The sequence below is a fragment of the Mycobacterium sp. NTMscope_MAC_12 genome (assembly GCF_976985675.1).
Genome location: NZ_CDRJYY010000001.1, coordinates 4737972 through 4962992, shown reverse-complemented (window position 1 = coordinate 4962992; position 225021 = coordinate 4737972). Strand labels below are relative to the sequence as shown.

213 protein-coding genes, 1 tRNA gene, 6 pseudogenes and 2 riboswitches (2 of these 222 running past the window's edge) are annotated in these 225021 nt (G+C 68.3%); of the genes and pseudogenes, 118 read left to right on the top strand and 102 right to left on the bottom strand.

The annotated features are described in order from the left end of the window. Both nirB and nirD read left to right on the top strand, forming a co-directional pair. A protein-coding gene (nirB, locus tag AC0KS4_RS23035; RefSeq protein ID WP_238957055.1) for a nitrite reductase large subunit NirB crosses the window boundary here: on the top strand, window positions 1-1163 show its 3' portion. It extends 1432 nt beyond the left edge of the window; only the last 1163 of its 2595 coding nucleotides appear in the window; its start codon lies beyond the left edge, outside the window; the stop codon is at window positions 1161-1163. Further along, window positions 1160-1528 carry a nitrite reductase small subunit NirD gene (gene nirD / locus AC0KS4_RS23030; protein ID WP_238957054.1) on the top strand — a complete coding sequence of 123 codons (369 nt, stop codon included), beginning with the start codon at window positions 1160-1162 and terminating at the stop codon, window positions 1526-1528. The genes nirB and nirD overlap by 4 nt, the downstream gene beginning before the upstream one ends. A 12-nt stretch (window positions 1529-1540) precedes the next feature. On the opposite strand, the gene AC0KS4_RS23025 is transcribed toward nirD, so the two are convergent. From AC0KS4_RS23025 to AC0KS4_RS22995, 7 genes are all read right to left on the bottom strand, one after another. Beyond that, on the bottom strand, window positions 1541-1993 hold the full coding sequence (locus tag AC0KS4_RS23025) for a TetR/AcrR family transcriptional regulator (RefSeq protein WP_225329363.1): 453 nt from the start codon (window positions 1991-1993) through the stop codon (window positions 1541-1543). Between the two features lie 31 nt (window positions 1994-2024). Continuing rightward, window positions 2025-2798, bottom strand: coding sequence for a sirohydrochlorin chelatase (locus AC0KS4_RS23020; RefSeq protein ID WP_238957053.1), 774 nt, complete (start codon window positions 2796-2798; stop codon window positions 2025-2027). After that, the gene (locus AC0KS4_RS23015; RefSeq protein WP_225329384.1) at window positions 2789-3940 is read right to left on the bottom strand and encodes a uroporphyrinogen-III synthase; all 1152 of its coding nucleotides are present in this window, start codon (window positions 3938-3940) and stop codon (window positions 2789-2791) included. Before AC0KS4_RS23015 ends, AC0KS4_RS23020 begins: the two co-directional genes overlap by 10 nt. An 89-nt stretch (window positions 3941-4029) precedes the next feature. Then, window positions 4030-5475 carry a nitrate/nitrite transporter gene (locus AC0KS4_RS23010; protein ID WP_238957052.1) on the bottom strand — a complete coding sequence of 482 codons (1446 nt, stop codon included), beginning with the start codon at window positions 5473-5475 and terminating at the stop codon, window positions 4030-4032. Window positions 5476-5786: 311 nt separating this feature from the next. Further along, window positions 5787-6704: a 5-oxoprolinase/urea amidolyase family protein gene (locus AC0KS4_RS23005; RefSeq protein ID WP_238957051.1), complete on the bottom strand. Its 918-nt coding sequence runs from the start codon at window positions 6702-6704 to the stop codon at window positions 5787-5789. 40 nt (window positions 6705-6744) lie between these two features. Beyond that, window positions 6745-7419 (bottom strand): 5-oxoprolinase subunit B family protein, encoded by a 675-nt coding sequence (locus AC0KS4_RS23000; protein ID WP_238957050.1) that lies wholly within the window; start codon window positions 7417-7419, stop codon window positions 6745-6747. Window positions 7420-7524: 105 nt separating this feature from the next. Further along, window positions 7525-8532: an ABC transporter substrate-binding protein gene (locus tag AC0KS4_RS22995; RefSeq protein ID WP_238957049.1), complete on the bottom strand. Its 1008-nt coding sequence runs from the start codon at window positions 8530-8532 to the stop codon at window positions 7525-7527. A 227-nt stretch (window positions 8533-8759) separates the two neighbouring features. Here AC0KS4_RS22995 and AC0KS4_RS22990 point away from each other — a divergent pair, with 227 nt between their 5' ends. Beyond that, entirely contained in the window at window positions 8760-10151 is a 1392-nt protein-coding gene (locus tag AC0KS4_RS22990) for an MFS transporter (RefSeq protein WP_238957048.1), read from the top strand. 2 nt (window positions 10152-10153) lie between these two features. Here the strand turns inward: AC0KS4_RS22990 and AC0KS4_RS22985 are convergent, their stop codons facing one another. Then, window positions 10154-11422, bottom strand: a complete 1269-nt coding sequence (locus tag AC0KS4_RS22985) for a DNA polymerase domain-containing protein (protein WP_238957047.1) — start codon at window positions 11420-11422, stop codon at window positions 10154-10156. A 58-nt stretch (window positions 11423-11480) separates the two neighbouring features. Between AC0KS4_RS22985 and fadD2 the strand changes: the two genes are divergently transcribed. After that, the gene (gene fadD2 / locus AC0KS4_RS22980) at window positions 11481-13169 is read left to right on the top strand and encodes a long-chain-fatty-acid--CoA ligase FadD2 (RefSeq protein WP_225329371.1); all 1689 of its coding nucleotides are present in this window, start codon (window positions 11481-11483) and stop codon (window positions 13167-13169) included. A gap of 3 nt (window positions 13170-13172) precedes the next feature. Here fadD2 and AC0KS4_RS22975 read toward each other — a convergent pair whose 3' ends face one another. Next, window positions 13173-13535, bottom strand: coding sequence for an ATPase (locus AC0KS4_RS22975; protein WP_225329372.1), 363 nt, complete (start codon window positions 13533-13535; stop codon window positions 13173-13175). Between the two features lie 557 nt (window positions 13536-14092). Between AC0KS4_RS22975 and AC0KS4_RS22970 the strand changes: the two genes are divergently transcribed. Continuing rightward, complete coding sequence (locus AC0KS4_RS22970) at window positions 14093-14401, top strand: hypothetical protein (RefSeq protein WP_238957046.1); 309 nt, start codon at window positions 14093-14095, stop codon at window positions 14399-14401. 125 nt (window positions 14402-14526) lie between these two features. On the opposite strand, the gene AC0KS4_RS22965 is transcribed toward AC0KS4_RS22970, so the two are convergent. The 3 genes from AC0KS4_RS22965 to AC0KS4_RS22955 all read right to left on the bottom strand — a co-directional run bounded on the left by AC0KS4_RS22965 (window position 14527) and on the right by AC0KS4_RS22955 (window position 18612). Beyond that, window positions 14527-16737 carry an acyl-CoA dehydrogenase gene (locus AC0KS4_RS22965; RefSeq protein ID WP_238957045.1) on the bottom strand — a complete coding sequence of 737 codons (2211 nt, stop codon included), beginning with the start codon at window positions 16735-16737 and terminating at the stop codon, window positions 14527-14529. Window positions 16738-16829: 92 nt separating this feature from the next. Then, window positions 16830-17960: an alpha/beta hydrolase gene (locus AC0KS4_RS22960; RefSeq protein WP_238957044.1), complete on the bottom strand. Its 1131-nt coding sequence runs from the start codon at window positions 17958-17960 to the stop codon at window positions 16830-16832. 1 nt (window position 17961) lies between these two features. Further along, window positions 17962-18612: a TetR/AcrR family transcriptional regulator gene (locus AC0KS4_RS22955; RefSeq protein WP_238957043.1), complete on the bottom strand. Its 651-nt coding sequence runs from the start codon at window positions 18610-18612 to the stop codon at window positions 17962-17964. Between the two features lie 96 nt (window positions 18613-18708). Between AC0KS4_RS22955 and AC0KS4_RS22950 the strand changes: the two genes are divergently transcribed. The 4 genes from AC0KS4_RS22950 to AC0KS4_RS22935 all read left to right on the top strand — a co-directional run bounded on the left by AC0KS4_RS22950 (window position 18709) and on the right by AC0KS4_RS22935 (window position 23099). Next, window positions 18709-19290, top strand: a complete 582-nt coding sequence (locus tag AC0KS4_RS22950) for a VOC family protein (protein ID WP_225329385.1) — start codon at window positions 18709-18711, stop codon at window positions 19288-19290. Between the two features lie 35 nt (window positions 19291-19325). Next, a complete protein-coding gene (locus AC0KS4_RS22945; RefSeq protein ID WP_225329377.1) occupies window positions 19326-19874 on the top strand; it encodes a hypothetical protein in 549 nt (182 codons plus the stop codon). A gap of 391 nt (window positions 19875-20265) precedes the next feature. Next, window positions 20266-21741 (top strand): condensation domain-containing protein, encoded by a 1476-nt coding sequence (locus AC0KS4_RS22940; protein ID WP_225329378.1) that lies wholly within the window; start codon window positions 20266-20268, stop codon window positions 21739-21741. A 2-nt stretch (window positions 21742-21743) separates the two neighbouring features. Continuing rightward, a complete protein-coding gene (locus tag AC0KS4_RS22935; RefSeq protein ID WP_238957042.1) occupies window positions 21744-23099 on the top strand; it encodes a WS/DGAT/MGAT family O-acyltransferase in 1356 nt (451 codons plus the stop codon). 4 nt (window positions 23100-23103) lie between these two features. Here the strand turns inward: AC0KS4_RS22935 and AC0KS4_RS22930 are convergent, their stop codons facing one another. Beyond that, window positions 23104-23766: a TetR/AcrR family transcriptional regulator gene (locus AC0KS4_RS22930; protein WP_225329380.1), complete on the bottom strand. Its 663-nt coding sequence runs from the start codon at window positions 23764-23766 to the stop codon at window positions 23104-23106. An 83-nt stretch (window positions 23767-23849) separates the two neighbouring features. Between AC0KS4_RS22930 and AC0KS4_RS22925 the strand changes: the two genes are divergently transcribed. Then, complete coding sequence (locus AC0KS4_RS22925; protein WP_225329381.1) at window positions 23850-24758, top strand: oxygenase MpaB family protein; 909 nt, start codon at window positions 23850-23852, stop codon at window positions 24756-24758. 95 nt (window positions 24759-24853) lie between these two features. Continuing rightward, the gene (locus tag AC0KS4_RS22920; protein ID WP_238957041.1) at window positions 24854-26446 is read left to right on the top strand and encodes a PPE family protein; all 1593 of its coding nucleotides are present in this window, start codon (window positions 24854-24856) and stop codon (window positions 26444-26446) included. A 23-nt stretch (window positions 26447-26469) separates the two neighbouring features. Here AC0KS4_RS22920 and AC0KS4_RS22915 read toward each other — a convergent pair whose 3' ends face one another. Genes AC0KS4_RS22915 through rpmB form a run of 4 tightly spaced genes read right to left on the bottom strand, consistent with a single transcriptional unit; the run spans window position 26470 to window position 27516 of the window. Further along, window positions 26470-26859: a hypothetical protein gene (locus AC0KS4_RS22915; RefSeq protein WP_238957040.1), complete on the bottom strand. Its 390-nt coding sequence runs from the start codon at window positions 26857-26859 to the stop codon at window positions 26470-26472. Next, complete coding sequence (rpsR, locus tag AC0KS4_RS22910; RefSeq protein ID WP_225330446.1) at window positions 26856-27113, bottom strand: 30S ribosomal protein S18; 258 nt, start codon at window positions 27111-27113, stop codon at window positions 26856-26858. The genes AC0KS4_RS22915 and rpsR overlap by 4 nt, the downstream gene beginning before the upstream one ends. A gap of 2 nt (window positions 27114-27115) precedes the next feature. Next, window positions 27116-27280 carry a 50S ribosomal protein L33 gene (rpmG, locus tag AC0KS4_RS22905; protein ID WP_225330447.1) on the bottom strand — a complete coding sequence of 55 codons (165 nt, stop codon included), beginning with the start codon at window positions 27278-27280 and terminating at the stop codon, window positions 27116-27118. Further along, window positions 27280-27516 (bottom strand): 50S ribosomal protein L28, encoded by a 237-nt coding sequence (gene rpmB, locus AC0KS4_RS22900; protein ID WP_225330448.1) that lies wholly within the window; start codon window positions 27514-27516, stop codon window positions 27280-27282. The genes rpmG and rpmB overlap by 1 nt, the downstream gene beginning before the upstream one ends. Window positions 27517-27621: 105 nt before the next feature. On the opposite strand from rpmB, the gene mrf reads away from it, so the two are divergent. From mrf to eccE, 13 genes are all read left to right on the top strand, one after another. Beyond that, on the top strand, window positions 27622-28821 hold the full coding sequence (gene mrf / locus AC0KS4_RS22895; RefSeq protein ID WP_238957039.1) for a ribosome hibernation factor-recruiting GTPase MRF: 1200 nt from the start codon (window positions 27622-27624) through the stop codon (window positions 28819-28821). Between the two features lie 209 nt (window positions 28822-29030). Beyond that, window positions 29031-29936 (top strand): class I SAM-dependent methyltransferase, encoded by a 906-nt coding sequence (locus AC0KS4_RS22890; RefSeq protein WP_225330449.1) that lies wholly within the window; start codon window positions 29031-29033, stop codon window positions 29934-29936. A gap of 522 nt (window positions 29937-30458) precedes the next feature. Continuing rightward, window positions 30459-32312, top strand: coding sequence for a type VII secretion system ESX-3 AAA family ATPase EccA3 (eccA3, locus tag AC0KS4_RS22885; RefSeq protein WP_238957038.1), 1854 nt, complete (start codon window positions 30459-30461; stop codon window positions 32310-32312). Next, entirely contained in the window at window positions 32309-33928 is a 1620-nt protein-coding gene (gene eccB / locus AC0KS4_RS22880; RefSeq protein ID WP_225330451.1) for a type VII secretion protein EccB, read from the top strand. The genes eccA3 and eccB overlap by 4 nt, the downstream gene beginning before the upstream one ends. Then, the gene (eccCa, locus tag AC0KS4_RS22875; RefSeq protein ID WP_238957037.1) at window positions 33925-37902 is read left to right on the top strand and encodes a type VII secretion protein EccCa; all 3978 of its coding nucleotides are present in this window, start codon (window positions 33925-33927) and stop codon (window positions 37900-37902) included. The genes eccB and eccCa overlap by 4 nt, the downstream gene beginning before the upstream one ends. Before the next feature lie 2 nt (window positions 37903-37904). After that, complete coding sequence (locus tag AC0KS4_RS22870) at window positions 37905-38213, top strand: PE family protein (protein WP_067165003.1); 309 nt, start codon at window positions 37905-37907, stop codon at window positions 38211-38213. A 2-nt stretch (window positions 38214-38215) separates the two neighbouring features. After that, complete coding sequence (locus AC0KS4_RS22865) at window positions 38216-39706, top strand: PPE family protein (protein WP_238957036.1); 1491 nt, start codon at window positions 38216-38218, stop codon at window positions 39704-39706. 64 nt (window positions 39707-39770) lie between these two features. Then, window positions 39771-40064 (top strand): type VII secretion system protein EsxG, encoded by a 294-nt coding sequence (esxG, locus tag AC0KS4_RS22860; RefSeq protein WP_008261664.1) that lies wholly within the window; start codon window positions 39771-39773, stop codon window positions 40062-40064. Window positions 40065-40107: 43 nt separating this feature from the next. Beyond that, complete coding sequence (locus AC0KS4_RS22855) at window positions 40108-40398, top strand: WXG100 family type VII secretion target (RefSeq protein ID WP_008261663.1); 291 nt, start codon at window positions 40108-40110, stop codon at window positions 40396-40398. 20 nt (window positions 40399-40418) lie between these two features. Continuing rightward, on the top strand, window positions 40419-41363 hold the full coding sequence (locus AC0KS4_RS22850; RefSeq protein ID WP_238957035.1) for an ESX secretion-associated protein EspG: 945 nt from the start codon (window positions 40419-40421) through the stop codon (window positions 41361-41363). A gap of 78 nt (window positions 41364-41441) precedes the next feature. Continuing rightward, entirely contained in the window at window positions 41442-42866 is a 1425-nt protein-coding gene (gene eccD / locus AC0KS4_RS22845; RefSeq protein ID WP_225330338.1) for a type VII secretion integral membrane protein EccD, read from the top strand. Further along, window positions 42863-44281, top strand: a complete 1419-nt coding sequence (gene mycP, locus AC0KS4_RS22840) for a type VII secretion-associated serine protease mycosin (protein WP_225330335.1) — start codon at window positions 42863-42865, stop codon at window positions 44279-44281. The genes eccD and mycP overlap by 4 nt, the downstream gene beginning before the upstream one ends. Next, entirely contained in the window at window positions 44278-45306 is a 1029-nt protein-coding gene (gene eccE, locus AC0KS4_RS22835; RefSeq protein ID WP_225330334.1) for a type VII secretion protein EccE, read from the top strand. The genes mycP and eccE overlap by 4 nt, the downstream gene beginning before the upstream one ends. Here eccE and AC0KS4_RS22830 read toward each other — a convergent pair. Next, window positions 45296-46483 (bottom strand): alpha/beta hydrolase family protein, encoded by a 1188-nt coding sequence (locus AC0KS4_RS22830; RefSeq protein WP_225330337.1) that lies wholly within the window; start codon window positions 46481-46483, stop codon window positions 45296-45298. The genes eccE and AC0KS4_RS22830 overlap by 11 nt on opposite strands. A gap of 176 nt (window positions 46484-46659) precedes the next feature. On the opposite strand from AC0KS4_RS22830, the gene AC0KS4_RS22825 reads away from it, so the two are divergent. Next, window positions 46660-47439, top strand: coding sequence for a trans-aconitate 2-methyltransferase (locus tag AC0KS4_RS22825; protein WP_225330333.1), 780 nt, complete (start codon window positions 46660-46662; stop codon window positions 47437-47439). A 28-nt stretch (window positions 47440-47467) separates the two neighbouring features. Here AC0KS4_RS22825 and AC0KS4_RS22820 read toward each other — a convergent pair whose 3' ends face one another. Both AC0KS4_RS22820 and bluB read right to left on the bottom strand, forming a co-directional pair. Next, window positions 47468-48898, bottom strand: coding sequence for a sulfatase family protein (locus AC0KS4_RS22820; RefSeq protein ID WP_225330332.1), 1431 nt, complete (start codon window positions 48896-48898; stop codon window positions 47468-47470). A 69-nt stretch (window positions 48899-48967) separates the two neighbouring features. Beyond that, window positions 48968-49636 (bottom strand): 5,6-dimethylbenzimidazole synthase, encoded by a 669-nt coding sequence (gene bluB, locus AC0KS4_RS22815; protein WP_472408532.1) that lies wholly within the window; start codon window positions 49634-49636, stop codon window positions 48968-48970. A gap of 49 nt (window positions 49637-49685) precedes the next feature. Here bluB and AC0KS4_RS22810 point away from each other — a divergent pair, with 49 nt between their 5' ends. Further along, a complete protein-coding gene (locus AC0KS4_RS22810) occupies window positions 49686-49970 on the top strand; it encodes a hypothetical protein (protein WP_225330330.1) in 285 nt (94 codons plus the stop codon). On the opposite strand, the gene AC0KS4_RS22805 is transcribed toward AC0KS4_RS22810, so the two are convergent. Further along, window positions 49954-50436: a hypothetical protein gene (locus AC0KS4_RS22805; RefSeq protein ID WP_225330329.1), complete on the bottom strand. Its 483-nt coding sequence runs from the start codon at window positions 50434-50436 to the stop codon at window positions 49954-49956. The genes AC0KS4_RS22810 and AC0KS4_RS22805 overlap by 17 nt on opposite strands. 79 nt (window positions 50437-50515) lie before the next feature. Here AC0KS4_RS22805 and AC0KS4_RS22800 point away from each other — a divergent pair, with 79 nt between their 5' ends. Both AC0KS4_RS22800 and AC0KS4_RS22795 read left to right on the top strand, forming a co-directional pair. Beyond that, window positions 50516-51160, top strand: a complete 645-nt coding sequence (locus tag AC0KS4_RS22800; protein WP_238957034.1) for a phosphatase PAP2 family protein — start codon at window positions 50516-50518, stop codon at window positions 51158-51160. Window positions 51161-51258: 98 nt separating this feature from the next. Further along, window positions 51259-51918, top strand: a complete 660-nt coding sequence (locus AC0KS4_RS22795; RefSeq protein WP_225330327.1) for a L,D-transpeptidase family protein — start codon at window positions 51259-51261, stop codon at window positions 51916-51918. A gap of 4 nt (window positions 51919-51922) precedes the next feature. Here the strand turns inward: AC0KS4_RS22795 and AC0KS4_RS22790 are convergent, their stop codons facing one another. Together AC0KS4_RS22790 and AC0KS4_RS22785 are read right to left on the bottom strand one after the other, a co-directional pair. Continuing rightward, the gene (locus AC0KS4_RS22790) at window positions 51923-52417 is read right to left on the bottom strand and encodes a nuclear transport factor 2 family protein (protein WP_225330326.1); all 495 of its coding nucleotides are present in this window, start codon (window positions 52415-52417) and stop codon (window positions 51923-51925) included. A gap of 40 nt (window positions 52418-52457) precedes the next feature. After that, the gene (locus AC0KS4_RS22785) at window positions 52458-53090 is read right to left on the bottom strand and encodes a TetR/AcrR family transcriptional regulator (protein ID WP_225330325.1); all 633 of its coding nucleotides are present in this window, start codon (window positions 53088-53090) and stop codon (window positions 52458-52460) included. A gap of 38 nt (window positions 53091-53128) precedes the next feature. On the opposite strand from AC0KS4_RS22785, the gene AC0KS4_RS22780 reads away from it, so the two are divergent. The 4 genes from AC0KS4_RS22780 to AC0KS4_RS22765 all read left to right on the top strand — a co-directional run bounded on the left by AC0KS4_RS22780 (window position 53129) and on the right by AC0KS4_RS22765 (window position 58456). Next, window positions 53129-54358, top strand: coding sequence for a hypothetical protein (locus AC0KS4_RS22780; protein ID WP_225330324.1), 1230 nt, complete (start codon window positions 53129-53131; stop codon window positions 54356-54358). A gap of 154 nt (window positions 54359-54512) precedes the next feature. Beyond that, on the top strand, window positions 54513-56498 hold the full coding sequence (locus AC0KS4_RS22775) for an Hsp70 family protein (RefSeq protein WP_225341305.1): 1986 nt from the start codon (window positions 54513-54515) through the stop codon (window positions 56496-56498). A gap of 131 nt (window positions 56499-56629) precedes the next feature. Further along, a complete protein-coding gene (locus AC0KS4_RS22770; RefSeq protein ID WP_238957033.1) occupies window positions 56630-58003 on the top strand; it encodes a DUF7159 family protein in 1374 nt (457 codons plus the stop codon). Window positions 58004-58069: 66 nt separating this feature from the next. Then, window positions 58070-58456 (top strand): hypothetical protein, encoded by a 387-nt coding sequence (locus tag AC0KS4_RS22765; RefSeq protein ID WP_225330025.1) that lies wholly within the window; start codon window positions 58070-58072, stop codon window positions 58454-58456. Window positions 58457-58470: 14 nt separating this feature from the next. On the opposite strand, the gene AC0KS4_RS22760 is transcribed toward AC0KS4_RS22765, so the two are convergent. Further along, window positions 58471-59121, bottom strand: coding sequence for a DUF3060 domain-containing protein (locus AC0KS4_RS22760; protein WP_225330024.1), 651 nt, complete (start codon window positions 59119-59121; stop codon window positions 58471-58473). Window positions 59122-59178: 57 nt separating this feature from the next. Between AC0KS4_RS22760 and AC0KS4_RS22755 the strand changes: the two genes are divergently transcribed. Both AC0KS4_RS22755 and AC0KS4_RS22750 read left to right on the top strand, forming a co-directional pair. Then, complete coding sequence (locus AC0KS4_RS22755) at window positions 59179-60198, top strand: NADP-dependent oxidoreductase (RefSeq protein ID WP_225330023.1); 1020 nt, start codon at window positions 59179-59181, stop codon at window positions 60196-60198. A 116-nt stretch (window positions 60199-60314) separates the two neighbouring features. Continuing rightward, entirely contained in the window at window positions 60315-61142 is an 828-nt protein-coding gene (locus AC0KS4_RS22750; RefSeq protein ID WP_225330022.1) for a glycoside hydrolase family 16 protein, read from the top strand. A 3-nt stretch (window positions 61143-61145) separates the two neighbouring features. Here the strand turns inward: AC0KS4_RS22750 and AC0KS4_RS22745 are convergent, their stop codons facing one another. After that, a complete protein-coding gene (locus tag AC0KS4_RS22745) occupies window positions 61146-62681 on the bottom strand; it encodes a glycosyltransferase family 39 protein (protein ID WP_225330021.1) in 1536 nt (511 codons plus the stop codon). A 73-nt stretch (window positions 62682-62754) separates the two neighbouring features. Here AC0KS4_RS22745 and AC0KS4_RS22740 point away from each other — a divergent pair, with 73 nt between their 5' ends. The 3 genes from AC0KS4_RS22740 to AC0KS4_RS22730 all read left to right on the top strand — a co-directional run bounded on the left by AC0KS4_RS22740 (window position 62755) and on the right by AC0KS4_RS22730 (window position 64504). Further along, a complete protein-coding gene (locus AC0KS4_RS22740; protein WP_238957032.1) occupies window positions 62755-63060 on the top strand; it encodes a hypothetical protein in 306 nt (101 codons plus the stop codon). Between the two features lie 30 nt (window positions 63061-63090). Then, the gene (locus AC0KS4_RS22735; protein WP_225330019.1) at window positions 63091-63765 is read left to right on the top strand and encodes a GAP family protein; all 675 of its coding nucleotides are present in this window, start codon (window positions 63091-63093) and stop codon (window positions 63763-63765) included. A 67-nt stretch (window positions 63766-63832) separates the two neighbouring features. Then, on the top strand, window positions 63833-64504 hold the full coding sequence (locus tag AC0KS4_RS22730) for a GAP family protein (RefSeq protein ID WP_225330018.1): 672 nt from the start codon (window positions 63833-63835) through the stop codon (window positions 64502-64504). On the opposite strand, the gene AC0KS4_RS22725 is transcribed toward AC0KS4_RS22730, so the two are convergent. Beyond that, the gene (locus AC0KS4_RS22725; RefSeq protein ID WP_238957031.1) at window positions 64492-65265 is read right to left on the bottom strand and encodes a hypothetical protein; all 774 of its coding nucleotides are present in this window, start codon (window positions 65263-65265) and stop codon (window positions 64492-64494) included. The genes AC0KS4_RS22730 and AC0KS4_RS22725 overlap by 13 nt on opposite strands. 41 nt (window positions 65266-65306) lie before the next feature. Here AC0KS4_RS22725 and AC0KS4_RS22720 point away from each other — a divergent pair, with 41 nt between their 5' ends. Further along, entirely contained in the window at window positions 65307-66815 is a 1509-nt protein-coding gene (locus tag AC0KS4_RS22720; RefSeq protein ID WP_238957030.1) for a bifunctional phosphatase PAP2/diacylglycerol kinase family protein, read from the top strand. Here AC0KS4_RS22720 and AC0KS4_RS22715 read toward each other — a convergent pair. The 4 genes from AC0KS4_RS22715 to AC0KS4_RS22700 all read right to left on the bottom strand — a co-directional run bounded on the left by AC0KS4_RS22715 (window position 66751) and on the right by AC0KS4_RS22700 (window position 70470). After that, on the bottom strand, window positions 66751-68190 hold the full coding sequence (locus AC0KS4_RS22715; protein ID WP_238957029.1) for an FGGY family carbohydrate kinase: 1440 nt from the start codon (window positions 68188-68190) through the stop codon (window positions 66751-66753). The two genes, AC0KS4_RS22720 and AC0KS4_RS22715, sit on opposite strands and share 65 nt — an antisense overlap. Further along, window positions 68187-69590 (bottom strand): mannitol dehydrogenase family protein, encoded by a 1404-nt coding sequence (locus tag AC0KS4_RS22710; protein WP_238957028.1) that lies wholly within the window; start codon window positions 69588-69590, stop codon window positions 68187-68189. The genes AC0KS4_RS22715 and AC0KS4_RS22710 overlap by 4 nt, the downstream gene beginning before the upstream one ends. 44 nt (window positions 69591-69634) lie before the next feature. Continuing rightward, a complete protein-coding gene (locus tag AC0KS4_RS22705; protein ID WP_225330014.1) occupies window positions 69635-69979 on the bottom strand; it encodes a DUF732 domain-containing protein in 345 nt (114 codons plus the stop codon). 152 nt (window positions 69980-70131) lie between these two features. Beyond that, window positions 70132-70470 (bottom strand): DUF732 domain-containing protein, encoded by a 339-nt coding sequence (locus tag AC0KS4_RS22700; RefSeq protein WP_225330013.1) that lies wholly within the window; start codon window positions 70468-70470, stop codon window positions 70132-70134. 392 nt (window positions 70471-70862) lie between these two features. Between AC0KS4_RS22700 and AC0KS4_RS22695 the strand changes: the two genes are divergently transcribed. Next, window positions 70863-71360: a hypothetical protein gene (locus AC0KS4_RS22695; RefSeq protein ID WP_225330027.1), complete on the top strand. Its 498-nt coding sequence runs from the start codon at window positions 70863-70865 to the stop codon at window positions 71358-71360. A 243-nt stretch (window positions 71361-71603) separates the two neighbouring features. On the opposite strand, the gene AC0KS4_RS22690 is transcribed toward AC0KS4_RS22695, so the two are convergent. After that, window positions 71604-72410, bottom strand: coding sequence for a L,D-transpeptidase (locus AC0KS4_RS22690; protein WP_238957027.1), 807 nt, complete (start codon window positions 72408-72410; stop codon window positions 71604-71606). 562 nt (window positions 72411-72972) lie between these two features. Between AC0KS4_RS22690 and AC0KS4_RS22685 the strand changes: the two genes are divergently transcribed. Genes AC0KS4_RS22685 through AC0KS4_RS22675 form a run of 3 tightly spaced genes read left to right on the top strand, consistent with a single transcriptional unit; the run spans window position 72973 to window position 74572 of the window. Continuing rightward, complete coding sequence (locus AC0KS4_RS22685; RefSeq protein ID WP_238957026.1) at window positions 72973-73908, top strand: WXG100-like domain-containing protein; 936 nt, start codon at window positions 72973-72975, stop codon at window positions 73906-73908. Window positions 73909-73913: 5 nt separating this feature from the next. Beyond that, window positions 73914-74327, top strand: a complete 414-nt coding sequence (locus AC0KS4_RS22680) for a DUF6883 domain-containing protein (protein WP_238957025.1) — start codon at window positions 73914-73916, stop codon at window positions 74325-74327. A gap of 14 nt (window positions 74328-74341) precedes the next feature. Then, a complete protein-coding gene (locus AC0KS4_RS22675; protein ID WP_238957024.1) occupies window positions 74342-74572 on the top strand; it encodes a DUF4926 domain-containing protein in 231 nt (76 codons plus the stop codon). A gap of 221 nt (window positions 74573-74793) precedes the next feature. Here AC0KS4_RS22675 and AC0KS4_RS22670 read toward each other — a convergent pair whose 3' ends face one another. Next, entirely contained in the window at window positions 74794-74955 is a 162-nt protein-coding gene (locus AC0KS4_RS22670) for a hypothetical protein (RefSeq protein WP_238957023.1), read from the bottom strand. Then, complete coding sequence (locus AC0KS4_RS22665) at window positions 74952-75269, bottom strand: WXG100 family type VII secretion target (protein WP_238957022.1); 318 nt, start codon at window positions 75267-75269, stop codon at window positions 74952-74954. Before AC0KS4_RS22665 ends, AC0KS4_RS22670 begins: the two co-directional genes overlap by 4 nt. 438 nt (window positions 75270-75707) lie before the next feature. Here AC0KS4_RS22665 and AC0KS4_RS22660 point away from each other — a divergent pair, with 438 nt between their 5' ends. Together AC0KS4_RS22660 and AC0KS4_RS22655 are read left to right on the top strand one after the other, a co-directional pair. After that, entirely contained in the window at window positions 75708-76766 is a 1059-nt protein-coding gene (locus tag AC0KS4_RS22660; RefSeq protein WP_238957021.1) for a hypothetical protein, read from the top strand. Beyond that, window positions 76763-77611, top strand: coding sequence for a hypothetical protein (locus AC0KS4_RS22655; RefSeq protein ID WP_238957020.1), 849 nt, complete (start codon window positions 76763-76765; stop codon window positions 77609-77611). The genes AC0KS4_RS22660 and AC0KS4_RS22655 overlap by 4 nt, the downstream gene beginning before the upstream one ends. A gap of 253 nt (window positions 77612-77864) precedes the next feature. Here the strand turns inward: AC0KS4_RS22655 and AC0KS4_RS22650 are convergent, their stop codons facing one another. The 4 genes from AC0KS4_RS22650 to AC0KS4_RS22635 form a co-directional block, all read right to left on the bottom strand. After that, window positions 77865-78224, bottom strand: a complete 360-nt coding sequence (locus tag AC0KS4_RS22650; RefSeq protein ID WP_238957019.1) for a hypothetical protein — start codon at window positions 78222-78224, stop codon at window positions 77865-77867. Between the two features lie 194 nt (window positions 78225-78418). Continuing rightward, on the bottom strand, window positions 78419-78709 hold the full coding sequence (locus tag AC0KS4_RS22645) for a hypothetical protein (protein WP_238957018.1): 291 nt from the start codon (window positions 78707-78709) through the stop codon (window positions 78419-78421). Window positions 78710-78810: 101 nt separating this feature from the next. Beyond that, complete coding sequence (locus AC0KS4_RS22640) at window positions 78811-78954, bottom strand: hypothetical protein (protein WP_238957017.1); 144 nt, start codon at window positions 78952-78954, stop codon at window positions 78811-78813. A gap of 319 nt (window positions 78955-79273) precedes the next feature. Continuing rightward, a tRNA-Gly gene (locus tag AC0KS4_RS22635) sits at window positions 79274-79347 on the bottom strand. A gap of 168 nt (window positions 79348-79515) precedes the next feature. Between AC0KS4_RS22635 and AC0KS4_RS22630 the strand changes: the two genes are divergently transcribed. From AC0KS4_RS22630 to AC0KS4_RS22600, 7 genes are all read left to right on the top strand, one after another. Then, a complete protein-coding gene (locus AC0KS4_RS22630; RefSeq protein ID WP_238957016.1) occupies window positions 79516-80151 on the top strand; it encodes a VldE C-terminal domain-containing protein in 636 nt (211 codons plus the stop codon). Window positions 80152-80180: 29 nt separating this feature from the next. Next, the gene (gene dcd / locus AC0KS4_RS22625; protein WP_225330005.1) at window positions 80181-80753 is read left to right on the top strand and encodes a dCTP deaminase; all 573 of its coding nucleotides are present in this window, start codon (window positions 80181-80183) and stop codon (window positions 80751-80753) included. A 48-nt stretch (window positions 80754-80801) separates the two neighbouring features. Continuing rightward, window positions 80802-82913, top strand: a complete 2112-nt coding sequence (locus AC0KS4_RS22620; protein WP_238957015.1) for a DUF7159 family protein — start codon at window positions 80802-80804, stop codon at window positions 82911-82913. A 170-nt stretch (window positions 82914-83083) separates the two neighbouring features. Next, complete coding sequence (locus AC0KS4_RS22615; RefSeq protein WP_225330003.1) at window positions 83084-84178, top strand: DUF7159 family protein; 1095 nt, start codon at window positions 83084-83086, stop codon at window positions 84176-84178. A 164-nt stretch (window positions 84179-84342) separates the two neighbouring features. After that, window positions 84343-85806 carry a DUF7159 family protein gene (locus AC0KS4_RS22610; RefSeq protein WP_425326340.1) on the top strand — a complete coding sequence of 488 codons (1464 nt, stop codon included), beginning with the start codon at window positions 84343-84345 and terminating at the stop codon, window positions 85804-85806. Between the two features lie 93 nt (window positions 85807-85899). Continuing rightward, window positions 85900-87225 carry a UDP-glucose dehydrogenase family protein gene (locus tag AC0KS4_RS22605; RefSeq protein ID WP_238957014.1) on the top strand — a complete coding sequence of 442 codons (1326 nt, stop codon included), beginning with the start codon at window positions 85900-85902 and terminating at the stop codon, window positions 87223-87225. Between the two features lie 120 nt (window positions 87226-87345). Then, window positions 87346-88305: a TauD/TfdA dioxygenase family protein gene (locus AC0KS4_RS22600; protein WP_238957013.1), complete on the top strand. Its 960-nt coding sequence runs from the start codon at window positions 87346-87348 to the stop codon at window positions 88303-88305. A gap of 17 nt (window positions 88306-88322) precedes the next feature. Here AC0KS4_RS22600 and AC0KS4_RS22595 read toward each other — a convergent pair whose 3' ends face one another. The 5 genes from AC0KS4_RS22595 to AC0KS4_RS22575 form a co-directional block, all read right to left on the bottom strand. Further along, complete coding sequence (locus AC0KS4_RS22595; RefSeq protein WP_238957012.1) at window positions 88323-89645, bottom strand: MFS transporter; 1323 nt, start codon at window positions 89643-89645, stop codon at window positions 88323-88325. Between the two features lie 346 nt (window positions 89646-89991). Next, window positions 89992-90930 (bottom strand): hypothetical protein, encoded by a 939-nt coding sequence (locus AC0KS4_RS22590; RefSeq protein WP_238957011.1) that lies wholly within the window; start codon window positions 90928-90930, stop codon window positions 89992-89994. Window positions 90931-91186: 256 nt separating this feature from the next. After that, window positions 91187-92263, bottom strand: coding sequence for an acyl-CoA dehydrogenase family protein (locus tag AC0KS4_RS22585; protein WP_238957010.1), 1077 nt, complete (start codon window positions 92261-92263; stop codon window positions 91187-91189). Between the two features lie 51 nt (window positions 92264-92314). Next, window positions 92315-93502 carry an acyl-CoA dehydrogenase family protein gene (locus tag AC0KS4_RS22580; RefSeq protein ID WP_238957009.1) on the bottom strand — a complete coding sequence of 396 codons (1188 nt, stop codon included), beginning with the start codon at window positions 93500-93502 and terminating at the stop codon, window positions 92315-92317. Window positions 93503-93711: 209 nt separating this feature from the next. Continuing rightward, a complete protein-coding gene (locus tag AC0KS4_RS22575; protein WP_238957008.1) occupies window positions 93712-94704 on the bottom strand; it encodes a LysR family transcriptional regulator in 993 nt (330 codons plus the stop codon). A gap of 123 nt (window positions 94705-94827) precedes the next feature. Here AC0KS4_RS22575 and AC0KS4_RS22570 point away from each other — a divergent pair, with 123 nt between their 5' ends. The 5 genes and pseudogenes from AC0KS4_RS22570 to AC0KS4_RS22550 form a co-directional block, all read left to right on the top strand. Further along, on the top strand, window positions 94828-95934 hold the full coding sequence (locus AC0KS4_RS22570; RefSeq protein ID WP_238957406.1) for a Rieske 2Fe-2S domain-containing protein: 1107 nt from the start codon (window positions 94828-94830) through the stop codon (window positions 95932-95934). A gap of 40 nt (window positions 95935-95974) precedes the next feature. Beyond that, window positions 95975-96772, top strand: coding sequence for an enoyl-CoA hydratase (locus tag AC0KS4_RS22565; RefSeq protein WP_238957007.1), 798 nt, complete (start codon window positions 95975-95977; stop codon window positions 96770-96772). Window positions 96773-98574: 1802 nt separating this feature from the next. Continuing rightward, the gene (locus AC0KS4_RS22560; RefSeq protein ID WP_238957005.1) at window positions 98575-99945 is read left to right on the top strand and encodes a cytochrome P450; all 1371 of its coding nucleotides are present in this window, start codon (window positions 98575-98577) and stop codon (window positions 99943-99945) included. Window positions 99946-99992: 47 nt separating this feature from the next. Further along, complete coding sequence (locus AC0KS4_RS22555; RefSeq protein WP_238957405.1) at window positions 99993-100829, top strand: acyl-CoA thioesterase; 837 nt, start codon at window positions 99993-99995, stop codon at window positions 100827-100829. 49 nt (window positions 100830-100878) lie between these two features. Beyond that, window positions 100879-101430, top strand: a pseudogene (locus AC0KS4_RS22550) (cytochrome P450 family protein); the annotation flags it as partial. On the opposite strand, the gene AC0KS4_RS22545 reads toward AC0KS4_RS22550, so the two are convergent. Further along, complete coding sequence (locus AC0KS4_RS22545) at window positions 101425-102423, bottom strand: IS481 family transposase (protein WP_238957004.1); 999 nt, start codon at window positions 102421-102423, stop codon at window positions 101425-101427. The pseudogene AC0KS4_RS22550 and the gene AC0KS4_RS22545 sit on opposite strands and share 6 nt — an antisense overlap. A 116-nt stretch (window positions 102424-102539) precedes the next feature. Between AC0KS4_RS22545 and AC0KS4_RS22540 the strand changes: the two are divergent. The 4 genes and pseudogenes from AC0KS4_RS22540 to rfbA all read left to right on the top strand — a co-directional run. Further along, window positions 102540-103193, top strand: a pseudogene (locus AC0KS4_RS22540) (cytochrome P450); the annotation flags it as partial. 100 nt (window positions 103194-103293) lie between these two features. Next, window positions 103294-104049 carry a maleylpyruvate isomerase family mycothiol-dependent enzyme gene (locus AC0KS4_RS22535; RefSeq protein ID WP_225328289.1) on the top strand — a complete coding sequence of 252 codons (756 nt, stop codon included), beginning with the start codon at window positions 103294-103296 and terminating at the stop codon, window positions 104047-104049. 29 nt (window positions 104050-104078) lie between these two features. Next, window positions 104079-104453: a nuclear transport factor 2 family protein gene (locus tag AC0KS4_RS22530; RefSeq protein WP_225328288.1), complete on the top strand. Its 375-nt coding sequence runs from the start codon at window positions 104079-104081 to the stop codon at window positions 104451-104453. A 16-nt stretch (window positions 104454-104469) separates the two neighbouring features. Continuing rightward, a complete protein-coding gene (gene rfbA / locus AC0KS4_RS22525) occupies window positions 104470-105345 on the top strand; it encodes a glucose-1-phosphate thymidylyltransferase RfbA (RefSeq protein ID WP_238957003.1) in 876 nt (291 codons plus the stop codon). Here rfbA and AC0KS4_RS22520 read toward each other — a convergent pair. From AC0KS4_RS22520 to AC0KS4_RS22500, 5 genes are all read right to left on the bottom strand, one after another. Next, the gene (locus tag AC0KS4_RS22520) at window positions 105287-106552 is read right to left on the bottom strand and encodes a YibE/F family protein (protein ID WP_238957002.1); all 1266 of its coding nucleotides are present in this window, start codon (window positions 106550-106552) and stop codon (window positions 105287-105289) included. The two genes, rfbA and AC0KS4_RS22520, sit on opposite strands and share 59 nt — an antisense overlap. A gap of 32 nt (window positions 106553-106584) precedes the next feature. Then, on the bottom strand, window positions 106585-107889 hold the full coding sequence (locus AC0KS4_RS22515) for a pyridoxal phosphate-dependent aminotransferase (RefSeq protein WP_238957001.1): 1305 nt from the start codon (window positions 107887-107889) through the stop codon (window positions 106585-106587). 32 nt (window positions 107890-107921) lie between these two features. Then, complete coding sequence (locus AC0KS4_RS22510; RefSeq protein WP_225328284.1) at window positions 107922-110939, bottom strand: (Fe-S)-binding protein; 3018 nt, start codon at window positions 110937-110939, stop codon at window positions 107922-107924. A gap of 238 nt (window positions 110940-111177) precedes the next feature. After that, a complete protein-coding gene (locus AC0KS4_RS22505) occupies window positions 111178-112878 on the bottom strand; it encodes an Hsp70 family protein (RefSeq protein WP_238957000.1) in 1701 nt (566 codons plus the stop codon). A 96-nt stretch (window positions 112879-112974) separates the two neighbouring features. Then, window positions 112975-113511, bottom strand: a complete 537-nt coding sequence (locus tag AC0KS4_RS22500; protein ID WP_225328282.1) for a hypothetical protein — start codon at window positions 113509-113511, stop codon at window positions 112975-112977. Between the two features lie 740 nt (window positions 113512-114251). Here AC0KS4_RS22500 and AC0KS4_RS22495 point away from each other — a divergent pair. Beyond that, window positions 114252-115600 (top strand): annotated as a pseudogene (locus tag AC0KS4_RS22495) (sugar porter family MFS transporter). 46 nt (window positions 115601-115646) lie between these two features. On the opposite strand, the gene AC0KS4_RS22490 reads toward AC0KS4_RS22495, so the two are convergent. From AC0KS4_RS22490 to AC0KS4_RS22470, 5 genes are all read right to left on the bottom strand, one after another. Then, window positions 115647-116375 carry a hypothetical protein gene (locus AC0KS4_RS22490; protein WP_238956999.1) on the bottom strand — a complete coding sequence of 243 codons (729 nt, stop codon included), beginning with the start codon at window positions 116373-116375 and terminating at the stop codon, window positions 115647-115649. Between the two features lie 180 nt (window positions 116376-116555). After that, window positions 116556-117287 (bottom strand): hypothetical protein, encoded by a 732-nt coding sequence (locus AC0KS4_RS22485; protein WP_238956998.1) that lies wholly within the window; start codon window positions 117285-117287, stop codon window positions 116556-116558. Then, a complete protein-coding gene (locus AC0KS4_RS22480; RefSeq protein WP_238956997.1) occupies window positions 117287-117829 on the bottom strand; it encodes an LpqN/LpqT family lipoprotein in 543 nt (180 codons plus the stop codon). Before AC0KS4_RS22480 ends, AC0KS4_RS22485 begins: the two co-directional genes overlap by 1 nt. A gap of 10 nt (window positions 117830-117839) precedes the next feature. Next, entirely contained in the window at window positions 117840-119033 is a 1194-nt protein-coding gene (locus AC0KS4_RS22475) for a putative alpha/beta hydrolase (protein WP_238956996.1), read from the bottom strand. A 115-nt stretch (window positions 119034-119148) separates the two neighbouring features. Further along, the gene (locus AC0KS4_RS22470) at window positions 119149-119736 is read right to left on the bottom strand and encodes a hypothetical protein (RefSeq protein WP_238956995.1); all 588 of its coding nucleotides are present in this window, start codon (window positions 119734-119736) and stop codon (window positions 119149-119151) included. Window positions 119737-120088: 352 nt separating this feature from the next. Here AC0KS4_RS22470 and dnaK point away from each other — a divergent pair, with 352 nt between their 5' ends. From dnaK to AC0KS4_RS22450, 4 genes are read left to right on the top strand one after another with little or no spacing between them, the layout of a single operon-like run. After that, a complete protein-coding gene (gene dnaK / locus AC0KS4_RS22465) occupies window positions 120089-121954 on the top strand; it encodes a molecular chaperone DnaK (protein ID WP_238956994.1) in 1866 nt (621 codons plus the stop codon). Further along, a complete protein-coding gene (gene grpE / locus AC0KS4_RS22460) occupies window positions 121951-122592 on the top strand; it encodes a nucleotide exchange factor GrpE (RefSeq protein ID WP_238956993.1) in 642 nt (213 codons plus the stop codon). Before dnaK ends, grpE begins: the two co-directional genes overlap by 4 nt. 43 nt (window positions 122593-122635) lie before the next feature. Next, a complete protein-coding gene (gene dnaJ, locus AC0KS4_RS22455) occupies window positions 122636-123814 on the top strand; it encodes a molecular chaperone DnaJ (protein ID WP_225328273.1) in 1179 nt (392 codons plus the stop codon). Then, window positions 123814-124209 carry a heat shock protein transcriptional repressor HspR gene (locus AC0KS4_RS22450; protein ID WP_225328272.1) on the top strand — a complete coding sequence of 132 codons (396 nt, stop codon included), beginning with the start codon at window positions 123814-123816 and terminating at the stop codon, window positions 124207-124209. Before dnaJ ends, AC0KS4_RS22450 begins: the two co-directional genes overlap by 1 nt. Before the next feature lie 130 nt (window positions 124210-124339). On the opposite strand, the gene AC0KS4_RS22445 is transcribed toward AC0KS4_RS22450, so the two are convergent. From AC0KS4_RS22445 to AC0KS4_RS22435, 3 genes are read right to left on the bottom strand one after another with little or no spacing between them, the layout of a single operon-like run. After that, window positions 124340-125251, bottom strand: a complete 912-nt coding sequence (locus AC0KS4_RS22445) for an aldose 1-epimerase (protein WP_238956992.1) — start codon at window positions 125249-125251, stop codon at window positions 124340-124342. Between the two features lie 2 nt (window positions 125252-125253). Next, window positions 125254-126444 carry an FAD-binding oxidoreductase gene (locus AC0KS4_RS22440; protein WP_238956991.1) on the bottom strand — a complete coding sequence of 397 codons (1191 nt, stop codon included), beginning with the start codon at window positions 126442-126444 and terminating at the stop codon, window positions 125254-125256. Window positions 126445-126476: 32 nt separating this feature from the next. Then, window positions 126477-126917 (bottom strand): DUF3060 domain-containing protein, encoded by a 441-nt coding sequence (locus AC0KS4_RS22435; protein WP_238956990.1) that lies wholly within the window; start codon window positions 126915-126917, stop codon window positions 126477-126479. A 133-nt stretch (window positions 126918-127050) separates the two neighbouring features. On the opposite strand from AC0KS4_RS22435, the gene clpB reads away from it, so the two are divergent. The 8 genes from clpB to AC0KS4_RS22395 all read left to right on the top strand — a co-directional run bounded on the left by clpB (window position 127051) and on the right by AC0KS4_RS22395 (window position 136238). Next, window positions 127051-129609, top strand: coding sequence for an ATP-dependent chaperone ClpB (gene clpB / locus AC0KS4_RS22430; protein ID WP_238956989.1), 2559 nt, complete (start codon window positions 127051-127053; stop codon window positions 129607-129609). Window positions 129610-129701: 92 nt separating this feature from the next. Continuing rightward, window positions 129702-130580, top strand: a complete 879-nt coding sequence (gene ttfA / locus AC0KS4_RS22425) for a trehalose monomycolate transport factor TtfA (RefSeq protein ID WP_238956988.1) — start codon at window positions 129702-129704, stop codon at window positions 130578-130580. 57 nt (window positions 130581-130637) lie between these two features. Further along, window positions 130638-131417, top strand: a complete 780-nt coding sequence (locus AC0KS4_RS22420; RefSeq protein WP_238956987.1) for an SDR family NAD(P)-dependent oxidoreductase — start codon at window positions 130638-130640, stop codon at window positions 131415-131417. Further along, window positions 131404-131943 carry an orotate phosphoribosyltransferase gene (gene pyrE, locus AC0KS4_RS22415; protein ID WP_225328265.1) on the top strand — a complete coding sequence of 180 codons (540 nt, stop codon included), beginning with the start codon at window positions 131404-131406 and terminating at the stop codon, window positions 131941-131943. Before AC0KS4_RS22420 ends, pyrE begins: the two co-directional genes overlap by 14 nt. Window positions 131944-132033: 90 nt before the next feature. Beyond that, a complete protein-coding gene (locus AC0KS4_RS22410; RefSeq protein WP_238956986.1) occupies window positions 132034-132948 on the top strand; it encodes a hypothetical protein in 915 nt (304 codons plus the stop codon). Next, entirely contained in the window at window positions 132945-133592 is a 648-nt protein-coding gene (locus AC0KS4_RS22405) for a TrmH family RNA methyltransferase (RefSeq protein ID WP_238956985.1), read from the top strand. The genes AC0KS4_RS22410 and AC0KS4_RS22405 overlap by 4 nt, the downstream gene beginning before the upstream one ends. Window positions 133593-133752: 160 nt before the next feature. Continuing rightward, entirely contained in the window at window positions 133753-134892 is a 1140-nt protein-coding gene (locus tag AC0KS4_RS22400) for a glycoside hydrolase family 76 protein (RefSeq protein WP_225328262.1), read from the top strand. After that, window positions 134889-136238 carry a 3-oxoacid CoA-transferase gene (locus AC0KS4_RS22395; protein WP_308193072.1) on the top strand — a complete coding sequence of 450 codons (1350 nt, stop codon included), beginning with the start codon at window positions 134889-134891 and terminating at the stop codon, window positions 136236-136238. Before AC0KS4_RS22400 ends, AC0KS4_RS22395 begins: the two co-directional genes overlap by 4 nt. 15 nt (window positions 136239-136253) lie before the next feature. On the opposite strand, the gene AC0KS4_RS22390 is transcribed toward AC0KS4_RS22395, so the two are convergent. Further along, entirely contained in the window at window positions 136254-136946 is a 693-nt protein-coding gene (locus tag AC0KS4_RS22390) for a DedA family protein (protein ID WP_225328261.1), read from the bottom strand. Between the two features lie 80 nt (window positions 136947-137026). On the opposite strand from AC0KS4_RS22390, the gene fbaA reads away from it, so the two are divergent. Together fbaA and AC0KS4_RS22380 are read left to right on the top strand one after the other, a co-directional pair. Further along, window positions 137027-138058 carry a class II fructose-bisphosphate aldolase gene (fbaA, locus tag AC0KS4_RS22385; protein WP_238956984.1) on the top strand — a complete coding sequence of 344 codons (1032 nt, stop codon included), beginning with the start codon at window positions 137027-137029 and terminating at the stop codon, window positions 138056-138058. A 202-nt stretch (window positions 138059-138260) separates the two neighbouring features. Beyond that, on the top strand, window positions 138261-139259 hold the full coding sequence (locus tag AC0KS4_RS22380) for an IS481 family transposase (protein ID WP_238956983.1): 999 nt from the start codon (window positions 138261-138263) through the stop codon (window positions 139257-139259). Here the strand turns inward: AC0KS4_RS22380 and AC0KS4_RS22375 are convergent. After that, complete coding sequence (locus AC0KS4_RS22375; protein ID WP_238956982.1) at window positions 139256-140146, bottom strand: Rv0361 family membrane protein; 891 nt, start codon at window positions 140144-140146, stop codon at window positions 139256-139258. The genes AC0KS4_RS22380 and AC0KS4_RS22375 overlap by 4 nt on opposite strands. 123 nt (window positions 140147-140269) lie before the next feature. Between AC0KS4_RS22375 and AC0KS4_RS22370 the strand changes: the two genes are divergently transcribed. After that, window positions 140270-140683 (top strand): DUF3151 domain-containing protein, encoded by a 414-nt coding sequence (locus AC0KS4_RS22370; RefSeq protein WP_225328258.1) that lies wholly within the window; start codon window positions 140270-140272, stop codon window positions 140681-140683. Window positions 140684-140687: 4 nt separating this feature from the next. Here the strand turns inward: AC0KS4_RS22370 and AC0KS4_RS22365 are convergent, their stop codons facing one another. Genes AC0KS4_RS22365 through AC0KS4_RS22355 form a run of 3 tightly spaced genes read right to left on the bottom strand, consistent with a single transcriptional unit; the run spans window position 140688 to window position 143064 of the window. Continuing rightward, window positions 140688-141584 (bottom strand): cation diffusion facilitator family transporter, encoded by an 897-nt coding sequence (locus AC0KS4_RS22365; RefSeq protein ID WP_238956981.1) that lies wholly within the window; start codon window positions 141582-141584, stop codon window positions 140688-140690. Window positions 141585-141624: 40 nt separating this feature from the next. Next, window positions 141625-142407, bottom strand: coding sequence for a site-2 protease family protein (locus tag AC0KS4_RS22360; protein WP_225328256.1), 783 nt, complete (start codon window positions 142405-142407; stop codon window positions 141625-141627). Window positions 142408-142416: 9 nt separating this feature from the next. Continuing rightward, on the bottom strand, window positions 142417-143064 hold the full coding sequence (locus AC0KS4_RS22355; RefSeq protein ID WP_425326338.1) for a peptidase M50: 648 nt from the start codon (window positions 143062-143064) through the stop codon (window positions 142417-142419). A gap of 285 nt (window positions 143065-143349) precedes the next feature. Between AC0KS4_RS22355 and AC0KS4_RS22350 the strand changes: the two genes are divergently transcribed. The 6 genes from AC0KS4_RS22350 to AC0KS4_RS22325 all read left to right on the top strand — a co-directional run bounded on the left by AC0KS4_RS22350 (window position 143350) and on the right by AC0KS4_RS22325 (window position 149527). Next, complete coding sequence (locus AC0KS4_RS22350) at window positions 143350-144264, top strand: histidine phosphatase family protein (RefSeq protein WP_238956980.1); 915 nt, start codon at window positions 143350-143352, stop codon at window positions 144262-144264. Window positions 144265-144527: 263 nt separating this feature from the next. After that, complete coding sequence (locus tag AC0KS4_RS22345; RefSeq protein WP_238956979.1) at window positions 144528-145826, top strand: adenylosuccinate synthase; 1299 nt, start codon at window positions 144528-144530, stop codon at window positions 145824-145826. After that, a complete protein-coding gene (locus tag AC0KS4_RS22340; protein WP_225328253.1) occupies window positions 145823-146470 on the top strand; it encodes a PaaI family thioesterase in 648 nt (215 codons plus the stop codon). Before AC0KS4_RS22345 ends, AC0KS4_RS22340 begins: the two co-directional genes overlap by 4 nt. A 61-nt stretch (window positions 146471-146531) precedes the next feature. Further along, window positions 146532-147737 (top strand): formate-dependent phosphoribosylglycinamide formyltransferase, encoded by a 1206-nt coding sequence (gene purT / locus AC0KS4_RS22335; RefSeq protein WP_238956978.1) that lies wholly within the window; start codon window positions 146532-146534, stop codon window positions 147735-147737. A 118-nt stretch (window positions 147738-147855) separates the two neighbouring features. Continuing rightward, on the top strand, window positions 147856-148293 hold the full coding sequence (locus AC0KS4_RS22330) for a rhodanese-like domain-containing protein (protein ID WP_225328251.1): 438 nt from the start codon (window positions 147856-147858) through the stop codon (window positions 148291-148293). A gap of 7 nt (window positions 148294-148300) precedes the next feature. Then, window positions 148301-149527 carry an O-succinylhomoserine sulfhydrylase gene (locus AC0KS4_RS22325; RefSeq protein WP_225328250.1) on the top strand — a complete coding sequence of 409 codons (1227 nt, stop codon included), beginning with the start codon at window positions 148301-148303 and terminating at the stop codon, window positions 149525-149527. On the opposite strand, the pseudogene AC0KS4_RS22320 reads toward AC0KS4_RS22325, so the two are convergent. From AC0KS4_RS22320 to AC0KS4_RS22295, 6 genes and pseudogenes are all read right to left on the bottom strand, one after another. Beyond that, a pseudogene (locus AC0KS4_RS22320) lies at window positions 149524-150917 on the bottom strand (NAD(P)/FAD-dependent oxidoreductase). The gene AC0KS4_RS22325 and the pseudogene AC0KS4_RS22320 overlap by 4 nt on opposite strands. An 807-nt stretch (window positions 150918-151724) precedes the next feature. Next, on the bottom strand, window positions 151725-152363 hold the full coding sequence (locus AC0KS4_RS22315) for a hypothetical protein (RefSeq protein WP_225328248.1): 639 nt from the start codon (window positions 152361-152363) through the stop codon (window positions 151725-151727). Window positions 152364-152368: 5 nt separating this feature from the next. Further along, the gene (locus tag AC0KS4_RS22310; protein ID WP_225328247.1) at window positions 152369-153040 is read right to left on the bottom strand and encodes a TetR/AcrR family transcriptional regulator; all 672 of its coding nucleotides are present in this window, start codon (window positions 153038-153040) and stop codon (window positions 152369-152371) included. Window positions 153041-153049: 9 nt separating this feature from the next. Then, entirely contained in the window at window positions 153050-154195 is a 1146-nt protein-coding gene (locus AC0KS4_RS22305) for an acyl-CoA dehydrogenase family protein (protein ID WP_238956977.1), read from the bottom strand. Continuing rightward, window positions 154195-155379, bottom strand: coding sequence for an acyl-CoA dehydrogenase (locus AC0KS4_RS22300; protein WP_225328245.1), 1185 nt, complete (start codon window positions 155377-155379; stop codon window positions 154195-154197). Before AC0KS4_RS22300 ends, AC0KS4_RS22305 begins: the two co-directional genes overlap by 1 nt. A gap of 16 nt (window positions 155380-155395) precedes the next feature. Beyond that, complete coding sequence (locus AC0KS4_RS22295; RefSeq protein ID WP_238956976.1) at window positions 155396-156139, bottom strand: SDR family NAD(P)-dependent oxidoreductase; 744 nt, start codon at window positions 156137-156139, stop codon at window positions 155396-155398. Window positions 156140-156209: 70 nt separating this feature from the next. On the opposite strand from AC0KS4_RS22295, the gene AC0KS4_RS22290 reads away from it, so the two are divergent. Genes AC0KS4_RS22290 through AC0KS4_RS22280 form a run of 3 tightly spaced genes read left to right on the top strand, consistent with a single transcriptional unit; the run spans window position 156210 to window position 157981 of the window. After that, window positions 156210-156581: a DUF3054 domain-containing protein gene (locus tag AC0KS4_RS22290; RefSeq protein ID WP_225328243.1), complete on the top strand. Its 372-nt coding sequence runs from the start codon at window positions 156210-156212 to the stop codon at window positions 156579-156581. A 7-nt stretch (window positions 156582-156588) separates the two neighbouring features. Beyond that, complete coding sequence (locus AC0KS4_RS22285; protein ID WP_238956975.1) at window positions 156589-157470, top strand: SAM-dependent methyltransferase; 882 nt, start codon at window positions 156589-156591, stop codon at window positions 157468-157470. A gap of 7 nt (window positions 157471-157477) precedes the next feature. Next, window positions 157478-157981 (top strand): GNAT family N-acetyltransferase, encoded by a 504-nt coding sequence (locus tag AC0KS4_RS22280; RefSeq protein ID WP_225328241.1) that lies wholly within the window; start codon window positions 157478-157480, stop codon window positions 157979-157981. Between the two features lie 178 nt (window positions 157982-158159). Here the strand turns inward: AC0KS4_RS22280 and AC0KS4_RS22275 are convergent, their stop codons facing one another. Then, on the bottom strand, window positions 158160-158909 hold the full coding sequence (locus AC0KS4_RS22275) for an MBL fold metallo-hydrolase (RefSeq protein WP_225328240.1): 750 nt from the start codon (window positions 158907-158909) through the stop codon (window positions 158160-158162). 153 nt (window positions 158910-159062) lie between these two features. On the opposite strand from AC0KS4_RS22275, the gene fgd reads away from it, so the two are divergent. From fgd to AC0KS4_RS22260, 3 genes are read left to right on the top strand one after another with little or no spacing between them, the layout of a single operon-like run. After that, window positions 159063-160073: a glucose-6-phosphate dehydrogenase (coenzyme-F420) gene (fgd, locus tag AC0KS4_RS22270; protein ID WP_225328239.1), complete on the top strand. Its 1011-nt coding sequence runs from the start codon at window positions 159063-159065 to the stop codon at window positions 160071-160073. Between the two features lie 11 nt (window positions 160074-160084). Continuing rightward, window positions 160085-162244: a phosphate acetyltransferase gene (pta, locus tag AC0KS4_RS22265; protein WP_225328238.1), complete on the top strand. Its 2160-nt coding sequence runs from the start codon at window positions 160085-160087 to the stop codon at window positions 162242-162244. Further along, window positions 162234-163394, top strand: a complete 1161-nt coding sequence (locus AC0KS4_RS22260) for an acetate kinase (RefSeq protein WP_238956974.1) — start codon at window positions 162234-162236, stop codon at window positions 163392-163394. Before pta ends, AC0KS4_RS22260 begins: the two co-directional genes overlap by 11 nt. On the opposite strand, the gene AC0KS4_RS22255 is transcribed toward AC0KS4_RS22260, so the two are convergent. Continuing rightward, window positions 163383-164567, bottom strand: a complete 1185-nt coding sequence (locus AC0KS4_RS22255) for a DUF1501 domain-containing protein (protein ID WP_238956973.1) — start codon at window positions 164565-164567, stop codon at window positions 163383-163385. The genes AC0KS4_RS22260 and AC0KS4_RS22255 overlap by 12 nt on opposite strands. 13 nt (window positions 164568-164580) lie before the next feature. Continuing rightward, window positions 164581-165897 carry a DUF1800 domain-containing protein gene (locus AC0KS4_RS22250; protein ID WP_238956972.1) on the bottom strand — a complete coding sequence of 439 codons (1317 nt, stop codon included), beginning with the start codon at window positions 165895-165897 and terminating at the stop codon, window positions 164581-164583. A gap of 104 nt (window positions 165898-166001) precedes the next feature. Here AC0KS4_RS22250 and AC0KS4_RS22245 point away from each other — a divergent pair. Then, window positions 166002-166142: pseudogene (locus AC0KS4_RS22245) on the top strand (hypothetical protein); the annotation flags it as partial. Between the two features lie 110 nt (window positions 166143-166252). On the opposite strand, the gene AC0KS4_RS22240 reads toward AC0KS4_RS22245, so the two are convergent. Genes AC0KS4_RS22240 through glnX form a run of 3 tightly spaced genes read right to left on the bottom strand, consistent with a single transcriptional unit; the run spans window position 166253 to window position 170846 of the window. After that, complete coding sequence (locus tag AC0KS4_RS22240; protein WP_238956971.1) at window positions 166253-168541, bottom strand: serine/threonine-protein kinase PknG; 2289 nt, start codon at window positions 168539-168541, stop codon at window positions 166253-166255. Then, window positions 168541-169527 (bottom strand): glutamate ABC transporter substrate-binding protein, encoded by a 987-nt coding sequence (locus tag AC0KS4_RS22235; RefSeq protein WP_225328232.1) that lies wholly within the window; start codon window positions 169525-169527, stop codon window positions 168541-168543. Before AC0KS4_RS22235 ends, AC0KS4_RS22240 begins: the two co-directional genes overlap by 1 nt. Further along, entirely contained in the window at window positions 169527-170846 is a 1320-nt protein-coding gene (glnX, locus tag AC0KS4_RS22230) for a protein kinase G-activating protein GlnX (protein WP_225328231.1), read from the bottom strand. The genes AC0KS4_RS22235 and glnX overlap by 1 nt, the downstream gene beginning before the upstream one ends. Window positions 170847-170999: 153 nt before the next feature. Here glnX and AC0KS4_RS22225 point away from each other — a divergent pair, with 153 nt between their 5' ends. Continuing rightward, window positions 171000-171632 carry an NUDIX hydrolase gene (locus AC0KS4_RS22225; protein WP_238956970.1) on the top strand — a complete coding sequence of 211 codons (633 nt, stop codon included), beginning with the start codon at window positions 171000-171002 and terminating at the stop codon, window positions 171630-171632. On the opposite strand, the gene thiE is transcribed toward AC0KS4_RS22225, so the two are convergent. Then, window positions 171604-172275, bottom strand: coding sequence for a thiamine phosphate synthase (gene thiE, locus AC0KS4_RS22220; protein WP_425326362.1), 672 nt, complete (start codon window positions 172273-172275; stop codon window positions 171604-171606). The two genes, AC0KS4_RS22225 and thiE, sit on opposite strands and share 29 nt — an antisense overlap. 48 nt (window positions 172276-172323) lie before the next feature. After that, window positions 172324-172442: riboswitch (TPP riboswitch) on the top strand. A gap of 1 nt (window position 172443) precedes the next feature. Between thiE and thiO the strand changes: the two genes are divergently transcribed. The 4 genes from thiO to AC0KS4_RS22200 are packed head-to-tail and all read left to right on the top strand — an operon-like array spanning window position 172444 to window position 175288. Beyond that, complete coding sequence (gene thiO, locus AC0KS4_RS22215; RefSeq protein WP_238957402.1) at window positions 172444-173466, top strand: glycine oxidase ThiO; 1023 nt, start codon at window positions 172444-172446, stop codon at window positions 173464-173466. A 50-nt stretch (window positions 173467-173516) separates the two neighbouring features. Further along, on the top strand, window positions 173517-173726 hold the full coding sequence (gene thiS / locus AC0KS4_RS22210) for a sulfur carrier protein ThiS (protein WP_225328228.1): 210 nt from the start codon (window positions 173517-173519) through the stop codon (window positions 173724-173726). Further along, window positions 173719-174510 carry a thiazole synthase gene (gene thiG, locus AC0KS4_RS22205; RefSeq protein WP_238956968.1) on the top strand — a complete coding sequence of 264 codons (792 nt, stop codon included), beginning with the start codon at window positions 173719-173721 and terminating at the stop codon, window positions 174508-174510. Before thiS ends, thiG begins: the two co-directional genes overlap by 8 nt. A 10-nt stretch (window positions 174511-174520) precedes the next feature. Continuing rightward, complete coding sequence (locus AC0KS4_RS22200; RefSeq protein ID WP_238956967.1) at window positions 174521-175288, top strand: SGNH/GDSL hydrolase family protein; 768 nt, start codon at window positions 174521-174523, stop codon at window positions 175286-175288. A gap of 3 nt (window positions 175289-175291) precedes the next feature. Here AC0KS4_RS22200 and AC0KS4_RS22195 read toward each other — a convergent pair whose 3' ends face one another. Together AC0KS4_RS22195 and AC0KS4_RS22190 are read right to left on the bottom strand one after the other, a co-directional pair. After that, on the bottom strand, window positions 175292-175813 hold the full coding sequence (locus AC0KS4_RS22195) for a serine/threonine protein kinase (RefSeq protein ID WP_225328225.1): 522 nt from the start codon (window positions 175811-175813) through the stop codon (window positions 175292-175294). A gap of 60 nt (window positions 175814-175873) precedes the next feature. Then, a complete protein-coding gene (locus tag AC0KS4_RS22190) occupies window positions 175874-176404 on the bottom strand; it encodes a serine/threonine protein kinase (RefSeq protein ID WP_225328224.1) in 531 nt (176 codons plus the stop codon). A gap of 337 nt (window positions 176405-176741) precedes the next feature. Here AC0KS4_RS22190 and AC0KS4_RS22185 point away from each other — a divergent pair, with 337 nt between their 5' ends. The 4 genes from AC0KS4_RS22185 to AC0KS4_RS22170 are packed head-to-tail and all read left to right on the top strand — an operon-like array spanning window position 176742 to window position 180519. Next, window positions 176742-177071 (top strand): CD225/dispanin family protein, encoded by a 330-nt coding sequence (locus AC0KS4_RS22185; RefSeq protein WP_225328223.1) that lies wholly within the window; start codon window positions 176742-176744, stop codon window positions 177069-177071. 15 nt (window positions 177072-177086) lie between these two features. Continuing rightward, the gene (locus tag AC0KS4_RS22180) at window positions 177087-177512 is read left to right on the top strand and encodes a DUF2752 domain-containing protein (RefSeq protein WP_238956966.1); all 426 of its coding nucleotides are present in this window, start codon (window positions 177087-177089) and stop codon (window positions 177510-177512) included. Window positions 177513-177565: 53 nt separating this feature from the next. Then, the gene (locus tag AC0KS4_RS22175; RefSeq protein ID WP_238956965.1) at window positions 177566-179050 is read left to right on the top strand and encodes a M28 family metallopeptidase; all 1485 of its coding nucleotides are present in this window, start codon (window positions 177566-177568) and stop codon (window positions 179048-179050) included. Continuing rightward, window positions 179047-180519 (top strand): M28 family peptidase, encoded by a 1473-nt coding sequence (locus AC0KS4_RS22170; RefSeq protein ID WP_238956964.1) that lies wholly within the window; start codon window positions 179047-179049, stop codon window positions 180517-180519. The genes AC0KS4_RS22175 and AC0KS4_RS22170 overlap by 4 nt, the downstream gene beginning before the upstream one ends. A 105-nt stretch (window positions 180520-180624) precedes the next feature. On the opposite strand, the gene AC0KS4_RS22165 is transcribed toward AC0KS4_RS22170, so the two are convergent. Then, window positions 180625-181917, bottom strand: a complete 1293-nt coding sequence (locus AC0KS4_RS22165; RefSeq protein ID WP_238956963.1) for an HNH endonuclease signature motif containing protein — start codon at window positions 181915-181917, stop codon at window positions 180625-180627. A 216-nt stretch (window positions 181918-182133) separates the two neighbouring features. Between AC0KS4_RS22165 and AC0KS4_RS22160 the strand changes: the two genes are divergently transcribed. Continuing rightward, window positions 182134-183582 carry a neutral zinc metallopeptidase gene (locus AC0KS4_RS22160; RefSeq protein WP_238956962.1) on the top strand — a complete coding sequence of 483 codons (1449 nt, stop codon included), beginning with the start codon at window positions 182134-182136 and terminating at the stop codon, window positions 183580-183582. Window positions 183583-183598: 16 nt separating this feature from the next. On the opposite strand, the gene AC0KS4_RS22155 is transcribed toward AC0KS4_RS22160, so the two are convergent. From AC0KS4_RS22155 to thiC, 5 genes are all read right to left on the bottom strand, one after another. Further along, window positions 183599-184474, bottom strand: coding sequence for an LLM class F420-dependent oxidoreductase (locus tag AC0KS4_RS22155; protein ID WP_238956961.1), 876 nt, complete (start codon window positions 184472-184474; stop codon window positions 183599-183601). A gap of 18 nt (window positions 184475-184492) precedes the next feature. Next, on the bottom strand, window positions 184493-184927 hold the full coding sequence (locus tag AC0KS4_RS22150) for a MarR family winged helix-turn-helix transcriptional regulator (protein ID WP_238956960.1): 435 nt from the start codon (window positions 184925-184927) through the stop codon (window positions 184493-184495). A gap of 46 nt (window positions 184928-184973) precedes the next feature. After that, window positions 184974-185609, bottom strand: coding sequence for an alpha/beta hydrolase family protein (locus tag AC0KS4_RS22145; protein WP_238956959.1), 636 nt, complete (start codon window positions 185607-185609; stop codon window positions 184974-184976). Beyond that, window positions 185609-186436, bottom strand: a complete 828-nt coding sequence (thiD, locus tag AC0KS4_RS22140; protein WP_238956958.1) for a bifunctional hydroxymethylpyrimidine kinase/phosphomethylpyrimidine kinase — start codon at window positions 186434-186436, stop codon at window positions 185609-185611. The genes AC0KS4_RS22145 and thiD overlap by 1 nt, the downstream gene beginning before the upstream one ends. 190 nt (window positions 186437-186626) lie before the next feature. After that, window positions 186627-188267 (bottom strand): phosphomethylpyrimidine synthase ThiC, encoded by a 1641-nt coding sequence (thiC, locus tag AC0KS4_RS22135; RefSeq protein ID WP_238956957.1) that lies wholly within the window; start codon window positions 188265-188267, stop codon window positions 186627-186629. Continuing rightward, window positions 188259-188369, bottom strand: a riboswitch (TPP riboswitch). It overlaps the preceding gene by 9 nt. A gap of 103 nt (window positions 188370-188472) precedes the next feature. On the opposite strand from thiC, the gene AC0KS4_RS22130 reads away from it, so the two are divergent. Further along, a complete protein-coding gene (locus AC0KS4_RS22130; RefSeq protein ID WP_238956956.1) occupies window positions 188473-189156 on the top strand; it encodes a PAS and ANTAR domain-containing protein in 684 nt (227 codons plus the stop codon). 48 nt (window positions 189157-189204) lie between these two features. On the opposite strand, the gene AC0KS4_RS22125 is transcribed toward AC0KS4_RS22130, so the two are convergent. Continuing rightward, the gene (locus AC0KS4_RS22125; RefSeq protein WP_225328419.1) at window positions 189205-189480 is read right to left on the bottom strand and encodes a hypothetical protein; all 276 of its coding nucleotides are present in this window, start codon (window positions 189478-189480) and stop codon (window positions 189205-189207) included. A gap of 63 nt (window positions 189481-189543) precedes the next feature. Here AC0KS4_RS22125 and AC0KS4_RS22120 point away from each other — a divergent pair. Then, window positions 189544-189621, top strand: a pseudogene (locus AC0KS4_RS22120) (hypothetical protein); the annotation flags it as partial. Here the strand turns inward: AC0KS4_RS22120 and AC0KS4_RS22115 are convergent. From AC0KS4_RS22115 to AC0KS4_RS22095, 5 genes are all read right to left on the bottom strand, one after another. Further along, window positions 189602-194032, bottom strand: coding sequence for a cation-translocating P-type ATPase (locus tag AC0KS4_RS22115; RefSeq protein WP_238956955.1), 4431 nt, complete (start codon window positions 194030-194032; stop codon window positions 189602-189604). The pseudogene AC0KS4_RS22120 and the gene AC0KS4_RS22115 sit on opposite strands and share 20 nt — an antisense overlap. 33 nt (window positions 194033-194065) lie before the next feature. After that, entirely contained in the window at window positions 194066-194539 is a 474-nt protein-coding gene (locus AC0KS4_RS22110; protein WP_225328434.1) for a hypothetical protein, read from the bottom strand. A gap of 127 nt (window positions 194540-194666) precedes the next feature. Beyond that, window positions 194667-195473: an exodeoxyribonuclease III gene (locus AC0KS4_RS22105; RefSeq protein ID WP_225328433.1), complete on the bottom strand. Its 807-nt coding sequence runs from the start codon at window positions 195471-195473 to the stop codon at window positions 194667-194669. Window positions 195474-195573: 100 nt separating this feature from the next. Continuing rightward, window positions 195574-196470 (bottom strand): N-acetylglutamate synthase, CG3035 family, encoded by an 897-nt coding sequence (locus tag AC0KS4_RS22100; protein ID WP_238956954.1) that lies wholly within the window; start codon window positions 196468-196470, stop codon window positions 195574-195576. Then, the gene (locus AC0KS4_RS22095) at window positions 196470-197063 is read right to left on the bottom strand and encodes a peptide deformylase (protein ID WP_238956953.1); all 594 of its coding nucleotides are present in this window, start codon (window positions 197061-197063) and stop codon (window positions 196470-196472) included. The genes AC0KS4_RS22100 and AC0KS4_RS22095 overlap by 1 nt, the downstream gene beginning before the upstream one ends. A gap of 203 nt (window positions 197064-197266) precedes the next feature. On the opposite strand from AC0KS4_RS22095, the gene AC0KS4_RS22090 reads away from it, so the two are divergent. The 7 genes from AC0KS4_RS22090 (at window position 197267) to AC0KS4_RS22060 (ending at window position 202447) form a co-directional block, all read left to right on the top strand. Next, window positions 197267-197575, top strand: coding sequence for a DUF3263 domain-containing protein (locus AC0KS4_RS22090; protein WP_007768412.1), 309 nt, complete (start codon window positions 197267-197269; stop codon window positions 197573-197575). A 19-nt stretch (window positions 197576-197594) separates the two neighbouring features. Beyond that, entirely contained in the window at window positions 197595-198068 is a 474-nt protein-coding gene (locus AC0KS4_RS22085; RefSeq protein WP_238956952.1) for a LytR C-terminal domain-containing protein, read from the top strand. 77 nt (window positions 198069-198145) lie between these two features. Beyond that, the gene (gene sodC, locus AC0KS4_RS22080; RefSeq protein ID WP_238956951.1) at window positions 198146-198829 is read left to right on the top strand and encodes a superoxide dismutase[Cu-Zn]; all 684 of its coding nucleotides are present in this window, start codon (window positions 198146-198148) and stop codon (window positions 198827-198829) included. Next, entirely contained in the window at window positions 198819-199949 is a 1131-nt protein-coding gene (locus AC0KS4_RS22075; RefSeq protein ID WP_238956950.1) for a glutamate--cysteine ligase, read from the top strand. The genes sodC and AC0KS4_RS22075 overlap by 11 nt, the downstream gene beginning before the upstream one ends. Continuing rightward, on the top strand, window positions 199949-200587 hold the full coding sequence (locus AC0KS4_RS22070) for an LON peptidase substrate-binding domain-containing protein (RefSeq protein ID WP_238956949.1): 639 nt from the start codon (window positions 199949-199951) through the stop codon (window positions 200585-200587). Before AC0KS4_RS22075 ends, AC0KS4_RS22070 begins: the two co-directional genes overlap by 1 nt. Before the next feature lie 22 nt (window positions 200588-200609). Continuing rightward, window positions 200610-201632, top strand: a complete 1023-nt coding sequence (locus AC0KS4_RS22065) for a TIGR03617 family F420-dependent LLM class oxidoreductase (RefSeq protein ID WP_238956948.1) — start codon at window positions 200610-200612, stop codon at window positions 201630-201632. After that, entirely contained in the window at window positions 201629-202447 is an 819-nt protein-coding gene (locus AC0KS4_RS22060; RefSeq protein ID WP_238956947.1) for an enoyl-CoA hydratase-related protein, read from the top strand. The genes AC0KS4_RS22065 and AC0KS4_RS22060 overlap by 4 nt, the downstream gene beginning before the upstream one ends. 5 nt (window positions 202448-202452) lie before the next feature. Here AC0KS4_RS22060 and AC0KS4_RS22055 read toward each other — a convergent pair whose 3' ends face one another. Continuing rightward, window positions 202453-203373 carry an SDR family NAD(P)-dependent oxidoreductase gene (locus AC0KS4_RS22055; RefSeq protein ID WP_238956946.1) on the bottom strand — a complete coding sequence of 307 codons (921 nt, stop codon included), beginning with the start codon at window positions 203371-203373 and terminating at the stop codon, window positions 202453-202455. Window positions 203374-203482: 109 nt separating this feature from the next. On the opposite strand from AC0KS4_RS22055, the gene AC0KS4_RS22050 reads away from it, so the two are divergent. Beyond that, on the top strand, window positions 203483-204859 hold the full coding sequence (locus AC0KS4_RS22050; protein ID WP_238956945.1) for a tetratricopeptide repeat protein: 1377 nt from the start codon (window positions 203483-203485) through the stop codon (window positions 204857-204859). On the opposite strand, the gene AC0KS4_RS22045 is transcribed toward AC0KS4_RS22050, so the two are convergent. After that, window positions 204801-205364 (bottom strand): hypothetical protein, encoded by a 564-nt coding sequence (locus AC0KS4_RS22045; RefSeq protein ID WP_238956944.1) that lies wholly within the window; start codon window positions 205362-205364, stop codon window positions 204801-204803. The genes AC0KS4_RS22050 and AC0KS4_RS22045 overlap by 59 nt on opposite strands. Continuing rightward, entirely contained in the window at window positions 205361-205750 is a 390-nt protein-coding gene (locus AC0KS4_RS22040) for a hypothetical protein (protein WP_238956943.1), read from the bottom strand. Before AC0KS4_RS22040 ends, AC0KS4_RS22045 begins: the two co-directional genes overlap by 4 nt. Before the next feature lie 21 nt (window positions 205751-205771). Here AC0KS4_RS22040 and AC0KS4_RS22035 point away from each other — a divergent pair, with 21 nt between their 5' ends. Then, window positions 205772-206368, top strand: a complete 597-nt coding sequence (locus AC0KS4_RS22035; RefSeq protein ID WP_238956942.1) for a TetR/AcrR family transcriptional regulator — start codon at window positions 205772-205774, stop codon at window positions 206366-206368. Here the strand turns inward: AC0KS4_RS22035 and AC0KS4_RS22030 are convergent. The 3 genes from AC0KS4_RS22030 to AC0KS4_RS22020 are packed head-to-tail and all read right to left on the bottom strand — an operon-like array spanning window position 206342 to window position 210149. Further along, complete coding sequence (locus tag AC0KS4_RS22030) at window positions 206342-208513, bottom strand: AAA family ATPase (RefSeq protein WP_238957401.1); 2172 nt, start codon at window positions 208511-208513, stop codon at window positions 206342-206344. The two genes, AC0KS4_RS22035 and AC0KS4_RS22030, sit on opposite strands and share 27 nt — an antisense overlap. A gap of 56 nt (window positions 208514-208569) precedes the next feature. Beyond that, complete coding sequence (gene pssA / locus AC0KS4_RS22025; RefSeq protein ID WP_225328405.1) at window positions 208570-209430, bottom strand: CDP-diacylglycerol--serine O-phosphatidyltransferase; 861 nt, start codon at window positions 209428-209430, stop codon at window positions 208570-208572. After that, the gene (locus tag AC0KS4_RS22020) at window positions 209427-210149 is read right to left on the bottom strand and encodes a phosphatidylserine decarboxylase (RefSeq protein ID WP_425326337.1); all 723 of its coding nucleotides are present in this window, start codon (window positions 210147-210149) and stop codon (window positions 209427-209429) included. The genes pssA and AC0KS4_RS22020 overlap by 4 nt, the downstream gene beginning before the upstream one ends. Window positions 210150-210214: 65 nt before the next feature. Here AC0KS4_RS22020 and AC0KS4_RS22015 point away from each other — a divergent pair, with 65 nt between their 5' ends. Next, a complete protein-coding gene (locus AC0KS4_RS22015; RefSeq protein WP_238956941.1) occupies window positions 210215-211429 on the top strand; it encodes an MFS transporter in 1215 nt (404 codons plus the stop codon). Here the strand turns inward: AC0KS4_RS22015 and moeA are convergent. From moeA to AC0KS4_RS22000, 3 genes are read right to left on the bottom strand one after another with little or no spacing between them, the layout of a single operon-like run. Further along, window positions 211426-212631, bottom strand: a complete 1206-nt coding sequence (moeA, locus tag AC0KS4_RS22010; protein WP_238956940.1) for a molybdopterin molybdotransferase MoeA — start codon at window positions 212629-212631, stop codon at window positions 211426-211428. The genes AC0KS4_RS22015 and moeA overlap by 4 nt on opposite strands. Before the next feature lie 19 nt (window positions 212632-212650). Continuing rightward, a complete protein-coding gene (locus AC0KS4_RS22005; protein WP_238956939.1) occupies window positions 212651-213601 on the bottom strand; it encodes an SDR family NAD(P)-dependent oxidoreductase in 951 nt (316 codons plus the stop codon). A 21-nt stretch (window positions 213602-213622) separates the two neighbouring features. Continuing rightward, complete coding sequence (locus AC0KS4_RS22000; protein WP_238956938.1) at window positions 213623-214114, bottom strand: cupin domain-containing protein; 492 nt, start codon at window positions 214112-214114, stop codon at window positions 213623-213625. A 29-nt stretch (window positions 214115-214143) separates the two neighbouring features. Here AC0KS4_RS22000 and AC0KS4_RS21995 point away from each other — a divergent pair, with 29 nt between their 5' ends. The 3 genes from AC0KS4_RS21995 to AC0KS4_RS21985 all read left to right on the top strand — a co-directional run bounded on the left by AC0KS4_RS21995 (window position 214144) and on the right by AC0KS4_RS21985 (window position 217667). Further along, complete coding sequence (locus AC0KS4_RS21995) at window positions 214144-214836, top strand: M24 family metallopeptidase (protein WP_238956937.1); 693 nt, start codon at window positions 214144-214146, stop codon at window positions 214834-214836. A gap of 233 nt (window positions 214837-215069) precedes the next feature. Then, window positions 215070-216695: a chaperonin GroEL gene (groL, locus tag AC0KS4_RS21990; protein WP_225328398.1), complete on the top strand. Its 1626-nt coding sequence runs from the start codon at window positions 215070-215072 to the stop codon at window positions 216693-216695. A gap of 147 nt (window positions 216696-216842) precedes the next feature. Beyond that, the gene (locus AC0KS4_RS21985) at window positions 216843-217667 is read left to right on the top strand and encodes an SDR family NAD(P)-dependent oxidoreductase (protein ID WP_238956936.1); all 825 of its coding nucleotides are present in this window, start codon (window positions 216843-216845) and stop codon (window positions 217665-217667) included. Here AC0KS4_RS21985 and AC0KS4_RS21980 read toward each other — a convergent pair. The 4 genes from AC0KS4_RS21980 to AC0KS4_RS21965 are packed head-to-tail and all read right to left on the bottom strand — an operon-like array spanning window position 217656 to window position 221092. Further along, complete coding sequence (locus AC0KS4_RS21980) at window positions 217656-218216, bottom strand: carboxymuconolactone decarboxylase family protein (protein ID WP_238956935.1); 561 nt, start codon at window positions 218214-218216, stop codon at window positions 217656-217658. The two genes, AC0KS4_RS21985 and AC0KS4_RS21980, sit on opposite strands and share 12 nt — an antisense overlap. Window positions 218217-218234: 18 nt before the next feature. Continuing rightward, window positions 218235-218639, bottom strand: a complete 405-nt coding sequence (locus AC0KS4_RS21975) for an FtsZ/tubulin family protein (RefSeq protein ID WP_225328395.1) — start codon at window positions 218637-218639, stop codon at window positions 218235-218237. Between the two features lie 38 nt (window positions 218640-218677). Continuing rightward, window positions 218678-219322, bottom strand: a complete 645-nt coding sequence (locus tag AC0KS4_RS21970) for a PPE family protein (protein WP_472408531.1) — start codon at window positions 219320-219322, stop codon at window positions 218678-218680. 39 nt (window positions 219323-219361) lie between these two features. Continuing rightward, window positions 219362-221092 (bottom strand): N-acyl-D-amino-acid deacylase family protein, encoded by a 1731-nt coding sequence (locus AC0KS4_RS21965; RefSeq protein ID WP_238956934.1) that lies wholly within the window; start codon window positions 221090-221092, stop codon window positions 219362-219364. Between the two features lie 47 nt (window positions 221093-221139). Here AC0KS4_RS21965 and AC0KS4_RS21960 point away from each other — a divergent pair, with 47 nt between their 5' ends. Genes AC0KS4_RS21960 through AC0KS4_RS21950 form a run of 3 tightly spaced genes read left to right on the top strand, consistent with a single transcriptional unit; the run spans window position 221140 to window position 222905 of the window. After that, window positions 221140-221511, top strand: coding sequence for a VOC family protein (locus AC0KS4_RS21960; RefSeq protein ID WP_225328393.1), 372 nt, complete (start codon window positions 221140-221142; stop codon window positions 221509-221511). Between the two features lie 10 nt (window positions 221512-221521). After that, entirely contained in the window at window positions 221522-222040 is a 519-nt protein-coding gene (locus tag AC0KS4_RS21955; protein WP_225328392.1) for a mycothiol transferase, read from the top strand. A 10-nt stretch (window positions 222041-222050) separates the two neighbouring features. Next, on the top strand, window positions 222051-222905 hold the full coding sequence (locus tag AC0KS4_RS21950) for a hypothetical protein (protein ID WP_238956933.1): 855 nt from the start codon (window positions 222051-222053) through the stop codon (window positions 222903-222905). A gap of 9 nt (window positions 222906-222914) precedes the next feature. Here AC0KS4_RS21950 and AC0KS4_RS21945 read toward each other — a convergent pair whose 3' ends face one another. Beyond that, on the bottom strand, window positions 222915-224669 hold the full coding sequence (locus tag AC0KS4_RS21945; RefSeq protein WP_238956932.1) for a cytochrome c biogenesis protein CcdA: 1755 nt from the start codon (window positions 224667-224669) through the stop codon (window positions 222915-222917). Between the two features lie 124 nt (window positions 224670-224793). Here AC0KS4_RS21945 and AC0KS4_RS21940 point away from each other — a divergent pair, with 124 nt between their 5' ends. Beyond that, on the top strand, window positions 224794-225021 hold the 5' portion of the coding sequence (locus AC0KS4_RS21940) for a TetR/AcrR family transcriptional regulator (protein ID WP_225328389.1). Its footprint extends 459 nt past the window's final position; 228 of the gene's 687 nt are visible here — the first part of the coding sequence; its start codon is at window positions 224794-224796; its stop codon lies beyond the right edge, outside the window.

The following is a 225021-nucleotide window of genomic DNA, read 5'->3' as shown; positions in this document are numbered from 1 at the left end:
GCGTGCCGCTGCTCAAGCAGCTGCTGGAAGCCGAGGGCGTCGAGCAGTCCAAGGCGCTGTGCGAGCACTTCAGCCAGTCGCGCGCCGAGCTTTTCGAGATCATCTCCGCCACCGAGCTGCGCACCTTCTCCGGGCTGCTCGAGCGCTTCGGCCGCGGAAAGGGTTGCGACGTCTGCAAACCCGTGGTCGCCTCGATCCTGGCGTCCACGGGCTCGGACCACATCCTGGAGGGCGAACAGGCCTCGCTGCAGGATTCCAACGACCACTTTTTGGCCAACATCCAGAAGAACGGCAGCTATTCGGTGGTGCCCCGGGTCCCCGGCGGCGACATCAAGCCCGAGCACCTGATCCTGATCGGCCAGATCGCCCAGGACTTCGGCCTTTACACCAAGATCACCGGCGGCCAGCGCATCGACCTGTTCGGCGCGCGGGTGGACCAACTGCCGGAGATCTGGAAGCGCCTGGTCGACGGCGGCATGGAATCCGGCCACGCGTACGGCAAGGCGCTGCGCACGGTGAAGAGCTGTGTGGGCACCGACTGGTGCCGTTACGGGCAGCAGGATTCGGTGCAGTTGGCCATCGACCTCGAACTGCGGTACCGGGGGCTGCGCGCGCCGCACAAGATCAAAATGGGTGTCTCGGGTTGCGCGCGGGAGTGCGCCGAGGCCCGCTCCAAGGACGTGGGTGTCATCGCCACCGAAAAGGGCTGGAACCTCTACGTCGGCGGCAACGGCGGGATGACCCCCAAGCACGCGCAGCTGCTGGCCAGCGATCTCGACACCGAGACGCTGGTCCGGTACGTCGATCGGTTCGTCATGTATTACATCCGGACGGCCGACCGGCTGCAGCGCACCGCGCCGTGGGTCGAGTCGCTCGACGGCGGCCTGGATCACGTGCGCGAGGTCGTCTGCGAGGACTCGCTGGGCCTGGCAGAAGAATTCGAGGCCGCAATGGAGCGGCATGTGCAGAACTACAAGTGCGAATGGAAGGGGGTGCTCGACGATCCGGACAAGCTGTCACGCTTCGTGTCGTTCGTCAACGCCCCCGACGCCGTCGATTCGACGGTGACATTCACCGAGCACGCCGGGCGCAAAATCCCTGTGTCCATTGGTATGCCGACGGTCCGCGAGGACAACTCCGAAGGAACGAGGAAGGTATCATGACGCTTCTCAACGAGATTGCCGTGTGGACCAGCGCCTGCTCCTACGACCACCTCATTCCGGGTCGCGGCGTCGGTGTGCTGCTCGACGACGGTTCCCAGGCCGCCCTGTTCCGGCTCGACGACGGGTCGGTGCATGCGGTGGGTAACGTCGACCCGTTCTCCGGGGCGGCCGTGCTGTCGCGCGGCATCGTCGGCGACCGCGGGGGCTGCGTCACGGTTCAGTCGCCGATATTGAAGCAGGCGTTTTCGCTCGAAGACGGTTCCTGCCTGGACGATCCGACCGTGTCGGTGCCGGTGTACCCGGTGCGGATCACCGCCGACGGCCTCGTCCAGATCGGCCGCGACGACCAGGCGCGGGCGGCCTGAGCGCACGGCCGCTCACCGCGTGATGTCGCCGACCAGGTAGCGCTGCATCGTCGGGCCGATCGCGTCGACGAGCGCGTCCACCGACATCGAGTGCAGCGGCTCGGAGCGGATGCCGTAGCGCATGATGCCCAGGCCCACGAGCTGGGAGGCGCACAGCGAGGCCCGCGTGGCGGCCTTGTCGGCGCCCAGGATTTTCAGCAGCGGGCCGAACACCGGGCCGACGAAATTGCTTTGGACGATTTCGGCGGTCTTGGCCATCCCCGTGGACGCGACCGCGCTGGCCGCGAACGGCCCGCCCCCGGCGGCATCCCAGGTGGTGATCAGCATCGCCAGGGTCCGGCGGCCAACCTGGTTGACCCCTCCGGTGACGATCCGGTCGATGAATTCCGGTGTGCCGAACGGCAACCGCAGCACCTTGGCGACCGGGTCAAGGAGCCCACGCGACGGCTCTTCGCGACGGGGCATGGTGCCAGGATCGCCGGTTCGCGCCCAAAGATCAAGGAATTGGCCGCAACGCGCGCGCGTGGCTGATTTGCTGGGGGCCCGATCGGCGCGGCGCATGCCGGGCGGTGGCGGCGAGGGCGGGCGGCAGTGCGCGGCGGAATCGGTTCGCGATCAGGCGCGCCAGGCCGGGATGGGTGCCCAGCGGTTGACTGACCAAATCGGCGCCGCAGCCGTGCAGCCGTTGTTGGAACAGGCCGTCGGCCAACAGGTAGGAGGCGACCACGACGCGTCCACCGTGGCGGCGAGCCCGGACCATGGCCCGTTCCACCGCCTCGTGCAGTTGCGGATCGCCGGTGGCCGCGAACGCCAGACTCACCCGTGATCCGGTGAGCGCCGACACCAGCGTCGCCGTGGTGTGCAGGTCCGACCGGGCCTTGTCATCCGAGGTGCCCGCCGCCGCCAGAATCACCGAATCACCGGGCCGCCAACCGCATTTCAGCAGCTGGTCGCCCACGATCCGCGCGATCTGGCCGCTCGGGCCCAGCGCGGGGGTGACGGTCACGCTCGGATGGCCGCTGATCGCGACGTGGGCGGGCAGGTCCGCCCGGACGTGATAGCCGCGCGACAGGAATGCCGGCACCACGATCGCCGGCCGGCCGGCGGTCTTCGCTGCGGACAGCACCTCGCTGGGGGTGGGCCCCACCACGTCCACGAACGCGACGTCGACCGTGTCTCCGACGAGCGTACCCACTTGCGCCGCAAGGGTTTCGATCATCGCCACGCCGCCGGGCCTGCGGGTGCCGTGTGCCGCCAGGATCAGTGCCATGGGGATTCGTCCGGATGGTCGATCGCGAGCCGGTAGCCACGCTTGACCACCGTCGCGACGATGTTCTTGTCGCCCAGCGCCGTTCGCAGCCGCAGCACGGCCGTATCGACGGCGTGGGGGTCGTTGCTGTTGCCGGGAAGTACCCGCAGCAGGTCGTTGCGCGCGACGACGTCGCCGGGACGGTCCGCCAGCGCCCGCAGCGTCGCCATCCCCGATCCCGACAGGGACCGCGGCGAACCGTCGACCAGCACGCAGGTCCCGCGGATCTCCAGCTCGTGACCGGCCGCGCGGATGGTGCACGACCGCAGGGACGGGAGCTCCTGGGCGATGTGACGGGCCAACGCCCCCAAGCGCATTCGTTCGGGCGACGACGTGGGGATCCCCGCGCGGATCAACGGTTGCGCGGTGACCGGGCCCACGCACATCGCATGCACGTCGCTGCGAAGTGCTTGCAGCAGTTGGTCTTCGACGCCCAACTCGCGGCTGCGCTCGAGCAGCGCCGCGCCGGCTGGTGCCGAGGTGAAGGTCACCGCGTCGAACTGTCGCCGGGCGATCGCGGCGACGAGTTGGTCGAAGCCGCCGCCGGCCGGCGTTGGCTTCCAGCGGTATACGTGGATGGGGACCACCTGGGCTCCCGCGGACCGCAATCCGTTGAGGAATTCCGGGAACGGGTCCCAAGCGTCGGCCGCGCCGTGCAGCTGGACGGCGACCCGCTTGCCGGCGACATTCGATTCGAGCAGGTATCGCAGGACCTCGCGGGACGATTCGGACTTGGGGGACCACTCCTCGTGCAGGCCTGCGGCGCGCAACGCGCCCGTCGCCTTCGGCCCGCGGGCCACGATCCGCGCTCGCGACAGCGCCGCCAGCAGCTGGGTGGCCAGGCCCCAGCCGTCGGCCGCGGCGACCCAGCCGCGAAAGCCGATGCCGGTGTGCGCCACCAAGATATCGGGCGGCTGGGCGATCACCGCTTCGGTGTGGCGGTGCAGTTCTTCGTCTTCGGGCAGCGCGATGAGATTGATGGCCGCGGCGCTGGAGACCTCCGCGCCGTTGCGGCGCAGCAACGCGCACAGCTCTTCGGCCCGGTTCGCCGACGTCACGGCGATCCGGTAGCCGGTCAGCGGCGCGGAGTCTGGTGGGGCCAGTTGGGGGGCCATATGAAGTGTGTATGCCTGCGACGTTTCGGTTGCGTTACCGAGCAATTGCTGGGTCATTGCCCGTGTTGCGAGTCCGCTCACACATGCGCGACCTCGGCTTCCTGTCGCGCATCCCAGCGGCCCGGGGCCGTGACGGGACGCCGGACGTAGACCATCCAGGTCATGATCGCCGCGCCGACGTAGGACGCCAAAAACACCCAGTACGCCGCCGTCTCGGTGCCGGTGCTCAGGTAGGACTGCCGCAGCGCCAGGTTGATTCCCACGCCGCCGAGCGCGCCCACCGCGGAGCAGATGCCGATCAGCGATCCCGACTGCGCGCGCGCCCAATGACGTCGGTCGTCTTCGCTCATGTCCAGCCCGCGACTGCGCGCCTCATAGACCGTCGGAATCAACTTGAACACCGACCCGTTTCCCATGCCGGACAGGATGAACAGCACCATGAAGCCGGCGACGCAGCCGACCAGGCCGACGGAGCGCGCCACGGCGTGGTGGTCCTCGAGGGCGCTGAAGGTGACCAACAGAGCGGCCGCCAGCGTCATCCCGGCGAGGACGCCCAGCGTGACGCGGCTGCCGCCGACGCGGTCGGCCAGCCGGCCACCATAGATGCGCGCCAAGGAGCCCAGCAGGGGGCCGACGAATGCCACCTGCGCGGCGTGCAGTGCGGCGTGCTTGTCGCTTTCCCCGCTCTCCAGGAAGTGGACCTGCATCACCTGGCCGAAGGCGAAGGAGAAGCCGATCCAGGAGCCGAAGGTGGCGATGTAGAGCAGCGAGATCACGTGGGTGTCGCGCTCGAACAGGATCGAGCGCATGGTGCTCAGCTGGGTGCCGTGGTGGATGTTGTCCATGAACAACGCCGCCGCGATCCCCGCGACGACCAGGAACACCAGATAGATCGCGCACACCCAGTACGGGGCCTGGTGCCCGGCGGTGGCCAGCGCCACCAGGCCGGCCAGCTGGATCACGGCGACGCCGAGGTTGGCGACGCCGGCGTTGATCGCCAGCGCGGCGCCCTTGAGCCGCTGGGGGTAGAAGGCGTTGACGTTGGCCAGCGACGCCGCGTAGTTGCCGCCGCCGAGGCCGGTCAGCGCGGCGCACAGCACGAAAAGCCCCAGCGGCAGACCGGGATTGGCCAGCAACGCGATCGTGCCCGCCGTCGGGATCACCAGCACGAAGGCCGAGAACGTCGTCCAATTGCGACCGCCGAAGGCGGCGATGCCCAGGGTGTAGGGGATCCGGGCGCAACCACCGACCAGGGTGGCCACCGCGCCCAGCAGCAGCTTGTCGCCGGCGGAGAAGCCGTAGACGGCCCCGGGCATGAACAGCGCCATGACGGGCCACAGCGTCCAGATCGAGAAGGCCACGTGGTCACCGACGATGGTGCCGAGCAGATTGCGCCGGGCGATCCTGTCGTTGCCGGCCTGCCAGGCCGCCGCGTCTTCCGGATTCCAGTCCGCGACGCGGTGGTTGCGGCCCGCCGAAAACCCTTGGGCGCGTTGGCATATGGACGCGACGCGTGCGTGCATACCGATCCCTCTCCTCGCAAGCAGTTCGGGGTCTGGCCGGCGACGCGTGTGGGCGCCCCGCATGAAGGGGCATGCCCCGCCGTAGATTCCGATGCTCACATCTAGGACGCGAGCGGGTCAACCGGAACCGGCCGATATCGGCTGTTAGTTGATTACCAGTTATCTGGTAAGTCCCTGTAGGGCGATCCGGCCACACGACAGCGGGCCGCCCGTGGGCGAATACCGATCGCCGCCAAGTGATCTCACACCGGTACGCGGGTCGATGTGAGCTGTCCTACAGTCGATCGCCCCGCGAGGCCGCCGGAATTGCGTTAGCCGAACGGCCAACTCGCGACGGCGGCGCCGGCCATGGCGCCGACGGGAGTCCGCGGCCGCGCCCAGTGCAGTTGCACCGACTGGCCGGGCCGCACCTGGGCGATCTTGTCGACGTCCTCGTCGATCACCACGCCCACCACCGGATAGCCACCGGTGACGGGGTGGTCCGGCCCAAGGATCACCGGTAAACCGTTGGGCGGCACCTGGATTGCGCCGCGGGTGGCACCCTCGCTGGGCAGCTGCCGGTCCGGGTGGCGGCATTGCAGGGGGCGGCCGACCAATCGCATGCCCACCCGGTCGCTGCGATCGGACGCCACCCAAGCGGTGCGCACCAGCGCGTCGGGGTCGAGGAACCAGTCGTCGCGGGGTCCGGGCACCACGGAGAGCTCGACGACGGTGTCGGTGATGGCCGCCACCGGCGCCTGGTCCAACTCGGGGTAGTCCGCGGTGTGCTCGCCGATCGGGAGCCGGTCCCCGGCCCGCAGGGGCGACGGCCCGATGGCCGACATGACGTCGTAGCTGCGCGAGCCCAGCACCGGCTCCACGCAGATCCCGCCGCGGACCGCGAGGTAGCTTCGCAGCCCCGCCCGCGGGGCGCCCAGGGAGATCACCTGGCCGTCGCGCACGTGCTGAATGCTGTTGGTGCCGAACTTGATTCCGTCGACGGTCGGATCGGTGTCGGCGCCCGTCACCGCGATGTCGACGTCGCTGCCCCGGACCCTGGCCGCGAACCCGCCGAACGTCACCTCCACGGTGGCGCGGTCGTCGGGGTTGGCCACCAGCCGGTTGGCCAGTGTGTGCGCGCGCCGGTCGGCGGCCCCGGACCGGCTGACGCCGAGGTGCGCCAGTCCCGGCCGGCCGAGGTCTTCGACGACGGCGAGCGGTCCGGTGCGGAGGATCTCCAGGACTGCCACGGTTGCCTCCTTTGCGGTAATGGTGTCGACCCGCTTCGCCTCAGACGGCCCGGAACTGAACCCACATGCCCTGCATCAGCAGCGCCGGGTCGGGGCGTTGCAGATCCCACAGGACCGCGTCGGTGTGGCCGATGAGTTGCCAACCGCCCGGTGACCGGCGCGGGTAGACCGCGCTGAATTCGCCGGCGAGGGCGACGGAACCGGCCGGCACGGCGGTCCGCGGCTCGGGGCGCCGGGGCACCCGCAGTCGTGGGTCGCCGTCGACCAGATACGCGAAACCGGGTGCGAATCCGCTGAATCCGACCCGCCACAGGGTGGCGGTGTGGGCGTCGATCACCTGGGGGATGGTCAGCCCGGTGTGGCCGGCCACCTCGGCGAGGTCGGGGCCGTCGTAGACCACGTCGATCACCACGTCGGCGCGGCGCTCGGACGGGGCCGGCTGCGCGCCGGTGACGCGCATCGTGCGCAGCCGCCGGCGGATGACACCCTGGCGGCGGGGGCCGTCCAGCTTGACCAGCACGGTGCGGGCCGCCGGCACGACGTCGATCACGCCCGGCATCGGCTCGGAGCGCAGCGCGGCCGCCCACGCCAAAACCTCTGCGGTACTTCCACATTGCACCATCAGCGCGCGATCACCGTAGTCCAGGACGGTGTTGCCGGCCAGCTCGGTCGGCAGGTCGTGGGCCAGGTCGCCGCTAAGGTCCGTCACGCTCATTACTCGACGGTAACCCCGGGGTCGGCGCTCGTGCGAGGGGCGGCGACGGGATTTTCGAGCACTGCCAGAACTGCCTTAGCAAACGCTCAAACAGCCGGGATGCGGCTAGCCCAGGATTTTGGTGAGCAGCGGGGGCAATTGGTCGGCGACCAGGGGGTAGCTCAGCGGTGACGCGAAGGCGATCGCGCCGGCGAGTTCCGCGGTGGTGAAGATGTGGCGGTTCTGCGCGGTGGTCAGCGACCCGGCCACCTCGGGGTCGGCCAGCAGGGCCTTCTGATCGTCGGGGTTCCGGGTCGTCCAGATCACCACGTCGGCCGAATCGAGCACCGACTTGATGTGATCGCGCGGGATGACGGCGCGCTGGTCGGCGCCGAACGGTTTGATGCTGTCGGCGATGACCAGCCCCATCTGATTCAGGAAGTCCGTGCGCCAGCCCGCCATGGTCGCGACGACGGTCCCCTGCGACAGCGCGCCGTGCATCAGCAGCGCCTTCTTGCCGGTCCACTGTGGGTTCTTCTTGCCGACGTCGGTGAACTTCTGGTCGACGCCGTCGACCAACGTCTTCATCTGGTCCGCCTGGAACACCGCCTGCCCGACGGCCGCGGCCTGCTCTTTCCACGGCTCGAAGAAGGCGTCCCCGTCGGATTGGGCCACGGTCGGGGCGATCGCGGACAGCTTCTGATAGGTGTCGGCGTCCAGGCCGGCGTTGACGGCCACGATCAGGTCCGGTTTCAGGCCCGCGATCTGGTCGACCGGGATGCCGTTGTCCAGGTTCAATACCGCCGGCCGCGCGCCGCCGAGCTTGGGCGCGGCCCACGGCCAGACCGCGAACGGCTGGTCACCGAACCAGTTGGTCACCGCGATCGGCACCACACCGACGGCGAGCAGGTCGTCCTGCTCGGTGTAGCCGGCGCTGACCACGCGCTTGGGGGGTTCTTTGACGACGGTCTCGCCGAACAGGTGGGTCAGGGTCACCGATCCCGGCCCGCCGCCCCCCGGCGGGGGCCGGCCTGACGAGCATGCCGCCGACAGCGCCGAGGAGCCGGCGATCGCGGCGACGCCGGAAGCCCCTGCGAGCTGCAAGAATCCCCGTCGATTCCATCCCTGTCGCATCGCGTGAGAGTATCGCGTCCCGCCCGCGCGAAGGCACCGCCGCGCTGCTGAGGCCCGGCATCGGCGCCGCGCGCGGGCCTCGCGTTGCGGAGTTCTGACAAACCGTCCCCGGCCGTTGCGATTTCTGCGTATCGCCCACGTAACTGTGCACACCCGGACCGGTAACAGTGCGTCTTTAGCGTCAAGTGGTCACCGCCCGCGCCCAACCCACAAGGGAGTCCCACCAGATGACCACGACCCTCGACCCGGCATCGCAGCCCGCGCCGACGCGCGAGCGTCACGCCGGACGGCACTGGATCGACGACTGGCGACCCGAAGACCCGGAGTTCTGGGAGGCGACCGGCAAGCCGATCGCCCGCCGCAACCTGATCTTCTCGATCTTCGCCGAGCACGTCGGGTTCAGCGTGTGGATGTTGTGGAGCATCGTCGTGGTGCAGATGACCGCGGGCGCGCACGGGCTGCCCGCCCCGTCCGGCTGGGCCCTGACCCCCAGCCAGGCGCTGTGCCTGGTCGCCATCCCCAGCGGCGTCGGGGCCGTCCTGCGGCTCCCGTACACCTTCGCGGTCCCGGTCTTCGGTGGCCGAAACTGGACGACCATCTCGGCGGCGCTGCTGCTGATCCCGTGCCTGCTGCTGGCCTGGGCGGTGAGCCATCCCGGCATCCCGTTCGCGGCCTTGGTGGCGATCGCCGCGACCGCCGGCTTCGGCGGCGGCAACTTCGCCTCGTCGATGGCCAACATCTCCTTCTTCTATCCGGAAAAGGACAAGGGCTGGGCGCTGGGCCTGAACGCTGCCGGCGGCAACGTCGGCGTCGCCGTGGTGCAGAAGATCATCCCGCCGATCGTCATCGCCGGCGGCGGGGTGGCCCTGTCACGCGCGGGACTCTTCTACGTGCCGTTGGCCGTCGTGGCGGCCGTCTGCGCGTTCCTGTTCATGAACAACCTCACCGAGGCGAAGGCCGACGTGAAGCCGGTGTGGCAGTCGCTGCGCCATCCCGACACCTGGGTCATGTCGCTGCTCTACGTCGGCACGTTCGGGTCGTTCATCGGCTACTCGGCCGCCTTCCCGACCCTGCTCAAGACGGTGTTCGGCCGCGGCGACATCGCGCTGACCTGGGCCTTCCTCGGGGCCGGCATCGGATCGGTGATCCGGCCCTTGGGCGGCAAGCTGGCCGACCGGATCGGCGGGGCGCGCATCACCGCCGTCAGCTTCGCGCTGCTCGCCCTCGGGGCGGCGGCCGCGCTGTGGTCGGTGCGGACCGTCAACCTGCCGATGTTCTTCGCCAGCTTCATGTTCTTGTTCGTCGCCACCGGCATCGGCAACGGTTCGACCTACCGGATGATTTCGCGGATCTTCAAGATCAAGGGCGAGCTGGCCGGCGGCGATCCCGACACCATGGTGCAGATGCGCCGCCAAGCCGCCGGCGCGTTGGGCGTCATCTCGGCGGTGGGCGCCTTCGGCGGCTTCATCGTGCCGCTGGCCTACGCCTGGTCGAAGTCGGAGTTCGGCAGCATCGAGCCGGCGCTGCGCTTCTACATCGCGTTCTTCCTCGCCCTGCTGGGCGCCACCTGGTACTGCTACCTGCGCAAGCACAACCCGGTCACGCGGGTGGGGGTGTAGTTCTACGGCCGCTGCTTGCCGCCATAACCCTCCCAAGGGCTGTAGTCGGTGATCAGTTCTTCCTGCGGGGGCCGCTGGTCCTGCGGAACGTGCTGGAGGTTGATCCGGATCCGGTACCAGATCGAGCTGGGCCCGCGCATGCCGTCGACGAGGACGTCGGCGGGCTGCAGCCGTGCGGCCACCGCCGGATAGCGGTCGCGCCAGGTGTCCAGCGCCGCCATCGCCTCGTCCTTGGTCTTGGTGCGGGCGATCTCGATCAGCGGCATCGAGGATTGGCGCCGGCCGCCGGTGCCCTTGTGGCGCGTGCCCGACCCCCTGGGCGCCCGCTCGGGGGGCCCCATCTCCTCGGCCAGCACCAGCAGCCGATCGAGCTCGCCGACGGCATCATCCATTCCCTCCCACGGGTCACCGATTTCGGCGAACCGGCCGGGCACGGTATCGATGGTGAACGCCTCGGGCCGGCAGCCGGCGACCTCGTCCCAGTGCAGCGGCGTCGAGACCCGGGCGTCGGGGGTCGCCCGCACCGAATAGGCCGACGCGACCGTGCGGTCCTTCGCGTTCTGGTTGAAGTCGACGAACACGCCCTCGCGTTCTTCCTTCCACCAGCGGCTGGTCGCCGCCTCGGGCACGCGCCGCTCCACCTCCCGGGCGACGGTCTGCGCGGCCAGCCGCACCTGGCGGAACTCCCACCGGCGGGCGATGCGGGCGTAGATGTGGAAGCCGCGCGACCCCGACGTCTTCGGCCACGCGGTCAGGCCGTAATCCTCGAGCACCTCGCGGGCCACCAGCGCGACATCCACGATGCGCCGCCAGGAGACCCCGGGCATCGGATCCAGGTCGACGCGCAGTTCGTCGGGGTGATCGAGGTCGTCGGCGAGCACCGGGTGCGGATTCAGGTCGACGCAGCCCAGGTTTACCGCCCAGGCCAGCCCGGCGGGGTCGTGGATGACCGCCTCCGCCGCGGAAGTGCCTCGCGCGTAACGGAGTTCGGCGACGTCGACCCAGTCCGGCCGTTTCGCCGGGGCGCGTTTCTGGAACACCGCCTCTTCCGAGATGCCCTTGACGAAGCGTTTCAGGATCATGGGGCGCCCGGCCACGCCACGCAGCGCGCCGTCGGCCACGGACAGGTAATAGCGGACCAGGTCGAGCTTGGTGTACGGGCCTGAGGTTTTGTCGCCGTCCGCGCGGGGGAACACGACCTTGTCCGGATGGGTGACGGTGACCTCGCGCCCGGCCACCTCCAGCAAAACCGGACGGGTCATGCGGTTCATGTTAATTCGCCAGAATTTTCTGGCCGTGCTGAGACGGACGTCACATATGGTGGATTCCATGCCTAACCTCCTCGGCCTCCCCGGTCAGGCCTCTAAAGCCGTAGCAAAACTCCACCAGTACGTCGAGCGGGGCTCCGCCGAACTGCACTACGTGCGCAAGATCTTCGAATCGGGCGCGTTCCGCATCGAGCCGCCGCAGAACTACGCCGCGATGGCCGCCGACATCTACAAGTGGGGCGAGTTCGGCATGCTGCCCTCCCTCAACGCGAGGCGCCATCCCGACCGCCCGGCGTGCATCGACGAAGAGGGCGAATTCTCCTACCGCGCACTCGACGAGGCGGCGCACGCGGTGGCCAACGGACTGATCGACATGGGCGTCAAGGGCGGCGACGGCATCGCCATCCTGGCCCGCAACACTCGCTGGTTCCTGATCGCCAACTACGGCGCCGCGCGGGTCGGCGCCCGCATCATCCTGCTCAACAGCGAATTCTCCGGCCCCCAGATCAAAGAGGTGTCCGAGCGCGAGGGCGCCAAGCTGATCATCTACGACGACGAATACACCAAGGCCGTCAGCAAAGCCTCGCCGGAGCTGGGCAAGCTGCGGGCGCTGGGGACCAACCCGGATAGCGACGAGCCGTCCGGCAGCACCGACGAGACGCTGGCCGACCTGATCGAGCGCAGCAGCAAGGATCCCGCCCCCAAATCGGCCAGGCACGCCTCGATCATCATCCTGACCAGCGGGACCACGGGCACCCCCAAGGGCGCGAACCGCAGCACCCCGCCGACCCTGGCGCCGGTCGGCGGAATCCTGTCGCACGTCCCGTTCAAGGCCGGCGAGGTGACGTCGCTGCCGGCGCCGATGTTCCACGCGCTGGGTTATCTGCACGGCACGATCGCGATGTTCCTGGGCTCGACGCTGGTGTTGCGCCGCAAGTTCAAGCCGCCGCTGGTGCTGCAGGACATCGAGAAGTACAAGGTGACCGCGATGGTCGTCGTCCCGGTCATGTTGTCGCGCATCCTCGAAGCGGTCGAGAAGATGGACTCCAAGCCCGACCTGTCCAGCCTGAAGATCGTGTTCGTGTCGGGATCGGCACTAGGGGCCGACCTGGCGGAACGCTCACTCAAGGACCTCGGCCCGGTGATCTACAACATGTACGGCTCGACCGAGATCGCCTTCGCGACCATCGCCGAGCCCAAGCACCTGCAGTACAACTCGTCGACCGTCGGGCCGGTCGTCAAGGGCGTGCGCGTCAAGATCTACGACGACAACGGCAAGGAGCTGCCGCAGGGCGAGGTCGGCCGCATCTTCGTCGGCAACGCCTTCCCGTTCGAGGGCTACACCGGCGGGGGAAAGAAGCAGATCATCGACGGCCTGCTGTCCTCGGGCGACGTCGGCTATTTCGACGAGAACGGCCTGCTCTACATCAGCGGGCGCGACGACGAGATGATCGTCTCCGGCGGTGAGAACGTCTTCCCGGCCGAGGTCGAGGACCTCATCACCGGGCACCCGGACGTCGTGGAGGCCACAGCGATCGGCGTCGATGACAAGGAGTGGGGCCACCGCCTGCGCGCGTTCGTGGTGAAGAAGGACGGCGCCGACCTCGACGAGGACACCGTCAAGCACTACGTGCGCGATCACCTGGCCCGCTACAAGGTGCCGCGTGAGGTCGTCTTCCTCGACGAACTGCCGCGCAACCCCACGGGCAAGATCCTCAAGCGCGAGCTGCGCGAAATGGAGATCGACTAAGCCTCAGCGGCGCTCTTTGATGGCCCGGGTGATCTGGGCCGTCAGTTTCGGGTCGACCAGGAGCTGGTCGATCAGCGCGGTGAGCACCTCTTGTCCGGTCACGCGGGCGACGCCCAGCCGATCGGCCGCTTCGCGCTGCCAAATGTCGAGGGCCCGGTGGGTGGCCGCCGCCAGGTCGACGGTCCGGCGGGTCCGCTGGGTGCGGCCCGGTTGGTTGGCCGATGGCTGGCCGGCGACGCGCTGGCCGCGCTGCTGCCCGAGACTCAGGCGCTCGGTCGGCGCGGCGTCTCCGGTGGGGCCGGCGGCCGAGTTGGGGGCGCGAAAGGAGCCGGCGCTGGGTCCGTTGGGACTGGGCTTGAAGTTCACTTCGGTGTCTTCCTCCGTGAGTGCGAAATCAGTAAATCAGCGCTCGTCGCCTCTGTGTCAATACTGATTCTCTCACCGACGCCACCCTAAGTCGCGTCGCCGGGCCGCGGACGGCCCGGTGGGACGCCGGCGGATTTGCGAGCGGTCGCCGGCCTCCGAATGCAGGCGCAAGGGCAAATTCCCTAAGATAGCTGCACAGGCAAAAGGCGTCGGGTGGCGTTGCATTAGCCCCCATTCGTGGTGACGGCATTCCGAGACAAATCAGTGCATCTGCGAATGTGCAAATTCAGACTTCAGTAAATACGTTGATCGCTGACAGTAGATCAGTAAACCGGCTATTAGCTGCAGAGATACCACTGATTCTCGGCCGCGTCTCAGTATTCGCGGATAAATGAATCGCGGAGACGCGCATTGATAAACCGTGCCTTAGATTGCGCCAATTCCGAATGAATGTTGCGCAATTCACACCGAAAATATGCCGAATTCGCTTGTTTGCTTGGAAATGTCCGGTTAGCGTTTTAAGCATCGATATCAAGTCTTTGGAAGGAGCGCCCTCGATGATCTCGTCACCATCGTTACGCGGCGCGGCCGTAGGTGTTGTCAGCGCCGGGGCCGTGGCGGGCGCGCTGCTGTTCGGCGGCGCCCCCGTGGCTCAGGCCGCCCCCGGCCCGAGTCCCTCCACAAGCTTCGCCAGTGCCGGGCCGCAGAGCGGACCGGGCTTCATTCCCGACCGCCCCGGCGGTCGCGGATGGGGCGGCCATGATGGTCGGGGACATGGCAATTGGGGGCACGGTGGCTGGAACCACGGCTGGGGTCACGGGCCCGGCTACTGGAAGCCCCAGCACTGGTGGAACTGGTGGTGGTGACCACCATCTCCGCGCGGTAGCCGGCCATCGCCGACACGCCAACCCTCGGGATGGGCGGCCCGCGTATGGGGGGATCCATGCCGGCCTGACTCAGTCAGGTCGGCATGGCCCTTTCTGCGTCCGGTTTACGGATCGCGCGGGAGTCCCAACAAACGTTCGGCGATGATGTTCAACTGCACCTCGGACGTGCCGCCGTAGATGGTGGTCGCGCGGCTGGCCAGCAGGTACTCGCCCCATTTGCCGGGCAGTTGGTCGGTGTCGCCGACCGCGGCGTCGGTGCCGAACGAGGAGACCGCGAATTCGGCGTAACCCTGCCCGGTGCGCATCGACAGCAGCTTGGAGATCGCCGCCGACGGCATCGCGTCCCCGCCGGCCAGGGTCAGCAGCGTGGAGCGCAGGTTCAGGACCTTGGCCGCATGACCCTCGGCGATCAACTGACCGGCGCGGTGCCGCGCGACCTGATCGAACTGCCCGTCACGAACGAACTCGACAAACTGCGACAGCGTGGCCAGGAAGTTCGCCTCGCTGCTGCCGATCGACACCCGCTCCGCGGTGAGGGTGTTGCGGCTGACCTCCCAGCCCCGGTTCACCTCGCCGAGCACGCATTCGTCGGGCACGAAGACGTCGTCGATGTAGACGGTATTGAACATCGCGTTGCCGGTGAGCTCGCGCAGCGGCTTGACGTCGACGCCCTCGCTCTTCATGTCCAACAGGAAGTACGTGATGCCACTGTGTTTCGGCGCGCTGGGGTCCGTCCGCGCGAGCAGCGCGCCCCACTGTGAGAACTGCGCCGCGGTGGTCCAGATCTTCTGCCCGGTGATGCGCCACCCCCCGTCGGTCCGGGTGGCCTTGGTGGTCAGGCTGGCCAGATCCGAACCGGCGCCCGGCTCGGAAAACAGCTGACACCAGAGCATTTCGCCGCGGAAGGTCGGCGGCAGGAACCGCTGCTTTTGCTCGTCGGTGCCGAACGCCACGATCGACGGGACGATCCAGGTGGCGATGCCGGTCTGGGGCCGCTTGACGCGCCCGGAGGCGAATTCCTGGGCGATGATGATCTGCTCCACCGGCCCGGCGGCCCGGCCCCACGGCCTGGGCAGATACGGCAACACCCAGCCGCCCTCGGCGATGGCGACCTTGCGCTGGTCGCGCTCGATCTCCTTGAGGGCCGCCACTTCGGCCCGGATCTCCGCCCGCAGCTTCTCGGTCTCGGGATCGAGGTCGATGTCCACCGCGCGCATGCCGGTGGTGGTCGCGGTGTCGACGACCTTCTGCGGGTAGTCCGAGCTGCTGCCGAAGGAGGCCGCCAGCATCAGCGCCCGGCGGTAGTACACGCCTGCGTCGTGCTCCCAGGTGAAGCCGATCCCGCCGTGCACCTGGATGCAGTCCTGCGCGCACCGTTGAGCGGCCGCCGGCGCCAGTGTCGCCGCCACGGCGGCGGCGAACTCGACATGGGAACCGGCGGTGTCCCACCGGTTTTCGCGGGCCTCGTCGATCGCGCGGGCGGCATCCCACACCGCCGCGGTGGCCCGCTCGGTATCGGCGATCATCTCGGCGCACTTGTGCTTGATGGCCTGGAACTGGCCGATCGGCCTGCCGAACTGCTCCCGGATCTTGGCGTAGTCCGACGCGGTGTCGGTGGCCCAGCGCGCCACGCCGATGGCTTCGGCGGACAGCAGCGTCGTCATCAGCGCGTGCGCGGTGCCCATGCTCAGGTTCGTCAAGACGACGTCGTCGCCGACCTCGACCGCGTTGGCGCGCACGTCGGCGATGGGTCGCAACGGGTCCAGGCTTTTCACCGGCTCGATCTCGAGTTGGTCGGCGCGCAACACCACCCACGCCTCGCCGCTGTCGATCGCGACGGGGAGCACCAGCAGCGAGGCCTGCGCAGCGGCGGGGACCGCGCGCAGTTCGCCGCGGATCACCAGCGAATCACCCTGCCGGGTGGCGGTCAGCGCGCAGCAATTCAGGCCGTAGGCGGCGATCTCGGCGCCGGATGCCAGCTCGGCGAGCACCTTCGCATCCGGGTCGTGGGCGGAGATCAACGCGCTGGCGATCGCCGACGGCACGAAGGGGCCCGGCACCGCCCCGTGACCGAATTCCGCGAGCACGATGGCCAACTCGAGGATGCCGAAGCCCTGCCCGCCGACGGATTCGGCCAGGTGCACCCCCTGCAGGCCCTGCTCGGCCGCGGCCTGCCAGTACGGCGGCGGGTTGACCAGCTTGTCCAGCGGCGTCTCCATCGCCTCGTGCAGCGTCTCGGACGGCGCGATGCGCGCCACCAGCGAACGCACTGAATCGGCCAGTTCTTGGTGCTCGGGATTTATCGCGATCGGCATTGGTCGCCTTCCGTTGCTGCAGGACGCCGTGTCGGCCAAGTACCTTCCAAGCTAACAACCAGTCGGTTGGTTGACGAGACGGGCCAGAATTCTCAGCGCCACCGCTTGCCGATCCATCCGGCGATGGTGTCGGCCTGCTCGGTGCGGGCCCCCGGGGTGGTGAAGTAGTGATCGGTGTCCACCGACGCCTGGGTTTTGTCGGTGGCGGCGAGGGCGTCGAAGATGCGTTGCGCGTCAGAGGGAAACACGCCGGTGTCGGCCTCGGCGTTGATCACCAGGGCCGGACAGCTGATCCGGGCCAGGTGCGGTTCGGCCCGGGTTTGGGCCACCCGCAGGCTCCACATGCCCAGCCAGTTGCGCAGCGTGCAGGCCGCCGCGATGCCGTGCGCCGAGCGGTTCGCCTTGACCGGGACGCCCGCGTAGCACATGTTGGGCTGCCGTTTGGTCGGCTCGATGCCGGCATCGACCATGCGGGGGTCGGCCCAGGTGCGCATCACCGAAAACGGGCGATCGGAAAACCCTGCCGCGCGAACGCGTTTGAGCTCCCGTTCGGCCCAGTCGGTGATGGCGTGGTTGCGCGCGACCTGCGCGCTGCGGTACCGGGCGAGGAATTCCGGGGCGTAGGGCGGGCCGTTGCGCTCGTTGAACAGGTCGAGGTCGGCGTCGGTGGCGACGGGATCGTTCTCGTCGACGACGGCGGCGTCCATCCAGGCGGTGAGCACGTCCGGCCGCCCGGGATGGGCGGCGGTGGCCACATAGCCGTCGGCGGGCGGCAGCTCGGTCACCCCGGCCGCCGGGCGCATGCCGTCCAGCGGCGTCACGTTGGGCTCGATGGCCTGCGACTGGTAGGCGGCCATCAACGAACCGCCGCCCGAATTTCCCAGTAGCACAACGGTTTCCACTCCCTGAACCTCGCGCAGCCAGCGCACCCCGACGCCGATGTCCACCAGCGCGTGGTCGAGCAGAAAGCTGCTCTCGAAGCCGCGGAACCTGGTGTTCCAGCCGAGAAATCCGATGCCGCGAGTGGCCATGTAGTCGGCGAGATAGTGTTCGGAGAAGTCGATTTGGTAGTGCGTGGCGATCATCGCCACCTTGGGTTTGCGTCCCACCCCCCGGTGATACAGCCCCTGGCACGGGTGCCCGCCGGCGCCGGCGCGCCCGGCCGTGCGCGACGGCAGTCCCACGAACTCACGGATAACTCCGGCACCGGTACGACGAGTCAATTCAGCGGTCCCCCTGATCGGCGTAGATGGCCCGGTAATAGATGTTGGCCAAGGTTTGGATGCAGGCCTGGTCGTCGGGTTCGCCGGAACGTGCCGAACCGAGCTGGATGTAGCAGAACTGGTTGAACATCGCCACGATCGCCTCGGCGATCAGCTGCGGGTCGTCGTCGCGGCAACGGCCCTCGGCCTGCGCGCGGCGGACCGATTCGGCGATGAAAGATATTGGTATCGAGCAGATTTCGGCCCAGTACTGGGCGAAGTCGTCGTTGATCATCGCCAGCTGTGACACGCTGATCACCTCGGCGAGCCGGTTGCGGTAGGTGTTCCAGTGCGCCGCGGCCGCCCCGTAGGCACGCTCACGATCGGTCAACCCGTGTTGGGTCACCGACAGCGCGCGCTGGTTGGCCTCGTCGCGGAAGCGCAGCGCCCACTGGCGCACCATCGCCTCTTTGGATTCGTAGTAGTTGTAAAAGGACGCCGCCGAGCGGCCGGCCTCCGCCGCGATGTCGGCGATGGTCGTGGCCAGGACACCTTTGCGTGCGATCACCGTCCGGGCGGCCAGATCGATCGCGGCCTGCGTCCGCCTGCCGCGATGCGTGGGCAGCTCCGCGGGCGGCCCGCGCCGGTCAGCAGGGGATGGCGCGGTAGACACCTGCGCACCTCCCTGGGCCAAAACTAAAGCTGATGTTAGATTCAGATTCGGATCTTGGCCAGGCTCGTCGAGCCGGGAACCGAGGGGAGCCGCACGATGATCAAGCCGCACAACACCAACACGGAATTCGAACTCGGCGGGATCAACCACGTCGCCCTGGTGTGTTCGGACATGGCCGAAACCGTGGACTTCTACAGCAACATCCTCGGCATGCCGCTGATCAAATCGCTCGATCTGCCCGGCGGGGCGGGCCAGCACTTCTTCTTCGACGCCGGCAACGGCGACTGCGTCGCCTTCTTCTGGTTCGCCGACGCCCCCGACCGGGTGCCGGGCATTTCGTCGCCCGGCGCCATCCCGGGCATCGGCGACATCACCAGCGCGGTCAGCACGATGAACCACCTGGCCTTCCACGTGCCGGCCGAGAAGTTCGACGCCTACCGCCAGCGACTCAAGGACAAAGGGGTGCGGGTCGGCCCGGTGCTCAACCACGACGAAAGCCCCATGCAGGTCTCGGCGACCGTGCATCCCGGCGTCTACGTGCGCTCGTTCTACTTCCAGGACCCCGACGGCATTACCCTTGAGTTCGCCTGTTGGGTGAAGGAATTCGAAAGCGGCGACGCGAAGGCCGTGCCCAGGACCGCGGCGGACCGCCGCCCCCCGGTGGGCGCCGGCCGCTGAGCGCGCCGCTGCGAGCGAGCCGGAGGATGCGAGGTATGACCGACGGCATTTTGACCGACGAACAGATCGCGGCCCTGACACCCGGGCAGCGGCGCGACCTCATCTCCCGGTTGGAGCGGCCCCTGGGCGACGTCATCGACCCCGACTTCCTGGCCCGGGTGCGGCGCGTCCGGCTGAGTTTGATGATCGGCGGCGCCATCGCGATGGTTCCGTGGCTGGGGTATTTGGCCGTGACGCTGCCCGAGAAGTACGTCGCCCACAACTGGCCGGTCACCTGGATCGGATTCGACGTGCTGCTGGTCGCCTTCATGCTGACCACCGCCGCGCTCGGGTATCTGCGTCGTCAGCTGCTGGTGCTCGCCGCGTTCACCACCGGGGTGCTGCTGATCTGTGACGCGTGGTTCGACCTCATGACCGCCGGGCCCAAGGACGTGTGGCTGTCGGTGATCACCGCGCTGCTCATCGAGGTACCGTTGGCGGTCTTCATGATCTTCAGCGCTATGCGCATCATGCGGCTCACGATGATGCGCTTGTGGCTGCTGCGTCCCGGCATGAGGCTATGGGATCTGCCGCTGTTCCCCTGAGGCCGTAAGGGTTTGGCCCGAGCGAGGCTCGAGGGCCGAACAACTGTATCCCGAGTTGCGGACGTAGAGAGTCGAATCGGCGACAAATCGTCGCGAATTGACCCTGCCGGGCGTCGCCGCGGCCGTCGGAGGAGAAAAGATTACTGCACCGCCGGCGATCTCGCGGCGGAATTCGAGTCTTGACAAAACCGCGAAATCTTCGCCCGCGTCAGCTAGCGTCCACACCAGCCACACAGGGGGTATGAGCGGCGGGGTAGTAAAGCCAACCGCCGGAAAATGCCAAGCGCGACACACATCGACGATCCTCGAAAAGCCAAGCGCCAACCGTACTTCCAGCACCCCCAGACCGCCCCGCACACGTCGTCGTCTCACAGCACAAGGACTCGAGGAAATGGTCGCACTCGGAAATATCAATGAATGGCACCCGCCGCACGGCCCGGTCACCATGTGGATGGCCGCGCCCGCCGCACGGGAAGCGGCCCGCGCCGCGCGGCGAAGCGACCTGGCGCCGAGTTATCAACAGAATCAACACCTCTGGGCCTCCCACCAAGGCAGGGCCATGAACCGGCAGCTGCCCCGGCTGATGATCGTCGCGTGGGACATCCCCGGCACCTGCGACATTCTCGCAATGACGGCGACGGTCAACGCCCACGTGCGCCGCCAGGACACCTATCACAACTGGTTCGAATACGACAACGGCACCTTCGTGCGCCGGGTGATCGACAATCCCGCAGCGATCGAGTTCGTACCCGTGGCGCTCGGGCACAAGACCGCGGAGCAGGTCCGCGCCCACGCCTTGACCACGACCCCGGACACCCTCGAATGGGGCTGCTTCACGTACGGAATCGTCCAGCACGCCGACTATTTCACGTTCTATGCCAGCGTCGACCATTTGCACATCGACGGGTTGTCCGCCGCCCTCATCTTCCTCGACGTCCACCTGATGTATCAGGAACTCGCGCGGACCGGCCACCAGCCCGCCGGGATACCGGAGATCCGGAGTTACCGCGACTACGTTGCGCGCCAACGCGAGAAGGCGGCGGCATTGACGCTGTCGTCGCCCGAGATCAAGGACTGGATCGAGTTCTCCCGCAACACCGACGGCGACTGGCCGAGTTTCCCGCTGCCCCTTGGTGACACGTGGGCCAGCACGAAAGGCGACCTGCTGACGGTCGAGCTGATGGGTGCGGCCGACACCGAGTCGTTCGACGCCGCCTGCGTGGCGGCCGGTGCCCGTTTCATCGGGGGAGTGCTGGCCTGCACGGGCCTGGCCGAGCACGAATTGACCGGCAAGAAGACCTATCACGGATTCACGGCCAAAGACACCCGGACACCGGGCGTCGACTCGATGACCGTGGGGTGGTTCGCCAGCCTGATTCCGATCACCGTGCCCACCGCCGGCGAAACGTTCGCCCAGGCGGCCCGGACGGCGCAGAAGTCGTTCGACGACGCTCAGCGCCTCGCCGATGTGCCGGTCGAGCGGGTGCTGGAGCTGGCCACACCGGACGAACTGGGTATCAAGCTGCCCACCCAGCTGCCGATGATGTTGTCGTTCCTCGACTTCCGCAAGATACCCCTCAACGGGTTGTGGGCGGAGACGAAGTTCGGCACCTACGGTGACAGCCTGTCCCACGGCGGGGTGAACATGTGGATCAACCGCCAGGCCGCGAACACCACGGTGACGATGTCCTTCCCGGACAACGCGATTGCCCGGGAGTCGGTGCTCCACTACATCGCCACGCTGATCCGGGTGTTCGCACGCGTCGCCAGGCCCACCGCCGAGGAGCCGGTTGTGGTTGCGCCCCAGGTGAAACCGGACGAGTCCTTCGCGCCGGCGCCGGACACGGACGATCACGAAGCGGCGTAGCGATGAGCAACGTGTTGGACCTGGCCGACCAAACCCTCTTCCTCGGTGAGCGGGCGACGGGAGCGACCAGCCTGCTGCAGTGCGTCTGGCTGTACGACCGCTCCGTCGACGTCGGCGGGCTGCGTGAGTTCCACCACCACCTCGGCAGGGGGCGGCTGTCGCGGCGGGTCGAGCGGTCCGCCTTGCCGTTTGGCCGTCATCGCTGGGTGGCGACCGGTGAGTGCTCCGCCCTGGAGATCGTCGCGCCGGCGCGGGCGCGCGGGGAGATCGACGCGTGGCTGGACGAGCAAGCCGACAAGCGGCCGGACGCCGAACGCGGCCCCGGCTGGCACCTGGCGATGCTGCCGCTGACCGACGGCGGCGCGGTGGTGAGCCTGGTCACCACGCACTGCCTCACCGACGGCGTCGGGCTGTGCGAGGCCTTGGCCGAGGCGGCTCATGGACGCGGCGACGAGACCCGCTGGCCCGCCGCGCGATCCCGGTGGCGGTGGCAAGCCCTGCGCGAGGACGCACGCCAAACCGCGCACGACACGCTCGATGTCGGCCGCGCCCTCGGCGCCGCGGCCCGAATGCTCCGGCAGGGCCGCGACGGTACGGCGGCCGTCGCCCCGCCACGCGGGAAGCGGCCCGCGCGGCCCGCCGCGCCGCAGGACCGCATCACCCTCCCGATGGAGACGATCTTCGTCAGCGCCGTCGACTGGGACGCGCGCGCAAACGCCTTGGGCGGCACCAGCAACGCGCTGCTCGCCGGGTTGGCTGCCCACCTCGCCCGGCGGGTGGGGCGGGTGGCTCCCGACGGCTCGGTCAACGTGGGCATGCCCGTCAACGAACGCACCCCCGGCGACACGCGCGCCAACGCCGTCACGAACGTCGACGTCACGCTGGCCCCCGCGGCGATCACCACGGACCTGCGCGAGATTCGCGCCGCGATAAAGCAGGCGCTGGTTCGCCACCACGACGTGCCCGACGAGCGGTGGGCGCTGCTGCCCCTCGTCCCCCTGATCCCGAAGCCGGTGTTCCGCCGGTTGCTCAGCGTGGTCACCGGCGGCGCGGCCACCGTGGTGTCGTCCAATCTCGGCCCGCTCGACCCGGCCGCCAACCGGCCGGACGGCACGGACGCCGACTATTTCGCCATGAAGTCGGTGTATCCGGGCGTGACCACCGCGACGATGCACCGCACCAACGGGGCGCTGGCGTTGCTGTCCGGGCGGATCCACGACCGGGTCTTCATCTCGGTCCTCGCCTACGAATTGGGCCGCCGCAATTCGAACGAGGCTCTGCGGCGAGCGCTTTCAGAGACGCTGAGCGACTTTTCGCTGACCGCCACGACGGGCTGGCAGGCGGCCTGCCCCGTGTGAGCCGCTAGGCCTCGGCGCGTGTTTCGGTGAGCCGGTACAGGTTTGGCTCGGCGAGCTCGTCGAGCAGCGCGGCGAGGTGATCGACGAGTTCGCCGGGTTCGAGCCGGACATCACCGGCCAGCCAGGCGCTGATGGTCTGCCCGACCCCGCCGACCACGAAGTGCGCGGCGGCCTTGATGCGAGCGTTTGCCGGTACCCGCAGCGCGTTGCCGACGTGCTGGCCGGACAACATCGCGAACAGGGCGCTGGACTCGGCGCGTTTGCGCACCACCACGGGATCGGCCAGTTGCATGCTGAACAGCAGGCGGCCCACGCGGGCGTCGTCGGTGATGGTCCGCACGATGTTGGCGATGCCCGCGCGGGTCTGCTCGTCGGCCGGCACCGTGGCGACCGCGGCCTGCGTGGTGGCGGCCAGCTCGGCGACCACCCAGTCGAAAACGCAGGAGACGAATTCGTCCTTGTCGGTGAAGCTCTCGTAGAAGTACCGGGCCGCCAGCCCGGCGCGGCGGCACACGCCGCGGACGGTGACCGCCGAGATGTCCGGCCGCTGATCGCCGAGCAGGTCAAGGCCCGCGGCCAGTAGCCGGTTGCGGCGGCCGGCCAGGCGCTCGGCGGCCTCGACCCCGCGATACGGCCGCGTGCTGGACGTCTCGCTCATGCGGACCATCTTGACACTAACGTCGCCGCGCGACAATATCAGGAAACAAGCGTTCGCACATTAGCGGCCGCGTTGCGGGAGGATTCTGACGAATGGCGATTCAGCAGCCGGTGCAGGCACCGATCGGGCACGTCGAGCGCGGGGCCACCGATCCGCCGCGTCCCCAGCGGCGCAGGCGCGGGCGGGCGCTGGGCATCGACGAGGGTCTGATGGGCGTCGCCCTGCTGGCCGGCCCGGCGAACGTGATCATGCAACTGGCGCAGCCCGGCGTCGGCTATGGCGTCATGGAGAGCCGCGTCGAAAGCGGCCGGGTCGACCTGCACCCGTTCAAGCGGGCCCGCACCACGTTCACCTACCTGGCGGTGGCGACCAACGGCAGCGACGCCCAGAAGGCCGCCTTCCGCCGGGCGGTGAACAAGGCGCATGCGCAGGTTTACTCGACACCGGAAAGCCCGGTGTCCTACAACGCCTTCGATCCCGCGCTGCAGCTCTGGGTGGGGGCGTGTCTGTACAAGGGCGGGCTGGACATCTACCGGATGTTCATCGGTGAGCTCGACGGCGAGGACGCCGAGCGCCACTACCGCGAGGGGATGACGCTGGCCACGACGTTGCAGGTGCCACCGAAGATGTGGCCGGCCGACAGGGCGGCGTTCGACCGTTACTGGGAAGAGTCGCTGGCCAAGGTGCACATCGACGACGCCGTGCGGGAGTACCTGTACCCGATCGCCGCCAACCGCATTCGGGGCGTGAAGCTGCCCGGCCCCGTCCAGCGCCTCTCCGAGGGCTTCGCGCTGATGATCACGACGGGCTTCCTGCCGCAACGGTTCCGCGACGAGATGCGCCTGCCGTGGGACGCGACCAAGCAGCGGCGCTTCGACCGGCTGATCGCCGTGTTGGCCACGGTGAACCGGTATCTGCCGCGGTTCATCCGGCAGTTCCCGTTCAACGTCTTGCTGCACGACCTGGATCGCAGGATCAAGAAGGGGCGACCGCTGGTGTAGCGGCCCGCGGCGGGGCCACCCGCCAAGTTGATAACGACAATCATATTCATTAAGCTCTCCCCGGTCTGGTAAACCCTCCAGCCCGAGGAGTACCTATGACGGCGCCGATCTTCATGGCCTCGCCGCCCGAAGTGCATTCCGCGCTGCTCAGCAGCGGCCCCGGACCCGCGCCGCTGCTGGCGGCCGCCGGCGCGTGGTCCGAGCTGAGCACCGAATACGCTTCCGCGGCAGAACAATTGAGCACCGTGCTGGCGGGGGCTCAGGCGGGGGCGTGGGAGGGGCCCAGCGCGGAGTCCTATGTGGCCGCGCACGCCCCCTATCTGGCCTGGCTGACGAAATCCAGCGCCGACAGCGCCGCCGCCGCGACGCAGCACGAGGCGGCCGCGACCGCCTACACCGCGGCCCTGGCGGCCATGCCGACGCTGCCGGAACTCGCCACCAACCACGTTGTCCACGGGGCGCTGGTGGCGACGAATTTCTTTGGCATCAACACGGTTCCGATCGCGGTCAACGAGGCCGACTACGCGCGGATGTGGACCCAGGCGGCCACCACGATGTCCACCTACCAGGCCGTGTCCACCGCGGCCGTCGCCGCCACACCGCAGGCCGATCCTGCGCCGCCGATCGTGAAATCCGATGCCTCCGGCGATGATTCGGGCGACGTCGACCATGACCCCAAGATCGACAATCCGTTCAATGACTTCATCGCGAACATCCTGAAGAACTTGGGCATCAACTGGGACCCGTCCGAGGGCACGGTCAACGGCCTGCCCTACGACGCCTACACGAACGCCGGGCAACCCATCTTCTGGGTGGTGCGCGCCCTGGAACTGCTCGAGGATTTCGAGCAGTTCGGCTACTACCTGGTGCACAACCCGGCGTTGGCCTTCCAGTACCTGGTGCAACTCATCCTGTTCGACTGGCCGACGCACATCCTCGAGATTTTCATCAGCCAGCCCGAGTTGTTGGCCCCCGCACTGCTGCTCGCGGCCGCCCCCCTCGGCGCCGTCGGTGGCTTCGCCGGGCTGGCCGGTCTGGCCGCCATACCGCAGCCCGCGGTCGTCCCGGCGGCGGTCGCGGCACCGCCGCCGGCGCCGACGCCCAGCATCCCGCCCGCCATTGCCATGGCCCCCACCCCCGTCGCGCCGGCCGCGGCTCCCGCCTCGGCCCCGGCGCCGGCGCCCGCCCCCACGGCGACCACGGTGGCCACCGCCCCTGCGGCGCCGGCACCGGCGCCGGCGGCAGCGGGGCTCTTCCCTCCCTACGTCATCGGCCCTCCGGGCATGGGGACGGGCTCGGGGATGAGCTCGAGCGCCAGCTCGAGCGCCAAAAGGAAAGCGCCGGAACCGGATAGCGCCGCCGCCGCGGCCGCCGCGGCCGCACGCACGCGCAAAACGGCGCGGGCCCGCCGGCGCCGGCGCGCGGCGGATCGCGGCTATGGCGACGAGTTCATGGACATGAACGTCGACGTCGATCCCGATTGGGCCGGGCCGCCCCCGGGGCACGAGGCGTCGGCGTCCGATCGGGGTGCCGGCGCACTGGGATTCGCGGGAACCGCGGAGCGTGAGGCGGTCGCCGCGGCAGCCCGGCTGACCAGGCTGGCCGGGCACGAATTCGGCGGCGGCCCAACGGCACCGATGATGCCGGGCACGTGGGGCACCGACGAGGCGCCCGGCCAGGACGGCTAGCCGAGGGGAGCGGTACGTTCGGGTCAGTTGCGTCCACGCGAGTCACGCGACCAACGCTGATGCCGATCGAGTTGCCTTGGGACGGGGATGTTTTCCCACTCCCCGCGCACCAGCCAGTCGCGCAGCGCCGCGGCCGCATCGCTGTCGGCGATGGGGCCTATCCACTGGGCCGGGCCGCTGGCCACTCGATCGTTCGTGCAGGGCTGGACCAGGGCCATGACGCCCCCACCGCTCGGCCGAGAGGCACAGGTGAGCGGTCCGAGCATGCAGGCGGCCGAGATCAACATGGAATGCGGGCAGCGCCGGATGGCGGGACGCAATTCGTCGATGACCGACAGTCGATCGTCGACGGCGCATGTGGCACAGACGATTACGGTGAACGGGCGGTCGGTGCCGCGGTGTGGGGACGTCAACGCGCCGTGTGCCGTCCGGGGTAGGGCAGTAGCGCCATTTCGCGGGCGTTTTTGACGGCCGTCGCGACCTGTCGTTGTTGTTGGATGGACAGGCCGGTCACCTGGCGGGAACGGATCTTGCCGCGTTCGGAGATGAACACCCGCAGCGTCGCGGTGTCCTTGTAGTCCACGACGGGAACCCCGAGGCTCTCGAGCAGATTCCTCTTGGGCGAGCGGCCGCCCGTCGGGGTGGCCCGGCGCGCGACTTTGGCCATGGTCAGCGCTCCTCGCGAAAGTCGACGTGGCGGCGGATGACGGGGTCGTATTTGCGCAACACCACGCGGTCGGGATCGTTGCGCCGGTTCTTGCGGGTGATGTAGGTGTAGCCGGTTCCCGCCGTGGAGCGCAGTTTGACCAGGATGCGAATCCCGTTGCGCGCCATCAGATTCGCTGTCCTTGGCGGCGTAACCGCGCGACGACGGCCTCGATCCCGTCGCGGTCGATGACTTTGATGCCCTTGGCGCTGACCCGAAGACGAATTCGGCGGTTCTCCGACGGCAGGTAGTACGTCTTGCGCTGGATGTTGGGGTCGAAGCGCCGAGCGGTTCGGCGATGGGAATGCGACACCGCGTTACCGAAACCCGGCCGCCGGCCGGTCACCTGGCAATGGGCGGACACCGTGCACCTCCTGATTCGCTTATTGAAAATCATTTTCGACAAGGTTCAGCACGGACGGTACCGTAGGAACGGCCTAGATGAAAACGATTATCAATAAGGAGGACGATGCGGACGCCCGTCATCCTCGTCGCCGGCCAGCAGGGCACCGACTCGGTCACCGGGGCGCTGCTGCGCACCCCGGGAACGCTGGTCGTGGAGCACCGATTCGACGGTCACGTGGTGCGCCGCACGACGGCGACGCTGTCCGACGGCGTCCTGACCAGCACCGAGAACGGACTGGAACTCGCGCACGGCTGCGTCTCGTGCACCATCCGCAACGACCTGTTGGTGCTGCTGCGCCAGCTGCACCGCCGCGCCGACGTCGACCGGATCGTGGTGCACCTGGCGCCCTGGCTGGAACCCGAACCAATCTGCTTGGCCATCAAGCACGTTCGGGTGCGCGTCGCGCCGGGGTACGTCGACGGGCCCGCGGCCCTGGACGTGGCGATCGCCGCGGTGGTGACCTGCGTCGATTCGGCGGCCTGGCTGGGCCAGGCACTGGGGGAGGACGAGCTCGAAGACGGGCGCACTCGGGCCCAGGCGGTGATCGGGCAGGCCGAGTTCGCCGATGTCGTCGTGCTCGACCACGCCAACCCGTTCGTGGCGGCCGTGCTGCGCCGCCTGTGTCCGCGCGCACACGTTCGCGTCGGGGCGGTCGGCATCGAGGACGCGCTGAACAATCTGTACCGCGACGCGCGCCGCGGCCGCAGCGACGACCCGCACGGTCCGCTGCTGGCCGGACAACCGCCGCTGGAGTCGCGCGGGCCGATCAGCCTGGTGGAGTTCAATGCCCGCCGCCCCTTCCATCCGCAGCGCCTGCACGCCTGCCTGGACCTGTTGCTCGACGGCGTGATCAGGACCCGGGGGCGGCTCTGGCTGGCCAGCAACCCCGACCGCGCGATGTGGCTGGAATCGGCGGGCGCGGGGCTGCGGGTCAGCTCGGCCGGCAAGTGGCTGGCGGCGATGAACGGACCGCAGCGCGACGGCGTCGACGCGGAGCGACGCGCGCTGGCCGCCCTCGGCTGGGACGACCGGCACGGCGACCGGCATACCGCGATGGTCATCCTCGCGTGCGGTGCCAGCACCGACGAGATTCTCGACGCGCTGCACGGCGCGCTGCTCACCGAGGAGGAGATGCGGCACCAGTGCGACTGGATCGCCTACGACGACCCGTTCGGCGACTGGCACGAGGATCCGTGCGCGGAATTGACCGAAGCCGCCGACAACGCGGCGCGGCACACCCAGCAAGGCACGGACCCGTCCTGAAGCCCGGCGTTCATCCCGCCGTCGTCGAGGTCACCGCGGACCCGCACCCGTTCCGGGCCGGGCGGCCGCCGCGGCGTCGACCGCGCCGGACAAGGGCAGATATTCCACCGCCGCTACGGCCGCCGGTAGCCGACGCCACGCCGACGCGCGCCACTACCGTTGCGCGCCAGCGGAAAAGGACCGCGTCGCGGCGGCGTACTGTGGGCTGAGTGCGAAGCGAAGGCGATACCTGGGACATCACCACGAGCGTGGGCTCGACCGCGTTGTTCGTGGCAACGGCGCGGGCGTTGGAGGCGCAAAAGCCCGACCCGCTGGCCGTGGATCCGTACGCGGAGATCTTCTGCCGCGCCGTCGGCGGCAACGCCGCCGACGTCCTCGACGGCAAGGATCCCGACCATCAGCTGAAGACCGCCGACTTCGGCGAAAACTTCGTCAACTTCCAGGGCGCCCGCACCCGGTACTTCGACAACTACTTCCGGCGCGCCGCCGACGCGGGCGTGCGACAGGTGGTCGTCCTGGCGGCCGGCCTGGACTCGCGCGCCTACCGCCTGGACTGGCCGGCCGCGACCACGATCTTCGAGCTCGACCAGCCGCAGGTGCTCGACTTCAAGCGTGAGGTGCTGGCCGGCGTCGGCGCCCAGCCGCGCGCCGAGCGCCGCGAGATCGCCATCGATCTGCGCGAGGACTGGCCGCAGGCCCTGCGCGACAGCGGCTTCGACCCGGCCAAACCGTCGGCGTGGATCGCCGAGGGCCTACTGATCTATCTCCCGGCGAGCGCTCAGGAGCAGCTGTTCACTGGTATCGACGGGCTCGCGAGCCACGGCAGCCACGTCGCCGTGGAGGACGGCGCCCCGATGAAGCCCGAGGACTTCGAGACCGCCGTCGCGGAAGAACGGGCCGCCACCGCCCAGGGCGATCAGCGCGTGTTCTTCCAGCTGGTCTACAACGAGCAGTGCGCGCCCGCCACCGAATGGTTCGGCAACCGAGGCTGGACCGCGGTCGGGACACCGTTGGCCGATTACCTTCGCGAGGTCGGCCGCCCGGTGCCCGGACCGGAGACCGAAGCCGGCCCGATGATCGCGCGTAACACCTTGGTGAGCGCCGTCCGGGCCTAGCCGCCGAAACGAAGACCGGTCGCGAACGACGATTCGCGGCCGGTCTTTTTTGTTGGCCCTCACGACGGCCCGGTGAGTTCGCCCGGAGGCGCGATCGACGGCGGAACTTTTCCGGTTCGCCAGCCGACTAGTGGCTGCGTGATCGTCCCACCGGCCGCGCGGTCGAGGCGATCGACGAGCACCACCCGATCGTCGAGGAGTCGTCGCCATGACCACGCCGGTGCGGACGGCGTCGTCCCTGATCCGCTCGGCGGGGCCGGCGGGCGCCGAGCTTGCGGGCCGGGATTGATAATGAAAATGATTTTCAGTAAGGTGAGGCCTTGCTGTGAGGCCGCACGACGTGCGGCTGTGAGTATGCCGAAAATGCGGCTAAACCCTCTCCGGAACGCCCCCATCGGCGGTAGAAGAAGGGCAGTGCAGTGGTGAGTCGGACAGGCCCAAACGCCTCGACAGTTAGCTTATGCAATGCTAACTTCAGGCGGGTCAGGTTAGGGGAGACTACATACATGAAAAGACGCGGCCGTGGAACACGGTGACACCGGCATGCTCACAGTTCAGCCCGTCAATCCGCGGGTCGACACGCGCGTTGACGGCGACGTCGTCAGCCGGTTCGCCACGTGCTGCCGCGCGCTGGGCATCGTCGTCTACCAGCGCCAGCGGCCGGCCGACCTGGCCGCGGCCCGCTCGGGTTTCACCGCGCTGACGCGCATCGCCCACGACCAATGCGACGCGTGGACGGGGCTGGCGGCCGCCGGGGATGCGTCGCTGCGAGTGCTCGAGGCGGTGTCGCGCACCGCGGCCACCGCGGGCGTGCTGCAGCGCCAGGTCGATCTGGCGCCCGACTCGCTGGGCTTCCGCTACGACACCGGACTGTATCTACAGTTTCGCGCCACCACTCCCGACGACTTCCACCTCGCCTACGCGGCCTCGCTCGCCACGGCGGGACGGTTTGCTGACGCCGACGCCATCGTCGCCGGCCTGAGCGCCGAGCGCCCGAACTGGCGCGAGGCCCGCTGGGTGTCCATCGTCATCAACTACCGCGCCGAGCGCTGGTCGGACGTCGTCAAGCTGCTGACCCCGATCGTCAACGACACGGATCTCGACGAGGCGTTCTCGCACGCGGCCAAAATCGCCCTCGGCACCGCGCTGGCCCGGCTGGGCATGTTCGCCCCGGCGCTGTCCTATCTGGAGGAGCCCGACGGACCGGTCGCGGTGGCGGCCGTCGATGGCGCGCTGGCCAAAGCGCTGGTGCTGCGCGCGCACGTCGACGAGGACTCGGCGAGCGAAGTGCTGCAGGACCTGTACGCGGCCCACCCCGAGAACGAACAGGTCGAACAGGCCCTGACCGACACCAGTTTCGGCATCGTGACCACGACGGCGGCCCGCATCGAGGCCCGCATCGATCCGTGGAACCCCGAAACCGAGCCCAGCGCCGAGGATTTCGTCGATCCCGCCGCCCACGAACGCAAGGCCGTGCTGCTGCACGAGGCCGAACGCCAGCTCGCCGAATTCATCGGCCTCGAAGAGGTCAAGAACCAGGTGTCGCGGCTGAAGAGCTCGGTCGCCATGGAGCTGGTCCGCAAGCAGCGCGGACTCGCGGTCGCGCAGCGCGCCCACCACCTGGTCTTCGCCGGCCCACCCGGAACCGGTAAGACCACCATCGCCCGCGTGGTCGCCAAAATCTATTGCGGCCTCGGGCTTTTGAAGCGGGAGAACATCCGCGAGGTGCACCGCGCCGACCTCATCGGCCAGCACATCGGCGAGACCGAGGCCAAGACCAACGCGATCATCGACAGCGCGCTCGACGGCGTGCTGTTCCTCGACGAGGCCTACGCACTGGTCGCCACCGGCGCCAAGAACGACTTCGGGCTGGTGGCCATCGACACCCTGCTGGCGCGGATGGAGAACGACCGCGACCGCCTGGTGGTCATCATCGCCGGGTACCGCGCCGACCTGGACAAATTCCTGGACACCAACGAGGGCCTGCGTTCCCGGTTCACCCGCAACATCGACTTCCCTTCCTACGCACCGTCGGAACTCGTCGAGATCGCGAACAAGATGGCCGAGCAGCGCGACAGCATCTTCGAAAAGGCCGCGCTCGACCACATGGAGGAGCTGTTCACGAACTTGGCGACCGACTCGACCCCCGACGCCAACGGAATCTCACGACGCAACTTGGACATCGCCGGTAACGGTCGATTCGTCCGAAACATCGTCGAACGCTCCGAAGAAGAACGAGAGTTCCGGCTCGACCATTCGGAACACGCCGGAACCGGCGAATTCAGTGACGAGGAATTGATGACGATCACCGACGACGACGTCGCAAGGTCGGTTGAGCCGCTGCTGCGCGGCCTCGGGCTGTCGGTGCCGGCATGACGTCCAACCATCAACCCGACGAACGCCGTTCGTTCACCTCTCGCACCCCGGTCAACGACAACCCCGACCAGGTCGAGTACCGCCGCGGCTTCGTCACCCGGCACCAGGTCAGCGGCTGGCGATTCGTGATGCGCCGGATCGCCTCCGGTATTGCGTTGCACGACACCAGGATGCTCGTCGACCCCCTGCGCACCCAGTCGCGCGCGGTGGCGATGGGCGCCGTCCTTCTGATCACCGGCCTGGCCGGTTGCTTCGTGTTCTCGCTCATCCGGCCCAGCGGGACGGCGGGCACCAACGCCGTGCTCGCCGACCGGTCAACCGCCGCGCTGTATGTCCGTGTCGGTGAGGACCTGCATCCGGTGCTCAACCTGACCTCGGCGCGGCTGATCACGGGCCGGCCGGTGGACCCCACCATGGTGAAAAGCAGTGAGCTGGACCGGTTTCCGCGCGGCAACCTGATCGGCATCCCCGGCGCGCCGGAACGGATGGTGCAAAACCCGTCGGCCGACGCGAACTGGACGGTGTGCGACGCGGTCAGCGAGCCCGGCGGGCACGCCGCCCACAGCACCGGCGTCACGGTGATCGCGGGCCGGCCCGACAGCAGCGGCGCCCGCGCCGCCACGCTCGCGCCGCGCCAGGCACTGCTCGCCGAGCGCGACGGCACCACCTGGTTGCTGTGGGAGGGCAAGCGCAGTCAAATCAACCTGACCGACCATGCGATCACCAACGCACTTGGCTTGGGACAGGGCAACTCTGACATCCCCGCGCCCCGCCCCATCGCCCTGGGCCTGTTCAACGCGATACCCGAGGCGCCGTCGTTGACCGCGCCCGGCATCCCGAACGCCGGTGCGCCGGCGCCCTTTACCACCACCGCACCGATCGGCGCGGTGGTGGTGTCCTACACCCTGGATCAGAGCTCCTCGGGTGCGCCGCGCTACTACGCGGTGCTGCCCGACGGCCTGCAGCAGATCTCGCCGGTGCTCGCCGCGATCCTGCGCAACACGAATTCCTATGGGCTGGACCAACCCCCGCGGCTGGGCGCCGATGCGGTGGCCAAGCTGCCGGTGTCGCGGATGCTGGACACCACGCGGTACCCGGACCAGCAGGTGGGCCTGGTGGACGCCGCCAAATCGCCGGTCTCGTGCGCGTATTGGAGCAAGCCCGCCGGTGCCGCCAGCAGCTCGGTGAACCTGCTGTCCGGCTCGGCCCTGCCGGTGGCCGAATCGATACGCACCGTCGACCTGGTGGGCGGCGGCGCGCCGACCACCGCCGCCCGCGTCGCCCTGGCGCCGGGATACGGATACTTCACCCAGACCGTCGGCGGCGGGCCGAACTCGCCGGGCGCCGGGTCGCTGTTCTGGGTCTCTGACACCGGTGTCCGCTACGGCATCGACAACGAGGCGGAGCACCCGGCCGCCGGGCAGGGCAAAACCGTTGAGGCCCTTGGCCTTACCGGGCCGCCGGTCCCCATTCCGTGGTCGATGTTGTCGCTGTTCGCGAGCGGCCCGACGTTATCGCGCGCCGACGCGCTGCTGGCACACGACGGGCTGACGCCCGACCAGAAGCCCGGCCGCGTCACCGCTGCTGCTAGGGAAGCCGAGGGAGCCCCCCGATGAGCCGACTGATCTTCGAAGCGCGCCGCCGGCTGGCGCCGCCGGTGACCCGCAAGGGCACCATCGCCATCGAGGCGCCGCCCGAGTTGCCCCGGGTGATTCCGCCGTCGTTCCTGCGCCGGGCGATGCCGTACGTGCTGGTGATCCTGATCGTCGGCATGATCGTCGCCCTGTTCGCGACCGGGATGCGGTTGATCTCCCCGCAGACCCTGTTCTTCCCGTTCGTGCTGTTGCTCGCCGCGACGGCGATGTACCGCGGCAACGACAACAAGACGCGCACCGAGGAGGTCGACGCCGAGCGCGCCGACTACCTGCGCTACCTGTCTGTGGTCCGGGACAACATCCGTACCCAGGCCGCCGCGCAGCGCGCCGCCGCGCAGTGGTCCCACCCGGAACCCGCGGCGCTGGCCGCCGTGCCCGGAACGCGCCGTCAGTGGGAGCGCGACCCGCACGATCCCGACTTCCTGGCGCTGCGGGCCGGGCGGCACCACGTGCCCCTGGCGACCGCGCTGCGGGTCAACGACACCGCGGACGAGATCGACCTGGAGCCGGTGTCGCACAGCGCATTACGCAGCCTGCTCGAGACCCACCGCACGGTGCGTGACGTGCCGACCGGAATCGACCTGGCCAAGGTCTCGAGGATCACCGTGCTCGGCCCCGAAGACCAGGCGCGCTCGGCGATGCGGGCCTGGGTCGCTCAGGCGGTCACCTGGCACGACCCGACGGTGCTCGGGGTCGCGCTGGTCACTCCCGATCTCGAGGGAGCGGACTGGTCGTGGCTGAAGTGGCTGCCGCACATCGACATTCCCGGTGAGCTCGACGGCGTCGGGCCGGCCCGCTTCATGGCCACCAACGCCGACGAACTGGTCGTCAAGCTGGGGTCCGCGCTCGTCGACCGCCCGGCGTTCACCGGCGAACCCGCCGACGCGCTGCGGCACCTGCTGATCGTCGTCGACGACCCGGACTACGACCTGAACGCCTCGACCCTGGCGATGGGCCGGGCGGGTGTCACCGTGGTGCACCGCGGCGCCACCGCCCCGCACCGCGAGCAGTATTCGGACCCGGAGAAGCCGATCCTGCGCATCAGCGGCGGCGGCCGAGGCTGCTCCCTCGAGCGCTGGCAGACCGGCGGCTGGCAGCCCTACATCGACGACGCCGACCAGCTGGGCGCCGACGAGGCCGCCCACCTGGCGCGCCAGCTGTCGCGGTGGGACTCCAACCCGTCCCACACGGGGTTGCGCTCGGCGGCCACCCGCGGCGCCACGTTCACCACGATGCTGGGCATCCCGGACGCGTCGCAACTGGATGTGCCGACGCTGTGGGCGCCCCGGCGCCGCGAGGACGAGCTGCGCGTCCCGATCGGGGTCACCGCCACCGGTGAGCCGCTGATGTTCGACCTCAAGGACGAGGCCGAGGGCGGGATGGGCCCGCACGGTCTGATGATCGGTATGACGGGGTCGGGTAAGTCCCAGACCCTGATGTCGATCCTGTTGTCGCTGTTGACGACTCACTCGGCGGACCGGTTGATCGTCATCTACGCCGACTTCAAGGGTGAGGCCGGGGCCGACAGCTTCCGCCATTTCCCGCAGGTTGTCGCGGTGATCTCCAACATGGCCGAAAAGAAGTCGCTGGCCGACCGGTTCGCCGACACGCTGCGCGGCGAGGTGGCCCGCCGGGAGACGCTGCTGCGTGAGGCCGGCCGCCGGGTGCAGGGCAGCGCCTTCAACTCGGTGGTCGAGTACGAGAACGCCATCGCGGCGGGGCACGACCTGGCGCCGATCCCGACGCTGTTCGTGGTGGCCGACGAGTTCACGTTGATGCTGGCGGACCACCCGGAGTACGCGGAGCTGTTCGATTACGTTGCCCGCAAAGGCCGTTCGTTCCGCATCCACATCCTGTTCGCGTCGCAGACGCTGGATGTCGGAAAGATCAAGGACATCGACAAGAACACCTCCTACCGCATCGGGTTGAAGGTGGCCAGCCCCAGCGTGTCCCGCCAGATCATCGGCGTGGAGGACGCCTATCACATCGAATCCGGCAAGGAGCACAAGGGCGTGGGCTTCTTGGTGCCCGCGCCGGGCGCGACCCCGATCAAGTTCCGCAGCACCTATGTCGACGGCATCTACGATCCGCCGCAGAAGGCCAAATCGCTGGTGGTGCCGTCCATCCCGGAGCCCAAGGTGTTCACCGCCGGGCGGGTCGAGCCCGATCAGGACACCGTGATCACCAGCCCCGACGAGGTCGAACTGACCGGGCCGCCGCGCAAGCTCATCGCCACCATCGGCGACCAGCTGGCCGGTTACGGTCCGCGCGCGCCGAAGTTGTGGCTGCCGCCGCTGGACGAGCCGATCCCGGTGACCGCGATGCTGGCCCGGGCCGGCGTGCCGCCGCGGCAGTGGCGGTGGCCGCTGGGCGAGATCGACAAGCCGTTCGAGATGCGCCGCGACCCACTGATATTCGATGCCGCGTCGTCGGCCGGAAACATGGTCATCCACGGTGGCCCCAAGTCGGGGAAGTCGACTGCGCTGCAGACGTTCATGTTGTCGGCGGCCAGCCTGCACTCGCCGCGCGAGGTCACGTTCTACTGCCTGGACTACGGCGGCGGCAAGCTGCGCGCGCTGGAGGGCCTGGCGCACGTCGGCAGCGTCGCCTCGGCCCTGGAGCCCGAACGGATCCGGCGCACCTTCGGGGAGCTCGAGCAGCTGCTGTTGTCGCGGCAGCGCCGCGAGGCGTTCCGGGACTCCCGCGGTGGGGTCCCCGACGACGGGTTCGGCGAGGTGTTCCTGCTCATCGACAACCTCTACGCGTTCGGCCGTGACAACACCGACCAGTTCAACACGCGAAACCCGTTGCTGGCCAAGGTCACCGAGCTGGTCAACATCGGGCTGGCGTACGGCATCCACGTCGTCGTCACCACGCCCAGCTGGCTGGAGGTGCCGCTGTCGATGCGGGACGGCCTCGGGTTGCGGCTCGAGCTCAAGCTGCACGATCCGCGGGACAGCAATGTGCGGGTCGTCGGCGCCCTGCGCCGGCCCGCCGAGGCGGTGCCGCACGACCAGCCGGGCCGCGGATTGACCATGGCCGCAGAACATTTCCTGTTCGCCGCCCCGGAGCTGGACCAGGTCGCCGCCATCAACGACCGCTACCCGGGCATGGCGGCGCCGCCGGTGCGGCTGCTGCCCACCAATCTCGCCCCGGATGCCGTCGGGTCGCTCTACCGCGGGACGGAACAGGTGGTCATCGGCCAGCGCGAGGAGGATCTCGCGCCGGTGGTGGTCGACTTCGCCGACAACCCGCTGCTGATGGTGTTCGGTGACAGCAAGTCGGGGAAGACGACGCTGCTGCGCCACCTCATTCGCACGGTCCGCGAACACTCGACGCCGGATCAGGTGGCCTTCACGGTGCTGGATCGGCGGTTGCACCTCGTCGACGAACCGTTGTTCGCCGACAACGAGTACACCGCCAACATCGACCGCATCATCCCGGCGATGTTGGGGCTGGCCAACCTCATCGAGTCGCGCCGGCCACCGGCCGGCATGTCACCGGCCGAACTGTCGCGGTGGACGTTTGCGGGCCAGACCCACTACCTGATCATCGACGACGTGGACCAGATACCGGATTCGCCGGCGATGAGTGGCCCCTACGTCGGGCAGCGCCCGTGGAGTCCGCTGCTCGGGTTGCTCTCGCAGGCAGCCGATTTGGGGATCCGGGTGATCGTCACCGCGCGGGCCACCGGGTCGGGGCACGCGTTGATGACGAACCCGCTGCTGCGCCGCTTCAACGACCTGCAGGCGACCACGTTGATGCTCGCGGGCAACCCGCAAGACAGCGGCAAGATCCGCGGTCAACGGTTCGGCCGGTTGCCGGCCGGACGGGCGATCCTGTTGGGCGACAGCGACGGTCCGACGTACGTGCAATTGATCAACCCCTTGATCGGGGAAACCGTAATGGCAAGTGAAGCGCAACGGGAGGAGTAGAGATGACGCTGCGAGTGGTTCCCGAAGGTCTGGCCGCCACCAGCGCCGCGGTGGAGGCGCTGACGGCACGGCTGGCGGCGGCGCACGCGGCGGCGGCCCCGGCGATCACGGCGGTGGTGCCGCCGGCGGTCGATCCGGTGTCGCTGCAGACGGCTGTGGGGTTCAGCGCTCAGGGCCAGGAGCACTCGGCCATGGCGGCCCAGGGCGTCGAAGAGCTGGGCCGCGCCGGGCTCGGCGTCGGGGAGGCCGGCGCGAGCTATCTCGCGGGCGACACCGCGGCCGCTGCGACGTTCGGGATCGCGGGCGCCTGACGATGACCGCCCCCTTCGGCCCCATCTGGATGGCGTCGCCACCAGAGGTGCATTCGGCGTTGCTGAGCGCCGGTCCGGGACCGGGGCCGCTGTTGGCGGCCGCCGGTGCGTGGACCTCGCTCAGCGCCCAATACGCCACGGCGGCCGGCGAACTCAGTGCCTTGTTGGGGGAGGCACAGGCGGGGGCGTGGGAAGGGCCGAGCGCCGAGCAGTATGTGGCGGCCCACCTGCCGTACCTGGCATGGCTGCAGCAGGCCAGCGCCGACAGCGCTGGCGCCGCGGCGCAACAGGAGGTCGCGGCGACGGCGTACACGGCCGCGTTGGCGGCCATGCCGACGCTGGCCGAGCTCGCCACCAACCACGCCGTCCACGGGGTGCTGGTGGGGACGAATTTCTTTGGCATCAACACGATTCCGATTGCGGTCAACGAGGCCGACTACGCGCGGATGTGGGTCCAGGCGGCCACCACCATGGGCACCTACCAGGCCGTCTCGGGCTCGGCGCTGGCCGCGGCACCGCGCACCATGGCCGCGCCGACCATCGTCAATCCCGGGAGCGAGACCAACAACCTCACGTCCAACGCCGCGCAGAACACCGGCGACTGGTGGCAGAACTTCATCCAGCAGTTGTCGAAGTTCCTGCAGGATTTTTTCCAGAACATCCAGCAGATGCTGCAGGACTTCTTCTCGAACCTGCCGGCGTTCCTGGCGGCCAACGGACCGCTGCTGTTCTTCGTCGCCTACCAGGTGTTCTTCAACGCCGTCGGCTGGCCGACCTGGGGCGCGATCCTGACCGCGCCGTTCCTGATTCCGCTCCTGCTGGGCATCGGCCTCAGTTCCTTGTTCGCCACGCCCGCCGAGGCCGCACCGGAGGCGGCGGCCCCGGCCGCCGTGGCCCCCGTGCTGGCATCGAACAAGCCGTCCATGCTGCCGGCGGTCGCCCTGGCGCCGACGGTGGCGACTCCCGCCGCGACCCCGGCCACGACGGTCGCGGCCGGCACCGGCGCGCCCGCCGCCCCGGCGCCGGCGGCGCCGGCCGGAAGCTTCGCCTACGTGGTCGCCTACGGCGCTGACCCGGAAACCGGCGTCGGTCCCACCCTGGGCGGCCGCGGCGGGGCCAAGGCGCCCGCGGCGACGATCCCGGCGGCCGGCGCGGCGGCAGCGGCGCGCGCCGAGGCGCGAGCGCGGCGCCGGCGGCGGGCCGCACTGCACGACCACGCCGACGAATTCGCGGATATGGAATCCGATTTCGGTGTGCCGCCGGACTACGGCGACGAGGAGGAGCTGGCCGCGGCCATCGCGTCCGCGCAGGGGGCCGGGGCGCTCGGATTCGCCGGAACCAAGCAGCGACACAAGGCGTTTCAGGCGGCGGGACTGACCAAGCTGGCCGACGACGACTTCGGCGGCGGCCCACGGATGCCAATGGTGCCCGGCACGTGGGGACAGGAAGCCGTCAACGGAACGGGCCCAACCGAGCCGGGGAAGGGGGGATAAGGCAGTAAGCCACATCCGGGTGAATTACTCCAAACCCCAACGGACGCAATAGAAAGGAATCACCATGAGTATGTTGGACGCTCATATCCCGCAGTTGGTTGCCTCGCAATCGGCGTTCAGCGCCAAGGCCGCGCTGCTGCGCAGCACGATCAGCCAGGCCGAGCAGGAAGCGATGTCGGCCCAGGCCTTCCACCAGGGCGAGTCCTCGGCGGCGTTCCAGGCCGCGCACGCACGGTTCGTGGAGGTCGCCGCGCGGGTCAACACGCTCCTGGATATCGCCCAGGCCAACCTCGGCGACGCCGCCGGCACCTATGTGGCCGCGGACGCGGCGGCCGCCTCCGGTTACACCGCGTTCTGACACCGCCGCTTTTAGACGCCACCAACCCGCGAAAGGACTTGTGATGTCGCAAATCATGTACAACTACCCGGCGATGTTGAGCCACGCCGCCGACATGTCGGGCTACGCCGGCACGATGCAGGGGCTCGGCGCCGACATCTCCGCCGAGCAGGCCACGCTGTCCAACGCCTGGCAAGGTGATACCGGTATGACCTACCAGGTGTGGCAGGCCCAGTGGAACCAGGCCATGGAAAGCCTGGTGCGCGCATACCAGTCGATGGCCAGCACCCACGAGGCCAACACCATGTCGATGCTGGCCCGCGACCAGGCCGAAGCCGCCAAGTGGGGCGGCTAGTTCGTGGCTGAACGAGCCTGATGGAACCAGCTCCCAACGCCGTCGAGCTGACGGTCGATCACGCGTGGTTCATCGCGGAAACGATTGGGGCGGGAAGCTTCCCGTGGGTATTGGCAATCACCTGCCCCTATCGTGACGCCGCGGAACGCAACGCGTTCCTCGACCGTCAGAGGGCGGAGCTCACCCAGATGGGCCTGGTATCAGAAGCCGGACTCATCAACCCCGCCGTCGCCGAGTGGATCAAGGTGGTGTGCTTCCCCGAGCGGTGGCTCGACCTGCGTTACGTCCCCCCCGCCAACGACACCGGTGCGGCCGGTGGCGCGGGCGAGCTGCTGCGCGGCATCGTCGCGCAGCGCGCCGGGGCCGGCGGGCGGCCGTCGACGACGGTGGTGGTGTTGCGCAGCGCGCAGCTGATCACGTTCACCGCGATGGACATCGATGACCCGCGCGCCCTGGTTCCGGTTCTCTGTGTCGGGCTGGCCCAGCGGCAACCGGCGCGGTTCGACGAGTTCAGCATGCCGACCCGGGTGGGCGCCCGCGCCGACGAGCGTCTGCGTTCCGGTGCTCCGCTCGCCGAAGTCCTTGACTACCTTGGTATTCCGCAATCGGCGCGGCCGGTGGTGGAGTCGGTGTTCAACGGGTCGCGAAGCTACGTCGAGATCGTTGCCGGCTGCCACCGCGACGGCCGGCACTCCACCACCGAGGTGGGGATGAGCATCGTGGACACAAGCGAGGGCCGGGTCCTGGTCAGCCCGTCCAGCGCGTTCGACGGCGAGTGGGTTTCGACCTTCGCGCCGGGCACGCCGTTCGCGATCGCCGTCGCGATCGAACAACTGACCGCCCAGCTGCCAGACGCCGGATGGTTCGCCGAACACCGGTTAGCACGAGACTTTTCCGCTTCAACGCGAGACTTTTCGCCTTCAACGCGAGATTTCTCCCCGTCAACACTGTCCGTCCACCACTGAAAGAAATAGAGAAGAGAGCACGATGTCCCAGGAACGGCCGCAACATTCTTCGAGGGTCCGGTGACGTCCGGAACCGTCATGCCGATCGTCCGCGTGGCAATCCTCGCGGACAGCAGGTTGACGGAAATGGCCCTGCCTGCCGAGCTGCCGCTGCGCGAAATCCTGCCCGCGGTCCAGCGTTTGGTGGTTCCGGCCACCGCGAACGGCGACGCGGAAGACGGCTCCGGCTCACGCGGCGCCGCCGAGATCGGTGGTGCCACCCAACTGAGCCTGGCGCCCATCGGCGGCGCGCCGTTCAGCCTGGACGCGAGCCTGGACACGGTCGGAGTCGTCGACGGTGACCTGCTGGCGCTGCAGCCGGTGCCGGTCGGCCCGGCCGCGCCCGGCATCGTCGAGGACATCGCCGACGCCGCCATGATTTTCTCCACCTCTCGGCTGCGGCCTTGGGGCACAACGCATATCCAGCGCGGCGCGCTGGCCGCGGCGATCGCCGTGGCCTTCCTGGCGACCGGCCTGTCGGTCACCTATCGCGTCGCCACCGGCGCACTGTCCGGGGTGGTTGCGGTCAGCGCGGTCGCGGCCCTGACCGCGATCGTCGGCCTGCTGGCCACGGCGCGCTCGGCGCGCACCGGAATGGCCCTGTCGATCGCCGCGCTGGTGCCCATCGGCGCCGCGCTGGTGCTGGCGGTGCCGGGCAGGTTCGGCCCTGCGCAGGTGATGCTGGCCGCGGCCGGTGTCACCGCGTGGTCGCTGATCGCCTTGATGGTGCCCAGCGCGCAGCGCGAGCGCATCGCCGGATTCTTCACCGCGACCGCGGTGCTGGGCGCGGCGGTGCTGCTGGCCGCGGGGGCCGAATTGCTGTGGCACGTCAAGCTGGTCGCGATCGGCTGCGGTCTGATCGTGGCCGCGCTGCTGGTCACCATCGAAGCGGCGCAGCTGTCCGCGCTGTGGGCGCGCTTCCCGCTGCCGGTCATTCCGGCGCCCGGGGATCCCACGCCGTCGGCGCCGTCGCTGCAGGTGCTCGAGGACCTGCCCCGCCGCGTGCGGATCAGCGACGCCCACCAGAGCGGCTTCATCGCCGCCGCGGTGCTGCTCACTGTCCTGGGCTCGGTGGCGATCGCGCTGCGCCCGGAGACCCTGAGCGGCGCGGGCTGGTACGTGGTGGGCGCGACCGCCGCGGCGTCGGTGCTGCGCGCCCGGGTGTGGGACTCGGCGGCGTGCAAGGCGTGGCTGCTCGCCCAGCCCTATCTGACCGCCGGCGTGCTGCTGGTGATCTACACGGCGACGGGACGCTACGGCGCCGCCCTCGGTGCGGCGCTGGTGCTGCTGGCGCTCGTGGCGGTGTGGATCGTGCTGGCGCTGAACCCGGGTATCGCTGAGCCGGAGAGCTATTCGCTTCCCGTGCGACGGCTGGTGGGCTTCGCCGCGGCCGGACTCGATGCCTCGCTGATCCCCGTCATGGCGTTTGTGGTCGGGCTGTTCAGCCTGGTGCTCAATCGATGATTCGGCCGCGGCAATATCCAGCAGCCTGCCTCGCGGCGGCGTTGGCCCTGTTGCCGGCCACCGCGACGTGGACGAGTCCGCCGGCTTTCGCGATCAGCCCGCCGACGGTCGATCCCGGCGTCCCCCCACCGAGCGGGGCGCCGGGGCCCGTGCAGCCGATGGAGCAGCGCGGACCCTGCGTCACGTCCGGCGTCATTCCGGGCAGCGATCCGGGCGCCCCCACGCCGAGCCAGTCCGCGCTGAATCTGCCGGCGGCATGGCAGTTTTCGCGCGGCGACGGCCAGCTGGTCGCGGTGCTCGACACCGGGGTGCGGCCGGGCCCGCGGCTGCCCAATGTCGAACCGGGCGGCGACTTCGTCGAGACCACCGACGGCCTGACCGACTGCGACGGACACGGAACGCTGGTCGCCGGGATCATCGCCGGCCAGCCCTCGGCTGACGACGGGTTCTCGGGCGTGGCCCCCGCGGCGCGCGTGGTGTCGATCAGGACGTCGTCGGCCAGGTTCTCCCCCCGCACGCCGGGCGGCGATCCGCTGATGGCTCGGGTGTCGTCCGAGGTCGCGACCCTCGCCCGGGCCATCGTGCACGCGGCCGACCTCGGCGCCCGGGTGATCGACGTCGGCTCGGCCACCTGCCTGCCCGTCGACCGCCCCGTCGACCAGGCCGCCCTCGGCGCCGCCGTGCGCTACGCGGCGGTGGACAAGGACGCGGTGATCGTGGCCGCCGCGGGCAACAGCGGGCCGACCGGATCGTTCGCCGGTGGGACATCCTGCGAATCCAATCCGCTCACCGACCTGAGCCGTCCGAACGATCCACGCAACTGGGCCGGCGTCACCTCGGTGTCCATCCCGTCGTTGTGGCAGCCGTACGTGCTGTCGGTGGCGTCGCTGACCCCGGAGGGCCAGCCGTCGAAATTCACCGTGGCGGGCCCCTGGGTGGGCGTCGCGGCGCCGGGCGAACGCATCGTGTCGGTCGGCAACGGTGACGGCGCGGGCCTCGCCAACGGCCTGCCCGACGACCATCAGCAACTGGTCGCCCTCAAGGGCACCAGCTACGCGGCCGGCTACGTCGCCGGCGTCGCCGCGCTGGTGCGCAGCAAGTATCCCGACCTGTCGGCCACCGCGGTGACGCACCGCATCACCGCGACCGCGCACAACGGCGCCCGTGACCCGTCCAACGTGGTGGGCGCCGGCAGCGTGGACCCGGTGGCCGCCTTGACCTGGCAATTGCCCGCCGGTGATCAGCCGAGCGGGGCGGCGGCGAAGCAGGTCGCCCTGCCTCCGGCGCCGGCGCCCGAGAACACCACACCGCGGACCGTCGCGGTGGCCGGCACCGCCGTGCTGGCCGTGCTGGTCGCCGTGGCCGGCGCGGTCACCACCATCGCCGCACGCCGTCGAAAGGACCCCACCCCGTGAGCAAGATTTCGATACCGACCCCCGGGAGCGGGCGAATCACGTTGGCGCTCTTGGCCATTGTGCCGGCGGTGATGGCCTACCCGTGGCGATCGCCCCGGGACTACTGGCTGCTCGGCATCGCGGCGGCCGTCGTGATCGTGCTGTTCGGCGCGTGGGGCGGTCTGTATTTCACCACCCTGGCGCGCCGCCGCCTGGCGATCATCGGGCGTCGCAATGCGTTCACGCCGGAGCCGCCGGCCACGGCGACCACCGTCCTGGTCCGGGTGGGCGCACCGGAGGGCGACTCCGATGTGCTGCCGCTGCCGCTGATCGCCGGCTACCTGGACCGCTACGGCATCCGGGCCGACAAGATCCGGATCACCAGCCGGGACAACGCCTCCGACGCCTCGCGGCGCGAGACCTGGATCGGGCTCACCGTGTCGGCGCCGGAGAACCTCGCCGCGCTGCGGGCCCGCTCGCCGCGGATCCCGTTGCAGGAGACCGCTCAGGTCGCGGCGCGGCGGCTGGCCGACCACCTCCGGGAGACCGGATGGGAAGCCACCGCCGTCGCACCCGACGACGTCCCCCGGCTGCTGACGTCCAACCCCCGTGAGAGATGGCGCGGGGTGCAGCGCGGCGCGTCGGATTACATTGCGGCATACGAGATCCGGGTGGACGAGGCCTTGCCGGAGACGCTGGACGCCATCCGGTCGCATTCTGCGCGCGAGACCTGCACCGCGCTGGAGATCGCCGGTGACAAGGACCACCCCGCCGTCGCCGTGGCGTGCGCCTTCCAGACCGACACCCCGCCGGACCGCAAGGCGCCGCTGGACGGGCTCACCCCGCAGCGCGGAAACCACCTGCCCGCACTGACGGCGCTGGACCTGCTGTCCACGACGCGGCTGGACGGGCACACGCCCGCGCCCGCGGACCTGCTCACCCGGCTGCACTGGCCCACCCTGGTCGGCGGGGCCCATCGGGCGTCGTCGGCGGGTACCGCGGAAGTCACCGAGACCGCCGTTACCCTCGAGGCCGCTAGAACATGACCTCCTGCAGGAACTCGGTCATCCGGCGCAGGTAGTCCAGCTGGCTCACGTGCATCACGTGGCTGCCCGGAAACCAGTGCAGCGCACAGTGATCCCAGTGGTGCCAGAGCTTGACGGCATGGTCCGGCGGCGCCATCCGGTCGCCGAGGCCGGTGATGATCATCCGGCGGTCCCGGCCGACCAGCGGCCGGTAGTTGAGCGGGCAGTGGTAGGCCAGACCGGCACCCAACTGCTCGTGGCTGATATCGGAGAGGCGCAGGCCCACCCGGACCAGCTTGTTGGCCGGGAACCATTCGTCGAACAGGGTCGCGGGAGTGACGACGGGGCAGTTGGGGATGACGGCGTCGAGCCGATCGTCGGCCGAGGCCACCAGCGCCGAGGTGTAGCCGCCCAGCGAGATGCCGGTGAGCGCGATCCGGTCGACACCGGTGTGGCGCAAATAGTCGATGATGGAACGAAAGTCGTGCACGGCCTGGGCCATCGCCTCGGCGAAGCCGCTGAGCCCGCCGGCGAAATAGCCGAAACCGCTGAAGGGTGAGAACTTTTCGGCCCGCTTGCCGTGAAACGGCAACGTAAACATCAGCACGTCGTAGCCCGCCCGGTAGTACCAGGGCAACGAAAAGAACCGACCGTTGGCCAGATACCACGACCCCATGAAGCCGTGGATCACGCACAGCGTGGGCCGCGGTCCGTCGTCGTGGCGCCAATGCTGCGCGCGCACCGTGTTGTTGGACCCCCACGCGCTCCAACGCGCACGCATCGCGGGGTTGATCGCGGTGAAGCTGCTGGGGAACGCGATGTTGTCGACCGTGCCGCGCGCGACCCACTCCGCCAGCGGGCTGGCCCGCCGCGAGGTCACCCGCGGCAACTCCGTGGGCGGCGGAAAGGACTGCGCGGGATCTCCCGCCGCGCCCAGCTCGGCGTAGAAGTCGAGGTTGCTCCGCTCGGTCGCGGTGTCGGGTTGCCGCAGGGCGCCCGCGACCACGAACGGCGCCACCGTGGTGGTGAGCAACGAGGCCACCCAGGTGCGCAGGGCCAGATCGCCGAGGGCCGATGCCTCGACTACCATTCGCTGACGGGGCGACAACGCCGAGTGGGGGGGTAATCCGCCGGCGCCGGCCGGCACATCGGCGCCGGGAACGTCGGGAACGGGAATGGGCGGGTCGATCGGATCCATGTCGGGCGCCACGAACGCCGATGGTAGCCGGGCGGGCTCGCGCTTCCAGGGCGTTTCACCGGTTTCCGTCGCTACGGTCTTTTCCCGGGACCACCGCGGTGGTGCAGGGGCACCATAGGAGTAATACGGTTTGCTATCAGCCGGCTAGCGACGACGCGTTGATCAGGAGGACCGACATGTGGGACCCGGACGTCTACCTGGCCTTTGCCGACCACCGCGGCCGGCCGTTCTACGATCTGCTGTCGCGGGTGGGCGCCGAGCAGGCGCGCCGCGTCGTCGATCTCGGCTGCGGGCCCGGGCACCTGACGAAGTACCTGGGCCGGCGCTGGCCGGACGCGATGATCGAGGCGGTGGACAGCTCCCCGGAGATGGTGGCCGCCGCCAAGGAACGCGGCATCGACGCCGTCACCGGCGACCTGCGCGACTGGAAGCCCCAACCGGACACCGACGTGGTGGTCAGCAACGCGGCGCTGCACTGGGTGCCCGAGCATGCCGACCTGCTGCTGCGGTGGGCGGGGGAGCTGGCGCCCGGATCGTGGATCGGGGTGCAGATGCCGGGCAACTTCGAGTCCCCGTCGTACGCGGCGGTGCGGGCGCTGGCCCGCCGCGAGCCGTACGCGAAATTGCTGCGCGACATACCTTTTCGCGTCGGCGCGGTGGTTCAGCCGCCCGCGCACTACGCCAACTTGCTGCTCGACGCGGGATGCAGGGTCGACGTCTGGGAGACCACCTATCTGCATCAGCTGACCGGCGAGCACCCGGTGCTGGAATGGATCACCGGCACGGCGCTGGTCCCGGTGCGCGAGCGGCTCGACGGCGACACCTGGGAGCAGTTCCGCGAGGAGCTGATTCCGCTGCTGTCCGACGCCTATCCGCCGCGGTCCGACGGGACGACGATCTTCCCGTTCCGGCGGGTGTTCGTCGTCGCCGTGGTGGGCGGAGCGGGCCGCGCGTAGCGGGTCGCCACCATCGGACGAGCGGCGACTATCGCTGCGCGGGCCCGCCTTCTTCGATGCCCCGGTCCGCGGCGATGGCCGACCGTGGGGTCGGCTTGGTGCCGTGATGAATCTGCAGGTACGTCTCGGTGTACCGCGCGGCGATGCGGGTTCCGGCGAACTCCGAGGGGATGACGTCACCGGTGCGCTGACGCCAATCATGCAGCAGGACGGCGAGATTGGCCGCGACGTCGTCGACGTCCGCGCCGTCGTCGGCCAGCAGGTTGGTGGTTTCGGTGGGATCGGCGCGCAGATCGTAGAGTTCGCGCTCGGGCCGCGGCGCGGTGACGAGCGGCGCCACGACCACCCCGGACGGGCTTTCCTCGATGTCCCAGGGCAGATCCAGCAGCGGGCGCGACGCGTAATTCTCGATGTAGCTGTAGTCCTTGGTGCGAATCGCGCGAATCGGATCGAACGAGTCGTGGTAGGTCTTCATCGTGTACACCTCGTCGCGCACCGGCGCGGTGGGCGGGTCCGGCTCCAGCAGCACGCCCGCGTGTGACACACCGTCGACGTCGGCCGGGGCGTCGATTCCCAACAGCCCCAACAGCGTTGGCACCAGGTCGACGGCGCTGAACAGTTCGTCGTAGACGCGCGGTGGCACGGACCGGTTGGTGGGCGGGCGGATGATCATGCCGATGCCGGTCCCGGCGTCGTACAGCGTGGATTTCGCCCGGGGGAACGCCGGTCCGTGATCGGTGAAGAACACCACCCAGGTGGTGGCGTCCAACCCGGTGTCCGCCAGCGTGTCCAGCAACCGCCCGACGGCGGCGTCGGCCGCGCTGATGGCCCCGTAGAAGGCGGCCAGGTCGCCGCGCACCTGGGGGGTGTCGGGCAGGTAGTCGGGCAGGTCGACGTCGGCGCTGTTCGCCGGGGAGTATCGGTCCTCGGGGTAGGGGCGGTGTGTCTCGAAAAAGCCGGCGGTCAACAGAAAGGGTTGTCCCACAAGGCCGTCGGCGCTTTGCCGCAGCCACTCGTCGGCCTTGTCGGCGACGTAGTCACAGTAGGAGTTCGACACGTCGAACTCGTCGAACCCCAGCCGCTTCGGGTAGGAGGTCTCGTGTTGCATACCGAAAAGCGCCGAATACCAACCCGATTCGGACAGGATCTGGGGGAGGGTCCGGATTCCGCTGCGGTATTCCCAGCCGTGGTGGGCCAGACCGATCAGGCCGTTGGATTGCGGATAACGCCCGGTGAACAGCGATCCGCGCGACGGCGAGCACAGCGGCGCGGTGGCGTGCGCCCGGGTGAACAGGATGCCCTCGGCCGCAAGGCGGTCCATTCGCGGGCTCGATACGTCCGGGTGGCCGTAGGCGCCGAGGTAGCGCCCCAGGTCGTGCCAGTGCACGATCAGCACGTTGTCCTTGCGGCGCGGGTCGTCCTTGCTGTCCGCGGCTTCGCCCGGCGTCAATTGCGTCACCTCTCACCTTGCCTTGCGACCGGCGACGATACCGCAACGGCCTGCGACGATCCCCGCCGCGTCGGCGAGTCAGGGTGACAGGAGGCGGCCCCATCGGTTCTCGCAGACGAACTCCGACAGCGGCCGCGCCACCGCCCAGCCGTCCAGTTCGAGCGCCGGCCGGTCGGGGAATGCGGGCACCGGCCCCAGGCACAGGATGGCCACCGGCTCCGCGCCGTCCGGCATGTCCAGCAGCGAGGCCAGCCGCCGCGGATCGAACAGCGACACCCAACCCATGCCGAGGCCTTCGGAACGCGCTGCCAGCCACAGATTCTGGATGGCGCACGACACCGACGCCAGGTCCATCTGCGGCAGGGTCCGCCGCCCGAACACGTGCTTGTCACGGTCGTCGCCCAGCGCCACCACGAAAAGTTCGGCGCAATCGAGGATGCCCTCCACCTTGAGCGCCAGGAATTCGTCGGCCCGCTCGCCCAGCGCGGCAGCGGTGCGCGGGCGTTCCTCGTCGACGAGTGCGTGGATCCGGCGCCGCAGCGCCGGGTCGGTGATCCGGATGAACCGCCACGGCTGCATCAGCCCCACGCTGGGCGCCGCGTGCGCGGCCTCCAGCAGGCGCGCCAGCACCTCCTCGTCCACCGCCGCGCCGGGAACGAACCGGCGCATGTCACGGCGCTCCGCGATGACGCGATAGACGGCCCGCCGCTCCTGCGGGCTGAATGCCTCATCGGTCACATCAGCCATCGTAGGAAATCCGCATTAGCGTGGACCGTGTCCTGAAGGGAGTGTCCCCGTGAAGCCGTCCGATGTACTCGAGCAGCTCGCCGCCGATCCCGCCGCCGGCCGCACCTATGGCGAGCCCTATCAGACCCCCGACGGCACCACCGTCATCGTGGTGGCCAAACCGCTGGGGGTCTTCGCCGTCCGCAACGGCCAGGCCTCCTGGACGCCGGCCGTGGACGGGAATCGCCTCGCGCTGATCGGGGTGCTCACCGGCCTGCTGGCCGCGGTGATCGGCAGCCTGGCGGTGCTGCGGCAGCCGCCGTGGCCGCGGATCACGATCAGGGACTATAGGTAACTCCGACCGCCCGGAACACGTACTCCGGCGGCATGTCGAACGCCAACGACCGGCGCGGCAGGCGGTCGAGGACCTCGGCCGGGATCGCGACCTTGTAGTGCAGCGACAACTCGCCGCTGAATTTTTCGTCGACCCGGGAGACATCGACGTCGACCTGCAGGCCGGTCGACGAGATCTCCACCTTCGCCGCACCGGTCTGCGGCGCGTTCCAGCACACGTTGACCGTCGGCCCGGCCAGCCGCGGCAGCATGGACAGCGTCGCCAGCACCCGCTCCGAGGTGAACGCCACCGACCCCGTGTAGCTCGCGACGCCGTGCGGCAACCGCACCCCGGGGATGGTGCCGCTGAATCGCCGGGTCACCGCGACGTAATCGGCAAGGTAGGTAAGGCCTTCCGATTCGACCTGGGCGTGCAGCTCGTCGGGCAGCTTGCCGATGCCGAACAATCTGCGGACAAAGACGGCCATACCGCCAGTATGACTGCGCGCGCGGCTCCGTGGGGCGGGCGCATGGCCGGCGCCGCGGCCGTGCTGGTATCGGTGGGTGATGATCCGCCCGAGGACGCCGCTGGCCGCCGGGATCGCCGCGCTGGCCGCGGCGGTCTACGCGCTCATGTGGGTGGGCTACCGCCAGCAGTGGACGTGGCTGTACCGCGTGGACTGGTCGCTGCTGGACGCGGCGCGCGCGCTCGCGATCAAGCACCCGTCGTGGCTGCGGTTCGCCGAATCGGTGTCGTTCGTGCTGGGCCCGGGTGCGCTGGCGGTGCTGGGGATCGCGGCGACGGTGTGCGCCCTGGTGATGCGCCGCCTGCGGGCCGCGCTGGTGCTGTTGCTCGCGTGCGCGCCGTGCAACGAGTTCGCGACGGCGGCGGCCAAGGCGCTGGCCAACCGCCCACGGCCGCCGACCATGCTGGTCGCGGCGGCCGGCACCTCGTTTCCGTCCGGTCATGCGCTCGAAGCGACCGCCGGGCTACTCGCGATGCTGTCATTCGCGCTGCCGATGATGAACCGCGCGACGCGCCGCGTCGCGGTCGCCGCGGTGGCGGTGGCGCTGCCGGCGGTCGGCGTCTCGCGGGTGGCGCTGAACGTGCATTACCCGTCCGACGTGCTGGCCGGCTGGTCGCTGGGATACCCGTATTTTTTGGTGTGCCTCTGGGTTTTTCGTCCCCCGGCTCCCGACCGCTCGAGCTAAAGCCCTGTCGCGGTGGGCATTTGGTCACGGCGCGGTGACCTAACTGCGGCTAAAGCTTTACTTGACCCTAAGGACGCGCGGGTCGGACGATGGAGTGCATGCACCGACTGCTCACGTCACTGTGCGCTGCGGCGTGCGTGATATTCGCCTCGGTGGTGCTCGCGCCGATCAGCGCGGCCGCCGGCGCTCCCTGGTTCGCGAACGCGGTCGGCAATGCGACACAGGTGGTTTCGGTGGTCAGCACCGGCGGCTCGAACGCGGCGATGGAGATCTTCCAGCGCACCGGCACCGGCTGGCAGTCGCTGCGTTCCGGCATCCCCACCCACGTCGGCTCGGCGGGGATGGCGCCGCAGGCCAAGAGCGGCGTTCCGGCCACCCCGATGGGCGTCTACACCCTGGACTCCGCCTTCGGCACCGCGCCGAACCCCGGCACCGGGCTGCCCTACACACAGGTGTCCGGGCCCAACTATTGGTGGAGCGGCGACGACCACAGCGCCACGTTCAACTCGATGCAGGTGTGCCAGAAGGCCCAGTGCCCGTTCAACACCGCCGAAAGCGAGAACCTGCAAATCCCGCAGTACAAGCACGCGGTCGTGATGGGTGTCAACAAGAACAAGACACCGGGCGGGGGTGCGGCGTTCTTCTTCCACACCACCGACGGCAAACCCACCGAGGGATGCGTGGCCGTCGACGACGCTCAGCTGGTGTCGATCATGAAATGGCTGCGGCCCGGCGCGGTCATCGCCATCACGAAGTAGCGCCTCAGTCGGTGGCGACCGCGCGACCGGGCTTGAGCGTGAAGTTCATGCCCTCCAAAGACATTGTGGCGTCATAGGTTCGGTCGTAGCCGGTGCCGCTGATCTTCCAGCCGGCATCCGTGCGGCGGTAGGTGTCGCGGTAGAAGGCCGCCCCGATCAACATGAAGTTGAGATCGGCGACCATCACCCGGTCCTGCAGATACCAACTGCCCGTGGCGGTGTCGCCGGTGACGGTGATGTCCGGATGCGTCACCCGGTGTTCGGTGATGACGTTCGCCGGCAGCGACGTCCGCATGTACTCCACCAAGTCGGCGCGATTGGTGAAGTGCAGCTCGTTGCCGATCGAGGGCCCGTAATCGGCCTTGATGTCCTCAGCCAGGGTGTCGGCGAAGTCATCCCAATGCTTGGTGTCCAGCGCGCGCAGATACCGGTATTTGACTTGCTTGATCGCTTCGATATCGGCCAGATCGTCGAGGGTCATCCCGTCATTGCAGCACACGCTGGTGAGCCGTTCGCTTTCGCATCGAAGAGCCGGCGGGTCAAGTGTCGCGGTCGGCGAGGTAGGTGGTGACCATGTCGATGAGGGCCCGCCGCTCCAGGCTCCAATCGACGGCGGTGCCGGTGACCATCTGCGCCAGCACCACACCGCGCAGCGTGGCCCAAATGACTTCGGCCACACCGGCATGCGCGGGCTCGGTGGTGATCAACCGCCCCAGTTGGCCGATCGCGGTGTTCATGTCGAGCAGGTGTCGCCGCGACGACGGGTCGGGGCCGCCGCGCGTCTCGCGCAGGATTTCGAAGGCGGCCATCGACGTCGGGCTGCTGTAGCAGCTCCAGGCGGTGTCGACGACGACCTCGATGCGCCTCCGCAGCGGTAGCTCGCTGACGTCGGCCGACGACAGGCTGTCCACCAGCCGGGCCACCCCGTCGTCCACCACGGCCATCAGCAGGCCGTTGCGGTCCCCGAAGTGGTACTGGATCACCCCCCACGTCACGCCCGCGCGTTCGGCGACGTGCTTGGCCGTGGCGGCGGAGAATCCCTCCTCCACGATGCAGCGGACCGTCTCCTCGATGATCTTCGCCCGGGTGTCATCGCCGCGCTTGCGGGGCGCGGTGGTTCGCCGGGTGGGGCCGACGGGGCGACCGGGCGTCTGGCCAGCAACAATGGGCATTGTTGACTTTATAACATAGCCAAGTCTATTTTTGGGGCGTGAGCAGCCCCTCGCGATACGCGCAATTGTCCCGCGACGAGCTCGTCGTTCTGGTTCCCGAACTGCTGCTGATCGGACAGCTGATCGACCGGTCCGGGATGGCCTGGTGCATTTCCTCGTTCGGTCGCGACGAGATGGTGCAGATCGCCATCGAGGAATGGGCGGGCGCCAGCCCGATCTACACCAGGCGCATGCAGAAAGCGCTGAACTACGAGGGCAACGACGTGCCAACGATTTTCAAGGGCCTGCAGCTCGATATCGGCGCGCCACCGCAATTCATGGACTTCCGCTACACCGTCCACGACCGGTGGCACGGCGAATTCCAGCTCGACCACTGCGGCGCCCTGCTCGACGTGGAGCCGATGGGCGAACAGTACGTGTTCGGGATGTGCCACACCATCGAGGACCCGACCTTCGACGCCACCGCGATCGCGACCAACCCGCGCGCGCAGGTACGCCCCATCCACCGGCCACCGCGAACGCCGGCGGACCGGCATCCGCACTGCGCGTGGACCGTCATCATCGACGAGTCCTACCCCGAGGCACAGGCCATCCCGGCCCTGGACATCGTCAGCCAAACCCGCGCCGCGACATGGGAACTCGATCCCATCGATCGCTCGGACGAGGGGCAGGCGGATTACTCGGGTCCGTTGCTGTCCGATTTCGACTTCGCCGCCTTCTCCCATTCGGCGCTGGTCCGGATGGCCGATGAGGTGTGCCTGCAGATGCACCTGCTGTACCTGTCGTTCGCGATCGCGGTGGCCGCGCGTGCCGCCAACGACGAGGAAGCCGTCGGCGTGTGTACCCGCGGCCTGATCGGCATCGCGGGCGTGGCCGCCGAACGCATCCACCGCGCGCTGAAGCTTCCGGGCGGGATCGACGGCGTGCGCCGCGTGCTCGAGTTGCACCCGCTGCTGAACCCCGCGGGCTACGTTGTCGCCGAGGCGGAGTCCAACCGGCTGCACGTCCGCCCGTCGCCGGCCCATGACGACCGCTCCTGGATCTCGCTGTGCTCGCCGAAATCCACGCAGCCGCTGCAGGCGATCGCCACCGCGGTGGAACCGCGCGTCGAGGTTCGAGTTAGCGGAACGGCCACCGACTGGACGGCGGAACTGGTCGAAACCGACTCGCCTACCGAGGAACTGCCAGAGGTTTCGGTGGTCAGGGTCAGCGGCGGAACGACCTTCCAGTTCGAGCCCAGGCGTTCGCTGCCGCTGACCGTGTTGTAACAAAAGGCTTCTTGTCAAGGGGTTTTCGGTACCGCTTCGGTGTCGCAACCGCATCGAGCGGATACCAATGACATTGCGAAGCATCGGCTTTGGGCGTGTCCGAGGCTATGGTTAACGCTGGCCACCGACCCCTATAGACGAAGGTTTTCGCTCTATGTACGACCCACTTGGGTTGTCGATCGGGACCACGAACCTGGTCGCTGCGCGTAATGGAAGCCCACCGGTTAGCCGCCGGTGCGTGCTCACCCTTTATCCGCACTGTGCACCGAAAATTGGTGTGCCCGAAGAGAATCCGCCGCTAGCCGAGCCGGGCGTGCCGATGAAGAACTTCATCGAGCGCATCGGGGATTCGGTCGCGCTGGTCTCGCCCGACGGTTCTGCGCATGACCCGGAGCTGTTGACGGTGGAGGCCCTGGACGCGATGGTGCTCGCCGCCGGCGCGGATGCGGCGTCTTCGGAGATCTCCATCGCCGTTCCCGCGCATTGGAAACCCAGCACGGTGCAGTCGCTGCGCGACGCCTTGCGCACCCATGTGGGTTTCGTCCGAAGCGGGATGGCGCCCTGCCTGGTCTCGGATGCGATCGCGTCGTTGACCGCGGTGAAATCCGAGCTCGGCCTGCCCGACGAGGGCGTGGTCGGACTGCTCGACTTCGGCGGCAGCGGCACGTCGGCCACGCTGGTGAACGTCGCCGGTGACTTCGAACTCGTCAGCGCCACAATGCGGTACGCCGCGTTGTCCGGAGAGGAGATCGACCAGGAGTTGCAGCTGCGCGCCTTCGAGGAGCTGGGCCACGGCAGCGGCCTGGACCCGGGCAGCACCGCCGGCGTCGGCCAGCTCGGCGAACTCAGGGAACAGTGCCGCGCGGCCAAGGAGCGGCTGTCGGTCGAGATGGCCACCGACATCGTCGCCGAGCTGGGCGGGCGCAGTTGCAGCCTGACGGTGACGCAGGATGACCTCGAAGAGCTGATCCAGGATCGGCTGACCGGCTTCATCTATGCCTTCGACGACATGCTGGTGCGCTACCGCAAGAACTGGTCGGACCTCGTGGCGGTGGTCACGGTCGGCGGCGGCGCGCGCATTCCGCTTGTGACCGAACGGCTTTCGATGCACGGACGCACGCCGATCCTGACCCCGTCGCAACCGGCTTTCGCGGCGGCCTCCGGGGCGCTGATCCTGGCTTCCCGCGGGGAGGAGCTGGATCTGCGGACCCGCACATCGATCGGGCTGCTCGCGGCGGCCGACGCCGCCGGCGACGTCGTGGACCTCGGCGCCGGCGATGTGCTGGTGATCGACGACGAGGCGCTCACGGATCGCGAGCTGGCGTGGTCGCAGACCGACGACCCCGGCGACCTGCGGATGCGATTCGGCGGCGAAACCTACGACGAGGACGGTCCGGCCGGCTGGTCGATGCGGCTCAACGTCATCGACCCACCCCGGGAACGCCGGCCGTGGCGGCGCCTTCGGTTCTCCCAGTTGATCATCGGGATGTCGGCGGTGGTCGCCATGACCGCCGTCGGCGGCGTGGCCTACACGCTGACCGGGATCGAAAACCGTCAGGCCCCGCCCGCGCCCTCGGTCGCGCCACCGGCGGCGCCGTCGGTCAAGCCCGCGGCGCCACCTCCGGCCGCCCCGCCGCCCACCGCGGTGCCGCCGCCCCCGCCGCCGAGTGCGCAACCCATCCCCAGTCCGGCGCCGCCGCCCGAACCGCCGCCCCCGCCGCCGTCGCCACCGCCACCGCCTCCGGTCGTGGTGACCACCGCGCCGCCGGCGCCGGTCTACACCCCGCGGCACACGGCGCCGCCGACGACGACCGCGCCGCCGCAGCCGACGGTCACCACCACGGTGCCGCCCCCACCGACGGCCACGACGACACCGCCGCCGCCTGTCACGAGTGAGGCGCCGGTCACCACCAGCACCACGACGACGGTGCCGATGACGACGGAGTGGATCCACGTCCCGCTGCTGCCGGTGCCGATACCGATCCAGGTTCCGCAGAAGCAGGCTCCCGCGACTCCGCAATACCCGCAGTACCCGCAATACCCGTCGAACGAGTATCCGCAGTATCAGCCGTATCCGGGGAACGAGTATCCGCAGTATCCGGGGAGCTCCCAGAATCCCTACTTCGGCCCGGGTTATTAGCGTCCTTCCTGCTTAGGCAGTCCGTCTGCGCGGTCACGCCCGGGCGGGTAACGTTTGTGTCACCAAGTTCGGACGGGGTTTCCCGTCATGCCCTCGTCGAGGGGGCGTTCGAAAGACCTTGGAGGCGTTACGTGGACATTGTGCTTGGGGTGTCGATGGCTCCCAGGACGGTCCGCCTGGTAGCGATCGAAGGCCAAGACGCCGACGGTGTGACCGTCGAGCAAGAAGAGTTCGAGGTTGGCGCCGCCGGCGATGCGGTCGGTCGGGTGATCGACGCGCTCAGCGGCACCCGCGAAGGAGTGTTCGAGGGCGGCCACCGGCTGAGCTCCACCGGGGTCACCTGGACGAACCCCGCCGACGTCGCCGCGCTGCGCGAGGCGATCAACGCCAGCGACCTCGGCAACGTGATGCTGGTCGCGCCGTTGCTGGCGGCGGCCGCGCTGGCGCAGACGGTCGGTTATGCCCTCGCCTACGAGCGCATCGCGATGCTGTTCGTCGAGCCCGCAAGCGCGACGCTGGCCGTGGTCGAGGTCGGCGACGGTTCCATCGTCGATCTGCACCGACGCCGGATCAGCGCGGCCGACGGCGCAGCGGTGGCCGCAGAGTTGGCGACGATGGTCGCCGGCCTTGATGCGGGCGGGTCCGGGGCGGACGGCGTGTTCATCGTCGGCTGCGGAGCCGACATCGTTTCGCTGAAGTCCGCGATCGAGGCGGCCACCTCGCTGCGTGTGACGGGCCCCGAGGAGCCGGACATGGCGCTGGCCCGCGGGGCCGCGCTGGCGTCGGCGAACGCGCCGCTGTTCGCGTCGTCGACGGCGGCCCTGGCCTACGCGCTGGACCCGGGCACCGGGGAATTCAGCCCGCCGGCGGTCAGCCCCGGCTACCTCGACGTGTGGGGCGATGCCGGCACGGGCACCGGTTTCCGCGCCTACAGCGCCCTGGCCGACGAAGCCGACGAAGAGGAGAAGCCCCCACGCCGCAGCCGCGCGATGCTGCTGGCCGGCGGCGCCCTGGCCGGCATCGCCGCCGTCATCGCCGGCGTCGTGCTGGTGACGCTGACGGCGGATCAGCCGACGGGTCAGGGCCGCCACTCGGGCGTCAGCGCCGCCACGCCCGCCGTCCAGCTGCCGGCCGCACCGCCGAGCACGCCGCCGCAGGCGCAGCTGCCCGCCCCGAGCACGTCCCCGCCGGCGCCCGCGCCCACCGCGGAGGTGGCCGCCCCCGCGCCCGCGCCCGCCCCCATCGCGCAGCAACCGGCGCCGCAGACCACGGCCACGTCGGCGCCCCCCGCACCGGTCCGCCGCGCCCCGGCCCGGCAGACACCGCAGTACGTGCCGCAACCGGTCGAGCAGGCGGCGCCCCCGCCCGCCGCCCCGGCCCCCGCACCCCCGCCGCCGGCCGCACCGCCGCCGCCGGCCGCACCGCCTGTGACCATGTACCTGCACTTCCCGTTCGTCACGGTGCCGATCCCGATCACCCCGCCGGCGCCGCCCCCGGGCCCCTAGCACGTGGCACCGGCGGGGAGTTGAGCGCACACTGGCAATGACGGCACGCGCTGGCGAGGAGGTCGGATGGGCGAGCACGGTGGGTTCGGATTCGACCCCGAGGAATTCGATCGCATGATCCGCGAAGGCAGCGAAGGGCTGCGCGACGTGTTCGAGCGCGTCAGCAGGTTCGTCGCGGCCCCCGGGGCCCGGTCGGGCTGGTCGACGATTTTCGAGGACTTCTCACGGCGCCCCCGCCCCGCGCCCGAGACCGCGGGCGAGGCCGGTGAGGGCGTGTGGGCCATCTACACCGTCGACGCCGACGGCGGCGCGCACGTCGAACAGGTCTATGCGACCGAACTCGACGCGTTGCGCGCGAACAAGGACAACCTCGACCCGAAACGCAAGGTGCGTTTCCTGCCCTATGGCATCGCGGTCAGCGTCCTCGACGACGATTCCGAAGAGCCTGCGTAGCAGTCGTTTTCGGCTCAGCCCTGGGTGACGACGTTCGAGTCGCCGGAGTTGCTGATCTTCGGCGTGCCCGAGCGGTAGGTCACCTTGTTGTTGAAGCCTGACGCGGTGATCGCCTCGACGGCCTCGATGGTGATCGCGTTCTGCACGCCGGAGACCGACAGGCTGGCGCAATGCCCGGTGATCGTCACGGTGTTGGAAACGCCGCTGACGCTGACGATGTTGTCCTTGCAGGCGATGGTCCGGTTCTCGTTGATGCCGGCGACGCTGAGCTGGGTGCCCCGCGGCGGAGTGGATGGGGTCGACGGCGCTGCTCGCCGCGAGGCCGACGGGGCGGGACTCGTCGCGACGCTCGGCGACGAGGTGATGAACGACTTCACCCCGGAAATCTGGTGTGCGGCAAAGGCCGCGATGCCGCCCGCGAGCGCGATCACGCCGATCACGACGACGGTGCCGAGGATCCACCACACGCGGTTGCCCGACGGGCTCGGCGGGGGCGATCCGGGAATGGGTCCGCCGTAGGACCACGCTGGCGGGGCGCCCGGGGCTGGCGGCGGATGAGCCTGGCCGGCGGGCTGGGCGCTGCCCCGCTCTGAGGCCCACGCCGACTCGGCGAGCGGGCGCTCGAGTTCCCGGATCCGCTCTTCCGGGTCATCGTTTGCTGCCATGCATTGAATATGCCATTCGCTTCTGTGCTTTCGGCCCGTTCGGTAGTTTTGGGGATCGTGCCCAATTTGCCGAACCGCCAGGTGTTGTTGCGTCGCCGCCCGTCCGGGCTGGTCCGGCCGGACGACACGGAGATGGTCACCGCGGAAGCGCCCGAGCCCGCCGAGGGGGAGGCGCTGCTGCGCACCACGTACGTCGGCATCGACGCCGCCGCCCGCACCTGGCTCGACGACCAGCCCAGCTACCTCCCGCCGGTGCAGCTCGGTGAGGTCATCCGCGCGGCCGGCATCGGCGAGGTGGTCGCGTCGCGTTGTGACGCGTTCGCCGTCGGCGACGTCGTCACCACGCTGACCGGGTTTCAGGAATACGTGATCATCCGCGACGACCTGTTCAGCACGCCGATCCCGGGCGAGGACGATCAGCTGGCGATCATGTCGGTGTACGGGCCGACCGGCGCCACCGCCTACTTCGGGATGACCGACATCGGCCGACCGCAGCCCGGGGAGACGGTCGTGGTGTCGGCGGCCGCGGGGGCCACCGGGTCGGTGGCCGGCCAAATCGCCAAGATCGCCGGCGCCCGGGTGGTGGGCATCGCGGGCGGCCCCGAGAAATGCCGGGCGGTGGTGGAGGACTTCGGGTTTGACGCGTGCATCGACTACAAGAACGACGACATCGTCGCGGCGCTCAAAAAGCATTGCCCGCAACGGGTCGACGTCTACTTCGACAACGTGGGCGGGCCCATCCTCGACGCCGTGCTGGGCCGGCTGGCCTCCCGCGCGCGCGTGGTGCTGTGCGGCGTCATCTCCAGCTACCTGACCGGGGAGCATCCGGGGCCGGCGAACTATGTGAACCTGCTCTCGAAGACCGCGCTCATGCAGGGCTTCAACGCGCTGGATCAGTGGGGCCGCTTCGACGAGGCGTTCGCCGCGCTGCGGGGCTGGGAGGCGCAGGGCCGACTTCACCACCGGCAGACCATCTTTGAGGGCATCGAGTCGTGTGTCGACGCCCTCAACGGCCTGTTCACCGGCGTCAACGTCGGCAAGACGCTGGTCAAAATCAGCGAACCCGGCGCGTGTTGAGGCCGCAGGATGCGGCGCACCCCCACCGCGTGGTGTTATAACACCGTTTGCGAGAGTTGCCTGGGGAGATCGCGCCGGGTTTGACGAGCCGGCTTTCAACGATGGGTGGTTTGTAGATGGATCGTCGCAGCATGATGTTGATGTCGGGGCTCGGCATGCTGGGGGCTGCGATGCGCTTGCCGGGCGCCTGGGCCACCCCGTCGGCGCCGCAGGCGCCGCCGTCGGCCGGCGGCGGGTCCTACATCTTCGCCGACGAGTTCGACGGGCCCGCGGGCTCGGCGCCCGATCCGGGCAAGTGGACGATTCAGACCTGGCAGGACGACGTGTTCCCGCCCGTGGAGGGGATCTACCGCGACGATCGCCAAAACGTGTACCAGGACGGCAATTCCAACCTCGTCCTGTGCGCCACCCACGATCTGATGAGCAACACCTACTACAGCGGCAAGCTGCGCGGCAACTTCCGCAGCGTGATCAACCAGACCTGGGAGGCGCGGATCAAGCTGGACTGCTTGTTCCCCGGCCTGTGGCCGTCGTTCTGGGGTGTCAACGAGGATCCGCTGCCCGACGGCGAGGTCGACATCTTCGAGTGGTACGGCAACGGCGACTGGGCCCCCGGCACCACGGTCCACGCGGCGTCCAACGGGAAAACCTGGGAGGGCAGGTCGATTCCCGGTCTGGTCGACGGCAACTGGCACACGTGGCGAATGCATTGGGGCGAAGAGGGATTCGAGTTCTTCCGGGACGGGGCGCAGTACTACAGGGTGCCCAACAAGCCCATCCACGTCGCCGGCGGCGCCCCCGACGACTTCCGGTGGCCGTTCAACAACCCAGGCTACTGGATGACGCCGATGTTCACGCTCGCCGTCGGCGGGGTGGGCGCCGGTGACCCCGCCGCGGGTGTCTTCCCGTCGTCCATGCTGGTGGACTACCTGCGCATCTGGTAGCGGTCATTTCGTGGCTTTGAGCACCTGAACCAGGTTGAACTGCCACCGCTCGACCAGCCGGAAGCCCAGGTCGTGCGGCACCGCGAACGCCGGGGTCGGCCCGTAGCGGGGACCGGGCGGCAGCGCCGCGCCCCGCTCGTGCGCCGGCTGTGACGGGTCGGCCTGGGTGATGATCCAGACGACCCCGCAGTGGCTGAGCGGCGTGGCGACGACCTCGGGGATGAGGTTGGTGTCGAAGACGTCGTTGCGGTCGGTCGCGCGTTGCCACAGCGTCAGGTCGACCAGCTTGCGATAGGCGTCCGGGCGCGCCGCCAGCAGCGGGCGCATGGGTGCCGGCATGAACGTCACCGTGTCGTTGACCAGCAGGCAATCGCCCGGCGCCGCCTGCGCGGTGATCAGGTCGGCCACCTGGCTGTAGTCCATCCCGTATTTGGCGTACGGGTTACGCTGCGCCCGAACGTAATTCGGCGCCGCCGCCACGGCGAACAGACCGACCAGCGCGGCGGTGACCCAGGGCCTGGCGGCCACCGCGCCAGCGCAGACGCCCAGAACCAGCGCCATCGCCGGCGCGGTGAAGCACAGGTAGCGCGGCGTGTAGATCGAGTGCACCAGCGCCGAATAGGTCACGATCGCGGCGGTGGGGAGGGCAAGCCATCCCGCCGCGAGCACCAACAGCTGCCGCTCCGACGGCGCCAACCGCGCGGACCCGCTGAGCCACAACACAATCGCCGCGCAGATCAACAGCGCCGACAGGATGGCGAACGGGGGGCTTCGCTCGAAATACTGTTGCATCACCACGTCTTCGATGGTGCGGTGACCGATCGGGGCCACCCAGCTGATCTGGTGCGCCTGACCGGCGACCGTCAGCAGGAACGGCAGCAGGGCGCCCACCGCCGCGGCCGAGGCAATGGCGAAGCGCGCCAACACGGTTCGGCCGCGATGGAAGGCACCGATGAAGATGCCGTACGCCGCCAGCAGTAGTGCGAGGTATGCGTCGAGCACGATCGAGAACGCCAGCGCGACACCGTAAGACAGCCACAGCCACCGGGAGTCGCGGCGCGCGGCGCGCACGAGCAGGACGGTCAGCCACACCGCGGCCATCATCGACATGGCATAAGGGCGCGCCTCGATGCCCGCCCACGTGGCCCGGGGCAGGATCGCGCAGAACACCCCGGAGGCCACCGCGACGGTCCGCGACGAGAACTGCTTGCCCAGCACGACGACGCCGGCGGCCGCGCCCCCCACCGCCAGGCCACTGGGCGCGCGGGACCAGAACTCGGTGGGCGGAAAGACCTGAAACCACCCGTGCATGAGCAGGTAGTACAGGCCGTGGACGGCATCGACATTGCCCAGCATGTGCCACATCTGGGCCAGCGAACGGCTGTAGGAGGCCGAGACGGTCGCGGCCTCGTCGTACCAGAACGAGGGCCGGGCGGCCCCGGCCATGCTCACCGCGACGGCCAGCGCCGCGACGAGCAACGGGTCCAGCGCGGCCACTGCGGCCGGTCGGCGGCCGCCAAGCACGCCGGGGCTGAACACACCGCTATGGTGCCAGAACCGGACCGGCGCGATCGGCCGGCTCGGCCCTTCGATTCGAACGTATGATCGATCGATGGGACCGCTCGCCGCGATCGGGTACAACGGACAACCGGTCCGTAGCCCGTTTCGGGTGGTCCGCCCGCCCATCGCCGTGCTGGTCGACCTGACGGTGCTCTTCCCGCGCGAGCCGCACCGCTCGGGCCGCTATCAGCCCAACGGCCTGCAACTGCACAGGGTCGTCGAGGGGTGGCTGAGCTGCTGGGCCCTGTGCGAGCAGGGCGACTGGTGGGGCCTGGTCACCTATCCCGTCGCCTACGGATCGCAGCGCAAAACCGTGACGCACTGGGTGCCGGCCTGGACGCTGCGCCGCAAAGCCTGACCACACCGCGCAATGCGATGATTGCTGCCCGTGGACGCAAGTTGGGCCTCGGTCCTGAGCAAGCTCGTCGCGTTGGCGGCCGTCATCGCGCTGTCACCGATCACGGTCATCCCCGCGGTGCTGGTGCTGCACGCGCCCCGGCCGCGCCCGGCCAGTCTTGCCTTCCTCGGCGGCTGGCTGGTGGGGCTGGTCGCCTTCACCGCGGCGTTCGTCGCCGGCTCGGAGGCGCTCAGCGGTTTCCACGCGACCCCGCCGAAATGGGCGTCCTGGGTGCGCCTGGCCTTCGGGGTGGCGCTGCTCGCGCTGGCGGCGTTCCACTGGTTCACCCGGCACCGCAACCGCAGCATGCCGCGCTGGATGCGGTCGTTTTCCACGCTCTCCCCGGCGCGCGCCGGGGTGGTGGGGGCGGTCCTGGTGCCGCTGCGGCCCGAGGTGCTCATCCTGTGCGCGGCGGCGGGTTTGGCCGTCGGCAACAGCAGCCTGAGCGCCGGCGGCGAGGTGGTCGCCGCCGCGATCTTCGTCGTCGTCGCCGCGTCGACGGTGGCCATCCCGATCCTGGCCTACGCCGGCTCCGGTGACCGCTTCGAGGGAACCCTGGAACGCCTCAAGGCCTGGATGGAAGCCAACCACGACGCGATGCTGGCCGTGATCCTGTTTCTGATCGGGTTGATCGTGCTCTACAACGGGATTCGCGCGCTGGTCTGACCCCGCGTTCGGGCGACTCCGGCGCGTTTTGGCGTCACTTCGGCGCGGCAATGGGAGGATGCCGCCCATGGCAGGAAGCTGGGGCACCGTGCTGACCGGGCTGGTCCCGCTCGGAGCGGTCATCGCGCTGTCGCCGCTGACGGTCATCCCGGCGGTCCTGGTGCTGCAGGCGCCCCGGCCGCGGCCGAGCAGCCTGGCGTTTCTGGGTGGTTGGCTGCTCAGCCTGGCCGCGCTGACGGCGCTGGCGGTCGCGGCCTCCGGCCTGCTCGGCGGCTTGGACAAGGAGCCGCCGCGGTGGTCGTCGTGGCTGCGGGTGGTGCTGGGGGCGGCGCTGATCGCGTTCGGTATTTTCCGGTGGCTTCGCCGGCACGGGCAGGCCGAGTCGCCGGCGTGGATGCGCTCGTTCGCCAACATCACCCCTGCCCGCGCCGGGATCACCGGCGCGGTGCTGGCCCTGGTGCGCCCGGATGTGGCGCTCATCTGCGTCCCGGCCGGATTGGGGATCGGCACCAGCGGGCTCGGCGCCGCCGGCGATTGGGCGGCCGCCGCGTTCTTCGTCGCCATTGCGGCGTCGAGCGTCGCGATCCCGATCCTGGCCTACGTGGCCGCCGGCAGCCGCCTCGACGACACGCTGGCGCGCCTCAAGGACTGGATGGACCGCAACAACGCTGCGCTGCTCGCGGCCGTCTTGGTGGTGATCGGCGCGATGGTGCTCTACCACGGGCTTCACGCCCTGTAGCCGCCGTCGGCCAGGCCGGCGTCGGCTTCGAGCCTGTTGGTCGCCCCAAAGGCAAACTCGCGGAACAGCTCTCGGCCGTAGCCGGCGAGCATGCCCAGGTAGCCGCGGTCCGCCCATTGCTGCGCGTGCCGTTCTTCGTGGTGCAGCACGCGGTCCAGATCCAGGCGGGTGCAGCGCGGCGCGCCGTCGCCGTCGAGGCACCAGGTGTGCCCGGAAACGACGATCCGGCGCAGCTGCTCAGCCGGGTCGCTGAGACGGCCCAGGTTCACCATGAAGATGTCGCCCCAGGTGGTGCCGCCCCGCTGGCTGAACAGCCGCTGGATCCAGTTGCCGCCCAGCCCCATCAGCATGCCGTTGGGTGTGGTGACCAGGCGACCCCCGTTGCGGTGCACGAAGGGGACGTCGCGGGTGTAGCTCCAGCGGTTTGCCTGCTGCCGCAGGCGGATTCGCGTCACCTCGGCGGCGCAGTGGGGGGTGGCCGGGAAGTCGGTGGGCCGCGTTCCCGGCGCGCCGTAGTCGGTGCCGGCGTTGAGAATGTAGGTCATCAGCGCCGCCGTGCGGGCGTCGCCCCCGCGGGCGCCGGGCGGCAGCAGGAAGAAGGATTGGCCGGCCGGGTCCTCGATCTCTTGCATCCTCGCGAGGACCGCGAAGCTGGCGCGCGTGACGTCGTGACGGCGGGCGATCTCGGCGACCGCGTGCGGGGGCACGCCGCGGCGTTCGGCGTTCTCCCGCCATCTCGTGCAATAGCCCTGTGCGTCCATGTCTTTCCGGTCGATTGTCGCCCATGGTTAGGGTGGAGCGAATGAACAGGCGGCCCTGGCGACGCGCGCGCGGCATCAAACAGATCACCCGAGGACTCGGCACGCTGGATCGCGAACTGTTCGACGCGATCGCCGAGACGGACACCCCGCTGCTGGACACGGTCATGCCGCGGCTGACCCGCGCGGCCGACCATTCCAAGCTGTGGTTGGCCATCGGCGCGGCCCTGCTCGCCACGGGCAGGCAAAGCGCGCAGCGCGGCGCCACCCGCGGGCTGGTGACGCTGGCCGCCACCAGCCTGGTCACCAACCAGTTCGCCAAGCGCATCCGGCGGCGCCCACGCCCCGGCTACGACTTGGTGCCCCTGGTCCGGCAGGTTCGCCGCCGCCCGACGTCGAATTCACTGCCGTCGGGGCATTCGGCCAGCGCGGCCGCGTTCGCCGTCGGGGTGGGCCTGGAGAACCCGCCGCTGGGCTTCGGGCTGGCGCTGCTGGCCGGCCTGGTGGGCCTGTCGCGGGTGGCGACCGGCGCGCACTACCCGGGCGACGTCATCGCCGGATTCGGGATCGGGTCCGGCCTGGCCGTGCTCGGTGGCCGGCTCGTGCCGCCGATCGTCGAAACCGCGCTCCCGCGAACGGAACCGCTGCGCGTCGAGGCGCCGCCGCGGCCCGACGGCGCCGGGGTGGTCCTGGTCATCAACCCGGAGTCGGGCAGCGGCACCGGGGCCCGCGTCGTCGACGAGGTGCGCGCCGAGCTGCCGAAGGTCGACATCCGCGAACTGGGTCCCGACGACGACCCCGTGGAGGTCTTGCGCGGCGCGGCCGCCGGCGCCGAGGTGCTCGCGGTGGGCGGCGGCGACGGCACCGTGGCGGCCGCGGCCGGGGTGGCCATCGACGCCGGGCTTCCGCTGGCGGTCTTCCCCGCCGGCACGTTCAACCACTTCGCCAAGGACATCGGCTGCGACACCGTGGCCAAGACCGTCGGCGCGATCCGGCGCGGCACCGTGGCATACGTGGACCTGGTGTGCCTCAACGACTCTCAGATGGTGCTCAACACCGCCAGCATCGGCGCCTACCCGGCGTTCGTGCGGCGGCGCGAAAAACTCGAGAAACGCATCGGCAAGCCGCTGGCCGGTCTTTACGCGATGCTGCGGACGCTGCGCAAGGAAGAGCCGGTGCGCATCTGTTACGACAACAAGACGCTGCTGACTTCGCTGTTCTTCCTGGGCAATTCGCTGTACCTGCCCACCGGGTTCGCGCCCGCGCGGCGGACCCGCATGGACGACGGCCTCATCGATGTGCGCATCCTCGAAGCGGGCCGGCCGTGGGCCAGGACCCGGATCCTGACCGCGCTGGCGCTGGGCCGGCTGGAACGCAGCCCGCTCTACCACGAGCTGCAGGTGCCCGAATTCAGCTTCAGCGCGGTAGACGGCCCCACGGCCGTTGCGCGCGACGGCGAGGTCGGCGACAAATACGACCAGGCCCGCTTCACCGCGAAATACCGGATCCTTCCGGTGTTTCGTCCGCTTCCCGACGTGCGGCCCCCTCGGTGAGGTCGCGCACCCGCGCGTAGCGCGCCGCCACCTCCGGCGAGGGGCCGGCGGTGTATTCGCGCGTCGGCGGCGGATCCCACGCTGGTGGCCGGGCCGAGCCGCTCAACGCCCAGGCCGCCTGCCGCGCCGCTCCCGCCGCGACGTACTGCGCGGGCGCGGGCGCCAGCACCGGCATGCCGAACACCGCCGGCGCAATCTCGCGCAGCGCCCTGGACTGGGCGCCGCCGCCCACCAGCAGGATGCGGCGCGCGACGACGCCGCGCGCGGCCAGATGCGCGACGCCGTCGGCGAGCGAGCACAGCAGCCCCTCCACCGCGGCCCTGGCCAGGTTCGCCGGGGTCGCATTGGACACCCGCAGGCCGTGCAGCGCCCCGGTTGCGTTGGGCCGGTTGGGTGTTCGCTCGCCCTCCAGGTAGGGAACCATGACCAGACCCTCGCTGCCCGGCGGCGCCGACAGCGCGAGCCGGGACAGCTCGTCGTGGTCGACCCGCAGCATCGCGGCCGCGGCGTCCAGGACCCGCGCGCCGTTGAGCGTGCACACCAGCGGAAGGTAGCGCCCGGTGCCGTCGGCGAATCCGGCGACGTAGCGCGCGTCGTCGCGGACCGGATCCGCGGCGACGGCGGCCACCACCCCCGAGGTGCCGATCGAGACGATCACGTCGCCCTCTTCGGCGCCGAGCCCCAGCGCCGCGGCGGCGTTGTCGCCGAGGCCGGCCCCGAATGTGGTTGCGCCACCGATGGTTCCGGCCGACGGGCTCAGCACGGCGGGCAGCTGCGGACGGCGGCCGCGCAGCGCCAGCTCCAGCAGGTCCACGCGGTAGGCGCCGGTTGCGGCGTCGTAGTAGCCGGTGCCGCTGGCGTCGCTGCGATCGGTGGTCAGCGCCGCGATGTCGGTGTCACCGCGCAGCCGCCACGTCAGCCAGTCGTGGGGCAGGCAGACCGCCGCGGTGCGGTCCGCGTTCCGCGGCTCGCGGTCGGCGAGCCAGCGCAACTTGGCCACGGTGATCGCGGCCAGCGGCACGACGCCCACGGCTTGGGCCCAGGCGCGCGGTCCGCCCAGCTCGCGCACGAGTGTGTGCGCGGCGTCGGCCGAGCGGACGTCGTTCCACAGCAGCGCGGGTCGCACCACCCGCCCGGCTTCGTCCAGGCACACCATGCCGTGCTGCTGCGCGCCGACGGACAGCGCGTCGACGCCGTCGAGCCCCCCCGCGGCCGCGATGGCCTCTCGGGCGGCGGATTCCCATGCGGCCGGATCGATTTCGGTCCCGTCCGGGTGGCCGGCCTGTCCCTCGCGGACCACCGCGCCGGTGGCGGCGTCACACACCAGCACCTTGCAGGACTGGGTCGACGAGTCGATCCCGGCGACCAGCGTCACGGCGCGTCCTCCCCGATCAGCGCACGCAGCGTGGCGTGCGCGCCGCGCCGGTGCAGGCAGTCCAGTGCCCACAGGTAGGCCTCGCGGAAGCGCGGCGCGTCGATGAGGTCACCGAACAGCGAGCGGTTGGCCAGGAATGCGTCCGGGTCGTCGCGTTGCGAACGGGCGAGCGGCACCAACGAGTCGGCCAGCCGGTCGGTCACCTCGATCGGTCGGCCCTGCTCGTCGACGCCCTCGGCATACCGCGCCCAGCTCGCGACGATCGCCGCCGAGAGCCGCACCGGGCCGCCGGAGCGCAGATTGTCGTGCACGACCGGCAGCAGCCATTTCGGGATGCGGTCCGAAGAGTCGGCGCACAGCCGGGCGATCGTGTCGCGCACGTAAGCGTTGGCGAAGCGGGGGAGGAGCTGGTCGCGGAACTCGGCCAGACCCGGGATGCGTGTCAGCGTCGGCATCGCCTCCGAATCCAGGTAGCGGTCAAGGAATTCGGCGATCACCGGATCCTGGGCGGCCTCGTGCACCAGCCGGTATCCGGCCAGGTACCCGAAATAGCACAGGCCCTGATGGCCGGCGTTGAGCAGCCGCAGCTTCATCGCCTCGTACGGAGCCACGTCGTCGACGAGCTGCACACCGGCCCGGCCCAAGGGCGGGCGCCCGTCGGCGAAGTCGTCCTCGATCGCCCACATGGCGAACGGCTCGGCCACGACGGGCCGCGCGTCGCGCACGCCGAATTCGGAGTCCAGCCGCTCCACCACGTCGGCGGTGGTCACCGGCGTGATCCGGTCGACCATCGAGTTGGGGAATCTCGTGTTCTCGCGCATCCATTGCGCGAGTTCGGGATTGACCCGCTCCGCGTAGGACGTGAACGCGCGCCGGGCCACGTCCCCGTTCCCGACGATGTTGTCGCAGGACACGATGGTCGGCGAGGGCAGGCCGCGCGTTCGGCGCCGCTCGCACGCCTGGGCCACCAACCCGAACACGGCGCTCAGGGGCGGCTGGTAACCGCCCTCGGTGATGGTGAGCGAGATGATCCGGACCGCCGGATCGGCGAGCAGCTCGATGACCGAATCGGGATCCTCAGGCGCATAACGGAAGTCGACGATGGAGCCGATGACGCGGGGTTCTCGGGTGCCGTCGGCGTGTTCGAGGATCAGCGTATAGAGATGGTCCTGGTTGCGCAGCGCGTCGCGCATCTGTCGGTCACCCGGCAGCACGCCCACACCGCAGATGCCCCAATCCCGCGCGAGCCCGGCGTTGAGCAGACGGTCGATGTAGGAGGCCTGGTGGGCGCGATGAAAGCCGCCGACGCCGAAATGCGCTATGCCGATGCCGATTTGGCTGCGGTCATAGGTCGGGACGGGGATGTCGAGACCGGTCAGGTTCCGTGCGTTCAGCTTCACTCAAGTGTCACCTTAGCGCGGACTCCGCCGCGACTAGCTCATTGCTAGGCGTTGGGGCACAGGTCGCGCAGGGCGAAGATCACCACGTCCGCGGCCTGCCGGCCGTTGATCCCGCCGGAGCCCTGGTCGGCATCGGAGCGCTGCAGGGCCAGCAGCTCCAGCTGCTGCGGGGAAGCGCCCCACGAAAGCTGTTGACAGAGATCCGCGCCCATCCGCAACAGCGCGTCGTCGCCGCCGTCGACGGCGTGGATCCCGGCGTTGTGCAGGTCGTTGAGAAAGGCGGCCTGGTCGGCCCGCGCCGGGCCGGCCCAGACAATCCCTTGGATCAGAAGTGGGCCCGCCGTCAGCGCCGCGCCGATCAACCGGCCGTACCGCCTGCGTGCCGCCATCCAACCTTCTCCTTGTGTCTCTGCGCGATGCGATGATGCACCTTTACACAAAAGTGCATGATCCGCCGTGCAGAAAATCCGGAGGATGAATAGTCGGCGAAGATTGGCCGCGCGGCCGGGCGCGCGGAGCGCGAGAACTCAGCTCAGCGTGACTAGCTCGGGCACAGGTCACGCATGGCGAAGACGACGATGTCGTCGGCCTGCTGAGGACTGAGCCCCCCTGTGCCCTGCCGTTCGTCGGAGCGCTGCAGCGCCAGGCCCTCGAGCTGGGCGGGCGGGGCGCCCCAGGAGATTTGCTGGCAGATGTTCAGGCCCGCCTGCAAGAGCGCGGCGTCACCACCGGTCACCGCGTGGATCCCGTCCTTGTGCATGTCACTGAGAAAGCTGGCCGCGTCGGCCTGCGCGGGGCTGGCCCAGACGAGGCCGGCGAGAAGTGGGGCGCCGAACAGCGCTGAGGCGACCAAACCGCCAGCTAGACGACGTGTTGCCATATGCCCATCCCCTCCGTCTGTCAACAGTTGCTCTCACGGTGTTCACTTCTATGTAACCTCCTGGACAGACTTTGTGCATCAAAATTTCCCTGTGAATGACCTGCGGGTAAATAAAGTCCGCGGGATTCGAAGTCCGCGGCCGACCCGGGCGAAGCCCCAGAACGCACGCGTGTCGGCGCAGGTCAGCGATGCCTGCCGACGGTGTTCCGATTCGTGACAGCGTTGTGACGTCACCATTTGGAAACGGCGCGGTGCGGCGTGGCTCGTGTCGCGTGTCGGCTGCTGACAATTGGCCCGGTCGTGAAAAGGACGGCCTCGGTACGGCTAGGCGGGCCTGCTGCACTGATTGATTGCGGGAGTAGCTGAGCGTGAATAAAGGAGAGTTGGCGCTGATGGCGATCGTCGATCGGTTCAACATGAAAGTAGTTGCCGGCGCTGGGTTGTGCGGAGCAGCTATAGCGTTGAGCCCCGACGCGGCGGCCGCCCCGCTGATAACGGGCGGCCACGCGTGCATCCAGGGGCAAGCGGGCGATGCGGCGCCGGCCGCCGGAGGCCCCGTGGCCGCGGGCGCACCGGCGGACATGTGCGCGGCGCCGCTCACTGACATGTCCGGCGTGCCCATGGCCGTGCCCGGACCTGTGCCGCTCGGTGCTCCCGTGCCGATCGTGCCGCCATTGCCGCTCGCGCCGCCCGTGCCGGTCGTGCCGCCGGTGCCGGTGGTGCCCGCCGGTGCGCCGCTGATTGCCCTGGGCGGGCCGGTGGCGGGTGCTCCCTTGGAGGCGGCCGCTCCGATCATCGACATGGCCGGGGTGAAGGACGCGCCGACCGGTCCGGCGCCCACCGGCGGGCCGACGTCCGGTCAGCCGATTCGCCCCGGGCCGTCGAGCTGACGCTCTTTCCGGTTTAGGCGGGCCCGCTGGTTTCCTACCAGCGGGCCCGTTCCGTTGCGTGTCCGTCGTCAAAAGCCCGTTCTGCCAACAGAATCGAAGCTCCGCACCCGTCCTGCAAGTGGGTGCGGAGCTTCGTTTGCGCGGCCGCTGCTAGTGGCTCACCGAGCGTGTGGGGTATGGACGAACGATGAAAGGAATTCGTACCTAGCCCCACGCTCGAGGCAGGCCGGTGTGACCGAGGCGCTATTCCTGGACGATCACCGGGTCGCCGACGTTGACGTGGTTGTAGTACCACTCGGCGTCCTCGGGGCTCAGGCTGATGCAGCCGTGGCTGACGTTCTCGAGGCCCAGGGAGGGGACGGCCCAGGGGGCCGAATGCACGAACAGGCCGCGGCTGGTGATGCGGACGGCGTAATTGACCGTGAGCAGGTAGCCGTTGGGATCGTCGACGGGAATGCCGACGCTGCTCGAATCCATGGTCACCGCAGGCTCTTTCGAGAGAACGGTGTACGAGCCGACCGGCGTCGCGTATTCCGGCCTGCCCAGCGAGGCCGGCATCACGCCCTGCTCCCCGAAGTGCGGCCGGTGATGCGGCGCCGGGAGTTGGGTCGGCGGTCCCGCCTCGGCTCCGTCGATGCTCACGGTGAACGTGTGCTGCGAGATGCTCGCCACCCCGATGACGGCGGGACCCGTCTTGATCTCCGAGGTCGCCTGGCCCACCGTCAGCGCAATTGTGCTGTGCGCCGGCCAGTATCGGTCCGGCACCCATTGGACGACCTTGTTGTCGAGCCACTCGAACTTGCCGGTCATCGCGGGCGTTGACTTGACCTCGACGGCCCGCTCGGCCGCCCGTCGGTCGGCAACCGGTGCGCGGAACGTCACCACCACGGGGTGCGCGACACCCACCACTTCGCCGCGCGCCGGTGAAACCGACGCGATGGCAGGCCCATGCGACTGGTTGGCCGCCGCCAGGCTTACGCCCGTCGGCGCCACGACCACGCTTGTGGCGACCCCGACGAACGCAAGAACACACCGAACACCCGTCCGCATGGCCCCATTTCCCTTTTAACTGACATAGTTGCAATAGGGATGATAAATGGCGTCTGACCTGCGAAAGCGCAAGGGCACGTGGATATTTGGCCACGCGTCGGTCACATTTTGGCTACGGCACGTTTGGTCCGGCGATGTGGCTTGCGGGTCCGTGACTAGACACCTGGGAACGCCAGCCTTCGAAGGCGGCGACCGCGAGCTCGGGTTGCGACCACGACAGGCCGAGCGCTCACCGCCGGTATGGGACTTCTCACGGATGGTTGGTGAATTTTCAGCGCGCTTCGTCCGCACTAGTGTTCTTGTCTTGACGCTGGCTTAACGGCAGCGCGGCACGTCAATCAGTTGCAGGAGTAACGGTGGGTGATCTCGACGTCAATGCGAGCGGGCGCGTCAATTGAAGGTTGGGCGTGGCGGTAACTGGTGCGGCGGCGTCAAGACGTCTGCCCATATAGACCGCATTTGCGACCGGGCGCCCGCGGGGACGTGATGTAGTTGCGAACGGCTGCAGACGCGGTGCAACGCAACGGCATTGACGCAGTCGAGGAAACACCGAGATGCGACCGTGACCCAAGACGTTGATCCACGCGTAATCAAGCAAGTTGGCGACGGCTGGCGGCAAGTTCACGAAGAGGTGGCTGCCGCGGTTACCCGTCTTGCAGGCGTGCTCCAAGGCTCGGCCGGGATGGCTGGAACCGACAACGGCGCGCATGCGTGGGCGGCAAAATATGATCCGCTATCTGGCGGCCGCGACGGTGCCGCCGGACTCATGGAATGTGCTTCTGCCGTCGTTAACGCCGCGGGGCAGGTCACCGACCTTCTGTACGCGACTGCGGTCAATCATGAAAACGCCGATCAGCAATCCGCGCTGAACAATCAGACTCCGCCCGCCGTTCCTCCCCCGAAAATTCCCATCTTCTTGGAGCCTGAAATCCCGTCGGCAGAAGGTGGTCACGGCGATGTTCCTGCATGGTGGCATACCATCCAGGCATACGTGCAGGGGGAACTCTGGCCTAATGGTCATCAAGACCAGTTGCACAATGCCGCCCAGGCGTGGCGCAGTGCGGCGGCGAGTTTCCGCGCAGCGGCGTTCTTAGCAAACAGTTCGACACCACATTTGGCCAATCAAAAATCGCCCGAAATCCCAGCCGCCATCGCGAATTGCAACCAAACGCGGGACGCGATGAACTCTGCTGCTGACGGTTGCGGTACTGCGGCCACAGCTTGCGATGACTATGCATCAGCGATCGACGACGCCCATCACAAGATCATTCACGAGATGGAAGTGCTGGGAGCCACAGTCGCGGTTACAGAAGTTCTCGCAGCGGTGCTGATTCCTTTCGCCGCTGGAGCCAGTGAAGCAGTGTCAAAGGTGGTCGATGTCAGTAGGTTGGTCGCCACCGGGGCCCGCATCGCGAGGTTATCCGAGCTTTTCGGGTCGCGGCCGAACTGTCATCTCTGCCTACCGTCAGCGCACTCGGCGCTGCTGCTCGCTCCATAGCTGAATTGGGCCCTCTTCTCGCGGCGCGTTCCACGATCTTCGCCGCTGAGACGGCAGGACGGGGCGGCGGCGCCGGCGCGATTGATGGGGCGCAGGCAGCAAAGCTCTCGCAAGAAAGCGTCAGGGACAAACTTGAGAGGTACCTGCTTAATCCAGATCACGAAGCAGGGGGGCCGAAGGCGAAGTGGTTCGAACAAGCGTTAGGTTTCACACGACAGAATGAATCCGACCTTGCTAAGCAAATCGTCTTTGATCCAAACAAAGCTGTTGAAACTGGCATCACGCAGTATGGCACCAAATACAACCAAGTAATATCCATTACGGGAGCAAACGGAAAGATCATCGATGTTACGTTCGCTTGGATATGTAGAGATGATGGTGTCGTCCGCTTGGTGACTGCGATTCCTACTAGCAAATGAGGGGACGTCAGGCCATGAAACCCCAAGAGTACGACGTGATTAAGTTGCTGCGGCCTCTGCCGGAACACAACCTTCCCGTAGGTTCACGCGGGACCGTCGTCATGGACTACACGACGGATTCGGATAGCAAGCTCCCGCCGGCATATGAAGTGGAATTTTCAGATGCCGACGGCATCACCCAAGCCTTGGTGACACTCACCGAAGATGACTTGGAAGTGGTGTGGCGTCCGGCTCAAGATGGGTAGGTGACCTGACCTGCTCGGTTAAACCGCGGAGCCGTCTTGGTCCTGATCGAGGGCCCGGCCGCTAATTTTGCTTCAAGTCTGCTCTGCCAGGGTCATGGCCACATGGCCGTATTGTGTTGGGCTACACCGATATAATTGCGATGCGCCATTTCAGCGTTCTCGCGTAATTCGGCAAGGCCTTCGCGCATCTGCTTGTCCGCTGCTACCCACCTTTGGTGATATTAATGCTCAGCCTCGGCGCCCTGCCCCAGCCAGGCGCCGTGCAACTCGGCTACGCATTCGTCCACGGCGGTCGCAATCTGCTCTGCTTGCGCATTAAACTTCGCCAGCCTGTCGGCGAAATGCAGCAAGGTCGCTGAATCAACCGTGTACCGGCGGCTCACAGTGTTGGATCCTTTACGGCTAGCGCCGCGAATGCTTTGGCGGCGACCGTCTCGTGATCGAGCATGAGGTCCAGTGAGCGCAGCAACAGCTGTGAGTGTTCAGACAAGAGCCTTGCGACGGCCGTTGCTCCTTGGTGCCACTCGTCCCACGGTGGCTGGAAAGCCGATGCGGCAACGCCCCGCCATGTCGAGGACAAATCGCTCCAGTCACGAGTGATGCTCTCGAGTTCGGCGTGTAGGTCATCGGCTTGGTTCGTCAGAATCTGTGCGGCGGACGCCATTGCTTCCAACCTCATCGTCAGTTCGCCAGCCATGAGACCCCTTCCGCTGCTTGGATACACCTAAGCGACTCGTGGCCTGCCATACAACTCACCGATCCCGCGATGCACGATCGGCGACTGTACCGGGGGTCAATGTTGGCGATGCGGCCGCGCTAAACGCAGTGGTTGCACATCTGGCATCGGGGGTCACCCCCACCAAAGGGTCGCACGTAAAGGCCGCACCGCAGCTCAATGTGGGGCCGATGACGGGAATCGAACCCGCGTATTCAGCTTGGGAAGTCGATTCGGGACGTTCGAGGCGGTCCCGCACAGATCTGTAGACGTTGCTGACATGCGCAAAGCATTCGCAGAAGTCTGCCGGCGTACGGTTCAGTTTGGCTCGGTTGTGACAACGTCGTGACGGCGGGAGCTGCAACGGAGCCCGATAGCGATCCAGGTACATTCACAAAATGTGCTATATTCACAGCCGTTGTGAATATGCCGCAAATCGTGAATATTGCAGGTCCTCTGGAGAGGACCGCCCTCAACATACTTCGAGACATCCCTGGGGTGACTGCGGAGGCAAGGCTGGGCGGTGACCGACGGGCTGACGTCGTACTGCGCGCGGGCGATGTGTCCCACATCGTTGAGCTGAAAGCGCAGCGCACGATCAACGCCGCCGATGCGCGCGCCCTGATCGATCACGCCCGCACACTGCCCGCAGCGACGCATCTCCTGCTGGTTGCCCGGACGACGACCGAGGAGGCCCGTCGGCTCCTGCAGGACGCTGGTATCGCCTTGATCGATGCGGAAGGCAACATGCGCGTTGACCTTCCCGGGATTTTTCTGTGGACCGAAGGGCGCGCATCGCATGCGACACGCGACAAGCAGAGCGAGCCGCCGGTCAAGCTCACCGGTAAGGCAGGTGTTGCCGCGCAAGCCCTCTTGCGTGAGCCGCAACGCTGCTGGCAAGTAAACGATTTGGCCGCCGAGGCCGACATCTCGGCCGGCCTGGCGCACCGCGTACTGTCGCGCCTAGAACGGGACAGTCTCATCCAAGTCGAAGGCACTGGCCCTAAGCGCATCCGTCGCGTCTCGAACCCCACCGCCCTGCTCGACCTCTGGGCCGAAGAGATGCACGATCGCCGTGTAAATCAGGTTCGTGCGTTCCGCCTCGCGCGCGACGCGCGCGCTCACGCTAAAACCCTTAGTGCCTTGCTCGAAGCGGCTGATATCACTCACGCAGTCACTGGGCCAGCCGGCGCGGCGCGCCTAGCGCCATTTGTCACATCTGTTCCAGTCGTGGACATCTGGATAACGCAAGCCATTGCCCTCGACGCAGCTGCGGGAGCAGTGGACGCCGAGGTCGTTCAAGAAGGACACAACGTGCTACTACGACAGGAGGCCGCGGACGCACCGCTTGTTTTCCGCTCCACCGTTGACGATGTTTGGACTGCCAATCCGTTCCGGCTATACCTCGACCTGCGCAAAGATCCGCGGCGCGGACGAGAGCAGGCCGACCGACTCCGTGACGAGGTGATCGGCTTTTGAGCAGGCAGCACCAAAGCGATTACGACGAAGAGACGACAGCGCGTTGTGAACGGGCGCTCGTGACACTACTGGGCGACATCGGTCCGTGGAGCAAACGCGTCTACCTCGCCGGTGGGCTCGCGCCCCGCTACATTGTCGGCAGCCTTCCCGAGGGGGCCCGCCCCCACGTCGGTACGACGGACGTCGACCTTGTAATCGGTCTCGCGGTCGAGGACGAAAGCGATGAGGCGTACCGGACGCTTGAGAACAACCTAAAGAAGGCTGGCTTCAAGGCGCAGAACTCGTTCCGCTGGTCCAAAGACGTGCAGGGCGCCACCATCATCGTGGAATTCCTTTGCGAGACTGACCAAGTCGAGGCAGGCAGGATCTTCAGACCGAAGCAGGGCACTGGATCAGGACTCGGCGCCTTCAACGTGCGTGGGGCTCAACTAGTCACCAGGGACTACATCGAACGCGAAATTGAAGCAGATCGACTTGATGATGGTGGACGGTCACGGGTGTCTGTGCGTGTGGCCAATATCCTCGCTTATACGGTCCTCAAGATTCTGGCCTTTCAGGACCGCCATGAAAACAAGGACTCATACGACCTCGTGTACTGCTTACTGAATTTCGGGGACGGTCCGGAGGACGCGGGCCATGCCGCGGCGCAGAGCGCAATCCATGCAGACGCGCAGGTACGAGACGCATTGCGCCTGCTCGCAGAAAGGTTTTCCGCAGTCGATAATGACGGCCCGCACGCGTACGCAGGTTTTCTCGCCGAAGACGGCGACGCAGATGAGGCAGCACGTCTTCGCCAAGAGGCAGTCGCCGTGGTCCGGACCTTCCTGACGGCAGCCAACCTCTAAGCCAGCTTCCGGTACCTGCCTCTCGTGCGCCCGGAGTCTCGCCTGTGTTCACCACCAATGACCGCGACGCACCGGCACTTCGCGCACTGGCAGCTCCCAAGGCGCCAAGGGTCGGTCTATCAGCGGACGGATCGTCTCCGGCCGTATCCGCTCCTCGTGGTGCTCACGCATACGCATAGCTGCGTGGACGTCGTGCTTTCGAAGAAGGCCAACCAGAGTCGCTACCAGGACGTCAAGTCGCTGTGCCTCAGCCTCAGCCGGCAAGCAGCCGCTCAACCAAGGTCACTGAGCGGTGCCCGCACCACGCACGAACCAATTCGTGCTTGGGCCGTATGCGCTTGCGGTACCACGCGAACTCGTCTTCAGGCGAAGTCAACTGCTTACCCAAACCGTCGTACGCGTCACGCTCCCGTCCGCGTTTGCAGTCTTGCCGCGATTCAGCCTCCTCGGCCATAACGGCATCGAGCAAAGGCACCGGATTCGCTGCGGTGACATATTCGGCGACCAACAGCGTGCCGGCCGCGGACAGCTCGAGCTCACCGGCATTCTCAAACCACTCGACATGTGCTGCCAGTTCGCGCGCAACTCGTCGAAGACCTGAACCGTGCTCCACGGGCCATGAAGTCGCGAGCCGGGTACATTCTCGCGGCGCCCGGACTTCGTGCCATCGAGAAATTCGACATCGACGCGAATCGACTGCTTGCGCTTCTCGATGCCAACGACCCGTACTCGCTCCGACGGACCGTAGAAACGCACACGGTCGATCTGTTCGTCGCCCACATCCATGAGGGCAAGCCTCGCAGGCGATTACGGTTCGCGGTGCGGCCAGCCGCGACGGAAGTAGGCAGCCCGCGGGTCGGGCCTCGGCGCCTCCACGAACTTCTTGAAGTCGGCCGTCTCTATGATCCACTGCACTGCTAGGTGCGGCAGGTACCGTTCACCGTCACGAACGTCCCAGAACGCATCATGCGGCCCGGGCCCACCGAGGCGCTCGATTTCGGATTGCGCGAACTCGGATATCGGCATCCAGATCCCGTTCACTAAGACGCGACGGATCTGCTCATGCAGTAGCGGCCACCATTCAGCGATTTCCTTCACTGGTCCTCCAAGGCCTTGCCAGGCGTCGAAGTCGCGCGCAGTGCACCATCTCGAGACCCTCGACTATCTCAGCATTCATCGGCGCATAGGCGGCCCCGACATCAGCTGCACCCAAGCAGCCGACCGAGGGCGTCCTCGTTGATGATGGGGATTCCGTATTCGCGCGCCTTTTTGGCCTTGCCACTCGTCGAGTCGGAATCGGCGGCGATCAGAAGGCGCGTCCTGCGGGTGAGCGAACCGATCATGACCACACGGTCGTAGTGATTGGCATCGAACCCGGTGGTTCGAAATCGAGGAATGCAAAGCCGGCCACGTCCACGCCCTGCTCGTGGCAAACCAACTTCTATAGGTTAGACGAGTATTCATATTATGTTTTGACGTTGTGGCAAATCTCGCGCCGCGAAGCCAGGCGTAGCGCACAGCCTTGGGCGGACCGGGGGAGGTGATCAGTTCGAGCGGTTGCGCGTAAGACGACCACGAGTTGTCAGCCAGGCGTTGAACGACATCATTGCGTCGACGTAGTTGTCGAGGCGATGAAACTGGTGGGGTCTGACCTGGTCACAGTGGAGCCGATGACGGGAATCGAACCCGCGTATTCAGCTTGGGAAGCTGATGTTCTGCCATTGAACTACATCGGCACAGTCGCCTCAGCAGGCTAGCATCCGCCGGTGGTCGCGCTCGCCCGAGCGGGGGCCTGACCTCCCCCTCCCGATTAAGAGCGCAGCCGCGAAATCTAAGACGCCTATCTAACTATTCTCATAACGCTCAGATTTATTATTTCGTTATCGCAACGTAATGTGCTCCGGGTGGGTCGACACGAATTAGCCAGGAAGCGACGTAAACCGTCGGTGGCCCTGGCAGCAGTGCTCGCCCCCGCGGCGGTGTTCTTCGCGGTGTCCGCCGACGTGCATCCATCTGCGCCCCACAACCAGGCCAAACCCGTTATCAGCGAGCCCGCCCCCTGTTGCGTGCAAATCGTGACAGCCGCGTCGAAGCGGCCCGCTAAAGCGCTGGTCGACGGCGAGCCCGCCGCGGCATCGCGCTACCACACGCGATCGCGCTTCCTGCCCGCCGGCGTCGCGCCGGAGCAGGGCCTCCAGGTCCGCACGATCTTGGTCGAGCGCAGCATCAGCGCGGAGTTCCCCCAGATCCACGAGATCGGTGGGGTGCGGCCGGATTCGCTGCCCTGGCATCCCCGCGGGTTGGCGCTCGACGTCATGATCCCCAACCCCGACAGCGCCGAGGGCATCGCGCTGGGCAACTCGATCGTCGCCTACGTGATGCAGAACGCCGCCCGGTTCGGGATCCAGGATGCGATCTGGCGCGGCGTCTACTACACCCCCGGCGGAGCGCAGGCCAGCCGGCTGGGCCACTACGACCACGTGCACGTCACGACCACCGGCGGCGGATATCCGACCGGCGACGAGGTCTATCTCCGCTGAACCCGCTGCGCAGCAGATAGGCTCGTCGCGTGCTGCTCTCCGATCGCGACCTCAGGGCCGAAATCAGCGCCGGGCGGTTGGGTATCGACCCCTTCGACGACGCCCTGGTGCAGCCGTCCAGCATCGACGTGCGCCTCGACTGCATGTTCCGGGTGTTCAACAACACCCGCTACACCCACATCGACCCGGCAAAGCAACAGGACGAGCTGACCAGCTTGGTCGAACCCGTTGAGGGGGAGCCGTTCGTGCTGCATCCCGGCGAGTTCGTGCTCGGCTCGACGCTGGAGCTCATCACCTTGCCCGAGGACCTCGCGGGACGGCTGGAGGGCAAGTCGTCCCTGGGCCGTCTCGGCCTGCTGACGCACTCGACCGCCGGTTTCATCGATCCCGGCTTCAGCGGTCACATCACCCTCGAGCTGTCCAACGTCGCGAACCTGCCGATCACGCTGTGGCCGGGCATGAAGATCGGCCAGCTGTGCATTTTGCGGTTGACCAGCCCGGCCGAACATCCTTACGGCAGTTCGCGAGTGGGTTCGAAGTACCAGGGCCAGCGAGGACCCACGCCGTCGCGCTCCTATCAGAACTTCATATCGTCTACATAGGTTCTGCGGGGCCCGCTCGCCCCCGTTCTGCGCGATACTTAGTTAGCCATGGTTTTTACCTCCGCCTGGCCGTGGTCCACCGCAATGCCTTTGGAGGGGTTTGTTTTGGATATCGTGCTCGGGGTGTCGATGGCACCGTCGTCGATCCAAATGGTTGTCCTGCAAGGCGAATACGCCGACGGCGCCACGGTTGAAGAGGACGCGATCGACGTTACCGCCGCCGATGACGCAGCGACCGCGAGCGCGCCCGATCGAGTGATCTCGGCCATCTTGGGTACCCGCGAGGGCGCCGCCGATGCCGGCCTCGAGCTGTCGTCCATCGGGGTGACGTGGACCGATCAATTCCAAGCGGCGGCTCTGCGCGACGCGCTGACCGCTCACCGGCTCGACAACGTGATGCTGGTCTCGGCGTTTCTTGCTGCGGCGGCGCTGGCGCAAAACGTCGGCGGCGCAATGGGTTACGAACGCACCGCGGTGCTCCTGGTGGAGCCCGATACCGCGACCCTGGCGGTGGTCGAGACGTCCGACGGCTCGATCCCGGATGTCTACAAGCAGCGGATCCACGCCGAGTCCTACGGCGCCGCCGCCGAGCAACTCGGCGCGATGGTCGCCTCGCTGGAGAAGCTGGAACTGGTGCCGGGCGGCCTGTTCGTGGTCGGCTCGGGCGTCGACGTCGCCCAATTGAAGCCGGCCCTGGAGTCGACGACGGTGCTTGACGTGAGTGTGGCCGAGGACACGGCGCTGGCCCGCGGGGCGGCGCTGGCGTCGGCGAACGCGCCGCTGTTTGCCTCCTCGACCGCCGCGCTGGCCTATGCGCAGGACCCCGGTACCGGCGCGGTCGACCAGCACTCCCTGCCCGAATACCTCTATGTTCCCTTCGGTCCCGAGGCCGACGACGAACTCGCCTACAGCGCGGTGGGGGATGACGACGCCGACTCGCCGACCGTGGTCATTGAAAGGCTTTTCCTTCCCGAAGAGAGCCAGCCGCAGCGGCGGCCGGCCTTGCTGATCGGGAGCGGGCTGGCCGTCGCCGCCATCAGCGCGGTGTTGGCGCTCGAGATCGCGCTGGCGATCGGCATCCGCACGACAGGAACCGTCGCGTTGCAGCCCACGCCGAACCAGCACCTCATCGTTCCCACCGAGCAAGCGCCGGCGCCGGTGCAGGCGTCCGCGCCGGAGCCGAAGATCAGCCTGCCGGCGCCGGTGGCGGCACCCAAGCCCTTGAACCCGCCGGTCGCCGTGCCGTTGCCCGCGGCTCCGCCGCCGGAAGCCCCGCCCGTTCCGGCGGCCCCGCCGGTGATTCCTGTTCCTGTCGTGGTTCCGCCGGTTCCGGTTCCGGTGCCGGTCCGCATCCCGGTTCCCAACCCGGTGGTGAGGCCTCCGCTGTTCGAGGCCCCGCCGCGTCTGTCGATCCCTCAACCGGTGCTGCCCCAACCGCCGGTGCGTGTCCCTCAGCCGCCGACGCCGCCGAAGGCCGGCGGCACCGTTCCGCAGTCGCCGCCGCACCAAACGCCTCCCGGTGAAGGCACCCCGCCCAAGCCGGGCGCTCCCGGTAACTCCGGCGGCGGGCATGTGCCGACGCCGGGTTCGGGTGGTTCGGGTGGTGGGCATGTGCCGACGCCGGGCTCGGGTGGTTCCGGCGGCGGCCACGTGCCGACGCCTGGCTCGGGTGGTTCCGGTGGCGGCCACGTTCCGACGCCCGGTTCGGGTGGTTCCGGTGGTGGCCACGTTCCGACGCCTGGCTCGGGCGGTTCGGGTGGCGGCCACGTTCCAACGCCCGGTTCGGGTGGTTCCGGTGGTGGCCACGTTCCGACGCCTGGCTCGGGCGGTTCGGGTGGTGGCCACGTTCCGACGCCCGGTTCGGGTGGCGGCCACATCCCGACGCCCGGCGCGGGCGGACCGGGTGGGCTCGGAGGCGGGCACGCCCCTGCCCCCGGCGGCGGACTCGGTGGCGGCCATGCTCCTAACCCGGGCGGCGGCTTAGGCGGCTTCGGCGGCGGTCACAGCGGCGGCGGACTTGGCGGCGGTCACGCACCAGCCCCCGGTGGCGGCTTCGGCGGCGGCCACAGCGGCGGCGGATTGGGCGGTTTCGGTGGCGGTCACGGCGGTGGCGGCGGCTTTGGCGGCGGTCACGGCGGCGGTGGCGGCGGCCACAAATAACCTCGGTTCGTCGAACCTCCCGACGCCAAGCGGCGCCTACGACATGGCTTCGGCAACCACGGCCACCGATCACGCAGCACGCTAGGGTGGCGTCGCGAACCCCCAAGCGGCGCCGGTACAGCTGTTCTGGCGCGGCACAGCAACCAACCGTCGGGCGATTTGGAGGAGCGGTGGAGGTCGTACTCGGTGTGTCGATGGCACCTGAGACAGTCCGCATGGTCCTCGTCGAAGGTGCGGCCGCCGGCGGGGTGACCGTCGATCAGGACGGCTTCGACGTCGTCGGCGACACGACCCCTGCCGCCGCCGCCGATCACATCGTCGCGGCCATTCTCGGCACCCGGAACAGTGCGGCCCAGGGCGGTTACCAGCTCAAATCGAGCGGGGTGAGCTGGACCGATCCGGTCAAGGCGGCGGCGCTGCGAGATGTGTTGGCGGCGCGCAGGATTGAGGACGTGACGCTGGTCTCGGCGGTGATGGCCGCCGCGGCGCTGGCACAGGCGATGGGCAGCGCGACCAACTGGGCCCGCACCGCGTTGCTGCTCGTCGAACCCACCAGCGCGACCCTCGCGGTCGTCGACACCTCCAACGGGGCGGTCACCGACGTGCATCGGCACCCACTGCCCGGCCGCGATGACGTCGCGCTGGCGAAGCTGACCGCGATGGTCTCGGGTGCCGAATCGATGAGGGCGCGACCGGACGGAGTGCTCCTGGTCGGCTCGGACGTGGACATCCCGTTGATCAAGCCAACGCTCGAGGCCGCGACGTCACTCTCGGTGACCACGCCCGAGGAACCCGAGATGGCCCTGGCCCGCGGCGCCTCGCTGGCCGCGGCCAACGCGCGTCTGGGGGCGCCGCGGACGATCACGATGCCTTCCGCGCGGATTTCCTCGACCGCGGCGGCCGGGTCCGCCCGTGACGTCGACGCGCGCGACACCTCGTCCCGCGAGCGCCGCAGCCGAAAACCGGCGGCCGCGGTCGTCGGCGTGATGATCATTTTCGTCACCGGCTTCGTGGCGTTGGCGCTGGCGCTGGTCTTCGGTAGCGGTCCGGACGCGGACCAAGCACCGGATGTCAGCACGACCGTCGTCGCGCCGAAGGGCCCACCGCCCCCGAACGCCGGACCGCCGGCACCGTCACCCCCGCCGTCGGCCCCTGCACCGGCGACGCCCGAGACGCCCGCGCCGCCCTCGCCGCATTCCGGCGACCACGAACACTGGGACGACTGGCTGCACCGCCATTTGGGGCCCCAAATTCCGGTCCCGTAGTCCGGTCCCGGGCGGGTTCCGGCCCACCCCCAGACCGCCGATCACGCGTAAAATCGGGTTACAAGGGGAATACGGAGGGGACTCAGCGACGTCGCGCGCCATCATCTCGTGCGACGGCGACGTCCTCACCGGGAATGGGCTAGCAACCGACTATTGGAGGAGCTTTGGACACCGTACTTGGTGTGTCGATGGCGCCGACCGCGGTCCGGATGGTGCTGGTCGAGGGGGAAAACGGCGACGGGGCCACCGTCGATGAAGACAATTTCGAAGTCCCGGCGGCCGCTGACGCAGCAACCGCAACCGCCTCCGACCAGGTAGTCTCCGCAATCTTGGGGACGCGTCAGGGTGCAGCGGAGGGTGGTTACCAACTGGCGTCGACCGGGGTGACGTTCACCGACCCCGTCGAGGCCGCCGCGCTGCGCGACAAGCTCGCCGCCCACAAGGTCGAAAATGTGATGCTGGTCTCGGCCTTCCTGGCCGCGGCCGCGCTGGCCCAAGCGGTCGGCCACCGGACCAACTACGCGCAGACCGCGCTGTTGTACATCGAGCCCGACACCGCGACGCTGGCAGTCGTCGACAGCGCCGACGGATCCATCGCCGACGTCCGGCGCCAGGTCCTCCCCGAAGACGACGAGGCCGCCGTGGCCGAGCTGACCCGCCTGGTCTCCGGCGCGGAGAACATGGAAAGCCGCCCGGACGCCGTGTTCGTCGTCGGCTCCGGCATCGATATCCCGCTGATCAAGCCCGCGCTGGAGGCGGCGACCACCCTGCCGTTGACCGCGGCCGAGGAACCGGACACAGCCCTGGCCCGCGGCGCTGCCCTGGCATCGGCGCATGCGCCGCTGTTCGCGTCGTCCACCGCCGCCCTGGCGTACGCGCAGGATCCCGGCACGGGTGCGATCAATCCGCTCGCCGTGGCACCCGGCTACTTCGACGCGCCCGGTGACGCGGGGGTGGATGCCCTCGCGTACAGCGCCGTGCCCGACGACCCCGACGAGTTCTTCACCGGCTCGCAGACCGCCGCGACCGAGCTGGTCGGCGCGGACTACCGCGGGCGCAACTTCAAGCTGGTCGGAAGCGCGGTGGCGGCGGTCTTCGTCATCGGCGTGGTGGCGCTGGTCGTCTCATTGGCCATCGCCATCCGCCCGACGGCGAACGTGCGGCCCAGCCCGAATGAGAACGTCGTGGTGGCGCCCACCCGGCCCGCTCCGGCACCCGCGGCCCCGGCCCCGGCTCCTGTCCAGGCGCCCGCGGCTCCCGCGCCCGCCCCGGAGGCCCCGGCCCCCGCCCCGGAGGCCCCGGCCCCCGCCCCAGAGGCCCCGGCCCCGGCCGCCCCGGCGCCCGCGCCGGTGGCCCCCGCGCCCGCTCCAATCCCCGTGCCGGCGGCCCCGCCGCCCGCTCCGCCGCCAGTGGCACCCGTTCCCGTACCGATCCCGCTGCCCATCCCGGGCATCGGTGGTCCGCCCGGCGGCGGGTGGGGCCCCGGTCACGGCGGCGGAGGCCATGGGGACCACGACGGCGGCGGCTTCCCCGGCGGCCCGCGCGGCGGCTTCGGCGGCGGCCACGGTCACGGCGGATTCGGCGGTGGTGGCCCACGCATCAACATTCCGGGCATCCCCGGGATTTAATCCGTCGGCGCAGCGGCTACCCGTCATCTGCCGTTTGTCTCCCGCTTAGCCCGGGGATGCAGTTCGCTCATCGGGGTCGCTTACACCAGTGGTATGCGATGCACCGTGTTCGGCACGGGATACCTCGGTGCCACCCACGCAGTCGGGATGGCGGCACTGGGACACGACGTCCTCGGGATCGACATCGACCCGGGCAAGGTGGCCAAGCTCGCCGGGGGTGACATCCCCTTTTACGAGCCAGGCTTGCGAAAGCTGTTGAACGAGAACCTGGCTGCGGGCCGTCTGCGGTTCACCACCGACTACGACGCGGCCGCCGACTTCGCCGACCTGCACTTCCTGGGCGTGGGCACACCGCAGAAGAAGGGCGAATACGGCGCCGACCTGCGCCATGTCTATGCCGTGATCGACGAGTTGGTGCCCCGGTTGACCAGTTCGGCGGTGCTGGTGGGCAAATCGACGGTTCCGGTGGGCACCGCGGCCGAGTTGCACCAGCGCGCGGCCGCGCTGGCGCCCCGCGGCGTCGACGTCGAAATCGCCTGGAATCCGGAGTTCCTGCGCGAAGGCTATGCCGTACAGGACACCCTGCGCCCGGACCGGATTGTGCTTGGGATCCACCAGGATTCGGCGCGCGCCGAGGCCGCCGTTCGTGAGCTGTACGGGCCGCTGCTGGACGCGGGCGTGCCGTTCCTGGTGACAGATCTGCAAACCGCGGAGCTGGTCAAAGTCTCGGCCAATGCCTTTCTGGCGACGAAGATTTCGTTCATCAACGCCATCTCCGAGGTGTGCGAGGCGGCCGGCGCCGACGTCAGCCTGCTGGCAGATGCGCTCGGTTACGACCCGCGGATCGGACGCCAATTCCTCAACGCCGGTTTGGGTTTCGGCGGCGGCTGCCTGCCCAAGGACATCCGGGCATTCATGGCGCGCGCCGGCGAACTGGGCGCCGACCAGGCGCTGACGTTCCTGCGCGAGGTGGACAGCATCAACATGCGCCGCCGCACCCGGATGGTGGAACTGGCCAGCGCGGCCTGCGGCGGGTCGCTGCTGGGCGCCAACGTCGCGGTGCTGGGCGCGGCGTTCAAACCCGAATCCGACGACGTGCGCGACTCGCCCGCGCTCAACGTCGCGGGGCAACTGCAGCTCAACGGCGCCGCGGTCAACGTCTACGACCCCAAGGCGCTGGACAACGCGCAGCGCCTGTTCCCGACGCTGAACTATGCGGTCTCGGTCGAAGAGGCCTGCGAGCGCGCGGATGCCGTGCTGGTGCTCACCGAGTGGCGGCAATTCGTCGAGCTCGATCCCGACGACTTGGCCGGCGGGGTGCGGGCCCGCGTCATCGTCGACGGTCGCAACTGCCTGGACGTGGCCCGCTGGCAGCGGGCGGGCTGGCGGGTCTACCGGCTCGGCGCGCCGCGACCGTAGGGACGCAAGAGCGGGGCTTTCCGTCAGTCCGATTCCAACCGCTCTCCAGGGATCGGATCATCGTTACCCTCAAAAGTCCGACACCGTAGGTGTTTTCACTATTGATGGGAATTACGCGCCTTGACGACGACCGATCCGACCACGACCGCTTCCACCGAAACCGGCATCGAGGTCATCCCCCTGTCCGGGTGGACCGGAGCCCTGATCGACGGTGTGGACATCTCCGCACCGTTGAGCGACTCGGACAAGGATGTCATCCGCACGGCCTTGCACAAATGGAAGGTCGTGTTCTTCCGCGACCAACAGCTGGACCACGCGGCGCAGGTCGCGTTCGGCGCGCAATTCGGTGACGTCACTCCCGCTCACCCGTACGAAGGCGACTCCGCCCCTGCGGGTTTCCCGCAGATTCACACGGTGTCGCCGGCCGCCTATGACCGCCGGTACAGATCCGAGTACCGGCACAAGGAGAATCGGAACGGCCCGAACTGGCATGCCGACGTGACGCCGCTGATCAATCCACCGTCGCATTCGATTCTGCGCGCCGAAGTGGTGCCGCCCTATGGCGGCGACACGCTGTTCACCAATGTCGCCGCTGTCTACCAAGGTCTTTCGCCACTGGTGCGTGGGTTCATCGACGGGCTTCGCGCCGAGCACCGGTTCGGCGCGACGCTGGCCTTCGAACGCAGCGCCGAGAAGATCGGTGAACTGGTTCGGGGCAAGCCGTTGGCGGCCATCCATCCGGTGGTTCGGGTGCACCCCGAGACCAACGAGCGCGTGGTCTACGTCAATCAGTTCTTCACCAAGGAGATCGTTGACCTGTCCCCGCGGGAGAGTCGTCACGTCCTGGACCTGTTGTTCGAGCAGATCTCCCGCCCCGAGTATTCGGTTCGATTCAAGTGGGAGCCGGGAAGCGTTGCGTTCTGGGACAATCGGGCCACGTTGCATCTCGCGCCGCGCGATTTCGAACACCTCGATCACGAGCGCGTGCTGCATCGGATCACACTGGTCGGCGACATCCCGGTCGGCCCGGACGGGCGCCCATCGGAGCCGTTGGAGGGCCAGTTCTTCGGGGCCGCCTGACAGGGAAGTGAGCAACCTCAAGCGGCCCGGTGCGACCACAGCAGGCCGAGCAGCCCGAACGCCGCCACCACGGTGGTGGTCACCGCCACCGGCCACAACGCCCCGCCCACGTGCGCGACCACCGAGGTCAGCAGCAACGGGACGAGCCCGCCGATGATGGTGGAACTCTGGCCGGACAACGACATCCCGGTGTAGCGCACCCGCGCCGGGAAGGATTCGGCGAGGTATTTGGGCAACGCGCCCCACACGACCCACATCGGCGCGCCGATCAAGGTCTCGGTGATCAGCAGCGCCGTCACCGTCGAGTAGGCGGAGAGAACGGCCAGCAGCCCCGCGGTCGGCAACACGAGCAATCCGAGCAGCCCCGCGCGGACGACCCTTGGCGCGCCGACCCGATCGGCGAGCCAGCCGCCCAGCAGTGTCAGCACCCAGAACACGGTGACGTGCACGGCGGAGATGCCGAGCAGCACCGACGAGGCCGGCAGGGCAAGGCTTTTGGTGCCGTAGCCGGTGAGGAAGACGGTCTCGACGAAGAAGGGGACTGTCACGCCGCCCAAATAGACCCCGAAGCAGACCAGCATGGTGCGACCGTGCTGACGAACGGCCTCGCGCAACGGGAAACGCGACAATTCGCCGCTGCGGTGCAGCGCGGTGAACTCCGGCGATTCCATCACCCGCAGCCGGATGAACAGGCCGACGACGCTCAGCGCGATCCCGAACAGGAACGGCACCCGCCAACCCCAGGTCACGAAACTGTGCTCGCTCAGCACAGACGCCAGGATGAACAGCGACCCGGTGGCCAACCCCTGGCCCAGGGTCGCCCCGGTCTGCACCAGCGATCCCCAGAAACCGCTGCGGTGGGGCGGGCTGGTCTCGGTGACCACCAGGACCGCGCCGGCCCATTCGCCGCCGAGCCCCACTCCCTGCAGAAACCGCAACAGCACCAGCAGCGCGGGCGCCGACCACCCTATCGCGCCGTAGCTGGGCAGCAATCCGATCAGAAACGACGGGATGCCCATGATCAAAAGCGTTGCCACCAGCATCTTCTTGCGTCCGAGGCGGTCGCCCAGGTGCCCGAAGACGACCCCGCCCAGGGGGCGCGCGACGAATCCCACCGCGAAAGTGCCAAGTGCGGCAAGCACTCCGGCCGTGGCTGAGGCGCGCGGGAAGAACAGTGGACCGAAGACCAGGGTGGCCGCGAAGCCGTAGAGGAAGAAGTCGTACCACTCCAGCACGCTGCCGACGAGACTGGCCAGCGCCACCCGGCGCATGCCGGGGACGGGCGCCGCCTCTTCGGGCAGGGTCGCCGGCCGGGTGCTTTCCTGCTCTGCGATCGTCATCGAGGTCTCCGAATGGTCGGCCGGTCAGATCCGCGCACCCGCGCCGGCAACGAAATGACCGGCGCGAGTGGGGCATCGCGGCGAGTAGGACCGTCCGGCGCCCCTGCCCAGTTCAGCGTCATCGGGCGCGGTTGACGACGGTTGAAATCAGCTTGAAGGCAAGTGCTTACGTGGCAGAACCCAATTTCCGGGGACCGCGAGGGCGGTACTGCATCGGCTTTCTTTCACGTACTCCTGGCGCCGATCACCTGCCGGGCGTATGAGTATGTTGTTGTCACACACAAGTTCGCGGGTGGAGCGACGCGAAGATGTTAGATCGCCGCTGCGGTGTCTTAACGCGAGTCTTTTACACCCGGGCGAACTCGAATATGCCCGGCACATCCCACTTTCCGGTGTCAACGCGCAGAACTTCTGGACTATGGCCGGTCGATCGAACGTCGAAGGGTGTTCCGCGGCGCCTGAGATCCTCCGCTTTGCCCGCAACATCGTTGACGCCGATTCGGATGGCCCAGGATCCCGGCCCCCACGTGTCGAGGGATTCCCGCAATTCACCCGATGCGATCGGTTCTAGTAGTTGCAGCTCTGCGCTTCGTGGATGGCGGAAACGATAGGTTGCGTGGCGCGCCGCAAGGGATTCATCGAGCACCGGTCCTGTCGTGGGCAGGAGGCCAAAGTTCCGCTCCAACGCTTTCACGGTCAGGGAAAGGTCCTCGGTGATCCAGCTTCGCCGCAGCACCCGGATCATGGCTCCAGGTGGCAGATCGGGATCCGGTCGTGGCTCCCACAGTTGGTCGTCCTTACCCAAGGCCGACGTCTCTATGAACTCGAGGAACAGCCCTCCGTCAACGGAGGGTTGGTACGCCCCCGGGTCGTCCTCCGTCCACCCGATCCAGAGTCGCGTGAAGATTCCCGGCATCTCATAGAACGGACATTCCTTATCCCGTAGGCGCCGGGCGACATGTTGTATGTCTGAGGTTGCAATCTCATTGGCATGTGTCTTCCACGGCCGATGGCCCTGAGCGGCAAGCAGCTTCGGTAGGAATGGCAGCGTCGTCAACGGGTCTCGGTCTGCGTCGAGGGGTGCAACAGCCATCGCTTCAATTCGTGTGGGAGACACCAACAGCGACGGATGAACCCTTGCGAACAGGTAGGTGAAGCCGCTGCCTGGTTCGTTATTGCCCCACGCGGCTCGTGGCTCGGGGAAGCCGAGCGCGTCGACGAATACTCGTTCGGCGACGGCGACGTCATCGACGAAAACCTCAGCGTTGCACAGCAGGTCGTACATCTGACATCTCCTTCGTAGTTCAGCTGGCTGAGAGGCGCGCGAAGAGTTGCAGGCCGGTCGCCCATGATCGGTGATCGATCCTGTTGGAACGCCTTCCTGAATTGCCTTGCGCCAAGCATCGGGTCACGCACTCGCTCAATCCGATACCGCTGGGTTCTGAGATGCGCACCAAACAATTTCGGATGCGGCACCGAAGCGAGCTGCTCACGGTTGACGACTTCGAACTCGCCGCCGTCAAGCCCCAACAACTTTCCGTTTACGGCCCATTGGGAGTTCGCGCTCGCAGTTGGCGTGCTGAAATGCGGTCGATGACCTGCGTGGCCGTAGCGGCAGGATCACCCGCGGCTAAAGCCCACCCCCGGGCGCGTAGATAATAAGCGGCCGAAGGCGCTTCGACGGTTATCCCAAGTCCACCCTGCACGTGCGCGGCCGAAGAAGCCGCTGTCGTGGCGCCTTCAGCCATGAAGTGGAATGCCGCAGGCGCCAATTCGGGTCGCTCATCCGGCTCGTACTCGTGGAACCATGCGGCGCGGCGGGTGAGATTGCGGCCTCCCTGAACCATGACGGCAGCCCGGGCAAGCGGGTGGGAAATGCCTTGCAGACTGGCGATGGGAACACCAAACGTGAAGCGACTCTTAGCGAACTCCGCTGCAAGCATCATGGACTGTTCGACGAGACCGGCCAGCGCCGCCGCGGTCAGCAATCGCCATTCATCCAGCGCACGCGAGTACTCGGCGATGGCCTGAGCACCGCTGCCCACGACGTTGGATGTGCTGGCCGCTGACACATCGATCCATGCCATGGGCAAGCATCCGATGTTCTCGACCAATGGGGGACGGTTGTCATAGGTCACGTGCACAATCTCAGCTCCGCGACGGACGATGATGTGATCGGCAATCGTTCCGGACGGAATCAAGCGCCGCGCGCCGAGGTCCTCCAGCTGTGGGTCCAAGGCGGCGATTCGAATGCCATTGATGAACTCAGCTGTTCCGGGATCGTCTACCTCAAGGACACCGAGGCGTGCCAGTAGTCTGGTGGCGCAGACGTGATCGATCCAGGGCACGGGAGCCAGTGCCCGGCCGAGTTCTTCGGCAACGAGGACGAGATCAACCATCGTGGCACCGTCGCCGCCAACGTCAATCGGAGCAGCCATTGTTGTCGCTCCGGTTGCGCAGAGCCGTTCCCACAGGCTCTTGTCGAATCCGGTCGATTCGGACGCCCGCACTGTATCGATCGGGCAGTGGGTGGTGAAGAAGTCGCGGTACGCCGCCTGTAGGTCACGCTGGTCGCGCGTCAGACCGTAGTCGAGCCGCCGCAGTTCGTAGCGGTCCATCGTTGCTCCTCACGACTATGAATCGTCGGCCGGTCAAAACGGCCGAGTCAGCTAGGCAGACGGCCTGGCGTAGCTCGGTTTGCCCAGTCCCAGAGAGTGTTCAGCGATCATGTTGAGGTAGACCTCGAGAGTGCCGCCGTAGATTCCGGTCGGGCCGGCCAGCCGATACAGATGCTCGGCCGTGCCGTCGCAGGGTGCCCCGTCGGTGTCGACTGGCAATGTGCCTGCAACACCCGACACGTCCATCAGATCAGTCGACACGTCACGCAACGTGTAACCGACTGCCACGCGCCCGAAATGGTCCGGGGTGCTGAGCGCTGCTTCGATCTGCGCGAAGCTGCGTCCGAGGCGGTACTTGACGACCTCGTTATCGATTGGGCGGCGACCGGTGTCCTTGTTCGGAGCCGCGGCCGCTAGGCGTTCGATGGCTCCTGCCGCTGGCTCGATGTGTTCGGCCATGCCGGCCACGGAGCGAAGTCCGACTTGGTCCGCATCGCCTACGTCGAATTTGTGTTCTTCGTCGAGCGCGGCTCGCAGGACCGTCCAGCCCCCGTTGACCTCGCCGATGCGATACCTGTCACTGACGCAAACATCGCTGTAGTAAACGATATTCGTTCGATCACCGTCGACCGTGCGCAGGCCTTGGATTTCGATTCCCGGTGTACTCAGAGGGACCAGGAACATGGTAAGACTTCGATGTTTCGGCGCAGACGGATCTGTGTTCGTCACCAAGAACACGTATTGAGAGTTGTGGGCGCCGGTGGTGAACATCTTCGCGCCGTTGATGATCCAGGAGTCGCCGTCACGAATTGCTCTGGTCTTGCATGTCGCTACGTCTGAACCGCCCTCGGGCTCGGTGTAGCCCAGGCAGAGCCGGACTTTGCCGGAGAGAACTCCGGGAAGAACCTCCTCCTTCAACGACGGTGAAGCGAACCGTTGTACCTGCTGCACAACCATCTTCGTTATGCTCCAATGGAAGTAGGGCATGCGTGCGCGGTAAGTCTCGAGCTCATAGATCCTTTGGCGGATGGGGGTGAATCCACCTTCGGATTGCGGCTGCACTTCACCGGCGAGCCACCCCTTGGCGCCGAGCGCGAGGTGGACGTCGATGTCGAGGTTGTCGCCGGTAGCCCGATTCCGTCGCTGAACATCGTCGGTGACTAGATCAGCAAGTGTCGTTCGGACTTCTTGCTGAAACGCGGCATCGTCGTCATTCAGCCGCACCCGCGCGAAGTCCATGCTGTGCCTGTCCCTTCGTATGCTTCATTGGCCCGGCTGGCGATCACGACAGGTGCTCGCCGATCTGCACGCGATCCGAGTGGGCGCGACTCGCCTTCGCACACTGGGATGGGCGGGCGCGCCGACTTCGCATTCAGGTGTGCTTGAGCGTAAGGACGGGCGGCAGTCTCAGACCAATACAATTTTGGTCAGCTCGCCATACCGGCGTCTTATGGATGAGCACCGTCGCCAGAACCAGACCCTCCTGCCTGCTGGGCGGCCCAGTCGCGCGGTGTCTGTATCAGCGTCGCCGGCCAATCGCCCGCATCGACGAGTCGCGTCGCCACCTGCCAGATCGTCGAGCCGAACTCGAAGACGAAGGAGCGGGGGAGAACGAGTTGGGGTCGCACGGCGATGAATAGATGGTCAGACATGGTGGGCTCGTGAAGCGGCGCGTAGCGCAGACGACCCGCGGCTACGTCTTGCGCGATAGCCGACAATGGCAGGATTCCGTACGCGAGCCCGCGGCCGATGACGTCCCTTTGCACCAGAACCGAATCTGTTTCGAAGCGTACGTCGACAGACACCTGCTGAGTCAGCGCGGTCTTCTCCACCAGGCTCCGCAGCCCGGGTTCAGACCGCGGAAGTGTCAAAGGTCGGCGCCCCAGATCGCGGAAGACGCACGGGGTGTCAGCACTCAGATCGGAGTCCGGTCCGCCGACCAGGCAGAGATTCTCCACGAGGAGCTCAGTTGTGAAGAGGCGTTCATCGGGTCCTGTCCCGTTGATGACCGCGATGTCGACATCGCCGAGAAGCATGTGATCGACCAATTGCCGTGAATCTTGGACGACCGTTGTGACCTGAACCTTCGGGAAGACCTCCACAAGGCGACCAAGTAAAGGGCCGGCTAGAACCTGGGCTGTGTGTTCGGGCATGCCCAGGACGACACCACCACCGATCTGAGCGAGCGGTGAGCCCACGTTCTGCATGGCGAGTTCCAGTTGTCCCAACGGCCCGGCAATCGCGGAACGGAGTTGTTCGCCTTCCTCCGTGAGCTGCATTCCTCGCGGATTACGAGCGAAGAGTTGTACACCGAGCGCGGCTTCGAGCAAGCGGATTTGACGACTCAACGCCGGCTGCGCGATGCCGAGCACTTCACTGGCGCGGGTCAGCGAACCTTCGTCGGCGATCCGCAGAAAGTACCGAAGCCGGTGCATGTCCATATGGACCCAGGTATATCACCGCGGTATAGCCGCGGCCGCAAGATTCTATTGGTTCGCAGGTCACGACCGGTCTTAGGCTCACGGGGCATACCGATCGGGATCAGGCGAACGGAGTTGACGACGATGGCGGGCAGTGCGGAGTACAAGCTCGGCGAGTTCACCTTCCCCCGCGGATGGTTCATGGTGGCCGAGAGTGCTGCGATCACGAATAAGCCGACTAGTGCGCATTTCTTCGGCGAAGATGTAGTCCTCTTCCGCGGTGAAAGCGGAGTGACCGCCATGCTCGGTGCTTACTGCGCCCACATGGGAACGCATCTCGCGCGCAGTCAGCACTCCTATACGGTCACTTCGGGTCGTCACGTCGACGGTGACGCGATCCGCTGTCCGTTTCACGGCTGGGCGTATGGGCCGGACGGAAAGTGCACTGACATACCGTATTTCGACGGGACGATTCCTCGACTTGCGCGTGTCCGCAGTTGGCCGGTGCAGGAGCGGTACGGGATTGTCTTCTGCTGGAACGATCCGGAGGGGCTGGAGCCCGACTTCGACATCCCCGACATCCCCGAGTGGGACGATGCCGAGTGGATGCGATGGAACGGTGCTGACCACCTGGCCGATCTTCCCTGCCACCCCATCGAAGTCTTCGACAACAACTCCGATTATGCGCATCTCGCTTATCTGCATGGCGGCGGCGCCCGACTCTACGAGAACGAAGTCGACGGCGTCGTCTATCGACAACGTCAGAGCCTCATCGCCGAATCGTCGGATGGAGTGGATAACTTCGAGCGCGATGCCGCAGACGATGCTGTTCACATCACCACCGAAAATGGTTACGTCGGGCCAGGACTCAATCTCGCTCGGTTCGTTGAGCTCAACGCCGTGCAGCTCATCGCCACCACACCGGTCGACGATGGCACGGCCAGACTGTGGCAGTGCGCACTGGTCAAGCGCCCGGACGGAATCACCGACGATCAGGCTGAGGAATTGCTGGCCGGAATCAATCGAGGGTTCGCTTACGGTCTCGGTACTCAGGATGGCGAAGTGTGGGCCAACAAGAAAGCGGCGACCAAGATCATGCAAATGCCCACGGACGGGCCGTTTCGCGCGGGACGGACGTGGTACAGCCAGTTCTTCAACCCGAGGGAAAAGGCTCAGGAGATTCTCCGACCGGTCTCGGGTATGCACCACGTGCGCGGCGTCCCGGGATTCACCGTGGAAATAGGCGTTTGATGCAGACCTTTCAACTGTCCACGACCACTGAGGAAACCCTGTGACCAACGAGATTGTGCAGTACCACGTTTCGGATGCGATCGCCACAATCAGTCTGAACCGCCCCGAGGTTGCCAACGCGCAGAATGCGGAACTGCTGCAGCGTCTAGACGAACTCTGGACCGCGGCCGCAGATGACAATGAAGTCAAAGTCATCGTGTTGCGCTCTAACGGCAAGCACTTCTCGGCGGGCCACGATCTGAAGGCGGGAGCCGATTCCACCGACAAGATTGTGCTTGCCGACCTCTACGACTACGAATCAAAAGCCTATGTCGGATACTCGCTTCGTTGGCGCAACATCGCTAAGCCGTCGATCGCGGCGGTGCAGGGCCGATGCATCGCCGGCGGTCTCATGCTCGCCTGGCCTTGCGACCTGATCGTCGCGGCTGACGATGCCAAGTTCTCAGACCCAGTCGTCGCGATGGGTGTTGGGGGAGTTGAGTACCACGGCCACACCTGGGAGTTCGGCGCCCGGCTCGCGAAAGAGGTGCTCTTCACCGGGCGTCCGGTTACCGCCGAGGAAGCGCTGCGAGTCGGCATGGTCAATCAGGTCGTCCCCCGCGATGAACTCGACAACTCGGTTCGCCAACTGGCAGCCCATATCGCGCAGCAGGACGCCTTCGCTCTGAGAATGGCCAAGCGCGCGGTGAATCAGACACTCGATCTGCAGGGATTCACAAACTCGGTACAAGCCGTATTCGACGCGCACAGTCTCGGTCACGGGCATGCGCTGTCGGTGTCGGGGTGGCCCGTCCTAGCGGGGCTGGACGGCATGAAAAGCGCTGTGGCCAGCAAATGACGGTCGTGAATCGTCATGATAACCGGCCTGCCTGCTGTGATTTCTGACCGATGCGCAGCCTGAAACCCTTGGCGGCGAGCCACTTCTGGATCGGATTCGTTGTGGACGACGCTGCCGAAGCGATGGCCCGATGGTCGCGCGTGTACGGGGTCGGTCCGTTCGAACAGTGTGTGTGTGTGTGTGTGTGTGTGTGTGTGTGTGTGTGTGTGTGTGTGTGTGTGTGTGTGTGTGTGTGTGTGTGTGTGTGTGTGTGTGTGTGTGTGTGTGTGTGTGTGTGTGTGTGTGTGTGTGTGTGTGTGTGTGTGTGTGTGTGTGTGTGTGTGTGTGTGTGTGTGTGTGTGTGTGTGTGTGTGTGTGTGTGTGTGTGTGTGTGTGTGTGTGTGTGTGTGTGTGTGTGTGTGTGTGTGTGTGTGTGTGTGTGTGTGTGTGTGTGTGTGTGTGTGTGTGTGTGTGTGTGTGTGTGTGTGTGTGTGTGTGTGTGTGTGTGTGTGTGTGTGTGTGTGTGTGTGTGTGTGTGTGTGTGTGTGTGTGTGTGTGTGTGTGTGTGTGTGTGTGTGTGTGTGTGTGTGTGTGTGTGTGTGTGTGTGTGTGTGTGTGTGTGTGTGTGTGTGTGTGTGTGTGTGTGTGTGTGTGTGTGTGTGTTGTGTGTGTGTGTGTGTGTGTGTGTGTGTGTGTGTGTGTGTGTGTGTGTGTGTGTGTGTGTGTGTGTGTGTGTGTGTGTGTGTGTGTGTGTGTGTGTGTGTGTGTGTGTGTGTGTGTGTGTGTGTGTGTGTGTGTGTGTGTGTGTGTGTGTGTGTGTGTGTGTGTGTGTGTGTGTGTGTGTGTGTGTGTGTGTGTGTGTGTGTGTGTGTGTGTGTGTGTGTGTGTGTGTGTGTGTGTGTGTGTGTGTGTGTGTGTGTGTGTGTGTGTGTGTGTGTGTGTGTGTGTGTGTGTGTGTGTGTGTGTGTGTGTGTGTGTGTGTGTGTGTGTGTGTGTGTGTGTGTGTGTGTGTGTGTGTGTGTGTGTGTGTGTGTGTGTGTGTGTGTGTGTGTGTGTGTGTGTGTGTGTGTGTGTGTGTGTGTGTGTGTGTGTGTGTGTGTGTGTGTGTGTGTGTGTGTGTGTGTGTGTGTGTGTGTGTGTGTGTGTGTGTGTGTGTGTGTGTGTTGTGTGTGTGTGTGTGTGTGTGTGTGTGTGTGTGTGTGTGTGTGTGTGTGTGTGTGTGTGTGTGTGTGTGTGTGTGTGTGTGTGTGTGTGTGTGTGTGTGTGTGTGTGTGTGTGTGTGTGTGTGTGTGTGTGTGTGTGTGTGTGTGTGTGTGTGTGTGTGTGTGTGTGTGTGTGTGTGTGTGTGTGTGTGTGTGTGTGTGTGTGTGTGTGTGTGTGTGTGTGTGTGTGTGTGTGTGTGTGTGTGTGTGTGTGTGTGTGTGTGTGCCATCCTCGCATCCAGCTGCCTTGCATCTACCGGGAACAACCGGCGCACCTCGACTTCGAGGCCTACACCGCGTGCACTGATTCGCCCGGCATCAGACTGATCTGCGACTACACACCACGACGGAGCGTCTTCAAGGACCTTGCCGACATTTACGGAAACCCCTTGTCCGGGTTCACCTTGCTTTCCCTCAGGACGAGCGAATTCGACACGCTCAGCGTGCAATACGCGAAAAATGACTACGAGCTCGCGTGCGAGCTGAACCCGCCCGGACAACGCATAGCCATCTATGACACGGTGCCCGACTTCGGCTTTTTCACTGAAGTGGTTGAGGCGGTAGCGAGTGATCATCACTCCGCTCACCTCTATTGCCCACACGTCAGACAAGGACATCACGATGACCAAGACTGAGCGGCGCTTCCATTTCGACCGGCACACACCGGAATACCGGCTCGAATTCGAGGCGATAACCGAAGAAATGCACAGTAGATGCCCCATGGCGTGGACTGACACGTATGGCGGCCACTGGGTCGCCGCAGGCAGCGCTGAAGTCTTCGAACTTGCCAGGTCGCCGCACGTCTCCAATGACCATGACATCACCGGTGAACGAAACGGCTACCGGGGAATCACAATTCCGACCGCCAAGCGGGCGAACATTCGCGGCGGTCTGCTAGAAATGGACGACCCCGAACACCGCGTTTATAGAGCGGCACTGAACCCGTACTTGTCACCGGCGGCGGTGAACCGTTGGGTTCCCTTCATCGACGAGGTTGTTCGCGCCGCCATTGACGACAAGATAGAAGCCGGCCGGATCGATTTCGTCGATGACCTGGCCAACGTGGTGCCTGCCGTCCTCACGCTGGCAATGATGGGCATCCCGCTGAAGAAGTGGGCGCTGTACAGCGAGCCGGTTCACGCCGCGGTGTACACACCCGAAAACTCACCGGACATCGATCGCGTTATCGCGATGCACCGAGCCATGGGCGCCGATCTGCTGTCAACCATGGAAGACATCCGACAAAGCCCTCGGCCCGGCTTGGTGAATGCTCTGCTGCAGTTGCGTATTGACGGCGAGCCAGCTCCTCCAATGGAAATCATGGGCAACCTCGGTCTGCTGATCGGCGGTGGCTTCGACACCACAACCGCTCTCACCGCGCATGCGTTGGAGTGGCTCTCGCAGCACCCCGGCGAACGTGAGCGACTCAGCCGAGAGCGGGCAACCTTGCTGGACAGTGCAACGGAAGAGTTCCTACGCTTCTTCACTCCGGCTCCGGGAGATGGCCGCACTTTCGCCGCCGATGTTTCGATGCTCGGTACTCAGTTTCGCGAGGGAGAACGCCTGTGGCTGTCGTGGGCAATGGCCAATCGCGATCCAGCCGTATTCGAGAGCCCGAACAGGCTTCTCCTTGAGCGGAAAGGTAACCGTCATTTCAGCTTTGGGCTTGGGGTGCATCGATGCATCGGCTCGAATGTGGCCCGCGCAGTCTTCAAGTCGATGCTGAGCGCGGTGCTGGATCGCATGCCGGACTTCCGCTGCGATGGAGAGCGCACCATCCATTACGAGACGATCGGCAACATACAAGGCATGCGCAGCCTGCCCGCCACGTTCGCGCCCGCACCTCGAGTGGGAGCGGGGCTCGACGAAACTCTCGAAGCTCTGCAAAGGCTCTGCGATGAGCGGGAGCTGGCGCGGCCGATCAACGAACTGAAGGAGACAGTCGAGGTGCCTGTGACACGAACCCGCACGCCTGAATGCTCAAAAGAATGATCGCCCGTAATAAGTCTGAGGCAGTTGGACCATCGGTCGACGAGTTGATGAGGTTGCTGGACGTCACCCTCGACGCCGACGGTAGCGCGCTCGGTGACACAGGCGCGCTGGACACCGGAGGACGTCGCGTCGTCGAGGGCGCCCAAATCGTCGGGCAGGCGATCGTCGCGGTAGCCAAACGGCTCCCCGATAAAACGATCAGGTCAGCGCAGGCGGTCTTCTCGCGCGTAGTGACGGTGGGGGAGCCGGTCCGCTTGCACATCGACGTGGTATCCGATGGGACAACGACCGGTACGGCGGTTGTGACAGCTAGCCAAAATGGACGTCGCTGCATGGTGATCACGATCCTGGCCGACACGCCTGCCCGAGATCTGATCCGCCACCAGATCCGTTGTCCCACTGTGGCACCGCCGGGGCGGTCCAGCGTCTGCCCGATGCCGATGAAGGGAAGGCAAGTGCGCCTGGTCGGTATCGACGACGCGTTCGATCCATGGGAAGTGGGGCCACCGGAGATTCGCGCGTGGGTTTGTTATGACGAGGCGCCCCACCGCGACGAACTACGCAAAGCGTTGATCGCCAACTTCACTGGATACCTGGGCATCGCAACGAGTATGCGACCACACCCCGGGGTTGGGATGAGCCAAGCGCATACGACGCTGTCGACCGCACCTATGACGACCGCGATCGTTTTTCACGAACCGGTGAGGTGCGATGGGTGGAACCTTTACTCGCACGAAAGCACATACGCCGGCGCCGGGATGTCCTATGTGCGTGGCACCGTGCACACCGACGAAAACCACCTTATTGCCTCGTTCAGCCAGGAAGCGCTCATCAGGCCGGTGCGGACAAACGGTTCGGGAGCCACGTCGAACAGTCGACTGTGAGCAGTCGTGTTGAAGCAAGCGCAGTGAGGAAGATGAGAGAGGAGCGCGGGTGACATCGGCGACGCAAGAGGCCTATTTCGATCCCTATGACGTGGAACTGAACGTCGACCCGTACCCGATGTTTGCGCGACTGCGTGACGAGGTGCCGCTGTACTACAACTCGACACACGACTTCTACGCTGTGAGCCGCTTCGCCGACGTCAACCACGGGCTGGTCGATCACACGACATTCAGTTCAGCGCGCGGCGCAATACTCGAATTGATCAAAGCGAATATCGAGATTCCTTCGGGTGCACTGCTTTTCGAGGTTCCGCCCATCCACGATATCCACCGCAGACTGCTGGCAAGGATGTTCACCCCGCGCAAGATCAATGCGCTCGAGCCCAAGATTCGCGGATTCTGCGCACAGCATCTCGACCCACTGGTCGGCACGGGGCGCTTCGACTTCGTCACCGACCTCGGCGCGGTGATGCCCATGCAAGTCATCAGCGAACTGCTCGGCATCCCCGAGCCGGATCAGGAGAAGATCCGCGACTACACCAACGCCCAGATGCGCACCGACGCCGGCAAGCCAATGGCGGCTGCCGAAGACGGGCTAGTTGTGATGTCCAGGGAGGTTGGTCAGTCGGGTGACCGGTGGCTGGCCTCCGATGGCGGAGTGGGGTCGGTGGTGATTGTAGAAGTGCAGCCAGCCGGCTAGAGCGGTGTCGCGCTGTTGGGTTGATTCGTAGAGTCGAGCGTAGGCCCAGCCGTCGGCCAGAGTGCGGTGGAATCGCTCGATCTTGCCGTTGGTCTGCGGTCGGTATGGACGGGTTCGCTTCGGGGTAATGCACAGCTCGGCGCAGGCATCACGCCATGCGTAGGACTTGTAGGCCGAGCCGTTGTCTGAGAGGACTCGTTCGACGGTGACGCCGTGGTCGGTGAACCACGCCACGGCGCGCTGCAGCACGCCGATCGCTGTGACCGCCTTCTCGTCCGCGCAGATTTCGGCGTAGGCCATCCGGGAATGATCGTCAATGACGGTGTGCACGAACGCCGTTCCGATCCGGGGGCGATAGTCCTTGCCGCGCTGGCCAGTGCGCCGGGCGGTCTGTCGGGCGTTGTGCTTGCTGATTTGTCGGCTCACGAACTTGTGCCCGCCGCCGTCGGGGATGTTGCCGAACTTGGTGACGTCGACATGGACCAGCGCTCCGGGCGAGGCGTGCTCGTAACGACGCAATGGCTCGCCGGTGACGCGGTCGATGTAGGACAGCCGGTTGATACGGCAGCGGGTCAACACCGCATGCACGGTCGAGGCCGGCACACCGAGCCGGCCAGCGATCTGTACTGGACCAAGCCGGTGACGCCACCGTAACCGCACGATCCGCCGCACCATGCGTGGCCCGGTCCTGGTCGGGCTGACACGGGGCCGCGAGCTGCGATCGGCCATCCCGGCCACCCGTTCGGTTCGAAATCGGTCGGCCCATTTCTTGGCGGTTCGTGGGGCGACCATGAACATCTTGGCTGCCGCGGCGTAGGTCCAGCCCTGCTCGACGACGAGGCGAGCAAGCCTCAAACGAGCGCGTGGCGTCAAAGCAGCGTTAGCGTGGGACACGAAGGCCTCCTGGTTGATGAAGCGGTTTCTAGACAGCTCCACTTCATAACCGGAGGCCTTCACCTGTCACACAGGCTCACCGATACCAAACGGGACAATGTCCCTGGACATCACAGCTAGTCGGCAACGATCTGTTCGAGGCCTACATCGACTGGCGCAAGGACCATCCGTCGGACGACATCATGACGGACTTGCTCAATGTCGAGTTCGAAGACGAAAACGGCATATCACGTCGGCTCACCAGAAACGAGCTGCTGATCTACCTCAACACAGTGGCCGGCGCTGGCAACGAAACCACCACCCGGCTGATCGGATGGGCAGGCAAGGTGCTCGCGGAGCACCCCGATCAACGGCGGCAGCTGGCGAAACATCCGGAACTAATCCCTGATGCGGTTGAAGAGTTGCTGCGGTTCGAGCCGCCGGCGCCGCACGTTGCCCGCTACGTCACCCGAGACGTCGAATGTCACGGCCAAGTGGTTCCGGAGGGCAGTGTGATGATGATGCTGATCGGTGCGGCCAATCGAGATCACCGCCAGTTCCCGCCGAACGGCGACGTCTTCGACATCACCCGGAAGGCGCGACAACACCTGACATTCAGCGTCGGCACCCATTACTGCCTAGGTTCGGCGTTGGCGAGACTCGAGGGGCGTATCGCCTTGGAAGAGATCCTCAAGCGATTCCCCAACTGGGAAATCGATTATGGCGGAGCGACTATGTCTCCCACATCAACAGTGCGTGGGTGGGACGCGATGCCGGTTTTCGTCGGGTGATATGGAGCGATGTCGGCCTCATGCAATGTCGAACCCAAGACGTGTCCGATGAACAGCGTCTCCGCCGTACTTGCGGATCGGAACGAGTAGCCTGACCGGCGTGGACTATGCCGGCGCATTCCTCGACGAGAACCGGGCTTTCGCGGAGCTGTTCGACGGTGTCGACGAGTCCACACCGGTACCCACCTGCCCCGACTGGACGCTGCGGCAACTGTTCCGCCACGTCGGGCGCGGGGACCGCTGGGCGGCCCAGATCGTGCGCGACCGGCTCGACACCTACCTCGACCCCCGCACGGTGGAGGGCGGCAAGCCGCCGCCCGACCCCGCCGACGCGATCTCCTGGCTCCACGGCGGCGCTCAGCGGCTGGTCGACGCGGTGGAGCTGACCGGGGTGGAAACACCGGTATGGACGTTCCTCGGCCCGCGCCCGGCAAACTGGTGGATCCGGCGCCGGCTGCACGAGGTGGCCGTGCACCGCGCCGACGCCGCGATCGCGCTGGGCAGCGATTTCACGCTCGAACCCGCCATCGCGGCCGACGGGATCAGCGAATGGCTGGAGCGGGTCGCCATCCAGGCGGGCGGCCAGGGGGCGCCGCTGCCGCTCGAGGACGGGACCACCCTGCACCTGCACGCCACCGATCCCGGCCTCGGCGAGGCCGGGGAGTGGACGGCCGCCGTCGAACAGGGGCGGATCAGCTGGTCCCACGAGCACGGCAAAGGCACCGCCGCACTGCGCGGCGGCGCCACCGAGCTGCTGCTGGCGATCCTGCGCCGGCGCCCGCTCGCCGACACGGGCGTCCAACTCTTCGGCGACGAAGCCGTGTGGCAGCGCTGGTTGGACCGTACGCCGCTCTAGCCGCGGCGCCGCACGGTAATTTGCACACCATGACCACATCGGAGATCGCCACCGTCCTGGCATGGCACGACGCCCTCAACGCCGCGGACATCGAGACCTTGGCGTCCCTGTCCAGCGACGACATCGAGATGGGCGACGCGCACGGGGCCGCGCAGGGCCACGAGGCGCTGCGCAACTGGGCCGCCGCGCACCGGCCGGCCACCGAGCTCGGCCGGATGTATGTGCACGACGGCGTCGTGGCCGTCGAACTGAAACCCAGTAGCCCCGGCGATCCGGGAGCTGAAACGGGCACCGCGTTGACGTTCCGGGTGGTGCGCGACCACGTCACCTCCGTGTTCCGGCACGACAGCCTGGCGTCGGCGTTGGCGGCCACCGAGCTCACCGAATCCGACGCCGTCGACTAGGCACCAGGAGCCACCCATGCGCGGAATCATCTTGGCCGGCGGGTCGGGCACCCGCCTGCATCCGATCACCACGGGCATCAGCAAGCAGTTGCTGCCGGTCTACGACAAACCGATGGTCTACTACCCGCTGTCCACCCTGATGATGGCCGGGATCCGCGACATCCTGGTCATCACCACCCCGCATGACGCGCCCGGATTTCAGCGACTCCTGGGCGACGGCTCGCAATTCGGCGTCAACATCAGCTACGTGACACAGGACCGGCCCGACGGTCTGGCCCAGGCGTTCGTCCTGGGCGCCGGCCACATCGGCAACGAGTCGGTGGCTTTGGTGTTGGGAGACAACATCTTCTACGGTCCCGGGCTGGGCACCAGGTTGAAGCGCTTCCAAACCATAAGCGGGGGAGCTGTTTTCGCCTACTGGGTAGCCAATCCGTCGGCCTACGGTGTGGTCGAATTCAGCGACGACGGCCTGGCGCTGTCGTTGGAGGAGAAACCCCAGACACCGAAATCCAATTACGCGGTGCCGGGTTTGTACTTCTATGACAACGACGTGATCGAAATCGCCAAGGGGCTCAAGAAATCGGCGCGCGGCGAGTACGAGATCACCGAGGTCAATCAGATCTATCTCAACCGGGGCCGGCTCTCGGTCGAGGTGATGGCCCGCGGAACGGCCTGGTTGGACACGGGCACGTTCGACTCGCTGCTGGATGCCAGCGACTTCGTCCGCACGCTGGAACGACGGCAGGGCCTCAAGGTCAGTGTGCCCGAGGAGGTGGCGTGGCAGCAGGGCTGGATCACCGACGAGCAGCTGGCCGAGCGCGCGCACAGCCTGCTCAAGTCGGGGTATGGCTCCTACTTGCTGAATCTGTTGGAGCGGAGCCGATTTCACTAGGTTTGGCCAGCACCGCCGCGATGCCCGTCGTCAGCGGCACCGACAGCGCCAACGCCATCCCGCCCACCGCCGAGCGGGCGATCTCGATGGCCACGCTCTCACCGGTCAGCACGTCGGTCAGCGAGCGGTTGGCGACGCTGAACAGCAACAGCAGCGGCAGCGAACTGCCGGCATAGGCCAGCACCAGCGTGTAGACGGTGCTGGCGATGTGATCGCGCCCCACCCGCAGGGCGCCTACGAAGATCGCCCGCCGCGAGCCGCCGAGGCGGGCGAGCTCGAAGACCGTCGAGGCTTGGGTCACGGTGACATCGTTGAGCACGCCCAGCGATCCGATGATGAAGCCGGCCAGCAGCAGTCCGCCGATCGACACGTTGCCCAGGTAGGCGCTGACGGTGGTGTTCTGTTCGTCCGAGAGCCCGGTCAGATGCGCTAATTGGATTGCCGCCCAAGATAATCCGGCGGCGAGCAGCAGCGCCGAGAGGGTGCCCAGCAGCGCTGCGCTGGTCCGCAGGCTGACGCCGTGGGCCAGGTAGATGACCGCGTAGAGGATCGCCGCCGATGCCACCAGCGCCACCGGCACCGCGGGCGCGCCGTCCCGCAGGGCGGGCAGCAGGAACATGACCAGCACCACGAACGCGACCAGGATGCCCACCAGCGCGAGGAGCCCGCGCCAGCGCGCGACGGCCACGATCACCACGGCGAACGCGATCGCCAAACCGACCAGCGCCCAACCCCGTTCGAAGTCGTAGAACGCGTAGCTGGTGGCGCCCTGGTCGTCGACCTGCCGTACGACCCGAATGCGGTCGCCCACCGCGAATTTCGGCTGGCCGGGGCCGGGGGAGGATTCCAGCAGCGTGGTGGCCCCCGCGTTCGGTCCGGAATCGACGGCGACCTGGGTCAACACGCAGCGTCCGGCGCCCGGCGCGGCGGGCTGGGGCGGGCCGGTGAGGACCTGGCTGACCGACGGGCTGCCGCAGTCACCCAACCCGCTGGACAGCACGTGCCCGGCCTGCGTGCTCACGGCGCCACCGGACGCGCTCTGCAGCGGCATCGGAATGTCGACGCGCTGACGGCTGGGCCACAACAGGATCGCGCCGACGGCCACCGCCACACCGATCGCGACCAGCAGCCCGACGACGACCCTGGCGGGCAACGGATCAATGCCGGACGGGCCTGGCGGCATGCTGTGCGAGTGGGAGTGCGTCACCCGGTCGAGCGTAGAGGCGGTTTCCTGGGCGCTTACTGGCGATAGCCGACGAGGAAGTTGCCCAGCCGCTCGATCGCGGCCGCCAGATCGCGGGCCCACGGCAGCGTCACGATGCGCAGGTGATCCGGTGCGGGCCAATTGAAGCCGGTGCCCTGGGTGACCAGAATCTTCTCCTGCAGCAGCAAATCGAGGACGAGTTGCTCGTCGTCGTCGATGTCGTAGACCTCGGGATCCAGCCGCGGGAAGGCGTAGAGCGCGCCGTCCGGCTTGACGCAGGACACCCCCGGAATCTCGTTGAGCTTGGTCCAGGCGACGTCGCGCTGCTCGAGCAGGCGGCCGCCGGGCAGCACCAGGTCGTCGATGCTCTGGTAGCCGCCCAGGGCGACCTGGATCGCGTGCTGGGCCGGGACGTTGGGGCACAGCCGCATGTTGGCGAGCAGGTTGATTCCCTCGATGAAGCTGCCCGCGTGGTCCTTGGGCCCGGTGATGGCCAGCCAGCCGGCCCGATACCCGGCCACCCGGTACGCCTTCGACAGCCCGTTGAAGGTCAGGCACAACATGTCCGGCGCCAGCGAGGCCAGGTTGATGTGCTTGGCGTCGCCGTAGAGGATCTTGTCGTAGATCTCGTCGGCGAGCAGCAGCAGCTCGTGTTTGCGCGCCAGTTCGACGATCTGGGTGAGGACTTCGCTGGTGTAGACCGCGCCGGTCGGATTGTTCGGGTTGATCACCACCAGCGCCTTGGTGCGGTCGGTGATCTTCGACTCCATGTCGGCGATGTCCGGCTGCCAGCCCTGCGTCTCGTCGCACAGGTAGTGCACCGGCGTGCCGCCCGCCAGCGAGGTCGACGCCGTCCACAGCGGGTAGTCGGGCGACGGGATCAGCACCTCGTCGCCGTTGTCGAGCAGGGCCTGCAGCGTCATCGTGATCAGCTCGGACACCCCGTTGCCCAGGTAGACGTCGTCGACGTCGAAGCGGGGGAATCCGTCGACCAGCTCGTAGCGGGTGACCACCGCCCGGCGCGCGGGCAGGATGCCCTGCGAGTCGGAGTAGCCCTGGGCGTAGGGGAGGGCCTGGATCATGTCGCGCATGATCACGTCGGGCGCCTCGAAGCCGAACGGCGCCGGGTTGCCGATGTTGAGCTTGAGGATGCGATGACCCTCGGCCTCGAGCCGCGCGGCCTGCTGATGTACCGGGCCGCGGATCTCGTACAGGACGTCCTGAAGCTTCGACGACTGCGCGAAACTCCGCTGCTGCCGGTGATGACCCGGCGGGTGCGGTGGCAGCTGGTGAGGCAGCTGGTGGGTGGTCACATCACCAATGGTGCCATCACTGTCCACTGAAATTTGCTGTCAAGCGTAAAAATCCCAGGTCAGCGCTTGCCCGGCGGACGCGCCCCGCGGGCGATGCCCAGCCCTTTCACCGGCGGCTGAGCCGGTGCATCGTCGCCGTCGCTCTGCTTTGCGGGCTCCGGTTTCGGTGCCGGCTCGGCGTCGGCCTGTGCCTGTTCGGCGGGCTCGGCTTCTGCTTTCGGCGCCTCGGCCTTCGGGGCCGCCTTCTTCGCGCCGGGTCGCTTGGCGCCCGCGGCGATGCCCAGGCCCTTCACCGGCGCGGCGGGGGCCTTGGCCTCGGGTTCGGCTTCGGCCGGCGCTTCGGCCTCGGCCTTGGGAGCCTCCGCCTTTGGTGCCTCGGCCTTGGGGGCCTCGGCCTTGGCGGGTGCCGCCTTCTTCGCGCCGGGCCGCTTTGCGCCGGCGGCCAGCCCCAGCCCCTTCACGGGTGCGGCGGGAGCCTTGGCTTCGGTCTCGGCCTCGGCGGCCGCCTCGGCTGGTGCCTCGGCCTTGGCCGGTGCCGCCTTCTTCGCGCCGGGCCGCTTTGCGCCGCCGGCGATGCCCAGCCCCTTGACGGGCGCGGCCGGCGCGGCCGCCTCGGCCTTGCCTTCCGCGCCTTCTGCGGCGGGTGCGGCTTTCTTCGCGCCCGGCCTCTTGGCGCCGCCGGCGATGCCCAGCCCCTTGACGGGCGCGGCCGGCGCGGCCGCGGCCTCGGACTTCGGGGCCGCCTCGGCGGGCGCCTCCTCGGCCTCCTCGACGGGAGCGGTCGCCGTGGCCGTCGCCGCCTTGGGCGCCTGGGCCGCCCGCTGCTCGGCTTCCTTGGCGGCCGTGCCCTTTTCGGGCAACGTCGCCTTGTCGTACTCCAGTGACGCGAGCAGGATCTGCGCGACGTCGAGCACCTCGACGCCGGAGCGCCCGGCCTCCTCCTGCCGGTCGTTGACGCCGTCGGTGACCATCACGCGGCAGAACGGGCACGCGGTGGCGATGGTGGCGGCCCCGGTGGCCAGCGCCTCGTCGACGCGTTCGTGGTTGATCCGCTTGCCGATGTGCTCTTCCATCCACATCCGCGCGCCACCGGCGCCGCAGCAGAAGCTGCGCTCGGCGTGCCGCGGCATCTCGGTCAGGTTCGCCCCGGAGGTCCCGATCAGCTCACGCGGCGCCTCGTAGACCTTGTTGTGCCGGCCCAAATAGCAGGGGTCGTGGTAGGTGATGTCCTGGGACACCGGGGTCACCGGGACCAGCTTGTTGTCCCGGACCAGCCGGTTGAGCAGCTGGGTGTGGTGCAGCACCGAGTAGTTCGCGCCGAGCTGGCGGTACTCGCGGCCCAGGGTGTTGAAGCAGTGCGGGCAGGTGACCACGATCTTGCGGTCGACGGTCTCGGTGCCTTCGAACAGCCCGTCGAGGGTTTCGACGGCCTGCTGCGCCAGCTGCTGGAACAGGAACTCGTTTCCCGAGCGGCGCGCGGAGTCGCCGTTGCAGGACTCGCCGGTTCCCAGCACCAGGTACTTCACCCCGGCGATGGCCAGCAGCTCGGCGACGGCCTTGGTGGTCTTCTTGGCCTTGTCGTCGTAGGCGCCGGCGCAACCGACCCAGAACAGGTACTCGTAGCCGTCGAAGCTGTCGACGTCCTCGCCGTAGACCGGCACGTCGAAGTCGACCTCGTCGATCCAGTTGGTGCGGTCCGACGCGTTCTGTCCCCACGGATTGCCCTTGGTTTCCAGGTTCTTGAACAGCACCGACAGTTCCGAGGGGAACTCGGACTCCATCATCACCTGGTAGCGGCGCATGTCGATGATGTGGTCGACGTGCTCGATGTCCACCGGGCACTGCTCGACGCAGGCGCCGCAGGACACGCAGGACCACAGCACGTCGGGGTCGATGACACCGCCCTGCTCCTCGGTGCCGACGAGCGGGCGGGTGGCCTGCTCCGGGCCGGAGCCCATGACGCGGCCGAAGCCCGACTCGGGAACGTGGTGGGCCTCGGCGTGCTCTTCGCCGGACAGCTCCTCGCCGAGCCCGCCCGCCGGCGTGCTCTCCAGCGGGCTCTCCTTGTCACCCAGGATGTAGGGCGCCTTGGCCATCCAGTGGTCGCGCAGGTCCATGATGACGAGCTTGGGCGACAGCGGCTTGCCGGTGTTCCACGCCGGGCACTGCGACTGGCAGCGGCCACACTCGGTACAGGTGGCGAAGTCCAGCATGGCCTTCCAGCTGAAGTCCTCGACCTTGCCGCGCCCGAATGTCGCGTCGTCGGGCGGGTTTTCGAAGTCGATCGGCTTGCCGTCGTATTCCAGCGGCAGCAGCGGGCCGAGCCCGTCGGGCAGCCGCTTGAAGATGACGTTGATCGGCGCCGTGAAGATGTGCATGTGCTTGGAGTGCAGCACGATGATCAGGAACGCCAGCATGACCGCGATGTGCAGCAGCAGGGCCGTCGTTTCGATGATCTCGTTGGCGGGCTGGCCCAGCGGACGCAGGATGACGCCGAACAGTTGCGACAGGAAGGCGCCGTTGCCGTAGGGCAGCGTGCCGTTATTGACCGCCGCTCCGCGCACGAACACGTAGGTGAAGACGACGTTGAAGATCATGAACAGCACCAGCCAGGCACCGCCGGTGTGGGAGCCGTAGAACCGGGACGAGCGGCCGATCTCCTTCGGGCTGCGCATCAAACGGATGATGGCGAAGGTGACGATGCCCAGGAAGACGGCGGTCGCGAAAAAGTCCTGCAGGAACCCCAGCGCGTCCCACCGCCCGATGAACGGGATGTGGAAGTTGTCCTGGAAGAGCAGACCGTAGGCCTCGATGTACACCGTGAGCAGGATGAAGAAGCCCCACATGGTGAAGAAGTGCGCCAGGCCGGGGATCGACCACTTCAACAGCTTGCGCTGCCCGAAGACCTCGGAGAGCTCGGCCCAGATTCGTTTGCCGGGTTCGTCGGTGTGCCCCGGGGACGGCTTGCCGGACGTGATCAGCTTGAACAGCCACAGGACCCGTCGTCCGGCGAGCGCGGCCACGACCAGCGTCATGCCCATGCCCACGACCAGCCTGATGAGCATCTGCGTTGTCACAGAAGGTCTCCCCAATGCATAGATAATTCGGCCTGTGCTTTATTTGCCTGCTTAAGCCCCGCTCATAGTTACATCTTCGCGGCTTTCGGCGCGAGAAAGGCTGCCCTAACTTGGGCGTCGTCGGCACCTCTGGCCTGCTAGTTGATACCTACCCGCCGGATGTGACGTTTGTCCGAGTGACCAGCGCCACCAAATTTCGTTAAATGGCCCTTTTCCGGCCGGTCCGCAATCGTTCGCGTCAGCGCCCGAATGGGGGCTGGAAGATCGGCGGCAAGGGCCGTACCCGCGTGGTCGTCGTCGGCGCCGCGCTGGTGGTGGTCGCCTGCGATGTCGTGGTGGGTGGCGCGGTGGTGGTCGTCGTGGTGGTGGTCGGCGGGGGCGTCGTCGTTGTGGTGGTCGACGGCTCCGGCGGCGGTGTCGTGGTGGTCGTGGTGGCCGGCGCCTCGCTGGACGGTGGCGGCGGGGCCGGAACCACGGTGACCGTGGTGCTGTCGTTCGGCCCGGTGATGGTCACCGTCTGCGGTGGCGGCGGTTGGCTGGGCGGCGTCTTCGGAGGGGCCGGGGTGGACTTCGTCATCAACAGGCCGATCGCCAGTGCCGCGGCCACCAGCACCGCCACCACCGCCCCGGCCACGGTCAACACCAGCGCGGTGCGCTTGTACCAGGGCAGCCCGCCCTGCTCGGGATACTCGAATTCCCGTGCTTCGCTGGCGTATTCGCCGGTGGCGTCGCGACCCGTATAGGGCACCGGCTCGTCGGAGTCGGAGTCGGAGTCGGAGTCGGCGTCCTGCGACCAGGCCAGGGCGTCATCGACATCGGTGGCCTGGGCGGCCCACGCGGCCTGGGTCGCGCCGATCCCCGCGGTGCCGACCATTTCGGTCGGCGTCTCCACCGCGGCGGCCGCGGCGGTTTCAGCGCCCCCCGCTGCGTACTGCGCACCGAGCGCGGCCGCGCCGACGGCGGCGAGCGACGCCGGCTGGGCCGCGCTGCGGACCGGTACCCCGAAGCGCTGCGACAACCGCGCGGTGATCAGCGGGATGCCCGCGCCGCCGCCGACGATCGCCACGGCGCGCAGGTTGGCGTGCGGAATCTGGTTGCGCTGCAACGTGTCTTGCAAAGAGGTGACAAACCGGTCCAGCGGCGGGGAGATCAGTTGCTCGAACTCGGTGCGGGTCAGCTCGGCGGTCTCCCCGGAGGGGCCCGCGACGGCGCTCACGGCGGCCGTCGACAGTTGCTCCTTGGCGCGCCGGCAGGCGGCGAGTAGGCGGGTCTGTGACCCCATCCGCGCGGTGCCGCCCAGGACGGCGGTGCTGACATCGGCGGCCAGCAGGTGGTCGACGATGAGCTGATCGATCGCGTCGCCGGAGAACTCGGTGTGCCGCACGGCGGGGCCGACGGGCGCAAAGCCGGCGTGGGCGTTCATCACCGTGACGGTGATGCCGCCGGCGCCGAAGTCGCACAGCGCGATGACGCCGTCGGTGGGAAATCCCGGCGTGCCGCGCAGCGCCGCGACCGCGGCCGTCGCGTCGGAAACCAGCATCGGCGCCACCCCGCCGCGCGCGAGTTCCGACTGGGCGAAGAACTCCTCGCGCAGCGCCGCGAACTGTTCGTCGGACCAGTAGGCGGGGACCGCGATGCTGATCGGTGTCCCATAGCCGACCGTGCGGGCCATCGCCTCGATCGCCTCGACCGTCAGCGCCGCGCCGAGGTACTTGGTGCCGTCGGCCGCCACCAACGGAGCCCGGTCGCCAACCCGCTCGACGAACCCGCGCAGCACCAGGCCGGGCGCGGTCAGGTTTGGATTTTCTTCCGGCAGGCCAACTTCGGTGGGCCGCTGCTCGAACAGGGTCAGCACCGAGCTGCGGGTGACCGGAGCGCTGCCGGCGCGGGCCGCCACCAGGTTGGCCACCCCGATCGATAGCCCGAGCGACTGGCTCATGTCCGCACCCCTGTGTCAGTTGTCCCGTGGATTGCAGCGAGTCTAGGGCGCCGGAGGCGCCGCGTCGCCGAGCGTGATCGGCCTGCCGCCGACTGGTTAACGCAGGCCCGGCGGCACGGTGATGACCGTCGGCACCTGCGGAATGGTGATCACCGGCGGCAGCTGCGGCAGATGGTGGCGATGGGTGGGCTGCTGCGTTTGTTGTCTGGTGGGCTGCTGCTGCGTCGGCTCCTGGGCCGGCGGCTGTTCTTCCGCGCTGCTGCTGGGCTCGGTGGTGGTCGTCGTGGTCGACGTCGTCGTCGTTGTCGCCGAGGTGGTGCTCGTCGTCGACTTGGGGAGGTGGTTGACGTTCTGGTCGCCGTGAATGAGCTCGATGATGCCGAACACAATAAGGGCGATCAGGATGACGACGGAGATCAGCCAGGCGATGAGCATCGCGGGCTTGCGATACCAGGGCGTGGTCTCGGGCTGCTGGTCGAACGGGTCGAAGCCGTGGGGCTGCTCGAAGCCGTGCGGCGGCTGGGGCGGGAAGTTCGGTGGCGCGACTTCGCCGGTCGGCGGCTCGCTCATGCCGAAATCGGCTTGCTGCGTCGGCCGGTTGTGGAAGTCATCGCGTGGACCGTTGGATGCCACGGCACCGATGGTACTTACCGCACCTGCCAGTCTGCTGATGCCAACCCCTGACGGGTCGGTCGCGTCGCTCAGAAGGACGGGTGCGGTTGCTCACAGAGAGCGTGCACTCAGGTCCGGAGCCAACCGCTAGGCTGTGGCGCTCAACACACCCGCAACACCATTTCCGGCCGAATGATATTGCAGTACAGCGTAATTCGATCAGCACCTCGTTTTTGACTTACAAAGATATTCGTGACAGTGTCTTTTCCCGAATCGATGTGGAAGTCGAACGGCAATCCCGCATCAAGCGCGGCGCCTCCCGGGCCTGGGCAGGCCAGCGAGTAAGCCGCGCGGAATCGCTGGATACGCGAACACCTTGACCGTGCCGGCGACCAACACGTACCCGCCGTCACAGCAGCGACGCCCGGTATGACATCGGGCCCTGACACCGCGGCGAGCGACCATGCAATCCGAGCGCAGGGTAGGGAGGCGATCACGATGCCCGGCCGGCCCGCCCATCAGCCCCGGGTTCGTTGTCTCCGCTACCACGATCGGCTCTGCTAGTGGCCGCCGATTCGACAGACCGCGAATGGTGGTCAGAAGCCGGCGATGACGCCCCGACGGTGGCGAGCCAGCGCCGTCGCGTGGCGGACTTGCCCAATGGGACTGAACCGGCAAAGTGCACGGATGGGGCCCACGAGGAAGCCTCGCACAGTGCAGTTGGCGCCGGCGCGGAGGCGGGAAAGCAACTGACGAGCGCCGTGGTCGTCATTGCGCTCGTCTCGGCGATCTCGGGGATGCTCTACGGCTACAACACCGGTGTCATCTCCTGGGCCCTATTGCAGCTCACCGAGGAGTTCAACCTCACCGCGGCCTGGAAGCAGGTGGTCGCCGCCAGCATCCTGCTCGGCGCCATCGTCGGGGCCTTGGCGTGCAGCTGGCTTTCCGACCGGTTCGGCCGGCGCGGCACACTGTTGATGCTGGCGGTGGTGTTCATCGTCGGCGCGCTGTGGTGCGCCGACGCGCCGGACGTCTTTGTGTTGTCGCTGGGAAGGCTGGTCCTGGGCTTCGCCGTCGGCGGGGCGACCCAGACGGCCCCGATGTATGTCGCTGAGCTCTCGCCGTCGGCTTACCGAGGGCGGTTGGTGCTGTGCTTCCAAATTGCCATCGGGGTGGGCATCCTCGCCGCTAACCTCATCGGGGTCTTTGACTCGGTCTCCTGGCGGGGGCCGACCGGAATCGCGTGCGTACCCGCCGCGGTCATGCTGTGGCTGTTGTTGCGCCTCCCGGAAAGTCCGCGCTGGCTGGTCAAGCAAGGTGAGCGAAACGCTGCACGAGCCGTGTTGGAGCGGGTCCGGCCCGACGGCTACGACGTGGGTGCCGAGGTGGACGAAGCGACCGAACTCGCGCGCATGGAACGCAAGGCCAGCACCCGCGGGTGGAGCGGGCTGCGCGACGCCTGGGTGCGTCCGGCCCTGGTCCTGGGTTGCGGCATCGCGGTGTTCACCCAGCTCAGCGGCATCGAGATGATCATCTACTATGCGCCGACCATCCTGACCGACGACGGCGTGTACCGGTCCGTGGCTCTGCTGGTGTCGGTGATGTTGGGTGCGACGTACGTGATCGCCCAGCTAGTGGGGTTGGCCATTATTGACCGGGTCGGCCGGCGCCGGCTCACCCTCATCATGGTGCCGGGCGCGGCGATCAGCCTTTTCGCGCTCGGGCTGATTTTCGTCACCGCCGACAGCGGTCACGATGTCATCGCCTACATCATGATCTGCCTGATCGCCTTCATGGTGTTCAATGCGGGCGGCCTGCAGCTGATGGGATGGCTGACCGGCTCGGAGACCTATCCGCTGGCGGTGCGACCGGAGGGCACCGCCGTGCATCGGCGACGCTGTGGGGGACCAACCTACTCATCACGCTGACGCTGCTGTCGCTCATCAATGCGATAGGGATCGGGCCCTCGATGTGGCTCTACGCGTTGTTCAACGTGGCGGCGTGGATCTTCGTATTCTTCCGCATGCCCGACCTCACCGGTAAGAGCCTGGAGGAAATCGAAAAGAACCTGGCCGAGGGGAAATTCCGACCGTCAGACTTCGCACAGTGACGAATGCGCTTGCGCGGCAGGCTTTTCGGGCTGACGTGCAGCGCGGTCACACGCCGGCCGTTGGCTGGCCTCGCAGGATCCGTTCGATCCGGTCCAGCAGTTCGCTCGAGTGGTCGTGGGCGCCGTCTTTCCAGGCCACGAGGGCGTTGAACAGGTTGACCGGCTGAACGGTCAGCCGCAAGCCAAGCAGCACTGTCTTGGTGGTGTCTTCGCCGACCTCCATGGGCCGGTAAGTGATAGCGACTTGCAACGATTGAAGGCGCGCCTGCGCGATGAGCCTGAGTTCGATCGATTCAACCAGCTCGCGCCGGATTTCGGTCAGCTCGCTCCCACGGTCGACCAACCGCACGGTCAACGCCGACGGGGTGATGCAGAGAAGGCAACGTCGCCACATGCGAACGACGCCCCACACGGTCAATGCGGTCACACCTAGAAGGAAAAATCCGCCGTACCGCAGCCACGCCGGGTTGCCGGGCCTGGACCCCAAATCGACCATGGCGAGTGCCATCAGCGGGAGCAGCAGCGTCGTGCCGTATGCGTTACCCTCGTACCAGGGAATGTAGCGGCAGACGATCTCGTCACCGGCGCGGCTGACCGCGGCGCGAAAAATCCGGCGCTGACCGAGGAGGATGATGCCGCCGACCACAGCCACGCCGACAGCGAGAGACCAACGAGCCCCGACCAGCGCGTCGATGACCGCCAATAGGCACAGCGCGCCGACGAAGGAATAGCGCAGCACGCGCCACCAACGGGCTTTTTCTCCGCCGCCGACCATCAGTGCCCCTCTCGTGTTGCGATTAGCGGGGAGTAATGGCACGCGGATAACCAGTTAGGCGCCCACTCCAGCGGTGGATCGTATAGCGCGGTCGCTGTCAGTCGCGCGATCAGCGTCTCCCATTCAGCCGTGATTATCTGTGATGCCGACTCGCTGTCGATGATGCCGATGCGCGACGCGTCACACGCCAACGGTGGAATGGCCGCGGAGAATCCGTTCGACCCGGTCCAGCAGCTCGCTGGGGTTGTCGTGGGCGCCGTCCTTCCAGGCCACGAGTGCATTAAGAAGGTTAATCGGCTGAACGGTCAACTGCAGACCGAGCAGCAGTGTCTTGGTCGCATCATTGCCCAAATCTGCTGCCCGGTAGGCAATTGCGACTTGCAACGACTGGCCGCTCCTTCCATTCGGGACGACCTTGGGCTCGATCGACACGACACACTCACGCCTGATTTCGGTCAACTCCTCTTTGGGCGCAGTCAGACGCACGGTCAACGCCGAGGGCGAAATACGCAGAAGGCACCGGCGCCACATACGTACAGCGCTGGAAACGAAGAGTGGCGTCAGAACCAGCAGAAGGATCCCGGTAAACCGAAGCCATGCCGGATTGCCGGGTGCACACCCCGCGCTGATACCGGCGACAGCTAGCAAAGGGATCAGCACGTTCAAGACGTACACATTCCCCTCGTACCACGGGATGTATCTACAAATAATCTCGTCGCCAGCCCGGGTGACTCCCGGCCGAAAAATTCGGCGTCTTCCGAGGATGAACATGAGTGCCGCGCAAAATGCGATCAGGGACAGGTACCACTGCACGCCGACCGACATCGCTACCGCCGCAAGCAGGAATAGAGCGGCGCCAAAGGTGTAGCGCAGTCTCCGCCCCCACCGGCCGCTTGTCTCGTCGTCGACCATCAGTGACGGTCTCGCGTCGTGGTCACGGGAGCCGGACCAGCCGGCGCGGCACCCATTTGTACAGACAGCCAGACATTTTCCCGCTCTACCGGTGAATCATGTAGGGCGGTCACCGTGAGTTGCGCAATCAGCGTCTCCTGTTCAGCCGAGATGATCCGCGATCGTGACACACTGTCGATGGTGCCGAGCTCATGGGTAATCTGCATCGCCAGCAACCCCTGAATTCCGATGGATTCAGCTGCGGGGCCGAGTTCCCGGCGCACCTCATAACATTCCGGCGTCGTCTGCAGCTGCTGCTCGACCAGCATCGCGAAAACGTCCGCGGGGTCCAGGGCGGTCTCGACACGATGCATCGTCAACACCGCGTTAGCGCCGAATGTGTCGATGCACGGGTCGGCGCGACAAACCCATACCCGGGCCCCAACTGCGGAATCGAACGGTTCCCAACCCCGTGGTACCCCGACCTCCACGACAAGCCCGGCGAATCGGTCGACCGGGGATACAGCAACGCCGTGCTTCTCTATGAACTCATCAAATCGCATCGTCGCCGACCTACCCGAAACCGAAAACCGATTCCACACCGTGCACCACACTCCCGACCGCATCCGCGACCGGATGCCAGAGTTCTCCGACCACCTTCGATCCACCCCAGGCGGCGACTGCGCCCACGCCGGCGCCCACCACCAGGCCAAGGGCCGTCCCTGCCCCAGGAACGACCGAACCGATCGCTGCCCCAGCTGCCGCGTCTCCTGCTAACGCGCCCAAACCCAGCCCTAATACGGTTCCGACGCCCTCCCGGGTGACGGCCTCGGAAACCGAGTTGCCGTCATGGATGTCGGACATGACGGCGGGTACCGCGCTGGCCGCAGCGACCACCCCGCCCACGCGGGAGAACCCCTTCAGCTCGATGCCGCCGATCTTCGGGTCCTCGAACCACCGCAACAAGCCCGGATCAGCCTTGCCGGGACCCGTGCCCGGGGACTCGGCGATCAATCTGGTCGTCGCCCCACGCACACCGTCGGCGGTACCACCGGCGATCGCGCCCGCAGCCCCGGTCAGCACCTCCCCCTTCGTCGGGGCCAACGCGGGCCCCCCGCCGGGCTGGTCGGCCGATCCCTGATCGGGCGCGGCCTGGGGGGCTGTCAGGTCATAGCCGTCCGCGTGCAGGGTCCCCATTGCGTTCTGAAACGAGTTGGCGTAGCCGTTGCGGGTGGATTGCAGCTGGCCCAGCGCGGCTTTGGTGTCGCGGATGGCGTCGTCTTCACGGCCGCTGATAAACGCATCCAGCGCGTGTCGATCTTCCGCGGTGAGGGTGGGATCTTTTTCCATCTCCACCGCTTGCCCGATGAAGCCGTCCAGCTGCTGCAACTGACCTTCTAACGCCGCGATCTGTCCGGCCGCGGTCTTTTGCGCCTCGGCCAGGTTGGCAGCGATGTTTTCCAGGTCCGCACCGATCTTGGGTAGCTGCAAGGACTGCGCCCCAAGGGTTTTCGTGACCCGCTGCACTTCGTCGGAGCCGGTGATAGGGGAATCCCCATTCTGATGGTTCCAGGCAGCGTCAAAGCGGCTACGGGCTTGGTCGAACGCATTGCTGGCCTCGGCAGTGCATCGGCCCGCCTTGAGAAACGCCTCCGCCAGCTGAGAAATCTGAAACGGGCTACCTGCCTGCAGGCTCCGATTGACCGCCCACGGATCACCACCGGCTTCGGCGATCAGCGCAGCGACGCTGATGTAGCGGAGTTGCATGGAGTCGTGAGGTCTTCTTGGTTAGGTCGGGCCTGAGCGAGCACCGGTGACTGGGCGGTGACACAACGCGGCAGATCGATACCCACCCCCGCCACGCTGCCGACAAGGTTAGCGCCTAGAACGTATTGACCTTCTCGATGCTGACGAACATGCCGTGCTTGGTCTGGTCGTTGGTGAAGCGGGTGCCCTCGGCGTTGGCGATGATCGTCCAGCCCTGGGCGGCGTAGGTCTGATACTCGATCTTGACAGTCGGGATGGCTCCCAGGTTGCCCAGCACCCACTGCACCTTGCCGCCGGTGGTGATGCTGACGCCGTTGGCGTGCTCACCGTCCTGCAGCGGGGAGTTGGTGAAGGGCGCCTCGCAGCCGACGGTGTCCTTGTTGATCTGGCAGCGCGTCACGCCGGATTTGGTCTCGATGAAGACGTAGCCATTCTGGTCGGGCGGCAGCGGGATGGCGCCGGCCGGATTCGTGGGGCCCGTCGGCGCGCCCGGGGCCCCCGGAGCGGGCGCGGCGGTGACCGACGGCGACGGCGGCGTGGATCGGGGCGTGGGGAAGGACGGCTCGCTGGGACCCGCCCCGGGCGAGGCCACCGGCCGCCCGCCGATGACGGAGCTGCAACCCGACACCGACCCGGCGAACAGCACTACGAGCAGCAGCGAACCACCGGCCAGGCTTCGCCGCGCATTATCCGATAACCGCACCCGCCGCTCCCCAGACGATTCGAATGGCGGCACTCAGGTTACTCACCCACCGCCGACAGTCGCTGCACTCGAGCGACTATCGATGCGGCGCCGATGGTGAAGTTTTATCGCCGCGTGACCGACTCCGCGCGGCGACCGTGCGTCGCGGCCGCCGAGTCGGTCGTCGGCGTCGCACCCGAACTATGCGACCCCGGGAACAACACGCGGCCTCGGGCCGTTAACATGATCGACAAGTTGAGTGAACCAGACTCAAGACCCAGGTTGACAGCCGATCGCCCCAGGGGCAGGCTTGAGCGGGGTTCACTCAGCATAGTGGCACCAAACAGGCTCTACACAATCAGGAGGAATCACTATGGCTCGTGCGGTCGGTATCGACCTCGGGACCACCAACTCCGTCGTCGCAGTCCTCGAGGGCGGTGACCCCGTCGTCGTCGCCAACTCCGAGGGCTCGCGGACCACCCCGTCCATCGTCGCGTTCGCGCGCAACGGCGAGGTGCTCGTCGGCCAGCCCGCCAAGAACCAGGCGGTCACCAACGTCGACCGCACCATCCGTTCGGTCAAGCGGCACATGGGCACCGACTGGTCCATCGAGATCGATGACAAGAAATACACCGCCCAGGAGATCAGCGCCCGCGTGCTGATGAAGCTGAAGCGTGACGCCGAAGCGTACCTGGGTGAGGACGTCACCGACGCGGTCGTCACCGTGCCGGCGTACTTCAACGACGCCCAGCGTCAGGCGACCAAGGAAGCCGGCCAGATCGCCGGCCTGAACGTGCTGCGCATCGTCAACGAGCCGACCGCGGCCGCACTGGCTTACGGCCTGGACAAGGGCGAGAAGGAACAGACCATCCTGGTCTTCGACCTCGGTGGCGGCACGTTCGACGTCTCGCTGCTCGAGATCGGTGAGGGCGTGGTCGAGGTCCGCGCGACCAGCGGTGACAACCACCTCGGTGGGGACGACTGGGATGACCGCGTCGTCGAGTGGCTGGTCGACAAGTTCAAGGGCACCAGCGGAATTGACCTGACCAAGGACAAGATGGCGATGCAGCGGCTGCGTGAGGCCGCGGAGAAGGCCAAGATCGAGCTCTCGAGTTCGCAGAGCACGTCGATCAACCTGCCCTACATCACCGTGGACGCGGACAAGAACCCGCTGTTCCTCGACGAACAGCTCACGCGCGCCGAATTCCAGCGCATCACACAGGATCTGCTGGACCGCACCCGTCAGCCCTTCCAGTCCGTGATCAAGGACGCCGGCATCTCGGTGTCCGAGATCGACCACGTCGTGCTGGTGGGTGGTTCCACCCGGATGCCCGCGGTGACCGAGCTGGTCAAGGAGCTCACCGGCGGCAAGGAACCCAACAAGGGCGTCAACCCCGACGAGGTTGTTGCCGTGGGTGCCGCGCTACAGGCGGGTGTCCTCAAGGGTGAGGTGAAAGACGTTCTGCTGCTTGACGTTACGCCGCTGAGCTTGGGTATCGAGACCAAGGGTGGCGTGATGACCAAGCTCATCGAGCGCAACACCACGATCCCGACCAAGCGGTCGGAGACCTTCACCACGGCCGATGACAACCAGCCGTCGGTGCAGATCCAGGTGTACCAGGGTGAGCGCGAAATCGCTTCGCACAACAAGCTGCTCGGCTCCTTCGAGCTGACCGGCATCCCGCCGGCCCCGCGCGGCGTCCCGCAGATCGAGGTCACCTTCGACATCGACGCCAACGGCATCGTGCACGTCACGGCCAAGGACAAGGGCACCGGCAAGGAGAACACGATCAAAATCCAGGAGGGCTCCGGCCTGTCCAAGGAGGAGATCGACCGGATGATCAAGGACGCCGAGGCGCACGCCGAGGAGGACCGCCAGCGTCGCGAGGAAGCCGACGTCCGCAACCAGGCGGAATCGCTGGTCTACCAGACGGAGAAGTTCGTCAAGGACCAGCGCGAAGCCGAGGGCGGGTCGAAGGTTCCCGAGGACACGCTGGCCAAGGTCGACGCCGCGATCGCCGAGGCCAAGTCGGCCCTGGGTGGCAGCGACATTGCCGCGATCAAGTCGGCGATGGAGAAGCTGGGCCAGGAGTCGCAGGCGCTCGGGCAGGCGATCTACGAGGCCACCCAGGCCTCGGGCGAGCAGGCCGACGCGACCGGCGGGGCGTCGGGTTCAGCGGGTTCCGCTGACGACGTCGTGGACGCGGAGGTGGTCGACGATGACCGGGAGTCCAAGTGACAGAAGGAAATCCACAGGAACAGGTGACCGTCACCGACAAGCGGCGAATCGATCCTGAGACCGGTGAAGTACGGCAGGTCCCTCCCGGCGATACGCCGGGAGGGACGGCGCCGGCCGACGAGCCGGCGGTCCAGGGCGAGGGCAAACTCGCCGAGCTGACCGCCGATCTGCAACGCGTGCAGGCCGACTTCGCCAACTACCGCAAGCGGGCGCTGCGCGACCAGCAGGCCGCGGCGGACCGGGCCAAGGCCGCCGTCGTGAACCAATTGCTGGGCGTGCTCGACGATCTCGACCGGGCGCGCAAGCACGGCGACCTCGAGTCGGGCCCGCTGAAGGCGGTCGCCGACAAGCTGGAGGGCGCGCTGACCGGGCTCGGCCTGACGGCGTTCTGCGAGGAGGGCGAGGACTTCGACCCGGTGCTGCACGAGGCCGTTCAGCACGAGGGCGATGGCTCCCGCCCGGTGATCGGCACCGTCATGCGGCAGGGCTACAAGCTCGGTGATCAAATCCTGCGCCACGCCATGGTCGGTGTCGTCGACACGGTCGCCGACGACGGCGACGAATCGGCCGCGACCGGTGAGTCCGACGAAACCGCGCCGGTGGAATCGGACGATAACGCCGGCACATCCGGTGACTAGCCCACACAATCAGCACAACAGAAAGGTGAGGAGGTGACGCGACATGGCCCAGCGTGAATGGGTCGAAAAAGACTTCTACAAGGAGCTGGGCGTCTCCTCTGACGCCAGCCCCGAAGAGATCAAGCGCGCCTACCGCAAGTTGGCGCGCGATCTGCATCCGGACGCCAACCCGGACAATCCCGCCGCCGGTGAACGATTCAAAGCGGTGTCGGAGGCGCACAACGTGTTGTCCGATCCGGCCAAGCGCAAGGAATACGACGAAACCCGAAGGCTGTTCGCCGGCGGCGGTTTTGGCGGGCGCCGGTTCGATACCGGCGGCTTCGGTGGCTTCAACGTCGGCGGCGATGGGGCGGAGTTCAACCTCAACGATCTGTTCGATGCCGCCGGCCGCAGCGGCGGCACCAACATCGGCGACCTGTTCGGCGGATTGTTCGGGCGCGGCGCCGGCGCCCGTCCCAGCCGGCCGCGCCGCGGCAACGACCTCGAGACCGAGACCCAGCTGAATTTCGTCGAGGCCGCCAAGGGTGTGGCGATGCCGCTGCGGCTGACCAGCCCGGCGCCGTGCACCAACTGCCATGGCAGCGGGGCTCGGCCGGGCACCAGCCCAAAGGTGTGTCCCACGTGCAACGGCTCCGGCGTGGTCAACCGCAATCAGGGCGCGTTCGGTTTCTCCGAACCCTGCACCGATTGCCGGGGCAGCGGCTCGATCATCGAGCACCCCTGCGAGGAGTGCAAGGGCACCGGGGTCACCACGCGGACCCGCACCATCAACGTGCGCATCCCGCCCGGCGTCGAGGACGGACAGCGCATCCGGCTGCCCGGCCAGGGTGAAGCCGGTCTGCGCGGCGCGCCGTCGGGCGACCTGTACGTGACGGTGCATGTGCGGCCGGACAAGGTGTTCGGGCGCGACGGCGACGACCTGACCGTCACGGTTCCCGTCAGCTTCACCGAATTGGCTTTGGGCTCAACCATTTCGGTGCCCACGCTGGACGGAAAAGTCGGTGTCAGGGTGCCCAAGGGCACTTCCGACGGCCGCATCCTGCGGGTCCGCGGACGCGGCGTGCCCAAGCGCAGCGGCGGCAACGGGGACCTGCTGGTCACCGTCAAGGTCGCCGTGCCACCGAATCTGGAGGGCGCGGCACAGGAAGCGCTGGAGGCGTATGCCGCCGCGGAGCGTTCCAGTGGCTTTGACCCACGGGCCGGATGGGCGGGTAATCGCTGATGGCCAAGGGCTCGAGTAATTCAAGAAATGAGGATGCCCGAACCTTCCTGATCTCGGTCGCCGCCGAGCTGGCCGGCATGCACGCCCAAACGCTGCGCACCTACGACCGCCTCGGCCTGGTCAGCCCGCGCCGCACTTCCGGTGGGGGACGCCGCTATTCGGAGCACGACGTCGACCTACTGCGTGAGGTACAACGGCTCTCGCAGGACGAGGGGGTAAACCTCGCGGGCATCAAGCGGATCATCGAGCTGACCAACCAGGTCGAGGCGCTGCAGGCGCGGATCAAAGAGCTGAGCGAGGAGTTGGCGCAGACGCGCGCCAGCCAGCGCCGCGACCTGGCGGTGGTGCCCAAGAGCACCGCGCTGGTGGTGTGGCAGCCGCGCCGGGGACGCTAATTGTTCACTTGCGCCGCAAGGGTTCCCGTCTCCGGAGGCATACAAAGTTCGCAAAAGCGCTAGCGCATGTGCTAGCGCTTTTCGCATTCACCTAGTGGTCATCAGACAGCGACTGCAGTGACGAGAGTGGTCACTGTGATCGCACCCGGAGCGAAAACTGCGTCACCGCGGGCTCACCCGGCGCGGCGCAGCGGTAGCCGCCGCGGCGCAGCGCGTCGGTCGGCGCGGCCATCGGCTCGAAGCACACGATGGCCGTGGCGGGATCGTCGACCGGCGGCGCGAAGATTTGCGCGGCCGGATAGCCCCGTTCGAAATGCACCTCGATGCGGCGTCCGCCGCCGGACACCGCGAACACCGCACCCTCGGCCACCTGGTCGTAGGAGTCGTCAAAGGTCTTGTCGCGCAACGCCTCTTCTCGCGCCGGTTGCGGCTGGGAATCGCCAGTGGGCAGCCCCTGGTCGTCGAGGCCGAGGTGGCGCAGCGCGGGGGTCTCGATGATCCAGTCGCCGCGGGGGACGCCCGGCAGCTGCAGGTAGGGATGGAAGCCGAAGCACAGCGGCACCGCCGCGTCGCCGGTGGCGGCGACGGTGGTCCGCACCGTCAGCGTCCGGTCGGCCAGTCGCGCGGTCACCGTCAACAGATGCGGGTACGGGAAGCTGGCCAGCAGGTGCGGATCGGCGCCGAAATCCACCTGCGCGGTCAGCTCGTTGGCGCTTTCGTCCGTCACCCGCCAGCCGGGATAGGCGGCCAGGACGCCGTGGATGGGCAGTCCGTTGGGGTCGGCGCGCACCCCGTTTTCGCCCGGGGTCAGGGTGACCGTCGCGCCCTGGGCCGTATAGGTGGCCTCGCCCAACCGGTTTGCCCACGGATACAGGATGGGGATCCCCATCGTCTTGCCGTCGGTGATGTAGGCGTCCAGGCCGCGGCGCTGGCCGAGCAGCTCGGCGCCGTCGTCGCGCAAGGACGTGCCGATCATCCCCGCGCCGGGAACGAATTGGGCGACCAGCGGCGACGAAGGGTCGCGCAGGGTGACGGCGTGCATGGTTACCTCCAGAGCGGGTCGTGCTGAATGCGTTCGGGCGGAGCGCCTTTGGCGAGCAGGGCGGACTTGGTGGCGGTGACCATCGCCGGCCCGCCGCAGATCAGGATTTGCCGGTCGCCCCAGCCGCCGTACTTGGTCACCACGTCGGGCAGCCGGCCGGTCTGGTGCACGTGCAGGCCCCGCGGCGGGGTGACGTCGGGATAGTCGGCGGCCCAGGCCGGGTCGGCGCTGTACTCCGAGACCGGCGAGACCGACAGCCACGGATTGTGCGACGCGACCTGCCACAGGGTGGGCAGGTCGTAGAGTTCGCAGCGGTAGCGCGCGCCGAAGAACAGATGTATCCGCGGATTGACCGCGTACCGGGACAGGTCCATGATGAGCGCCCGCAGCGGCGCCAGCCCCGTGCTGCCGGCGACCATCAGCACGTCGCCGCCCTCTCGATCGACGCCCAGGCCGCCGTGCGGGCTGGACAGCCGCCACCGGTCGCCGGGCCGGGTTTCGTTGACGATCGCGGTGCTGACCAGGCCGCCGGGCACCAGGCGCACGTGGAACTCGATGCCGCCGCCGGGATCGGCCGGAATGGCGGGGCTCAGATACCGCCAGCGGCGGGGGCATTGCGGCACATGGGCGTTGACGTATTGCCCGGGGTGGTAGTGCATCGGCTGATCGAGCTGCAGCCGAACGACCGTCAGATCCCGGGACACCCGCAGGTGCTCGATGACGGTGCCGTCCCACCAGGCGGGTCCCTCCTCGGCGTCCGCGGCGCCGCTCATCACCCCGGTGATCAGGTTCAGCGACTGCCTGGCCGCGTCGTCGACGGCGGAGGTCCAGGCCGCGCCCAGCTGGGAGCGCAGCGTCGCCAACAACGCGCGACCCAGGGTTTCGTAATGGTGGGGCAGCACACCGTATTTGCGATGGTCCCGCCCGAGCTGGGCCAAAAACGTCACCGGCTCCTGCGCGCGCCGAGCGACCAGTTCGCCGTACACCCAGTGCAGGGCATGGCCGAAAGCGGCGCGCTGGGCGCTCATTTCGGGTGGGAACAGATCGCGCACCGAGGCGTCGAGGGCGAACCAGTGGGTGTAGAAGCGGTGCACGAGGTCACCGGAATCACCCTGGGAGCCTGAGCGGCCCGCGCGGTCGGGTTCGAAGGCGTCGCGCAGCACGCGCAGCGCTTGGACGTCCTCGAGGCTCACGGGCCCCGATTCTAGGCTCGGACTCCGTGGATTCAGCCTTGCCGGACGACGCTGGCGGACCCGGCGTTGACGATCGTGGGTGAACCCCAGTGGTAGAGAACGACGTTGCCGGTTCCGGATGAGCTGACCGCGTCCGTGCTGTCGACCGTGACGCGATTGCCCTCGCCGGAGACGGTGACGCTGGTGCAGTGGCCGGTGAGGGTGATCGTGTTGTTTGTTCCGCTCACCGACAGATAGCCCGCGTGGCAGGGCAGCGTCTTCGTGGTGCGGGCGCCGCTGACCTGCAGCGTGCCGGACTCGGGAACCGCGGTCGACGCGCTGCCGCCGGCGAGGTCGGTGTGCAGGCCAACGGAGATAAGGCCGGCGAGCGCCAGCCCGGCCGCGAGGGCGGCCGGCCATAAGCCGGTCCCCCGGCGCGGGGTGCCGGCGAGCTCGGCGTCGGCCTGGTCGGGGTGCTGCATCGTCTGCGTCATCGCTAGGGGGGTACCCCGTAGGGCGTGTCCCTCAAAACTCGATAGAGTTGAGCGGAACAGACTCAACATTGACGACGTTGAACAAGCAGACAAGCATTTTTGCCAGCTCCCTTTCGACCCGAATGGAGGCGTCGTGGACTCTTTCAACCCGACCACCAAGGCCCAGGCGGCGCTGACGTCGGCGCTGCAGGCGGCCTCGGCCGCCGGGAACCCCGAGATCCGGCCGGCCCACCTGCTGATGGCGTTGCTGACCCAGGCGGACGGCATCGCCGCGCCGCTGCTTCAGGCCGTGGGCGTCGAGCCCGCCGCCATCCGCGCCGAAGCCGAGCGTCTGCTGGAGCGGCTGCCGCAGGCCAGCGGCGCCAGCTCGCAGCCGCAGCTGTCGCGCGAGTCGCTGGCCGCCATCACCACCGCCCAGCAACTGGCCACCGAGATGGACGACGAGTACGTCTCCACCGAACACCTGATGGTGGGCCTGGCCACCGGCGACTCGGAGGTTGCCAAGCTGCTCACGGGGCACGGCGCGTCGCCGCAGGCCCTGCGGGAGGCGTTCGTCAAGGTTCGCGGCAGCGCCCGGGTCACCAGCGCCGACCCCGAGGCCACCTATCAGGCGCTGGAGAAGTACTCCACCGACCTGACCGCGCGCGCCCGCGAGGGCGAACTGGACCCGGTCATCGGCCGCGACAACGAGATTCGCCGCGTCGTGCAGGTGCTGAGCCGGCGCACCAAGAACAACCCGGTGCTGATCGGTGAGCCCGGTGTCGGCAAGACCGCGATCGTGGAGGGCCTCGCGCAGCGCATCGTCGCCGGCGACGTGCCGGAGAGCCTGCGCGACAAGACCGTCATCAGCCTGGACCTCGGCTCGATGGTCGCGGGCGCGAAGTACCGCGGCGAGTTCGAGGAGCGGCTCAAGGCCGTCCTCGATGACATCAAGAACTCCGCCGGGCAGATCATCACCTTCATCGACGAGCTGCACACCATCGTCGGCGCCGGCGCGACCGGCGAGGGGGCGATGGACGCCGGCAACATGATCAAGCCGATGCTGGCCCGCGGCGAGCTGCGCCTGGTCGGCGCCACCACGCTCGACGAGTACCGCAAGTACATCGAGAAGGACGCCGCGCTGGAGCGGCGCTTCCAGCAGGTGTTCGTCGGCGAGCCGTCGGTGGAGGACACCGTCGGCATCCTGCGCGGGCTGAAGGACCGCTACGAGGTGCACCACGGTGTGCGCATCACCGACTCGGCCCTGGTGGCCGCGGCGACGCTGTCCGACCGCTACATCACCGCGCGCTTCCTGCCGGACAAGGCCATCGACCTGGTCGACGAGGCCGCCAGCCGGCTGAAGATGGAGATCGATTCGCGGCCCGTCGAGATCGACGAGGTCGAGCGCCTGGTGCGCCGCCTCGAGATCGAGGAGATGGCGCTGGCCAAGGAGGAGGACGAGGCCTCCAAGGAGCGGCTGGAGAAGCTGCGCTCCGAGCTGGCCGACCAGAAGGAGAAGCTCGCCGAGCTCACCACCCGCTGGCAGAACGAGAAGAACGCGATCGACGTCGTGCGCGAGCTCAAGGAACGGCTGGAAGCGCTGCGCGGTGAGTCCGAGCGCGCCGAGCGCGACGGCGACCTGGCCAAGGCCGCCGAGCTGCGCTACGGGCGCATCCCCGAGGTCGAGAAGAAACTCGACGCCGCGGTGCCATTGGCCGCCGACAGCGGCCCAGCTCGGGAGAACGTGATGCTCAAGGAGGAGGTTGGCCCCGACGACATCGCCGACGTGGTGTCGGCGTGGACCGGCATCCCGGCGGGGCGGATGCTCGAGGGCGAGACCGCGAAGCTGCTGCGCATGGAGGACGAGCTGGGCAAGCGCGTCATCGGGCAGCGTAAGGCGGTGACGGCGGTGTCCGACGCCGTGCGGCGCGCCCGGGCCGGTGTCGCTGACCCCAACCGGCCGACGGGATCGTTCATGTTCCTCGGGCCGACCGGTGTCGGTAAGACCGAGCTGGCCAAGGCGCTGGCGGAGTTCCTGTTCGACGATGAGCGGGCGATGGTCCGCATCGACATGAGCGAGTACGGCGAGAAGCACTCGGTGGCCCGCCTGGTCGGTGCCCCTCCCGGGTACATCGGCTACGACCAGGGTGGTCAGCTGACGGAGGCGGTGCGGCGGCGTCCGTACACGGTGATCCTGTTCGACGAGATCGAGAAGGCGCACCCGGACGTGTTCGACGTGCTGTTGCAGGTGCTCGACGAGGGCCGGCTCACCGACGGGCAGGGGCGCACGGTCGACTTCCGCAACACGATCCTGATCCTGACGTCCAACCTGGGATCGGGTGGCACCGAGGAGCAGGTGATGGCCGCGGTGCGCTCGGCGTTCAAGCCGGAGTTCATCAACCGGCTCGACGACGTCATCATTTTCCACGGCCTGGAGCCGGGCGAGCTGGTGGCGATCGTCGATATCCAGTTGGCGCAGCTGCAGAAGCGGCTGGCGCAGCGCCGCCTCACCCTCGAGGTGTCGCTGCCGGCCAAGCAGTGGCTGGCGCATCGGGGATTCGACCCGGTTTACGGCGCGCGGCCGCTGCGCCGGCTGGTGCAGCAGGCCATCGGTGACCAGCTGGCCAAGCTGTTGTTGGCCGGCGACGTGCACGACGGTGACACCGTTCCGGTCAACGTCAGCCCGGACGGCGACGCCCTGATCCTCGGGTGAGTTGCGCCCCTCGGTGGGCGCAGCAAACCTTGATTGGGTTGTGACCTGGTCGCCTTCTGTGTTCCGGGCCAATAGCAGATACGCTGTTTTGGATGGTCCCCCTCTGGTTCACGCTCTCCGCGCTGTGCTTTGTCGGCGCGGGGGTGCTGCTGTACGTCGATGTCGATCGTCGGCGTGGGCGCAGCAGACGCCGTAAGTCGTGGGCGCGGTCGCACGGATTCGACTACGAGCGTGAATCCACCGACATCCTCCAGCGCTGGAAGCGTGGCGTGATGTCGACGGTGGGCGACGTGGCCGCCCAGAATGTGGTGCTGGGCCAGATCCGCGGCGAGGCGGTGTACATCTTCGACCTCGAGGAAGTCGCCACGGTGATCGCGCTGCACCGCAAGGTGGGCACCAACGTCGTGGTGGACCTGCGCCTCAAGGGGCTCAAAGAGCCTCGGGAGAGCGACATTTGGCTGCTGGGTGCGATCGGGCCGCGCATGGTGTACTCCACCAATCTGGATGCCGCCCGCCGCGCCTGCGACCGGCGCATGGTCACGTTCGCCCACACCGCGCCGGACTCCGCCGAGATCATGTGGAACGAGCAGAACTGGACGCTGGTCGCCTTGCCGATCACCAGCACCCGCACCCAGTGGGACGAGGGTCTGCGCACCGTGCGGCAGTTCAACGACCTGCTGCGGGTGCTGCCGCCGCTGCCGGAGGAGACCCCGCAGGAGGCTGGAGCGTCGGCGGGACCCCGCAACGCGTCGCCGAGCCGTCCGTTGGCGCCCGCGGGCCGCGCCGAGCTGCCTCCCAGGCGCGCGCAGCAGGACGTGGCCGGCCTGCTCGGCCCCGACGTCGCGGCCGGCCGCCGCGCGCCCGAGCCGGTGCGCCGCGACCAGCCTCGACCGGAGGGGCGCCCGGATACGCTGCGCCGCCCACCGCCGACCGGGCGTAACGGCCACCAGGCCAGCAACTATCAGCGCTGACGGCGCGCCCCGGGTAGCCCAGGACCCGGCGGGGCCGCCGTCATTAAGATGTCGCTCATGCCCCGCCCCGTAGCCCTGATCACCGGGCCCACCTCCGGGATCGGCGCCGGGTACGCGCGACGCTTCGCCCGCGACGGCTACGACCTGGTGCTGGTCGCCCGCGACGCCGAGCGGTTGGCGGGGCTCGCCGACGAATTGAAAAACCCGGCGGGCAACATCGAGGTTCTTCCCGCCGACCTGGGCGATCCGGCTGACCGGCAACGGGTGTGCGATCGCCTCACCGCCGGGGTGCGCGTGCTGGTGAACAACGCCGGCTTCGCCACCTCCGGCGACTTCTGGTCCACCGACCCCGCGCTCCTGCAGTCCCAGCTCGACGTCAACGTCACCGCCGTCATGCACCTGACCCGGGCGGCGCTGCCGGCCATGCTCGACGCCGGCGCCGGCGCCGGCACCGTCATCAACATCGCCAGCGTCGCCGGGCTGGTGCCGGGGCGGGGGTCGACGTATTCGGCGTCCAAGGCGTGGGTGATCTCGTTCAGCGAGGGCTTGTCCGTCGGGCTACAGGGCACCGGGGTTTCGGTGCACGCCGTGTGTCCGGGCTACGTGCGCACCGAATTTCACGCCCGCGCCGGGATCGACATGTCCAAGTCGCCGTCGTTCATGTGGCTCGAGGTCGACGACGTGGTCAGCCAGAGCCTCGCCGATATCGCCCGCGGCAAGGTGATCAGCATTCCGGGCCTGCAGTACAAGGCGATCATCGCCGCCGAGCGGATGATCCCGCGGACCCTGATGCGGGCGGTCACCAAACGAGTCGGTGGTGGCCGTGGCCGAACCTGAGCGCGAGGAGCTGGCCGAACTGGTGCGCCGCCTGGCGGTGGTGCACGGCCGGGTCACGCTGTCGTCCGGCAAGGAGGCCGACTACTACGTCGACCTGCGCCGGGCCACCCTGCACCACCGCGCGTCGGCATTGATCGGCAAGCTGATGCGGGACCTGACCAGCGACTGGGACTACGCGGTGGTCGGCGGCCTGACCCTGGGCGCCGACCCGGTGGCCACGGCCATCATGCACGCGCCGGGCCGCCCGATCGACGCGTTCGTCGTGCGCAAGTCCGCGAAAACCCATGGGCTGCAACGACTTATCGAAGGGTCCGAGGTCTCGGGCAGGCGGGTGCTGGTGGTCGAGGACACCAGCACCACCGGCAATTCGGCGCTCACCGCGGTGCGCGCCGTGCAGGAGGCCGGCGGCGACGTGCTGGGGGTGGCCACCGTCGTGGACCGCGCCACCGGCGCCGCCGAGGCCATCGAGGCCGAGGGGTTGCCGTACCGGAGCGTCCTGGGCCTGGCCGAGCTGGGGCTGAGCTAGTTGCCGGCTCGTATGCAACGACCGTCTCGCACGCCACAGCGGTCCCCGGCGTGGCCGATGCGTTCTGGTGAGACCCCGAGCCGCTGACCCATGCGCACCGTCCTTGCGATAGCCGCGTGCCTGACCCTCTGCCTCACCGGCTGCTCATCGAGCAACCCCGCCGTGCGGCCCTACGGCGCTCAGGGCGCGCGGCTCGGCGAATCGCTGGCGCTGCTGGGCTGGAACATGTCCGTGTCGAACCTGCGCTGGGACGGCGACTACGTGCTGGTGGACGTCGACGCGAGTCCGGCCTCGGCCAAGGACCCGCACGCCAAGCCCGAGGACATCCGCTTCGGCCTGTACGGCGCGCTGGCCCACCCCATGGAGGCCGACGGGCTGGGCAGCTGCGACAAATCCTTCCAAGCGAAGACCACCAATGTGCGCGACATTCCCGCGCCGCTGTCGGCGCCGCGCGACCGGCTCACCGGCACGGTTTGTCTGGGGCCGCTGAAGGATCGAAGTCAGGTCCGCGGCGTCTACAGCTACTCGCCGCGCGACCGGATCCCGAACAGCTCGTCGGCCTACCCGGTCGCCTTCCCGGTCGGCCTCCTGCCGACCAACCCCAACGACAGCGGAGGTTTGGCGGTCAAGACCGCCAGCCTGACGGCGTGGCGGGCCGACGGCAAGCCGGTGACCAAGGCGCAGCTGGGTGATCCGGGGGCGTTCACCGGCAACGGCTACATGCTGCTCGGGTTGGAAGCCACCGCCCTCGCGGCCCGCTATCGCGACGAGTCCGCCAAGCGCGGCGGCCCGATGATGCTGCTGGCCTCGCCGACGCTGCCCGCCCCGGGACTCAATCCCGCCTGCGCGACGTACGGGTCGTCGGTGCTGATCCTGCCCGACGCGTCCCTGGACGCGGTGCACGTCGACGCGTCGCTGTGCACCCAGGGCGAGATCAACGACGCGCTGCTCTACGCGACGCTGGCCATCGATGGCACGCACGCCGGCGTATGGACGCAGCGATGAGCGGACCCGGGCCCACCGAATGGTCCGCGACCCCGCCCGCCGGCGTCGGGCCGTGGCCGGGCGAACCACCCGACGATCCGCGGTATGACCCAATCCTGTTGCGCGAGGGCGACACCCGCAATGTCGTCGACGCCTACCGGTACTGGACGCGGGAAGCGATCATCGCCGACATCGACGCGCGCCGGCATCCCCTGCACGTGGCGATCGAGAACTTCGGTCACGACGCCAACATCGGTTCGGTGGTGCGCACCGCCAACGCCTTCGCCGTGCATACCGTGCACATCGTGGGGCGACGACGGTGGAATCGCCGCGGCGCCATGGTCACCGACCGCTATCAGCGGTTGTGCCACCACGACAGCACCGCCGAGTTGCTCGCCTTCGCGGGCGACGCCGGTTTGACCGTGGTCGCCGTCGACAACGTCCCGGGCGCGGCGCGGCTCGAGGAGACCGCGCTGCCCCGCGAGTGCCTGCTGGTGTTCGGTCAAGAGGGGCCCGGCATCACCGACGACACCCGAACCGGCGCGACGCTGACGGTGGCGATCGCGCAGTTCGGCTCGACGCGCAGCATCAACGCGGGCGTCGCCGCCGGGATCGCGATGCACGCCTGGGTCGAGCAGCACGCCGACCTGTCCCGCGCCTGGTGACGGCCCGGCGCGGCGCGTTGAGTGTGAACTGGCGGCTTTGAGTGAGCGCTGACGGGGGCCGAGCCCGGCGTGTCGCCGCCGCCTGTGCACACCGAAAGCCCTGCGTTCACACTCGACGCCCTGACCGCACGCTCACACGCATGGGGCAGGATCGGCAGGTATGGATCAGCTATGGGCCAACCGGGCGGCCAGCTCCGAAGCCGCTGTCACACAACGACACCTGAGGCGGCTGTGGGGACTGCCCGCGACCCAGCTGGGCGTGGTGGCCTGGCCCGCGCAGCGCAAGGACCGGTTGTTCGGGACCTGGCACTACTGGTGGCAGGCGCACCTGCTGGACTGCCTCGTCGACGCCGAGGCGCGTGACCCGCAGCCGCACCGGCACGCCGAGATCAACCGGCAGGTCCGCTCGCATCGGCTACGCAACAACTTCTCGTGGATCAACAACTACTACGACGACATGGCCTGGCTGGCGCTCGCGCTCGAACGCGCCGCCCGCATCGCCGGCGTCGAGCGCCGAAAAGCCTTGCCCAAGCTCGCCAACCAATTCCTCAGGGCGTGGGCGCCCGAGGACGGCGGCGGCATCCCCTGGCGCAAGCAGGACAAGTTCTTCAACGCCCCGGCCAACGGCCCCGCGGGCATCTTCCTCGCCCGGTACTCCGATCACCTGAAACGTGCCGAGCAGATCGCGAATTGGATCGAGGCGACGCTGATCGACCCGGAGACGCACCTGGTGTTCGACGGCATCAAGGCCGGTTCGCTGGTGCGCGCGCAGTACACCTACTGCCAGGGTGTGGTGCTGGGGCTGGAGACCGAGCTGGCCGCCCGCACCGGGGCGGAGGTCCGGGCGCGGCACGCCGCCCGCGTGCATCGGCTGGTGGCGGCCGTGCACGAGCACATGGCGCCCGCGGGCGTGCTGGCCGGCGCCGGCGGCGGCGACGGCGGCCTGTTCGCCGGCGTGACCGCCCGATACCTGGCGCTGGTGGCGACCGCGCTGCCCGGGGATTCGCCGGAGGACGTGGTGGCCCGCGACACCGCCCGCCGGATCGTGCTGGCTAGCGCGAAGTCGGCGTGGGACTACCGCCAGACGGTGGACGGGCTGCCGGTGTTCGGTCCGTTCTGGGACCGCGACGCCCAGGTACCCACCGCGGGTGGCAAACAGGCGGAGTTCGTCGAGGGCGCGGTGATGGCCTCCGAGGTTGCCGAGCGGGACCTGTCGGTGCAGCTATCGGGGTGGATGCTCATGGAGGCCGCCTGTAACGTCACCGCCGAATCGTCGCACGAGGACAGGAGCGCCCTGTGAAGAAAGTCCACCCCGACGCGGAGTCGGCGCTGCACGGCCTGCTGAAGGACGGCATCACCATCGCCGCCGGCGGCTTCGGCCTGTGCGGCATTCCGGAGAAGCTGATCCGGGCCCTGGTGGACAGCGGCATCAAGGACCTCACCATCGTCGGAAACAACGCCGGCGTAGACGATTTCGGCATGGGCCTGCTGCTCAAGGGCAGGCAGGTGAAGAAGGTGATCGCCTCCTACGTCGGCGAGAACAAGGAGTTCGAGCGCCAGGTGCTCGCCGGCGAGCTGGACCTCGCGCTCACGCCGCAGGGCACGTTGGCGGAGAAGCTGCGCGCCGGCGGCGCGGGGATTCCCGGGTTCTATACGCGCACGGGCTACGGCACCAATCTCGCCGAGGGCAAGGACACCCGGGTCTTCGACGGCACGGAATACGTTCTGGAGGAAGGCATCCGGGCGGACGTGGCGCTCGTCAAGGCGTGGAAGGGCGACACGGCCGGCAACCTCATCTACCGCAAGACCGCGCGCAACTTCAACCCGATGATCGCCACCTGCGCCGCGGTGACGGTGGCCGAGGTCGAGGAGCTGGTCGAGGTCGGCGAGCTCGATCCGGACCTGGTCAACACCCCCGGCATCTACGTGGACCGCATCATCGTGGGAACCGGCTACGAGAAGCGCATCGAGTTCCGCACCACGAGCGGCGGCGCCGCCCTGAAGAACGACAGCCCCATTCGCGAGCTCATGGCCCAGCGCGCCGCCCGCGAATTGCGCGACGGCTACTACGTGAACCTGGGCATCGGCATCCCGACGTTGGTGGCCAACTTCATTCCCGACAACATCAACGTCACGCTGCAGTCGGAGAACGGCCTGCTCGGCATCGGGGCCTACCCGAGTGAGGACAGCGTGGACCCCGATCTCATCAACGCGGGCAAGCAGACCATCACGAGCCTGCCCGGGTCCAGCTTCTTCAGCAGCGCCGACTCGTTTGCGATGATCCGCGGCGGCCACATCGACCTGTCCATCCTCGGCGGGCTCGAGGTGGCCGAGAACGGCGACCTGGCCAACTGGATGGTGCCGGGCAAGATGGTCAAAGGACCCGGCGGCGCAATGGATCTCGTGTCCGGCGTCAAGCGGGTGATCGTCGTCATGGACCACACCGCGAAAGACGGCAGCCCGAAAATCCTCAAGCAATGCACGCTGCCCCTGACCGGCAAGGGCGTGGTCGACATGATCATCACCAACCTGTGCGTCTTCGACGTCGAGCCGGGCCAGGGTCTGGTGCTCACCGAACTGCACCCCGGGGTGACGGTCGAGGAAGTCCGCGCCAAGACCGGCTGCGATTTCACCGTCGCGGTCTGACCCGCGCGGGGCCGCCTACTCGGAGGCCGGCTGCCGCTCGGGTTCGGGGGCGGCCGTCTCCGTCGCACGGCGCCGGCCCCGATACCCGCGCCAGGCCGCGATGAACGCCGGGATCATGGACACGAACAGGATCGCCAGGATGATCTTTTCCAGGTTGTGGTGCACGAACGGCACGTTGCCCAGGAAATAGCCCGCGAGCGTCGCGCCCCCGCCCCAGGCGATGCCGCCGACGATGTCGAACCCCAAGAACAGCGGATAGCGCATGTAGGACACCCCGGCGATCACCGGGACGAACGTCCGCACGAACGGCGCGAACCGGGCCAGGATGATCGCCCAGGGCCCGTACTTCTCGAAGAACGCGTGTGACTCGGTCACGTAGTGCTTCTTGAAGAACCGGGAATCTTCCTTCTTGAACAGCGCGGGCCCGATCCGCCGCCCGATGAAATACCCGGTCTGATCGCCCAGCACCGCGACCGTGGCGACGCAGGGCGCCAACACCCAGATACTGACCGGTGGATGCGGATGCGCGGCCAGCAGGCCACCGGTGAACAGCAGCGACTCGCCGGGCAACAGCGGAAACAGCAGCCCGGTCTCGATGAAGACGATGACCAGAATCCCGGGCAGCACCGCCGACCCGAAGACGCCGTCGGCGCCCAACCAGTACAACGGGTCGAGGATGGCGGGCAGGGCCGTCACGGCGGTGCTCATGATCCATCAACATACCGGCCCGGGGTGAGCCGCCCGCCGACCTGGACGATACTGAGTGGACCAGGCAGAAGGGAGTTGCCATGCCCATCGCCACGCCCGAGGTCTACGCCGAGATGCTGCGCCGCGCCAAGGAGCACTCGTACGCCTTCCCCGCGATCAACTGCACCTCATCGGAGACGGTGAACGCGGCCCTCAAGGGCTTCGCCGACGCGGGCAGCGACGGAATCATCCAATTCTCCACCGGCGGTGCCGAATTCGCGTCCGGCCTGGGGGTCAAGGACATGGTCGCCGGTGCGGTGGCACTGGCCGAGTTCACCCGGTCCATCGCGGCCAGGTACCCGATCAACGTCGCGCTCCACACCGACCATTGCCCCAAGGACAAGCTGGACACCTACGTCCGCCCGCTGCTGGCGATCTCGGCGGAGCGGGTGAGCGGAGGCGGCGAGCCGTTGTTCGGATCACACATGTGGGACGGTTCGGCGGTGCCGATCGACGAGAACCTGGCGATCGCACAGCAACTGCTCACGGAGGCGTCGGCCGCCAAGATCATCCTCGAGATCGAGATCGGCGTGGTGGGCGGGGAAGAGGACGGCGTCGCCAACGAGATCAACGACAAGCTCTACACCACGCCGGAGGACTTCGAGAAGACCATCGACGCGCTGGGCCACGGCGAGCACGGCACGTATCTGCTGGCCGCCACGTTCGGCAACGTCCACGGCGTCTACAAGCCCGGCAACGTCAAGCTGCGCCCCGACATCCTGGCCCAGGGCCAGAAGGTGGCGGCCGCCAAGCTCGGCCTGTCGGCGGACGCCAAGCCGTTCGACTTCGTCTTCCACGGCGGCTCGGGTTCGGAGAAGTCGGAGATCGAGGAGGCGCTGCGCTACGGCGTGGTCAAGATGAACGTCGACACCGACACGCAGTACGCATTCACCCGCCCGATCGCCGGCCACATGTTCAACAACTACGACGGCGTGCTCAAGGTCGACGGCGACGTCGGCGCCAAGAAGGCCTACGACCCCCGCAGCTACCTCAAGAAGGCCGAGGCGTCGATGTCCGAGCGGGTGGTGCAGGCGTGCACCGACCTGCACTGCGCCGGAAAGTCGATCACCTAACCCCGTCGAGCGTCGACTTCTGGGGCTGGAAACCGCCGCCCCATTTCGCACAACAACTCCACGTTCGGCGGGCAGGGGCGGGCTAGCTGTGATGTCCAGGGACATTGTCCCGTTTGGTATCGGTGAGCCTGTGTGACAGGTGAAGGCCTCCGGTTATGAAGTGGAGCTGTCTAGAAACCGCTTCATCAACCAGGAGGCCTTCGTGTCCCACGCTAACGCTGCTTTGACGCCACGCGCTCGTTTGAGGCTTGCTCGCCTCGTCGTCGAGCAGGGCTGGACCTACGCCGCGGCAGCCAAGATGTTCATGGTCGCCCCACGAACCGCCAAGAAATGGGCCGACCGATTTCGAACCGAACGGGTGGCCGGGATGGCCGATCGCAGCTCGCGGCCCCGTGTCAGCCCGACCAGGACCGGGCCACGCATGGTGCGGCGGATCGTGCGGTTACGGTGGCGTCACCGGCTTGGTCCAGTACAGATCGCTGGCCGGCTCGGTGTGCCGGCCTCGACCGTGCATGCGGTGTTGACCCGCTGCCGTATCAACCGGCTGTCCTACATCGACCGCGTCACCGGCGAGCCATTGCGTCGTTACGAGCACGCCTCGCCCGGAGCGCTGGTCCATGTCGACGTCACCAAGTTCGGCAACATCCCCGACGGCGGCGGGCACAAGTTCGTGAGCCGACAAATCAGCAAGCACAACGCCCGACAGACCGCCCGGCGCACTGGCCAGCGCGGCAAGGACTATCGCCCCCGGATCGGAACGGCGTTCGTGCACACCGTCATTGACGATCATTCCCGGATGGCCTACGCCGAAATCTGCGCGGACGAGAAGGCGGTCACAGCGATCGGCGTGCTGCAGCGCGCCGTGGCGTGGTTCACCGACCACGGCGTCACCGTCGAACGAGTCCTCTCAGACAACGGCTCGGCCTACAAGTCCTACGCATGGCGTGATGCCTGCGCCGAGCTGTGCATTACCCCGAAGCGAACCCGTCCATACCGACCGCAGACCAACGGCAAGATCGAGCGATTCCACCGCACTCTGGCCGACGGCTGGGCCTACGCTCGACTCTACGAATCAACCCAACAGCGCGACACCGCTCTAGCCGGCTGGCTGCACTTCTACAATCACCACCGACCCCACTCCGCCATCGGAGGCCAGCCACCGGTCACCCGACTGACCAACCTCCCTGGACATCACAGCTAGCCGCTGGCGGACTGGCAGATCTTCCACTGGTCGTCGCGGTACTGCAGATCCAGGCTGCGGGTGGAGCGCACCTGCGGGTCGTAGGCCATGAACGTGGTGACGTTGGCCTCGGCGTGCTGGCCGTTGACGACGACCTGGTCGATGCTGGCGATCACCGGATACTGCTTGGCCGCCGAGACGCGCCGGTACGTTTCGTCCCACGCGCGTTCGTCGTAATCCGCGTAGCCGTCGCGGGTGGTGCCGCAGGTGATGGTGCGCAGCGTGGTCAGATCGCCCCGCTGAATCGCGACGTCGAAGTTGCCGATGGTGTGCCGGACCTGGTCTTCCTGCGAAACGCCGTTGTGCTTGCCGCGGGTGAGCAACACCGTGCCCAGGATCGCGATCGCCGCCAGCGCCAGCACGATCACGACGATCGCCAGTATCCAGCCCCAGTTGAATTGCCTGGACGTGCGTAGCTTGGCGCCGAGCCGGGGTGGGATGGATTGCGGGACAGCGGCTTTGGGTGGGCCGCCGAACTGCGCGGTGCCGTCCGGTCCCGGCGTGGCGAAGACCTCGGTGGCGGGTTCCGGGGTGGTGGAGATGATCGTGGTTTCTTTCGCGTCGAAGCCCGGCGCGGTGAAGCGACGTTCGCGCTGGGGTGCGTCGGGCACTTCCTGGGGACCGCTGTGCGGATCGGGTTTGTTGATCACCACGGTCTCGGTCTCGGCGTCGTTGGGGACCAGGGGCACGCTCTCGGTGGCGTCGTCGGTCTCAAAGCCGGTTTCGGTGCCGGTTTCACGGCCGGATTCGGCCCCCCACTCGTCGTTCGGTTCGCTGCGAGACTCGCGTGGGTCGAACCCGGGCCGTTTCGGCGCGCCGCCGCGGTCGGGCTCGGATGGGTTGGGCATGAGTACTACTGTCCTCCCGCTGTCGAGTGGGGTAGTTGCAGAGCTTAGCGACCGAGGCCCGGGCCCGGGGCGATGGCCGAGGTGCGTCCTGCGGGCAAAACGGGCGAGCTGCAGAATAGAGCCATGACGCCGATGAAGGATCTTCTGGGGCCCGACCCGATCCTGCTGCCCGAAGACCCCGACACCGAGGCGGAACTGCTGGCCGGTGAGAAGCCGGGCATCGTCGCCGCCGCGCATCCGACGGCCTCGGTGGCCTGGGCGGCGCTTGCCGAGCAGGCCCTGGCCGACGACCAGGCCATCACCGCGTACGCGTACGCGCGCACCGGCTATCACCGCGGCCTGGACCAGCTGCGCAGAAACGGCTGGAAGGGCTTCGGCCCCGTCCCGTATTCGCACGAGCCGAACCGCGGCTTCCTGCGATGTGTGGCCGCGCTGGCGCGCGCCGCCGACACGATCGGCGAAACCGACGAGTACGCGCGGTGCCTGGACCTGCTCGACGATTGCGACCCCGAGGCGCGCAAGGCGCTGGGGCTGTAACGCTTTAAAAGCTTTCCGAGCAATCGGTGTCGTCGGGGCAGTCGATCTGGACCGTGGCGTGCTCCAGCCCGCGGGCCGATAACACCGCCCGCGCGTCATGCAGAACCCGGGCGGGGTCCCCGGTGCTGGTCAGGTGGGCCGTGCACATGTCTTTGCCGGGCGACAGCGTCCACACGTGCAGGTCGTGCACCCCGGTCACACCGTCCAGGGCGCCGAGCGCGCGGCGCAACTCCTCGACGTCGATGTGGGTCGGCGACGATTCGGAAAGGATCCGCAGCGCGTCGCGCGCGAGCGCGATCGCCCGGGGCAGCACCCACAGCGCGACCAGCACGGCGACCACGACGTCGGCGTAGGGCCAGTGCGTCGTCACGGTGACCACGCCGGCGATCAGCACGCCCAGGCTGCCCACGGTGTCGGCGATGACCTCCATGTAGGCGCCCCTGACCGCCAGGCTTCCCGAGGAGTGGGATCGCAGCAGCAGCGCGACGGCGAAGTTGGCGGCCAGCCCGGCCAGCGCGACGACGATCATCGGCACGCCGGGGATGGAGGGCGCCTCGCTGAGCCGCTGGACGGCCTCGTAGAGGATGAAGACCGCAACCCCGATCAGCAGCCCCGCGTTGGCGACGGCGGTGAACACCTCGGCGCGATGCCAGCCGTACGTGCGGGCCGGTGACGAGCTGCCGCGCCGGGCCAGCGTGACGGCGGCCAGCCCCATGAAGACGGCGACGACGTCGGTCAGCATGTGGCCGGCGTCGGCCAGCAGCGCGATCGAATTGATCAGCAACGAGGTGGCCAGCTCCACGACGAAGAAGGCGGCCAGAATGGCGGCGGCCATGACCATGCGCGGGATCAGCCGAGAGTCGTCCGTCTCGGTCGGGGTGTGGTTGTGGCCGGCGCCCATCCCCCGGAATATATGCGTGACGACGCATATATGGCAAGGGTCAGAACCAGCGGCTCCAGAAGCGGGTCAGGCCGTTGCCCCAGCTCACCAACACCTCCGGCACACCGGACAGGTCGAACAACGACAACACGACCCCGAAGAACCAGTGGTTGAGCACCGGCGCCAGGAGCAGAAACAGCAGGATGACGAAGCCCCACTGCTTGGCCGGCGCCAGCGCGTGTTGCGTCTGGGGACTCAGATGCGGTTCCAGGGCGTCGTAGCCGTCCAGCCCCGGGATGGGCAGCAAGTTCAGTACGACTGCGGTGAGCTGAAGGAAGCCCAGGAACGCCACCGCGGCCCACAGCACCACGTGTGTCGGGTCGAAGAACAACCGGGTCAGCGCCAGCAGCAGCGCCGCCAGCACGAGGTTGACCGCGGGGCCGGCCAGGCTGACCATCGTGCGACGGGCCGGCGTCATGAACCACGTCCGCACGTAGACCGCCGCCCCCGGCAGGCCAATGCCGCCCAGCGCGACGATCACCAACGGCAGCACGAGCGACAGCGCCGGATGCGTGTAGCGGCGCGGGTCCAGCGTCAGGTACCCGCGCACGGCCGCATCGTGGTCGCCGAATCGCCACGCGGTCAGCGCGTGCCCGAATTCGTGTAGGCACAGCGACACCAGCCAGCCGGCGATCACGAAGATGAACACCCCGACATAGGCCAGCGGCCGCGCGGTGTACCCGGCCTGCCAGGCCAGCGCGCCGCCGACCGCCGTCAACCCGAGCAGCGCCAAAAAGATCGGGCTGGGCCGTACCGATTCGCGTTGCGGGGCGGGGAAGCTCACCCGACGAAACTATCGGACCAGCAGCCAGCCCTCGATGTTGCGGTAGAACGCCGAGCGGCGGCCGGGGCGGGGCGCGGGAACCCCGTCGCGCGCCACGACGACGCCCGTGCTGCCGAGCTGGGCCGCGCGGCCCGTGACCCACCGACGCCAGCCGCCCTTGAGCGTGGCCCGCAGGCCGGGCATGGCGAGCGTCGGCTCGACGAACACGGCGGCGGCGTCGCCGTCGAACAACGTGGTGTCGTCGACGACCGCCTCGCCGTGGATGACCGGCTCGCCATCCGGCGGCAGCCAGGCCGCGCGCCCGACGATCACCGAGCCGGTCTCGTCGCGGATCAGGGTCACCCGCTGCGCGGAACCGCGGACGGCCCGGCGCGCCGCCCGGCGCCCGGCGGGCAGGCGATAGATCCGCGTGGCCCGGGTGCGCCGGCGCGCCACGTAGGCCACCTCGACGTCGAGCCGCTCCGCGCGCAGGAGCCGCGTCAGCACGGCGGCCAGGTCGGCATCGGCGCCCACCACGATCAGCCGCCGGGAGGCGCCTATCGCGGCGTCGATGTCGGGCTCGCCGGCGACCCGGTGGACGCGCACGCTCCGCAACGGGCCGTGGGTTCGCCCTTGGGCGAACAGCAGAACCGTGGCGGCCCGATCATCTTGCGTCACAAGCTATCCAATCAAGATCGCCCAATCTTTTTGACTTCCAACGGCTCTGGTCCGATCAATGGGCCATAACGACGCAGTCACAACATGGTGTCGGACTGCGAAAGTTGTTGCCGCGCCGCCAGGAAACAACCGGATACTTTACTCCTGCCAAACAGCCGTTGTTGTGCGGAATCCCGCCAACGAGTGGTTGAGAGAACGGAGAACGACCATTCGCCGACTCACCGCCATCTTCTCAGCCTCGCGCCCCGCGCCGTTCGCGTGTGGCACCGGCCCTACCCGCCTCCGTTGCTGACGACGTACCTCTGCCGCGTTGGCGCCGTGCTGCTTTCGGCCCTCCTGCTGTGCCTCGGATCGGCGAGGGCCTCGGCCGACGAATCGATCGTGATCGACTTGGTGCGCCACGGACAGTCGGTGGCCAACGCGGCGAAACTGATCGACACGGCGATGCCCGGGGCGGCGCTCACCGCGCTCGGCCAACAACAGGCGCAAAACGTGGCCACCGTGCTTGTGACGAAGGGCCCGGTGGCCGCGATCTTCGCGTCGCAGTTGATCAGGACGCAGCAGACCGCGGCGCCCTTGGCCGCCGCGTTGGGAACCAACGTGCAGGTGCTGCCCGGGCTCAACGAGATCGACGCCGGCGTCTTCAACGGCATGCCCCAAATCAGCCTCGCCGGCCTGGTGTACCTGCTGGGCCCCGTCGCGTGGATGCTCGGGCTGCGCATCGTCCCGATGCTGGCTCCCGGCTCCGCCGACCCGAACGGGTACGAGTTCCACAAGCGTTTCAACGGCGCGCTGCAAACGGTCTACGGCAACGCCGCGACCAACGTCGGCCGCTTCAACGACATGCTCGGAACGATGTACGACAGCGCGCTGGCCAACCCGGTCCGCGCGTCCGACGGCAGGATCAGAGAGGTCGCGTTCTCCAGCGAATTCGACATCGGTATCGGGACGATGACGAGCGTCAGAAACCCCGAACAGTTGCTCCTGCTTTTCGACCCGCTGCCCAACACCGGCATCGTCGAGATCCAGGGCAATCCCCACGATGGCTGGACGCTGGTCAGCTGGAACGGCAAACCGGCGTGGTCCGGTTGGGCGGCCAAACGGCCCAACCGCGACACGAACGGCCTCTGCCTGATGCTGGACGCGCCGACCCGCAACGGCGTGTGCGCGGCGAAGCCGGCGTCGACGGCAAGCCCCTGACCACCGCACACCGGCGCGTCGCGCGACACGAGGCGGGATCAACGGGCCTTGCGGCAAGGCCGTCGTTACCCGACGTTTAGGATCGCCACGTGAGCGCGGCAAGCAAAGACGCGTGGAGCAACGCGCACGGTCCCGACGCGGCTAACCGAGGCGCCGTCACCCGACGGCACTACCAGCCCGCCGGCGATGCCGAAAACCGTTGCAGCGGTGCAAGATCTGGCGTCTTGCCAGCAGAACCACAGTAAGCAGGCGGGAGCAAACTCATGCCGGCAATCGTCCTCATCGGCGCCCAGTGGGGCGACGAGGGCAAAGGTAAGGCCACCGACCTGCTCGGCGGGCGGGTTCAGTGGGTGGTGCGCTACCAGGGGGGCAACAACGCCGGGCACACCGTCGTCCTGCCGAGCGGGGAGAACTTCGCCCTGCACCTGATCCCGTCGGGGGTGCTCACGCCCGGCGTCACCAACGTCATCGGCAACGGCGTGGTGATCGACCCCGCGGTGCTGCTCGACGAGCTCAAAGGCCTCGAAGACCGCGGTGTCGACACCTCCAGGCTGCTGATCTCCGCCGACGCGCACCTGCTGTTGCCCTACCACGTGGCCATCGACAAGGTCACCGAGCGCTACATGGGCAACAAGAAGATCGGCACCACCGGCCGCGGCATCGGGCCCTGCTACCAGGACAAGATCGCCCGGATCGGAATCCGCGTCGCCGACGTGCTCGACCGGGAGGTGTTGACCCACAAGGTCGAGGCCGCGCTGGAACTGAAGAACCAGATCTTGGTCAAGATCTACAACCGCAAGGCGCTCGACCCGCACCAGGTGGTCGAGGCCCTGCTGGAGCAGGCGCAGGGTTTCGCCCACCGCATCGCCGATACCCGGCTGCTGCTCAACACCGCGCTGGAGTCCGGCGAAACCGTGTTGCTGGAGGGCTCGCAGGGCACCCTGCTCGACGTCGACCACGGCACGTATCCCTATGTGACGTCGTCGAATCCGACGGCGGGCGGGGCGGCGGTCGGTTCGGGGATCGGGCCCACCCGGATCACCACGGTGTTGGGGATCCTCAAGGCCTATACGACCCGCGTGGGCTCCGGCCCGTTCCCCACCGAGCTGTTCGACGAGAACGGCGAATACCTGTCCAAGACCGGGGGCGAATTCGGCGTCACCACCGGCCGGCGCCGGCGATGCGGCTGGTTCGACGCCGTCATCGCCCGCTACGCCACCCGGGTCAACGGCATCACCGACTACTTTTTGACCAAGCTCGACGTGCTGTCCAGCCTGGAGACCGTTCCGGTGTGCGTCGGCTACCGGATCGACGGGTCCCGCATCCACGAGATGCCGATGACCCAAAGCGACCTCGGCCGCGCCGAGCCGATCTACGAGGAGCTGCCCGGCTGGTGGGAGGACATCTCGCACGCCCGGGAGTTCGACGACCTGCCGGCCAAGGCGCGCGACTACGTGCTTCGCCTCGAAGAGCTTGCGGGAGCTCATGTTTCGTGCATCGGGGTGGGCCCCGGCCGCGAACAGACGATTGTGCGCCGCGACGTCCTGGCGGCCCGCCCGTGACGGATGCGGAAGCCAACCCGATTGACCTCGATCCCGAATACGAACACCACGGCGGCTTCCCGGAGTACGGCCCGGCCAGCCCCGGCCCCGGCTTCGCCCGGTTCGTCGCCTCGATGCGCCGGCTGCAGGACCTCGCCGTGTCGGCCGACCCGGGTGACGATGTCTGGGATGACGCCGCGGATCGAGTCGCGGCGCTGACCGAGCTGCTGGGGCCGTTTGAGGCCGAGGTCGAGGGCCAGGCGCCCGCGGGCCGCACCCCCGACCTGCCCGGCATGGGCAGCCTGCTGCTGCCGCCGTGGGTCCTGACGCGGTACGACCCCGAGGGTGTCGAAATGACCGGTCACTTCAGCCGGTTCCACGTCGGCGGCAACCACGCGGTGCACGGCGGGGTGCTGCCGCTGCTGTTCGACCACATGTTCGGCATGATCTCCCATGCCGCCAACCGGCCCATCAGCCGCACGGCGTTCCTGCACGTCGACTACCGCAAGGTCACCCCGATCGACGTCCCGTTGCTGGTGCGTGGCCGGGTCACCGGCACCGAGGGCCGCAAGGCGTTCGTCTCCGCCGAATTGGTCGACGGCGACCAGACCGTGTTGGCCGAGGGCAACGGTCTGATGGTGCGGCTGCTTCCCGGCCAGCCCTGAATCAGCCCTAGTCAAGCGCGAGCACGGCCTCGCACCCTTCGCCCCGACCTATCCTTGAGCCGTGACTGACGGCGAGACGGACGGACGAGACGACGAAACGACGGCGCTCGTCGTGCCCCCGCAAGCCCCCGCCGACGCACGCCCGACGGTGCTGCTGCTGGGATCGGACGAGATCAGCCGGGAGCTGGCGATCGCCCTGGGACGCCTCGGGGCCCGCGTGATCGCCGCCGACCGGCACCCCCACGCCCCCGCGCACGGGGTCGCCGACCAGGCGCTGGTGTTCGACATGTCCGACGCCGACGAGCTGGCGCAGACGATCGGGCGGCTGCACCCCGACCTCGTCGTCACCACCACCGACGCGGTCGCCACCAGGGCCCTCGACGGGCTCGACGGCAACCGCAGCCGGCTGGTGCCCAGCGCCCGCGCCGTGCGGCTCACCGCCGACCGCGAAGGGCTGCGCCGGCTGGCCGCCGACGAGCTGGGGCTGCCCACCGCGCCGTTCTGGTTCGTCGGGTCGCTGGCCGAACTCGAGGCGGTCGGCGCGCACGCGGGGTATACGTTGCTGGTCAAGCCGGCGGCCGGGCCGACCGGGCAGCGACAGTCGGTGGCGGCACGTCGCGAGGACATCGCTCCCGCCTGGCATCGCGCGGTGGGCGACCAGCCCGCCGCCCGGGTGCTGGCCGAAACCGTGGTCGAGGTCGAGTTCTACGTGACCCTCCTGGCGGTGCGCAGCGAAGGCCCGTCGGGGCCGGCGATCGAATTCTGCTCACCCATCGGGCATCGCGGATCCGCCGGACAGGTCCTGGAATCCTGGCAGCCCCAGAAGATGAGCGCGGCCGCGACGGACGCCGCGAGATCGATCGCCGCGCGGATCGTCAAGGCGCTGGGCGGGCGCGGCGTGTTCGGGGTCGAATTGATGGTCAACGGCGACGAGGTGTACTTCGCCGACGTCACGTCGCACCCGGCCGACAGCGCCTGGGTGACCCTGCGCAGCCAGCGCCTTTCGGCGTTCGAGCTGCAGGCCCGCACCATCCTGGGACTGCCGGTGGACACCATGATGGTGTCGCCGGCCGCCGCCCGCGTCGCGGCCCCGGCCGATTCCCGTGACCCCGCCGCGTTGGTCGGCGCGCTGAGCGTGCCGGAGAGCGACCTGCGCGTCTCCGGGCGCGGGTTCCGGGCCTTGGCGACGGCGCCGGAGGTGACGGCCGCACGCGAGCGCGCCGGTCAGGCCGCGGAAAGGCTGGCCGCCCCGGGCTCAGGCGGCTGAGCCCCGAGATGCGCGCGGCGGCGGTCTCGATACGATCGCAGGTCAGGTATCGCCGCGGGCAGGGGGCAATCTCGCCGGGGTGGCTGACGATGCGTACGAAGGACGAGGGAATACGAGCATGAGCACAGAGCGCGGACACTCCTACGCGGGCGACATCTCGCCGCTGGAGGCATGGAAACTGCTCAGCGACAATCCGGACGCCGTGCTGGTCGACGTGCGCACCGACGCCGAATGGCGATTCGTCGGGGTGCCCGATCTGTCCAGCCTCGGCCGCGAGGTGCTGTTCCTCGAATGGAATTCGTCCGACGGCAGGCCCAACGCGAATTTCGCCGACCAGCTGCGCGAGCAGGTGCTCGCCGCCGCCGACGCGGACCGCCCGGTGCTGTTCCTGTGCCGCTCGGGAAACCGATCCATCGGCGCCGCCGAGGTGGCGACCGAGCTGGGCATCACCCCGGCCTACAACATCCTGGACGGCTTCGAAGGCCAGCTCGACGCCAACGGACACCGCGGCGAGTCGGGGTGGCGGGCGATCGGATTGCCTTGGAAGCAAGGTTGATCCAGGCATGACGCCCGCCGACCACGGCTCGGTCCGCACACCCACACCGCTGCCCGAAGACGTCAGCCAGGCGACCATCGGCGTACGTGGTGGGCTGCTGCGTTCGGGGTTCGACGAGACCGCCGAGGCGCTGTACCTGACGTCGGGCTACGTCTACGAGTCCGCGGCGGTCGCCGAGCAGTCGTTCACCGGTGAGGTCGACCGCTTCGTCTACTCGCGGTACGGCAACCCGACCGTGACGATGTTCGAGGAGCGGCTGCGCCTGCTCGAGGGGGCACCGGCGGCGTTCGCCACCGCCAGCGGCATGGCGGCGGTGTTCACGTCGCTGGGGGCGCTGCTGGGCGCGGGGGACCGGTTGGTCGCGTCGCGCAGCCTGTTCGGGTCGTGTTTCGTGGTGTGCAACGAGATCCTGCCGCGCTGGGGTGTCGAAACCGTCTTCGTCGACGGCGACGACCTGGCCCAGTGGGAGCAGGCGTTGTCGGTACCCACCACGGCGGTGTTCTTCGAGACACCGTCGAATCCGATGCAGTCGCTGGTGGACATCGCCGCGGTGACCGAGCTCGCCCACGCCGCGGGCGCAAAGGTGGTGTTGGACAACGTTTTCGCCACACCGCTGCTGCAGCAGGGCGTCCCGCTCGGTGTCGACGTGGTGGTGTACTCGGGCACCAAGCACATCGACGGCCAGGGCCGGGTGCTGGGCGGGGCCATCCTCGGCGACAAGGAGTACATCGACGGCCCGGTGCAGAAACTGATGCGGCACACCGGCCCGGCGATGAGCGCGTTCAACGCCTGGGTGTTGCTGAAAGGCCTTGAGACGATGGCTATCCGGGTCGAGCACAGCAATTCCTCGGCGTACCGGATCGCCGAATTCCTCGAGACCCATCCGGCGGTGAGTTGGGTCCGTTACCCCTATCTGTCCTCACACCCGCAATACGACCTGGCCAAGCGCCAGATGTCGGGCGGCGGGACGGTGATCACCTTCGCGCTCGACTGCCCGGAAAGTGCGGCCAAACGGCGGGCCTTCGAGGTGCTGGACAAGTTGACGCTGATCGACATCTCCAACAATCTCGGCGACGCCAAATCCCTTGTCACACACCCCGCGACCACCACTCACCGCGCGATGGGCCCGGAGGGCCGCGCGGCGATCGGGCTCGGTGACGGCGTGGTGCGCATCTCCGTCGGGCTGGAAGGCACCGAGGACCTGATCGCCGACATCGATCGGGCCTTGAGCTAACCGGCCGCCTTCTGCTCGGCCGTCTCGGCGCGTTCGGCCGCCGCGAGCGTTCCTTCCGCGGCCTGCTGCTCCACCCAGTTCACCAGCGGGCGGGCGTAGATCATCTGGCTGGTGATGGCCATCTGGCCGCGGGTGCGGCCCAGGAACGAGATCCCCCAGGCGAACATGGCGGCGAGTCGGTTCCGGTGGCCGATGAGGTAGTACAGGTGCAGCACCAGCCAGGCCAGCCAGGCGAAGAATCCGGCAAATTCGACCTTGCCGACCTGCGCGACCGCGCTGTAGCGGGAGATGAGCGCCATGCTGCCCTTGTTCACGTACCGGAACGGCGTGCGCTCGGCCGGATTGTCGTCGCCCTTGACCGCGTGCTTGATGACGGTGGCGGCGTACTTCGCTCCCTGGATCGCGCCCTGCGCCATCCCGGGGACGCCGGGCACCGACATCAGGTCACCGACGACGAACACGTACGGGTGGCCCTTGACGGTGAGGTCGGGCTCGACGATCACCCTTCCGGCGCGGTCGGTTTCGGTTCCGTCGGACTGTTCGGCGAGCATCGCGCCCAGCGAGCTGGCCTGCACGCCGGCCGCCCACACCTTGCACGCGCACTCGATGCGGCGCTCGCCGCCGTCCTTCTCCTTGACCGTGATGCCCATGTAGTCGACCGCGGTCACCATCGCGTTGAGCTGGACCTCGACATCCATCTTCTCCAGCCGCCGTTGCGCCTTGAGGCCCAGCTTGGTACCCATCGGCGGCAACACCGCGGGCGCCGCGTCGAGCAGGATGACGCGGCATTCGCTGGGGGTGATCGTCCGGAACGCGCCGGCCAGGGTCCGCTCGGCCAGCTGAACGATCTCGCCCGCCAGCTCGACACCGGTGGGCCCGGCCCCGACCACCACGAAGGTCAGCCGGCGTTGGCGTTCGGCCGGGTCGATGGCGACCTCGGCGGCCTCGAATGCGCCGAGAATGCGGCCGCGCAGTTCCAGGGCGTCGTCGATGCTCTTCATCCCGGGCGCGAACGCGGCGTACTCGTCGTGGCCGAAGTAGGACTGCTGTGCGCCGGCGGCCACGATCAGGCTGTCGTAGGGCGTCACCGTCTCCATGCCCATCAGGTGGGATGTGACCGTCTTGGCGGTGAGGTCGATGGCCGAGACTTCCCCCACAGCACCCGGACGTTTTTCTGGCGGCGCAGGATCAGCCTGGTGGTCGGCGCGATGTCGCCCTCGGACAGGATGCCCGTGGCCACCTGGTACAGCAGCGGCTGGAAGAGGTGCGTGGTCGTTTTCGAGATCACGGTGACCTCGACTTCACTTCCCCTGGGGGCGCGTTTGAGCGCCTTGGCCGCCGTCAGTCCGCCGAAACCGCTTCCGATGATGACCACACGATGGCGCGACATGCCTCCACCGTACGACGCCGCGCCCAGGAAAGGCGAGGCCGATCTGCAGACCGATGCGCAACGCATCAGGGCCACCAGGGCAGCAGAAGGAGCGGAGGAGTCGAAAACGCCTGTGACCAAGTCAGTCTCAGCGCCGTACGCTCCGCGAAGCCCGAAAGGGCGTGTGTGGTAAAGGATCCCGGCCGGGGCCGCGGCGCGCATCAGGGCATGCTGCGGCCCCGGCCGATCACCGTGCGCTCCTCGCTACGCGAGGCGTGATGTGAGTGGAGGGCCCCGAATTGAGCTCGGGGCCCGTTCGGTCTGCCGCTATCCGGTGCAGGTCAAACCGGGTCCACAATCGATAACGATCGGAACCGTGCACGCCGAGGTCATTGGCGCTGCGAAAGCCAGCACCACGGCGACGACGATTTTGCTAGTACGACGTGACATGAGAAACCCCTACGTCTGGGAGACGACATTCTGAGGCCCGATGTCCGCGAGCTTACGGCGTCAATCGCTCGCAGATAAGCGATTTCGCGAATATTTCCGACCAATTCGTCAAACGGATGACCGATGAACCCCGCTGTGATGCGACCGCTTGGCCGAGAACAAAATTCAGCAAAATCCGGTGGCCCGGTGAATGGGAATTATCCTGCGCGGGGCCCATGTCGCGGCTATATTGGATCGCTATTTACCCGCCGCTCGCCGACGCGGCTGCGCAAATTGGATATGAATTCAAATACGTCCCGAGCTCGCGCCGCCCGACGCGCGGCGAAACCATCGGGATGGCAATTTGTTTCAGCGACGGGTAAGAGGGCATCGCGGCCGTTAGAACGGCCACCCGCTGGCGTCGCTCTTGTACTTGGCGTTGAGGTCGCTGCAGAAGTCGGCGGCGGTGCCGGCGAGCAGGATGTAATAGGTCTCGCCGCGGCGGCTCTCGTAGGACGTCGGCGTGGTCCAGCCGTTGTTGCACATGGCCGTTTCGCCGCCGGCCGCTGTCCGTCGCCAGTTGGTCTTCACGCAGCCGACCAGGGTGTCGAGGCTCGGCGTCGCGCTCTTGGCCGCGACCAGCATCGCTCCTCCCCACTGCCCGTCGTTGCGTCGGTAGGCGCGCGCCCCGAACCCCGCCCCCGATCCGGAATTGTCGGTCTGGCATGCCAACGCCCGGCGCAGCAGCGAGAAGGGCGCCGCGAGTCGCTGGTTGGCGGCGCCCGCGGCGGACGTGATGAACTGCGCCGCGTCCGAGCCGTCGACCTCCTGCACGACGTTAGGATTGCCAAAGCTAAAGAGCTGCTGCGCGATTCCCTGCGCCGCGGCGGAGCCCCCGCCGATGATCGGCCCACTGCCGCTGGACGTCATCGGGGGCAGCCCCGCGGCCGGGTCGGCGCCCGCCGCCGGCAGACCGGCAACGGCCCCCAGGGCCAACAGCGCGACCATGCCGCGGACTCGGCGTGCGGTGATCCCCATGCCCCTCATTTCAGCACGTGCGCGTAGTCGGCGCGGCGGTCGTCGGCGATCAATCCGCCCAGCACGTGGCGGATCTGCAACGCGATGTATTCGTCGACGGTGTAGATCGGCCCGAAGTGCCAATGCTTCAGCGCCCAGCCGTGCGCGAGCAGCATGATGTCGAACACGGTGAGGTCGACATCGACCCCGCGGAAGACGCCCTCGGCGATGCCGGCCTCGATCACCGCGCGCAGCGGTGCGGCCGTGGCGATTTCGAGGTCCTTGATCTGGGTGCGCCCGGGCGCTCCGAGGGTTCGGCTCTCCCGGTAGGTCAGCACCACGCCGTCGAGGTTCTCGTCGACGATCTGGATGTAGCGGCGGATCCCCGCGGTCAACTGGTCCACGACGTCATCGCCGGCGGCGTCGATGACCGGCGAAAGCTGATCGCGGAACACGTCGAGGATGCGCACGATCGTGGCGAGCAGCAGGTCCTCCTTGCCGCCGAAGTACTTGTAGAGCAGGCCGACGCTGACCTCGGCCTCGGCGGCCAGATCCTGCATGGACATCTGGTGAAACCCGGTCCTGCCCATGACCTTGACCGCGGCATCGAGCACCTGGCGGCGCCGCGAGCTGACGCGGGCGGCGCGCACCGCCTCCTCGGCGGGAAGGGCGCTGTAGTCGGCGATGTCGGTGGCCATCGGCTGCCCCTAGAGGCCCAGGTCCTTGGCGATGATCGTCTTCATGATCTCGTTGGTGCCGCCGTAGATGGTTTGGATGCGGGCGTCGACGAACGCGCGCGCCACGCTGTATTCGCGCATGTAGCCGTACCCGCCGTGCAGTTGCAGGCAGCGGTCGGCGGTGCGCACCTGGAGGTCGGTCGTCCACCATTTCAGCCGGGCGGCGCGGGCCGCCGTCAGCTCACCCTCGAGGTGCTCGGCAAGGCAGTCGTCGAGATACGTTCGGGCGATGTCGATTTCGGTCGCCAGCTCGGCGAGCACGAATTGGCTGTGCTGGAAGCTCGCGATCGGTGATCCGAAGGCCTTGCGGTCACGGACGTAGTCGAGGGTTCCGGCCAGGATCGCTTCCGCGGCGGCCACCGCCCCCACGCCGAGCGCGAGCCGCTCCTGGGGCAGGTTCTTCATCAACTGATAGAAGCCGCGGCCCTCTGATTCGAGCAGGTTTTCTTTCGGCACCCGCATATCGGTGAAGGTGAGCTCGCTGGTGTCCTGGGCGTGCAGGCCGATCTTCTCCAGGTTGCGGCCGCGGGAGAAGCCCGGGGTGTCGGCGTCGACCACCAGAAGTGACAGTCCCTGATGGCGATCCGGCGAGGTGCGCGCGGCGATGACGAACAGGTCCCCGACCTGACCGTTGGAGATGAACGTCTTGGCGCCGTTGACGACGTAGTCGTCGCCGTCTCGCACCGCGGTCGTGCGGATCCCGGCCAGGTCGCTGCCGGTTCCGGGCTCGGTCATCCCGATGCCGAGCACCGTCTCGCCGGTGACCACGCCGGGCAGCCAGCGCTGTTGCTGCTCGGGGGTCGTCAAATCGGTGAGATAGGGCAGCACCACGTCGTTTTGCAGCGTGAACGCGATGGCCTCGGCGGCCGCCCCGGCGCGCTGCAACTCGTCGAGCACGATCGCGTTGTAGCGGAAGTCGTCCACGCCCGGGCCGCCGAGATGCTCGGGCACCGAAAAGCCCAGCAGCCCAAGCTTGCCCGCCTCGGTGAACAGCGAGCGGTCCCACTGGCCGTCGCGTTCCCAGCTCTCGTGGTTGGGCGCGACCGCCTGCTGCACGAAATCGCGTACCAGTTCCCGGAACTGGTGATGCTCGTGCGTGTAGGTCAGGCGGCTCATCAGCGGAAGGCGTCGCTGCCGGTGAACGCCTGGCCGAGGACGAGCTGGTGCATCTCCGGTGTGCCCTCATAGGTCAGCACCGATTCCAGGTTGACCATGTGCCGGATCACGGGGTATTCCAGCGATATCCCGTTGCCGCCCAGGATGGTTCGGGCGGTCCGGCAGATCTCGATCGCCTCCCGGGTGTTGTTGAGCTTGCCGAAGCTGACCTGCTCGGGACGCAGGCCCACGCTGTCCTTGAGGCGGCCGAGGTGCAGCGACAGCAGTTGGCCCTTGTGCAGCTCGACGGCCATGTCGACGAGTTTCGCCTGGGTCAACTGGAATCCGGCGATCGGGCGGCCGAACTGGGTGCGCTGCGTGGCGTAGTCGAGGGCGGCCTGCCAGGCCGAGCGCGCCGCCCCCATCGAGCCCCAGATGATTCCGTAGCGGGCCTCGGACAGACACGACAGCGGCCCGCGCAGCCCCTTGGCCTCGGGCAGCATCGCCTCGGCGGGCAACCGCACGTCGTCGAGCACCAGCTCGCTGGTGATCGAGGCCCGCAGCGACAGCTTGTGGTGAATGGTGTTGGCGGTGAAGCCCGCGGTGCGGGTGGGCACGATGAAACCGCGTATGCCGTCGTCGGTGTTGGCCCACACGACCGCGACGTCGGCGACCGAGCCGTTGGTGATCCACAGCTTGCGACCGTTGAGCACCCAATCCGAACCATCCCGTCGCGCACGGGTTTTCATCGCGGCGGGGTCGGATCCGACGTCGGGCTCGGTCAGCCCGAAGCAGCCGAGCAGCTCGCCGGTGGCCATGCCCGGCAGCCATTCCTGCTTCTGCTCCTCGGACCCGAAATTCCAGATCGCGAACATCGCCAGCGACCCCTGCACCGAGACCATCGACCGAAGGCCGGAGTCGGCGGCCTCGAGCTCCACGCAGGCCAGCCCGTAGTGCACGGCGGAGGCCCCGCCGCAGCCGTACCCGTGCAGGTGCATGCCCAGCAGGCCCAGCTGGCCGAACCCCTTGGCCAGCTCGCGGACCGGCAGGTCGCCGATCTCGAACCACTCCGCGACGTGGGGGAGGACGTGCTCGGCGCAGAAGTCCCGGACGGTGTCGCGCACGGCGCGCTCGTCGTCGGACAGGGAGGCGTCCAGGCCCAGGGGGTCGTAGCGGTCGAAGGCGGGTGGCGTCTTGGTGCTCATAGACGTCAGCCTGCCACTAGCCGGCCATCGTCAAACCGCCGCTGACGCTGATCACCTGTCCGGTGATGAACGACGCCGCGTCCGACGCGAAGAACAGCACCGGCGCGGCGACCTCGTCGGGCCGGGCCAGCCGCCGAAACGGGATCGCCTTGACCAGCGCCTCCTTCAGTTTCTCGGGCTGCGCGTGAAACAGCGGCGTGTCGGTCGGTCCCGGGCACACGCAGTTGACCGTGATCTGGTGACGCGCCATCTCGCGGGCCAGCGACTTGGTCAGCGCGATCACCCCGCCCTTGGCGCCGGCGTAGATGCTCTCGCCCGCGCTGCCCACTCGGCCGGCGTCGCTGGCCAGGTTGACCACGCGCCCGCCGCCGTGCGTCTCGATCATCCCCGGCAGGAACGCCGAGCAGACATGCACGGGCCCCAGGTAGTTGATCGCGACCACCTTCTGCGCGAATTCCGCTGTGGCGTTGAGGAATTGGTCGGTGCGGTCCCATCCGGCGGCGTTGACGACGACGTTGGGCACGCCGAGGTCGGCGTGGATGCGATCGCGCAGCGCGTTGACTTGCGCCGGGTCGGCCACGTCCACTGGCAGCGCGGTGATCTTCTCGGGGTGTTCCTCGGCGGTGGCCGAGGCCGCCGCCTGGTCGAGGTCGGCGGCGACGACGCGGTCGCCCCGGGCGGCCAGTCCCAGCGCGATCGCTCTGCCGATGCCGGAGCTGGCGCCGGTCACCACCGCGAGGCCTGGTGAATGAGTATTCATTGCTGACGAATCTAGGTTCACCGCGGCCGTCGGGTCAAGGATCTTCGGCCCTGCCCGGTAGTCTCGCTGCATGCTTAGGCTCCGGTGGCTGGGCTGGCTCGCCGTCGACGTCGTCGGCGTGCTGGTGTTCTGCGCCCTGGGGCGCCGCAGCCACGACGAAGGGCTCAACGTCACCGGCGTCGCCGCGACGGCGTGGCCGTTTCTCACCGGCACCGCCATCGGGTGGCTGGCCGCGCGCGGCTGGCGGCGGCCCACCGCCGTGGCGCCAACCGGGGTCGTGGTCTGGTTGTCGACCGTGGTCGTCGGCATGGTGCTGCGCAAGGCGACGTCTGCGGGCGTGGCCGCCAGTTTCGTCGTGGTGGCGACGACGGTCACCGCGCTGTTGTTGCTGGGCTGGCGAGTGGCCGTCGGGCTGACCCTGCGGCGCCGCTCCGACGTCTGAGCGCGCGATGGCACCGACGGCCGACGTGGAGGTGACCGCGACGTTCGGCGCCGCCGCGCGGGCCGTGGCCACCGACAAGGGGCTGCTGAACGATCCGTTCGCCGAGCCGTTGCTGTGCGCCGTCGGGATCGAGTACCTCACCCGGGCGATCAAGGACCACACCTTCGCGGCCGACGACGGCGACGACCCGGCGATGACGGCGCTGATGGACGCGTTGGCGGCGCACACCCGTTTTGTGGACGAATTCCTTGCCGACGCGGGCAGGGCGGGCATCCGCCAGGTGGTGATCCTGGCGTCGGGACTGGACACCCGGCCCTATCGGCTGTGGTGGCCCCGGGGGACGACGGTCTACGAGATCGATCGGCCGCAGGTGCTCGACTTCAAGTCCGACGTGCTGCGCGGGCTGGACGCCACCCTGGCCACCAACCGGTGCGCGGTCGGCATCGACCTGCGCCACGATTGGCCGGCGGCCTTGCGGCGGGTGGGTTTTGACGCCGCCCAGCCCACGGTGTGGGTCGCCGAGCAGTTGCTCGTCGGGTACCTGCCACCCCACGAGCAGAGCCGGTTGCTGCACGGGGTCACCGCGGCGAGCGCCCCGGGCAGCCGGTTGGCCGCCGATCACATGCCCACCTGGAATCCGTTGCAGCTGGGGGCCGAGCGCGCCTTCGTGGACGGCTGGCGGCGGCGCGGCCTCGACGTCGACCTGGCCAGCCTGACTTATCCGGGCGAATACCACTATGTCCCTGAGTATCTGGCGACCCACGGCTGGGAGACACGCGGGCGCGACATCGCCGACTTGCTGCGCACCATGGGGCTGGGCAGGCGGCGGCGTACCGGGCGCGGCGACGCGGAGTTCATCCCGGAATACGTCACCGCGACACGCGTTTGAGCTTTCGATGATGCCGGAATCCATTGCCCCAGACGGCCGGCTGCGATTCGTCTCGGCCACCCACGATGATCCGCTGGCCCAACCGCTGCTGGCCGAGTTGGCCGTCGAGTACGCGGAGCGCTACGGCGGCACCCCGAGCACGCATCTGTCCTGGCTGCCCGTGCCCGAGGCCGAGCTGGCGCCACCGGACGGCGGGTTGCTGATCGGGGTCCTGCGCGGCGTGCCCGTGACCGGCGGCGCGTTTCGCCGCTACGACGCCCACACCGCCGAACTCAAGCGGATCTGGACCGACGCCGCCCACCGGCGCCGCGGCTATGCGCGCGCGTTGCTCGCCGCGCTGGAGGCCGAGACGCTGGCCCGCGGGTACCGGCGGCTCTACTTGATCACCGGCAACCGGCAGCCCGAGGCCGAGGCGCTCTACGACGCGACGGGCTATACCCGGGTGGCCCCCGACCCGCTGCCGTCCTGGGGGCCGTTCATCCCGATCGCCTTCGAGAAGTGGCTGACGTGACCACCCCGTCGCCGACGCTCAGACCGGAGCTATCGAGTTAGCAACCGTCACAACGGATCTCAGGGCATAGGGGGCTTTCAATTTTGATAGCGCATGCGCTAGCGCGTTTGGGGTTCACACATCGGATCCCGTGACGGGACCAGTGGGGTTGGTGTGGCGATGATCTGGCCCGAGGTCATCAACCGCCGGCCAGCGAGATGGCCCGAGCCGTCGCCTCGCGAATCGGCCCGCGCCACACGTCGCCGTGCCCCGGCAGCAACACCTCGGTGTCGAGCAGGGCCAACGCATCCAGGCTGCGCAGCGAATTCTGCTGGCTGTGGCTGAACACCTCCGGCAACAGCTGCGGCCCGTCGTGCTTGAGCAGGGGGTGGCCGGTGATCAGCGCGTCGCCGCTGACCAGCACCCCGTCGACCACATACGAGCAATGCCCGCTGGTGTGCCCCGGGGTGAAAACGGCCATCGGGTGGCCCGGCAGCCCGGCGGCCACGTCGGCGGTCAGCGGCCGGGTCGACGGGATGCCGTCGCGGATCAGGCCGCCGCTGCGCACCACGTGCAGCCCCCACGCGGCCCAGCGGGGCCGCCAAATGCGCAGGGCCACATCGAAAACCGAGGCCTGCTCCAGGTATTCGCGCTTGGCGTGACCCACCTCTTCGGCGTGGCAATACACGTCGGTGCCGTAGTCGTTGGCGAACCAGATCGCCGACCCCAGGTGGTCGATGTGGGCGTGGGTGAGCAGGATGGCACGCACGTCGCCGGCGTCGTGGCCCAGCTCCCGCAGCGACGCCAGCACGTCGTGGCGGTCCCCGGGATAGCCGGCGTCGATCAGCATCACGCCGGTGCCGTCGGCGACGATCGTCCAGTTGACGGCCTCGCCCCGCGCGAGGTGCACCGTGTCGGTGACTTGAACAAGAGTTGGCGCCGGTCCCATGCCCGCGAGTGTAGAAGCGTCGTTGCCCCGAGCGATCGCGAGCGCGGCGTAGCCGGGCGCGGCGGGTCGCGACCGTCAGGCCCGAGCGATCGCGAGCGCGGCGTAGCCGGGCGCGGCGGGTCGCGACCATCTGCACAGGAGTAGAAAGAACGAGTGGCTGAACTGAAACTCGGATACAAAGCGTCCGCCGAACAATTTGCCCCGCGCGAGCTCGTCGAGCTTGCCGTCGCCGCCGAAGGTCACGGCATGGACAGCGCAACGGTCAGTGACCATTTCCAGCCGTGGCGGCACGAGGGCGGGCACGCGCCGTTCTCGCTGGCCTGGATGACCGCGGTCGGCGAACGCACCAAGCGGATCACGCTGGGCACTTCCGTGCTCACCCCGACCTTCCGCTACAACCCGGCCGTCATCGCGCAGGCCTTCGCCACCATGGCCTGCCTGTACCCGGACCGCATCTTTCTCGGGGTCGGCACCGGCGAGGCGCTGAACGAGATCGCCACCGGATACGAGGGTGACTGGCCGGAGTTCAAGGAGCGGTTCGCCCGGCTGCGCGAGTCGGTGCGGTTGATGCGCGAGCTGTGGTGCGGCGACCGCGTCGACTTCGACGGCGAGTACTACCGGCTCAAGGGCGCCTCGATCTACGACGTGCCCGAGGGCGGGGTCCCCATCTACGTCGCGGCCGGGGGCCCGGCGGTCGCCAAATACGCCGGACGGGCCGGCGACGGCTTCATCTGCACCTCCGGCAAGGGCGAGGAGCTGTACAAGGACAAGCTGATCCCTGCGGTCAAGGAGGGTGCGGCGATCAACGACCGCAACGTCGACGACATCGACAGGATGATCGAGATCAAGATCTCGTATGATCCCGATCCCGAACTGGCGCTGGAGAACACCCGATTCTGGGCGCCGCTGTCGCTGACCGCAGAGCAGAAGCACAGCATCGACGACCCGATCGAAATGGAGAAGGCCGCCGACGCGCTGCCGATCGAGCAGGTCGCCAAGCGCTGGATCGTGGCCTCGGATCCCGACGAGGCGGTCGAAAAGGTCGGCCAGTACGTGAAGTGGGGCCTCAACCACCTGGTGTTCCACGCCCCCGGTCACGACCAGCGCCGGTTCCTGGACCTCTTCGAGAAGGACCTGGCGCCGCGGCTGCGGCGGCTGGCCTGAGGGGCGGGCGAGTGGTCTCGGGCGCCGCAACGGCAATCTACATCGCCGCGCCCGAGCCGGAGACCGGAAAGTCGACGATCGCGCTGGGGCTGCTGCACCGGCTGACCGCGACGGTCGCGAAAGTCGGTGTGTTCCGGCCCATTACACGCTCCGACAGCGGCGATCGCCAGCCCGGCGAAGCCGGGCGCAGCGGGTCGCCGCAGGCCGTGGAAGATCGGGATTACATCCTGGAACTGCTGCTGTCGCGCACCACGGCGGGCCTGTCCTACGAGCAGTGCGTCGGCGTCACGTACCAGCAGCTGCACGCGGACGGTGACGCGGCGATCGCCGCCATCGTCGACGCCTACCACGCCGTCGCCGAGCAGTGCGACGTGGTGGTGATCGTCGGCAGCGATTATTCCGAACTGGGACAGGCGATCCGGCCCGCGGAGCTGTCCACCAACGCGCGCATCGCGGTCAACCTCGGCGCGCCGCTGCTGCTGACGGTCAGCGGCAAGGGTCGGAGCGCCGGTGAGGTGGCCGACGTCGTCAAGGTCTGCCTGGCCGAGCTCGACGCCCAGCACGCGCACACCGCGGCGGTGGTGGCCAACCGCTGCGAACCGGCCGAGTTGGACGCCATCCGAAAGAGATTGGACGAGGCGCTGCGCCCGTCGTCCCTGCGCAGCTATGTGCTGCCCGACGAACCGCTGCTGTCGGCGCCGACGGTGGCCGAACTTCAGAGCGCGGTGAGCGGGACGCCGGTCAGCGGCGAAGAGTCGCTGCGGGAGCGCGAGGTCACCGAGGTGATGGTCGCCGGGATGACCGCCGACCACGTCCTGGAACGGCTGCGCGACGGCATGGCGGTCATCACCCCCGGCGACCGCTCCGACGTGGTGCTCGCCGTCGCCAGCGCGCATGCCGCGGAGGGCTTTCCGTCCCTGTCGTGCATCGTCCTCAACGGCGGTTTCGAGTTGCACCCGTCCATCGCGGCCCTGGTCGCCGGGCTGCGACTGCGGCTGCCCATCGTCGCCACGAGGCTGGGCACCTACGACACCGCCAGCGCGGCGGCCTCCGCCCGGGGCAGGGTCACGGCGACGTCGCAGCGCAAGATCGACACCGCGCTCGAGTTGATGGACGGCCACGTCGACATCACCGATCTGCTGGCGCAGCTTGCCATTCCGATCCCCACGGTGACCACCCCGCAGATGTTCATCCATCAGCTGACGCTGCAGGCGCGTTCGGATCGCAAGCACATCGTGCTGCCCGAAGGCGACGACGACCGTATCCTGCGGTCCGCCGGGCGGGTGCTGCAGCGCCGCGTCGCCGACGTGACCATCCTGGGCGACGAGGCCCAAATCCGCCAGCGCTCGGGCGAACTCGGGGTGGATCTGGCCGACGTAACGGTGATCGATCCGCGTGCCAGCCAGTTGCGTGACGAGTTCGCCAACCAGTACGCGCAGTTGCGCAAGGCGAAGGGCGTCACCGTCGAACAGGCCCGCGAGATCATGCGCGACACGACGTATTTCGGCACCATGATGGTGCACAACGGCATGGTCGACGGCATGGTGTCCGGTGCCGCGCACACCACCGCGCACACGGTGCGACCCGCATTCGAGATCATCAAGACCGTCCCGGACGTCTCCACGGTGTCCAGCATCTTCTTGATGTGCCTGCCCGATCGTGTCCTGGCCTACGGCGACTGCGCGATCATCCCCAACCCGACGCCGGAGCAGCTGGCCGACATCGCGATCTCGTCGGCGCGCACCGCCGCGCAGTTCGGCATCGAGCCCCGGGTTGCGATGCTGTCCTACTCGACCGGTGACTCCGGCACCGGGGCCGACGTCGACAAGGTCAGGGCGGCAACACAATTGGTGCGAGAGCGGAATCCCGGCCTGCCGGTCGAGGGCCCCATCCAGTACGACGCTGCGATCGAACCGTCGGTCGCGGCCACCAAACTGCGCGACTCGCCCGTGGCCGGGCGCGCCACGGTGCTGATCTTCCCCGACCTCAACACCGGTAACAACACCTACAAGGCGGTGCAGCGCAGCGCCGGCGCGCTGGCCATCGGCCCCGTGTTGCAGGGCCTGCGCAAGCCGGTGAACGACCTGTCGCGGGGCGCTCTGGTGGAAGACATCGTGAACACCGTTGCCATCACCGCGATTCAGGCGCAGGGCGGCCCCCATGGGAAGTAGCAGCGCGCGCCTCGTGCTGGTGATCAACTCCGGCTCGTCGTCTCTGAAGTTTCAACTGGTCGATCCCGATTCGGGCGCTGCCCGCTCGACCGGCCTCGTGGAGCGCATCGGAGAGGCGGGGTCGCCGGTTCCCGACCACGACGCCGCGCTGCGCCGCGCGTTCGACACGCTGGCCGACGACGGCATCGACCTGAAGACATCCGGCGTCGTCGCGGTGGGCCATCGAGTAGTGCACGGCGGCAACGCCTTCTACGAGCCGACGCCGCTCGACGACGCGGTGATCGCGAGGCTCAAGGATCTGTCGGACCTGGCGCCGCTGCACAATCCGTCCGCGCTCACGGGAATCGAGGTCGCGCGAAAGTTGCTGCCCGACATACCGCACATCGCGGTCTTCGACACCGGCTTCTTCCACGACCTGCCGCGCGCGGCGGCGACCTACGCCATCGACCGCGAACTGGCGCAGCGGTATCAGATCCGCCGGTACGGGTTCCACGGCACCTCGCACCGCTACGTCAGCGAGCAGGCCGCCGCCTTCCTGGACCGATCGGTCGGCGACCTGAAACAGATTGTGCTGCATCTGGGTAACGGCTGCTCGGCGTCGGCGATCGCCGGCACCCGGCCGCTCGACACCTCGATGGGTCTCACCCCGCTGGAGGGGCTGGTGATGGGCACCCGCAGTGGCGACATCGATCCCAGCGTCGTCAGCTACCTGTGCCACACGGCGCAGTTGGGCGTCGACGACATCGAGACGATGCTCAACCAGCGGTCCGGGGTGTGGGGTCTGTCCGGCGAGCGTGACTTTCGCCGGTTGCGGGCAATGATCGAATCCCGCGACGAGTCAGCGCAATTGGCGTATAGCGTGTTCACGCACCGGCTGCGCAAATACGTCGGCGCCTACCTGGCGGTGCTGGGGCACACCGATGTCATCAGCTTCACCGCCGGGATCGGCGAGAACGACGCGGCCGTGCGGCGGGACGCGGTCGCGGGCATGGAGGAGCTGGGCATCGTGCTCGACGAGCGGCGGAACCTCGGCGGGGGCAAGGGTGCACGACAGATCTCCGCCGACGATTCACCGATCACCGTGCTGGTGATCCCGACCAACGAGGAGCTGGCCATCGCCCGCGACTGCGTGAACGTGCTAGACGGATAAGAATCCCAGGCTCTTTCGTCCCGTGCCGACCGAGGGTGTGGGATCGGTTTTGACGGTTTGCGCCAGCAGCTCGAAGTAGATGTCACGAAAATCGGTGGTGTACTTCAGGTCTCCGTTGTCGAGGTCGGTGAGGCTGGGCTCCTCGCCGTAGAAGCCGCCCTTCACGGGCGCACCCGCGATGAAAACGGGCCCCGCCGTACCGTGATCGGTGCCTTGGGACGCATTGGCACGCACTCGACGCCCGAACTCCGAATACGCCATCAGGACCACGTCTCGTCCGGCCATCTCCTGAATGAACGCGGCCACCGCCTCGTCGAATGTCTGCAGTAACCGTTGCTGGGTCCCACGTTCGCCGGCATGGGTGTCGAAGCCGCCCAACTGCACCGTATACACCCGCGTCGGGACGCGGGCCTTGATGGCCTGGGCAACCATGCTCAGCTGAGTGGCCAGTGAATTGCGTTCCGTGATAGCAGGTTTGACCGACGCGAAGGTTGTGTTGGCGGTGTGCGCCGCACGGTAGGCCTTGCACACCGCGGCCATCGCGGGAGTGTCATCGGGGTCGTCGTTACCCAGCGCGGTCATGATCCCGTCGAATCTCTCCGCCTCGGCCGGCGCCCCGTTCGGCGAAAGCGCTGCCGCTGTGCACTTTGCGCCGATGGCCAGTGGTGGCAGGACCGCCCCGATGTTGACCGCACGCAACGGGTCATCGCCGGTGGCGTCGAGCCAGCGGCCGATCCAGCCGGTCGAAACCGGCTCGGCGGGTGACGCCGTCTGCCAGATGTCCATGGAGCGAAAGTGGCTGTGGTCGGGCTTCGGGTAGCCGGCGCCGCGCACAACGGCGAGGTGCCGCTGGTTCCACAGACCGGCCATGTTCTTCAGAGCCGGATTGAGGCCCAGCTGCGCGTCGAGGTGCAAGACATCGCCGGGGGAATAGGCGAGTTCGGGACGGGCGTCGTGGTAGGCGTTGTCCGCGTAGGGGATCAGGGTGTTGATCCCGTCGTTGCCGCCGTAGAGCGTGGCGATCACCAGGACGCCGCTTCCTTCGGCCAGCGGCCGGTCGGAGGCGGCGCGCATCAGGTCGGGCCAACTGACCGCCACCGTTCCCGACAGCAACCCCGCCGCCCCCACACCCGCGCTGGCGATCAGGAATCTGCGACGGTTCATCTCGGCCATGGCTGCTGATCCCCTACGACGTCAAGTATTCGGGAGTGTTGACGGCGGCCGCGACCAACTGCGGCGGTTGGCGCACCAGCGGTCGCAGCGCCTGGGCGGTGCGGTCCGACCAGGCGCCGACGCCGATCAGGTAGCCGACCGCATCGATGCGGTCACCGGCGGGGGTTCCCTCGACGCTTGAGAGGTCGCCGGCGTGTGCCAGCTCTGCCGCCGCGCGCAGCCTGGCCCCAGCACTGGCGGTGGAAAGCCACACCTGGCCGCTGGGCCAGCCGCCGACGCTGGGCGGGTAGAACGGTCGTTGACCCAGCGTACGCAACGTCGCGTCGATCATCTTGAGACGCTTGGGATTGTCGACCGGCACGCGCAGCGCCCGGATCACGCCGATGAGCCACTCGGTAGGGGTATTGACGACCGCGGCACGGCTGCCGGTGAACGCGGTGTCGGTCAGGATCGCGCGGGTCAGCGCGCGCAGGTCGCGGTTGGGGCCGTAGGCGCCGACCAGCCGGTCGAGCACCTGGCGTGGCGCTGGATCGTCGGACGCCAATTGCTGCCACAGACGTCCCGCGATGTATTCCGCCGATCTGGGTTGCGCCAGCACAATGTCGCAGAACCCGGCGGCGTCGAAGTTGCGGGTTTGCCCGAACAGCGTCTTGGCGGTCCCGTCATGACGTTTGGGGACCATCGAGGTGTCACCCCCGACGCCGATCACCCATCCCGTCAGGGCCCGCGCGCCGTTGCGCACGTCGCTTTCGGTGTAGCCGTTGCCGTGTCCCAACGCGAACAGCTCCATGAATTCGCGGGCAAGGTTTTCGTTGGGTGCCCCGGCGGTGCTGCTTTGTGCGTCGAGCCAGCGCAGCATCGCGGCGTCGGTCAGCATCCCGTAGGCCAGGGTGCGGAAATCGCCCAACGATCCGGTGCGCAATTTGTGATTCTGCGCGGCCATGTATGCCGCTACCCGCACCTTCTGCGCCGAGGTGGCGAAGTGGTTGTGCCACAGCAGGGTTAGCTTCTCGTGGAGCGGCTGTCGCACGGCGACCATGCGCCGCACCCACCAATTCGACAGCACGCCCAGCTGTTCCGACACCTGCTGGTTGTACTGCTTGTGGGCGGCCGGGGTGGCGCGCTTACCGGGCGGGCTGGGCGTCGGCAGGCTGGGCATCGGGGTGGCAACCGCGCCGGGGTCGACGTCGGGATCGGCGCCCAGCAGCGCGTCCACGTAGCCGGACCAGTCCCGCGCTACGGCCGCGTCGACCTCGGGCCCTGTCACCCCGAACCCGGCCCGGCGCAGCATGCGGGCCGTACTGACCCACGCCGTGGACTGGCCTGCCATGTGTCAACTGTGCGGCATATACCTATGTTCTCGCTGTGAATCCGGGCTGTGAATAGCCGAGCGCATGGCTCGCGGTCGACGTGTGATGGTGCGCGGCATGAGGAGACATTCAGCGCATGGAGATGCTCGAGGAGAGGGGCTGGGTCGTCGTCCGCGTCGTCGCGGAGGACCGCCCGGCCAGTATCATCCGCCGGGTGCGAGAGGCGCTGGCGAAATCGACTGTGAATCTTGGGCTTTGCGTGTGAGCCCACGGCGAGGTTTGTCGGCGTGTCGTCGCCCAGTGTTCACGCCGAAAGCCCAGGTTTCACACTCAACGCCCAGGTTTCACTCTCGACACCGTAAGGCGTGCAACAGCTCAGAACGTGCTGGTCGGCCGCACCCGGTTGGCCATGTCGACCAGCTCGTAGCGGTGCCGCTGCGTGGGTGCGACGCGGGCCAGATTGCGCAGCGCCGCCTCGACGCCCAGCCGCAGCCCGTGCTCGGTGAACGGGAAGCCCAGGATGTGATTGGTGCTGGCCTTGTTGTCCTCCAGCCAGTCCATCGCGCAGCCCAGCACCAGCGCGCGGATCTGCAGCACGCGGGGCTCGGTGGGCGGCAGCGCCTCCACCCGCCGCGCCGCGTCCCTAATGTCCTCTTCGGTGATCTCGCTCTTGGTCCGGCCGGACAACAGCGTCACCGCGCTGGTCAGGCGCGCGGTGGTGAAGTGGCGCGACGTGGCCGGCACCTCGTCCAGCGTGCGCACCGCGGCGGCCCGATCACCTTGGGCGGACAGCGATCTGGCCAACCCGAACGCCGCCGAGATCACGCCGTCGTTGGTCTTCCACACCGTCTCGTAGTACTTGTGCTCGTCGGCGTCGCCGGCCAACTCGGCGGTGGCGGCCAACGCCAGCTTGGGCGCCAGCTCGCCCGGGAAGGTATCCAGTACCTCGGTGAAATGCGTTGTGGACGAATCGTAATCGCCGGTGAGCAACTCGGCGACGGCCTTGTACCACACCAGCCGCCATTGCCAGCCGACCCGCGCGGCCAGGTCGTCGAGCTTGCGGGTGGCCTTGGCGACGTCGCCGAGATCCAGCAGCGCGCGCACCTCCATCATCGGCAGCTCGACCGACTCGGACAGCTCGGCACCGTCGGCGTCCAGGGTCCCGTGCCGGGCCGCGCGCAACGAGTCCAGAGTCTGCACCGGCTGCGACAACACCGTCGCCTGTAGCACCGATGCGGCGACGTCGGCCGGATCGACCAGCGGCACTTGCAGCGCGGTGACGATTTCGCGGGCCGTCAGCTTCTCCGAATGGACCTGCCCGTCCAGGTAGACGTCGGTGTGCGCGACCAGCAGGTCCACCCCGAACGTCGAGCGGCTGGGCGAAAAGATCGTCGACAGGCCGGGCCGGGGCACCCCGCTGTCGTGGGCGACGACTTCGCGCAGCACGCCGATCAACTGCGCGGACATCTCCTCGGTGTTGGCGAACCGCCGGCGCGGGTCGGGATCGGTGGCGCGGCGCAGCAACCGGTGGAACGAGTCGTAGGTGCTCAGCACCGGGTCGTGCTCGGGCAGGCCGTCGACGTAGCGGCCGTTGCGGGTGCGCAGGTTGAGCGTGAGCGCCGCCAGCGTGCGCCCCACCGTGTAGATGTCGGTGGCGACCGTCGGGCCGGTCCGCACGATCTCCGGAGCCTGGAAACCCGGTGTGCCATAAAGGTATCCGAACGAATTGATCCGCGACACCGCGCCCAGGTCGATCAGCTTGAGCTGCTCCTCGGTGAGCATGATGTTCTCCGGCTTCAGGTCGTTGTAGACCAGGCCGATGGAGTGCAGATAGCTCAGCGCGGGCAGGATTTCCAGCAGGTAGGCGATGGCCTCGGCGACGGGAAGCTTCTCGCCCTTCCCGTGCTTGAGCGACTGCCCGCCGACGTACTCCATGACGATGTAGCCGACCGGATTGCCGTGCTGGTCCTTGTGTTCGACGAAGTTGAAGATCTGCACGATCTGCGGGTGGACGACCTCGGCCAGAAACTGCCGTTCGGCCATCGCGATCGCCTGCGCCTCCGCATCGCCGGAGTGGACCAGGCCTTTGAGCACGACCGGCCGGTCGTTGACGTTTTTGTCGACGGCCAGATACACCCAGCCCAGCCCGCCGTGCGCGATGCAACCCTTGACCTCGTACTGGCCGGCGACGATGTCCCCCGGATTGAGTTGCGGCAGAAACGAATACGGGCTGCCGCAGGCCGGGCACCAACCCTCCGACGTGCCCTTGCTCTTCTTGCTGGACCGGCCCACCGGCTTCCCGCAGTTCCAGCAGAAGCGCTTGGACTCGGGGACCACCGGGTTGGTCATCAGCGCTTCGCGCGGGTCGATGTCGCGTCCCCGTGGAATCTCGACGAGCCCACCGCCGAGCTGTCGGACCGCCGGCAGCGACCGCGTCGCCACCGTCATGCGGTCGCCGGTGTCGGTGTCCAGGGCGCCCAGCGAGATGTGCGGAAAGTCGTCGTCGTCATCGTCGAAGTCGGGCCGAAACAGCGCCTGCGTGGCCTGCAGCCGCCCCGTCGAGGCGCCGGTCTGGACGTCCGCCGGCTGGGTGCCGGGGTTCACGTCGTCCACGTCTCCAGAGCCGGGTTCCGGCTGCTCGGACTGCTTATCCGGCTCGGCCATCAGTCCAGATACCTCGGTGTGGGCGGGGCCGGCGCGGGGCCCAGCACGGTCAACCACTTGCGGTACAACGTGTTCCACGTGCCGTCGCGGCGGATCCTTTCCAGGGTCCCGTTGACGAACCGCACCAGGGGGGTGTTGTTCAGGTTGATGCCGATGCCGTAGGGCTGGGTGGCCATGTTGGGTCCGACGATGTGCAGGTAGGGGTCCTCTTCGACGAGCCCGGCCAGGATCGAGTCGTCGGTGCTGACGGCGTCGATCTCGCGCTGCTGCATCGCGACCAGGCAGTCGGCCCAGTTGACCACCGACACCACCACCGGCGGCGGGTCGATCTGCCGGATGCGATGCAGCGAGGTGGTGCCCTTGGCCACGCACACGCGTTTGCCGGACAGGTCGCTCACCTTGACGATCGACGAGTCGCGCGGGGTGAGGATGCGCTGGTTGGCGTCGAGGTAGACGGTGGAGAAGTTGACCAGCTTGCGCCGGTCGCAGGTGATCGTCATGGTCTTGACCACGATGTCGACCTCGCCGCGTTGCAGGGCGGTGACGCGCTCGTCTGACGACAGGATCCGGTACTCGACGTGGGACGGGGCGCCGAAGATGTCGCGGGCGATCTCGCCGGCCATGTCGACGTCGAAGCCGGTGATCTCGCCGGTGATCGGGTCGCGGAAGCTGAACAGGTTGCTGCCGATGTCGAGCCCGACGATCAGCCTGCCCCGCGCGCGGATGTCGGCGACGGCGGCGTCGGCCTCGGCCTTGGTGGGGAAGGGCCGCAGGCTGGCCGTCAGGTCGCAGTCCTGATGGGGGCCGTCGGGCGGCAGCGGTGGCTGCGGCGGCAGTTGCTCCATGCCGACCGGGGTGGGCGGCGGCAGCGTCGGGACGCTGGCCACGTGCAGCGATTCCGTATGCCCGCAGCCCGCCGCCGCGACCGCTACCGCCACCGTGGCGGCCACGGTGCGCGCCCGGCGCAGCAGAGGCAGGCGGGTCATTATCGATACTCTTTCAGCCGCGGCCACAGGCCCAGCGCCACCGCGATGGCCGCCCCGAGGCTGAGCACCACGCCGCCAACCTGGGCGCCGGACAGCCCGCTGCGCGCGTTGATCACGTCGTTGCGCAGGTGGATGCGGCCCTGGTCCATGGCCTTGACCAGCTCGTCTTCCAGTTTGTCGAACGCCGGGGTGGAATCCTCTTCGCTGCTGCCCAGCGCGACCTGGGTGGCGGCGCGGTAGTTCCCCACCGAGATGTACGAGGTGATCCGGTCGTTGGCCTGCCGCCAGCGCAGCAGCAGCTGGTCGGCGCCTTCCAGGTCGGGTTTGTCTACGGCGTCGCTGCGGGACATGTACTGGTCGAGCTGGCGGTGCATCGAATCGATGCGCTGATAGAACGACTGCTTGCGCTTCTCTTCGTCCCCGCGGCGGATCAGCGACAGCGTCTCGTCGGCGCGCGCCTGCTGGGCGGTGATCGCGACGTTGGTGACGGTCTTGAGGGACTCCGCGGCGGTGTCCTTCGCGCTACGACTGGCCGTCGTAGAGATGGTTAGCGCAGTCCCGACCCATACCACCATGACGAGAATAGCGAGCGCGCCCACGACCAGGCCGGGGTTGATGCGGCGCCGGGTGCGCCGGGCCAGCCAGCGATGGGAGAACGCGCCGAAGACCACGGTGGCGCCGACGACCATGATCACCGGCGCCGGGATCTGGGTCGACGCGGTGGTTTCCACGTCCACCCGCTCCGAGGTGGCCCGGTAAAGCCGTGCCGCGTCGGGCAGGATCGTCGACTGCATCAGCCCCGATGCCTCCGACAGGTACGACGAGCCGACCGGGTTGCCCGCCCGGTTGTTGGTTCGCGCGATTTCGATCAGGCCGGTGTAGACGGCCAGCTGGGCGTTGATCCGGCCCAGGAGCTGCACCTGCGGCTCGTCGGTGAGCCCGCTGGACGCCCTGGTCACGGCCACGGCCGCGTCGGTGATGGCCTGCTCGTAGCGCTGCCGCACCGGCGGCGGTTCGGCTTCGGCGATGAACGCGGTGGCGGCCGCGGCGTCGGCCACCGACAGGGTGGTGTAGAGCCGGCCGGCGGCGAACGACAGCGGCTCGGTGTGGTTGAGCACCGTGGTGAGCACCTGTTGCCGGTGGTTGATGGTGGTCGAGGTGGCGAAGGCGCTGATCCCGCCGAGGGCCGCCAGGACGATGCCGATGGTCAGGATGCGGCCCGGCGTCGTCGAGATGAACCACCAGCGTGGGTGGGCTGGTTCGGCCGGTGACCGCGATCCCTGCGGCTCGGTCGACGGGTGCGCCAGCTCAACCGTCACGTCTGATCAGCCCTCATCTCTTGGCCACTGGATTTCGCTGCACGGACCTCTATAAGCGAAGTCTAAGAGCATGTTCGGGTGGATGGGTGGAGGCCGACGCAATTGCCGACGCGCCGAAGACCGCCGAGAACCAAGTCTGCCTATCCTTGATCCGTGCAGGGCGACGGCGACGGCTGGGTGATCTCGGAGCGCGGCGCCCATTATTGGGGCCGGTACGGCGCCGCCGGTCTGCTGCTGCGCGCCCCGCGGCCCGACGGCATGCCCGCGGTGCTGCTGCAACACCGCGCGGTGTGGAGCCATCAGGGCGGGACGTGGGGGTTGCCGGGCGGGGCCCGGGACAGCCACGAAACGCCCGAGCAGACGGCGGTCCGCGAAGCGAACGAGGAGGCCGGGCTGCTCGCCGAGCGGCTCAACGTGCGCGCGACGCTGGTCACCGCCGAGGTCGCCGGGATCGGCGGCACCCGATGGAGCTACACCACCGTCGTCGCCGACGCCGACGAGTTGCTGCACACCGTGCCCAACCGGGAGAGCGCGGAGATGCGCTGGGTCGCCGAGGACGAGGTGGCCGACCTGCCGCTGCACCCGGGCTTCGCGGCCAGCTGGCAACGGCTGCGCACCGCGCCGGCGCTGTTGCCGCTGGGCCACGGCGACGAACGCCGGCAGTATCTGCCCCGCACGATCGAGGTCGAGGACGGCGTCTTCGTGTGGTGCATGCCCGGTGACGCCGACCAAGCGCCGTCGCAGCTGAGCCGCCGGATCAGCTCGCTGCTGCCAGCGCCGAACTGAGCCGCCGCGCCGCCGCCCGCGGGTCGGGGGCCGCGGTGATCGCGCGCACCACCACGACGCGGCGGGCCCCGGAGTCGATCACCTCGGGCAGCCGCTGCGCGTCGATGCCGCCGATCGCGAACCACGGCTTGCCGGTCCCGAGCTCGGCGGCGGCGCGGACCAGTCCCAGGCCCGGGGCCTCGCGGTCCGGCTTGGTGGGCGTCGGCCAGCAGGGGCCGACGCAGAAGTAGTCCGCTTCGCTGGTTGCCGCCGCGGTCGCCTGCGCGACGCTGTGGCTGGACAGCCCGAGCAGCACGTCCGGCCCGACGATGTCGCGGGCGACGTCCAGCGGCAGGTCGCCCTGTCCGAGGTGCAGCACGTCGGCGCCGGCCGCGCGGGCGATGTCGGCGCGGTCGTTGACCGCGAACAGGGCGCCGTGCCTACGGGCGGCGTCGGCCAGGATCTGGCACGCGGCCAGCTCCTCGCGCGCCTCGAGCGGCCCGAACCGCTGCTCGCCGACGGATCCCTTGTCGCGCAGCTGGATGATGTCCACCCCGCCGGCCAGCGCGGCGTCGGCGAACTCGGCCAGATCGCCGCGCTCGCGGCGCGCGTCGGTGCACAGGTACAGCCGCGCGGTGGCCAGAGCGGAGGGTCGGCTATCCACGGGACGCTGCACACCGAGACGCTAGCGCGCTAGCGTGGAGCGCGAAGAACCACCAGACACGGGAGTCCCGGGAGCGGGGCTGAGAGTGGGCACAGCCGCGAGGACCTGCCCTTACCGTCACACCTGATCCGGATCATGCCGGCGAAGGGAGGCTCGACAATGACCGGGATGCCCTCCGGGCCACCGCTGGGGTCGCTGGCCGTCATCGGCGGCGGCGTCATCGGGCTGGCGGTGGCGCGCCGCGCCGCGCAGGCCGGCTGGTCGGTGCGGGTGCACCGCAGCGGGGAGCGGGGCGCATCCTGGGTTGCCGGCGGCATGCTGGCGCCGCACAGCGAAGGCTGGCCCGGTGAAGAGCGGTTGTTGCGGCTGGGCCTGGAATCCCTGCGGCTGTGGCGCGAGGGCGGTTTCCTCGACGGCCTGCCGGCGGGGGTGGTCACCGCTCGCGAGTCGCTGGTGGTGGCCGTCGACCGCGCCGACGCCGCCGACCTGCGCACGGTCGCGGACTGGTTGTCCGCGCAGGGGCATCCCGTGGTCTGGGAGTCGGCCGCCCGCGACGTGGAACCCCTACTGGCGCAGGGCATCCGGCACGGCTTTCGGGCGCCCACCGAGCTGGCCGTCGACAACCGGGCGGTGCTCGACGCGCTGGAGACGGAGTGCGAGCGTCTCGGGGTGCGGTGGGCGCCGCCGGTGCACGACCTGTCGGCGGTCGAGGCCGACGCGGTGGTGATCGCCAACGGCATCGACGCACCGGCGTTGTGGCCCGGGCTGCCGGTGCGCCCGGTCAAGGGCGAGGTGTTGCGGCTGCGGTGGAGGAAGGGCTGTATGCCGTTGCCGCGGCGGGTCATTCGCGCCCGCGTGCACGGGCGGCAGGTCTACCTGGTGCCGCGCGCGGACGGGGTCGTGGTCGGCGCCACCCAATACGAACACGGGCGCGACACCGCCCCGGTCGTCTCGGGGGTGCGTGACCTCCTCGACGACGCCTGCGCGGTGCTGCCGGCCCTGGGCGAATACGAGCTGGCCGAGTGCGGCGCCGGGCTGCGCCCGATGACACCCGACAATCTGCCGCTGGTGCATCGCCTGGACGCGCGCACGCTGGTCGCGGCGGGCCACGGCCGGTCGGGGTTCCTGCTGGCACCCTGGACGGCAGAACAGATCGTTTCCGAACTGGCCCCGGTAGCAGCGGCGCAATGATGGTCCGCGTTGCGACGATGCAGAGCGAAGCGATGAGGAGGAGCGGCGCAATGATCGTACTGGTCAACGAGAAAGAGGTCGACGTCGACCCGCACACCACGGTGTCCGCGCTGCTCGACTCCCTGGGCTTCGGCGAGCGCGGCATCGCCGTGGCGATGGACGACGCCGTGCTGCCGCGATCGCGCTGGGCGACAGAGCTTTCGGAGCTTCCCGGCGCTCCCGTGCGGCTCGAGGTGGTGACGGCGGTGCAAGGTGGCTGACTCGAAACTGACGATCGCGGACCGCAGCTTCGCCTCGCGGCTCATCATGGGGACCGGGGGAGCGAGCAACCTGGCGGTGCTGGAAGAGGCGCTGGTCGCGTCGGGTACGGAACTGACCACCGTCGCGATCCGCCGGGTGGACGCCGAGGGTGGCACCGGATTGCTCGATCTGCTCAACCGGCTGGGCATCACGCCGCTGCCCAACACCGCGGGGTGCCGCGGCGCCGCCGAGGCGGTGCTCAGCGCGCAGCTGGCGCGCGAGGCGTTGAACACCAACTGGATCAAGCTCGAAGTGATCGCCGACGAGCGCACTCTGCTGCCCGATGCGATCGAATTGGTGCGGGCCGCAGAGCAATTGGTCGACGACGAGTTCGTCGTCCTGCCCTACACCAACGATGACCCGGTGCTGGCGCGCCGGCTCGAGGACGCCGGATGCGCGGCGGTCATGCCGCTGGGCTCGCCGATCGGGACCGGGCTGGGCATCACCAATCCGCACAACATCGAGATGATCGTCGCCGGGGCCCATGTTCCGGTGGTGCTCGACGCCGGCATCGGCACCGCCAGCGACGCCGCGCTGGCCATGGAATTGGGTTGCGACGCCGTGCTGTTGGCTTCCGCGGTGACCCGCGCCGCCGATCCCGCCGCGATGGCCGCCGCGATGTCGGCCGCCGTCACCGCCGGCTATCTGGCCCGGCGGGCCGGGCGGATCCCGAAGCGGTTCTGGGCGCAGGCATCGAGCCCTGGCACGGCGACGATGCGGGCCGCTGAGGAGCCGCGCAATTGAGCCTGAGCCGATGAAACGCTATGTCGCGCTGGGCAGTTCGATGGCCGCCGGTCCGGGCATCCGGCCGCGCGCCGCGCGAGCCCCGCGGTGGTCGGGCCGCTCCGCGCGCAACTATGCGCACCTGATCGCCGGGCGATACGACTACGACCTGGTCGACGTGACCTTCTCCGGTGCGACCACCGCGAACGTCCTCGCCGAGCGTCAACGCGGCGCGCCGCCGCAAATCGACGCGCTGGACGGCTCGGAGAGTCTGGTCACCGTCACCATCGGCGGCAACGACGTCGGCTACGTACCGCTGTTGATGGCGGCCTCGCTGCCGCGCCCGCTGCGTCGCGTGCCGCTGCTGGGCGACCGCATCCGCGAACTGCTCGACACCGACGCGCGAAATCAGGCCCTTGACGCGGTGTTCGAATCGCTGTGTGCTGTCGGCCGCGCGGTGCGTCAGCGATCCGCCGGCGCGCGGATCTTTTTCGTCGACTACCTGACGATGCTGCCGCCCGCGGGCGCGCCGGCTCCACCGTTGTCGCCCGCCGACGCCGACCTGGGCCGGCACGTCGCCGACACGCTGGAAAGGATGACGGCCGACGCCGCCGCGGCGACCGGCTGCGGAATCATCCACGCCGCCGCGGCCAGCCGCGAGCACCACGCCTGGTCGGCAGAGCCCTGGACGACGCTGCCGGCGCGTTACGGTGTTCCGCTACCGGGTCGCCCCGCACCGTTGCACCCGAACCCCGCCGGGATGTGCGCGGTAGCGGATTTGATTGCGGCTCAACTGTAAACGTCAGCCGTTCGTGCGCCACCACTGGTAGAGCGCGTTGACGTCGGCGTTGGCCGCGGTCAGGTGACCCAGCACGTTCTTGGCGTCGGTGGTCCAGGTCAACGTCGCGTAGTTCTTGTAAGTGCCGCAGGCGATCTGGCCGCCGGTCTGGCCGTTCTGCTTCCACGTTCCCGGTGACTGCCCGGCGTCCCCGCACGCGGCCAGGGACACGTCCTTGATGGTGGAACTGAAGGCCGAGCCCAGGTTCGTGCTGTTGGAGAACAGCGCGTAGACACCGGAACCGGGACCGCCCGCGTCGGGGCTCTGCCCGCACAGGAGTTCGGCGAGTTCACCGGTTTCGGTGAGCTCTTGCGGCTTGCAGTTGTTCAGGCCGTAGCCCTTCGACAGCGAAGCGGCCAGCGTGTTCATGTCCGTCGCGCTACCGGTATTGGGTTCGGCGACCGCGGTGGCGCTGCCCGCGAGAACCAAACCGCCTGTGAAAGCTGCGGCCGACATAGCTCGCAGCGCGGTGATCAGATGTGACATGTTGACTCCCTGCGGTTGTTGGTGGTTAGTGCAGAAACCCCTTGCCCCCCAAGAAGATTGTCAACCGTTGGCGCGCCACCACTGGTAGAGCGCGTTGACGTCGGTGTTGGACGCGCGCAGGTAGCTCAGCGTGTTTTTGGCGTCCGTCGTCCAGATGATCTCGGCGGCGTTTTGGTACGTGCCGCACGCCGCCTGCCCGGCGCTGGCGCCCGAACCGTCCTTGTGCCAGCTGGACGGCGACTGGTTGGCGTCCCCGCACGGCCTCAGGACGTCCTCCTTGATGGTCGCCCGAAACGCGGTGGCCAGGTTGTCGGCGCTGGTGAACAGGACGTACTTGGCCTGTGCCGGTCCTTTCGGGTCGGGGCTCTGTCCGCACGCCAATACGGCCAACTGCCTGCCGCGGTCGATGTTCTGGGCGGTGCAGTTGTTCAGGCCGTAGCCCTTCGACAGCGTGGCCGCCAGTGTGTTGATGTCGGACGGGTTGCCGGTGCCGGCCGGGTCCGCGGCCGCCGCGACGCTGCCCGCTAACGCGAACAAGCCCGTGAACGCCGTCGCCATCGCCGCCTTCAGCGCGTTGCTGAAATCAGACATGAATGGCTCCTTAACGGCCGTTGCTAACACGGATAGTAGGGCTATGTCGTGGTAATGCAACACGTTCCGGCGGCAATTGTCTGTCTGGGCATCGTTTCCGGTTATCGGCCGCAAAGGCCCAGGGCAACGGTGGCGGCGCGCATTTCGCCGCGGCGGATATCGAATGACGTTGAGGCCGGGCGTTAATCGGGCCTTCGCGCCGATATGGCGGAGCCGTCGATGCGGCGCCACAACCGTAGCCCGGATCAGATTTTTTCATTGCTAGTGCCGACGCGGGGATGAGCGGGTATGGTTAGCACCGCTTTACGCCAGCTAACTTCCCTTGACTGGAGAATCCATGACACAACCGCCGCCCCCGCCGCCTCCCGGGTACCCGCCGCAGCAGCCGGCCGCCCAAGCGCCGAATAACTATCTGGTGTGGTCGATTTTGGTGACGCTGTTCTGCTGTCTTCCGTTCGGGATCGTGGCGATCGTCAAATCCAGCCAGGTCAACGGGTTGTGGGCGCAGGGTCGCTACGCCGAGGCGCAGGCATCGGCCGAGAGCGCCAAGAAATGGGCGATCTGGTCGGCGGCCATCGGTGTCGTCGTCGGCATCATCTACGTCATCTTGATGTCGGTCGGCGCGCTGAACACGGACACCAACGCGGCGCTTGCCGCGATGTACTAAAGCGAGGGTCTCGAGATGGTGACCCGCCGGGGGGCGGCGCACGCGGGCCTGGGTGCACCACTGGTGGTGGCCGCATCCACGACGTTGATGTGCGCCGCCATCTGGGCGGGTGACCCGACCACCCCGAACAGCCCGCTGCCGGTATGCCCCACCAAGGCGTTGTTGGGGATCGACTGTCCCGGATGCGGCAGCCTGCGCATGCTGTATTCCCTCATGCACGGCAACGTGTTGGCGGCCGCCAGGTACAACGCACTGGGCCTGGCGGCGGTCGTGCTGTTGGTGTGGGCGTACCTGGCCTGGACCTACGGGCACGTGGTGGGGCGGCGGGTCCGCAGTTGGCAACACCGCCGCTGGGCCGCCCTCGTCACACTGTCATTGGTCCTGGCATGGTTCGTGGTGCGCAACATCCCCTTTGCGCCCTTCACAGCGCTGTATGTCTGATCCCGACGTGTCCTGATCCCGCCCGCTTGGCCCGCGGTCTAACCTGGGGCGCGATGGTGAAAAAACTCACGACGTTGCCGGCGGCGCTCGCCGTGATCGCCCTGACCGCATTCTCAACCGGTTGCTCGCAGCGGTCCGGCTCGGAGCAGACGATGGGCGCGGACGAGTTCGCGTCCGCGTTGCGCGGCAAGGTGACGACCGATGCGATGATGGCCCACCTGTCCAAGCTGCAAGACATTGCCAATGCCAGCAACGGCACCCGGGCAGTGGGGACCCCAGGTTACGACGCCAGCGTCGACTACGTGGTGAAAACCCTGCGCGACAAGGGATTTGACGTGCAAACGCCCGAGTTTTCGGCGCGGGTGTTCCACGCCGAGAAGCCGGAGATGACCGTCGCCGGCAAGCCGGTGGAGGCGCGCGCGCTGGACTTCAGCCTGGGGACCCCGCCGGGCGGGGTGAGCGGGCCGCTGGTCGCCGCGCCGGCGAACACCTTGGGGTGCGCGGCCTCCGACTACGGCGATCTCCCGGTGCGGGGCGCGGTGGTGCTCGTCGATCGCGGCACCTGCCCGTTCGCGCAGAAGGAGGACGTCGCGGCGCAGCGAGGGGCCGTGGCGATGATCATCGCCGACAATGTCGACGAGGAGCAGATGGGCGGCACGCTCGGCCCGACCACCGAGGTGAAGATCCCGGTGCTCAGCGTGACGAAGTCCACCGGGGCGCAATTGCGCGGCCAGCCGGGGCCCACCACCATCAAGCTCGATGCCAGCGCGCAAAGTTTCAAGGCCCGCAATGTGATCGCGCAGACCAAAACCGGTTCGGACGCCAACGTGGTGATGGCGGGGGCGCACCTGGATAGCGTCCCGGAGGGTCCGGGGATCAACGACAACGGATCGGGAGTGGCCGCGGTGCTGGAAACCGCTGTGCAGCTGGGCAGTTCGCCCGCCGTGCACAACAGGCTGCGATTCGGCTTCTGGGGTGCGGAAGAACTCGGGCTCATCGGGTCGCGGAACTACGTCGAGTCGCTGGACTTGGCCGCGCTCAAAAACATTGCGCTGTACCTCAACTTCGACATGCTGGCGTCGCCGAACCCCGGCTATTTCACCTACGACGGGGACCAATCGCTGCCCATGGACGCCCGCGGCCGCCCGGTGGTCCCCGAAGGTTCGGCCGGCATCGAGCGCACGCTGGCCGCCTACCTGAAGTCGGCCGGCAAGACCGCACAGGACACCTCCTTTGACGGCCGGTCCGACTACGACGGATTCACCCTGGCGGGCATCCCCGCCGGCGGCCTGTTCTCGGGCGCCGAGGGGAAGATGTCCGCGGACCAGGCGAAGCTGTGGGGCGGGACCGCCGACCAACCGTTCGACCCCAACTACCACCAAAAGGGCGACACTCTCGATCACATCGACCGCACCGCGCTGGGAATCAACGGCAGCGGGGTGGCCTACGCGGTCGGGCTCTACGCTCAAGACCTCAGCGGACACAACGGTGTCCCCGCCATGGAGGACCGCACCCGGCACGTCCTCACCAAGTCATGAGTTCCCGCCTGTGCGCAACGCTGTTGCTGATCACGGCGCTGGTGGCCGGGTGCTCGCCGGCGCGGCCCGGCTCGCCCACCGCGACACCCGATCTCGGGCACGGCCTGGCCAAGAAGATCACCGTCGACGGCATGGTCACCCACCTGCGCGCCCTGCAGGACATCGCCAACGCCCACGGCGGCAACCGTGCCGACGGCACGCCGGGCTTCGACGCCAGCGTGGATTACGTGGCCAAGGCGTTGCGCGACAAGGGTTTTGACGTACAGACGCCGCAATTCGATCGGCTGTACACCGTGTCTATGGGTAAGCCGTCACTGATCGTCGCGGGCCGCACCTATCCCGTCGACCAGGCCTCGCTGCTGGTCCAGACACCGCCCGGCGGCCTGACGGGGCAACCGATCCGGCCGTCCCAGCCGTCGGGTTGCGCGGCCCACGACTACCCGGCCGCGGTGCCCAAGGGCGCGATCGCCGTCGTCGACGACACCCGCTGCTCGGTGGTCGACAAACAGAACAGCGCGCTGGCCAAGGGGGCGAGCGCGCTGATCGTGCTGAGCGCCCCCAACGGGCGCGGAGCTCCGCCCACGTTGTTCAGCCCCGGTTACTTCAAGCAACTGACCGTTCCGGTCGCCGTCGTCAACCCCAACGGTGCCGCCGCACTGACCGGTGCGACCGCGCCGATCCGCTTGGTGCTGGATGCCGTCAACACCAAGATTACATCCCGAAATGTCGTGGCACAGACCAAGTCCGGGTCGCCCCACGAGGTCGTCGTGGTGGGTGCGCAGCTCGACGGTTCGCGCGCCGGACCCGGCATCAACGACGACGGCTCCGGGGTGGCCGCGGTGCTGGAGGCGGCGCGCCAGCTGGGCCCGCTGGCCCCGGTGAACAACGCGGTGCGGTTCGTGTTCTGGGGCGCCGAATCCGAGGGGCTCAACGGGGTCATGGATTACGTGTTCGGCATGGGCCGTGATCAGCTCAACGACATCGCGCTCTATCTGAATTTCACCGCGCTGGGGTCGCCCAACGCCGGCTTCTTCACCGACGACGGCGACCAATCCGGCCCGCCCGGGCCCGGCGTCTTCGCCGCGGATGTCCCCGAAGGCTCAGCGGGCATCGAGCGCACTCTGGCCGGCTATCTGAACCTGGCCGGCAAGCGCCCCGCGGACATGCCGCTGAATTCCCGGGCCGACTATCACCCCTTCATGGTTGCGGGCGTGCCGATCGGGGGCCTGACGACCGGTTCCTCGCAGCTGAAAACCACCGTGCAGGCACGGTTGTGGGGCGGCCAGGCGGGCCTGCCGTTCGATCCGAACTTCCAGAGCCCGCGCGACACCGTCGACAACATCAACCGGGAAGCCTTGGGGATCATGGGTTCTGGCGTCGGGTTCGCGGTCGGCAGCTACGCCGAGTCCATCGGCGGGGTCAACGGCGTGCCCTCACACGACAAGAGGCATCGCACCCGGATGCCGTAGTGGCGGTTTCCCGTCGGCACAACCCAGACCCCGAGAGTGTGCTGGCATGCATCGAATTCCTCTATGCTGCAAAGTGTTTGATCGGCGGCAGTACCACGAACCGAGCTAGTTGTTTGTCGGTGGTGGTTGGGGTTGGAAGGGGTCATACCACCACCAGTCGGCGCGCTCGCCGGTCGGTCCCGGATACGGTGGCACTGCGGGTGGGGGCCCGGTGGGTGGGCGCGCCAGTGATCCCGGGCTCAGGATTCGGCCGGTGTCGTCGGTCACGGTGAGGGCGTCGGCGGGTCCGGTGATGGTGATAACACCCCGATGATGCAACCGGTGATGGTACGGGCAGACCAGCACCAGGTTGGCCAACTCGGTGGGGCCTCCGTCTTCCCAGTGCCAGATGTGATGGGCGTGCAGGCCCCGGGTGGCCCCACAGCCAGGCACCGCGCACGTGCGGTCGCGGTATTCCAGCGCGCGGCGAAGCCGCCGGTTGATCACCCGCGTCGCCCGCCCGGCACCGATAACCCGCCCCTCACGTTCAAACCAGACTTCACAGGTGGCATCACAGGTCAGGTAGCGGCGTTCGGCGTCGGACAGCAGCGGACCCAAATGCAGGGCCGCCGCGCGCCGCTCGACGTCGAGGTGGGCCACCACGGTGGTGTGCTGCCCGTGGGGCCGGCGGGTGGCCTCGGCGTCCCAGCCCGCCTCCACCAGCCGCATTAACGCCTCGACGGTGCTCGGCAACGGCGGCCGCTGATCCGAACCGCCCCCGCCCTCGCCGTGGTCGTGTTTCCACTCGGCGATCAGCGCCTCACGATGCGAGGCCAACGCGGCATCGAACTTCGCGGCATCCAAGTGGCCCAGCATGATCCGATAACAGGCGCCCCACTCAGTGGCGGTCGCGGTGATCGAACGCTCGCGCTCGGGGGCGGGCCGTGGTTCGGACTCGGACTCGGACTCGGACTCGGACCGAGGTTCGGGTTCGAGTCGCGGCTCCAGCTTGACCGCCGTACGCAGCTGGCCGACCGTGGCGACCGCGGCCAGCTGCGCGTAATGCTCATCAGATCCCTCGCCCGCGCGTGCGGCGATCACCCCGACCTGATCGGCCGACAACCGACCCTCCCGCAGACCCTGAACACAGCGCGGAAACTCCTGCAGCCTGCCCGCAATGGCGCTGAGCGTGTGCGCGTTTGCCGACGAGCAGCCCAGCTTCCAGGCCACCAACGCCGGCACCGACCGCGCCCCGGTCACACCACACAATTGGTCACGATCGATCTCGGCGACGATCTCCACAATGCGCCCATCAATCGCATTGCGCTGACCGCTCAACTCCGCCAACTCTCCGAACAACACCTCAAGACGGTCACTCGCAGTGACCACCCCGGCGTCAGCGCATGCGGTCGACAACATGACCTCATCATCGCAGCCACCACCGACAAGTTCGGGCGACCCGATCCCAACGCCGCCACCACCGCCAAACACGGTTAGCCGCGCAGGTAACGCATGCGGACCCCCGGGGCGAAGGCGACGGCGAGCCACCGCTTTTCTCGCGCAGCCGCGGCCGGACGGCACCTTAGAATGAGTCCCCTTGGTGCTGCCGTGTCGCCGGTCGGGATGAGGTTGGTCATGAATAGCCATGCGCTCAGGTCGGCACTGGTCTGGGCGGCGGCGGTGCTCGTGGTGGCCGGCTGCACAACGTTTGTCGACGGGCGCGGGCTGTCGATGCTCAACGACCCCTACCTGGTTGGCGGGTTGCCCGCGACCAACGGGCCCAGCGGGATTCGTTCGAACGCGCCCAGACCCACGGGCAAGGTGCTCAACACCGACAACGGACCCATCGACAGGTTGGCGCTGCTCTCGGTCAACGACATCGAGGACTATTGGCAGTCGGCGTACAGCCAATCGCTGAAGGGCAAGTTCGTTCCCGTCAGCAAGGTGGTGTCCTACGACTCCAACGACCCGAGCAGCCCGATCGTGTGCCACAACGACACGTACAAACTCGTCAACGCCTTCTACACGTCGCGCTGCCACCTGATCGCCTGGGACCGCGGCGTGTTCATGCCCGTCGCGCAAAAGTACTTCGGCGACATGTCCGTCACCGGAGTGCTCGCACACGAATTCGGGCACGCGCTGCAGCAGATGGCCAAGCTGGTGACCAGACGGGACCCGACCATCGTCCACGAACAGCAGGCCGACTGCTTCGCCGGCGTCTATCTGTTCTGGGTCGCCGACGGCAAGTCGCCGCGCTTCACGCTGAGCACCGCCGACGGGCTCGACCACGTGCTGGCGGGCATCATCACCACGCGCGACCCGGTCATGGACAGCGAGACCGACAACGACGACGCCCACGGCTCGGCCCTGGACCGGATCAGCGCCTTCCAAATGGGTTTCATCAACGGCGCCTCGGCGTGTGCGGCCATCGACCGCCGGGAAATCGAGCAGCGCCGCGGCGATCTGCCGAACGCCTTGCGGGTCGACTCCACCACCGGAACGCCGGAGACCGGCGAGGTCCCGATCAACCAGGACACCCTGTCGACCCTGATGGAACTGCTGGGAAAGATCTTCGGCCCGGCCAATCCGCCGGTGCTGACCTACCAGCCCGCGAATTGCCCGGACGCCAAACCCACCCCGCCGGCCTCCTACTGTCCGGGCACCAACACCATCGCGGTCGACCTGCCCAAGCTCGCCGTCATGGGCAGGGTCGCCGACGAGAGCGAGCAGTCCCTGCCGCAAGGCGACGACACGGCCCTGTCCCTCGTGATGTCGAGATACGCACTGGCGGTGCAGCATGAGCGCGGCCTGCCGATGCAGAGCCCGTGGACCGCGCTGCGCACCGCATGCCTGACCGGCGTGGCGCACCGCAAGATGGCCGAACCCATCGAGCTGCCCTCGCACAACCAATTGCAGCTCACCGCCGGCGATCTCGACGAAGCGGTCGCCGGGCTGCTCACCAATCACCTGGTGGCCAGCGACGCGGACGGCACCAGCGTCCCCGCCGGCTTCACCCGCATTGCCGCGTTCCGTGGTGGCGTGACCGGCAACGCGGACGCATGTTACTCTCGTTATCCGGGATAACGAAAGACCCCGCGGATCAGCCTATTTCGGCCAGCCGGGGAATCACCTCGTCACCCAGGCGTCGGACGAACCCGACCGGGTCCGGATTGCCCGGCAGCGGGCCGACATTGATCATGTCCACACCGAGCCTGGCGTAGCGTTCCACGGTCTTCAGGTACTCGTCGATGTTCTCGAACGGGTCCGTCGTCGCGAGACCGCCGGACGTCTTGCGAATGTCGGCGGGGTTCCTGCCCACCGCGTCGCAGTGCCGGTGCAACACGTCGATCTTGTGCTCGAGCTCCTCGACGTCATTCGACATGCTGTTCCAGATGTCGGCATACTGCGCGACCAGGCGAAGCGTCTTCTTCTCGCCGTCCCCGCCGATCAGGATCGGGGGACGCCGAATCGGTTGCGGCACACAGATCGTCTCGGCCAGGCGATAGTGGGCGCCTTCATACGGGCCGTCGTCGTCACTCCACATCTGCCGACAGATCTGCAACGTCTCCTCGAGCATTTCGAAGCGCGCGCTCAGCGGCGGATACGGAATGCCCAGCGCGGTGTGCTCACGCTCGTACCAGGCCGCACCCAGCCCCAGCATCGATCGGCCTTGCGACAACACGTCCAGGGTGGTGACCGTTTTGGCCAACACGCCCGGGTGGCGGTAGGTGACCCCGGTGACCAGCAGGGTCAGGTCGATGGTGGCGGTCTGGGCGGCCAAGAACCCCAGCGACGTGTAGCCCTCGAGGTACGGGTCCTGGGCGGGGCCAAGCTGTTCCATTTGGAAGAAGTGATCGGCCAGGGTGAACAACGTGGCGCCGCCCTGCTCGGCGGCCTTGGCCGCGTCGGCCAGCGTCGGGCCCAGTCGCGCCGGGTCTCCGGGTAGAAAGTCGATGAAGTGCAATCCCAATTCCATTGCGATGACGCCCCTTTCTCAGTGTTCGGTCAAGCGCTCGAGTAGCGACAGCGCGTCGACGATGACGCGCCGCTCCGCCTCGGTGTAGCGCTCCTGGATGGTCCGGGCCAGCCATTCCTCCCGGGCCCGACGGTCGCTCTCGGCGCGCTTTCTCCCCGCCGGGGTCAGCGAGACCACCTGTCGCCGACCATCATTCGGGTCCGGGGAGCGTTCGATGAGCCCCCGCTGCCCCAATCCGGCCAGGATGGTGGCCATCGACTGGGGACGCACCTGTTCCGCGCCGGCCAATGCGCTGGCCGACGACGGCCCCTCCTTCCAAAGCCGCGTGAGCACCGCCGTCTGCGACGGTGTCAAACCGTCGACCGCGACGTCCTTCAGCCGGCGCCGCAGCCGGCTGAACACCACCCGGATATCGCGTGCCGCCGCTGCCGCGGAGTCGCTGATGCCATCCACGGCACCACTCTAAATTAGACAGTCAAAACTGTCCAGTTCGGACTGTCTATTCCCGTCCGAGCAGCTGTAGCGCGGCATCGACGGCCAGGGCCGGGACGTTCAGCGTCTTGGACCGCAGATCGTGTCGGGCGCTGGCGATCTCGACGACGGCGGTCGTTCCGCCGATCAGCGCGGCCGCGGTGCGCAGCTCGTCGGGCGTGCCGAAGGGATCCGAGGTTCCGTGGGTGAACACCGTCGGCACCGTGATGTCAGGCAGATGCTCGGTGCGCAGGCGCTCCGGCTTGCCGGGCGGGTGCAGCGGGTAGGAGAACAGCGTCAGCACGTCCACCGGGGCCTCGCCGGCGGCAACCACCATGGATGTCTGCCGGCCGCCGTAGGAATGCCCGCCGGCGATCAGCGGCCCGGGGGCGAGGTCGCGGCACATCGTGATCGCCTCGACGATGCCGGCGCGATCGGTGGCGGCCGACCCGGATGGCGGGCCGGTGGGGCGCCGGCGCCGGTAGGGCAGGTTATAGCGCACCGCCAGCCAGCCCCGTTGGGCCCATTCGTCGCAAACCTGTTGCAGCAGTGGAGAATCCCGGTTACCACCGGCGCCGTGGGTCAGAACCACGACCCCTTCTGGGCGACTTGCATCGTCCGGTTCGTGCGCGATGCCCGCGATCTGATCGAGGGGGCGAGCCATCATGACAGCCTAAACAGCGGCGAGACGGGGCCGTGGCCGTGGCCCAGGGGATAGGAGGCACGCAGAGATTCCGTGACCCACCGCTTCCCGAAACCGACCGCTTCCGGCACGGTGAGGCCGTGCGCGAGTGCGCAAGCCGCCGCGCTGGCCAGTGTGTCCCCGCCGCCGTGGTCGTTGCCGGTCGCGATCCGCTCCGCGTCGAACTCGTGATAGGAGGTGCCGTCATAGAGCAGGTCACAGCTGCGGTCCGACGAGCGCAGGTGGCCGCCCTTGACCAACACCCACCGCGGGCCGAGCGCATGCAGGGCCTTGGCCGCCACCCGCTGCGACGCCGGGTCCACGACGTCGATGTCCACCAGCAGCCTTACCTCGTCGAGGTTCGGCGTCACCAGCGTGGCCAACGGAAACAATTGATTCCGAAGCGAATCCAGGGCCGCCGGCGCCATGAGCGCGTCGCCGTGCATGGAGGCCGCCACCGGGTCGACGACGAGCGGGACGGTCAGTCCGAGCCGGCGCCAGGCGGTGGCGACGGTGTCGATGATGCGTGGCGACGCGAGCATCCCGGTCTTGGCGGCCTGGATGCCGATGTCGCCGACCACCGCCTCGATCTGGCCGGCGACGACGTCATCGGGAATCTCGTGAAAGCTCTTGACTCCCACGGTGTTCTGCACGGTCACCGCGGTCACGGCGACGCAAGCATGCACACCCAACAGCGCCATGGTGCGCATATCGGCTTGGATGCCCGCGCCGCCCCCGGAGTCCGACCCGGCGATCGACAACACCCGCAGGGGTGTCGTGCCCGGCGCGGGCAGCGGCAGGAAACTCACTGTTCTGGATGGTGGCGACCCGCTGCGCCCGGCTGTGCCAGTTGGTGGCGACCCGCTGCGCCCGGCTGTGCCAGTTGGCGGCGACCCGCTGCGCCCGGCTGTGCCAGTTGGCGGCGACCCGCTGCGCCCGGCTTCGCCGCGCTTGCGATCGCCACCGCCGCGCTTGCGATCGCCGCGTCCGCGGTTGCGGTCACTGCTGTGCCAGCGGCAGATACACCCGGTTGCCGTGCTCCGCGAACTCGCGAGACTTCTCCGCCATGCCCTCGGACACGGCCGCCTCGATCGCTTCCTCGCTGTCCAGGCCGTGCTTGGCGGCGTAGTCGCGGACGTCCTGGGTGATGCGCATCGAGCAGAACTTCGGCCCGCACATCGAGCAGAAGTGCGCGGTCTTGGCGGGTTCGGCGGGCAGCGTCTCGTCGTGGTATTCCCGCGCGGTGTCGGGATCCAGTGACAGGGCGAACTGGTCGTTCCAGCGGAACTCGAAGCGCGCCGTGCTCAGGGCGTTGTCGCGCTCCTGGGCGTGCGGGTGTCCCTTGGCCAGATCGCCGGCGTGCGCGGCGATCTTGTAGGCGATCACCCCGTCCTTGACGTCCTTGCGGTCCGGCAGGCCCAGGTGCTCCTTGGGCGTCACGTAGCACAGCATCGCGGTGCCGGCCTGGGCGATGATGGCCGCGCCGATCGCCGAGGTGATGTGGTCGTAGGCCGGCGCGATGTCGGTGGCCAGCGGGCCCAGCGTGTAGAACGGGGCCTCCTCGCACCACTCCTCTTCCAGCCGCACGTTCTCGACGATCTTGTGCATCGGGACATGGCCCGGGCCCTCGATCATCACTTGCACGCCATGGGATTTCGCGATCTTGGTCAGCTCGCCGAGGGTGCGCAGCTCGGCGAACTGCGCGGCGTCGTTGGCGTCGGCGATCGAGCCCGGCCGCAGCCCGTCGCCAAGGGAGAACGTGACGTCGTAGCGGGCGAAGATCTCGCAGAGTTCGTCGAAGTTGGTGTACAGGAACGATTCCCGGTGATGAGCCAGGCACCATGCCGCCATGATCGAGCCGCCGCGGGACACGATGCCGGTGACACGCTTGGCGGTCAGCGGCACGTAGCGCAGCAGCACACCGGCGTGCACGGTCATGTAGTCCACACCCTGCTCGCACTGCTCGATCACGGTGTCGCGGTAGATCTCCCACGTCAGCTCGGTCGGGTCGCCCTTGACCTTTTCCAGCGCCTGGTAGATCGGCACGGTGCCGACGGGCACCGGCGAGTTGCGCATGATCCACTCGCGGGTTTCGTGGATGTTCTTGCCGGTGGACAGGTCCATGATGGTGTCCGCGCCCCACCGGGTCGCCCACACCATCTTGTCGACCTCCTCGGCGATCGACGACGTCACCGCCGAGTTGCCGATGTTCGCGTTGACCTTGGTCGCAAACGCCTTGCCGATGATCATCGGCTCGATCTCGGGGTGGTTGTGGTTGGCCGGGATCACCGCGCGCCCTCGGGCGACCTCGTCGCGCACCAACTCGGCGGGCATGCCCTCGCGCGCGGCGATGAACGCCATCTCCGCGGTGATCTCGCCCGCACGGGCGCGCTGCGACTGGGTGCCGCGATCGCGCACCACCCCCGGCCGCGCCGGCAGCCCGGCCGTCAGGTCGATCGTCGCGTCCGGATCGGTGTAGGGGCCCGAAGTGTCGTAAAGATCGAAGTGATCGCCATTGGACAGGTCCACCCGGCGGAACGGAACCCGTCCGCCGGCCACATCGCGATAGATCTTGTGGCTGCCCGCAATCGGGCCGGTGGTCACGGACGGTGCAGCGGTTCCCGATAGGGTCTCGGTCATTTTTCATCTCCCTACGCCGGCATTACCCGGTCAGGTTCGTACGGTCGACGGCCCCGAGCCGTCCTCTCAGCGCACTCGGCATGCGCTCCCGCGTTGATGGATGGGTCCGCACGCGACGTTACCCCCACCCCGGACCGCATGGCAGGGCGACGGCCCTTCTTCCGGGGCGGTAGCCGAGGACGTCCCCGAGTGGAAGGATGCAAACGTGCAAGCTGGAGAGCCGTCCACCAACGGCGAGGGCGCGCGATCCGGTGGGCCGGGCGAATACCTGAATATCGGCACCTTCCGGTTCTGGTTCGTGGGCCAACGCTGGGAATGGTCCGACGAGGTGGCCCGCATGCACGGCTATGAACCGCAGGACGTGGAGCCGACGACTCAACTGTTGTTGTCGCACAAGCATCCCGAGGACCGCGCGCATGTCCAGGAGTTGCTGGACTACGCCCTGCGGTCGGAAGGGTCGTTCTCGAGCCGGCACCGATTCCTCGACACCGCGGGCACGGTGCACGACGCGATCGTCGTCGCCGACCGCATGGTGGACGAGTCGGGCGCCGTGCTGGGCACCGAGGGCTATTACATCGACCTCACCGACACGCTCGACGAGGCCCGGCAAGAGGTGCTCGACGAGGCGCTGCCGGATCTGGTCGAGAGCCGCGCGGCCATCGAACAGGCCAAAGGCGTGCTGATGTCCGTCTACCGGATCAGCGCGCAACAGGCCTTCCGCGTGCTGCAGTGGCGCTCGCAAGACACCAACGTGAAACTGCGTGCGCTGGCCAAGCAGCTGCTCGACGAGATGGCCACCCTGCCGGCGCCGCCGGGCGCGATGCAAAGCCAGTTCGATCATTTGCTGCTGACCGTGCACGAAAGGATTTCGCCCGAGCCCGCTGACTAGGATCTCGACGTCGGCGAAAGGCACGAACTTGTCGGCGGCGTTACGAGGCTAGACCTCCTCCATCGCCTCGCCGAGCTCCTCGAGGAGCTTGTTGTGGTGATTGCTCGCCAGCAGGTGTCCGGCGGCGATCACCACGGCCACCGGCCAGTCGATGAGTTCGAGGGCCGCCAGGGCGGCCAGCCCCCCGAAGTAGGCCAGCTGCTCGGGCCGGGGGATCTCCACCTGGCCGATCGCCGGCAGGTTCACCACAAAGGTTTCGCCCTCGCGGATCTTGTCCACCGCATCGCGCTGGGACGTCTCGCGCCGCGACTTCTTTTCCGCCATCATTTGCCTTTCAGTAACGAAGGGTTTCCCGCCTCGCCGGTTCGCGCGTACAACGTCGGACCTATGTCGACGATGACCGACACCGGGGGCGATCCGCTAGTTTCGTCGATTGCTTCGGTGCTCAGGGTGCCGTTACTGGAACTCTATGCGCTGTTGTGGCGCGTCGGGGTGGTCGAGATTCGAAACCCTGAGCGGGAGGCTCGGCGAGATCCGCCGGCGGCTCGGGGTCTGATTTGTCCGGACCCGTCAGCGCACGCGACAGCACGCCGGTCGCGACCGTCGCCACCGCGGCGGCGCCCAGGCCCTGGGCCCAGCCGAACGGTCCGAGCGGCGTACACCCGAGCAGCTGGCTGACGCCCGGCGTGCTGATCAGGACCCCCACCAGCCCGAGCGAACCGAGCGCGGTGAGCACCACCAGCGGGGCCTGAGACTCGACCAGCGTCTGGCCCAGTTCGGTCCCCACCAGCGCGACCAGCGCGACGGTCGAGGCGCGTTGCGGACTACTCAGCGGACCGGTCAGGCCCGCCATCGCCCACGCGGCCGTCGTCGCCGCCGCCGTGGTGACGCCGCGAATGGCGACCGCCTGCCACAACGCGGCCTGATCCGCGCCGCGCAACCGCGGGTCGATCGGGCCGCTGGGCTTACTGACCGCGAGCGCGGCGGCCGGCAGCGCGTCGGTCATCGTGTTGACCAGCAGCAGCTGGCGCGTGTTCAGGGGCGACGTGCCGGTGATCGCGCTGCCGATGATCGCGAAGATCACCTCGCCGGCGTTGCCGCCGAGCAGCACCGACACCGCCGCCTGCACCCGCCGCCACAGCTGGTGGCCTTCCCGGATGGCCTCCATGAGCGCGTCGATCCGGCCGTCGACCAGCACCACGTCGGCGACCAGGTGCGCCGGATCGCTGCCATGGGCGACCACGCCGATGCCGACCGTGGCGGCCCGGATGGCGGCCGCGTCGTTGGCCCCGTCGCCGACCATCGCCGTCCGCACGTCCGCGTTCTCGAGCGCTTGGACAACCTGAACCTTGTTCTCCGGCGTCATGCGGGCGAAGATCACCCGCTCCGCCGCGACGCGCTCCTGGTCCTTGCGCGACAAGGCCTCCCATTCGGCGCCGCTGATGACCTGATCGGCGGTCACGTTGAGCCCCAGCTCGGCGGCGATGGCCTTGGCGGTGATCGGATGGTCACCGGTGATCAGCTTCACGCCCACCCCGAGGCCGCCGAGGTCGGCGAGCAATTTCGCGGCCTCGGCGCGCGGGGTGTCGGACAGGCCGAGGAAGCCGGTCAACGTCAGCCCGCTGGTGCAGTACTCGGCGATGTCATCGGGGTTTTCCGCGATCGCCCGGGCCTGTTGGGCGGTCAGCTCGCGGCGCGCCACCGCGATGACGCGCAGGCCGCCGGCGGCGAGTTCGGCGACCGTGCCTTCCATCGCGCCGCTCTCCCCGCAGGCGGCCAGGACCACTTCGGGCGCGCCCTTGACGGTCAGCTCGGTGCCGGTCACCGAGGCGGAGAACGACCTGCCGGAGCGGAACGGCAGGTGCGCGGTCGGCGGTGTGGACGGCGAGCCGTCGACGTCCGCACCGGCCTCGACGATGGCGACATCGGTGGCGTGCACCTGGGTGGCGCCGTTCGTCACCGGTGCGGCGTGCACGGCGCAGCGCAGCACCTCCTCGCGCGAGTACCCGGCCGCGGGATGGACCTGCGAGACGCGGAGGCGGTTTTCGCTGAGCGTCCCGGTCTTGTCGAAGCACACCACCTCGATGCGGCCGAGCGCCTCCACCGAGCGCGGAACCCGCACCAGCGCACCGAATTTCGTCAGCCGTCGCGCCGACGACGCCTGGGCCAGCGTGGCCACCAGCGGCATTCCCTCGGGAACCGCGGCGACCGCGATGGCGATGGCGCTGCCCACCGCGTGCTGCAGGGGGAGGCGGCGCAACAGCCCGAGCGCACCGACCAGCGCGCCGCCGGTGATGCTCACCGGAAGTGCCTTGGTGGTGAGCTGGCCGAGTTGGTGCTGCAGGCCGATGTCGGAGGACAGCTCGCCCGAGATGAGGTCGGCGGCGCGGCGCTGCTGGGTGTCGGGCCCGACCGCGGTCACCAGCGCCACCGCGGTGCCCGCCACCACGGTGGTCCCGGCGAACACCATGCAGCGCCGCTCGGCGAGCGGCGCCCCGGGCGTCGCCTCGACCTGCTTTTCCACCGACAGCGATTCGCCGGTGAGGCTCGACTCGTCGACCTCGACGTCGACCTCTTCGATGACGCGGGCGTCGGCGGGCACCACCTCATGGGTGCGCACCTCGATGACGTCGCCGGGCCGCAGTCGCGCGGCGTCGACGAGCGTGTACGTCCGCGCGCCGTCCGGGCCGGTGACGACCTTTCGGGCGGGCGGAGTCTGTTGGGCCAGTAGGTAACTCAACCGCTTCTCGGCGCGCAGCCGCTGCGCGGCGGCCAGTATCGAGTTTCCGGTCAACACGGTCCCGACCAACATCGCATCGACCGGCGAGCCGAGCACCGCGCTGGCCGCCGAGCCGAGCGCCATCACCGGCGTCAGCGGGTCGGACAATTCGGCGCGCACCGCCTTGGCGAGCTGCCAGACCGCCTGCGCGGGCGTCTCCGCCAGCCGCAGGGCGGCGGGGGTGTCTCGCTCCGTCGGGACGGGCGGCGCGGAATCCTGCGCGGGCAAGGTGTTTCGGACCTGCTCGACCGACATCGCATGCCATTCGTGCGTGGCCGCCGGCCGCGGGGTGTCCGCGCCCAGGACCCCGCGGGCGAGCAGATACCCCGAGAGCAGACCGGCCGCCGCGCCGACGTTCACCGTTTCGGATCCGAGGTTGCCCCGCACACCCGGGATCATGAACAGCGACCCCATCGCGGTCGCGCCCGCCGAAATCCCGATGCCGCGCTGGATCGCGGCGTTGGCCGCGGGCAGCGCGTGCACCACCCGCCAGACGGCCGCCAGGTCCGGCAACAGCAGATCGGCGTTCCACAGCGGGGCGCCGCCGCGCGCGGGCAGCACGCCCAGCGCCAGGTGTGCCAACGAAATGGCTTGTGCCGCAGACGATGACAGCACGGCCACCGTGCGGCCGGCCTCCTGCAGGTCGCCCACCGCGGCGGCCAGCGCGTCGTCGATGGATTTGTCGGTCCCGCTCTTCAGCGGCCGGACGTCGTCGAACGCCGGTCGCAACTCGTCGAGCGACTCGTGGTCGACCGACACCAGTTGCGCCCCGGCGCGGTTGGCCTCGCCGACCACGGCTGAGGCCAGCGGATCGTGGGCGGGCAGGAACAACGCCTCGACCGGCGCGTCGGGCCGCCTGCCCGAAATCCCGGGCACCTTGCGCCAGCCGGGGCGCAGGCCGCTGTTCTCCAGCATGAGCTGGGCGCGACTCCACGCCGCGGGCAGCTCGCTGTCGTCCGCGCCGCGGATGCGGGCCACCCGCAACGTGTCGGTACACAACACGCGGGGGTCGATGACGATCGTGTCGACCTTGTTCAGCCGGCGCAGGCTTTCCGGCCGCAACGGCAACACCGAGTGTCGCTCGGCCAGGCCGCGGCCCAGCGTCGCCGCGAACGCCTCGGGGGTGGTCCGGTTGGCTTTGGGGGTGGTCACCTGCACCGCGGTGGCGGCCATGTTCAGGTTGCGGGTGCCGGCGCCGATCGCGCCGGCGCTGAGCGCCTGGAGGAGGGCGAAACGATTGGGAGCACGTTCCATGCCCCTCGACGGCTGCGGCCGCGGCGACCGGGGGGTCAGCGGTTGGTCGGCGTGGCGCGCCAGCTCGGGTTCATGCTGCTCCCACGCTCGCGCCTCGGCACGGCACTCGGCGACCTTCAGCGACTGCATCGTCAGCCCCAGCGACAGCGACGTCGGCGACTGGGAAAGCGTCTGACTGGTCGCCTGAACCAGCGTCATCACGGTGTCGGTGGCGGGGCCGCCGATCCGGTCTTCGAGCCGGCGGCGCAGCCAGGGCTGATAGTCGAAGAACGTGATGCTCGCGGCGATGGTGACCGGCAGCCGGGGCAACCGCGTCGCCCGGCCGAAGAGCGCCACGCCCAACCCGGCGGCATTGGCGGCCACGGTGAGCGCCCTGGTCGCCAGCACCAGGCCGTCGCCTGGCAGGCTCGCCGACGTTGTCACGGTTTGGTCGGCGTCGTATGTTGGCGCACAACGGTTTTCGGATTCCTCGACGATGCGGCAGAGGTCGCTCAGCGAAGTGTCCGGGTCGTCGAGGTCCACGACCACCCGCGACAGGGGATGATTCAGCTTTGCTGAAGCCACGCCGGGATGGGCCAGGATCGCCTCGAGCACGGCCGGGCCGAGTCGGCCGTCGGGCGCGCCGGACAGGCCGCGCACTTCGATCCACGCGCGGCCGTTGCCGCGCCAGCAATGCCGGCGCAACGTGGCGCGGGAGAGTTCGCCGGAGAGCACCTTGGCTCCCTCGCGCAAGGGGATCGTCGCGACTTCGATACCGGTTTCGATGCCGGCTCGCGCCAGTCCGGTTGTCGCCTGTAGGCCCGCAGAAATCATTCGCGACGGCAACGACCGTCGCAGAGACATTGTGATACTCAAGAGTTCAGTAAGGATTCCGTGTCAGTTGGTGCTGCGCAGCGTGGCGCTGCCGGCGCGGCGGCCGGTGGCCTTCTTGGCCGGTTTTCTGGCGGCCGCCCGTTTGGTGGGGGCCTTTTGCGGCGGCGATTTTTGCGTCTGGGGCGCGGGTTCGGGCTTGGTCGGCACCGTCGTCAGCTTTGCCCTGGCCGGCGGGGCCGACTCCTTCTGTTGGCGGGCGATGCGCTGCAACACCAGCGCGCCGCCGCCGACCGCCAGCAGCACCGGCCACTCGATCAGGCCGATGGCGCCGAGCGCTCCCAGGCCCACCGCGGCGGCCGTCGTCGATTTGCTGCCCTTGCTGATGCCCTGCTGAATGCCGTCCGCGGCGCCCTTGATGCCGCCGACGACACCGTTCACCGCCGCGCCGCCGACCGCGCCGGCGGTGGAGGTGGTGACCGATGCCGCACGATTCAGTGTTCGCCCCACGCTGCGAACCGCTCCGTCGACGACACCCATGTTGACTCCCTGGCCCAATTTCGTATTCATGCAATTCGCGTTCGCTGTTTTCATGTATACCGTGGATCGCACAGTAGAGGGGATCTACGGAATTGCGCTGCCAGTTAGCCTACGCCGGGTCGCAGCGTCAGTCGACGCGCACATCGACGAGCACGGGCGCGTGATCGCTCGCGGCTTTTCCCTTGCGTTCCTCGCGGTCGATCCGCGCGTCGGTCACGCGACTCGCCAATGCCGGTGAGCCCAGGATGAAGTCGATGCGCATGCCCTGCCGCTTCGGGAATCGTAGCCGGGTGTAGTCCCAATACGTGTAGACGCCGGGCCCCGGCGCGAAAGGCCGTACGACGTCGGTGAATTGCGCCTCGACGATGGCGTTGAACGCGCGGCGCTCCGGCGCGGAGACGTGGGTGGCGCCGGCATAGAACTCCATGCTCCACACGTCGTCGTCCTGCGGGGCGATATTCCAGTCGCCGGCCAGCGCGATCGCGGCGGCGGGATCGTCGCGTAGCCACCGTTGCGCCGAATCACGCAGGGCAGCAAGCCAATCGAGCTTATAGGCGTAGTGGGGATCGCCCAGCGCGCGGCCGTTGGGAACGTAGAGGCTCCACAGCCGCACGCCGCCGCAGGTGGCGGCGAGGGCGCGGGCCTCCGCGACGGCGGCGACCTCCGGCTTGCCGCTCCAGGTCGGCTGGCCGTCGAATCCGATCTGCACGTCGTCGAGGCCGACGCGTGAGACGATCGCCACGCCGTTCCACTGGTTGAAACCGACATGGGCGACCTCGTAGCCGAGTTCGAAGAACGGCAGGGTCGGGAACTGGCTGTCGGAGCATTTGGTCTCCTGCATGGCCAGCACGTCGACGTCGGCGCGGGCCAGCCAGTCGACGACGCGGGGCAGGCGGGAGCGGATCGAATTCACGTTCCAGGTGGCAAGCCGCAGGCGCGGCGATCGCAAGGGCGGCGAAGCCGGGCGCAGCGGGTCGCCGCCATCGACCAGGTCGCCGTCATCAACCGCATCGGGCATGGGATCAGACGGTATCTCAGGTGCCCCGTCGGACCGGGAAGTAGCGGCGGTGATGGTGCAACCGGAAACCCAGCCACCCGGTGTCGGCCTCGGCGTCGGGGACGGCGACGTAGCCGCGCGTCGCGCCGCGACCGGCGCCCCACACCAGCAGCGCTTCGCACACGGCCGTTGCGGCCCGGTCGTCGTCGCCGCGGATCGCCGACAGCCCGACCCAGCGCGCGCCGTCGGGCGCATCGGTCATCGCGGCACGCGCGACCGCCGCGCCGTCCAGGGTCCCGAACATGAGTTCGCCGTCGCTGATCGCGGTGAGCACGTCGACGTCGACGTCGCGCCCGTATGCCCGCAGCCAGGCGTCGTCCGGGCGCGCCGACAGGGCGACGGACGCGTCGGGTTCGCGCGCCGCCAGGTCGGACACGTCGCGCACCAGGACGCTCTCGGGCTGCTCACCCGTCGAACCGGTCGGCACCGACAACAGGCGATCGGGTATGGCCAGTCGCGGTGACAGGCCGCGGCGCTCATACCAGTCCACGATCGCGGGCACGGAACTCAGGCGGGCCGAAAGGTCCAGCGGCACCGCCGAATTGGCGGTGAGTTCGGTGCCCTTGCCGGTTGGGGGGCCTGCCCGCAGCAGCCACCCCTGAAGCCAGGCGTGCTCGACGCCGGGCCAGGCCATGGCCGCCGCGTGCTCGAGCGCCCGGATATCCGAGGTGCGCACCGGGGCGAAGGTCAGCACCCGCAGCATGACCACATCGGCGGGCGAACATTCGACGACCGCACCCGTTTTCGTCCGCAGCCGCACCACCGGGTCGACCGCCAGCAGGTGTCCCACCGCGTCGGTCAACGGCGGCACCGACCCCTGCGCGCGCCGGTAACGAACCATCACCCGGGTACCCAGGGCCGGCCACGAGATCATCAGTGGCCGAACGGGTCCGGTCCCTCGCCGGGCATCCAGGAGAGGCCGGGAACGCCCCAGTTGTGGGATTTGACGGCCCGTTTCGCGCTGCGGGCGTGCCGGCCGACGAGGCGGTCCAGGTACAGGAACCCGTCCAGGTGCCCGGTCTCGTGTTGCAGCATCCGGGCGAACAGGTCGTTGCCCTCGAGGGTGACCGGGCTGCCGTCGGCGTCGAGCCCGGTGACCCGGGCCCACTTGGCCCGGCCGGTGGGAAAGGACTCGCCGGGGACGGACAGGCAGCCCTCGTCGTCGTTATCCGGGTCGGGCATGGTCTCGGGTACTTCGGAGGTTTCCAGGACCGGGTTGACGACGACGCCGCGCCGGCGCTCGGTGCGCCCTCGTTCGTCGGCGCAGTCGTAGACGAAGACCCGCAAGCCGACCCCGATCTGGTTGGCCGCCAGCCCCACCCCGTGCGCGGCGTCCATGGTGTCGTACAGGTCGGCGATCAACGCGGACAGCTCCGCGGGCAGCGAACCGTCGGCAGCGACGGGCACCGGTTTCGTCGGGGTATGCAGGACGGGATCTCCCACAATGCGGATCGGAACGACTGCCATGGTCGGCTAAGCTACCGCACGCCCGTGGGCTGTTCAGCCGCCGATCTTCGGGGGTGGGCAATTCGGTCAATCGGCCGACTCGCGGGTCTGGATGACGGCTTGAGGGTTTGGGGCGTGTTTCAATATTCGCCGAAAGACGCGCTTAGCTAAGTCAAGTCATTCGAGCAGTTCGGAATTCGCCGAAAGGGTCCAGGGGAATCAATATGGACAGCGCCATGGCGCGGGCAAATCGATCGGGGGACGATTCTGAGATCGCCGATGGCCTTACCCGCCGCGAGCACGACATCCTGGCCTTCGAACGCCAGTGGTGGAAGTTCGCCGGTGTGAAGGAAGACGCCATCAAGGAGTTGTTCTCGATGTCGGCGACGCGGTACTACCAGGTGCTCAACGCGCTCGTGGACCGGCCTGAGGCGCTGGCGGCCGACCCGATGCTGGTGAAACGGCTGCGCCGGCTGCGCGCCAGCAGGCAGAAGGCACGTGCGGCGCGGCGTCTCGGCTTCGAGGTGACCTGACTCGTTACAGTAGGGCTCGATGAAAGAACGAGTTCCCGACTCCACTGGGCTGCCCCTCCGGGCGATGGTGATGGTGCTGTTGTTCCTCGGCGTCATTTTCCTGCTGCTCGGTTGGCAGGCCCTCGGCACCTCCGGGAGCTCTGACGACGATTCGGCGTCGCCGGTACCCAGTTCGACCGCCACCACGTCCGCCACGTCGACGAGCAGCAAGCCGGCGGCCGCCCAGGCCGACGTGCAGGTCTACAACATCTCCTCGAAAGAGGGCGTCGCCGCGCGCACCCGAGACCAGCTGACGTCCGCCGGATTCAAGGTCACCAAGGTCGACAACATGGCCGTGCCCGACGTCTCGTCCACCACGGTCTACTACACCGACGCCGACGACGAGCGCGCCACCGCCGACGCGGTCGGCAAGAACCTGGGCGCGCCCGTCGAACCGCGAATTCCCGCGCTGAGCTCAGAGCCGCCGGGTGTCATCGTCCTCGTCGCGGGCTGAGTACGCGCCGGGTTTGATTGCCCGCCTCCTCAGCGAGCCGTTCCGGCTCGCATCGTCACCGGGCTAGGCTGCTGGCTATGCCGAAGCTGCCTCCCCCTCTGGTTCTGGCCGGATGTGTCGCGCTGCTGGGTGCCTGTTCGTCGCCCGAGCACGCCGCGTCGGTTCCGGGCACCACGCCCGCGATCTGGACCGGGTCGCCGTCGCCGTCGGGCGCCAAAGGCGCGGAGGCCAGGCCCGCGGAGGTGCCGACCGTCACCACGCATCTGAAGGCGCCGGACGGCACCCAGGTCGCGATCGCGAAATTCGAATTCAACAACGGCTACGCGACGGTCACCATCGAGACGACCGCCAACGGTGTGCTCGCGCCCGGCTTTCACGGCGTGCACATCCACAAGGTGGGCAAGTGTGAGCCCAACTCCGTCGCCCCGAACGGCGGTGCGCCCGGGGACTTCCTGTCCGCGGGTGGCCACTTCCAGGTTCCCGGACACGCCGCCGAACCCGCCAGCGGAGACCTGACCTCGCTGCAGGTCCGCAAGGACGGCTCCGGGACATTGGTGACCACCACCGACGCGTTCGCCATGGAGGACCTGCTCACCGGGCAGAAGACCGTGATCATCATTCACGCCGGCGCGGACAACTTCGCCAACATCCCGGCGGAGCGCTACAACCAGACCAACGGAACACCGGGCCCGGACGACATGACGATGAGCACCGGTGACGCCGGCAAGCGGGTGGCCTGCGGTGTCATCGGTGCCGGCTAGAAGGCGTGACGCGCGCATCGATTTCGCCCGGTCGTCGCGGCCGACCATCGGGGTGGAGTGGGAGTTCGCGCTCGTCGACGCGCAGACCCGCGACCTGAGCAACGAGGCCACCGCGGTGATCGCCGAGATCGGCGAAAACCCGCGCGTGCACAAGGAATTGCTACGCAACACCGTCGAAGTGGTCACCGGCATCTGCCAGTCCGCCGGCGAGGCGATGGAAGACCTGCGCCAAACCCTCGGCCCCGCGCGCCGCATCGTGCGGGATCGGGGCATGGAGCTGTTCTGCGCCGGCGCACATCCGTTCGCGCAGTGGACCACCCAGAAGCTCACCGCCGGCGCGCGCTATGCCGAGCTGATCAAGCGCACCCAGTGGTGGGGACGGCAGATGCTGATCTGGGGTGTGCACGTGCACGTCGGGATTTCCTCGCCGAACAAGGTGATGCCGATCATGACGTCGCTGCTGAACTACTACCCGCACCTGTTGGCGCTGTCGGCGTCCTCACCGTGGTGGACCGGCGTGGACACCGGCTACGCCAGCAACCGGGCCATGATGTTTCAGCAGCTGCCCACCGCCGGGCTGCCGTTCCAGTTCCAGACCTGGTCGGAGTTCGAGGGGTTCGTCTACGACCAGAAGAAGACCGGCATCATCGACCACGTCGACGAAGTCCGTTGGGACATCAGGCCTTCCCCGCACCTGGGCACCATCGAGATGCGGATCTGCGACGGCGTGTCCAACCTGCGGGAGCTGGGCGCGCTGGTCGCGCTAACCCATTGCCTGGTGGTCGATTTGGACCGCAGGCTCGAAGCCGACGAGTCGTTGCCCAGCATGCCGCCGTGGCACAACCAGGAGAACAAGTGGCGCGCGGCGCGCTACGGCCTGGACGCGGTGATCATCCTGGACGCCGACAGCAACGAGCGGTTGGTCACCGAGGATCTCGATGACGTGCTGACCCGGCTGGAGCCGGTCGCGAAGAAGTTGAACTGCGTCGACGAGCTGACCGCGGTGGCGGAGATCCCCCGGCAGGGCGCCTCCTACCAGCGGCAGCGCCGGGTGGCCGAGGAACACGACGGCGACCTGCGCGCGGTCGTCGACGCGTTGGTGTCCGAGCTGGAGATCTGATGACGGAACCCGTTGAGCTGGCGATGTTTCCGCTCGAGTCGGCGCTGTTGCCCGACCAGGAGCTGCCGCTGCGGATCTTCGAGCCCCGCTACGGCGCGCTGGTGCGGCACTGCATGGCAACCGGCGACCCGTTCGGGGTGGTGCTGATCTCGCGGGGGCGCGAGGTGGGCGGCGGTGATGCGCGTTGCGACGTCGGCGTGATGTCGCGGATCACCGAATGCGTCGACCAGGGCGCGGGCCGGTACGCGCTGCATTGCCGGACCGGGGACCGGATCCGGGTGCGCGAATGGCTGCCCGACGATCCCTACCCGCGGGCGCGGATCACGCCGTGGCCCGACGAACCGGGGCCCGAGGTTTCGCCGGCCCAACTGCTCGACGTCGAAGACCGCGCGGTGGCCTTGTTCGAGCGGATCGCGCAGGCGCGCGGGATCACCCTGCCGGGTCGCGAGGTGCTGTTGGGTCAGCGCGCGGGGCGCCCGGCGGGGGAGCGCCTGTTCGCGTTGGCCTCGCGCATCCCGATCGGCACGGCCGACCGCTACACGGTGCTCGCGGCCCCGACGGCCGCCGAACGCCTCGCCGCGCTGCGCGAAGCTGTCGACGCGATCGCCGAGGTGGTCGAGTTTCAGCTCTCCGAATAATACTGCGCGACAGGAGCATACGATGAAGGTTCACCTCCAGGTGGACGGTTCACCGGCGGGCGCGGCGGCAAGCGCCGCCGACATCGCCGCGACGGGTGCGGATGGCCTGTTCACGTTCGAAGGCCAGCACGATGTCTTCTTCCCGCTGCTCCTCGCCGCCGGCGCGACCGGCCTGGACCTGATGACGAACGTGGCGATCGCCCCGCCGCGCAGCCCGTTGCACCTGGCGCACGCCGCCTACGATCTGCAGTGCTACAGCGGCGGGCGGTTCCGCCTCGGCCTCGGCTCACAGATCAAGGTGCACATCGAAAAGCGTTACGGCAGTAAGTGGGACAGTCCCGCGGCCCGGATGGCCGAGGCCATTGCGGCGATCAAGGCCATCTTCGACGCCTGGGAAGGCCAGGGCCGCTTGGACTTTCGTGGCGAGTTCTACACGCACACCGTGATGGCGCCGAACTTCAACCCCGGCCCCAACCCGTTCGGCCCGCCGCCGGTGCTGCTGGGCGCGCTGGGCCCGGTGATGACCCGCACCGCGGCCGAGGTCGCCGACGGTCTGTTAATGATGCCGTTCAACAGCGCCCGCCACTTCGCCGAACGCACCGTTCCCGCGATCGGCGAGGGGCTGCGCCGTTCGGGGCGGGAGTCCGGCGAGTTCACCATCATCGCCCAGGCCATGGTCGCCGTCGGCCGCGACGAGGCCGATCTGGCGGCCGCGGTCAACGGGGTGGCGACCCTCATCGCGTTCTACGGGTCGACGCCGGCCTACCTGCCCGTGCTGCAGGTCGAGGGCTGGGCCGACGTCCAGCCGGAGCTCAACGCGCTGTCCAAGCAGGGCCGCTTCGCCGAGATGCGCCGGCTGATCAGCGACGAAATGGTGGCCCGGATCGGGATCGTCGGCACGCCCGAGGAATGCGCACAACAGATCGCCGCGCGGTTCGGCCGGCACGCCGGGGAGGTGTGCTGCTACTTCCCCGGCTACACCCCGCGCGACGCCGACATCGCCGACCTGATCGGCGCCGTGCAGCGGGCGCCGGCCCTGCCATGAGCGATGACCTGACGGTCGAAATCGACTCGGGCGTGGCGATACTCACGCTCAACCGGCCCGATCATCTCAACGCCTACACCGCCGAGATGGGCGCGCTGCTGAGCCGGGCTTATCGGGATTGCGACGGCGACGACGACGTGCGGGCCATCGTGGTGACCGGAGCGGGACGCGCTTTCTGCGCCGGCGCGGACTTTTCCACCGCCGCAAGCCCGTTTGACGCGCCCGCCGCCGACGGCACGTTCTCGGCGTCGCCGATCACCCCGGCCGCGTTCGAATTGCGTAAGCCGGTGATCGCCGCGGTCAACGGGCACGCCATCGGAATCGGGCTGACGATCGCGTTGCAGGCCGACATTCGCGTCGTCGCCGAGGACGCCAAATACGGTGTGGTGCAGGTCCGCCGGGGCGTGATCCCCGACTGCATGGCGCACTGGACGCTCACCCAGCTGACCACCCTGGGGGTGGCCGCCGACATCCTGCTCACCGGGCGGACGTTCGGCGGGGCCGAGGCCGTGACGCTCGGGGTCGCCACGCGGGCCCTGCCCGCCGAGCGGGTGCTCGAGCACGCGCTGACGGTGGCCCGCGACATCGCGGTCAACGTGGCGCCGATGTCGGCCGCGCTGTGTAAACGCCTGCTGTGGGACAGCGCGATCCATCACTACACACCGCGGCAGGTCGCCGCGCTGGAAACCCGGTTGCACGAACGGGTGATGGGCGGCGCCGACGCCGGCGAGGGTGTCGCCGCCTTCCTGGAGCGCCGCCCACCGAATTTCACCGCGCGGCTGTCGCGGGATTGGTTGCCGCTTCCCGATCCGTGACCGAGTCACCGTGTGGCGCAAAGTCTTTCGGAGAGTCCCCACAGTTGGGCCGCGCGCCGCCCGTCGCGGGCATGCGGCGCGGCCTCCCCGATCCCGCAGTCTTCCAGGTAGAGGCCGCCCCGCCCGGCCAGCTCGGGGCTGACCGCGGCCCACACCTGCGTCGCCGCGCCGTGTTCGGGCATGACGAAATCGAGGAAGCCGTCGGAGGGTTCGCGGCTGGTTTCGGCGACGAGGCGGCGCAGCCGCGAGAAGTCCGCGCGCGACATGTACCGCGCGAGCGAGGTGGCCACGGTGCCCGGATGCACGGCGTAGGCGCGGATTCCCGCGTCGCGCAGGCGCCGGTCGGCTTCGACCGCGTGCAGGACGTTCGCCGTCTTGGAGGCGCCGTAGGCGGCGAACTTGTCGTATTCGCGACGCTCCCAGTTGGGGTCGTCGACGTCGACGTCACCCATCACGTGGCCGCCGGAGGACAGGATCACCACCCGGGCGCCGTCGGCGGCGGCAAGGCGGGGGACGAGCAGCCGGGTGAGCTCGAAATGCCCGAAATGATTTGTCCCGATTTGCAGTTCGAAGCCGTCCCGGGTCCGGCCAAATGGCGTGAACATGACGCCGGCGTTGTTCATCAACACGTCGACGATCGGCGTGATGTCGGCGATCGCGCTGGCCGCCGCACGCACGCTGGACAGGTCGGTGAGGTCGAGCGAGACCGTCGACGTCCGGGCGGCCGGAACCTCGGCCGCGATCCACCGGGCGGTCTCCGCCAGCGCGTCGGGGTTGCGGGCGGCCAGGATGACGTGTGCCCCCGCGGCGGCCAGCGCCCGCGCCGACTCGCGGCCCAGCCCCGACGACGCCCCGGTGATCACACATGTCTTGCCGGACAGGTCGATTCCCTCGACGATCTGCAGGGCCGTTGGACGCTCGGTCATGCGGACCAACCTATCGCCGTGGCTTGTTCGCGGCTGCAAAATCTTAACCGCCGGTGACTGGCGGCGCGGGCACGGGAGCCGGAGACTGGCATGACGAAAAGGAGTGCACATGACTGACGGCCCAGATCAACCCGCCGACGCGGGCGATCCCGTGGTACGCGCCAACACGGAATGGCGCTCGGCGCTTGCCACATTCGGGCCCCATCACGAGTCAACCCTGACCGCGCTGCTCGCGCTGGCGTCGGCGCGCTGGACGGCCGGGGACAGCCTCGGTGCCGTCCACGACGCGAGCCAGGTACTGGCCGTCAGGCGCGAAACACTCGGAGACGAACATCCCTCCACCCTTGGCGTGGCGGGGCTGGTCGCGATCTGGCGCTACCACCGCGGGGACGAGGGCAGCGTCGATGAGCTGCGCGAGCTCGTCCCGGTGATGACGCGGGTACTCGGCGTCGAGCACGCGGACACGTTATGGGCTACCCACACATTGGCCACGGCCGAGGATGCCGGCGGTGATCCCGCCGGTCGGCTGCTGCGCTGGGTGCAGTTATGCGGTGCCGAGACACGGGTCTTCGGCCCCCGTAACGAATTAGCCTTGTCCGCCGCCTACGGGGTGGCCCTGGCCCGCCACGACCTCGGGGACCCCTTCGGGGCCAGCACCGACGCGCTGATTGTCGTCGGCTACCGCCGGCGACTGCTCGGCGAACACCATCCCCACACCCTGGCCGCGCAACTGTCGCGGCTGACGTGGCTGGGTGAGGCCGAGGGTATCAACGCTCACACCCTCAACGAGTTCGATGCGCTGATCGTCGCCCTGCAAAACACGCTCGGTCACGACCACGAGCACACGCTGATCGCCCGCTACAACCGCGCTGCATGGACGCCGGAGACGGCCAACGAAATCGAGCGAATTTCCGAATGGGAGGTCCTGGCTGAGGATCTCGTGCGTGTTCTCGGTGAACAGCATCCAATGGCAACGGGTGCCGGCGAAAAACTCGGAGCAGCCCGCGCCGAATGGGAAGACAGCGTCAACGAGACGCGCAACATTGCTTTCGATCTGTTCGTCGACGCCGAATCCGAAGACCGCGACATCGATGTCGTGCCCGGCCGGGACTGGATGAACCCGGGCAATCTCGACGACGACGCCCTGGCCAAAGTCGCCGAAGACGCCGACGAACAACGCTCGGAGCGCGAAGACCTCATGGAACACGCGGTGGAAGTGAAACGGGCGCTCGCCCGCAGCGCCCGCACGCTGGGGAACGATCACATCGAAACCTTGCAATGGAGGTACTACCTCGCCTGGTGGCTATGGAACGGCCACGAATTCGACCCGGCCGCCGCGCGTACCCGAAAGCTCATCGATGACGGTGTTCGTGTGCTCGGCGAGGACCACCCACTCATCGATGCGACGCGGACCCTCGACTCCCACATCACCAACCGCGTCTGGAGCGGGTTGAGCCCGTTCTGGGATGGGAGCGCGCTGGTGTGAGAGAGGGAAACCGGCGGCGGTCAGCTTCGGTCTCGGACAGTGACTTCAGGGTGAGCAACTGCTTGCGCATCATCACCAGGTCCCCCAGCGCCAGGGCGTGAGCGAACAGCCGAGGCCCGGCGAACAACACGCGCGCATGCAGCCGCGAGCCCGCCCCGTCGGGCCGGATCGCATACGTGACGGCGACACCCTTGGACCGCAACGTGATCTGCCGGCCGCCGAGAAACGACCGCAACACAAAGATGGTCATGAATCGCTGCCCGACTTCGAGGCGCGTCAGCTCCGGGTCGCGTCGGCGTGGGCTGCGGCGGCCGAGATTATCCAGGCTGTCGTAGCTGTACGGCGCCACACGCAACTGGCACAACCAACCGAACACGATCGACGGTGGCGCGGCGATGCTGATCGCGCGGTCCGCCCGGACGCCGGCCGAGGGCAGGAGACCGTCGCAGGGCAGTGGTGTCGTTCGCTCCCCGGGCCTGACCCCCCACGCCAGGCCCGGTGTCACGGGACCGACGCCCTGCGTGAACTGGCCTTCGCCGCAATGCGTTTCAGCGTGCGCCGCACGACGACGCGGTGCGCGCCGGTGCCGATGACGAGCGCCCGATACGCCTTCCCGTAAATGCCCGGGAAGGCCGCCCAGGTCGCCGCGCGCAGCCGGGTGCGTCCGTCGAGCTCGTCCAGCTCGAACACCCACCGGTAGACCGCGAACCAGTGGCGGCCCTTCAGTGCGAACCGCGCCGGTGCGCGCGCTTCGTCCAGGACGAAGCCGACCGGCACGGTCGTCGGGTCCTGCGGGTCGCGGCACATCACCCGCAGCAGCGCCGACCACGTGTCTGCGCGGTGTGCGTCGATCGTTATGGCATGCTCGTCGATATAGGGTAACCGTTCCATATAGAAGGACTGTACTAGATCATGGCGCCTCCGCGGAAGCATGAAACCGATGTGATCCTCGACGCCGCCCGGGCGCTGGTGCTCGGCGGCGGACCGCGCGCGGCCAGCGTGGCCGCGATCGCGAAAACCAGTGGTGCGCCGGCGGGCACGCTGTATCACCGGTTCGGGAACCGCGACGGCATCCTGACGGCGGCGTGGCTGCGCGCGCTGGAACGCTTCCAGGCCCGGGCGCTGGCCGCCGACGGGGAGACGCCGGCAGACACTGCCGTGGCGATGGCGGTGGCCGCCGTCGGCTTCGCGCGCGCCCTGCCCGAGGATGCCCGGCTGTTGTTGACGATCCGGCCGGGCGACCTGCTCGACGACGAACCCGACGCGGCCTTCCGGCAGACGCTTGCCGCGATGAACGCCCCGCTGACCGAGCGGATCGCGGCGTTGGCCCGGCAGCTGTACGGGAACGCCAGGCCGCGTTCCGTCGACGCCGTCGCGCGCGCGGTCGCCGACCTGCCCTACGCGGTGGTGCGGCGCCACGCCCATGACGATCCGATGCCGTCGTGGCTCGAAAAGGACGTCGCGGCCTCGGCGTTGGCGGTGCTAAAGAGCTTTGGCGAAACCCCTTAGCGACTCGACCTGCGCGGGATCCAAAGAGGGACGGACGGTTTCGCACGCGGCCGCGAGGTCGGCCGCCGTCACGTCGGTGGCGTCGATGGATCGGCGCATGGCGGTCAGTGCGGCCTCCCGCAGCAGCGCCACGCAATCGGCGGCGCTGTAGCCGTCGAGCCGGGCGGCCACCTCGTCGAGGTCGACGTCGGCGCTCAGCGGAACCGATTTGCCTGCGGTGCGCAGGATTTCGCGGCGGGCCTCCGCGTCGGGCGGTTCGACAAAGACCAGCCGCTCGAGCCGGCCCGGGCGCAACAGCGCGGGGTCGATGAGATCCGGCCGGTTGGTGGCGCCCAGGACGACGACGTCGCGCAGCGGATCGACGCCGTCGAGCTCGGTCAGCAGCGCGGCCACCACCCGATCGGTGACGCCCGAGTCGAAGCTCTGCCCGCGCCGCGGCGCCAGCGCGTCGACCTCGTCGAGGAAGACCAGCGAGGGCGCCGAGTCCCGGGCGCGCCGAAACAGCTCGCGCACAGCCTTTTCCGAACTGCCCACCCACTTGTCCATCAGCTCGGAGCCCTTGACGGCGTGCACGGACAGCTGCCCGGTGCTGGCCAGCGCGCGCACGACGAAGGTCTTGCCGCAGCCGGGCGGCCCGTACAGCAGCACCCCGCGCGGCGGGTCGACGCCCAGCCGGGCGAAGGTGTCGGGATGCTGCAGCGGCCACAACACGGCCTCGGTCAGCGCTTGCCGGGCCTCGGCCATGTCGCCGACGTCGTCGAGGGTGATGTCGCCGACGCTCACTTCCTCGCTGCCCGAGCGGGACAGCGGCCTGATGACGGTCAGCGCGCCGACCAGGTCCTCCTGGTTGAGCTCGGGGGGACGGCCGTCGGCGCTGGCCCGCGACGCCGCGCGCAGCGCCGCCTCCCGCACCAGCGCGGCCAGGTCGGCGACGACGAAACCCGGTGTGCGTGAGGCGATCTCGTCGAGATCCAGGTCGCTGGCGGGGACGTTTTTGAGCAGCGATTCCAGCAGCGCTTTGCGGGTGGCGGCGTCGGGCAGCGGCAGGCCCAGCTCGCGGTCACACAGGTCGGGGGCCCGGAGCCGGGCATCGAGCTGGTCGGGCCGCGCGGAGGTGGCGATCAGGGCGACGCCCTCGCTGGCCACCGCGGTACGCAGCTCGCCCAGGATCAACGAGGCCACCGGGTCGGCGGCGGCCGGCAGGAGGGCGTCGACGTCGGTGATCAGCAGGACGCCGCCGCCGTCGCGCACCGTCTGCACCGCGGAGGCCACCGCCTTGAGCCGTTCTTCGGCGGCCAGCGCGCCGGCCTCCGGGCCGTCCAGCGTGACCAGCCTGCGGTCGCCGCAGACCGCGCGGACCAGGGTCACCTTGCCCACGCCGGCGGGGCCCGACACCAGCACGCCGAGGTTGGTGCCGGCGCCCAAAGTCTTGAGCAGGTGCGGTTCGTCGAGCGCGAGCTTGAGCCATTCGACGAGCTTGGCGGCCTGCGGCTGGGTGCCTTTGAGTTCCTCGACGACCATCTCCGGCCGGGCGACTTCGACCGAGATCCGCGACGACGTCATCGCGCCGGCCGCGACATCGCCGGCGCCCCAGGTGACCAGCGAGTTGGGCTGCACGCTGACCGGCCCCGCGGGGTCGACACCGGTGACGGTCAACAGCTCCGAGGTCCAGCTGATGCCCACGGCGGTGGCCAGCGCCCGGGTGGCGGCCGAGGTGGACGTGCCGGGTCCCAGGTCGCGGGGCAGCAGCGACACGGCGTCGCCCACCATGACGACCTTGCCGAGCAGGGCCTGGCGCAGCGTGACCGGCGTGATCGACTGGGTGGCCAGCGTCGAGCCGGACAGCGTCACCGATCGCGCGCCGTAGACCGTGACCGCGCCGACGACCACCGCGGACCCCTCCCGCAGCCCCGCGTTCGACAGCGTCACGTCGTCGAGCAGCGCCGTGCCGAACGGCGTGTCCGGGCCGGCGAGGCCCGCGACCGCCGCCGTGGTCCGCGAGCCGATCAGCGAAACGGCGTCCCATTCCCGAATCCCCAGTGCGGCAACGGCACTCGGATGCAACCGGACGACGCCGCGACGGGAGTCGACGGCCGAGGTGTTCAGCCGAGCCGTCAAGGTGAGCTGACGGGACGCGGGATTGATGGCTCCGCTCCTCAGCGGCCCGGAGCGGCCCGCATCGTCGCCGGAGCCGCCGGCCGTCACGGCACGCGCCTGCCCGGCTTGCGCAGGCCCAGCCGCGCCACCGACCGGCGGTTGGGCTGCGCCCGGCGGATCGCGCGGCGCGCGGCGCGACGCTGCTTGGGTTCGTCGTCCCATGCCTCGGGGTGGGCGGCCAGCCAGCGCTGGTTGCGGATGGCGAACGGCACGTGGCACAGGTAGGCGATGATGATCACCCAGATCAACACGTAGGGCGCCAGCACCGCCGCCGCTGCGCAGATCGCCAGGATCGCCAGCAGTGGGGCGGCCCAACTCGGCGGCACCGCGACCGCGTGCATCTTGCGCATCGGGATCTTGCTGACCATCAGGATCGAGGTCCCGGTGATCCAGATGCACAGGAACAGCGGCGAGGTCCACCAGCCGTCACCGAACTGCAGCTTGAGCCCGATCAGGCCGATCATCGAGATCGCCCCGGCCGGCGCGGGCATGCCGACGAAGAATTCGTGCGTGTAGGCGGGCTGGCTGCCGTCGTCCTGCAGCGCGTTGAACCGCGCCAGCCGCAACACGACGCAGACGGCGTAGAGCAGGATCACCACCCAGCCGGCCGGCGAGTTGGTCAGCAGCGTCACGTAGAGCACGATCGCGGGGGTCACGCCGAAGTTCACCGCGTCGGCCAGCGAGTCGATCTCCTCGCCCATCCGCGACTGGGCGTCCAGGATGCGGGCCACCCGCCCGTCCAGGCCGTCCAGGATGGCCGCCGCCGCGATCAGCGCCATCGCGGCCTTGGGCTGGTGTTCGAGGGCGAACCGGATCGAGGTCAATCCCGCGCACACCGACAGCACCGTCATCGCGCTGGGCAGGATCTGCAGATTGACCGCCCGTCCGCGCGGCTTGCTGATCATGGCAGCTCGGCCAACACGGTCTCGCCGGCGATCGCGCGCTGGCCGACTTTCACCAGCGGTTCGGAGCCCGCCGGCAGGTAGGTGTCGAGTCGGGAGCCGAACCGGATCAGCCCGTAGGTGTCGCCGATCGACACCTTGTCCCCGACGTGTGCGTCGCAGATGATCCGCCGGGCCAGCAGCCCGGCGACCTGCACCGCGACCACGTCGGCCCCGCTCGGGGTGCGGATGCGCAGGCTGGTGCGTTCGTTTTCGGTGCTGGCGGCTGCCAGGTCGGCCGACCCGAAGCGGCCCGGCCGGTGCTGCACGGCGACCACCTCGCCACTGACCGGTGCGCGCTGCACATGGGCGTCCAGCAGCGAAAGGAAGATGCTGATGCGCGGTAGCGCGGCGTCGCCCATGCTCAGTTCCGCGGGCGGCGTGGCGAAGTCGATCACGCAGATCTCGCCGTCGGCGGGGGCGACGACGGCCCCGGGCCGGGTGGGCGGCACCCGTGAGGGGTGGCGGAAGAACCCCGCGCAGGCGCCCGCCGCCAGCAGGCCCGCCCGTCGCACCCAGCGGTGACGGCGGCCGGCCAGGGCCAGCGCCAGCCCGGCGCCGATGAACGGGCGTCCGGCCGGGTGCACCGGCGGAATGGCGGAGCGCACCAGCTCCAGCGCGTGTTGGGGGCTGAAGCCCGGGTCCGAAGCGGTGGGGCCGATAGTGCGGGGGCGTCGTGCCACGCGGCCATCTTACGGAGCCCGCGGTTGATTCGTGGACGCCCGCAGAGGGAACGTTGACCTTCGACATGCAACCGCACAGTGCCGACCGGTGGGCGACGCCGGTGCGTCGGGCGAAACGCGGTGTCACCGCCGCATTCATCGCCCACGGTCTGGTGTTTTCGTCGTGGGCCGCCCACATTCCGCGGGTCAAGGCCGAGCTGGGACTGTCCGACGCGGCGCTGGGAACGGCGCTGTTCGGCGCGCCGCTGGGATCGGTCGTGGCCACGCTGGCAAGCCACTGGGCGCTGCGCCGCTGGGGCAGCCACCGGCTGATCCCGGTCATGGTCGCCGGCTATGCGGCCGCGGGGACGACGGTGGGGCTGGCCCGGTCCGGTCCCGCGCTGTTCGGGGCGCTGGCGTTGTGGGGGACGTTCCAGGGGGCGTTGGACGTCGCGATGAACACCCAGGCCGCGACGGTCGAGCGGGCCGCGCGGGCGCCGATCATGGCGCGGTTTCACGGCATGTGGAGCGTCGGGACGCTGGTGGGGGCGGTGGTCGGCGCGGCCTGCGTGGGCGCGGGCATCGGGCTGACCGCGCAGCTGACGGTCCTCGGGGCGGTCGTGCTGGTCGTGGTGGGGGTGCTCACCCGTCGCCTGATGCCCGATGCGGCCGATGACGCCAAGGCGTCGCCGGGACGTACCCGGGGCGGACGGGCCTGGATGACGCCGACGGTCGCGATCCTGGCCGCGGTCTCGTTCGCGTCGTTTCTGTGCGAGGGTGCGGCCACCGACTGGTCGGCCAACTACCTGCGCAACGTCGTCGGTGCCGGCCCGAGCGTCGCCGCGTTGAGCTACGCGGCCTACACGCTGACGATGGTGATCACCCGGTTCGGCGCGCCCCGGCTGCACGCGCGGGTGCCCAGTCGCCGGCTGCTTCCGGCCCTGGCGGTGGTGGCCGTCGCGGGCATGGGCGTGACGCTGGCGACCGCCAACGCCGGCGTGAGCGTGCTGGGTTTCGCCGCGTTGGGCGTCGGGGTGGCGCTGCTGGTGCCCACCGCGTTCAGCGCGGCCTACGGCGCGAGCGAAGCGGGATCGGCGATCGCCATCGTGGCGGCGACCGGTTGGCTGGGCTACCTGCTCGGCCCGCCGTTGATCGGTCACCTGTCCGGCTGGGTGGGGCTGTCGGCGGCGCTGGTCGCCATCCCGGTGATGATGTCGATCGTCGCCATCGCGATCCGCTACACCCCGGCGTTCGACAAGGCCGACGAATTCCACCGGGACGTGGCCACACCCGCCGGCTAGCGCAGATCCCAGACCTGCAGCCGGGTTCCCTCGGGCACCTCGACGACGTCTTCGGGGATGTCGAGCAGCCCGTTCGCCGACGCCAGCCAGCGCAGGTGGTGCGATGCCGGCGGGCCGTAACTGGTGACCGAGCTGGCGTCGTCGCTGAGCACCGCGCGCCGGAACTGCCGCTTGCCGCGCGGCGAGGTCAGCGACTCGGCGAGGACGGCGGACCGGTGCGGGCGTTCCGGGTCCGGCAGGCCCATCGCCGTGCGCAGCGCGGGCCGGATGAACACCTCGAAGGACACCAGCGCGCTGACCGGGTTGCCGGGCAGCGTGACGATCGTCGCGCCGGCCACCCGGCCCACGCCCTGCGGCATGCCGGGCTGCATGGCCACCTTGACGAATTCCACGCCCTGGTCGCCCTCGCGCCCGAAGGCGTCCTTGACCACCTCGTAGGCGCCGGCGCTGACGCCGCCGCTGGTGATGATCAGGTCGGAGTCGGCCGCGTACCGGTCGATGATCGAACTGAATTGGGCCACATCGTCTTCGGCGGTCGCGACGGCGACCAGTTCGGCGCCCGCGTCCCGAACCGCCCCTGCCAGCATGATCGAGTTGGACTCGTAGATCTGCCCCGGCCGCAGCGCGGTGCCCGGCGTCACCAGCTCCGATCCGGTCGAGATCACCAGCACCCGCTGGCGCGGGATCACCGGCAACTCCGCGATCCCCAGCGCCGCGGCCAACCCCAGCACGGCCGGCGTCACGACCTGGCCCCGACGCAACACGGTGGTGCCGGGGGCGACGTCCTCACCCGCCCGCCGGATGTGCTTGCCGGCCTCGCGGGGTTCGCGGATCGACACGACGTCCACCCCGCCGTCGGTGGCCTCGACCGGGACGATCGCCGTCGCCCCCGCCGGCAGCGGGGCGCCCGTCATGATCCGGTGCGCCGTACCGGGTTGCAGCGTCAGTTCGTCGGTGCGCCCGGCCGGAATGTCCTCGGCGACCGGCAACACCACCGGGTTTTCCGGCGTGGCGGACGACGTGTCCTCGGCGCGCACCGCGTACCCGTCCATCGCGGAGTTGTCGAAGACCGGCAGCGCCAACTGGGCGACCACGTCCTCGGCCAGCACCAGACCCTGGGCGTCGGCCAGCGCGACCGAAGCCGGCGGCCGGGAACGGATCAAATCGGTGACAACACGCTGATGTTCCGCGACTGATCGCATCGGGGCCATTATCCGCGCGTCAGATCGGGAAGCTAACGCCGGTGAGTTCTTCGGAGACGGCCCACAGCCGGCGTTGCAGTTCCGCGTCGTGGGACTGGGCGCTGGACTTGACGAGCTTCGGGTGGCCGCGCTGCTCGAGGAAGCCGTCGGGGCCGAAGTACTGTCCGCCCTGGACGGCAGGATCGGTGGCGGCCCGCAGCGTCGGCAGCGCACCCATGGCCGCGCTTTGGAACAGCACCGGGCCCAGCGCCGCGGCGGCGGGCCGCAAGATCGCCGGCAGGTTGCGGGTCAGCTCGGTGTTGGAGCCGCCGGGGTGCGCGGCGACGGCGATGGTCTTCGCGTCGGGCGTGGCCGCCAGCCGGCGCTGCAGCTCGTAGGTGAACAGCAGGTTGGCCAGCTTGGATTGCCCGTAGGCGGCGATCCGGTCGTACCGGCGTTCCCACTGCAGGTCGTCGAAGTGGATCGCGGCCCGCAGCCGGTGACCCAGGCTGCTGATGGTCACCACCCGCGAGTCCGGCACGGCGAGCAGGTGGTCGAGCAGCAACCCGGTCAGCGCGAAGTGGCCCAGATGGTTGGTGCCGAACTGCAATTCGAATCCGTCCGCGGTGACCTGCTTGGGCGTCCACATCACGCCCGCGTTGTTGATCAGCAGATCGATGCGCGGGTAGGCCGCGCGCAGCGCGTCGGCGGCCGACCGCACCGCGTCCAGCGACGTCAGATCCAGCTGCTGCAGCGTGACATCGACTTTTCGGTCGCCTTGGCCCCCGGCGGCGACGATGCGCGACAGGGCCGCGTTGCCCTTCTCGAGGTTGCGCACCGCGAGCACGACGTGGGCGCCGCGGTGGGCCAGCACGGCGGCCGCTTCATACCCGATGCCGGTGTTGGCGCCGGTGATGACGACGACGCGGCCGCTCTGATCCGGGACGTCACCCTCCGACCAGGCGCGGTTGTCTTTGTCGTTGGAAGCCATGGCCCAAAACATACTCACGAGTCAGACCCAGTAGTTGTCGTGGCGGACGAACCAATCCCGGCGTTCCTCGTCGGTCATATCGGCCAGCGCCGCGAACCCTTCGAAGTAGGCCTCGCGGGGAGCGCCGGGCGCGAACAGCATGAGGATCGACGCGGGCTCGTCGGCCTCGTTGCGGAAGCCGTGGACGCCGCCGGGCGGGACGTAGAGGAAGTCGCCCTGGTGGCCGTCGGTCCACTCGGTGCCGTCGTAGAGCTTCATCGTCCCGGAGAGCACGAAGAAGGCCTCCGACATGGCCCGGTGGAAGTGGGCCGGGGGTCCGCCGCCGGCCGGGGCGATGTCGACCCGGTACAGCCCGTAGTCGCCGGCGGTGTCTCGTTGGTTGGCCAGGTAGTGGTAGGCGACCCCGGAGGTCTCGTAGTCGGGGGGTTCGTCGGCTCGCTTGAGCCAGGCGCTGATCTCCGGCTCTTGCTGGGTGTAGCGGGCCGGCGGGTAGGGCGGCACGACGAGGGACATGGTTCCAGTGTGCGCATAGCATCGCCGTAATGGAGGCCGCAGAAGAAGTGCGCGTGCAACGGCTGCTGGACGCCGAGTGCAAGGCGGCGCAACTGTTCGACGAGATCGAGCGGCGGGCCATGATCCGCCCCGGGATCGGGGAGAAGCAGCTCTCCGACGAGATCCACGATCTCGCCGGAGAGATGTTCGGCGTGACCCGGCACTGGCATCGGCGGATCGTGCGCGCCGGGGAGAACACGCTGCAACCGTTCCACGAGCGTCCGCCGGACAGGCTGATCGTCGACGACGACATCGTCTTCCTGGACCTGGGGCCCATCTTCGAGGAGTGGGAGGCCGACTTCGGCCGGACCTTCCTGCTGGGCGACGACCCGCACAAGAAGGCCGTCCGCGATGCGCTGCCCCGGGTGTGGCAGGCCGGGCGCGACTACTTCGCCGGCCATCCCGACGTCACCGGCGCCGAGCTGTTCGACGTCGTGGTCGGGGTGGCCCGCGCGGAGGGCTTCGAATGGGCCAGCCGCATCGCCGGTCACCTGGTGGGGGAGTTCCCGCACAAGAAGATCGCCGGCCCCGGCATCGAGTGGTACGTCATGCCCGGCTCGGACAAGCGGATGCGCCGCACCGACCCGCGCGGCCGCGTCTGCCACTGGATTCTCGAGATCCATCTCGTCGACCGCCCGCGCGGCTTCGGCGGCTTCTACGAGCAGCTGCTCGACCTGCCCTGAGCGGGCCGCTTCCTCGGGCCTTCTTCTTGCACTCGGCATAGGCGAGTGCTAAGAATGACTTGGCACTCGCGACCAGTGAGTGCTAGGTCGGGACGGTGAGGCCTGGGCCGCGTCAGCGGGGACACCCAGAGCCGTCCGTCGCGGGCACTGCACCCGGCCACAGCGTCCAATGGGGCGACCCGACAAACGGTCGCCCCGTGTGTCACCCCATATTTCGGAGGAATCACTTCGCAATGGCCAAGACAATTGCGTACGACGAAGAGGCCCGTCGCGGCCTCGAGCGGGGGCTCAACGCCCTCGCCGACGCGGTAAAGGTGACGTTGGGCCCCAAGGGTCGCAACGTCGTCCTGGAGAAGAAGTGGGGTGCCCCCACGATCACCAACGATGGTGTGTCCATCGCCAAGGAGATCGAGCTGGAGGACCCGTACGAGAAGATCGGCGCCGAGCTGGTCAAGGAAGTCGCCAAGAAGACCGACGACGTTGCCGGTGACGGCACGACGACGGCCACGGTGCTGGCGCAGGCGTTGGTCCGCGAGGGCCTGCGTAACGTCGCCGCCGGCGCCAACCCGCTGGGTCTCAAGCGCGGCATCGAGAAGGCCGTCGAGAAGGTCACCGAGACCCTGCTCAAGTCGGCCAAGGAGGTCGAGACCAAGGACCAGATCGCTGCCACCGCGGCGATTTCGGCGGGCGACCAGTCGATCGGTGACCTGATCGCCGAGGCGATGGACAAGGTCGGCAACGAGGGCGTCATCACCGTCGAGGAGTCCAACACCTTCGGCCTGCAGCTCGAGCTCACCGAGGGCATGCGGTTCGACAAGGGCTACATCTCGGGCTACTTCGTCACCGACGCCGAGCGTCAGGAAGCGGTCCTCGAGGACCCCTTCATCCTGCTGGTCAGCTCCAAGGTGTCGACCGTCAAGGACCTGCTCCCGCTGCTGGAGAAGGTCATCCAGGCCGGCAAGCCGCTGCTGATCATCGCCGAGGACGTCGAGGGCGAGGCTCTGAGCACCCTGGTCGTCAACAAGATCCGCGGCACCTTCAAGTCGGTGGCCGTCAAGGCCCCCGGCTTCGGTGACCGCCGCAAGGCGATGCTGCAGGACATGGCCATCCTCACCGGTGGTCAGGTCATCAGCGAAGAGGTCGGCCTGTCGCTGGAGAGCGCCGACGTCGCCCTGCTGGGTAAGGCCCGCAAGGTCGTCGTCACCAAGGACGAGACCACCATCGTCGAGGGCGCCGGTGACTCCGACGCCATCGCCGGCCGGGTGGCCCAGATCCGCAGCGAGATCGAGAACAGCGACTCCGACTACGACCGCGAGAAGCTGCAGGAGCGCCTGGCCAAGCTGGCCGGCGGTGTTGCGGTGATCAAGGCCGGGGCCGCGACCGAGGTCGAGCTCAAGGAGCGCAAGCACCGCATCGAGGACGCCGTGCGCAACGCCAAGGCGGCCGTCGAGGAGGGCATCGTCGCCGGTGGTGGCGTGGCCCTGCTGCACGCCACCCCGTCGCTGGACGAGCTGAAGCTCACCGGTGACGAGGCGACCGGCGCCAACATCGTCCGCGTGGCGCTCGAGGCTCCGCTGAAGCAGATCGCCTTCAACGGTGGTCTGGAGCCTGGCGTGGTGGCCGAGAAGGTCCGCAACTCGCCCCCCGGTACCGGCCTGAACGCCGCCACCGGTGAGTACGAGGACCTGCTCAAGGCCGGCGTCGCCGACCCGGTGAAGGTGACCCGTTCGGCGCTGCAGAACGCGGCGTCCATCGCGGGCCTGTTCCTGACCACCGAGGCCGTCGTCGCTGACAAGCCGGAGAAGGCCGCCGCACCTGCCGGCGACCCGACCGGTGGCATGGGCGGTATGGACTTCTAAGAAGTCAACGAAGAAGCCCGGTCCCGTTGGGGGCCGGGCTTTTTCGTGCGCGCCGAGCGTGAACTCACGGCGGGAATTTCGCGATCTTTCCGCCCTGGTTTCACGCTCGGCGCGCAGGCTTCACACTCGGCGCTCTAGGGTGAACGCGTGGCGCTTCCGACTCCCTCACCCACCAGCACCGCCGTCGTGACCGGCGCCTCGTCGGGCATCGGCGCCGACATCGCGCGCGAGCTGGCCGACCGCGGCCACGGCGTGACGCTCGTCGCCCGCCGCGAGGAGCGGCTGCGGACCTTGGCCGACGAACTCGCCGGCCGCGTCCGTGTCGAGGTGATCGCCTGCGACGTCGCGGACGTTACCGCCCGCGCCGACCTGTTCGACGAGGTCGCGCGCCGCGGGCTGACCGTCGACATCCTGGTCAACAACGCCGGCATCGGCACCATGGGCTCGGTGACGAAAATTCCCGTCGCCGACGAGATCGCGCAGGTGCGGGTCAATGTCGAGGCCGTCATCGACCTGACGACCCGGGCGGTCCAGCAGATGGTGCTGCGCGGCCGCGGCGCGATCCTCAACGTTGGCTCCACTGCGGGCTACCAACCCTTCCCGGGACAGGTCGGGTACGCGGCCACCAAGGCGTTCGTCAACAACTACACCCAGGGGCTGCGCGGCGAACTCGCCGGCACCGGCGTCACCGTCGCGGTGCTGTGCCCGGGGCCGGTGCGCACCGAATTCGTGAAGAGCGCCGGCATGGACGAGCGGGACTTCGCGGACGCGTTCCCGAAGTTCATGTGGAAGCCGTCGCGTGAGGTGGCCCGCGCCGGAATCGACGCGCTGGACCACGACCGCGGAACCGTGATCCCCGGGCTGCCGAGCCAGATCAGCACCCGCCTGTTTCAGTTCATGCCGCGGCGAATGTTGTTGCCGCTCTTGAAGAACCAGCATCCGAGCCTGCGCAGGGACCGCTCAGTCGGCTAGCGGCCAGCGCCGCATCCAGCCCTCCACCGGAAGGGCGAGCGCATTGCACAGCGTGCAGATCGTGCGGTACCAGCCGACGGCCGTGAGCAATTCGATCCGCTGCTCGTCATCGAGAAAGCCGCCCAGCGCTTCCCACGTCTCCTCCGACCACGAGCCGGTGCGCTCGCACTCGTCCACGGCCGCGATCAGCGTCCGCTCGGCCGCGCCCCACCGCGGGTCATCGGGGCCTGCCAATACCAGCGCGTCGCACTCGTCGTCGCTGACACCGGCGATCGGACCCCAGAAGGCGGCCTGGCCGCCCCACTCGTAGGCGCAGCGCAGCAGCGCGCAGATGCGAAGGATGGCGATCGTCCGCGTCCGGGGCGGCAAAAGCGCTGCGGTGTAAAGGGATTCGCCAAGCTTGCGGAGCCGGGAGGCCAGCGCCGGATGGCGCTGCAGGCAACGCACCAACAGCAGCGGCTCGTAGGTGCGGTCCGGGTGGCCCCAGCTGTTGATGCCGGCGGCGTCCTCTTCGCTCCACGGCGGGGCGAGGGGTGCGATGCGGCTCACGGATGAGACTGTACGACGTCAGGCCGATGGCAGCGAGAACACGACGCAGTCGTGCAGGCAGCCCTTGGCCGCATCGGGGGAGTCGGCGTCGCGGTGCAGCAGCGCGCGCGTGGGCGCGACCGTGAGCCGGACGGCGTCGCCGGCTCGGTTTTCACCGGACACCTCGGCCGCGCCGTCGACGATCAGCGAGTAGCCGCCGGGCTCGGCGGGGGGCCACAGCAGGGTGACGTCGCGGCGCCGGGCCAGGTTCTGCTGCGTGCGGCCGCCGATGAGACCGACCTCGAGGGTCTCGCCGCGCAACTCGGGTTCGACCGTCACGGTGTGCGAGCGGTAGTCATCGTCGACCGTGATCAGGTACGCGTACGGGTAATCGGGGAGCGCGTCGGCCAGCGCCGCGAAATCTACCTTCTTCTTGCTACGCATGATGTTCCAGGATAGGCGCGAACCGGTGCGGCCCCGCCCTACTGCGGCGCCGGCGGCGTGAGGAAGCCGGCGATGCGCGACGTGTAGCCGCGGGCGACGGCGCCGGACGTGGCCGGGCGCGTGACGGCGGTGCTGGTGTTGGAGAAGCCGAGGTTTTGCAGCACCTCGTTCCAGGGCGGCAACTTGGCCACGGCGGCCGACGCGTCGGCGTGATACCCGAACATCGCCGCGACGTCCGAGGCCCACATCTGGTCGTAGGCCGCCTCGATGTCGGCGATCGCCGGGGTGTTCTGGCCCAGATGATTGTTGGCCGCCAACGCCGACACCAAGGCCCGGTTGGCCGCCACCACCGCGGGCTGCACCGTGGCCGCGAGCGCCACCTCGAACGCGGTCGCGATGGCCGAGGCCTGGTGGGACACCTCTTCCGCCTGCGCGGCCGCCGCGGAAAGCCAACTCACATACTGGCTGGCCACGGTCATCATGGCGGCCGATGACGCGCCCTGCCATGACCCGCTGGCCAGATCTGACGTCACCGAAGAAAACGACGACGCCGACGACGCCAGCTCCTCGGCCAGCCCGTCCCACGCCGCCGCGGCAGCAAGCAGCGGCCCGGGACCAGGACCGGAGAAAATTAGTGCCGAGTTGACTTCCGGCGGCAACCACGCAAAATGCGGGTTCGTCACGGGACCCAACTTAGCTGGTATATGCCACTTTTGGTGGCGTTATTGCAAGGGCGCCGGACTGGGCTGACGGCCGCGCACCAACTTGCCCGGACGCGCCGCGGTGGGCACGCCGTGTTCAGCGATGATTTCCCCGGACACGATCGTGGCGACGTACCCGTCCGCGGTCTGGTCCAGGCGCCGCCCGCCGGCGGGCAGGTCGTAGCTGAGGACCGGCTTGTGCAGGCGCAGGGCGGCGTGGTCGATGACGTTGAGATCGGCCTTGTAGCCCACGGCGATACGGCCGCGATCACTCAGCCCGGCGACGCGCGCCGGCACCGAGGTGAGTTCGCGAATCGCCTCGGGCACCGTGAACCGCCCGGACTTGCGGTCCCGCGCCCAGTGCGTCAGGAAGTACGTCGAGTAGCTGGCGTCGCAGATCATGCCGTAGTGCGCGCCGCCGTCGCCGAGGCCCAGCACCACGTCGTCGCGGTGCAGCAACTCCCCGACGGTGTCCAGCGAGTTGCCCTGCAGGTTGCTGGTCGCGACCAGCAGCATGGCCCGGCCCTCGTCGTCGAGCAGCCGGTCGTAGGCCTCCTCCATCGGCTCCACCCCCTTGGCGCGGGCGCGGGCCCCGATGCTGGTCGACGGGTCGGGCTCGTAGTCGGGGTCCTCGCCGAGAGGGTAGATCCAGTCCCACATCTGGGCGACGTACAGGATCGGGTGACCCTGGCCGGGCTTGTCGGCCAGGATGCGGGCGCGGACCTCGGGCTTGCGCATCTGCGCGACCCGCTCTGCCAGCGGCAGGTGCGCGATCTCGCGATAGCTGGGGTAGAGCACGAACGGGTTCGCCGACAATTGCAGCCCGATGATCAACCCGATGGGACGCGGCAACAGCTGCGCGGTGATATCACCGCCGGCGGCGTTGGCCTTCTCGATCATGGTGATGGCGTCCGGCCACGTCGGGTCGCCGGAGTTGCCGACGACCAGGGTGAAGGTGAGCGGCAGACCGACGTCCTCGGCGACATCGAACACCGTCTGCAGCACGGGCTGGTAGCCGCCGGCCGGGATGTCGGGGACGAACTGCAGCAGGCCGCCGCCGCCGTCCACGACGCCGCGGGCGATCTCCTCGATCTCCTCGCGGGCGGCGTCGTAACTCGGTATGGGCGAACCGCTTTCGGTCTTGTGGATGGTCAACCGCGACGACGCGAAGCCCAGCGCGCCGGCCTCGATCGCCTCCTTGGCGAGCGCCCTCATCTTGGCCAGGTCGTCCTCGGTGGCCGGTTCGCGGTCGGCGCCGCGCTGCCCCATCACGTACACGCGCAGCGGCGAGTGCGGCAGGTACGCGGCCACATCGATGTCGCGCCTGCCCGCGTCGAGCGCGTCCAGGTATTCGGGGAAGGTCTCCCACGTCCACGGCAGGCCGTCGGTCATCACCACGCCGGGGATGTCTTCGACACCGGCCATCACGTCGACGAGGACGTTGTGGTCGGCCTGGCGGCACGGGGCGAAGCCGACCCCGCAGTTGCCCATCACCACCGTCGTCACCCCGTGCGCGGACGACGGGGTGAGCCGCTCCGACCAGATGGACTGGCCGTCGTAGTGGGTGTGCAGGTCGACGAAGCCGGGCGTGACCAGCAGCCCGGTGGCGTCGATCTCCCGCTCGCCCGTGGCCCCGTTCAGGGAGCCGACCGCCTTGATGACGTTGTCGGCCACCGCCACGTCCCCCACGTACGGCTCGCCCCCCAGCCCGTCGACGATGGTGCCGTTGCGGATGATGAGGTCGTAAGTCATTCAAACAATCTACGACCGTGTCGGCGGGTCGTGCCAGGATCTTCCCCATGATCGACCACGTGGGCATCAACTGCGCCGACTACGCGAAATCGCAGCGGTTCTACGACGCGGTGCTGGGGACGCTGGGCTTCTCGCGGCAGCTGGATGTCGGCCCTGCCATCGGATACGGGCGCGCGGGAAAACCGACCTTCTGGATCTCGGGCGCTCTGGCCGGCCCCAATCGGGAGGTTCACCTCGCGTTCGAGGCCGCCGACGAGGACGCGGTGCGCGAGTTTTATCGGGTGGCGGTCGAGGTGGGCGCCGAGCCGCTGCACGCGCCGCGCCTGTGGCCCGAATACCACCCCGGCTATTTCGGCGCGTTCGTGCGCGACCCGGACGGCAACAACGTCGAGGCTGTCTTCCACGGGGCGCTCCCGTAGTGTCGCGAGTATGGCCAGCACCGACGATGCCGCCGTAATCCGAGTCCTCCTGCGCGACGCGTTCACCCGGTTGATCGAGCACGTCGACGAGATCACCGACGGGCTGACCGAGGAGGTGTCGTCTTATCGTCCGACCCCGGACGCCAACAGCATCGCCTGGCTGCTCTGGCACAGCGCGCGGGTGCAGGACATCCAGCTCGCCGACGTGGCCGGCGTCGAGCAGGTGTGGCTGCGCGACGGCTGGGTGGACCGGTTCGGACTCGACCTGCCGCGGAACGACATGGGCTACGGGCATTCGCCCGACGACGTGGCCAAGGTGAAGGCGCCCGCGGACCTGCTGTCCGGCTACTACCACGCGGTGCACGAGTTCACGTGCAACTACATCGCCGGCATGACCGCCGAGGAGTTGGCCCGCGTCGTGGACACCAACTGGGATCCGCCGGTGACGGCGAGCGCGCGCCTGGTGAGCATCATCGACGACTGCGCCCAGCATCTCGGGCAGGCCGCGTACGTGCGGGGGATTGCGTAGATTCGCAGGCGTGCGATGCGCGGCGAGCGTGCTGTTGTGGCTCATCACCACGCTCGCGCTGGCGGTGACGATCCCCGCGGCGTGGACCCAGCTGCATGTCGTCGACGCCGACGGCTACGCCGCGATGGCGCGCGGGGCGGCGGCCGATCCGGCCCTGCAGTCCGCCATGGCGGCCGAACTGACCACGCGGGCAATGGCTCTGGCCGCCGAGCGCGGCGGGGGCCGCTATCCCGTCGACGGTTCCGACGTGCACGATGCCACCAGCGCTTTCACCGCCGGGCCGGCGTTTCCGCCACTGTTCGCCCAGGCCAACCGCGCGGCGCACGGTTGGCTGTTCGGCGACCCGGGGGCCGGCGGGGACGGCAATCAATGGGCGGTCGACGTGGCCCTGATGCTCAGGGATGACTCGATCCGCCCGCTGCTGAACCAATACAACGTGACCGTTCCCGCGAAACTGACTGTCCCGCTGACGATTTCGGCGCCGCGAGCGATGCGCGAGGGGCGGCTGAGCGGACTGTCCACCTGGGGCCCGTGGGTGAGCGTGGGGGCGGCGGCGTTGTGTGGCGTGTGCGCGTTGCTCACGCTGGCCGCTGCGCGCCGCCGCGGCAAGGCGCTGAGCAGCTTGGGGGTTTCCGCCCTGCTCGTCGGCGCGGCCGGCTGGGCCGGCCTTGAGGTCGCCGGCCGCTACATCGACAAGGCGCTCAACCGCACCACCGGCGACATCCGGCGCGTCGCCGAGGTGATGGTCGGACACGCCGAAGCCGGTCTGCACCAATGGCTCAACGTCACGTTGCTGGCGGGCGCCGCCCTGGTGGGACTGGGCATGCTCGTCGCGATGCTGGGCAGCCTCTGGAAGAAATCCTGAGCCGCCCGGCTACCCGAACGTGAACGAGAAGACCTGCAGGCCCTTGCTGACCCGCATGTCCAGCTGGTCGCGGTGCGCGCCGTCGTCGGCGACGATCTGATGCAGGGTGGGTGCCCCGCCGATCGTCGTCGTGGTGGTCTTGCCATCACGCGTCACGGCGATGGTGCCGGTGCCGCCGACGACGGCGTAGACATTTTTCGCGGTGTAGTTCAGCCGGATGGCGCAGTCCTCGCCCTCGGCGGTGGCGCCCTGGTCGTCCAGGGCCCAGCGGCCGCGCAGGGCGAACTTGTCGTCGGCCAGGGTCGGCGGGAAGCTCAGCGTGACGGCGCCGGACTTGTAATCCCCGCTGCCACCGTAGTTTCCGGTCCTGTCGACGCCGAGGTAGGTCTCGGGCGTGAGCCGGGTTTGCGGGGTGGTGTCGGCCGAATTCGCCGGTGCGGGTAGCGGGGCGCCGGGGTGGGCGTCGACGAGCAGCTGCCGGATCAGTCTTTCGGTGCCGTCGTAGTCGCCCTCGCCGAATTTGGTATGCCGCACTTGCCCGTCCGCGTCGATCAGGTATTCGGCCGGCCAGTACAGGTTCTGGTAGCTGTTCCACGTCGCGTAGTCGTTGTCCAGGGCGATGGGGTAGGGGATGTGCAGGTCGGCGGCGCCGCTGGCCACGTTCTGGGGAACCCGCTCGAACGCGTACTCGGGGGTGTGCACCCCGATGACGAGCAGTCCGCTGTCGCGATACCTGTTGTACCAATCGATTACGTGTGGGATCGCGCGCTGGCAGTTGATGCACGAGTAGGCCCAGAAGTCGATCAATACGACCTTGCCGCGCACTTCGGCGGGGCCCGGCGGTTTGCCGTCCGGGGTGTTGAGCCACCCGGTGACGCCGGTCAGGGCGGGCGCCGGCCCGCACTGCTGCAGCTCGGCGGAGCCGCTGGAGCAGTCACTCAGGGCGCCGTCGACGGTGGTGCTGGGCGGGCTCAGCTGCAGCCCGCTGCCGTGGTTCGGCCGCTGTGTGGGGGTGGGGTTCAGGCTGCGCCCGATGTCGTTGGCTCCCAGCTTGTTCTGCATCGCCGTCGTGTAGTCGGGGACGACGCGCTGCAGCATCGCCGGCAGGTTGAACACCAGCGCCATGGCCAGCACGATCATCGCGATCCCGCCGGCGATCTGAATCACGCGCTGCCGTCGGCGGAACGCGGCGACGCGCTCGGCGACGCGACGCCCCGCCAGCGCGAAGGCCAACAGCGGCAAGGCATTTCCCAGGGCGAACGTCGCCGTCAACACCAGCGCGCCGGGCCCGATCGACGACGTTCCGCCCGCGACCACGATCGCCGCCAGCACCGGACCCGCGCACGGCACGTAGAGCGCGCCCAACGTCAGGCCAAGCCCGAAACCGTCTGCGTTGGCGCCGATTTGGCGCTGCGGGAGGTAGGCGAACGGCCGCTCGATCAGGTGTTGGACCGGCGGGAAAATCAGGCCCAGGCCGATCAGGGTCAACACCACCAGGGCGGCCCACCGAATCGCGTCCTGCGGCAGGTGCAGCGCCGTCAGTAGCGCGGAGCCGAGCAGCGTGGCCAGGCTGAAACTGCACACCAGCCCCGCGATCACCAGATACGGGCGGGCCACGGAACTCACGCGGCGGGCACCTGCTCGTCTGCTGGCTCCGCTACTGCCCGCACTCGACAGCAGAATCACCGGGAGCACCGGCAGGATGCACGGCGAGATGCCGGTGATCAGCCCGCCGAGAAACCCGATCAGGGCGATGGTCTGCACGCGCTACTTCCAAGGACGCGAAGGGCGCCGGACGGTGAGCATGGTTCCACCTTTACCCGTTTGCGCCGCCGGCGAGAGTGACGTCGCACAAATCACGCAACGTGCGTTATACAAATCACACAACGTGCGTTACGCTCGGCCGGTGGCGCAACTAACATTCCAGCGCGCCCGCACCGAGGAAAAGAAGCGCCAACGTGCGGAGGCCCTCGTGGAAGCCGCACGCTCGCTGGCGATGGAGACGGGCGTCGCGTCGGTCACCCTCACCGCGGTCGCCAGCCGCGCCGGGATTCACTATTCGGCGGTGCGCCGCTACTTCAGCTCGCACAAGGAAGTTCTGCTGCACCTGTCCGCC

What these genes read in the sequence shown, in the direction of transcription:
- nirD (WP_238957054.1), top strand. Translation starts at nt 1,160, where the DNA reads ATGACGCTTCTCAACGAGATTGCCGTGTGGACCAGCGCCTGCTCCTAC.
- AC0KS4_RS23025 (WP_225329363.1), bottom strand. Translation starts at nt 1,993, where the DNA reads ATGCCCCGTCGCGAAGAGCCGTCGCGTGGGCTCCTTGACCCGGTCGCC.
- AC0KS4_RS23020 (WP_238957053.1), bottom strand. Translation starts at nt 2,798, where the DNA reads ATGGCACTGATCCTGGCGGCACACGGCACCCGCAGGCCCGGCGGCGTG.
- AC0KS4_RS23010 (WP_238957052.1), bottom strand. Translation starts at nt 5,475, where the DNA reads ATGCACGCACGCGTCGCGTCCATATGCCAACGCGCCCAAGGGTTTTCG.
- AC0KS4_RS23000 (WP_238957050.1), bottom strand. Translation starts at nt 7,419, where the DNA reads ATGAGCGTGACGGACCTTAGCGGCGACCTGGCCCACGACCTGCCGACC.
- AC0KS4_RS22995 (WP_238957049.1), bottom strand. Translation starts at nt 8,532, where the DNA reads ATGCGACAGGGATGGAATCGACGGGGATTCTTGCAGCTCGCAGGGGCT.
- AC0KS4_RS22990 (WP_238957048.1), top strand. Translation starts at nt 8,760, where the DNA reads ATGACCACGACCCTCGACCCGGCATCGCAGCCCGCGCCGACGCGCGAG.
- AC0KS4_RS22985 (WP_238957047.1), bottom strand. Translation starts at nt 11,422, where the DNA reads ATGAACCGCATGACCCGTCCGGTTTTGCTGGAGGTGGCCGGGCGCGAG.
- fadD2 (WP_225329371.1), top strand. Translation starts at nt 11,481, where the DNA reads ATGCCTAACCTCCTCGGCCTCCCCGGTCAGGCCTCTAAAGCCGTAGCA.
- AC0KS4_RS22970 (WP_238957046.1), top strand. Translation starts at nt 14,093, where the DNA reads ATGATCTCGTCACCATCGTTACGCGGCGCGGCCGTAGGTGTTGTCAGC.
- AC0KS4_RS22965 (WP_238957045.1), bottom strand. Translation starts at nt 16,737, where the DNA reads ATGCCGATCGCGATAAATCCCGAGCACCAAGAACTGGCCGATTCAGTG.
- AC0KS4_RS22950 (WP_225329385.1), top strand. Translation starts at nt 18,709, where the DNA reads ATGATCAAGCCGCACAACACCAACACGGAATTCGAACTCGGCGGGATC.
- AC0KS4_RS22945 (WP_225329377.1), top strand. Translation starts at nt 19,326, where the DNA reads ATGACCGACGGCATTTTGACCGACGAACAGATCGCGGCCCTGACACCC.
- AC0KS4_RS22940 (WP_225329378.1), top strand. Translation starts at nt 20,266, where the DNA reads ATGGTCGCACTCGGAAATATCAATGAATGGCACCCGCCGCACGGCCCG.
- AC0KS4_RS22935 (WP_238957042.1), top strand. Translation starts at nt 21,744, where the DNA reads ATGAGCAACGTGTTGGACCTGGCCGACCAAACCCTCTTCCTCGGTGAG.
- AC0KS4_RS22930 (WP_225329380.1), bottom strand. Translation starts at nt 23,766, where the DNA reads ATGGTCCGCATGAGCGAGACGTCCAGCACGCGGCCGTATCGCGGGGTC.
- AC0KS4_RS22925 (WP_225329381.1), top strand. Translation starts at nt 23,850, where the DNA reads ATGGCGATTCAGCAGCCGGTGCAGGCACCGATCGGGCACGTCGAGCGC.
- AC0KS4_RS22920 (WP_238957041.1), top strand. Translation starts at nt 24,854, where the DNA reads ATGACGGCGCCGATCTTCATGGCCTCGCCGCCCGAAGTGCATTCCGCG.
- rpsR (WP_225330446.1), bottom strand. Translation starts at nt 27,113, where the DNA reads ATGGCCAAAGTCGCGCGCCGGGCCACCCCGACGGGCGGCCGCTCGCCC.
- rpmG (WP_225330447.1), bottom strand. Translation starts at nt 27,280, where the DNA reads ATGGCGCGCAACGGGATTCGCATCCTGGTCAAACTGCGCTCCACGGCG.
- mrf (WP_238957039.1), top strand. Translation starts at nt 27,622, where the DNA reads ATGCGGACGCCCGTCATCCTCGTCGCCGGCCAGCAGGGCACCGACTCG.
- eccB (WP_225330451.1), top strand. Translation starts at nt 32,309, where the DNA reads ATGACGTCCAACCATCAACCCGACGAACGCCGTTCGTTCACCTCTCGC.
- eccCa (WP_238957037.1), top strand. Translation starts at nt 33,925, where the DNA reads ATGAGCCGACTGATCTTCGAAGCGCGCCGCCGGCTGGCGCCGCCGGTG.
- AC0KS4_RS22870 (WP_067165003.1), top strand. Translation starts at nt 37,905, where the DNA reads ATGACGCTGCGAGTGGTTCCCGAAGGTCTGGCCGCCACCAGCGCCGCG.
- AC0KS4_RS22865 (WP_238957036.1), top strand. Translation starts at nt 38,216, where the DNA reads ATGACCGCCCCCTTCGGCCCCATCTGGATGGCGTCGCCACCAGAGGTG.
- esxG (WP_008261664.1), top strand. Translation starts at nt 39,771, where the DNA reads ATGAGTATGTTGGACGCTCATATCCCGCAGTTGGTTGCCTCGCAATCG.
- AC0KS4_RS22855 (WP_008261663.1), top strand. Translation starts at nt 40,108, where the DNA reads ATGTCGCAAATCATGTACAACTACCCGGCGATGTTGAGCCACGCCGCC.
- AC0KS4_RS22850 (WP_238957035.1), top strand. Translation starts at nt 40,419, where the DNA reads ATGGAACCAGCTCCCAACGCCGTCGAGCTGACGGTCGATCACGCGTGG.
- eccD (WP_225330338.1), top strand. Translation starts at nt 41,442, where the DNA reads ATGCCGATCGTCCGCGTGGCAATCCTCGCGGACAGCAGGTTGACGGAA.
- mycP (WP_225330335.1), top strand. Translation starts at nt 42,863, where the DNA reads ATGATTCGGCCGCGGCAATATCCAGCAGCCTGCCTCGCGGCGGCGTTG.
- AC0KS4_RS22830 (WP_225330337.1), bottom strand. Translation starts at nt 46,483, where the DNA reads ATGGATCCGATCGACCCGCCCATTCCCGTTCCCGACGTTCCCGGCGCC.
- AC0KS4_RS22825 (WP_225330333.1), top strand. Translation starts at nt 46,660, where the DNA reads ATGTGGGACCCGGACGTCTACCTGGCCTTTGCCGACCACCGCGGCCGG.
- bluB (WP_472408532.1), bottom strand. Translation starts at nt 49,636, where the DNA reads ATGGCTGATGTGACCGATGAGGCATTCAGCCCGCAGGAGCGGCGGGCC.
- AC0KS4_RS22805 (WP_225330329.1), bottom strand. Translation starts at nt 50,436, where the DNA reads ATGGCCGTCTTTGTCCGCAGATTGTTCGGCATCGGCAAGCTGCCCGAC.
- AC0KS4_RS22800 (WP_238957034.1), top strand. Translation starts at nt 50,516, where the DNA reads ATGATCCGCCCGAGGACGCCGCTGGCCGCCGGGATCGCCGCGCTGGCC.
- AC0KS4_RS22795 (WP_225330327.1), top strand. Translation starts at nt 51,259, where the DNA reads ATGCACCGACTGCTCACGTCACTGTGCGCTGCGGCGTGCGTGATATTC.
- AC0KS4_RS22785 (WP_225330325.1), bottom strand. Translation starts at nt 53,090, where the DNA reads ATGCCCATTGTTGCTGGCCAGACGCCCGGTCGCCCCGTCGGCCCCACC.
- AC0KS4_RS22775 (WP_225341305.1), top strand. Translation starts at nt 54,513, where the DNA reads ATGTACGACCCACTTGGGTTGTCGATCGGGACCACGAACCTGGTCGCT.
- AC0KS4_RS22765 (WP_225330025.1), top strand. Translation starts at nt 58,070, where the DNA reads ATGGGCGAGCACGGTGGGTTCGGATTCGACCCCGAGGAATTCGATCGC.
- AC0KS4_RS22760 (WP_225330024.1), bottom strand. Translation starts at nt 59,121, where the DNA reads ATGGCAGCAAACGATGACCCGGAAGAGCGGATCCGGGAACTCGAGCGC.
- AC0KS4_RS22750 (WP_225330022.1), top strand. Translation starts at nt 60,315, where the DNA reads ATGGATCGTCGCAGCATGATGTTGATGTCGGGGCTCGGCATGCTGGGG.
- AC0KS4_RS22740 (WP_238957032.1), top strand. Translation starts at nt 62,755, where the DNA reads ATGGGACCGCTCGCCGCGATCGGGTACAACGGACAACCGGTCCGTAGC.
- AC0KS4_RS22730 (WP_225330018.1), top strand. Translation starts at nt 63,833, where the DNA reads ATGGCAGGAAGCTGGGGCACCGTGCTGACCGGGCTGGTCCCGCTCGGA.
- AC0KS4_RS22725 (WP_238957031.1), bottom strand. Translation starts at nt 65,265, where the DNA reads ATGGACGCACAGGGCTATTGCACGAGATGGCGGGAGAACGCCGAACGC.
- AC0KS4_RS22720 (WP_238957030.1), top strand. Translation starts at nt 65,307, where the DNA reads ATGAACAGGCGGCCCTGGCGACGCGCGCGCGGCATCAAACAGATCACC.
- AC0KS4_RS22705 (WP_225330014.1), bottom strand. Translation starts at nt 69,979, where the DNA reads ATGGCGGCACGCAGGCGGTACGGCCGGTTGATCGGCGCGGCGCTGACG.
- AC0KS4_RS22700 (WP_225330013.1), bottom strand. Translation starts at nt 70,470, where the DNA reads ATGGCAACACGTCGTCTAGCTGGCGGTTTGGTCGCCTCAGCGCTGTTC.
- AC0KS4_RS22695 (WP_225330027.1), top strand. Translation starts at nt 70,863, where the DNA reads ATGGCGATCGTCGATCGGTTCAACATGAAAGTAGTTGCCGGCGCTGGG.
- AC0KS4_RS22690 (WP_238957027.1), bottom strand. Translation starts at nt 72,410, where the DNA reads ATGCGGACGGGTGTTCGGTGTGTTCTTGCGTTCGTCGGGGTCGCCACA.
- AC0KS4_RS22675 (WP_238957024.1), top strand. Translation starts at nt 74,342, where the DNA reads ATGAAACCCCAAGAGTACGACGTGATTAAGTTGCTGCGGCCTCTGCCG.
- AC0KS4_RS22665 (WP_238957022.1), bottom strand. Translation starts at nt 75,269, where the DNA reads ATGGCTGGCGAACTGACGATGAGGTTGGAAGCAATGGCGTCCGCCGCA.
- AC0KS4_RS22640 (WP_238957017.1), bottom strand. Translation starts at nt 78,954, where the DNA reads ATGATCGGTTCGCTCACCCGCAGGACGCGCCTTCTGATCGCCGCCGAT.
- AC0KS4_RS22620 (WP_238957015.1), top strand. Translation starts at nt 80,802, where the DNA reads ATGGTTTTTACCTCCGCCTGGCCGTGGTCCACCGCAATGCCTTTGGAG.
- AC0KS4_RS22605 (WP_238957014.1), top strand. Translation starts at nt 85,900, where the DNA reads ATGCGATGCACCGTGTTCGGCACGGGATACCTCGGTGCCACCCACGCA.
- AC0KS4_RS22595 (WP_238957012.1), bottom strand. Translation starts at nt 89,645, where the DNA reads ATGACGATCGCAGAGCAGGAAAGCACCCGGCCGGCGACCCTGCCCGAA.
- AC0KS4_RS22590 (WP_238957011.1), bottom strand. Translation starts at nt 90,930, where the DNA reads ATGTACGACCTGCTGTGCAACGCTGAGGTTTTCGTCGATGACGTCGCC.
- AC0KS4_RS22585 (WP_238957010.1), bottom strand. Translation starts at nt 92,263, where the DNA reads ATGGACCGCTACGAACTGCGGCGGCTCGACTACGGTCTGACGCGCGAC.
- AC0KS4_RS22580 (WP_238957009.1), bottom strand. Translation starts at nt 93,502, where the DNA reads ATGGACTTCGCGCGGGTGCGGCTGAATGACGACGATGCCGCGTTTCAG.
- AC0KS4_RS22575 (WP_238957008.1), bottom strand. Translation starts at nt 94,704, where the DNA reads ATGGACATGCACCGGCTTCGGTACTTTCTGCGGATCGCCGACGAAGGT.
- AC0KS4_RS22570 (WP_238957406.1), top strand. Translation starts at nt 94,828, where the DNA reads ATGGCGGGCAGTGCGGAGTACAAGCTCGGCGAGTTCACCTTCCCCCGC.
- AC0KS4_RS22560 (WP_238957005.1), top strand. Translation starts at nt 98,575, where the DNA reads ATGACCAAGACTGAGCGGCGCTTCCATTTCGACCGGCACACACCGGAA.
- AC0KS4_RS22555 (WP_238957405.1), top strand. Translation starts at nt 99,993, where the DNA reads ATGAGGTTGCTGGACGTCACCCTCGACGCCGACGGTAGCGCGCTCGGT.
- AC0KS4_RS22530 (WP_225328288.1), top strand. Translation starts at nt 104,079, where the DNA reads ATGACCACATCGGAGATCGCCACCGTCCTGGCATGGCACGACGCCCTC.
- rfbA (WP_238957003.1), top strand. Translation starts at nt 104,470, where the DNA reads ATGCGCGGAATCATCTTGGCCGGCGGGTCGGGCACCCGCCTGCATCCG.
- AC0KS4_RS22505 (WP_238957000.1), bottom strand. Translation starts at nt 112,878, where the DNA reads ATGAGCCAGTCGCTCGGGCTATCGATCGGGGTGGCCAACCTGGTGGCG.
- AC0KS4_RS22490 (WP_238956999.1), bottom strand. Translation starts at nt 116,375, where the DNA reads ATGGTCGGCGGCGGAGAAAAAGCCCGTTGGTGGCGCGTGCTGCGCTAT.
- AC0KS4_RS22485 (WP_238956998.1), bottom strand. Translation starts at nt 117,287, where the DNA reads ATGGTCGACGACGAGACAAGCGGCCGGTGGGGGCGGAGACTGCGCTAC.
- AC0KS4_RS22480 (WP_238956997.1), bottom strand. Translation starts at nt 117,829, where the DNA reads ATGCGATTTGATGAGTTCATAGAGAAGCACGGCGTTGCTGTATCCCCG.
- AC0KS4_RS22475 (WP_238956996.1), bottom strand. Translation starts at nt 119,033, where the DNA reads ATGCAACTCCGCTACATCAGCGTCGCTGCGCTGATCGCCGAAGCCGGT.
- dnaK (WP_238956994.1), top strand. Translation starts at nt 120,089, where the DNA reads ATGGCTCGTGCGGTCGGTATCGACCTCGGGACCACCAACTCCGTCGTC.
- dnaJ (WP_225328273.1), top strand. Translation starts at nt 122,636, where the DNA reads ATGGCCCAGCGTGAATGGGTCGAAAAAGACTTCTACAAGGAGCTGGGC.
- AC0KS4_RS22450 (WP_225328272.1), top strand. Translation starts at nt 123,814, where the DNA reads ATGGCCAAGGGCTCGAGTAATTCAAGAAATGAGGATGCCCGAACCTTC.
- AC0KS4_RS22445 (WP_238956992.1), bottom strand. Translation starts at nt 125,251, where the DNA reads ATGCACGCCGTCACCCTGCGCGACCCTTCGTCGCCGCTGGTCGCCCAA.
- AC0KS4_RS22435 (WP_238956990.1), bottom strand. Translation starts at nt 126,917, where the DNA reads ATGACGCAGACGATGCAGCACCCCGACCAGGCCGACGCCGAGCTCGCC.
- ttfA (WP_238956988.1), top strand. Translation starts at nt 129,702, where the DNA reads ATGGTCCCCCTCTGGTTCACGCTCTCCGCGCTGTGCTTTGTCGGCGCG.
- AC0KS4_RS22420 (WP_238956987.1), top strand. Translation starts at nt 130,638, where the DNA reads ATGCCCCGCCCCGTAGCCCTGATCACCGGGCCCACCTCCGGGATCGGC.
- AC0KS4_RS22410 (WP_238956986.1), top strand. Translation starts at nt 132,034, where the DNA reads ATGCGCACCGTCCTTGCGATAGCCGCGTGCCTGACCCTCTGCCTCACC.
- AC0KS4_RS22405 (WP_238956985.1), top strand. Translation starts at nt 132,945, where the DNA reads ATGAGCGGACCCGGGCCCACCGAATGGTCCGCGACCCCGCCCGCCGGC.
- AC0KS4_RS22400 (WP_225328262.1), top strand. Translation starts at nt 133,753, where the DNA reads ATGGATCAGCTATGGGCCAACCGGGCGGCCAGCTCCGAAGCCGCTGTC.
- AC0KS4_RS22390 (WP_225328261.1), bottom strand. Translation starts at nt 136,946, where the DNA reads ATGAGCACCGCCGTGACGGCCCTGCCCGCCATCCTCGACCCGTTGTAC.
- fbaA (WP_238956984.1), top strand. Translation starts at nt 137,027, where the DNA reads ATGCCCATCGCCACGCCCGAGGTCTACGCCGAGATGCTGCGCCGCGCC.
- AC0KS4_RS22375 (WP_238956982.1), bottom strand. Translation starts at nt 140,146, where the DNA reads ATGCCCAACCCATCCGAGCCCGACCGCGGCGGCGCGCCGAAACGGCCC.
- AC0KS4_RS22370 (WP_225328258.1), top strand. Translation starts at nt 140,270, where the DNA reads ATGACGCCGATGAAGGATCTTCTGGGGCCCGACCCGATCCTGCTGCCC.
- AC0KS4_RS22365 (WP_238956981.1), bottom strand. Translation starts at nt 141,584, where the DNA reads ATGGGCGCCGGCCACAACCACACCCCGACCGAGACGGACGACTCTCGG.
- AC0KS4_RS22345 (WP_238956979.1), top strand. Translation starts at nt 144,528, where the DNA reads ATGCCGGCAATCGTCCTCATCGGCGCCCAGTGGGGCGACGAGGGCAAA.
- AC0KS4_RS22330 (WP_225328251.1), top strand. Translation starts at nt 147,856, where the DNA reads ATGAGCACAGAGCGCGGACACTCCTACGCGGGCGACATCTCGCCGCTG.
- AC0KS4_RS22325 (WP_225328250.1), top strand. Translation starts at nt 148,301, where the DNA reads ATGACGCCCGCCGACCACGGCTCGGTCCGCACACCCACACCGCTGCCC.
- AC0KS4_RS22315 (WP_225328248.1), bottom strand. Translation starts at nt 152,363, where the DNA reads ATGGGGATCACCGCACGCCGAGTCCGCGGCATGGTCGCGCTGTTGGCC.
- AC0KS4_RS22310 (WP_225328247.1), bottom strand. Translation starts at nt 153,040, where the DNA reads ATGGCCACCGACATCGCCGACTACAGCGCCCTTCCCGCCGAGGAGGCG.
- AC0KS4_RS22305 (WP_238956977.1), bottom strand. Translation starts at nt 154,195, where the DNA reads ATGAGCCGCCTGACCTACACGCACGAGCATCACCAGTTCCGGGAACTG.
- AC0KS4_RS22300 (WP_225328245.1), bottom strand. Translation starts at nt 155,379, where the DNA reads ATGAGCACCAAGACGCCACCCGCCTTCGACCGCTACGACCCCCTGGGC.
- AC0KS4_RS22295 (WP_238956976.1), bottom strand. Translation starts at nt 156,139, where the DNA reads ATGAATACTCATTCACCAGGCCTCGCGGTGGTGACCGGCGCCAGCTCC.
- AC0KS4_RS22290 (WP_225328243.1), top strand. Translation starts at nt 156,210, where the DNA reads ATGCTTAGGCTCCGGTGGCTGGGCTGGCTCGCCGTCGACGTCGTCGGC.
- AC0KS4_RS22285 (WP_238956975.1), top strand. Translation starts at nt 156,589, where the DNA reads ATGGCACCGACGGCCGACGTGGAGGTGACCGCGACGTTCGGCGCCGCC.
- AC0KS4_RS22280 (WP_225328241.1), top strand. Translation starts at nt 157,478, where the DNA reads ATGATGCCGGAATCCATTGCCCCAGACGGCCGGCTGCGATTCGTCTCG.
- AC0KS4_RS22275 (WP_225328240.1), bottom strand. Translation starts at nt 158,909, where the DNA reads ATGGGACCGGCGCCAACTCTTGTTCAAGTCACCGACACGGTGCACCTC.
- AC0KS4_RS22260 (WP_238956974.1), top strand. Translation starts at nt 162,234, where the DNA reads ATGGGAAGTAGCAGCGCGCGCCTCGTGCTGGTGATCAACTCCGGCTCG.
- AC0KS4_RS22255 (WP_238956973.1), bottom strand. Translation starts at nt 164,567, where the DNA reads ATGGCCGAGATGAACCGTCGCAGATTCCTGATCGCCAGCGCGGGTGTG.
- AC0KS4_RS22250 (WP_238956972.1), bottom strand. Translation starts at nt 165,897, where the DNA reads ATGGCAGGCCAGTCCACGGCGTGGGTCAGTACGGCCCGCATGCTGCGC.
- AC0KS4_RS22240 (WP_238956971.1), bottom strand. Translation starts at nt 168,541, where the DNA reads ATGGCCGAGCCGGATAAGCAGTCCGAGCAGCCGGAACCCGGCTCTGGA.
- AC0KS4_RS22235 (WP_225328232.1), bottom strand. Translation starts at nt 169,527, where the DNA reads ATGACCCGCCTGCCTCTGCTGCGCCGGGCGCGCACCGTGGCCGCCACG.
- thiO (WP_238957402.1), top strand. Translation starts at nt 172,444, where the DNA reads ATGCCCTCCGGGCCACCGCTGGGGTCGCTGGCCGTCATCGGCGGCGGC.
- thiS (WP_225328228.1), top strand. Translation starts at nt 173,517, where the DNA reads ATGATCGTACTGGTCAACGAGAAAGAGGTCGACGTCGACCCGCACACC.
- AC0KS4_RS22200 (WP_238956967.1), top strand. Translation starts at nt 174,521, where the DNA reads ATGAAACGCTATGTCGCGCTGGGCAGTTCGATGGCCGCCGGTCCGGGC.
- AC0KS4_RS22195 (WP_225328225.1), bottom strand. Translation starts at nt 175,813, where the DNA reads ATGTCACATCTGATCACCGCGCTGCGAGCTATGTCGGCCGCAGCTTTC.
- AC0KS4_RS22190 (WP_225328224.1), bottom strand. Translation starts at nt 176,404, where the DNA reads ATGTCTGATTTCAGCAACGCGCTGAAGGCGGCGATGGCGACGGCGTTC.
- AC0KS4_RS22185 (WP_225328223.1), top strand. Translation starts at nt 176,742, where the DNA reads ATGACACAACCGCCGCCCCCGCCGCCTCCCGGGTACCCGCCGCAGCAG.
- AC0KS4_RS22180 (WP_238956966.1), top strand. Translation starts at nt 177,087, where the DNA reads ATGGTGACCCGCCGGGGGGCGGCGCACGCGGGCCTGGGTGCACCACTG.
- AC0KS4_RS22175 (WP_238956965.1), top strand. Translation starts at nt 177,566, where the DNA reads ATGGTGAAAAAACTCACGACGTTGCCGGCGGCGCTCGCCGTGATCGCC.
- AC0KS4_RS22170 (WP_238956964.1), top strand. Translation starts at nt 179,047, where the DNA reads ATGAGTTCCCGCCTGTGCGCAACGCTGTTGCTGATCACGGCGCTGGTG.
- AC0KS4_RS22165 (WP_238956963.1), bottom strand. Translation starts at nt 181,917, where the DNA reads ATGTTGTCGACCGCATGCGCTGACGCCGGGGTGGTCACTGCGAGTGAC.
- AC0KS4_RS22160 (WP_238956962.1), top strand. Translation starts at nt 182,134, where the DNA reads ATGAATAGCCATGCGCTCAGGTCGGCACTGGTCTGGGCGGCGGCGGTG.
- AC0KS4_RS22155 (WP_238956961.1), bottom strand. Translation starts at nt 184,474, where the DNA reads ATGGAATTGGGATTGCACTTCATCGACTTTCTACCCGGAGACCCGGCG.
- AC0KS4_RS22145 (WP_238956959.1), bottom strand. Translation starts at nt 185,609, where the DNA reads ATGGCTCGCCCCCTCGATCAGATCGCGGGCATCGCGCACGAACCGGAC.
- thiC (WP_238956957.1), bottom strand. Translation starts at nt 188,267, where the DNA reads ATGACCGAGACCCTATCGGGAACCGCTGCACCGTCCGTGACCACCGGC.
- AC0KS4_RS22125 (WP_225328419.1), bottom strand. Translation starts at nt 189,480, where the DNA reads ATGGCGGAAAAGAAGTCGCGGCGCGAGACGTCCCAGCGCGATGCGGTG.
- AC0KS4_RS22115 (WP_238956955.1), bottom strand. Translation starts at nt 194,032, where the DNA reads ATGTCTCTGCGACGGTCGTTGCCGTCGCGAATGATTTCTGCGGGCCTA.
- AC0KS4_RS22110 (WP_225328434.1), bottom strand. Translation starts at nt 194,539, where the DNA reads ATGGGTGTCGTCGACGGAGCGGTTCGCAGCGTGGGGCGAACACTGAAT.
- AC0KS4_RS22100 (WP_238956954.1), bottom strand. Translation starts at nt 196,470, where the DNA reads ATGATCTCGTGGCCGGCCCTGGGTACCCGGGTGATGGTTCGTTACCGG.
- AC0KS4_RS22095 (WP_238956953.1), bottom strand. Translation starts at nt 197,063, where the DNA reads ATGGCAGTCGTTCCGATCCGCATTGTGGGAGATCCCGTCCTGCATACC.
- AC0KS4_RS22090 (WP_007768412.1), top strand. Translation starts at nt 197,267, where the DNA reads ATGGACAGCGCCATGGCGCGGGCAAATCGATCGGGGGACGATTCTGAG.
- AC0KS4_RS22085 (WP_238956952.1), top strand. Translation starts at nt 197,595, where the DNA reads ATGAAAGAACGAGTTCCCGACTCCACTGGGCTGCCCCTCCGGGCGATG.
- sodC (WP_238956951.1), top strand. Translation starts at nt 198,146, where the DNA reads ATGCCGAAGCTGCCTCCCCCTCTGGTTCTGGCCGGATGTGTCGCGCTG.
- AC0KS4_RS22070 (WP_238956949.1), top strand. Translation starts at nt 199,949, where the DNA reads ATGACGGAACCCGTTGAGCTGGCGATGTTTCCGCTCGAGTCGGCGCTG.
- AC0KS4_RS22065 (WP_238956948.1), top strand. Translation starts at nt 200,610, where the DNA reads ATGAAGGTTCACCTCCAGGTGGACGGTTCACCGGCGGGCGCGGCGGCA.
- AC0KS4_RS22060 (WP_238956947.1), top strand. Translation starts at nt 201,629, where the DNA reads ATGAGCGATGACCTGACGGTCGAAATCGACTCGGGCGTGGCGATACTC.
- AC0KS4_RS22055 (WP_238956946.1), bottom strand. Translation starts at nt 203,373, where the DNA reads ATGACCGAGCGTCCAACGGCCCTGCAGATCGTCGAGGGAATCGACCTG.
- AC0KS4_RS22050 (WP_238956945.1), top strand. Translation starts at nt 203,483, where the DNA reads ATGACTGACGGCCCAGATCAACCCGCCGACGCGGGCGATCCCGTGGTA.
- AC0KS4_RS22040 (WP_238956943.1), bottom strand. Translation starts at nt 205,750, where the DNA reads ATGGAACGGTTACCCTATATCGACGAGCATGCCATAACGATCGACGCA.
- AC0KS4_RS22035 (WP_238956942.1), top strand. Translation starts at nt 205,772, where the DNA reads ATGGCGCCTCCGCGGAAGCATGAAACCGATGTGATCCTCGACGCCGCC.
- pssA (WP_225328405.1), bottom strand. Translation starts at nt 209,430, where the DNA reads ATGATCAGCAAGCCGCGCGGACGGGCGGTCAATCTGCAGATCCTGCCC.
- AC0KS4_RS22015 (WP_238956941.1), top strand. Translation starts at nt 210,215, where the DNA reads ATGCAACCGCACAGTGCCGACCGGTGGGCGACGCCGGTGCGTCGGGCG.
- moeA (WP_238956940.1), bottom strand. Translation starts at nt 212,631, where the DNA reads ATGCGATCAGTCGCGGAACATCAGCGTGTTGTCACCGATTTGATCCGT.
- AC0KS4_RS22005 (WP_238956939.1), bottom strand. Translation starts at nt 213,601, where the DNA reads ATGGCTTCCAACGACAAAGACAACCGCGCCTGGTCGGAGGGTGACGTC.
- AC0KS4_RS22000 (WP_238956938.1), bottom strand. Translation starts at nt 214,114, where the DNA reads ATGTCCCTCGTCGTGCCGCCCTACCCGCCGGCCCGCTACACCCAGCAA.
- AC0KS4_RS21995 (WP_238956937.1), top strand. Translation starts at nt 214,144, where the DNA reads ATGGAGGCCGCAGAAGAAGTGCGCGTGCAACGGCTGCTGGACGCCGAG.
- groL (WP_225328398.1), top strand. Translation starts at nt 215,070, where the DNA reads ATGGCCAAGACAATTGCGTACGACGAAGAGGCCCGTCGCGGCCTCGAG.
- AC0KS4_RS21975 (WP_225328395.1), bottom strand. Translation starts at nt 218,639, where the DNA reads ATGCGTAGCAAGAAGAAGGTAGATTTCGCGGCGCTGGCCGACGCGCTC.
- AC0KS4_RS21965 (WP_238956934.1), bottom strand. Translation starts at nt 221,092, where the DNA reads ATGACTTACGACCTCATCATCCGCAACGGCACCATCGTCGACGGGCTG.
- AC0KS4_RS21960 (WP_225328393.1), top strand. Translation starts at nt 221,140, where the DNA reads ATGATCGACCACGTGGGCATCAACTGCGCCGACTACGCGAAATCGCAG.
- AC0KS4_RS21955 (WP_225328392.1), top strand. Translation starts at nt 221,522, where the DNA reads ATGGCCAGCACCGACGATGCCGCCGTAATCCGAGTCCTCCTGCGCGAC.